General features: G+C 60.1%; 161 protein-coding genes, 2 tRNA genes, 4 pseudogenes and 1 riboswitch (1 of these 168 only partly in view). Of the genes and pseudogenes, 80 read left to right on the top strand and 87 right to left on the bottom strand.

The genetic code is table 11. The features are described from left to right. Positions 1 to 1009: 1009 nt before the first annotated feature. From IE038_RS10955 to IE038_RS10910, 10 genes are all read left to right on the top strand, one after another. Positions 1010 to 2623: an AAA family ATPase gene (locus IE038_RS10955; protein ID WP_189395611.1), complete on the top strand. Its 1614-nt coding sequence runs from the start codon at positions 1010 to 1012 to the stop codon at positions 2621 to 2623. Positions 2624 to 3023: 400 nt separating this feature from the next. Beyond that, entirely contained in the window at positions 3024 to 3299 is a 276-nt protein-coding gene (locus IE038_RS10950; RefSeq protein ID WP_189395610.1) for a DUF3077 domain-containing protein, read from the top strand. Between the two features lie 138 nt (positions 3300 to 3437). Continuing rightward, the gene (locus IE038_RS10945; protein ID WP_189395609.1) at positions 3438 to 3896 is read left to right on the top strand and encodes a GNAT family N-acetyltransferase; all 459 of its coding nucleotides are present in this window, start codon (positions 3438 to 3440) and stop codon (positions 3894 to 3896) included. Positions 3897 to 4003: 107 nt separating this feature from the next. Next, positions 4004 to 5494: a MocR-like pyridoxine biosynthesis transcription factor PdxR gene (pdxR, locus tag IE038_RS10940; RefSeq protein ID WP_189395608.1), complete on the top strand. Its 1491-nt coding sequence runs from the start codon at positions 4004 to 4006 to the stop codon at positions 5492 to 5494. A 160-nt stretch (positions 5495 to 5654) separates the two neighbouring features. Continuing rightward, on the top strand, positions 5655 to 6860 hold the full coding sequence (locus tag IE038_RS10935) for a benzoate/H(+) symporter BenE family transporter (protein WP_163932973.1): 1206 nt from the start codon (positions 5655 to 5657) through the stop codon (positions 6858 to 6860). Positions 6861 to 7091: 231 nt separating this feature from the next. Continuing rightward, positions 7092 to 7301 carry a cytochrome oxidase putative small subunit CydP gene (gene cydP / locus IE038_RS10930; RefSeq protein ID WP_065758868.1) on the top strand — a complete coding sequence of 70 codons (210 nt, stop codon included), beginning with the start codon at positions 7092 to 7094 and terminating at the stop codon, positions 7299 to 7301. After that, positions 7298 to 8872, top strand: coding sequence for a cytochrome ubiquinol oxidase subunit I (locus tag IE038_RS10925; RefSeq protein WP_163932970.1), 1575 nt, complete (start codon positions 7298 to 7300; stop codon positions 8870 to 8872). Before cydP ends, IE038_RS10925 begins: the two co-directional genes overlap by 4 nt. A 10-nt stretch (positions 8873 to 8882) precedes the next feature. Next, complete coding sequence (cydB, locus tag IE038_RS10920) at positions 8883 to 10022, top strand: cytochrome d ubiquinol oxidase subunit II (protein WP_189395607.1); 1140 nt, start codon at positions 8883 to 8885, stop codon at positions 10020 to 10022. A gap of 74 nt (positions 10023 to 10096) precedes the next feature. Next, a complete protein-coding gene (cydX, locus tag IE038_RS10915) occupies positions 10097 to 10213 on the top strand; it encodes a cytochrome bd-I oxidase subunit CydX (protein ID WP_163932967.1) in 117 nt (38 codons plus the stop codon). Next, positions 10203 to 10508 carry a cyd operon YbgE family protein gene (locus IE038_RS10910; protein ID WP_189395606.1) on the top strand — a complete coding sequence of 102 codons (306 nt, stop codon included), beginning with the start codon at positions 10203 to 10205 and terminating at the stop codon, positions 10506 to 10508. Before cydX ends, IE038_RS10910 begins: the two co-directional genes overlap by 11 nt. Here the strand turns inward: IE038_RS10910 and IE038_RS10905 are convergent. From IE038_RS10905 to IE038_RS10895, 3 genes are all read right to left on the bottom strand, one after another. Then, positions 10505 to 10774 (bottom strand): metal-sensing transcriptional repressor, encoded by a 270-nt coding sequence (locus IE038_RS10905; protein ID WP_163932962.1) that lies wholly within the window; start codon positions 10772 to 10774, stop codon positions 10505 to 10507. The two genes, IE038_RS10910 and IE038_RS10905, sit on opposite strands and share 4 nt — an antisense overlap. 163 nt (positions 10775 to 10937) lie before the next feature. Further along, a complete protein-coding gene (locus IE038_RS10900) occupies positions 10938 to 11426 on the bottom strand; it encodes a sterol desaturase family protein (RefSeq protein ID WP_163932940.1) in 489 nt (162 codons plus the stop codon). A 64-nt stretch (positions 11427 to 11490) separates the two neighbouring features. Further along, positions 11491 to 11880 carry a hypothetical protein gene (locus tag IE038_RS10895; RefSeq protein WP_163932938.1) on the bottom strand — a complete coding sequence of 130 codons (390 nt, stop codon included), beginning with the start codon at positions 11878 to 11880 and terminating at the stop codon, positions 11491 to 11493. A 175-nt stretch (positions 11881 to 12055) separates the two neighbouring features. On the opposite strand from IE038_RS10895, the gene IE038_RS10890 reads away from it, so the two are divergent. The 3 genes from IE038_RS10890 (at position 12056) to IE038_RS10880 (ending at position 13659) form a co-directional block, all read left to right on the top strand. Beyond that, positions 12056 to 12715, top strand: a complete 660-nt coding sequence (locus IE038_RS10890; protein WP_189395605.1) for a M24 family metallopeptidase — start codon at positions 12056 to 12058, stop codon at positions 12713 to 12715. Positions 12716 to 12731: 16 nt separating this feature from the next. Next, entirely contained in the window at positions 12732 to 12998 is a 267-nt protein-coding gene (locus IE038_RS10885) for a hypothetical protein (RefSeq protein ID WP_163932934.1), read from the top strand. Positions 12999 to 13122: 124 nt separating this feature from the next. After that, positions 13123 to 13659: a sn-glycerol-3-phosphate transporter gene (locus IE038_RS10880; RefSeq protein ID WP_229775650.1), complete on the top strand. Its 537-nt coding sequence runs from the start codon at positions 13123 to 13125 to the stop codon at positions 13657 to 13659. Positions 13660 to 13674: 15 nt separating this feature from the next. Here IE038_RS10880 and IE038_RS10875 read toward each other — a convergent pair whose 3' ends face one another. The 3 genes from IE038_RS10875 to IE038_RS10865 all read right to left on the bottom strand — a co-directional run bounded on the left by IE038_RS10875 (position 13675) and on the right by IE038_RS10865 (position 18093). Beyond that, entirely contained in the window at positions 13675 to 16251 is a 2577-nt protein-coding gene (locus IE038_RS10875; protein WP_189395604.1) for a sensor domain-containing protein, read from the bottom strand. 412 nt (positions 16252 to 16663) lie between these two features. After that, positions 16664 to 17053 carry a lysozyme inhibitor LprI family protein gene (locus tag IE038_RS10870; RefSeq protein WP_189395603.1) on the bottom strand — a complete coding sequence of 130 codons (390 nt, stop codon included), beginning with the start codon at positions 17051 to 17053 and terminating at the stop codon, positions 16664 to 16666. A gap of 131 nt (positions 17054 to 17184) precedes the next feature. Beyond that, positions 17185 to 18093, bottom strand: coding sequence for a LysR family transcriptional regulator (locus tag IE038_RS10865; protein ID WP_163934499.1), 909 nt, complete (start codon positions 18091 to 18093; stop codon positions 17185 to 17187). Positions 18094 to 18192: 99 nt separating this feature from the next. On the opposite strand from IE038_RS10865, the gene IE038_RS10860 reads away from it, so the two are divergent. After that, positions 18193 to 18672, top strand: coding sequence for a DMT family transporter (locus IE038_RS10860; RefSeq protein WP_163934501.1), 480 nt, complete (start codon positions 18193 to 18195; stop codon positions 18670 to 18672). Here the strand turns inward: IE038_RS10860 and IE038_RS10855 are convergent. Together IE038_RS10855 and IE038_RS10850 are read right to left on the bottom strand one after the other, a co-directional pair. After that, on the bottom strand, positions 18645 to 19214 hold the full coding sequence (locus IE038_RS10855) for a hypothetical protein (protein ID WP_189395602.1): 570 nt from the start codon (positions 19212 to 19214) through the stop codon (positions 18645 to 18647). The two genes, IE038_RS10860 and IE038_RS10855, sit on opposite strands and share 28 nt — an antisense overlap. Positions 19215 to 19313: 99 nt before the next feature. Next, positions 19314 to 19691, bottom strand: a complete 378-nt coding sequence (locus IE038_RS10850) for a YkgJ family cysteine cluster protein (protein WP_065758882.1) — start codon at positions 19689 to 19691, stop codon at positions 19314 to 19316. Between the two features lie 142 nt (positions 19692 to 19833). Here IE038_RS10850 and IE038_RS10845 point away from each other — a divergent pair, with 142 nt between their 5' ends. Beyond that, positions 19834 to 20313 carry a GNAT family N-acetyltransferase gene (locus IE038_RS10845; RefSeq protein WP_163934509.1) on the top strand — a complete coding sequence of 160 codons (480 nt, stop codon included), beginning with the start codon at positions 19834 to 19836 and terminating at the stop codon, positions 20311 to 20313. Between the two features lie 52 nt (positions 20314 to 20365). On the opposite strand, the gene alaC is transcribed toward IE038_RS10845, so the two are convergent. The 9 genes from alaC to hmpA all read right to left on the bottom strand — a co-directional run bounded on the left by alaC (position 20366) and on the right by hmpA (position 30423). Further along, positions 20366 to 21598: an alanine transaminase gene (alaC, locus tag IE038_RS10840; protein ID WP_163934537.1), complete on the bottom strand. Its 1233-nt coding sequence runs from the start codon at positions 21596 to 21598 to the stop codon at positions 20366 to 20368. Between the two features lie 123 nt (positions 21599 to 21721). Continuing rightward, positions 21722 to 22852 (bottom strand): hypothetical protein, encoded by a 1131-nt coding sequence (locus IE038_RS10835; protein WP_163934512.1) that lies wholly within the window; start codon positions 22850 to 22852, stop codon positions 21722 to 21724. Positions 22853 to 22979: 127 nt separating this feature from the next. Beyond that, positions 22980 to 23867, bottom strand: a complete 888-nt coding sequence (cyoE, locus tag IE038_RS10830; protein WP_163934515.1) for a heme o synthase — start codon at positions 23865 to 23867, stop codon at positions 22980 to 22982. Between the two features lie 10 nt (positions 23868 to 23877). Further along, positions 23878 to 24207 carry a cytochrome o ubiquinol oxidase subunit IV gene (cyoD, locus tag IE038_RS10825; protein WP_163934518.1) on the bottom strand — a complete coding sequence of 110 codons (330 nt, stop codon included), beginning with the start codon at positions 24205 to 24207 and terminating at the stop codon, positions 23878 to 23880. Continuing rightward, on the bottom strand, positions 24208 to 24831 hold the full coding sequence (gene cyoC, locus IE038_RS10820; protein WP_163934521.1) for a cytochrome o ubiquinol oxidase subunit III: 624 nt from the start codon (positions 24829 to 24831) through the stop codon (positions 24208 to 24210). It abuts the gene before it with no gap. Between the two features lie 3 nt (positions 24832 to 24834). Beyond that, the gene (gene cyoB, locus IE038_RS10815) at positions 24835 to 26856 is read right to left on the bottom strand and encodes a cytochrome o ubiquinol oxidase subunit I (protein ID WP_189395601.1); all 2022 of its coding nucleotides are present in this window, start codon (positions 26854 to 26856) and stop codon (positions 24835 to 24837) included. A 3-nt stretch (positions 26857 to 26859) separates the two neighbouring features. Continuing rightward, a complete protein-coding gene (cyoA, locus tag IE038_RS10810; protein ID WP_163934524.1) occupies positions 26860 to 27807 on the bottom strand; it encodes a ubiquinol oxidase subunit II in 948 nt (315 codons plus the stop codon). 560 nt (positions 27808 to 28367) lie between these two features. Further along, the gene (locus IE038_RS10805; protein ID WP_163934527.1) at positions 28368 to 28874 is read right to left on the bottom strand and encodes a disulfide bond formation protein B; all 507 of its coding nucleotides are present in this window, start codon (positions 28872 to 28874) and stop codon (positions 28368 to 28370) included. A gap of 367 nt (positions 28875 to 29241) precedes the next feature. Beyond that, positions 29242 to 30423, bottom strand: coding sequence for an NO-inducible flavohemoprotein (gene hmpA / locus IE038_RS10800; protein WP_163934530.1), 1182 nt, complete (start codon positions 30421 to 30423; stop codon positions 29242 to 29244). 156 nt (positions 30424 to 30579) lie between these two features. Here hmpA and norR point away from each other — a divergent pair, with 156 nt between their 5' ends. The 4 genes from norR to IE038_RS10780 all read left to right on the top strand — a co-directional run bounded on the left by norR (position 30580) and on the right by IE038_RS10780 (position 34265). Continuing rightward, a complete protein-coding gene (norR, locus tag IE038_RS10795; RefSeq protein ID WP_189395600.1) occupies positions 30580 to 32133 on the top strand; it encodes a nitric oxide reductase transcriptional regulator NorR in 1554 nt (517 codons plus the stop codon). A 70-nt stretch (positions 32134 to 32203) separates the two neighbouring features. Beyond that, a complete protein-coding gene (locus IE038_RS10790; protein ID WP_189395613.1) occupies positions 32204 to 33103 on the top strand; it encodes a chemotaxis protein in 900 nt (299 codons plus the stop codon). 78 nt (positions 33104 to 33181) lie between these two features. Next, a complete protein-coding gene (locus IE038_RS10785; RefSeq protein WP_163939558.1) occupies positions 33182 to 33499 on the top strand; it encodes a hypothetical protein in 318 nt (105 codons plus the stop codon). Further along, positions 33477 to 34265: a YkgJ family cysteine cluster protein gene (locus tag IE038_RS10780; RefSeq protein ID WP_163939560.1), complete on the top strand. Its 789-nt coding sequence runs from the start codon at positions 33477 to 33479 to the stop codon at positions 34263 to 34265. Before IE038_RS10785 ends, IE038_RS10780 begins: the two co-directional genes overlap by 23 nt. On the opposite strand, the gene IE038_RS10775 is transcribed toward IE038_RS10780, so the two are convergent. Then, complete coding sequence (locus IE038_RS10775) at positions 34262 to 35833, bottom strand: methyl-accepting chemotaxis protein (protein ID WP_189395599.1); 1572 nt, start codon at positions 35831 to 35833, stop codon at positions 34262 to 34264. The two genes, IE038_RS10780 and IE038_RS10775, sit on opposite strands and share 4 nt — an antisense overlap. A gap of 226 nt (positions 35834 to 36059) precedes the next feature. Here IE038_RS10775 and IE038_RS10770 point away from each other — a divergent pair, with 226 nt between their 5' ends. From IE038_RS10770 to IE038_RS10740, 7 genes are all read left to right on the top strand, one after another. After that, on the top strand, positions 36060 to 37223 hold the full coding sequence (locus IE038_RS10770; RefSeq protein ID WP_163938052.1) for an efflux RND transporter periplasmic adaptor subunit: 1164 nt from the start codon (positions 36060 to 36062) through the stop codon (positions 37221 to 37223). Next, the gene (locus IE038_RS10765; protein ID WP_189395598.1) at positions 37220 to 40321 is read left to right on the top strand and encodes a multidrug efflux RND transporter permease subunit; all 3102 of its coding nucleotides are present in this window, start codon (positions 37220 to 37222) and stop codon (positions 40319 to 40321) included. Before IE038_RS10770 ends, IE038_RS10765 begins: the two co-directional genes overlap by 4 nt. A 187-nt stretch (positions 40322 to 40508) precedes the next feature. Further along, a complete protein-coding gene (locus tag IE038_RS10760) occupies positions 40509 to 40733 on the top strand; it encodes a hypothetical protein (RefSeq protein ID WP_163938049.1) in 225 nt (74 codons plus the stop codon). 256 nt (positions 40734 to 40989) lie between these two features. After that, complete coding sequence (locus IE038_RS10755; RefSeq protein WP_438810761.1) at positions 40990 to 42279, top strand: OprD family porin; 1290 nt, start codon at positions 40990 to 40992, stop codon at positions 42277 to 42279. Positions 42280 to 42523: 244 nt separating this feature from the next. Continuing rightward, positions 42524 to 44044 (top strand): GGDEF domain-containing protein, encoded by a 1521-nt coding sequence (locus IE038_RS10750; protein ID WP_438810758.1) that lies wholly within the window; start codon positions 42524 to 42526, stop codon positions 44042 to 44044. 117 nt (positions 44045 to 44161) lie between these two features. Beyond that, complete coding sequence (locus IE038_RS10745; RefSeq protein ID WP_065761155.1) at positions 44162 to 44392, top strand: DUF3820 family protein; 231 nt, start codon at positions 44162 to 44164, stop codon at positions 44390 to 44392. Between the two features lie 16 nt (positions 44393 to 44408). Next, positions 44409 to 45605 carry an aminotransferase class V-fold PLP-dependent enzyme gene (locus tag IE038_RS10740; protein ID WP_163939235.1) on the top strand — a complete coding sequence of 399 codons (1197 nt, stop codon included), beginning with the start codon at positions 44409 to 44411 and terminating at the stop codon, positions 45603 to 45605. Positions 45606 to 45613: 8 nt separating this feature from the next. On the opposite strand, the gene IE038_RS10735 is transcribed toward IE038_RS10740, so the two are convergent. From IE038_RS10735 to ptsP, 3 genes are read right to left on the bottom strand one after another with little or no spacing between them, the layout of a single operon-like run. Beyond that, on the bottom strand, positions 45614 to 47347 hold the full coding sequence (locus IE038_RS10735; RefSeq protein WP_189395596.1) for a PTS fructose-like transporter subunit IIB: 1734 nt from the start codon (positions 47345 to 47347) through the stop codon (positions 45614 to 45616). Between the two features lie 2 nt (positions 47348 to 47349). Further along, complete coding sequence (gene pfkB / locus IE038_RS10730) at positions 47350 to 48300, bottom strand: 1-phosphofructokinase (RefSeq protein WP_189395595.1); 951 nt, start codon at positions 48298 to 48300, stop codon at positions 47350 to 47352. Beyond that, positions 48300 to 51161 carry a phosphoenolpyruvate--protein phosphotransferase gene (ptsP, locus tag IE038_RS10725; protein WP_189395594.1) on the bottom strand — a complete coding sequence of 954 codons (2862 nt, stop codon included), beginning with the start codon at positions 51159 to 51161 and terminating at the stop codon, positions 48300 to 48302. The genes pfkB and ptsP overlap by 1 nt, the downstream gene beginning before the upstream one ends. Positions 51162 to 51447: 286 nt before the next feature. Between ptsP and cra the strand changes: the two genes are divergently transcribed. Together cra and IE038_RS10715 are read left to right on the top strand one after the other, a co-directional pair. Further along, entirely contained in the window at positions 51448 to 52443 is a 996-nt protein-coding gene (gene cra / locus IE038_RS10720; RefSeq protein WP_163939166.1) for a catabolite repressor/activator, read from the top strand. A gap of 2 nt (positions 52444 to 52445) precedes the next feature. Further along, positions 52446 to 53222 (top strand): TatD family hydrolase, encoded by a 777-nt coding sequence (locus tag IE038_RS10715; RefSeq protein WP_163939164.1) that lies wholly within the window; start codon positions 52446 to 52448, stop codon positions 53220 to 53222. A 27-nt stretch (positions 53223 to 53249) separates the two neighbouring features. Here the strand turns inward: IE038_RS10715 and IE038_RS25270 are convergent, their stop codons facing one another. The 3 genes from IE038_RS25270 to ampD form a co-directional block, all read right to left on the bottom strand. Further along, positions 53250 to 53954, bottom strand: a complete 705-nt coding sequence (locus tag IE038_RS25270; protein ID WP_438810760.1) for a methyl-accepting chemotaxis protein — start codon at positions 53952 to 53954, stop codon at positions 53250 to 53252. 1480 nt (positions 53955 to 55434) lie between these two features. Next, positions 55435 to 56268 (bottom strand): regulatory signaling modulator protein AmpE, encoded by an 834-nt coding sequence (ampE, locus tag IE038_RS10705; protein ID WP_163939162.1) that lies wholly within the window; start codon positions 56266 to 56268, stop codon positions 55435 to 55437. After that, on the bottom strand, positions 56265 to 56831 hold the full coding sequence (ampD, locus tag IE038_RS10700; protein ID WP_163939160.1) for a 1,6-anhydro-N-acetylmuramyl-L-alanine amidase AmpD: 567 nt from the start codon (positions 56829 to 56831) through the stop codon (positions 56265 to 56267). Before ampD ends, ampE begins: the two co-directional genes overlap by 4 nt. 175 nt (positions 56832 to 57006) lie before the next feature. Between ampD and nadC the strand changes: the two genes are divergently transcribed. Continuing rightward, positions 57007 to 57855: a carboxylating nicotinate-nucleotide diphosphorylase gene (nadC, locus tag IE038_RS10695; protein ID WP_163939159.1), complete on the top strand. Its 849-nt coding sequence runs from the start codon at positions 57007 to 57009 to the stop codon at positions 57853 to 57855. A 94-nt stretch (positions 57856 to 57949) separates the two neighbouring features. Here nadC and trxB read toward each other — a convergent pair whose 3' ends face one another. Then, complete coding sequence (gene trxB, locus IE038_RS10690) at positions 57950 to 58912, bottom strand: thioredoxin-disulfide reductase (protein WP_065761145.1); 963 nt, start codon at positions 58910 to 58912, stop codon at positions 57950 to 57952. 128 nt (positions 58913 to 59040) lie between these two features. Continuing rightward, entirely contained in the window at positions 59041 to 59640 is a 600-nt protein-coding gene (locus tag IE038_RS10685) for a peroxiredoxin (RefSeq protein WP_163939157.1), read from the bottom strand. 215 nt (positions 59641 to 59855) lie between these two features. Between IE038_RS10685 and cysZ the strand changes: the two genes are divergently transcribed. Next, the gene (cysZ, locus tag IE038_RS10680; protein ID WP_308425272.1) at positions 59856 to 60665 is read left to right on the top strand and encodes a sulfate transporter CysZ; all 810 of its coding nucleotides are present in this window, start codon (positions 59856 to 59858) and stop codon (positions 60663 to 60665) included. A gap of 55 nt (positions 60666 to 60720) precedes the next feature. Here cysZ and IE038_RS10675 read toward each other — a convergent pair whose 3' ends face one another. Beyond that, a complete protein-coding gene (locus tag IE038_RS10675) occupies positions 60721 to 62037 on the bottom strand; it encodes a methyl-accepting chemotaxis protein (protein WP_189395592.1) in 1317 nt (438 codons plus the stop codon). 175 nt (positions 62038 to 62212) lie between these two features. Between IE038_RS10675 and IE038_RS10670 the strand changes: the two genes are divergently transcribed. Further along, positions 62213 to 63424, top strand: coding sequence for a glycosyltransferase family 4 protein (locus IE038_RS10670; protein WP_163939780.1), 1212 nt, complete (start codon positions 62213 to 62215; stop codon positions 63422 to 63424). Between the two features lie 24 nt (positions 63425 to 63448). Here the strand turns inward: IE038_RS10670 and IE038_RS10665 are convergent, their stop codons facing one another. After that, on the bottom strand, positions 63449 to 63931 hold the full coding sequence (locus tag IE038_RS10665; RefSeq protein WP_163939779.1) for a glutathione peroxidase: 483 nt from the start codon (positions 63929 to 63931) through the stop codon (positions 63449 to 63451). A 145-nt stretch (positions 63932 to 64076) separates the two neighbouring features. After that, positions 64077 to 64562: an FKBP-type peptidyl-prolyl cis-trans isomerase gene (locus tag IE038_RS10660; protein ID WP_065759116.1), complete on the bottom strand. Its 486-nt coding sequence runs from the start codon at positions 64560 to 64562 to the stop codon at positions 64077 to 64079. Between IE038_RS10660 and IE038_RS10655 the strand changes: the two are divergent. The 3 genes and pseudogenes from IE038_RS10655 to yihG all read left to right on the top strand — a co-directional run bounded on the left by IE038_RS10655 (position 64531) and on the right by yihG (position 67897). Next, positions 64531 to 64868 (top strand): annotated as a pseudogene (locus IE038_RS10655) (DUF3565 domain-containing protein). The gene IE038_RS10660 and the pseudogene IE038_RS10655 sit on opposite strands and share 32 nt — an antisense overlap. 32 nt (positions 64869 to 64900) lie before the next feature. After that, complete coding sequence (pta, locus tag IE038_RS10650) at positions 64901 to 66997, top strand: phosphate acetyltransferase (protein ID WP_163939778.1); 2097 nt, start codon at positions 64901 to 64903, stop codon at positions 66995 to 66997. Positions 66998 to 67000: 3 nt separating this feature from the next. After that, the gene (yihG, locus tag IE038_RS10645; RefSeq protein WP_163939777.1) at positions 67001 to 67897 is read left to right on the top strand and encodes a 1-acylglycerol-3-phosphate O-acyltransferase, YihG family; all 897 of its coding nucleotides are present in this window, start codon (positions 67001 to 67003) and stop codon (positions 67895 to 67897) included. 62 nt (positions 67898 to 67959) lie between these two features. Here the strand turns inward: yihG and IE038_RS10640 are convergent, their stop codons facing one another. The 3 genes from IE038_RS10640 to IE038_RS10630 all read right to left on the bottom strand — a co-directional run bounded on the left by IE038_RS10640 (position 67960) and on the right by IE038_RS10630 (position 69980). Next, positions 67960 to 68652, bottom strand: a complete 693-nt coding sequence (locus IE038_RS10640) for a YiaD family glycine zipper/OmpA-like lipoprotein (RefSeq protein WP_163939776.1) — start codon at positions 68650 to 68652, stop codon at positions 67960 to 67962. Positions 68653 to 68743: 91 nt separating this feature from the next. Next, positions 68744 to 69388, bottom strand: coding sequence for an MBL fold metallo-hydrolase (locus IE038_RS10635; RefSeq protein WP_163939775.1), 645 nt, complete (start codon positions 69386 to 69388; stop codon positions 68744 to 68746). A gap of 91 nt (positions 69389 to 69479) precedes the next feature. After that, on the bottom strand, positions 69480 to 69980 hold the full coding sequence (locus IE038_RS10630; RefSeq protein ID WP_189395591.1) for a methylated-DNA--[protein]-cysteine S-methyltransferase: 501 nt from the start codon (positions 69978 to 69980) through the stop codon (positions 69480 to 69482). 516 nt (positions 69981 to 70496) lie between these two features. Between IE038_RS10630 and IE038_RS10625 the strand changes: the two genes are divergently transcribed. The 3 genes from IE038_RS10625 (at position 70497) to IE038_RS10615 (ending at position 72827) form a co-directional block, all read left to right on the top strand. Then, the gene (locus IE038_RS10625) at positions 70497 to 70796 is read left to right on the top strand and encodes a DUF6124 family protein (protein ID WP_163936263.1); all 300 of its coding nucleotides are present in this window, start codon (positions 70497 to 70499) and stop codon (positions 70794 to 70796) included. 235 nt (positions 70797 to 71031) lie between these two features. Continuing rightward, on the top strand, positions 71032 to 71559 hold the full coding sequence (locus tag IE038_RS10620) for a helix-turn-helix domain-containing protein (RefSeq protein WP_163936260.1): 528 nt from the start codon (positions 71032 to 71034) through the stop codon (positions 71557 to 71559). Beyond that, positions 71556 to 72827: a type II toxin-antitoxin system HipA family toxin gene (locus tag IE038_RS10615; protein WP_189395590.1), complete on the top strand. Its 1272-nt coding sequence runs from the start codon at positions 71556 to 71558 to the stop codon at positions 72825 to 72827. Before IE038_RS10620 ends, IE038_RS10615 begins: the two co-directional genes overlap by 4 nt. A 55-nt stretch (positions 72828 to 72882) precedes the next feature. Here the strand turns inward: IE038_RS10615 and IE038_RS10610 are convergent, their stop codons facing one another. From IE038_RS10610 to IE038_RS10595, 4 genes are all read right to left on the bottom strand, one after another. Then, the gene (locus IE038_RS10610) at positions 72883 to 73575 is read right to left on the bottom strand and encodes a sensor histidine kinase (protein ID WP_163936257.1); all 693 of its coding nucleotides are present in this window, start codon (positions 73573 to 73575) and stop codon (positions 72883 to 72885) included. Next, the gene (locus tag IE038_RS10605; protein ID WP_189395589.1) at positions 73572 to 75179 is read right to left on the bottom strand and encodes a tetratricopeptide repeat-containing response regulator; all 1608 of its coding nucleotides are present in this window, start codon (positions 75177 to 75179) and stop codon (positions 73572 to 73574) included. The genes IE038_RS10610 and IE038_RS10605 overlap by 4 nt, the downstream gene beginning before the upstream one ends. Before the next feature lie 135 nt (positions 75180 to 75314). Beyond that, complete coding sequence (locus tag IE038_RS10600; RefSeq protein ID WP_189395588.1) at positions 75315 to 76409, bottom strand: sensor domain-containing diguanylate cyclase; 1095 nt, start codon at positions 76407 to 76409, stop codon at positions 75315 to 75317. 82 nt (positions 76410 to 76491) lie between these two features. Then, positions 76492 to 77685, bottom strand: coding sequence for a benzoate/H(+) symporter BenE family transporter (locus IE038_RS10595; protein WP_189395587.1), 1194 nt, complete (start codon positions 77683 to 77685; stop codon positions 76492 to 76494). Between the two features lie 232 nt (positions 77686 to 77917). Between IE038_RS10595 and IE038_RS10590 the strand changes: the two genes are divergently transcribed. After that, positions 77918 to 79312 carry an aminotransferase-like domain-containing protein gene (locus IE038_RS10590; protein ID WP_163936254.1) on the top strand — a complete coding sequence of 465 codons (1395 nt, stop codon included), beginning with the start codon at positions 77918 to 77920 and terminating at the stop codon, positions 79310 to 79312. On the opposite strand, the gene peaD is transcribed toward IE038_RS10590, so the two are convergent. From peaD to peaA, 4 genes are all read right to left on the bottom strand, one after another. Next, positions 79309 to 80427, bottom strand: a complete 1119-nt coding sequence (gene peaD / locus IE038_RS10585) for a quinohemoprotein amine dehydrogenase subunit beta (RefSeq protein ID WP_189395586.1) — start codon at positions 80425 to 80427, stop codon at positions 79309 to 79311. The genes IE038_RS10590 and peaD overlap by 4 nt on opposite strands. Positions 80428 to 80456: 29 nt before the next feature. After that, positions 80457 to 80780 (bottom strand): quinohemoprotein amine dehydrogenase subunit gamma, encoded by a 324-nt coding sequence (qhpC, locus tag IE038_RS10580; protein WP_065759130.1) that lies wholly within the window; start codon positions 80778 to 80780, stop codon positions 80457 to 80459. A gap of 1 nt (position 80781) precedes the next feature. Continuing rightward, positions 80782 to 82212, bottom strand: coding sequence for a quinohemoprotein amine dehydrogenase maturation protein (gene peaB / locus IE038_RS10575; protein WP_163936251.1), 1431 nt, complete (start codon positions 82210 to 82212; stop codon positions 80782 to 80784). A 78-nt stretch (positions 82213 to 82290) separates the two neighbouring features. Next, entirely contained in the window at positions 82291 to 83868 is a 1578-nt protein-coding gene (gene peaA / locus IE038_RS10570) for a quinohemoprotein amine dehydrogenase subunit alpha (protein WP_189395585.1), read from the bottom strand. Positions 83869 to 84350: 482 nt separating this feature from the next. Between peaA and IE038_RS10565 the strand changes: the two genes are divergently transcribed. The 3 genes and pseudogenes from IE038_RS10565 to IE038_RS10555 all read left to right on the top strand — a co-directional run bounded on the left by IE038_RS10565 (position 84351) and on the right by IE038_RS10555 (position 88561). Further along, positions 84351 to 85976, top strand: coding sequence for a methyl-accepting chemotaxis protein (locus tag IE038_RS10565; protein WP_163939864.1), 1626 nt, complete (start codon positions 84351 to 84353; stop codon positions 85974 to 85976). Between the two features lie 801 nt (positions 85977 to 86777). After that, positions 86778 to 86921 (top strand): annotated as a pseudogene (locus tag IE038_RS10560) (transposase); the annotation flags it as partial. A 146-nt stretch (positions 86922 to 87067) separates the two neighbouring features. Next, entirely contained in the window at positions 87068 to 88561 is a 1494-nt protein-coding gene (locus tag IE038_RS10555; protein WP_189395584.1) for an aldehyde dehydrogenase family protein, read from the top strand. A gap of 3 nt (positions 88562 to 88564) precedes the next feature. Here the strand turns inward: IE038_RS10555 and qhpG are convergent, their stop codons facing one another. The 9 genes from qhpG to IE038_RS10510 all read right to left on the bottom strand — a co-directional run bounded on the left by qhpG (position 88565) and on the right by IE038_RS10510 (position 103258). Further along, complete coding sequence (qhpG, locus tag IE038_RS10550; RefSeq protein WP_189395583.1) at positions 88565 to 89875, bottom strand: flavin-dependent monooxygenase QhpG; 1311 nt, start codon at positions 89873 to 89875, stop codon at positions 88565 to 88567. Next, positions 89872 to 90546, bottom strand: coding sequence for a subtilisin-like serine protease QhpE (gene qhpE / locus IE038_RS10545; RefSeq protein ID WP_163936067.1), 675 nt, complete (start codon positions 90544 to 90546; stop codon positions 89872 to 89874). The genes qhpG and qhpE overlap by 4 nt, the downstream gene beginning before the upstream one ends. Continuing rightward, positions 90536 to 92257 carry an ABC transporter ATP-binding protein gene (locus IE038_RS10540; RefSeq protein WP_163936070.1) on the bottom strand — a complete coding sequence of 574 codons (1722 nt, stop codon included), beginning with the start codon at positions 92255 to 92257 and terminating at the stop codon, positions 90536 to 90538. Before IE038_RS10540 ends, qhpE begins: the two co-directional genes overlap by 11 nt. Then, the gene (locus IE038_RS10535; RefSeq protein ID WP_163936072.1) at positions 92254 to 94161 is read right to left on the bottom strand and encodes a sigma-54-dependent Fis family transcriptional regulator; all 1908 of its coding nucleotides are present in this window, start codon (positions 94159 to 94161) and stop codon (positions 92254 to 92256) included. The genes IE038_RS10540 and IE038_RS10535 overlap by 4 nt, the downstream gene beginning before the upstream one ends. A gap of 123 nt (positions 94162 to 94284) precedes the next feature. Continuing rightward, positions 94285 to 97005: a winged helix-turn-helix domain-containing protein gene (locus tag IE038_RS10530; protein WP_189395582.1), complete on the bottom strand. Its 2721-nt coding sequence runs from the start codon at positions 97003 to 97005 to the stop codon at positions 94285 to 94287. A gap of 238 nt (positions 97006 to 97243) precedes the next feature. Further along, entirely contained in the window at positions 97244 to 98608 is a 1365-nt protein-coding gene (locus IE038_RS10525) for a DUF1329 domain-containing protein (protein WP_163936076.1), read from the bottom strand. Positions 98609 to 98635: 27 nt separating this feature from the next. Continuing rightward, a complete protein-coding gene (locus tag IE038_RS10520) occupies positions 98636 to 100510 on the bottom strand; it encodes a DUF1302 domain-containing protein (RefSeq protein WP_189395581.1) in 1875 nt (624 codons plus the stop codon). 299 nt (positions 100511 to 100809) lie between these two features. After that, the gene (locus IE038_RS10515; protein WP_189395580.1) at positions 100810 to 102492 is read right to left on the bottom strand and encodes a fatty acid--CoA ligase; all 1683 of its coding nucleotides are present in this window, start codon (positions 102490 to 102492) and stop codon (positions 100810 to 100812) included. Between the two features lie 136 nt (positions 102493 to 102628). Beyond that, positions 102629 to 103258 (bottom strand): LysE family translocator, encoded by a 630-nt coding sequence (locus tag IE038_RS10510; RefSeq protein ID WP_163936079.1) that lies wholly within the window; start codon positions 103256 to 103258, stop codon positions 102629 to 102631. A 151-nt stretch (positions 103259 to 103409) separates the two neighbouring features. Here IE038_RS10510 and IE038_RS10505 point away from each other — a divergent pair, with 151 nt between their 5' ends. From IE038_RS10505 to IE038_RS10485, 5 genes are all read left to right on the top strand, one after another. After that, positions 103410 to 103985 (top strand): NAD(P)H-dependent oxidoreductase, encoded by a 576-nt coding sequence (locus tag IE038_RS10505; protein WP_163936082.1) that lies wholly within the window; start codon positions 103410 to 103412, stop codon positions 103983 to 103985. 180 nt (positions 103986 to 104165) lie between these two features. Then, complete coding sequence (locus tag IE038_RS10500; protein ID WP_189395579.1) at positions 104166 to 104567, top strand: MerR family transcriptional regulator; 402 nt, start codon at positions 104166 to 104168, stop codon at positions 104565 to 104567. Between the two features lie 107 nt (positions 104568 to 104674). After that, positions 104675 to 105640 carry a 2-hydroxyacid dehydrogenase gene (locus tag IE038_RS10495; RefSeq protein WP_189395578.1) on the top strand — a complete coding sequence of 322 codons (966 nt, stop codon included), beginning with the start codon at positions 104675 to 104677 and terminating at the stop codon, positions 105638 to 105640. A gap of 48 nt (positions 105641 to 105688) precedes the next feature. Further along, on the top strand, positions 105689 to 106687 hold the full coding sequence (locus tag IE038_RS10490) for a methyltransferase (RefSeq protein ID WP_189395577.1): 999 nt from the start codon (positions 105689 to 105691) through the stop codon (positions 106685 to 106687). A gap of 38 nt (positions 106688 to 106725) precedes the next feature. Next, a riboswitch (yybP-ykoY riboswitch) is annotated at positions 106726 to 106846 on the top strand. Positions 106847 to 106933: 87 nt separating this feature from the next. After that, entirely contained in the window at positions 106934 to 107521 is a 588-nt protein-coding gene (locus IE038_RS10485; RefSeq protein WP_065759148.1) for a TMEM165/GDT1 family protein, read from the top strand. A gap of 83 nt (positions 107522 to 107604) precedes the next feature. Here IE038_RS10485 and IE038_RS10480 read toward each other — a convergent pair whose 3' ends face one another. Then, positions 107605 to 108423, bottom strand: a complete 819-nt coding sequence (locus IE038_RS10480) for a M48 family metallopeptidase (RefSeq protein ID WP_189395576.1) — start codon at positions 108421 to 108423, stop codon at positions 107605 to 107607. Between the two features lie 154 nt (positions 108424 to 108577). On the opposite strand from IE038_RS10480, the pseudogene IE038_RS25265 reads away from it, so the two are divergent. Further along, a pseudogene (locus IE038_RS25265) lies at positions 108578 to 109864 on the top strand (methyl-accepting chemotaxis protein); the annotation flags it as partial. Between the two features lie 12 nt (positions 109865 to 109876). Then, positions 109877 to 110719 carry a methyl-accepting chemotaxis protein gene (locus IE038_RS25255; protein WP_438810759.1) on the top strand — a complete coding sequence of 281 codons (843 nt, stop codon included), beginning with the start codon at positions 109877 to 109879 and terminating at the stop codon, positions 110717 to 110719. A 24-nt stretch (positions 110720 to 110743) separates the two neighbouring features. Here IE038_RS25255 and IE038_RS10470 read toward each other — a convergent pair whose 3' ends face one another. From IE038_RS10470 to IE038_RS10460, 3 genes are read right to left on the bottom strand one after another with little or no spacing between them, the layout of a single operon-like run. After that, positions 110744 to 111364, bottom strand: coding sequence for an SOS response-associated peptidase (locus IE038_RS10470; protein WP_189395574.1), 621 nt, complete (start codon positions 111362 to 111364; stop codon positions 110744 to 110746). Between the two features lie 12 nt (positions 111365 to 111376). Next, on the bottom strand, positions 111377 to 111637 hold the full coding sequence (locus IE038_RS10465; protein ID WP_189395573.1) for a putative signal transducing protein: 261 nt from the start codon (positions 111635 to 111637) through the stop codon (positions 111377 to 111379). Continuing rightward, entirely contained in the window at positions 111637 to 111819 is a 183-nt protein-coding gene (locus IE038_RS10460; protein ID WP_163936927.1) for a CPXCG motif-containing cysteine-rich protein, read from the bottom strand. Before IE038_RS10460 ends, IE038_RS10465 begins: the two co-directional genes overlap by 1 nt. A 121-nt stretch (positions 111820 to 111940) precedes the next feature. Between IE038_RS10460 and IE038_RS10455 the strand changes: the two genes are divergently transcribed. Beyond that, on the top strand, positions 111941 to 113107 hold the full coding sequence (locus tag IE038_RS10455; RefSeq protein ID WP_189395572.1) for a 1-acyl-sn-glycerol-3-phosphate acyltransferase: 1167 nt from the start codon (positions 111941 to 111943) through the stop codon (positions 113105 to 113107). Positions 113108 to 113231: 124 nt separating this feature from the next. On the opposite strand, the gene IE038_RS10450 is transcribed toward IE038_RS10455, so the two are convergent. Further along, positions 113232 to 113492: a hypothetical protein gene (locus IE038_RS10450; RefSeq protein ID WP_163936924.1), complete on the bottom strand. Its 261-nt coding sequence runs from the start codon at positions 113490 to 113492 to the stop codon at positions 113232 to 113234. Between the two features lie 164 nt (positions 113493 to 113656). On the opposite strand from IE038_RS10450, the gene IE038_RS10445 reads away from it, so the two are divergent. Beyond that, complete coding sequence (locus IE038_RS10445; RefSeq protein ID WP_163936921.1) at positions 113657 to 113863, top strand: hypothetical protein; 207 nt, start codon at positions 113657 to 113659, stop codon at positions 113861 to 113863. A 69-nt stretch (positions 113864 to 113932) separates the two neighbouring features. Here the strand turns inward: IE038_RS10445 and IE038_RS10440 are convergent, their stop codons facing one another. Then, positions 113933 to 114517 (bottom strand): YajG family lipoprotein, encoded by a 585-nt coding sequence (locus tag IE038_RS10440; RefSeq protein WP_163936918.1) that lies wholly within the window; start codon positions 114515 to 114517, stop codon positions 113933 to 113935. A 173-nt stretch (positions 114518 to 114690) separates the two neighbouring features. Here IE038_RS10440 and IE038_RS10435 point away from each other — a divergent pair, with 173 nt between their 5' ends. Both IE038_RS10435 and mqo read left to right on the top strand, forming a co-directional pair. Continuing rightward, the gene (locus tag IE038_RS10435) at positions 114691 to 114924 is read left to right on the top strand and encodes a hypothetical protein (protein WP_163936915.1); all 234 of its coding nucleotides are present in this window, start codon (positions 114691 to 114693) and stop codon (positions 114922 to 114924) included. 606 nt (positions 114925 to 115530) lie between these two features. After that, positions 115531 to 117036: a malate dehydrogenase (quinone) gene (gene mqo / locus IE038_RS10430; RefSeq protein ID WP_189395571.1), complete on the top strand. Its 1506-nt coding sequence runs from the start codon at positions 115531 to 115533 to the stop codon at positions 117034 to 117036. A 54-nt stretch (positions 117037 to 117090) separates the two neighbouring features. Here mqo and IE038_RS10425 read toward each other — a convergent pair whose 3' ends face one another. The 4 genes from IE038_RS10425 to IE038_RS10410 form a co-directional block, all read right to left on the bottom strand. Further along, positions 117091 to 117378: a PA4642 family protein gene (locus IE038_RS10425; protein WP_163939086.1), complete on the bottom strand. Its 288-nt coding sequence runs from the start codon at positions 117376 to 117378 to the stop codon at positions 117091 to 117093. Between the two features lie 69 nt (positions 117379 to 117447). Further along, positions 117448 to 117915 (bottom strand): hypothetical protein, encoded by a 468-nt coding sequence (locus IE038_RS10420; protein WP_189395570.1) that lies wholly within the window; start codon positions 117913 to 117915, stop codon positions 117448 to 117450. A 112-nt stretch (positions 117916 to 118027) separates the two neighbouring features. Continuing rightward, positions 118028 to 118501, bottom strand: coding sequence for a WbuC family cupin fold metalloprotein (locus IE038_RS10415; RefSeq protein WP_163939084.1), 474 nt, complete (start codon positions 118499 to 118501; stop codon positions 118028 to 118030). 4 nt (positions 118502 to 118505) lie between these two features. Then, the gene (locus IE038_RS10410; protein ID WP_189395569.1) at positions 118506 to 119063 is read right to left on the bottom strand and encodes a hypoxanthine-guanine phosphoribosyltransferase; all 558 of its coding nucleotides are present in this window, start codon (positions 119061 to 119063) and stop codon (positions 118506 to 118508) included. Positions 119064 to 119226: 163 nt separating this feature from the next. Between IE038_RS10410 and upp the strand changes: the two genes are divergently transcribed. Together upp and IE038_RS10400 are read left to right on the top strand one after the other, a co-directional pair. Further along, entirely contained in the window at positions 119227 to 119865 is a 639-nt protein-coding gene (upp, locus tag IE038_RS10405; RefSeq protein WP_163939082.1) for a uracil phosphoribosyltransferase, read from the top strand. A gap of 2 nt (positions 119866 to 119867) precedes the next feature. After that, positions 119868 to 121133, top strand: coding sequence for a uracil-xanthine permease family protein (locus tag IE038_RS10400; RefSeq protein ID WP_163939080.1), 1266 nt, complete (start codon positions 119868 to 119870; stop codon positions 121131 to 121133). Positions 121134 to 121235: 102 nt separating this feature from the next. Here IE038_RS10400 and hemH read toward each other — a convergent pair whose 3' ends face one another. Both hemH and IE038_RS10390 read right to left on the bottom strand, forming a co-directional pair. Continuing rightward, positions 121236 to 122249, bottom strand: coding sequence for a ferrochelatase (gene hemH, locus IE038_RS10395; protein ID WP_163935490.1), 1014 nt, complete (start codon positions 122247 to 122249; stop codon positions 121236 to 121238). Positions 122250 to 122262: 13 nt separating this feature from the next. Continuing rightward, positions 122263 to 123165 carry a TIGR01777 family oxidoreductase gene (locus IE038_RS10390; RefSeq protein ID WP_163935487.1) on the bottom strand — a complete coding sequence of 301 codons (903 nt, stop codon included), beginning with the start codon at positions 123163 to 123165 and terminating at the stop codon, positions 122263 to 122265. A gap of 186 nt (positions 123166 to 123351) precedes the next feature. Between IE038_RS10390 and IE038_RS10385 the strand changes: the two genes are divergently transcribed. The 4 genes from IE038_RS10385 to phrB all read left to right on the top strand — a co-directional run bounded on the left by IE038_RS10385 (position 123352) and on the right by phrB (position 127744). Then, the gene (locus IE038_RS10385; protein WP_189395568.1) at positions 123352 to 124338 is read left to right on the top strand and encodes an NAD(P)/FAD-dependent oxidoreductase; all 987 of its coding nucleotides are present in this window, start codon (positions 123352 to 123354) and stop codon (positions 124336 to 124338) included. A gap of 103 nt (positions 124339 to 124441) precedes the next feature. Beyond that, a complete protein-coding gene (locus tag IE038_RS10380; protein ID WP_163935484.1) occupies positions 124442 to 125410 on the top strand; it encodes a YbgA family protein in 969 nt (322 codons plus the stop codon). Then, a complete protein-coding gene (locus IE038_RS10375) occupies positions 125400 to 126287 on the top strand; it encodes a MerR family transcriptional regulator (RefSeq protein ID WP_163935482.1) in 888 nt (295 codons plus the stop codon). The genes IE038_RS10380 and IE038_RS10375 overlap by 11 nt, the downstream gene beginning before the upstream one ends. Positions 126288 to 126316: 29 nt before the next feature. Then, on the top strand, positions 126317 to 127744 hold the full coding sequence (gene phrB / locus IE038_RS10370) for a deoxyribodipyrimidine photo-lyase (RefSeq protein ID WP_189395567.1): 1428 nt from the start codon (positions 126317 to 126319) through the stop codon (positions 127742 to 127744). A gap of 116 nt (positions 127745 to 127860) precedes the next feature. On the opposite strand, the gene IE038_RS10365 is transcribed toward phrB, so the two are convergent. The 6 genes from IE038_RS10365 to hemA all read right to left on the bottom strand — a co-directional run bounded on the left by IE038_RS10365 (position 127861) and on the right by hemA (position 133221). Then, complete coding sequence (locus IE038_RS10365; protein ID WP_163935479.1) at positions 127861 to 128379, bottom strand: acyloxyacyl hydrolase; 519 nt, start codon at positions 128377 to 128379, stop codon at positions 127861 to 127863. Between the two features lie 115 nt (positions 128380 to 128494). Beyond that, the gene (murI, locus tag IE038_RS10360; protein ID WP_163935476.1) at positions 128495 to 129292 is read right to left on the bottom strand and encodes a glutamate racemase; all 798 of its coding nucleotides are present in this window, start codon (positions 129290 to 129292) and stop codon (positions 128495 to 128497) included. Then, positions 129285 to 130040: a molybdopterin-synthase adenylyltransferase MoeB gene (locus tag IE038_RS10355; protein WP_189395566.1), complete on the bottom strand. Its 756-nt coding sequence runs from the start codon at positions 130038 to 130040 to the stop codon at positions 129285 to 129287. The genes murI and IE038_RS10355 overlap by 8 nt, the downstream gene beginning before the upstream one ends. Beyond that, complete coding sequence (gene prmC / locus IE038_RS10350) at positions 130034 to 130864, bottom strand: peptide chain release factor N(5)-glutamine methyltransferase (protein WP_163935473.1); 831 nt, start codon at positions 130862 to 130864, stop codon at positions 130034 to 130036. The genes IE038_RS10355 and prmC overlap by 7 nt, the downstream gene beginning before the upstream one ends. After that, on the bottom strand, positions 130865 to 131947 hold the full coding sequence (prfA, locus tag IE038_RS10345) for a peptide chain release factor 1 (RefSeq protein ID WP_163935470.1): 1083 nt from the start codon (positions 131945 to 131947) through the stop codon (positions 130865 to 130867). Further along, positions 131944 to 133221: a glutamyl-tRNA reductase gene (hemA, locus tag IE038_RS10340; protein ID WP_163935467.1), complete on the bottom strand. Its 1278-nt coding sequence runs from the start codon at positions 133219 to 133221 to the stop codon at positions 131944 to 131946. Before hemA ends, prfA begins: the two co-directional genes overlap by 4 nt. A gap of 189 nt (positions 133222 to 133410) precedes the next feature. On the opposite strand from hemA, the gene IE038_RS10335 reads away from it, so the two are divergent. From IE038_RS10335 to ychF, 8 genes are all read left to right on the top strand, one after another. Next, positions 133411 to 135138, top strand: coding sequence for a tetratricopeptide repeat protein (locus IE038_RS10335; protein WP_163935463.1), 1728 nt, complete (start codon positions 133411 to 133413; stop codon positions 135136 to 135138). A 4-nt stretch (positions 135139 to 135142) separates the two neighbouring features. Further along, on the top strand, positions 135143 to 135760 hold the full coding sequence (lolB, locus tag IE038_RS10330) for a lipoprotein insertase outer membrane protein LolB (protein WP_163935460.1): 618 nt from the start codon (positions 135143 to 135145) through the stop codon (positions 135758 to 135760). A gap of 1 nt (position 135761) precedes the next feature. Next, on the top strand, positions 135762 to 136613 hold the full coding sequence (gene ispE, locus IE038_RS10325; protein ID WP_163935457.1) for a 4-(cytidine 5'-diphospho)-2-C-methyl-D-erythritol kinase: 852 nt from the start codon (positions 135762 to 135764) through the stop codon (positions 136611 to 136613). Between the two features lie 34 nt (positions 136614 to 136647). Continuing rightward, positions 136648 to 136722: transfer RNA gene (locus tag IE038_RS10320), tRNA-Gln, on the top strand. Between the two features lie 47 nt (positions 136723 to 136769). Then, a complete protein-coding gene (locus tag IE038_RS10315) occupies positions 136770 to 137711 on the top strand; it encodes a ribose-phosphate pyrophosphokinase (RefSeq protein WP_099773531.1) in 942 nt (313 codons plus the stop codon). Between the two features lie 139 nt (positions 137712 to 137850). Beyond that, the gene (locus IE038_RS10310; protein WP_189395565.1) at positions 137851 to 138447 is read left to right on the top strand and encodes a 50S ribosomal protein L25/general stress protein Ctc; all 597 of its coding nucleotides are present in this window, start codon (positions 137851 to 137853) and stop codon (positions 138445 to 138447) included. A gap of 78 nt (positions 138448 to 138525) precedes the next feature. Next, positions 138526 to 139110 (top strand): aminoacyl-tRNA hydrolase, encoded by a 585-nt coding sequence (gene pth, locus IE038_RS10305; RefSeq protein ID WP_065761926.1) that lies wholly within the window; start codon positions 138526 to 138528, stop codon positions 139108 to 139110. A 21-nt stretch (positions 139111 to 139131) separates the two neighbouring features. After that, positions 139132 to 140232, top strand: coding sequence for a redox-regulated ATPase YchF (gene ychF / locus IE038_RS10300; protein ID WP_189395564.1), 1101 nt, complete (start codon positions 139132 to 139134; stop codon positions 140230 to 140232). A gap of 186 nt (positions 140233 to 140418) precedes the next feature. Here the strand turns inward: ychF and IE038_RS10295 are convergent, their stop codons facing one another. From IE038_RS10295 to IE038_RS10285, 3 genes are all read right to left on the bottom strand, one after another. Continuing rightward, positions 140419 to 141576 carry an MFS transporter gene (locus IE038_RS10295; RefSeq protein ID WP_189395563.1) on the bottom strand — a complete coding sequence of 386 codons (1158 nt, stop codon included), beginning with the start codon at positions 141574 to 141576 and terminating at the stop codon, positions 140419 to 140421. Between the two features lie 124 nt (positions 141577 to 141700). After that, entirely contained in the window at positions 141701 to 141844 is a 144-nt protein-coding gene (locus IE038_RS10290; RefSeq protein ID WP_189395562.1) for a hypothetical protein, read from the bottom strand. A 117-nt stretch (positions 141845 to 141961) separates the two neighbouring features. Continuing rightward, positions 141962 to 143179: an MFS transporter gene (locus IE038_RS10285; protein ID WP_163935452.1), complete on the bottom strand. Its 1218-nt coding sequence runs from the start codon at positions 143177 to 143179 to the stop codon at positions 141962 to 141964. A 183-nt stretch (positions 143180 to 143362) separates the two neighbouring features. Here IE038_RS10285 and IE038_RS10280 point away from each other — a divergent pair. Beyond that, a tRNA-Met gene (locus tag IE038_RS10280) sits at positions 143363 to 143439 on the top strand. Between the two features lie 253 nt (positions 143440 to 143692). Here IE038_RS10280 and IE038_RS10275 read toward each other — a convergent pair. After that, positions 143693 to 144310, bottom strand: a complete 618-nt coding sequence (locus IE038_RS10275) for a LysE family translocator (protein ID WP_163935448.1) — start codon at positions 144308 to 144310, stop codon at positions 143693 to 143695. Between the two features lie 725 nt (positions 144311 to 145035). Here IE038_RS10275 and IE038_RS10270 point away from each other — a divergent pair. Then, positions 145036 to 145914, top strand: a complete 879-nt coding sequence (locus IE038_RS10270) for a LysR substrate-binding domain-containing protein (RefSeq protein ID WP_163931262.1) — start codon at positions 145036 to 145038, stop codon at positions 145912 to 145914. On the opposite strand, the gene IE038_RS10265 is transcribed toward IE038_RS10270, so the two are convergent. Further along, the gene (locus IE038_RS10265) at positions 145868 to 146470 is read right to left on the bottom strand and encodes a D-Ala-D-Ala carboxypeptidase family metallohydrolase (protein ID WP_163931266.1); all 603 of its coding nucleotides are present in this window, start codon (positions 146468 to 146470) and stop codon (positions 145868 to 145870) included. The two genes, IE038_RS10270 and IE038_RS10265, sit on opposite strands and share 47 nt — an antisense overlap. A gap of 74 nt (positions 146471 to 146544) precedes the next feature. On the opposite strand from IE038_RS10265, the gene IE038_RS10260 reads away from it, so the two are divergent. Next, positions 146545 to 147714, top strand: a complete 1170-nt coding sequence (locus IE038_RS10260; protein ID WP_163931269.1) for a hypothetical protein — start codon at positions 146545 to 146547, stop codon at positions 147712 to 147714. A gap of 47 nt (positions 147715 to 147761) precedes the next feature. Here the strand turns inward: IE038_RS10260 and can are convergent, their stop codons facing one another. From can to IE038_RS10245, 3 genes are all read right to left on the bottom strand, one after another. Continuing rightward, positions 147762 to 148400 (bottom strand): carbonate dehydratase, encoded by a 639-nt coding sequence (gene can / locus IE038_RS10255; protein WP_065760608.1) that lies wholly within the window; start codon positions 148398 to 148400, stop codon positions 147762 to 147764. 76 nt (positions 148401 to 148476) lie between these two features. After that, complete coding sequence (gene rimI, locus IE038_RS10250) at positions 148477 to 148929, bottom strand: ribosomal protein S18-alanine N-acetyltransferase (protein WP_099773507.1); 453 nt, start codon at positions 148927 to 148929, stop codon at positions 148477 to 148479. Further along, positions 148922 to 149707, bottom strand: coding sequence for an energy transducer TonB (locus IE038_RS10245; RefSeq protein WP_163931272.1), 786 nt, complete (start codon positions 149705 to 149707; stop codon positions 148922 to 148924). Before IE038_RS10245 ends, rimI begins: the two co-directional genes overlap by 8 nt. Before the next feature lie 176 nt (positions 149708 to 149883). Here IE038_RS10245 and mksB point away from each other — a divergent pair, with 176 nt between their 5' ends. From mksB to mksF, 3 genes are read left to right on the top strand one after another with little or no spacing between them, the layout of a single operon-like run. Then, entirely contained in the window at positions 149884 to 151161 is a 1278-nt protein-coding gene (gene mksB / locus IE038_RS10240; protein ID WP_163931273.1) for an Mks condensin complex protein MksB, read from the top strand. Further along, positions 151151 to 151861, top strand: coding sequence for an Mks condensin complex protein MksE (gene mksE / locus IE038_RS10235; RefSeq protein WP_163931276.1), 711 nt, complete (start codon positions 151151 to 151153; stop codon positions 151859 to 151861). Before mksB ends, mksE begins: the two co-directional genes overlap by 11 nt. Next, positions 151858 to 154686: an Mks condensin complex protein MksF gene (gene mksF, locus IE038_RS10230; protein WP_189395561.1), complete on the top strand. Its 2829-nt coding sequence runs from the start codon at positions 151858 to 151860 to the stop codon at positions 154684 to 154686. The genes mksE and mksF overlap by 4 nt, the downstream gene beginning before the upstream one ends. A 78-nt stretch (positions 154687 to 154764) precedes the next feature. On the opposite strand, the gene IE038_RS10225 is transcribed toward mksF, so the two are convergent. The 5 genes from IE038_RS10225 to rplU all read right to left on the bottom strand — a co-directional run bounded on the left by IE038_RS10225 (position 154765) and on the right by rplU (position 158557). After that, positions 154765 to 155223, bottom strand: coding sequence for a CreA family protein (locus IE038_RS10225; protein WP_163931279.1), 459 nt, complete (start codon positions 155221 to 155223; stop codon positions 154765 to 154767). Positions 155224 to 155234: 11 nt separating this feature from the next. After that, on the bottom strand, positions 155235 to 156353 hold the full coding sequence (gene proB / locus IE038_RS10220; RefSeq protein WP_189395560.1) for a glutamate 5-kinase: 1119 nt from the start codon (positions 156351 to 156353) through the stop codon (positions 155235 to 155237). 183 nt (positions 156354 to 156536) lie between these two features. Continuing rightward, positions 156537 to 157760: an Obg family GTPase CgtA gene (cgtA, locus tag IE038_RS10215; protein ID WP_163931286.1), complete on the bottom strand. Its 1224-nt coding sequence runs from the start codon at positions 157758 to 157760 to the stop codon at positions 156537 to 156539. A 193-nt stretch (positions 157761 to 157953) separates the two neighbouring features. Continuing rightward, a complete protein-coding gene (gene rpmA, locus IE038_RS10210) occupies positions 157954 to 158211 on the bottom strand; it encodes a 50S ribosomal protein L27 (RefSeq protein ID WP_065760617.1) in 258 nt (85 codons plus the stop codon). Positions 158212 to 158245: 34 nt separating this feature from the next. Next, entirely contained in the window at positions 158246 to 158557 is a 312-nt protein-coding gene (gene rplU, locus IE038_RS10205) for a 50S ribosomal protein L21 (RefSeq protein WP_065760618.1), read from the bottom strand. Positions 158558 to 158809: 252 nt separating this feature from the next. Between rplU and IE038_RS10200 the strand changes: the two genes are divergently transcribed. From IE038_RS10200 to IE038_RS10190, 3 genes are all read left to right on the top strand, one after another. Continuing rightward, the gene (locus tag IE038_RS10200; RefSeq protein ID WP_163931289.1) at positions 158810 to 159778 is read left to right on the top strand and encodes a polyprenyl synthetase family protein; all 969 of its coding nucleotides are present in this window, start codon (positions 158810 to 158812) and stop codon (positions 159776 to 159778) included. Between the two features lie 97 nt (positions 159779 to 159875). Then, on the top strand, positions 159876 to 160217 hold the full coding sequence (locus tag IE038_RS10195) for a zinc ribbon domain-containing protein YjdM (RefSeq protein ID WP_065760620.1): 342 nt from the start codon (positions 159876 to 159878) through the stop codon (positions 160215 to 160217). 124 nt (positions 160218 to 160341) lie between these two features. After that, entirely contained in the window at positions 160342 to 160572 is a 231-nt protein-coding gene (locus IE038_RS10190; protein ID WP_163931291.1) for a PA4570 family protein, read from the top strand. An 86-nt stretch (positions 160573 to 160658) separates the two neighbouring features. On the opposite strand, the gene bamJ is transcribed toward IE038_RS10190, so the two are convergent. The 5 genes from bamJ to IE038_RS10165 form a co-directional block, all read right to left on the bottom strand. Then, positions 160659 to 161276: a BamJ family beta-barrel-assembly machinery protein gene (gene bamJ, locus IE038_RS10185; RefSeq protein WP_163931294.1), complete on the bottom strand. Its 618-nt coding sequence runs from the start codon at positions 161274 to 161276 to the stop codon at positions 160659 to 160661. 86 nt (positions 161277 to 161362) lie between these two features. Further along, positions 161363 to 161668, bottom strand: coding sequence for a DUF6482 family protein (locus IE038_RS10180; RefSeq protein ID WP_163931297.1), 306 nt, complete (start codon positions 161666 to 161668; stop codon positions 161363 to 161365). A gap of 135 nt (positions 161669 to 161803) precedes the next feature. Next, complete coding sequence (locus IE038_RS10175) at positions 161804 to 162292, bottom strand: TIGR00645 family protein (protein WP_163931299.1); 489 nt, start codon at positions 162290 to 162292, stop codon at positions 161804 to 161806. A 103-nt stretch (positions 162293 to 162395) separates the two neighbouring features. Further along, positions 162396 to 162737, bottom strand: a complete 342-nt coding sequence (locus tag IE038_RS10170) for a PA4575 family protein (RefSeq protein ID WP_163931302.1) — start codon at positions 162735 to 162737, stop codon at positions 162396 to 162398. A gap of 167 nt (positions 162738 to 162904) precedes the next feature. Continuing rightward, the gene (locus IE038_RS10165) at positions 162905 to 165343 is read right to left on the bottom strand and encodes a Lon protease family protein (RefSeq protein WP_163931305.1); all 2439 of its coding nucleotides are present in this window, start codon (positions 165341 to 165343) and stop codon (positions 162905 to 162907) included. Between the two features lie 274 nt (positions 165344 to 165617). Here IE038_RS10165 and IE038_RS10160 point away from each other — a divergent pair, with 274 nt between their 5' ends. From IE038_RS10160 to IE038_RS10150, 4 genes and pseudogenes are all read left to right on the top strand, one after another. Continuing rightward, positions 165618 to 166106, top strand: coding sequence for a DUF3015 domain-containing protein (locus IE038_RS10160; protein ID WP_163931308.1), 489 nt, complete (start codon positions 165618 to 165620; stop codon positions 166104 to 166106). Positions 166107 to 166180: 74 nt separating this feature from the next. Continuing rightward, positions 166181 to 168034: an Lnb N-terminal periplasmic domain-containing protein gene (locus tag IE038_RS10155; protein ID WP_163931311.1), complete on the top strand. Its 1854-nt coding sequence runs from the start codon at positions 166181 to 166183 to the stop codon at positions 168032 to 168034. Positions 168035 to 168138: 104 nt separating this feature from the next. After that, positions 168139 to 168419: pseudogene (locus IE038_RS24480) on the top strand (hypothetical protein); the annotation flags it as partial. 13 nt (positions 168420 to 168432) lie between these two features. Then, positions 168433 to 168930: a GreA/GreB family elongation factor gene (locus IE038_RS10150; protein WP_163931314.1), complete on the top strand. Its 498-nt coding sequence runs from the start codon at positions 168433 to 168435 to the stop codon at positions 168928 to 168930. Here the strand turns inward: IE038_RS10150 and gdhA are convergent. Together gdhA and ettA are read right to left on the bottom strand one after the other, a co-directional pair. Then, the gene (gene gdhA / locus IE038_RS10145) at positions 168927 to 170264 is read right to left on the bottom strand and encodes an NADP-specific glutamate dehydrogenase (protein ID WP_163931317.1); all 1338 of its coding nucleotides are present in this window, start codon (positions 170262 to 170264) and stop codon (positions 168927 to 168929) included. The genes IE038_RS10150 and gdhA overlap by 4 nt on opposite strands. A gap of 277 nt (positions 170265 to 170541) precedes the next feature. Beyond that, positions 170542 to 172206, bottom strand: coding sequence for an energy-dependent translational throttle protein EttA (gene ettA / locus IE038_RS10140; RefSeq protein ID WP_163931320.1), 1665 nt, complete (start codon positions 172204 to 172206; stop codon positions 170542 to 170544). 313 nt (positions 172207 to 172519) lie between these two features. Here ettA and IE038_RS10135 point away from each other — a divergent pair, with 313 nt between their 5' ends. After that, positions 172520 to 174920, top strand: partial view of a sensor domain-containing protein gene (locus IE038_RS10135; protein WP_189395559.1) — the 5' portion only. It continues 1439 nt past the right edge of the window; 2401 of the gene's 3840 nt are visible here — the first part of the coding sequence; its start codon is at positions 172520 to 172522; its stop codon lies beyond the right edge, outside the window.

Here is a 174920-nt window from a genome sequence, read left to right as displayed (position 1 = left end):
CAACCGTTCGATTCCTGTGAGGCGGGTATTTCACCAAATCTCGAAGCCTTTTTCAGAGTTTCCTTAGGGCTTGGGAAGTCCGCGTCCAAAAGCGAGTAAGCGAACAAACGTAGCATAACCTGCCCTATACCGCGGTGACGGTAGTGGTTGGCATTGCGCTGCCGCCGCCAGCTGAGTCGGGTAGGACAGACAGGCGCAGATGAGCAGTGGCAAACAGTCGCGCAGACCTCTTCGATCACGCTGGGCATCATTCTGGACTCGGTAATAAATTTGCTCTCTGGCCGAAGCTTGGACCTGCCAAGCCAAGGCGGCAGCATCACCCGCGCCGGCAACCAGTAGGTTGCCGGCGATCGACACACGATTCGGTAAACACGTTCAGTTCATGTATCTACCAAAACCGCGCCGCTGACTCGGCCGCTCATGGCGGTTGCTAGAGCAATTCCGGTGCGCGGAACAAACGTTCGTCGCCGAACAGAGCCAAGCTGCGGCGCTTGGCTGTCACGACTGATGCGCTTACGGTGACCACTTCTGGCTGGAAGCAGTCTCTCACGAAGGGCAGCTCTGGGTCGTTTTCTGCCGATGGTGAAAGGCCGCTTCCGACCGAGGCTTTGTGAAAACGCACGAATCGTTTTGCAGTCTGCGCTGCTACGTAAAATCTTCCAGCGCTTGGTTAGTCAGCAGACCTAAAATTTACGTTGGAGCGCGTTTTCGTTCCGGCTCTGCATACCGAACGTACTCTAAAACGCTTTCACACAGCCTGGATCCAAAGCATACCTCCGCGGCCAGTATCAGAATGAACCAATTAACTTGTCACCCGTCGGCTGGCTCCGAATGCAGGCAGTCTTGTTGTCCAGACCCAACCGCTCTACGATCAAGCCGCATCATGGGGGCAGCACTCCACACGGGTTGACCTGGATAGTCGTCTAAACGGACACAGGGGGCCGTCGAATCGCAGTTCACGAGGACAGCTTCATAGACGGGCACCCTCGAATGATCACGGATAACTAACATGTCGTTCTCGTTCTCGATCCCTACTGATTTGCCGACAGGCACTCTAAAGCTGACGGTAAACACTGGACAGATGCTATTTGTCCTTGGTGCGAATGGCACTGGAAAATCGACCCTAATGCAGTTGTTTGCATCGGCTAGCAGCGACAAGACGCGGCGCATCACTGCCCACCGCCAGACTTGGTTTCGATCTGGATCACCCGAGTTCACTGGCAGACAGCGCGCAGAATATGAGCAGGGTTTATTCCATTACGATCGGCAGGTTGACGCGCGTTGGAAGGATGACTACTCGGAGCAGCGCGCTCAGATGGCGATCTACGATTTAATCAATTCTGAGAACGTGCGCGCCCGCGAGATCACCCGGGCCGTTGACGCCAAAAAAGTAGACGAAGTCGACAAGCTTTCCGCCAAAGATGGTGCGTTCTTGACCTTGAACCGCCTACTGCGGCTCGCCAATCTCGACATAATCGTATCCGTCCAAGCAAACGACGAAATTATGGCATCCCGGAGCGGCAGCAAGCTCTACAGCATCGCCAGACTTTCCGACGGAGAGCGAAACGCGATCCTAATTGCCGCCAACGTGCTCACCGTGCCCGCAGGAACACTTCTCCTAATAGATGAGCCCGAGCGGCACCTACACCGTTCTATTGTATCCCCGCTTCTCTCGCTTCTGCTGAAGGAAAGACCAGACTGCGCTTTCATCGTATCCACGCATGAGCCATTACTTCCAGTGGACAACCCGGGTTCAAAGGTCTTGCTGACGCGCGCCTGTATATACGAGGGTGAAGGGGTGAAGTCTTACGATATCGATTTGCTGGAGAGCAGCACAGAGATTGATGATGACCTAAAACAAACCATCTTGGGCGAACGTCGTAAAATCGTGTTTGTCGAGGGCGCTGAGCATAGTCTTGATAAGCCGCTTTACAGCCTTCTGTTTCCGAATGCGTCGATTGTAGCGAAGGCCAGCTGCCGTGAGGTCGAGAATGCAGTCGTTGGTATCAAAGGAGCAACTGAACTTCACTGGGTGAAGCCGTTCGGTCTGGTAGACAACGATACTTCCGAACCTGAGCGGATCGCAGACTTAAAAAGCAAAGGTGTAATTGCGCTCAACGTTTATTCGGTTGAATCCATCTACTATCATCCCGAGGTGCAGAAGCTGGCAGGTGAGAAGCTTGCTACGGTAGTAGGCGGCGATTTGACGGAAAAACTCGCTAAAGCAAATATCGATGCCATCAAGGCGATTCGTGATAGCGCCAAGCATCTTAGTGCTCGGATCGCGGAGAAATCGGCGCGCGCCGAAGTCTTCTCACTTCTTCCCAAGAAGGGTGAGGTAGCAGCGGGAGGTAAACGTATCGCTGAAATCGACTTCGGCAAGTGTGCTCAAGATGAGGCAGAACGGATTGAGTCATTGATCAATACATCCGATTTTGTCGGTGTTTTGCAAAGGTATCCAATTCGAGAGTCCTCCGCGCTCGATGCTATTGCTAAAGCGCTAAACTTCACGAATCGTACCCAGTATGAGGCAGCTGTTCGTAACCTCTTGGTGCGCGATTTGGAAGCGGTAAATCGTGTCCGAACCTTGCTTGGGGTTTTTCCAGCCGATCTTATCGCATAGCCGTCTGCGGCGGTCAGCGAGTCTAAATTCATCCGTGACCCTGCCTTTGTAGCTTCGCTGCTCTGGCAGGGTCACGGGTGAGCGTAAGCGTCCTTTCGATGTCCGCTACTGGCCGAAAGCAGTCCACCACGAAGGGCTTCTACCCCAAATAGAACATCAAAAAATCTACTACCGACAGCAGAAAAAAGTCCCCCATACCCCGCAAATCGAATCGCCATTCACTCCATCCCCCGAATCACCAAGCCTCTCTTGTCCGATCTACACCACCACGCTACCCTGCCCCACATCGCTGCATGTCAGCGATCCAAGCTTGGCGGCTTGAGAAAAATAGGCGTAACCCACTATCCGGTTGCGGGCGCTGTGATGTGTCCGTGATACCGCATTACATGGAAAGCCTCTCATGCCCAACTTCAAAAACCTGAAAACCACCGGCACCACCACCTTCGGCCGCTACGGCCAGGATGACCACCTCTTCCGCGTCAATCCGGATATCCCCATTTCCCTCGCCCTTGAATACGCCTCGAACCTGCTGAAGTGCGCCAACACGCTGGCGCTGGATATCGCCATGGGCGAGGGTTCTGCGCAGGCGGCGTGGTCGGCGTGGTATTTGGGGGAGATGGCGAAGGCGCTGACGGACGATGTAAGCCAGGCGCTGGCGGAGCATGGGGTGGAGTGAGGCGGGCTTCGGGCAGGCGTTGCCGAGGGGTGGTAATTGGCCTGCCCGGGCGCTGTAAAGTGGTCGGTTTGGCAGCCGTTGAAGGCTCTACCCTGCACGTCTTCCCGGTTCAACCTTGATGTGTAGCAGGTGAGTGCAATGGCTAATGAGCAAACCGCAGTAAGCGTACGTGCAGTGCAAAGCAGCGACTATGAACAGTGGTTGCCGCTATGGCTGGCCTATCAGGATTTCTATGAGGTGGCGTTGAGCGAAGAAACCACGCGCACGGCCTTCCAGCGCATGCTCGACCCGAACGAGCCGGTGTATTCGGCCGTTGCGGTGCAGGGTGATGAGCTGGTCGGTTTTGTGAACGCGGTGTTGCACCGTTCAACCTGGTCGGTGGATAACTTCTGCTACCTCGAAGACTTGTACGTGGCCCCGACGATTCGGGGTGGCGGTACCGGTAAGCTGTTGATCGAGTGGGTGCAGCACTTTGCCCGGCAACAGCAGTGTGCGCGGTTGTATTGGCACACTCACAACACCAACAAGCGGGCGCAGAAGTTGTACAACTGGGTAGCCGAGAACTCCGGCTTTATTGAGTACCGCATGGCGCTGTAACGCTTAGGGCCAACACGGCACGGCGGTGTTCGTCATGGACATCGCCGTGCGCTCGCACCAAGATGGCCAGCTCATCAAGGAATAGCGTTGCGCGGTTGACGGACCACATGACCCACAATTTCGAGCTGGATACGCTCAAGATCCGCATTGCCGACCCAAAGTTGGCGCCCCTGGAACTGCGTGTACGCGTGCAGCGTGCACTGCGCCAGTTGATTCTGGACGGTGTGCTGGCACCCGGTTCGCGCTTGCCGGCCACGCGCACGCTCGCACAGTCGTTGGGTGTCTCGCGTGATACGGTCGAGATGGCCTACGTTCAGTTGCAGTTGGACGGCTATATCCTTCGCCGTGAAGGCTCTGGCAGTTTTGTCTCCGAGAAGATCGGGCCCAGTTTGCGCGGCACCCGCACGCGCAAGGCGAACCTTGCCGGGTTGCCGCCCCGTGCGGAGGGCGCAGTGGCGCTCAGTGCGCGCGGGGCAGACATTCTGGCCAGCGGCGGCGTCGCCGATCAGCAGGAGGTCAAGGCATTCGCGACCGGGCTGCCGGAAACCCGTACCTTCCCGATGAACATCTGGGAGCGCCTGCAGCGCCAGGCCTTGAAGGACTATCGCCCCAGCGCCTTGTTGCATGGCGACCCACAAGGGGCCGAGCCGCTGCGCCAGGCCATCGCCCGTTACTTGAATCTGGAACGCGGGGCCAAGGTGACGGCAGACCAGGTGCTGGTGTTGAGCAGCACCCGGCAAGCCCTGTTCTTGTGTGCGCAGGTGTTGGTCGATGCCGGTAAACCCATCCTCATGGAAGACCCCGGCTACTTCGGCGCACGCAAGGCCTTTGAGTTGGCACAGTTGAAGATTGTGCCGGTGCCGGTGGATGAAAAAGGCCTGCGCACTGACAAGCTGTACGCCGACACCAGCGGCGCCAGCACCCTGTATGTGACGCCGTCGCACCAGTACCCCACCGGCGCCACGCTGGCACTGGAGCGGCGTCTGGAACTGACGACCTGGGCGGCCGAGCGCCAAGGCTGGATCATCGAAGATGATTACGACAGCCAGTTCCATTACGAGGGCTTGCCGACGGCCTGCGTGCAGGGTGTGGATAAGTACAATCGGACGATCTACCTGGGCACGTTCAGCAAGTCACTGTTCCCCGGTTTGCGCATGGGCTACATGGTGCTGCCGCAGGAACTGGTGAAACCCATGAGCTACGCCCGCAGCATCCTCGACGGCCATACCCCGCAACTGGCGCAGTTGACCTTGGCGCGCTTTATCGAGGACGGGCACTTTGGCGCGCACATTCGCGCCATGCGCAAGATCTATGCGGTACGCCGTGAAGCAATGGCCCATGCGGTGGAGCGCCACCTCTCGCCGATCGTCACGGCGCGCCTGCCACCGGGCGGCTTGAACATGCCGTGTGTGCTGGCCGAGGGGTGGTCGGAACCGGAGACCATTCGGCAAGCGGCCAGGGCCGGCATTTTGTTGCCCGGGCTGAGCCGGCTGTATGCCACGCCGCCAGCGGTCGGCGGCTGGCTGCTGGGGTTTGCCGCGCTGACCCCGCATGAAATCGAGACGGCGATACAACGGTTGGTCAAGGCCATCACCTAGCCGTTTACCGCCCTGCCGCAGGCCTGATGTGGTCTGGTTGCCGTGGGCTAACTGGACTGATCGGGCCCACCAGCCAGGCGCTACGCTCCTCCCCTCACTCGGCGGGGAGTGCGACACGTACCTCCCTGCTGTTGTCAGCCCATCAGGAAGGAACCCCCGCGTGATTCGATCAACAACCGGCCTGCGCGCAAGCGACCTTGTATCCCCCAGCATTGCGGCACTGATTTCAGTCATCGTGAACTATGGCGGCACGTTCGTGCTGGTGTTTCAGGCGGCGCAACTGGCCCAGCTCAGCGCGGCGCAAACGGCGTCCTGGGTGTGGTCGGTGAGTATCGGTGTCGGCGTGACCGGCGCCTGGCTGAGCTACCGCTACCGCGAACCGATCATTACCGCCTGGTCTACACCGGGTGTGGCCTTTCTGGCGACGGTGATGCCGTTCACGCCGTATGGCGAGGTGATCGGCGCCTACATGCTGTCGGCAATCGGCTTTATCGTGCTGGGCGTGTCCGGGGCGTTTGAACGACTGGTTCGCTGGATTCCGAGCGGCATTGCCGCAGGCCTGCTTGCGGGTATCCTGCTGCAATTTGGCGTGAATGCGTTTGGCGGCGCCAGCGCCGACCCGCTGTTGGTGATTGTGCTGGTGCTGGCCTACGCCGTGCTGCGCCGCTTCACCTCTCGCTTTGCCGTGGTCGGCATTCTGCTGATCGGCCTGGCCCTGCTCATCGCTCAGGACAGGATCGACGTGCAGCAACTGCAGTTGAGCCTGGCCGCACCGGTGTTTGAGTTGCCGCAGTTCTCGTTGGGCTCGCTGCTGGGGGTGGCGCTGCCGCTGTTCGTCATTACCCTGACCGGGCAGTACATGCCGGGCATGCTGGTGCTGCGCAATGACGGTTTCAAGACCAGCGCCAACCCGATCCTTACCGTCACGGGCCTGGGCTCGCTTCTGATGGCGCCGTTCGGTGCCCACGCGTTCAATGTGGCAGCGATCACGGCGGCCATCTGCACGGGCAAGGATGCCCATGAGGACTCGTCCAAGCGCTACATCGCCGGGCTGGTGTGCGGCGCGCTGTATGTCATGGTCGGTGTCTTCGGCGTCACCTTGGCAACGTTGTTCATGGTGTTGCCGCGAACCTTCGTCACCACGCTGGCGGGCTTGGCCTTGCTAGGTGCGATTGGCGGCAGCCTGGCCAATGCCATGGTGGATGCCCGCACCCGCGAGACGGCCCTCATCACCTTCTTGGCCACGGCAGCCAATGTCACCTTGCTGGGTGTCGGTGGCGCGTTCTGGGGGCTGGTTGCGGGCCTGGTGGTTCATCTGCTGATCCATGGTGGGCGCAAGCCGGTGGCAGGCCTGCGCGCGCAGTAGTGGCCGGACAATCTGTGTTTTTTGCCCGGGCTGGGCACTACTTGGCGTGGCCTTGACTTGCGTCAATGGTCGCGCCTTACATACCCCCACGGGTATCACGTAGCATTGCGCCATGAGTGTTCTGAGCCCCGGAACACTCGCCAAACTCCTCAGCAGACGTTGCTGGATGGCGCCAGGTTTACCCCATGACCGTCGTCGCAATGCCCGCCTGATCGACCTCGGAGTCACAGCGTGCCCAACGATGCCCCCAAGTCCCCATGGCGAATCCCGCTGGTACGGGAAATCGGCATCATCCTCGTGGTCAAGCTGGTCATCCTCTTCAGCATAAAAGCCATCTGGTTCAGTGAACCAACGGTGCCGGTAAACGGCAGTGCGCGCTTCGACGCCCACCTATTCGGCACGCCACCCCCTTCGCAACTCACCGAGGAGAAACCGAGATGATCTCGGAATCCGTAGTCGATCTGTCGCGCCTGCAATTTGCAGTCACCGCGATGTACCACTTTTTGTTTGTGCCCTTGACCCTGGGGCTGGCGTTTCTGCTGGCCATCATGGAGTCGGTCTATGTGATGACCGGCAAGCAGGTGTACAAGGACATGGTCAAGTTCTGGGGCAAGTTGTTCGGGATCAACTTTGCCCTGGGGGTAACCACCGGGCTGACGATGGAGTTCCAGTTCGGCACCAACTGGGCCTACTACAGCCACTACGTGGGCGACATCTTTGGTGCGCCGCTGGCCATTGAAGGGATGATGGCGTTCTTTCTTGAGTCGACTTTCATCGGCCTGTTCTTCTTTGGCTGGGACCGCCTGAGCCGCGTGCAGCACTTGGCGGTGACCTGGCTGGTGGCGATTGGCTCGAACATGTCGGCGCTGTGGATCCTGATCGCCAACGGCTGGATGCAGAACCCGGTGGGTGCCGAGTTCAACTTTGAAACCATGCGCATGGAGCTGACCAATTTCGGCGCGCTGCTGTTCAACCCGGTCGCGCAGGTGAAGTTCGTTCACACCGTCTCTGCCGGTTACGTGACGGGTGCCGTGTTTGTGCTGGCGATCTCCAGCTACTACCTGCTGAAGAAACGCGACCTGGCGTTTGCCCGTCGTTCGTTTGCGATTGCCGCGGTGTTCGGCCTGGCCTCGACCATTTCGGTGATCCTGCTGGGTGATGAATCCGGCTACGAGATTGGTGACGTACAAACGACCAAGCTGGCGGCGATTGAAGCCGAATGGGAAACCGAACCGGCGCCCGCCGCGTTCACCCTGTTTGGTCTGCCGAACCAGGAGCAGCAACGTACCGACTATGCGGTGAAGATCCCGTATGTGATGGGCATCATCGCAACGCGCTCGGTGGACAAGCAGGTCATGGGTATCAAGGACCTGATCGCTCACCATGAAGTGCGCATTCGTAACGGCATGATCGCCTATGGCCTGCTGGAGAAGCTGCGTCATGGCGACAAGAGCGAGGCCAACATCGCCGCGTTCAATGAGGTGAAAAAAGACCTCGGCTACGGCCTGCTGCTGAAGAAGTACACCCCGAGCGTGGTCGACGCCAGCGAAGCGCACATCAAGCAAGCCTCGCTGGACACCATTCCGGACGTCTTCACCATGTTCTGGAGCTTCCGCGCCATGGTGGCCTCCGGTTTCCTGATGCTGGTGCTGTTCGTGCTGGCTGCCTGGGCGTCGATCAAGCGTAATGCCGAGAACAAGCCTTGGTTGCTCAGGTTCGCGGTGTGCAGCCTGCCACTGCCATGGATTGCCGCCCAGACCGGTTGGGTGGTCGCCGAGCACGGTCGTCAGCCGTGGTCGATTGCCGAAGTGCTGCCGGTTCACCTTTCGACCTCGTCGCTGTCGGCGGGTGATGTGATGGGTTCGCTGTTGGCACTGATCGCCTTCTACAGCCTGCTGCTGGTGATCGAGATGTACCTGATGATCAAGTTTGCCCGCCTTGGCCCGTCCAGCCTGCACACCGGGCGCTATCACTTCGAGCGTGACGCTGTCGCGCACACCGTCAAGGCTTGAGGAGCAGATCATGTTTGATTACGAAACACTGAAGCTGGTGTGGTGGGTGTTGATCGGCGTGCTGCTGATCGGCTTCGCCCTGACCGACGGTTTTGACATGGGGGCCATGGCGCTCATGCCGTTCGTGGGTAAAACCGATAATGAACGGCGAGTGGCGATCAATACCATTGCCCCGCACTGGGATGGCAATCAGGTGTGGTTCATCACTGCGGGCGGCGCGCTGTTCGCGGCGTGGCCGATGGTCTATGCCGTGGCGTTTTCCGGGTTGTACTGGGCCATGCTGCTGGTGCTGTTTGCCCTGTTCTGCCGGCCGGTGGGTTTTGACTACCGCAGCAAGCTGGAAAACCAGAAGTGGCGCAACGCCTGGGACTGGGCCCTGTTCACCGGCGGTGCCGTACCGGCCCTGCTGTTTGGCGTAGCCTTTGGCAACCTGTTTTTGGGCCTGCCGTTCCGCCTTGACGAGCTGATGCGCTCCAGCTACGAAGGCTCGTTCTTCGGTTTGCTGCACCCGTTCGCCCTGCTCGCCGGCGTGGTGAGTTTGAGCATGCTGAGCATGCACGGCGGGGCCTGGCTGATGCTGCGTACCGATGCCGATCTGCATGCACGCTCCCGTGTGGCGACCCGCTTGTGCGCACTGGTGTACTTGACGGCCTTTGCCGGTGCGGGCGCCTGGCTGGTGGCCTCGATCCCTGGGCTGACCCTGGCCGACGGGATCAATACCGGTGGCGCAATCAACCCGCTGAGCAAACAGGTCGCGGTGGGCAACGCTGGCTGGCTGGCCAACTACAGCCACTACCCACTGACCGTCATCGCACCCGTGCTGGGTTTTGTCGGCGCATTGCTGGCCCTGCTCGGTGCCCAACTGAACCGTGCGGGCGTGGCCTTCCTCGGCAGCAGCCTGGCGATTGTCGGCACGATCTGTACCGCGGGCTTTGCGCTGTTCCCGTTCGTGTTTCCATCGAGCCTCGATGCCGCCTCAAGCCTGACAGTATGGGACGCGGTCTCCAGCCAGAAGACCCTCGGCATCCTGCTGATCGTGGCATGCATTTTCGTGCCGCTGATCCTGGGTTACACGCTGTGGTGCTACACCCGCATGTGGGGACGCCTGACCAACAAGACCATCGAAGCCAACCCTCACGGGCTGTATTGATCTGAGCCTGATCGGTGCAGGCTTGCCTTGCGCCGATCAGCACACCCGCCGCCCAACGCGGCAAGGAGAACATCATGTGGTATTTCACCTGGATACTCGGCGTACTGTTGGCCTGCAGCTTCGGCATCATCAACGCCCTGTGGCTGGAAACCCACCAGAACCTTGATGAAGAGGTGAGGGGTGACCAGTAAGCCCCGTCCATGGCTGCAGCGCGGTTACACCCGCGCTGTGTCGCTACTGCTGGCGACGCCCCTGTCATTGATCTTCCTGATCCACCCGGCGGTGATGCTGGACGCCGATGGCCACTACAGTCATCGGCTGATCATGCTGAGCATGCTGGGTATTTCCAGCGGCTTCATTCATGGAGTGGGCTTTGACCCGCAAAGCCGGTTGTGGCGCAGTGTCTTCCATCCTTTGCTGGGATGGCTGCTGATGGGGCTGGGCTATGCCATCCTCTGGCAAGCCCGCGTTCAAGGCATGGCTTAGGTGTACTTGGTAAAGATGGCGCGAACCTGGGCGAGTTTTTCCTGATTGCTCTGTTCAGGGCTCAGGATCGCGTCCTCCACCAGGCACACCAACATTTCCTGATAGGCCTTGTCGAGGGCCTTGCGTGCCGCACTGAACTGCTGGGCAACGGCCTCACACTCATCACCACGGGTGATCATTGCCTGAATACCGCGAACCTGCCCCTCGACACGGGCCAGCCGCTTGAGGATGGCATCCCTGCTCTTTGATTCTTCTTGTTTTATCATGTCTGAACTCTGCAATACGCCATAAGGTCGATACGCTGCTCTCCCTGAGCAACCCTTCAGGTTTTCTCCTGCGAAAAACACTATGGGTGGTGAGGCACGTTTCCAGCCTGCCACTGTGCACAGGCGACTTTACCGTAACCAGCAAACGAAACCCGGTCTCAGGTCAACGGTTCGGTATCTGCCCTTCGCCGCTGCGGCGCATCTGACGCAGTTGCTGCTTTAAACGCCGCACTGGCGGCGCATAGAGAAAGCCAAACGACACGCTGTTTTGCCGGCCTTTTACCGCGTGGTGCATCAGGTGGGCATGGTACAGCCGCTTCAGGTACGGATGCCGTGGCCGCGGCCGCACGGGCCAGTGGCGATGCACGATGCCGTCATGAATGACGATGTAGATCACGCCAAACGCTGCCACGCCGGCACCGATCCACTGCAGCGGGTCGTGGCCGGCATTGCCCTCTGCGATCAGGCCGACGGCCACCAGTGCGAGGGCCAGCAGGTAAACGTCGTTGGTTTCCAGGGCACCCAAGTGTTTTTCATGGTGGGACCGGTGCAAAAACCAGCCCCAACCATGCATGACGTACTTGTGCGCCAGGTAGCCGACACCTTCCATGGCCGTCAGGGTGCAAAGGAATATCGCGAGGTGGGCAATCATAGGAAACAGGTGGCTCGAAAAACGTCGGCGTCAGGGTATGTGAACACTGGCCGACGGTCTAGGCTCACGGTTTAGATAGCATTTCCCGATGCTTGCGCAACTGCTCGATCATCTGTTCCATGTGCGCGATGGCTTTGTCGACCTTTTCGACCGAATCCAGGTTCATCATGGGGCCCTGGTTCATCATCGAACCTTGATTCATGCCCCCCATCATCTTGCCTCCCCCCATGCAACCGCCCATTTCGGACATGCCGCTACCCATGGCCTGCTGGTGAGCCTTCATTATTGCCTGACGCTCTTCCGGGGTTTTGCTGGCCATCCAGCGTTCGTGCATTTCACGCATTTCCGTCATGTGCTGCTGCCACTGTTGGTCGGTGTCAGGTGGCGTCTGTGCGCCAACGCCACAACTGACCAGTAACAATGCCAAACCAACAACGGGAAGTGATCGGCTCATTTTCAAACACCTTACGGGTGGAGGTCGTTGTTTCACTCTAGGCCAACACGCCAACATGCGCTTGATTTGCATCAGGGGCATATACACTTCGACGACGCAGCAAAAAAGCCATCGCACCCACCGCTATATAGATATTAATATAACGGTACACCCCACACTGCCAAGGAAGCACTGCATGAACGCACTAGCCAAGGAAGCCGTAGGCGAGGTCTACGACATCGACTCCATGAAGTACGCACAAGCCATGACCTGGCGTGCAGTCGACCGGCTATCGACCCTGATTCGTCCCGGCATGCGCGAGTCCGAAGCTATTGCACTGGGCAAACAGGTACTCGCCGAGCTGGAGATGCAACGTATCTGGCACCCGCTGTTGGTGCGCTTCGGCAGCAACACCCTGAAGATGTTCAAGGAGCGCTCCGAAGGCGATCCACTGCTCGGTGAAGACGATATTTTCTTCATCGACATGGGCGCAGTGTGGTGCGGGCACGAGGGCGATGCCGGGGCGACCTTCACCACCGGTACCGATAAGGAAATGGCGGCCTGCGCCGCTGCCGCCAAAACGCTGTTCGACACGGTCCAGCAGCGTTGGGCCAATGAACGCGTCGCGGGGCAAGCACTCTACCGCTACGCCGAGGAGCAAGCCGAGGCCATGGGCTGGCGCTTGAACCTGAATATCAAGGGCCATCGCGTCAGCGATTTCCCCCACGCGATCTACCGGGGCGGTGATCTGGGGGATTTCGAACGCTGCCCGAATGCCGGTCTGTGGATCCTTGAGATCCAGATTGCGCACCCTGGCAAGCCCTATGGGGCATTTTATGAGGACCTGCTGGCCTGACACGCAGAACACCGGTATGAGCGAGAGAACCTACCCTTATAAAGCCTGGCTGCTGACACGCAGCTTTCAGCCCCTGGAGATCGAGTTGGTCGCCAGGGGCTACATCGGCAGTGCGTACGATTGCACCGAATCCGGTCGCAATTACCACATTGACGACTTGTACCCCTCCAAAGAGGCCGTCATCGCGTACGGTGAAAGACGGCTGATCGATCAGGCAGAAGAACTGGCGAAACAGAACCTCAACCTGGAGAAACGGCGTCATGAACTGCTGCGGCACAAGTGATCGCCAAACGCCCTGAACTGGCGTAATCAAGCGGTCGCGCTAGAGTGAAGTGCGACGCTCCTTGGTCGGCGATCAACAACCGCGCTGCTTTGTCCCAGATGGGCTCCATGCGCAAGGAACAGCGATGACTCCAGTTACCTCTTCCCTCCCCGAGCCTGCCTTGCCCTGCCCTCATCGCCTGAAACCCGCGTCTCGTTATGCCCGACGGCTGGGCGTACCGCTGCTGGCACTTGCCGTATGCAGCCCTGGTATTGCAGCGGAAAAAAAAGACTTCTGGTACCTGCAGACCAGTGCCTATACCAAACACTGGAGCTACGACCCTGAACACAACAACAACCAGGAACTGATTGGTCTGGAGCGTAACTACGCGGACGCCACACTGTGGGGGATCACAACGTTTCGCAACTCGTTCTATCAGCGTTCGTACTACGGCTACGTGGGTAAAACCTGGGAAAACGACACCTGGCCGGTGTACGCCAAGCTCACTGGAGGGTTGATCTACGGTTACAAGGACGACTATCAGGACAAGATACCGTTGAACCACCTGGGGATTGCTCCGGCAATCGTCCCTTCAGTTGGCGCGCATTTTGGGCCCGTCGGCGCCGAAGTGGTGCTGCTCGGTACGGCGGCGATGATGATCAACGTTGGCTACCGTTTCTGAGCGCAACCCGCCCGCTCACACACCACAGGCGGTGCTTTTCAACCATTCGGCCAACTGTTCCGGGGACAACGGCCGGGTGAACAGGTAGCCCTGTCCCACTTCGCACCCCTGGGCCTGAAGCAGCGCTCGCTGGGCTTCGTTCTCCACGCCCTCCGCCACTACCGTGAGGTTCAGGCTCTCGCCAATGCGGATCACTGCGCGGGTCAGGGCCTGAGCGGCAGCATCGTGTTCCATGTCATGCACGAAGCTTTTGTCCAGTTTGAGGGTGCTCAACGGAATGCGTCGCAAGTAGCTCAAGCTGGAATAACCAGTACCAAAATCGTCCATCGCCAACTCAATACCCAACGTATGCAATTCGTGCAGGTTGAGCATGATGCTCGGGTTGGGATCGAGCATGACGCTTTCGGTAATTTCCAGGGTCAGGTCATGGGGCTCTAGCGCGTATTGCGTGAGCGTGTCGATGATCTGCCGTGGCAGGTCGCGGTTATGGAAGTTGGTCGCCGACAGGTTCACCGATACTCCCGGCACCGCCAGGCCCTCGCTGCGCCATTGGGCCAGCTGCCGACAGCTCTGCGTGAGCGCCCAATCGCTTAGCACGCCAATCAGGCCGGACTCTTCAGCCAACGGAATAAAGCGGGTCGGCGATACATGGCCAAAGACCGGGTCATGCCAGCGAGCCAGCGCCTCAACCCCTAACAAGGCGCCCGTCTTAAGATTCACCAATGGCTGGTAGTGCAGTTGCAGGTGCTGTTTCTGCAAGGCATTGCGCAGCGCGATTTCGAGGGTCAAGCGTTCCTGGGCAAGCTGATTCATGTCGTTGCTGAAGAAACTGAAACGCCCACGCCCTCGGGTTTTCGCCTGGTACATGGCAAGGTCGGCACAATGCAGCAGGGTTTCCATGTCATGCCCGTCATCCGGGTACTGGCTGATGCCGATGCTGGCGGACGGCATCAGGGTGATGCCTCCGATATCACAGGGCATGGAAATCAATGCCTGCAGGCGTTCTACGGTGCCGACAGCCTGGGCCGCGGTACAGGGGTTGAGCACGATGACAAACTCATCGCCTGACCAACGCCCGATAATCTCGCTACTCCAGGCTTCACTGCGCAAGCGCTCGGCGATCAGGCACAGCAGGTCATCGCCCGCCGGATGGCCGAAGGAGTCATTGACCTGTTTGAAGCGATCAAGGTCGATGAACAGGACAGCCAACGACTGCTGGTTACGCTCGGCACTGGCAATCGCCTGGTCGGCATTGGCCAGCAGCAGATTACGGTTGGGCAACCCGGTCAGGCTATCGTAGAAGGCCAACTGGCGGATCTTCAGACGTGCGCTCTCGCGCTCCAGGGCCAATGCGCACAAATGTGTGCAGATTTGCACCAGCCGTTTGTGAAACTCGCTGGGGTCGCGTACTTCTCGGTAATAGAAGGCGAAGGTGCCAATCACCTGGCCTGCACTGGTTTTGATGGGTGTCGACCAGCAGGCGCGTAATCCCAAAGGCAGGGGCAGGTGTTTATAGGGTGCCCAGAGCGGGTCGTTCTCAATATCACGCACGTGCACCGGCGAGCCAATAAAGGCAGCCGTGCCGCAGGAGCCGACGTCCGGGCCAATCACCACACCGTCCAGCGCGCGCGCAAAGCTCTGCGGCAGGCTCGGGCTGGCCAGCGGACGTAGCGCGCAGTGCTCATCGACACGCAGAATCGAGGCGACCACCTCAGGTGCGATACGCTCGACTTCGTTGCAGATCAGCGTCATCACTTCGGCCAGCGGCGCCTCACCCGCCATCGACTCCAGCGCCTTGCGCTGAAGGACTTCATGGATCTTGGCATCGGTGAGGTCGTTGACCACGCAGACGACATGACTGAACGCCCCGTGCTCATCAACAATCGGGTTGACCCGCAGGGCGCACAGCAATGGCTGCCTGCTCTTGCTGTAGAGCAGTTCTTCACTGCGGTAGGAGTTCCCCGTGTCCAGGTGCTCAAGCACCTCGCTCAAGGGCGTGCTCTGGGCCTGCAGACTGTTGAACAGTTGCATGAGCGGCTTGCCGAGCAACTCCTGCGAGGTGTAGCCAAACAACCGGTAGACCGCGTCATTCACAAACAGCACGCAGCCCTTGTGGTCCGCCAGCACCAGCGCGTTGTGCGAGTGCTCGGCAAACAGCGAGATCAGCCGCGTATGCTCGTGCTCAAGGCGCTCTTGCTCGACGCGGGCGGTGACATCTGTCGCGAACGTCACCACTTTGTCCACCCGGCCGTCCGCCGCGAAGACCGCTTTATAGGTTGCGGCCAACCATAGCAGGCGACCGTCGGCCCTCATGTAGGGGTACTGGCCGCTTATGGCCTGCCCGTTCTTGAGGCTGCCCCATAGCCGATCGCACGCCGAGGCATCGCTCATGCTGCTGGCGTACAACACTCGATGGTGCAAGCCGCTGAGTTGCGCAGATGAATAGCCGAACAGTTTCTGGTAGAGGCCGTTGGCAGACAGCAGGGTGCCGTCGGGTGAAAACTCGGCAATCGCCAGCGAGTCATCAAGGATGCTCAGCAGCGCCTTATGTTCCGACGTCGGGTGCAAGGATTCGCTCGACAACAGGGACATGGCTGACCTTCTTTCCATAGAGCAACTAAATACTTGATCCGTCCGCTACCCATCGGGATAAGCGTGGTGTACCGAATTAAAACAAACTCAAACACACCATCATATTGCCATCATCCTTTTGCCCCTTATCAAAGTCAATAAGTAGCACTGCCAAGCCGCTGTTCAAACGCTGCTTGTGAGAATCGTTCAACCCTGCACTGGACGTGCTGCACAGGTACGGCACACCATAAACTTCGCACTGATACAGGGCATTAAACGATTCAGTCAAGACACTCTGTACTGTCATAAACAGGCATAACTAATGCGTGCCTGAGTATGTTCCAAGGCCTGTAACTATACCTTGGAACATATATGACTGTTTGCAGATCATTTGATGTACGCAACACCCATCATCTGCGTGAATTAAGCACCATTACGGCCCTAGCAACGCGGCCAATTCATCCGCCCGTGCCTTGGTCATGCTCAGGGTACATGCCGCACCATTGAGCACGTCGATGGTGCCACCGGTGAGGGTGTAGTACATGGCGCAGTTGGTATCGCGGTACTTGATCCACGCACGCTGGGCATCACGCAGTTTACCTTGCTGGGCAGGTTCCAGGCCGGCCATGGCGGCTTTATAGCCTTGGTTCAAGCGAGCGTCCTGGCGCTTGATCTCGGCACCGTTGCATTCATTCATGCTGGAAGTGACGCCGCCGGCGGCATCCATGCATTGGCTGTAGGCTGCCGAGTAGCCGTCTTTCGCCAGCACCGCTTGCGTCGTTGCACACCACAATAGCGCGGCGCAAAGGGTCGTTTTCTTCATGTTCTAGGTCCTTGGGAACGTCAGCAGAGCAATAAAGACACAGCATGCAGGCCAGGCAGCGCCAAGACAATGGGAAGCATTGCCCTCCGTGCAGGGAACGCCAGGGATCGTTTGCGTCGGGGAAAATCCCGTTAATACGCGGCTCGACAAACGTCGGCCACGCAGGTCCGTAACCAGCGATGGGCCACGTCGCCTTCGCGGCGCTCATGCCAGGCCTGCTGAAATTCAAAGGCTTTGATCGCCAGTGGCGGTTCAAAGGCGTGTAACCTCGGGTCAAGCGTGTCACGGGGCAGGCTGCGCCGGGCAACGGTAAGAATCAGGTCAGTGCCGGCGATGACACTCTGGGCCACGCCCCAGTGCGGAAGAGCCAACGCAACGCGGCGCTTTTCGCCGAGTGCCGCCAAAGCCTGATCAATCTCATTGTCCGCCCCTGGGCGCATCGCGACTAACACATGCGGGCGGGCCAGCCAGTCACTCAAGCTCAATACGTCCCCAGGCGGGAGGTGCTCACGGTCGGCAACGCACACGAAGGTGTCTTCGAACAGGGTCGACGTGCTCAGCTCCTGCGCCGGGGTCGGAAACACGCCCAGTGCAAGGTCGACTTCACCATCGATCACGTGGCTGAGCATCGCCTCGCGACTGGCTTGGGTGACCACCAGATCAACCGCGGGTGCCTCATCACGCAACCGCGCCATCAACCTCGGCAACAGCACACGCCCGCCGTAATCCGACATCGCCAGGCGAAAACTACGGCGTGCGCGAGCCGGGTCGAAGCCTGGGCTGACCAGCAAGGCATCGAGCTGGGACAGGGCATCCTGTAGCGGTGGCATCAGTTCACGTGCCCGAGCGGTGAGCTGCAGGCGACCGCCCTGGCGCACCAGCAGCGGGTCGGTAAACAGTTCGCGCAACTGCGCCAACGCATGGCTGACCGCCGGTTGGCTGCGGTGCAAACGCACGGCGGCACGAGAGACATGCTGTTCAACCAGCAACGCGTGCAAGGTCAGCAACAGGTTCAGATCAATGCGGCGCAAATCATCCATCAGGCGAATAGTCTCTTTCAGAAATTCGAATTTCCATTATTGAAATGGATATTCAAGACTGCGCCAAGTCCGTTGTTCATTGCCTGAAGGATATGCAACATGAGCCCGCCACTCTCTGCCGCCATCGTTGTACCACTGGCCATCGCCCTGCTGGCGGGCGCTGCCGTGCCCTTTCAGGCGGGCAGCAATGCCACGTTGGGGGGCCTGCTCGGGCATCCGTTGTGGGCGACGCTGGTGTCGCTGGCAGTGAGCGTGCTGATGGTGCTGCCTGCTTTGCTACTGATGCGCGTGCCATCCCCGCAACTGTCGGCGGCAGCACAAGCGCCCTGGTGGGCATGGTTAGGCGGCGTCGCCGGTGTGGCCTATATCACCGCGGCTCTGATCCTGACGCCACGCCTGGGCGCGGCTGGATTTATCGTCTGCGTAATCGCCGGCCAGGTGCTGTCGTCACTGGCCATTGATCAATGGGGCTTGATGGGGTTACCAATCAAACCAGTCAGCGGGTTGCGGGTGTTCGGGGTGGGCCTGATCGTGGCCGGCATGGTGGCGGTTCAATGGGGCACCTCGGCCAGCCGCTGAGGCAGCACATCGGCCTCGTCAGCCACCGTTTGGCGCTCGACCTTCACCTGATGCAGCGGCCCCAGGTTGCCACTGGCCCATAACACCGTGGCATTCAGCGCAATCAGGAGCAGCCAGTCCAGCATGCGCCAACGTGGTATTTCGATACCCTGGCGGCGCTGCCAACAATGCCAGCCCTGCCCTGCGGCAAACACTGTCAGCGCCGCAAACCACAGGTAGTAGCCCCAACCAAAACCGGCCACGCGGGCGAAATCATAACTGTGGTTGTCCGGCACCCGGCTTATCCACAAGCAGGAAAACGCCAGCCCCCAAGCCGCCAAGGCAATCACCAATGCCAACCATGGCCAGCGCCGTCGAAACAGCAACGCCAGGCCAAACAGCGGGTTGGCGAACCAGCCATAGAGCTCGAAAATCACGCCCCACCAACCGGCAATCAGCAGGTGCATCGCCGAGAATGCACTGCCCGTGTTCAGTTCAAGGGCATCGAAAAACAGGCTGCAAAGGAACAGCATCAAGCTGATCGTGAGGTAACTTGGGCGCACCGTCATATCCATTTGACCGTTTCAAAAGTGCGCCACCCTAAGCGATCACGCCGCTCGACGCTTGTACTTTTGCTCTGCCAGGGGCAAAACCCTGACAGTTCAGGCAGCTGAAGCCCCGTCGTCATCCGGCCAACTTGGTTCGTTGGCCTCCAACGGTGGAAGCCCATGGGCAGCCCGGGCCTTGTCGCAGGACGGATTGGGCTGACCATTGACCCAGGCCGCGTCGAACTCACGGCACGGCGTTGAGCGCTGCTCATACAGGGAGCAACTGACAGCCTTGCCCACTTCACCCTCAAGACCAATGCAACGGCTAGGCTTACAGCCTGTACCGAGCATGGCAACGCGGCTTGGGCTGATCTGCTCGACCAACTCGTCGGGCACCAGCCCGCCAGCCGAACTGCATTCACCCCAGAAAAAAGACACACGGAAATACGCGCAGCAGGCACCGCAATTCAAACAAGGATTGTTTTCGGACATGATGGGGGACAGGGGGGAGGAATATCGTTATAAGGAGAAACCCGAGCGATATTCTATGCTTCGCCCGGTATTTGAACAGTGGGCGCAAACATTAAATTCGCGTTCCCGACAGACTGTCGCTGCCCGGCCAAGGAGGCCTTTGATGTCGTTGACTCACCGCCCTGTTGTCGCTGCCGATCTCGCCCTGCTCTGCACCTTCCCGCAAGGCCCTGAAGAACTCTACTTCATGTTCCCGAAAGCCTCGTTTCCGCTGACCCCGGCACAATTGCAAGCGTCCATCGATCAGCGAGCCGATTCGACGGTGGTCGAACTGGACGGGCGGGTTGTCGGCTTCGCCAACTTCTATGAATGGGAACGGGGTGGGCGCTGCTCGATTGGCAACGTCATCGTCGACCCGGCAGCCCGGGGCCAGGGTGTAGCCCGTTACCTGATCGAAAAAATGATCGCGATGGCGCGGGAGCACTACCAGGCCAAGGACGTGGAATTGTCCTGCTTCAACCAGAACACGGCAGGGTTGTTGCTGTACCCGCAGTTAGGCTTTGTACCCTATGGGGTCGAAGAACGCCGCAATCACCGCGGTGAACGGGTGGCGTTGGTACAGATGCGCCTGCAGAGGGCTTGAACATCACTGGCAAGCCTGCCCCGACATGTTTGGGAGCAGGCTGCCGGTGACCTTAATCGCGGGTGGGCTTGGTCGCTTTCGGCAGTTCCAGGCCGTCTGCACGGAACATCTGACGAATACCACGCAGTGCCTGGCGGATACGGTCCTGGTTTTCGATCAGGGCGAAGCGCACGTGGTCGTCACCGTAGTCACCAAACCCGATGCCTGGTGACACGCAGACCTTGGCCTCGGCCAGCATCTTCTTGGCGAACTCCAGCGAGCCCAGGTGTGCATACGGCTCTGGAATTTTCGCCCAGACGTACATCGAGGCCTTGGGGTTTTCAACCATCCAGCCAATTTCGTGCAGGCCTTTGACCAGCACGTTGCGCCGTTGCCGGTACTGCTCGGCAATGTCATGCACACACGTCTGGTCGCCTTCCAGGGCTGCAATCGCCGCAACCTGCAGCGGGGTGAAGGTGCCGTAGTCGTGGTAGCTCTTGATCCGCGCCAGTGCGTTGACCAGCTCTGGATTGCCGACCATGAAACCAATGCGCCAGCCCGCCATGTTGTAGCTCTTGGACAGGGTGAAGAACTCCACCGCAATGTCCTTGGCGCCCGGTACCTGCATGATCGACGGGGCTTTCCAGCCGTCGTAGACGATGTCGGCGTAGGCTAGGTCATGAACCACCAGCACGTCGTACTGCTTGGCCAGTGCCACCACGCGCTCGAAGAAGTCCAGTTCTACACACTGTGCGGTCGGGTTGGACGGGAAGCCGAGAATCATCATCTTCGGCTTGGGGATCGACTCGCGAATCGCCCGCTCCAGCTCATTGAAGAAGTCCACACCCGGCACCAGTGGCACCGAACGCACTTGAGCACCCGCGATCACGGCACCGTAGATATGAATCGGGTAACTGGGGTTGGGCACCAACACCGTGTCGCCATGGTCGAGCGTCGCGAGCATCAGGTGTGCCAGGCCTTCCTTGGAGCCAATGGTCACGATGGCTTCGCTTTCCGGGTCGATGTCGACCTCGTAGCGCTCTTTGTACCAGCGCGAGATAGCGCGGCGCAGGCGTGGAATGCCGCGGGATGTCGAGTAGCCGTGGGTGTCTTCACGCTGGGCAACCTGCACCAGTTTCTCGACGATGTGCGGCGGCGTAGCCCCATCGGGGTTGCCCATGCTCAGGTCGATGATGTCCTCGCCACGACGGCGTGCTGCCATCTTGAGTTCGGCGGTGATGTTGAAGACGTAAGGGGGGAGACGATCAATGCGCGCAAAGCGGCGCGGCGAACCTTGGTCAGCCATGGCTTCCTCGAAGACGTAAGCGCCCGGAACCGTCCGAGCGACGTTGGCCACTGCGGTGACCAAGGCAAACGATAGTGCGCCAAGGTCACCGCTGTCCATAGCTGCCGCTGAAAATTTTACGGCTTAACCAATGTCTTTGTACGCGCCGTCATGCCATTCCAGTGGCGTAGCCAAGCCTGACTTCGGGCTCAGCTGGCTACCCTGGACCGAGGAAAACGGCACCCCGTTACTGCCCAGGCTTACCGCTCGCTCGTTTTTATCCGATTCGGTGATCAGGGTATAAGAGTGCTTGCGCATGGCCTGATAGCGCGGGTCCTGGTCGTTCAAGGCCTTGTGATGCACCTTCAACTGCCCTTCACTCAACTGCAGACGCTTGCTCAACGAGGTGCCCCAACGGGTCAGGCAGGTTTCCGCGAAATGCCGCACGATCAACCCCGGCTCGGCCAGCGCCTTGTCCCCCGAGGCACCGTCGGCAGCGGCATTGCCCACCAACGTGGCGTGTCGGCCCGGCATCGGGTACACGCATGTACGGGTGCTGCTGGCGGTCTGCGGAATGACACAGGCGAAGCCTTTGGAGCGTTCGTCGCGGGCGTAGAACGCTACATATTCCTTCACGTTCGCGGCCAGTTTTACCCGGTTATCCTGGAAGTTGAGCACGCCAGGTACCGGGTCGATCGCAAAGATATTCACCGGGATGTGTTTGAGCTCCGCGTCCTTGGCCATGGCGTTGGCCAGCATATGGCAACTGATACCACCCCGGCTCCAGCCGACCATGTTCACCTGGGTAGGCAGGATGCCGTCCTTGCGGAAGGTCTTGATGATCTGTTCCTGCAACTTCTGCGGCGTGACCTCGCGCTTGCCGTAGCTGTAACGGCGCCAGAGCCAGGACCCCGTGGCTTCAAGGTCCTTGATCGGAACACCGGCGGCCTTCAGTTGGTTGTACTCCTGCTCGGTCAAGTCCTGGCGCTGCCAGTCGCAGCGGCCTTTGATGATCTGCAGTGCATGGCCGACGTTTTCATCCCAGCCTTTGCCGAACAAGGTGCCTGTCATGCCATACGCCTTGTTTTCGACAAACAGTTCATCCGCCTGCAGGTTGCCACTTCCCGGGCCATCAATAATGATCCAGTCGGCAAACTCCCTGCCCTGAGTGTTGGACGCTAGTGTCGACACCAACTCGCCATCCCAGAAGTTGGGGTGAAGGTCGTCAAAGCGATGGGAACCGGTACCACAAAAATACACTGTCAAAATACTCATACTGCCAACTCGATCTGATTGAAGATGGCAGTACGCTAACAACCGCGCGAAACAGCAGGCATACGGAAACGCCTCCCCAAAAAAAAACCCGGCATTGAGCCGGGGTTTTTCATGAAGCAGGCGACTGTCAGTGCGCGTAAGTCAGCAACAACTCGGTCGGCACCTTGGTGTCCAGCGACATCATCACGCTCAAGGCGGTGATGGTGAAGATCGAGAACACGAACAGCTTGCGTGCCCAGAGACGATCATCCACTGCCTTGTAGCCGGTCCAGGCCATGTACAACCAGTACATGCCCATGGCCGCTGCGACCGCCATGTAGCTCATGCCAGCGTAGCCGCCGACGGTGAGCATCAGGGTGGCGAGCAGGAACGCCACGATGTACAGCAGGATGTGCTTCTTGGCGACACCGATCCCGCGTTTTACCGGCAGAACCGGAATCGACGCGGCGAGGTAGTCGTTGAAGCGGAAGATCGCGATCGCATAGGAATGCGGCATCTGCCACAAGCTGAACATCACCAGCAGGGTCAGTGCAGCCAGGTCGAAGCTGTTGCTCACGGCGCAGTAACCGATCACCGGAGGCATGGCACCCGACAGGCTGCCAACCAGGGTGCCGTGCACCGATTTACGCTTCAGGTACAGGCTGTAGAAACCAACGTAGATGATGAAGCCGATCAGGGCAAACAGCGCCGCCAGCGGATTGGCCTTCACATACAGCAGGCCAAAACCGGCCACCCCAAGCAGGGTGGCATAGACCAGCGCGAGCTTCAGCGAGATCAGGCCCTGCACCATGGCGCGGTTCTTGGTGCGCTCCATCTTCAGGTCGATGTCACGGTCGATGCAGTTGTTGAACACGCAACCGGACGCCACCACCAACGAAGTACCAATAACCGTCGCCAGGAACAGTGCGAAGTCGACATGCCCTTGCGCGGCAAGGAAGAAACCGCCTGCCACAGAAAGCACGTTACCGAAAATGATCCCCGGTTTGGTGATTTGGATAAAGTGCTTAAAGGACATGCTGTCTACCTCACTTCGCCATCATGCTGGTGTGGATGTTGAACATGATCCACAGGGACAGACCGACCAGAAGCACGATAACCAGCCCCGTGAACAGGAAGGCACTGACGTTCCAGCGCTGCTCGCGCGAGCTGTCCAGATGCAGGAAGTAAAACAGATGGACGACCACCTGGATCACTGCGAAGGCCACCACGATCAGGATGGTCATGTCTTTTGGCAGGCTTGGGTACATCACCAGACCAAATGGAATGACCGTCAGGATGACCGACAGGATGAAACCGATCGCATACGACTTGTAGCTGCCGTGGCTGGCGTCGTGACTATGGTGAGCGTTAGCCATTTACAGAACCCCCAGCAGGTAGACAACGGTGAACACGCAGATCCAGACCACGTCCAGGAAGTGCCAGAACAGGCTCAGGCAGCTCATGCGGGTCTTGTTGGTTGCAGTGATACCCTTCTTGTTGATCTGGTACATCATTACAGCCATCCAGATCAGGCCGCCGGTCACGTGCAGACCGTGAGTACCCACCAGTGCGAAGAAGCCCGAGAGGAAGCCGCTGCGCTGAGGACCGAAGCCCTCAGAGACCAGCAGATGGAACTCGTTGACTTCCATCACGATGAAGCCAAGGCCCAACAGGAAGGTGATGGCCAACCAGGCCAGTACACCGTTCTTGTTGCCCTTGTACATCGCCAGCATGGCGAAACCGAAGGTGATACTGGAGAACAGCAGCAGCGCGGTTTCACCCAGTACGTAGTTCAGTTCGAAGATGTCATGACCCGACGGACCACCGGCGAAGTTATTCGACAGTACCCCGAAGGCCGCGAAGATCGACGCAAACAGGATGCAGTCGGTCATCAGGTAGAGCCAGAAACCGAATACGGTCATCGGGCCCGAGTCGTGGTGTTCTTCGTGCCCATGGTCGTGACCATGAGCAGCATCAGCATTCAATACATGACTGGACATTGATTAAACCCGTTCAAACGATTCGACACGTGCGCCATGCACTGGGGAGCCGGTTGCCAGGCCCATGGCCTTCAAACGCTCACCCTCGATGCGGGCGACTTCCTCTGCTGGAACCATGTAGCCCTGGTCGTCACGTGCAGCGTGAGCAACGAAGACAGCAATGGTGCCAACCAGGCTGGCGACAACCAGCCACCAGATGTGCCAGATCATGGCGAAACCGAACACAGTGATCAGAGCACCCATCCACACGCCAGTGGCGGTGTTGTTCGGCATGTGGATCGCGCTGTACTTGGCAGGTGCCTTGTACGCAGAACCATCACGCTTGGCTTCGGTGAATGCATCCAGGCCGGCATTAACTGGCAGGGTGGCGAAGTTGTAGAACGGTGGCGGCGACGAGGTCGACCACTCCAGGGTATGGGCGTTCCACGGGTCACCGGTGACGTCCATGTTCTGCTTGCGATCACGGATCGAAACGTACAGCTGGATCAGCTGGCAAGCGATACCGAACAGGATCAGCACCGCACCGATCACCGCAACGTACAGGTACGGTTCCCAGGCAGGGTTGGTCGAGCTGTTCAGACGACGGGTCATACCCATGAAGCCCAGTGCGTACAGCGGCATGAAGGCCACGTAGAAACCGGAGATCCAGAACCAGAAGGCTGCTTTGCCCCACTTCTCGTTCAGGGTGAAACCGAAGGCTTTCGGGAACCAGAAGGCGAAACCGGCGATGTAGCCGAATACCGCGCCACCGATGATCACGTTGTGGAAGTGAGCAATAACGAACAGGCTGTTGTGCAGAACGAAGTCAGCACCTGGAACCGCCAGCAGAACACCCGTCATACCACCGATGGAGAAGGTGATCATGAAGCCCAGGGTCCAGCATACTGGCGCGGTGAAGCGCAGACGGCCCTGGTAGATGGTGAACAGCCAGTTGAACAGTTTCACACCGGTCGGGATCGAAATCAGCATCGTCGCCAGACCGAAGAAGGTGTTGACGCTAGCGCCCGAACCCATGGTGAAGAAGTGGTGCAGCCAAACGCCGAAGCCCAGTACCGAGATCGCGCCACTGGCGTAGATCATCGACTTGTGGCCGAACAGACGCTTGCCGGTGAAGGTCGAAATGACTTCCGAGAACACGCCGAACGCCGGCAGGATCAGGATGTACACCTCAGGGTGACCCCACGCCCAGAACAGGTTGACGTACATCATCGGGTTCCCACCAAGCTCGTTGGTGAAAATGTGGAAGTCCAGATAACGGTCAACAGTCAGCAGCGCAAGGGTAGCCGTCAGGATCGGGAACGATGCCACGATCAGGATGTTGGCCCAGGTGCAGGTCCAGGTGAAGATCGGCATGTCCATCAGCTTCATGCCAGGCGCGCGCATTTTCAGCACGGTGGCGAGGAAGTTGACACCCGTTAGCGTTGTCCCCAACCCGGATATCTGTAGCGCCCAGATGTAGTAGTCCACACCGACGCCAGGGCTGTACTGAATCCCGGCCAGCGGCGGATAGGCAACCCAACCGGTCTTGGCGAATTCACCAACGCCCAGGGAGATGTTGACCAGCGCAACGCCGGACACCAGCAGCCAGAAGCTCAGGGAGTTCAGGAACGGGAAGGCCACGTCACGGGCACCGATCTGCAGCGGCAGAACAATGTTCATCAAGCCGGTGAAGAATGGCATGGCCATGAAGATGATCATGATCACACCGTGAGCGGTGAAGATCTGGTCATAGTGTTCGGGCGGCAGGTAGCCCTCGCCGCCACCAGTGGCCATGGCCAACTGGGTACGCATCATGATGGCATCGGCAAAGCCGCGCAGAAGCATGACCATCGCGACGATGATGTACATCACCCCGATTTTCTTGTGGTCGACCGAAGTCAGCCACTCAGTCCACAGGTAGGTCCACTTGCGGAAATAGGTGATAGCACCGATCAGCGCGATACCGCCGAGCGCGATCATGGCAATGGTCACCATGACTATCGGCTCGTGATACGGTATCGCATCCAGACTTAGTTTACCGAACATCTCTTACTCCTCTGCCCCAGCAGCTGAATGCATACTCGTGTCCACCTCTTGCACAGCGGCTACTTCCTTGCTGGCTTCCTTCTCGTGGTGCACAGGCTTGCCACGTTTCATGCCTTCGTACTTGTCGACGATGGTCTGGAAGAAGTCAGCCGGTGCAGCGCCGTACAGCGCAACCGGATTGTTTTCGCTTGGTTTGGCCAGAGCCTCGTACTCAGCTGCTTCCAGCTGCTTAGGCGACTGCTTGACTTCGTTTACCCAGGCGTCGAAATCAGCCTGAGAGGTGGCAATTGCCTTGAACTTCATACCGGTGAAACCCGCGCCGCTGTAGTTGGCGGAGATACCGTCGAACTCACCCTTCTCGTTGGCGATCAGGTGCAGTTTGGTGGTCATACCGGCCATGGCGTAGATCTGGCCACCCAGACCCGGGATGAAGAACGAGTTCATCACCGCATCGGAGGTCACGCGGAAGTTAACCGGGGTATTGGCCGGGAAGACGATCTTGTTGACCGTGGCAATGCCTTGTTCCGGGTAGATGAACAGCCATTTCCAGTCCAGCGCGACCACGTCGATCTGCACCGGCTTCACGTCCGAATCCAGAGGACGATACGGATCCAGCGAGTGGGTCGTCTTGTAGGTGACATAGCCCAGCGCAATGATGATCAGTACCGGGATGGTCCAGACCGCCACTTCGATCTTGGTCGAGTGCGACCAGTCAGGCGTGTAGTTGGCTGCCTTGTTGGAAGCACGATACTTCCAGGCGAACGCGATGGTCATCAGGATGACCGGAATCACCACCAACAGCATCAGGCCGGTAGCGATCAGGATAAGGTTCTTTTGCTCAATGCCGACCTGCCCCTTCGGGTCGAGCAGGGTCCAGTTGCACCCACTGAGAAAAAGCATGCCTAAAAAGGGCAGAATGCCAAACAGTCTGGGGTAACGCTTTTTACTCATTTCACGACCTCTAGAGCAGCTTGCTTCAATGCAATGTGTGTTTTGGTCGCCAACACTTCGTCCTGCCAAGCGTTAGCATTTACGGGATCGAATAGGGTTATGCATGAACGACCGCTGTGGCGACTCAGCAAAACCTTATATAACGATGGTTTTTATTTTGACTTCGTAGGCAACGGGCCTGTCTTCAGACCAAGTCCATTTGGTGCGGGAAATCACGGAGGGGGGTCAGCCCGGCATCGCCGCAGGCGATGCTCGACAGAGTCAGCGAAAAGAGCCTGAGCTCCTTTAATCCTGCGACTCGCAAGCGGTGCCGAACGGAAATTGGGGGCGATTGTAGATATGTAACCTGGCATTGACTATGACTTATTGAGCAACAGTCCTTTACAGAATCTGCAACAATAAATCTTGCAAAATCAATTTCGCGACAGTTTGTCGCACCCCTTCCGACACACCTGAAAGGCCCGTGCTAAAAGGGCTGCGACTTGATCCAGATCAATGTTGCTGCGACATTTCAGGCCTACTTGCTGTCGCAGCGAGCTTGCCCGACGCGTGACTTTTGTCTAAGGCCGACGACGGTTGCGGTAGATGCCCAGCGGCACCAGCACAGCCGTCAATGTAAAGGCCAGCAACGCCCACTGCGCCAGCGACAACCCCAGCACGGGCGGGTAAGGCGTCGAGCAAAAGCCATCGACCTGGAACACCAGCGGCAGGACCGATGCCAGCGGCAACCCGTCAACGATCGGTTGAAGCGTATCGATGCCACAACTGACGGCCGGGTTGGCCAGAATATAGACATGGTTGCCCGCTGCGGCGATACCGCCAATGGCACTGAGCACTACCAGTGCCTCGAAGACCGTCAGGCTGCGCTTGCCGGGCATGGCCGCACCAATGAAGGCAAACAGGGCGATCAGCAGCAACGCGTAGCGCTGCAGGATACACAGCGGGCACGGTGCCTCGCCAAGGACGATCTGCATATACAGTGCGCCTCCAATCAACGCCAGGCAGATTATCCCCAACAGAACCAGAAAGCGCCGTTCTCGGTTCAGGCGCTGTACGTGCTCATTCATTACTGTTCCCTTTAATAGATAAGTGACTCCGCCGGCGACCCACCGCCAGGAGAAAGTCTACACGCTGGCTCTGGCCTTTGAACGTGCCAAATTCGCGCCCCGCACCCACCATGAAGGTGGCGGGTCAATCGCCGACTGCTACACCAGGGCAACGGACCGTATCGAACGGAAAGCGAAAGGGGAAGACAGGAAGGACTTCCTGATTCGGCGATTCGCAGGCATGCGCCATCGACGTCAGGTAGTGAAGGATAGGCCGATTAATGCAGGATTAACGCCTGCAGATGCCTTATAGATTGCCGCACAGGGTGCAGCACCGCGAGCAAGGCCCACTCCAGGCAGGAGCGGGCCTTGTTGGCAGGTTGCGGGGTTACTCCAGTGCTGCAGCCGGCCCGAAGAATTCGTAACGGCTCTGTTGCTCCGGCACACCCAGACCTTTCAGGTGACGCTTGACGGTCGCCATGAACCCTTTAGGCCCGAGGAAGTAGGCATCCACGTCACGCTCAGCCGGCAGCCACTGCCCCAACTGATCGAGGGTCAACAAGCCCACCGCGTCGGCAGCCGGGCTCACGCCATCGTCTTCGGCGTAGCAATAGAAGCGCTTGAACTGCGGATGCGTTGCGGCCAAGTCGTCGATCCAGCCACGGAAAGCATGCACAGCACCGTTACGGGCGCAGTGGATGAAGTGAATCAAGCGACCGCTGGACAGCGCCGCCTCAACCATCGCCAGGGTCGGTGTGATGCCTACGCCACCGCTGATCAGCACCAGCGGCTTATCGCTCGCGGCCAAGGTGAACTCGCCCGCTGGCGGGAACAGGTTCAGGGTGTCGCCCACCTGCAGTTGCTCATGCAGGTAGTTGGACACTTTGCCGCCCACTTCACGCTTGACACTGATGCGGTACTGACCGCCCGTGCTCAGCGCCGACAGCGAGTAGTTGCGACGGTGTTCTTCACCGTCGATGAACAGTTGCAGGCCAATGTACTGGCCCGGCTCTGCCGCCAGAATCGCACCGCCATCTTCAGGCTCGAAGTAGAAGGAAACGATCTCGCTGCTCTCCTCCACCTTCGCGACCAGCTTGAATACCCGCGCACCACGCCAGCCGCCAACGGCTTCGGCTTTCTGGTCATAGACCTGGGCTTCAGCGCCGATCAGGATGTCGGCCAGTTGTTGATACGCCGCCCCCCAGGCTGCAATGACTTCAGGGGTTGCGATTTCGCTGCCCAGTACTTCTTCTATTGCACGCAACAGGCAGCTACCAACGATCGGGTAATGCTCCGGCAGGATCTGCAAGGCCACATGCTTGTTGATAATCTGCCCAACCAACCCACCCAGTTGTTCAAGCTGATCGATGTGCCGCGCATACATCAGTACGCCATTGGCCAATGCACGTGGCTGATCGCCACTGGCCTGGTGAGCCTGGTTGAACAGCGGACGCACCTCGGGGTACTCACTGAGCATCAGCTTGTAGAAATGCGTCGTCAGCGCTTCACCACCGCTTTCCAACAGCGGAACGGTCGCCTTGATGATTGCACGGTCTTGGGCGTTGAGCATTAGGGGACTCCTGAGCCTATGGCTTCTGATAAGAACTGCTGCTAGTAATTCAGGAACCATGCCAACTATAAAAACCAATAAAATCAATAACTTAAAAAATATAGAGTCATTATGACCCCATCTGTTTTATAGTCATTTAGACCAACAGGAGTCATTATGACCGCAAAGCCCCTGCTCACCGCCCTGCTGCCTCTGGTCAGCGACCTGTCCCGTGAACTGCCAGAGCGCGAGCGTTATCGACGCCTGTTGGAGGCTATGCGCACCCTGTTGCCGTGCGACGCTGCCGCCCTGCTCAAACGGGAAGGTGAATGGCTGGTACCGTTAGCCGTCGATGGCTTGAGTACCGACACCTTGGGGCGGCGCTTCAAAATCAGCGAACACCCACGGTTTCAGGTGCTGCTCAGTCGTCATGAACCCACACGCTTTGCCAGCGACAGCGACCTGCCCGACCCCTACGATGGCCTGGTCGAAGGCCTGCACCAGCACCTTGAAGTACACGACTGCATGGGCTGCCCGCTGTTCGTTGATGAACAGCCCTGGGGGCTGATCACCCTGGACGCACTCGCCCCGGAGCGCTTTCAGCAGATTGAGCTCGACGCGCTGCAAGCCTTCGCCAGCCTGGCCGCCGCAACGGTCAAGGTGGCCGAACGGATCGAGCGCCTGGCCCTGCGCATAGAAGACGAACACCAACGGGCCGAACTCTACCGCGAGGCCAGTGGCCTTCAGGAGCGGGAGTTGATCGGCCAGAGCAAGCCGCACAAGCGTCTGCTCGAAGAGATCGCCCTGGTGGGCAGCAGCGACCTGACCGTATTGATTACCGGCGAAACCGGGGTCGGCAAAGAGCTGGTGGCCCAGGCCATCCATTCGGCCTCGTCACGCGCCGACAAGCCGCTGGTGAGCCTGAACTGCGCCGCACTGCCCGACACCCTGGTGGAAAGCGAACTGTTCGGCCACGTGCGCGGGGCCTTTACCGGCGCGGTCAGTGAGCGCCGCGGCAAGTTCGAACTGGCCAACGGCGGCACATTGTTTCTCGATGAGGTCGGCGAACTGTCGCTGCAAGTACAGGCCAAACTGTTGCGCGTGCTGCAAAGCGGCCAGTTGCAACGCTTGGGTTCGGATCAAGAGCATCGGGTGGATGTGCGCCTGATCGCCGCGACCAACCGCGACCTCTCCGAAGAGGTGCGCGCCGGTCGCTACCGCGCCGACTTCTATCATCGCCTGAGTGTCTACCCACTGCAGGTGCCACCGCTGCGCGAACGTGGTCGCGATGTGTTGCTGATCAGCGGCTACTTCCTTGAACAGAACCGCTCACGCATGGGTTTGAACAGCCTGCGCCTGACCCCCGACGCCCAGGCCGCACTGCTGGCCTATACCTGGCCTGGCAATGTCCGTGAACTGGAACACTTGATTGGCCGCTCGGCACTCAAGGCCCTTGGGCAACACCCGGAGCGACCGAAGATCCTCAGCCTGAGCGCCAACGACCTCGACCTGCCTACCCCGCACAGTGAGCCGGTCTCGGCCAGCAGCAACGCAAGCCCTGCCAGTGCGACAATCGTCGGCGACCTGCGTCTGGCCCTGGACGCGTACCAGCGCGAGTTGATCCAGGCCAGCCTCGAACGCCATCAACACAACTGGGCGAGTGCGGCTCGTGAGTTGGGCCTGGACCGGGCCAACCTCAATCGCCTGGCCAAGCGCCTCGGTCTACGCTGACGCATTAAAGCCAACCGATGCCGAGCCGATAACCCAGCATCTCCCCATGTTTTTAACCTTGAAGGTGCCTATGGTCTCGCAAAAAGCCCGTGCGGACTCGTTGTCGCTGCTGTTGTTCACCCTGCGCAGCGGCAAGCTGATGGCCATCAACCTACTCAAGGTCAGCGAGATCATCTCCTGCCCACCGCTAACCCGGTTGCCAGAGTCGCACCCCCATGTGAAAGGCGTTGCGACCTTGCGCGGCAGCTCGCTGTCAGTGATCGACCTGTCACGTGCCATTGGCGAGCGGCCCCTGCTCGATCCGGACGGAGGCTGCCTGATCGTTACGGAGATCAGCCGCTCCAAACAGGGCCTGCATGTGCAAGCCGTGAGCAAGATCGTCCATTGCCTGAGTACCGACATTCGCCCACCACCCTTCGCCTCGGGCGGCAAGTCGTTCATTACCGGGGTAACCCAGGTCGACGGCACGCTGGTGCAGGTGCTGGACATCGAAAAAGTGATTCACGGTATTACCCCAGCGCCTCACGATCACACCCACATCGAACTGGCGCCAGAAGACGCGGCGGTGCTCGGCGCTGCCAATATTCTGGTGGTGGACGACAGCCAGGTGGCCCTGCAGCAGTCAGTGCATACCTTGCGCAACCTGGGCATCGAGTGCCACACCGCCCGCAGCGCCAAGGAAGCCATCGACACATTGCTGGAACTGCAAGGCACTGAGCGCGAGATCAACGTGGTGGTCTCGGACATCGAGATGTCCGAGATGGATGGCTACGCCTTTACCCGCACCCTGCGCGAAACGCCGGACTTCCAGCACCTGTATGTGCTCCTGCATACCTCGCTGGACAGCGCCATGAACAGCGAGAAAGCCAAGGCCGCCGGAGCCAATGCCGTACTGACCAAGTTCTCCTCGCCGGAACTGACCGACTGCCTGATCCATGCTGCGCGTACGGTGGCCGACTTCGGCCAGTGAAGGCAATGTGCTCACTTGCCGGGCCGTCGGTCTGGGGCATAATCGCGGGCAACGACGACTAGCCACGAGGTGCGCCCCATGAAGAATGCCGCAATGACCCTGTGCCTGTTCGCATTGCCCTTGGCCCAGGCCAGCGCTTCCAGCGATACGGCCTGGGCAGACGCGCAACGCCAGGCATTGGCCAGCTGTGTAGAAGCCAGCCAACTCACTGCAGTGAAGCCGCTCAAGCAGAGTGCCTTGTTCGATGACAGCGTGGGTTACACGGCAATTCTGTTGCAAGGACGCTACAAGCCCGCGCACATGAAGAACAAGGCCGGTACCGAGTTGTGCCTGTACCACCGTGAAACCCGCACTGCCCACGTCACCGAGTGGGATGCCGTCAGACCTGTCCGCTAAGAAGAAGCCCGAAACCGTGTCACTTTCCACACCGTTCAATTGCGTTGGCTGCGGTAAATGCTGCACCGATCATCATGTGCCCCTGACGCTGGCCGAAGCCGGGCGCTGGAGCGCATCCGGCGGGCAACTGATTGTCTTGCTCGAAGCCTTCTTCGAGCAGGGCCCAGGCCTGCCCGAAGATCAGCGCGAGCATGCCTTGCGCCGCAGCTTTGCGGTGCCCTGCGGTGACAGCCAGATCCACCTGGCGGTGACCTTCGCGGCGTACAACGTCGGCCCCTGCCGTAACCTGGATGCTGATTACCGCTGCCGCATCTATACGGAACGGCCACTGGTGTGCCGCATCTATCCGATGGAAATCAACCCGCATATTCCGCTGCGTCCCGAGGCCAAGGATTGCCCCCCGGAAGCCTGGCAGGACGGACCGCTGTTGATTCACCGCGATCAACTCCAAGACCCGGAGCTGGCGACCTTGATCGAACGATCGCGCCAGGCCGACCGTGAGGATATCCGCGCCAAAGTTGCGATTTGCCAACAACTGGGCATTGATGCCAGCGCACTCAAGGGCAACGGTTTCACCGCCTACCTGCCCACCGTCGAGGCCATGGCGAAGGCGATCCGTGAAGTCGACGCCTCTGCCGATACCGGCAGCGCCTGGCGCCTGCACGTAGCCGATCCGCTGTTAGCCGAGCACCTGCGTATGCTGGGCGCCCAGGTCAACAGCGAACCGGCAACCTACTACAGCTTTATTGCGCTGCAGGCCGGCTAGCTGCGGCGACGCCAGAATTCGTCGGCCAACTGCCGCAAGCCCTCGGCCAGTTCGGCAACATTGCTGGAATTCAGGTGACCACGCTGCCCGGCACTGACCGTGACTTCACTGGCTTGGCGAATGCTGGTGATGTTGCGGTTGATGTCTTCACTGACACTGCTTTGCTCTTCGACCGCAGCAGCAATCTGCATACTCATTTCATTGATCTGGGTAACCCGCTGGCTGATGCCATCAAGGGCACTGGCAGCACGCTGTGCCTGCTCAACGCTATTACCGACATAGGCGCTGCTCTGTTGCATCGCCAGCACCGCATCGCGCGCACCGCCTTGCAACACGCCGATCATGCGCTGAATTTCCTGGGTCGACTGGGCGGTACGCTTCGCCAAGCCGCGCACTTCGTCAGCCACGACGGCAAAGCCGCGCCCCTGGTCCCCCGCCCTGGCCGCTTCGATGGCGGCGTTCAAGGCCAACAGGTTGGTCTGCTCGGCAATGCTGCGAATGACATCAAGCACACTGGAAATCTCACTACTGTGGCTCTCCAGGTTGTGGATAACCTGCGTGGCTACCTCCAGCTCACGGGCCAACTGCAAGATCGCATTCTGGCTCTGGTCAACCAGTTGCTGCCCGCTCTGGGTTTCGTCTTCGGCCTGATCCGCAGCCTGTGAGGCCTGCTGAGCACTGCTGGCCACCTGGGCAACGCTGGCCGCCATCTGGTGAATGGCAGTAGCGACCTGATCGGTTTCACTTTGCTGACCCAGGGTACTGTTGTGACTGCTATGCAGGTGACTGGCCAGTTCGGCCGCCTCCACCGCCAAACGCTTGGACGTGTCGCCAATGCGTCCAACCACCGCACCCACCTGAGACTCCAGCATCAGCATGGCAAACTCGATTTGCCCGATGCCATCCCGGCGACCGGTGTACAACTGCTGGCTCAAGGGATTGTCTGCCACCGCCTTGGCACGTCGTCGCAAGCGCTCAAAGGGCCGTAACAGAGGAAACACTACGGCAGCACTCAGCGTAGTGCTCAGCGCCAGGGTCAACAGGTCCGACAGTGGCAGCAACCAGTGCGCGGCCATTGCCACGGCAAATGACAGGCTCATGCCACCCCATAACTGCCATTCCAGCCCTGGCACGGGTAACCGTTGCAACCAGCTCGTGCGACCGCTGCGCACCTGTGCATACAACCGCTCGGCAGCCTCGACATGGGCGGCTGAAGGCTTGGTACGTACCGATTGATATTCCACCGTCTGCCCTTGGCTGGTGATTGGCGTGACAAATGCACTAACCCAGTAATGATCGCCACTCTTACACCGATTTTTCACCAGCCCCATCCACGAACGCCCGCGCTTGAGGGTTTGCCACATCTGCTCAAAGGCCAAGGGTGGCATGTCCGGGTGACGTACGAGGTTATGGTGCTGGCCTATAAGCTCTTCACGGCTAAAGCCGCTGATGCTGACAAAGTCATCATTGGCGTAGGTAATCGCGCTGGTCAGGTCAGTGGTAGAGAGAATGTTGGCATCGCCGGGATAATCCATATTGCGGCCAGTCACAGGCAGATTGCTCTTCATTGTGGGCGCTCATTATTGTTGGCAGGAGATCGGCAGGGCGTTCGACTCTAAGGTGTTTTTTTTCTGAAATATTGATCCAGAGCAGGATATTGGCAAATGGCCATCCATCGCATTATCGACTGAAAGATGCAGAGTGACTGATCAGTCACGTCATTGATCGACGCGGCGCGCTATAACCTCATGTGAACACATGATTTTTTGTTTTCGGAGCGGATAAACCACCCCCATGCGCAAGCCCACCTCAACCAGACTTCTGATCAGCCTGCTGACCCTGGTCATCGCCGCCACGGCCTTCTGGTTCTGGAACCGCCCCTCCGCAAACCGGCCCGAGACTCGAGCGGCGATCCCTGTACGCGTAGTGAAGGTCAAACAAGAAGATGTCCCCCGTTATGTCAGCACCATTGGTTCAGTGCTGTCGCTACACAGCGTGGTCATCCGCGCCCAGGTCGAAGGGATACTCACCCGCCTGCTGGTCAAGGAAGGGCAGATGGTCAAGCAAGGCGATTTGCTGGCGACCCTCGACGACCGCGCCATCCGTGCCAGCCTGGCGCAAGCACAAGCCCAACTGGAACAAAGCCAGGCGCAATTGCAGGTCGCCAATGTCGATCTCAAGCGTTACCGCCTGCTCAGCACCGATAACAGCGTCTCGCGCCAGACCCTCGACCAGCAGCAAGCACTGGTCAATCGACTACATGCCACTATTCTTGGCGACCAGGCAGCCATCGCCGCCGCACAGGTACAGCTCTCCTACACCCAGATCCGTTCACCCGTCAGTGGCCGAGTGGGCATTCGCACTGTGGATGAGGGCAATCTGCTGCGCGGCAACGATGCTCAGGGCCTGTTCAGTGTCACCCAGATCGATCCGATCGGGGTGGAGTTCTCACTGCCCCAGAAGTGGCTGTCCACCCTGCAAGCCTTGGTGGTCAACCCTGCACAGGCCAAGGTGTTGGCCTATGTGGAGGGCGATGGGGACAGCGGCGGCATCCTGCTCGGTGAAGGGCGGCTGACGCTGATCGACAACCAGATTTCCGCCAACACCGGCACTCTTCGGGCCAAAGCCGAATTCGATAACCCACAGTTGCGGCTCTGGCCCGGGCAACTGGTCAGCCTGAAAATCCAGACCGCTCTGGATCGCGCGGCACGCGTAGTACCGCCAACCGTGGTTCAACGCGGCATCGACCAGTCCTTTGTTTACAGGGTTACGGGGGATACGGTCGAGTCGGTGCCTGTCCAGGTGCTTTATCAGGACAGTACGCTGAATGTGATCAGCGGTGTTGAAGTCAACGATGTACTGGTCGTCGATGGCCAGTCCCGACTCAAACCCGGGGCCAGGGTCGAGGTTCTGAACGCCGCGACCATGCTTGAGCCCACGCGCGGGGCACAGCCATGAAAAGCCACAATGCCCTGTCGGCATGGTGCATCGATCACCCGGTCGCAACCCTCCTGCTGACCTTCGCTCTGGTGCTGCTGGGGGCCATCGCCTTTCCACGCCTGCCGGTGGCGCCACTACCGGAGGCTGACTTCCCGACGATTCAGGTCAATGCCCTGCTACCCGGTGCCAGCCCGGAGACCATGGCCTCATCGGTGGCAACGCCACTGGAAGTGCAGTTCAGCGCGATCCCTGGCATGACCCAAATGACCTCCAGCAGTGCCCTGGGGTCGACTAACCTGATCCTGCAGTTCAGCCTCGACAAAAGCATTGATACCGCAGCCCAGGAAGTGCAGGCGGCGATCAACACGGCAGCCTCGCGCTTGCCCCGGGACATGCCAGGTCTGCCAACCTGGCGCAAGGTCAACCCAGCCGACAGCCCAGTTCTTATTCTCACCGTCAGCTCAGCGCAACTGCCCGCCAATGAGCTGAGCGATTACGCAGAAACCCTGCTGGCCCGCCAGCTGAGCCAAATCGACGGGGTCGGTCTGATCAACATTACCGGCCAGCAGCGTCCGGCAATCCGTGTTCAGGCCCAACCGGAAAAACTCGCCGCCATCGGCCTGACCCTGGCCGACCTGCGCCAAGCTATCCAGCAGACCAGCCTGAACCTGGCCAAGGGCGCGCTCTATGGCGAGAACAGCGTGTCGACCCTGGCCACCAACGACCAGTTGTTCCACCCCGACGACTACGCCCGCCTGATCGTTGCCTACCGCGAGGGCGCGCCAGTACAACTCCAGGACGTTGCCAAGGTTATCAACGGCGCAGAGAACGCCTATGTACAGGCCTGGTCCGGTGAGCAACCTGGGCTGAACCTGGTGGTGTTCCGCCAGCCCGGCGCGAATATCGTCGAGACCGTCGACCGCGTACTGGCCGCCCTGCCCCGGCTGGAAGAGATGCTGCCAGCAGCGGTACAGGTGTCAGTGCTCAACGACCGCACCCAGACCATTCGCGCCTCACTGCACGAAGTCGAGATCACGCTGATGATTGCCGTGCTGTTGGTAATCGCGGTGATGGCGTTGTTTCTGCGTCAATGGTCGGCAACCTTGATTGTTTCCAGCGTACTGGGCGTATCGCTGGTGGCGAGCTTCGCCCTGATGTACCTGTTCGGCTTCAGCCTGAACAACCTGACCCTGGTCGCTATCGTCATTGCGGTAGGTTTCGTGGTCGACGACGCAATCGTCGTGGTGGAGAACATTCATCGCCACCTGGAGGCTGGCGACGGCATGCGTGAAGCAGCCATCAAGGGCGCCGGGGAAATAGGCTTTACCGTGGTATCGATCAGCTTCTCGCTGGTGGCGGCGTTCATTCCCTTGCTGTTCATGGGTGGCGTAGTAGGCCGTCTGTTCAAGGAATTTGCCCTGACCGCGACCTCGACCATCCTGATTTCCGTGGTGGTATCGCTGACCCTGGCCCCGACACTGTGCGCGCACTTCATGCGCAAACCGCTACATCCGCCCTCAGATAAGCCCCGAATCGGTGAGCGCCTGCTGGCCTGGTATGCTCGCGGCCTGGACCATGCCCTGGCCCATCAGCGGCTGACGCTGGGGGTGTTTGGCCTGACACTGGTGCTGGCGGTTGCAGGCTATGTGAGTATTCCGAAAGGGTTCTTCCCGGTGCAAGACACCGGCTTCATCCTCGGCACCAGTGAAGCGGCAGCCGACGTCTCCTATCCGGACATGATCGAAAAGCATCAGGCGCTGGCGAAGATCATCGAAGCCGACCCCGCCGTACAGGCCTTCTCCCACGCCGTTGGCGTCACCGGCAGCAACCAGACCATCGCCAACGGACGCTTTTGGATCGCGTTGAAACAACGTAACAAGAGGGATGTGTCCGTCAGCGCATTCATCGACCGCCTGCGACCTGAACTGGCCAAGGTGCCCGGAGTCGTGTTGTACCTGCGGGCCGGGCAAGACATCAACCTCAGTTCTGGCCCAAGCCGCAGCCAGTATCAATACGTGTTGAAAAGCAACGACGGCCCGGCGCTGAACCTCTGGACCGAGCGACTGACCGAACGCCTGCGGGCCAACCCGGCCTTTCGCGACCTGTCCAATGACCTGCAACTGGGCGCCAGTGTTACCCGCATCGATATCGACCGCCGCGCCGCCGCCCGCTTCGGCCTGACCACCAATGACATCGACCAAGCCCTCTACGATGCCTTTGGCCAGCGCCAGATCAGCGAGTTCCAGACTGAAACCAACCAGTACAAAGTGATCCTCGAACTCGATGCCCGCCAACGCGGCAAGGCCGAGAGCCTCAACTACTTCTACCAGCGCTCGCCACTGAGTGGTGAAATGGTGCCCCTGTCAGCGGTGGCGAAAGTCGCACCACCGAGTACCGGCCCCCTATCGATCAGCCATGACGGACTGTTCCCAGCCGCCAACCTGTCATTCAACCTGGCGCCTGGTGTAGCACTGGGCGACGCCGTAAGGATGCTGGAACAAACCCAACGCGACGTGGGTCTACCAGCCTCGATCAGCGGCACCTTCCAAGGCGCGGCCCAGGCATTCCAAAGCTCACTGTCGAGCCAACCCTGGCTGATCCTGGCCGCACTGGTGGCGGTGTACATCATCCTCGGCGTGCTCTACGAGAGCTTTGTTCACCCACTGACCATCATTTCCACCCTGCCTTCTGCCGGTCTCGGCGCCGTCCTGATGCTCTGGCTGTGGGGCCAGGACTTTTCGATCATGGGCCTGATCGGTGTGGTGCTGCTGATCGGTATCGTCAAGAAGAACGGTATTCTGCTGATCGACTTCGCACTCGAAGCTCAGCGCCATCAGGGCCTGTCTGCACTCGCCGCCATCCATCAGGCCTGCCTGACCCGTTTCCGACCAATCATGATGACAACCCTGGCGGCACTGCTTGGCGCACTGCCATTGATGTTTGGCGTCGGTGCCGGGGCAGAGATGCGTCAACCCCTGGGGATCGCTGTGGTCGGCGGGTTGCTGGTCAGCCAGGCCCTGACGCTGTTCACCACGCCCGTCATCTACCTGGCTCTGGAACAGCTGTTTCACCGGCACAAAGGCTCGGCAACCGTACCCCAGCCTGACATGAATTGAACGCCAGCCAGACGGACAATGTTGCAGCGCAGCAGACCCGCGCGTGCCTTGAGCAAACGCCCGTGATATCGACACTTTTACCAAAACTGCAACAGTTCTTATCCGAATACTCTCTGTTTCATTCGAACATTTCCGACTAATTTATGTACACCTAACTAGCACTTGCTCTGCAAGAAGGTTTGTCGAAATGTCCAACAGTATGGGTATTGCCAGCGTTTTTGTTCTGTCTTCTTTTTTGTTGTCGCCGGTCGTAATGGCCGAAGAATCGCAAGCGTTCGTGGCTCAAAATGCCGCCCGCGCCGCTGCACTCGACAACGCTCGCCAAGCGATTGCAGAACAGGGTAAAGACCGCCTGGAAACCCAGAAAAACGCAGCGCCCAAGGTTTCGGCGAGTGACCGCAACGACAGCTGATCGGCGCCTCGCGCCCCCTCTGCTCCCCCCGAAAACCGCACCGGTGATGCATTCGCCGGTGCGGTTTTCGTCTAAAGCCGCTGCTGATCAGCGGCTTTTTTTGGCGCGCTGAAAAGTGCCTGAGTTTGATCGTCCTTGCCGCCCTGACGATCGTTGTTTCGCACAATAAAAAACAGCCACACCTTCACCCAAGGAGTTAACCACGGTGAGCATTGCCTTACGCTTCACACCACTATTCGTTGCACTGGCTGCAACGATGCCTTTCACTGCCCAGGCAGACGACGAATCCACTGAAGGCTTCATCGAAGGCTCCAGCCTCAAACTGCTTAGTCGTAACTACTACATGAATCGCAACCAGCTCTCGCAGGGCAAGCGCGATAACAAGGAGTGGGGCCAGGGTTTCATTGGCAAATTCGAGTCGGGCTACACCCAGGGCACACTCGGCTTCGGCATTGACGCTCATGCCATGCTCGGCCTGAAACTCGATGGCGGCGGCGGTACCGGCAACTCCAGCATTCTGCCGGTCAGCAGCACCAGCAAAGAAGGTTACGAGTACGGCAAGGCGCCGGATTCCTTCTCTACCGCGGGCGCAGCGCTCAAGTTCAAGGCCTTCGACACTGAGCTGAAGGCCGGTGACCTGTTCTTGAACAACCCGGTGATCGCCGGAGGCGAAAGCCGCATGTTGCCGCAGACCTTCCGTGGGGTCAGCCTGACTAACAAAAGCCTCGATGGCCTGATGTTCGACGCAGGTCAGGCCAGCTTCACCAAGCTCTACAACCAAAGCGGGCACAGCCGTATCGGCACCTCGTACGGCACGCTACCGGACGACCGAGAGAGCCGCCACCTGAACTGGGCCGGTGTAGCCTGGAGTTCGATTCCGAACCTGACCGCCAACTTGTATGCCGCGGAACTCAAGGATATCTGGAACCAGTACTACGCCGACCTCGACTACACCTATCACGTGAACGATCTGGTCAGCCTCAACCCAGGCGTGCATTTCTATCACACCCAGGACACCGGCGATGCGCTGCTGGGCAACATCGACAACAACACCTACAGCCTGCACTTCACGGTCGGTGTTGGTTTTCATGCGATCACGGCGGTGTATCAGCGCGTCAACGGCAACACCCCGTTCGATTACATCACCCAGGGCGACAGCATTTACCTGGACAACTCGCAGATCTACTCGGACTTCAACGGCCCCAACGAGCGCTCCTGGAAGCTCAAGTACGCCTATGACTTCACCGGCCTGGACGTACCCGGCCTGACTTCGGTGGTGTCCTACTCACGCGGTGAACTGGACCTGACCAAAGTTGACCCGAACAGCGCAGGCTACGGCGAGACCTGGTACAACCCCGATGGCAAGAACGCGCAGCACTGGGAGCGTGACATCGACCTGCAGTACGTATTCCAGGAAGGCGACTTCAAGGACCTCTCCGTCATGCTGCGCTGGGCTGCCCACCGTGGTAGCCAGGGTTACTCGCAGGTGGACAACAACGTCGACGAATACCGTGTGATCGTCGAATACCCACTGAACATTTTCTGACCTGCGGTATGGCAGGCAAGCCAGTCAGGCCTTCAGGGCTGCAAGAGCCCTGTTGGAACAGGCTTGCCTGCGATGGGATCCGTTAGGGCGCCAGCACGTATGCGGCGCCCTACCTACAAACAGACAGCCGCCGTTCATCTGTTCAATTCGCCAATGTGACAAGACAAATCACTCTGGATCTTGTCCGACAATAAACAGATCCCTAAAATACGTCGCCGCGCACGCTCCGTGCCCCCTCTTGCTCATGACCTACGGTCAAACACTGGCGACCATGACTTCGCGCACCCGGCCTCAACGCACTGCCCTGTACCGAAGCCATCCAGAACTGGTTCTTAATCTGGGCAGTTGCCTGACGGTTCTGGCGATCGTTGCCATCGTAACGTTTTTGTTGATGCGCGAACGTACCAACGTCGAGCAGGCGGCCGTTCGCTCGGCAAGCAACATCGTGCAGTTGATCGACACCGACATTGTGCGCAACGTGGAACTCTACAACCTGTCCTTGCGGGGCCTGATCTGGGCCGCACAGCGCCCGGAGTTGTTGACGATTCCACCGGAACTGCGCCACCAGGTGTTGTTCAACCAGGCCTTCAGCGTGCCATTGCGGGGCGATATCCTGTGGCTCGACAGCAATGGCGATGTGGTCGCGGACTCCGCCAGCACGACCCCACGCAGCGCCAACTTTGCCGACAGCAAGATATTCCAGGACCACCGGGCTAACCCTGGCCTGGGCCTGTTGATCAGCCAACCGTTCAAGGCACGGCTTGGCGATCTGGATTGGTGCATTGGCTTCAGCCGCAGGATTTCGGATATCCATGGCGAGTTTGCTGGCGTCGCCGCCGGTGCCTTGCGCCTGTCGTACTTCGATGAGTTGTTCAATCGCCTGGACATTGGCCACGAAGGCAGCATTAACCTGATCAACACCAACGGGGTACTGCTCGCTCGGCACTCGGCACAGGACAACCGCCAACTGGTGGGCAAGGACTTCAGCCAGCAACTGAACTTCAAACGGGCCATTCAAGAAGGCAGGGGTAGTTTCAGCGCGATCTCGGCACTGGATGGCAAAGAGCGCCTGTTCACTTTTTCCCGCGTCACGGACCTGCCATTGATGGTGGTCGTGGCCCTGTCCAGTGAAGAAGTATTCGAGTCGTGGCTGCGAACCGCTTTGGTGGTGGGTAGCGCAACAGGCGTGCTGTGCGTTGGCATTCTCTGGCTTACGCTGTTGCTGGGTCGCGAGCTGCGCCGCCGCCAGGATGCCGAACAAGGCCTGGCCACCCTGGCCGCCACCGACAGCCTGACCAATCTGCCGAATCGTCGGCGTCTGGACCAGGTGCTGCGCCAGGAATGGGCCCGCGCCAAACGCAATGCGCGTCCCTTGTCGGTATTGATGGTGGACGTCGACCGCTTCAAGGCCTTCAACGAGCGACACGGCCACCAGGGCGGTGATCAGGCCTTGCGTAAAGTGGCCGCGACCATCCAGCGTTGCATCCGTCGACCGGCAGATCTCGCGGCCCGCTATGGCGGCGAGGAGTTTCTGATCGTCTTGCCGGAAACCGACACCCAGGGTGCTCATCAACTGGCTGAGAACCTGCGCCGTCAGATCGCAGCACAACCGCCGTACGCCGGCGATGCGCAGCCCGTAACCGTCAGCATCGGTGTTGCCACCCATGCGCCAGACTGCCCGCAACACAGCCTCGACGCCCTGCTGGGCGCTGCCGACGGGGCGCTCTACCAAGCCAAACACAACGGACGCAATCAGGTCGTCTAACCACGCGCCTCCTTGAGGACGAATCTGTATGCAGATTTTCGACGGGATCTGTCCTTTGGCGCACCTGTCGAATGCCTGTATCTTCATGGGCTCGACGTCACAGGTTGTTGCCGCACCATGAACCCCGAAGCCCTTGAACTGCTGGTCACTCGCGAAATGCCTTTCGGCAAGTACAAAGGCCGCTTGATCGCGGACCTGCCCGGCCAGTACCTGAACTGGTTCGCCCGTGAAGGCTTTCCCAAGGGCGAGTTGGGCAGCCTGTTGGCGCTGATGCATGAAGTCGACCACAACGGCCTGTCTGACTTGCTCGTTCCCCTGCGTAAAAAACACCCACGCCCCCGCCCCTGACACAGCGAGCACTTGCATGAATGACCTGCCCCTGTCTGAGCCCTCCCTTCTGGCCCGCGACGAGGGCTACTGGCAACGCGTCGCCTCGCGCTACGACATCGAACCCGGACCGATCAACCTTGAGTACGGTTACTTCGGCCGCATGACACGCACGGTAGCGGAGCACTACCAGGCGCATATCGCGGCAATCAATCGGGCTGGCTCACTGCCGGTACGGCAGCACTTCGAGCAGGTCGGCAGCCTGGAGATCCATGCGGCGGTGGCGGAGTTGTTGCAGGTTCCGGTCAACACTGTAGCCCTGACGCAGAGCACGTCGGCCTCGATGCTGTCGCTGATCCGTAACTACAACGGCCTGCGCCCTGGCGATCAGGTGCTGATCAGCGACCTGGAGTACGACAGCGTAAAGCACGCCATGCGCTGGCTGGCGCACAACCGAGGGGTGGAAGTGATCGAAATCCGTCATCCGCACCCGGCCACGTTCGATAACCTGCTCGACAGCTACCGCCAGGCGTTCGAGCGCTACCCTCGACTCAAGCTGATGGCCCTGACCTACGTGACCCACCGCACCGGGTTGGTGATGCCGGTGCAGGCCATCGCCGCCTGCGCCCGGGCTCAGGGCGTCGAGGTCATGCTCGACGGTGCTCATGCGCTGGGGTTGGTGGACTTCACGCTGGATCAGTCAGGCGTCGATTTCGCCGCGTTCAACTTGCAGAAATGGATCGGCGCGCCGCTGAGCCTGGGGGTGCTGTACATCGCCGAAGCACGTCTGCAGGCCATCGACCCGGACATGAGCGAAGCGAACTACCGAGGGGATGATATCCGCTCGCGGGCGCCGTGCGGCACACCGAACATTCCCGCCTGGATGACCTTGCCGACCGTATTTGCAGAACACCGGGCCATGGGTGGCGCAGCGGTAAAAGGGGCGCGCCTGAGTTACCTGCGCGACCTTTGGGTCGAACAGGTGCGCCCATTGCCCGGCATCGAGGTGATGACCCCGGACGATCCGCGCCTGTATTGCGGCATCACCTCATTTCGCTTTACCCGCCACCCTGACCAGGCCGCCATGGCTCGACGCCTGCTGGACGAGCACAACCTGTTCACCGTGGCCCCCGAGGGCTCGGCCTGCGGGCCATGCATTCGGGTAACGCCCGGCTTCACCACAACGCCGGACGACCTCCAGGCGCTGGTCCGCGCCTTGCACGAACTGGCCTGAGCACGCCCTCAGGCCTTGGCCGGCTCGACCGCCAGCTCGACGACGTCGCTACGCTTGAGCAACGCGTACAACACGGCGGTCAGCAGGCTACCGGCAAGAATTGCCAACAGGTAAAGCAGTGCATGGTTGATGGCGTTCGGGATCAGCAACACGAACAGCCCGCCATGAGGCGCCATCAGCTTGCAACCGAAGTACATCGACAAGGCACCGGTCAACGCCCCACCGGCGATGCTCGCGGGAATCACCCGTAGCGGGTCCTTGGCAGCAAAGGGAATCGCCCCTTCGGAAATGAAGCAGAGGCCCAGTACCAACGCGGCCTTGCCGGCCTCCCGCTCACTCTGGGCAAACTTGCGCCGTGCAATGAAGCTGGCAATGCCCAGCCCGATCGGCGGCACCATACCTGCTGCCATGGTCGCGGCCATCGGTGCATAACTCTGCGATGCCAGCAGGCCCACAGAGAACGCATAGGCGGCCTTGTTGATCGGCCCACCGAGATCAACGCACATCATCCCGCCAAGCAGGATGCCGAGGAGGATGGCATTGGTGGTGCCCATGCTGTCGAGAAAATGGGTCAACCCCGCAAGCATCTGCGCTACGGGCTGGCCAACCACGTAGATCATCACCAGGCCCGTAAACAGGCTGGCCAACAATGGAATGATCAGGATCGGCTTGAGCGCTTCCAGGCTACTGGGCAGTCGCGCCCAACGGTTGATGGCCTTGGCGCTGTAGCCTGCGAGGAAACCGGCAACGATACCGCCGATAAACCCGGCACCCAGGGTGCTGGCCAGCAAGCCGCCAATCATGCCCGGCGCAAGGCCAGGGCGATCGGCAATCGAGTAGGCGATATAACCGGCCAGCAACGGCACCATCAACTTGAACGCCGCCTCACCACCGATCTGCATCAGCGCCGCAGGCAAGGTACCCGGTTGCTTGAACGCCTCGATGCCGAAGACAAAGGACAAGGCGATCAGCAAACCACCCGCCACCACCATCGGCAGCATGAACGATACCCCGGTCAGCAGGTGCTTGTAGACACCCGTCTTCTCACCCTTGTCGGGCGCAGCCTGGCCGGCAGTCGCCGCCGACTCCTGCTTGCCTTCGGCCAGTGCTTTATCCAAGGTCGCGCGCGCCTGCTTCAGGGCAATGCCTGTGCCGCAGCGATAGATCCGCTTGCCGGCAAAACGCTCGGTGGCCACTTCGATGTCTGCAGCCAGCAATACCACATCCGCCTCGGCAATCGCCTGAGCGCTAAGCGGTGTACGGGCGCCCACCGAACCCTGGGTTTCCACGTCAAGGTGGTAACCCATCTGCTGCGCTGCCTGCTGTAACGCCTCGGCGGCCATGAAGGTGTGAGCCACACCGGTCGGGCAGGCGGTGATCGCGACAATGCGTTTGCCCTGTGCGACAGGCGCCACAGGCTCGGCTACCGGCTGATAAACCTCGGCCTTCTCGGCGGCATCGCGCAAGAAGTGATCAACATCCTGTAGCGCCTGCGACGGGGTACTGCGGAACAACCGCTTGCCGGCAAAACGCTGCAAGTTCAACGGGCCGCTGCTGACCACCAGAACCCAGTCGGCCGCGTCGATATCCGCCGCCAGAAGTTGCCGCTCGGGGTGCGCCGGGTCGTGAACTTCGACGCTGGTGCCATAACCCTGGCGGCGGGCCGCAGCCTCCAGCAAGCGTGCACTGAGCACGCTGGAGACCATGGCGTTGGGACAAGCCGTGACAATCGCCAGTTTCATGTTCAACCCTCTTGTTCTGCTGCCGGGGTGTGGATACGGATCTCACGCTGCAACTGCACGAGGTACTGTGGGTCGGTGATACCAAAGCCGATCTGGCTCACGGCCATGGCCGCAATGGCGGTTGCCCGGCGCAAGGTGCTTTCGGCGGCGTCGCCTTCCAGCAGACCATGGACCATGCCGGCCAACAGCGAATCACCAGCACCCACGGTACTGGCAACCTTCACCGTGGGTGGCGACGCATGCAAGGTTGCCTGGGCGTTGAACCAGGTAACGCCTTCGGCCCCTTGAGAAATCACCACCTCCTCAATACCCAGGTCCAGCAAACGGCGCGCAGCAGCCTGCTGCTCGCTAAAGCTATGCAGCGGCGTTTCCAATACCTCGCCCAACTCGTCGGTGTTGGGCTTGACCAACCACGGCATGCTGGCAAGACCGGCACGCAGGGCCTCACCACTGGTATCCAGCGCGACTTTCAGCCCCAAGGCCTTGAGACGCGCAAGCAGTTGTGCAAACCACTGCACCGTGACGCCGGGCGGCAGGCTGCCAGCCACGACCACCGCATCGTGCCCTGGCGCGATACGTTCCAGACGCTCCAACAACGCCGCAAAGGCCGACTCGTCGACGTCCGGCCCTGGGCCATTGATGTCGGTCACCCGCCCTGTACCTTCAACCAGCTTGATATTGCTACGGGTCTGTCCCGGTACACGAATGAAGCCGTCAACAAAGCCACGCTGTGCGATCAGCGCCTCAAAAGGCTGAAGGTTATCCGCACCAAGAAAGCCACTCACGGTTATCTGGTGCCCCAGGTCGGCCAGCACCTGAGCCACGTTGAGCCCCTTGCCCGCGGCATGCGCCTGCAGGGCGTGGCTCCGATTGACGGTGCCCGGCTGCAAGTGCTCCAGCGTAACGGTGAGGTCCAGTGCCGGGTTGAGGGTCAACGTCAGGATCTTGGCCATCAGCGTATCTCCACCAGCGCCCGCACATCGGCGGCGCTACCCTGAGCCAACGCGTCGCGCGCCAACTGCCGGGTGTGTTCATAATTCAGTTCGCGCACCTGAGCCTTGACCTCGGCGATACTGCGCGCGGCCACACTCAGTTCATCCACCCCAAGGCCCAACAGGATGGGTACAGCCTGCGGATCAGCCGCCAGTTCGCCGCACACCCCGACCCATTTGCCGTGGGCATGGGCGGCTCGCACCGTCATGTCGATCAAGTGCAGTACCGCCGGGTGCAGGCCATCGGCCTGGGCGGAAAGCGTTGGGTGACCCCGGTCAATCGCCAGGGTGTATTGGGTCAGGTCATTGGTACCGACGCTGAAGAAGTCCACTTCGCGGGCCAGCACAGGCGCCAGTATCGCCGCCGAAGGCACTTCGATCATGATCCCGACCTGCAGGTCATTGACTTCAATTTCCTGACGCAGGCGTTCGACCATCGCTCGTGCTTCACGCCACTCCTCCAACTGGCCGACCATCGGAAACATGATCCGTAGCGGTCGGTTATCGGCAGCACGCAGCAAGGCACGCAGTTGGCTCTCCATGATCTGAGGCCGCAGCAGGGTCAGGCGAACACCGCGCACGCCGAGGAAGGGGTTTTCTTCCTGCTCGATCGGCCAATAGGGCAACGGCTTGTCGCCGCCGACATCAAGGGTTCGCACCACCAGTGGCCGACCACCGAGGCCGTCGAGGACCTTACGGTACTCGGCCTCCTGAGTCGCCTCATCGGGGGCGCTCTGGTGGGCCATGAAAATCAGCTCGGTACGCAGCAAGCCAACGCCTTCGGCACCATGGTCGACCACCGCCGCGATACCCGCGCTTTCACCAATGTTGGCAAAGACTTCGATGGCGTGCCCATCAAGGGTATGTGCCGGCTCCAGGCGACGCGCGCGGGCAGCCTGCAAGCGCTGCTCACGACGATCGCGCTCGGCCAGGGAGCGCTGCAACAGCTCAGGCTCTGGCGCCACATGCAAACGTCCGCGCTGGCCGTCGAGCAGCAACGGCGTACCTTGGGCGATCAGCAATACCGATGCCCCCGCCCCCACGACCGCAGGAATGCCAAGTGCACGGGCAACAATGGCGCTGTGCGCGGTAGCGCCCCCGCGAGCGGTAAGAATGCCGGCGACGCGGGCCGGGTCAAGCCGGGCGACATCGGAAGGCCCGACCTCTTCCATCACCAACACGTAAGGCGCGTCCGGCAAGGCCATGTCGGCCTCACCACACAACTGCGCCAACACCCGCCGACCGACGTCGCGCAGGTCGGCCGCACGCTCAGCGAGCAGCGCATCGTGCAGGGCTTCCTGCTGTCGGGCTGCAGCATCGATTACCGCCATCCACGCGGCTTCGGCGCTTTCGCCCTGGCGCAAACGCTGCGCCACCTCATCCCCCAGCGCCGGGTCGTCGAGCATTTCCAGATGGGTGACGAAGATTTCACGAATCGCCTTGGCCTGGCTGCGCTTGATGACCCCGTCAATATCGTCGCGCACTGCCACCAACGCCTGTTGCAAACGCTCACGCTCGACAGCAGGCGACTCACCGCGCAGCGGATACTCGAACTCGCGCAGCACCTGGACATGCGCCGGGCCGCTGGCTATTCCAGGAGCGGCGGCCACGCCCTGAATCAGCGTACCTGCCGCCGGGGCCTGGACCCGCGGTGGCGTCACCTCGGCAACGACCGGCTCAGCCACGAGGGCCGGCAACGGCTCGATCTCCTCGCCCAGCCCCTCTTCCACAGCAGCCAGCAAGGCTGGCAACGCGTCAGCCGCAATGCTTGGTTCTGCGATGAATTCCAGCACCTGCCCACGGTGCGCGCCCAGGCTGAGCAGTTTGCTCAAACTCTTCGCCGAGACGGCAGCCTGACCGGTTTCCGGCAGGCGCAGGCGAATCTCACCCTCGAAGGCTTTGGCCAATTGCGCAAGGATCTTGGCCGGACGGGCATGCAGACCATGGGCGTTGGCCAGGGTAATGCGTGCGCTGGGCCAATCCACCGGCACTTCGCCACCCAGTACTTCCAGTACGGTACGGCTGCTGGTGGCGCGGAACAGTTCCTGGCCACGCCCCTCGATCAGCAGTGTGCATAAGCGCTCAAGCAGCGCCTGATGCGCTTCCCCCAGGCTGGCCAGACAGAACAGCCCGTTCAAGGGTTGGCCCAGGTAACGCAACGGTTGTGCCGGGGTGACGAATGCCAGGCCCGGTTGCCGTACTGTCTGCTCGCTGTGCAACCACCAGAGCCCATCGCCCAGAGGCAAGGCTTCGACCTGCTGTAGAACCGCCGCAAAGCCGTTGCCCACGCATTCGGCTCGCCGCAACAGGCGTGCGCCACGCCAGACCAGTTCTTCGAAATCTTCCGACGGCACGCCAAGGCCGATCAGTTGCGCATCCAGTGCCAACGCCTGCGGTGCACCCTGCAGCAATTTCAACAGCGCCTCGGCGGAGGCAGCACGGCGCAGCGCTTCGCCCAAGTCGGTTTCGCCCAAGGCCCGGGTCAGCAGTTGCAACAGCCGCAGGTGCTCATCGGATTTAGCGGCGATACCAATGGCCAGGTAAACCGTCTGACCATCACCCCAGTCCACGCCCTCGGGAAACTGCAACAGCCGCACGCCTGTGGTATGCACCAGGTCGCGGGTCTGTGGAGTGCCGTGGGGGATAGCAATGCCTTGACCCAGAAAGGTCGAACCTTGCGCCTCGCGGTCCTGCAATCCGGCCAGGTAACCTTCGGCGACCAACCCGTCAGCAACCAGAAGGCCCGCCAACAGTTGCAGTGCGGCCGGTTTATCCACAGCCGTCTGGCCCATGGATATCTGCTCTACGGTGAGCTCGAGCATGACCCTCTCCTTTGCAGCGCCAGGTTGGCGCCGAGGTATTGTTGTGGATATTTCAGCACAGTCCTCAGGGATCTGGCCGTGGCGCCGGTGGCTAGCAGGGCAGAAAAAGCGCCAGCTGAAACGTTTAATCTATAATGACGATCACGTTACTCGATAATCTGCGATCTATGAAGCCCCATCTTGTCGGGCAACTGCGACAATAGTCGTCTGCGCTACTGCGACGAGATCGGCGAAACTATCCGGTCAGGCTTCGCAGCCAAGACCTGGTAATAACAAGGATAATTCGGTGAAACTCAGCGATATCGCTCGCCTGGCCGGTGTGTCTGTGACCACCGCCAGCTATGTCATCAATGGCAAGGCCGAACAACAACGCATCAGTAACAGTACTGTAGAGCGGGTGCGTGCAGTGGTCGATGCACATGGCTTCACACCCAATCCGCAGGCAGCCGGCCTGCGCAGCCGACACACGCGAACCTTGGGGTTCATCCTGCCGGATCTGGAAAACCCCTCCTACGCGTGCATCGCCAAACAACTGGAGCAAGGTGCCCGCGCCCAGGGCTATCAGTTGCTGATCGCCAGCAGCGACGACAACCCCGAGAGCGAGCGTCAGTTGCAGCAACTGTTCCGCGCGCGCCGTTGTGACGCCTTGTTTGTCGCCACCTGCCTGCCAGAAGACGACGACAGCTATCGGCAGTTGCAGGCTAAGGGCCTGCCGATCATTGCCATCGACCGTACGCTGGACGCCGCGCATTTCTGCTCGGTGGTCAGTGATGACCAGAATGCCAGCTTGCAGTTGACCCTCAGCTTGCTGGCGTCGGCCCCCAAGCACATTGCCCTGATTGGTGCGCGCGCCGAACTGAGCGTCAGCCAGGCACGTACCCGTGGCTTCGACCAGGCACTGGAAGGCTTTACCGGTAGTATCAGCCACTATCAAGGCGAGGCATTCAGCCGTGACTGCGGTCGCCGCCTGATGGGCGAACTGCTGGCCGATCTGGGCCGCCTGCCCGACGCGCTGGTGACCACCTCCTACGTCCTGCTGCAGGGTGTATTCGATGTGCTGCAAAGCCGCCCGGCCGATTCCCGCGCCGTGCATCTGGGCACCTTCGGTGACACCCAGTTGCTGGACTTCCTGCCATTGCCAGTCAACGCCATGGCCCAGCAACACAGGCTGATCGCCGAAACCGCACTGAAACTGGCCTTGGCAGCGATCGAGAAGAACGACTACACGCCAGGCATCCATGCCATTGGCCGCACCTTCAAACAGCGAATATTCACGGCCTGACCATGCGCCTGATCGACACCCACACACACCTGGACTTTCCGGACTTCGATGCTGACCGCACAGCATTGCTGGCCAATGCCCGGGCCCAGGGTGTCGAACGCATGGTGGTGCTGGGGGTGTATCGGGACAACTGGCAGCGGGTCTGGGACCTGGTGCAAAGCGACTCACAGTTGTATGCAGCGTTTGGCCTGCATCCGGTGTACCTGGATGAGCATCGCGCCGAGGATCTTCTGGCACTGAAAGACTGGCTGAACCGCCTGCACGGAGCACGCCAGTTGTGCGCAGTGGGTGAGTTTGGCCTGGACTATTACCTGGAAACCCTCGACCGGGATCGACAAAACGCATTGTTTGAAGGCCAGTTACAGCTGGCAGCCGACTTCAACCTGCCCGCACTGCTGCATGTACGGCGCAGTCACGCTCAAGTCATTGCAACGCTCAAGCGCTACAAGCTGGCACGCGGTGGAATAATCCACGCATTTGCTGGCAGTTACGAAGAAGCCCGGGAGTACATCCGGCTAGGCTTCAAGCTCGGCTTGGGCGGCGCGGCCACCTGGCCGCAGGCACTGCGCCTGCGCAAAACCATTGTGCGCTTGCCACTGGACAGCGTGGTACTGGAAACCGACGCCCCGGACATGGCGCCGGCGATGTTTGCCGGGCTGCGCAACAGCCCGGAACACCTGCCGCAGATTGCTGCAGCGCTGGCCGAGCTGATGGGCATTGAGCCAGATCAGTTGGCCGACGCCAGCAGCCGTACGGCCTGTGCACTGTTTGGCTGGTAACCCCAGGCACCACGATTGTGTTTGGCCCTAGACCCGAAACGCCCCGATCAAACGCTTGAGCTCCAGCACCTGGGTGGACAATTGCCGGCTGGCATCCTCGGTCTGGTGCGCGCCGTCGCTGGCATGTTCGGCAGCGCGGTTGATCTGTACGATGTTCTGGTCGATGTCGTGGGCTACCGCAGTCTGCTGCTCCACCGCAGCGGCAATCTGCTGGTTCTGGTCGACGATCGTACCGACGGCACCCAGAATATTCTCCAGCGCCTGCTGCACCTGTTCGGACTGGCCCACCGTCCCCGACGCCATCTGATGGCTGCTGTCCATCGCCTTGACCGCTGCACCCACGCCACCCTGCAAGCGTGAAATCATGTGCTCGATCTCTTCGGTCGACTGCTGAGTGCGCTTGGCCAAGGTTCGTACCTCATCGGCCACCACGGCAAAACCACGGCCTTGTTCGCCAGCACGGGCCGCTTCGATAGCCGCGTTCAACGCCAGCAGGTTGGTCTGCTCGGCAATGCTCTTGATCACTTCCAGCACCCGGCTGATGGCTTGGCTGTCATTGGCCAACTGGTTGATCACCCGTACCGATTGGTCAATTTCACTGGCCAGGCGGGCGATGCTGCCTTGCTGCGAAGCCACCAGGCTGCGGCCACTGACGGTGTCGCGATTGACCCCTTGGGCACTGCTGACCGCTGCGGCCGTGCTGCGTGCAACCTCCTGAGCTGTCGCCGACATCTGGTTCATCGCCGTGGCTACCTGCTCAATCTGCCCGCGCTGACCACTGACCGCCTGATTGCTCTGCGCCGATACGGTATGCACCTGCTCGGCCTGGTACTCAACCTGCGCCACGGTCTGGCCGACCTGCTCTATCAGGTCGTGGATACGCCGCACCGTGGCATTGAACACCTGACCCAGTTCACCCAACTCATCGCGGCTATGGGCCTGGAAATTCACCGTCATATCACCGGCCGCCACCTCGTCCATCACAATGCCCAGGCGCCTCAACGTACTGCGGGTCGACGCATAGAAGCCGCTATACAGGTAGACGATCAGCAGGAATACGCCAGCCAGCGCACCCACTAGCAGGATCATATGACGACGGTATTCACCCAGCCGCTGCTCCAGCTCCAAACGCAGAAAGCCGAGCGTCGCGCTGTTGAGTTGATAGGTCTGCGCCATTAGCCCGCTCACTTGTTGATAAAAAGACGGCCACGGCGCATCAAGGGTATCGGCCATCACCACCTGCTCCTCGAACAGCTCACCGGCCTGCTTCAATGAGGCCTGACTGGCTGCAGCCTGCGCCCCCAGGCTTGCCTTCGCCCGAGGTTCAACAGCGAGAGCGTCTTGCAGCTTGATCGCATAATCCGCCCCGAGCTTTTCGAGGGTTTGCAGCAGCTCCTCAAAACGGGTACTGGAAGCAGAATTGAGAAAACCCTGCCCGAGGGAGTAGGCGCCCATGGCACGTCCTTCGCCCAAGGCCTGGGTGACCTGAGGTGTTGCGCTGATCAGCAGCTCACTGAGCTGGCGAACCACACGCTCATCGTCTTGGCTCAACCCCGCCTGGCTGGCGATCAGCTTGGTCAGCACCTGAGCCTGCGCCAGTAGCTTGTCGAACAGCGCAGCCTTGCTCAACAAGGAGGTTTCGCTCTGTGCGCGCGTAAGCACGGCCAGCATTTCACTGCGCTTGTCTTCAAAGGCGCGTACCTGCGCCTCGTCGACCGACACCGCACTCAACCCCTGCAGGTGGGCCAGCAACTGCTGCTCGAGGGCCGAGATTTTCACCTCGACATCCCCCGCCTTGCCCGACTGCCCCAGCACAGCGTTGATCTGCACCAGGTTGCCCAGCGTTTCCAGATCACTGCGCAACATCAGGCTGCTACCCAGCAGATCGAGGCTCTGCAACTCGATACGGGTGGCACTGAACTGGGCATACGCGTCGCGGACCAGATAGAAATTGGTCACCAACATGGGCAGGAAAAACAGAACGCTGATCAGGCTGAACTTCTTCCCGAAACTCAGGCGGTTCATCAACGCGATAGCTGGGTACAAGAGGCGCTTCACGGGTCGTCTCCTTGGTTCTTATTGTTCTATAGGCGCAATGGCACTAGGCCACCGGCGATGCTCACCAGCTCCTGTATAACGCATATTGATGCGGGGATTTGTAACTTAAGGTTAACCGGCGGCGGACCATGCCTGAACGCGGCCCGCCACGGCTTCAGGCCAGCACAGTCCAGAGGGCGAAGCCGGCGTACCAGAGTACGGCGGAACGCAGCAACAGCTCCCAGAGGATGTCCAGCCCGGCGAGGCCATCGGGGCCGGCCACAGAACGCTGAGACAGCTCGCCAGCCGCACGACCGGCAATGTGAATCAACCGACCGGCGCTGATGTTCCAGTTCAGCAACTCATGCAACAAGGCACGGCTGACGGCAACGAAATTGCCAACCAAGGCAAAACTCGCTGCCAGCAAGCGTACTGGCAGCCAATCGAAAGCGTGCCGCAACTGCGCTGCGCGCTCGCGCAATGCCTCGTTGCTCGCATGTTCAGCCGTCAGTGCCAGCAGCCGGTAGCCCAACGCGACGGCCGGGCCTAGCAGGAAGTACCAGAAAATCACCGCGAACAGGCTCTGGTAGGCCTGCCACAACAGGTGCCCCTCGACCCGTTCAATCAACATCGTTTCACTGTCTGCGACCAAACCCAGGTCACGCTCAGCGACATGCAGTGCGGCCTGCTCATCACCGCGCCGCCAGGTATCGCGAAACGTCCCAAGCGATGCTTTCACATCGCCACGCCCCAGGCTGTAGATCAGCACCAGCAGGTGCAGTACGAAGTTGAGCAATCCATACGCCACCGGTGCCAGTGCATGCAGTAGCAAGGCCAGCACAGCAACAGGCAGCAGCACCAGAATGCCCAACACCCACCACGGATGGGTTTTGCCGCTGCGTTCCAGTCGTGCCAGCTCGCCAAGAAAGAAGCCATCACGTTGCAGGCGCTGGCGCAAAGCCGAAAACTTCTCGATCCACAACACCAACAACAACACCAGAAAACTCATGATTTTTCCTCGCTATCCTGCAGGGCGGCGCGGTAACGCGCCCAATCAAAGGCTGGACCCGGGTCTGTCTTGCGGCCCGGTGCAATCTCACTATGGCCACGAATCCGTTCGCAGCTAATGGCGGGCCAGGCTGCCTGCAACTGCCGGGTCAATGCCTGCAGGGCCTGGTACTGAGCATCGCTGAAAGGCAGGTCGTCGGTGCCTTCAAGCTCGATGCCCAAAGAAAAGTCGTTACACCCCTCGCGACCGTCAAATGTCGAGACACCGGCGTGCCAAGCCCGGTCCAGACAGGAAACGAACTGAGTAATGGCACCGTCACGTTCGATCAAAAAATGCGCAGAGACACGCAACGTCTTGATGGTCTCGAAAAACGGGTGCTCGTCAGGGTCCAGGCGGTTCTGGAAAAACGCCTGCACCTTGCCGGTAGCAAATTGGGCTGGTGGCAAGCTGATATTGTGGATCACCAGCAGGGAAATGGCTTCACCGTCGGGGCGGGCATTGAAGTTTGGCGAAGGGCAATGGGTGATGCCGGCAACCCAGCCGGTAGCACGGTCCAACTGCATAGAAATTCCTGAAAGCGACCCAAAGACAACGCCAGTATGCCCCGCCGCATGGGCGGATGTATCGTGAAAAAGTGTGTTATCGAATAGCCGCACCGTGCACAACACGCCGCGTGTTTGCTGCAACCCCGGCCCGGCCTGCCCTATAATCCCGACCACTTAGCTTGTGGAGCCTGCCATGCCGAATTTACGCCTCGCCGATCTGACTGCCGAAATCGAAGCCAACGTGCGCCGTGCGTTGCTCGAAGATATTGGCAGCGGCGACATCACTGCCCAACTGATCCCGGCCGAACGCCTGGCCAAGGCCACTATCATCACCCGTGAAAACTGCGTGATCAGCGGCACTGCGTGGGTTGATGCCGTGTTCCGCCAGCTCGACCCTCGGGTGGCAGTGCATTGGCAGGTCAAGGACGGCGACCGGGCCAGGCCCAACCAGATCCTGTTCACCCTTGAAGGGCCCGCACGCTCGCTGCTCAGCGGTGAGCGCAGCGCCCTGAACTTCCTGCAATTGCTCTCCGGTGTCGCCACCCACGCGCAGTCCCTCGCCGACAAGGTTGCCCATACCCAGGTCAAGCTGCTCGACACCCGCAAGACACTCCCAGGCCTGCGTCTGGCGCAGAAGTACGCCGTCACCTGTGGTGGCTGCCACAACCACCGGATCGGCCTCTACGATGCCTTCCTGATCAAGGAAAACCACATTGCCGCCAGCGGCGGCATCGCCGAAGCGATCACGGCGGCACACCGCATCGCCCCCGGCAAACCGGTGGAAATTGAAGTGGAAAGCCTGGCCGAGCTGAAGCAAGCGCTGGATGCCGGTGCCGACATCATCATGCTCGACGAGCTGAGCCTGGACGACATGCGTGAAGCCGTCCGCCTGAATGCAGGCCGTGCCAAACTCGAAGCCAGTGGCGGGATCAACGAAAGCACCTTGCTGGTGATCGCCGAAACGGGGGTGGACTACATTTCCATCGGTGCCATGACCAAGGACGTCAAGGCAGTGGACCTGTCGATGCGCCTGAGCCTGTAAGGGGTCAGCGGGGGCTAACAGCACGCAGCGGCCCCTGGCCTGAAAACACAAACCCCCGCTCAAAAGCGGGGGTTTGTCGTCTAGCTACGCGAAATCAATGTGCCGCGTTCTGCAGGCCATCCAGGTAGCGCTCGACGTCCAGCGCAGCCATGCAACCGGCACCGGCCGAGGTGATCGCCTGGCGGTATACGTGGTCAGCCACGTCACCGGCAGCAAACACACCCTCGATGTTGGTCGCAGTGGCGTTGCCGTCACGGCCGCCGTTGACGACCAGGTAACCGTCCTTGAGGGTCAGTTGACCTTCGAACAGCGACGTGTTCGGGGTATGGCCAATGGCGATGAACACGCCGTCGACCTTGATGTCTTCGCTGCTGCCATCGTTGTTCTTCAGGCGCGCACCGGTCACGCCCATGTCGTCACCCAAGACTTCGTCCAGGGTGGCGTTGAGCTTCAGTACGATCTTGCCTTCAGCTACACGGGCGTGCAGCTTGTCGACCAGGATCTTCTCGGCACGGAAAGTCTCACGGCGGTGAACCAGGGTCACCTTGCTGGCGATGTTGGCCAGGTACAGGGCTTCCTCGACAGCAGTGTTACCGCCACCGACAACAGCAACCTCACGGTTGCGGTAGAAGAAGCCGTCACAGGTAGCGCAGGCCGAAACGCCCTTGCCCATGAAGGTTTCTTCCGACGGCAGGCCCAGGTAGCGAGCGCTGGCGCCAGTGGCGATGATCAGCGCATCGCAGGTGTAGGTCGCGCTGTCACCTTTGAGGGTGAACGGCTTTTGCGCCAGGTCTACGGCGTTGATGTGGTCGAACACCACTTCAGTCTCGAAGCGCTCGGCATGTTCCTGCATACGCTGCATCAGTGCCGGGCCGGTCAGACCATGGGCATCGCCCGGCCAGTTGTCGACTTCGGTGGTGGTGGTCAGTTGGCCACCGGCCTGCATGCCGGTGATCAGCAGCGGCTTGAGGTTGGCGCGGGCCGCGTATACCGCAGCGCTGTAACCGGCAGGGCCGGAACCGAGGATGATCACTCGCGAATGACGTACTTCAGACATGACACTCTCCTGTCGACCTGGCCTGTAGCGACCAGTGTCGTAACGCCGGGATCGCCGGCTGGAACAAAAAAGAACCTGCGAAGCACTTTGGGAAGGCTTTTGGCCGCAGGTCCTGAAAAACTGCTGGGTTACAGGCTCTTGGCGTTTTCAGCCAGGTAGTCGGCAACACCCTTGGCATCGGCCTTCATGCCTTTCTGGCCTGGACGCCAGCCGGCCGGGCAAACTTCGCCGTACTGTTCGGTAAACTGCAGGGCCTCGACCAGACGAATCATCTCGTCGACTTCGCGGCCCAGCGGCAGGTTGTTGACCACCTGATGCTGCACCACACCTTGCTGGTCGATCAGGAACGAAGCGCGCAGGGCAACGCCAGCGTCATGCTCGATACCATAGGCACGGGTAATTTCGTGTTTAACGTCGGCGACCATGGTGAACTCGACTTCGCCGATACCACCCTTCTCCACCGGCGTGTTGCGCCAGGCGTGGTGGGTGAACTGCGAGTCGATCGAAACACCGACCACTTCAACACCCAACTCACGGAACTTGTCCATGCGGTTGTTGTGGGCAATGATTTCCGACGGGCACACGAAGGTAAAGTCCAACGGCCAGAAGAACAGCACGACGTACTTGCCGCGCAGGGAGGAAAGCGTGAAGCTGTCGACGATCGAACCATCACCCAGCACTGCCGCCGCATCGAAATCAGGGGCTTGCTTGTTAACCAGAATGCTCATGAAAACTCCTTGAAGATTGAATTCGAAGGCGTTGAAAAGTTGTGCGCACTGTAGCGAGGTGGCAGAGATTAAGGAAATATCCTTAGACAATCCACCTTATAGACGACCTCTATTTACCGCCGTGGGAATGACCTGATCTTCTATGACCTATGGGTCACAGGCGACCTCGGCTTTTGTTACATCGCGTGTCGCCGAGCCTTGCCGGCTTTCACCGAATGCCCAAACTCGGTAATGTCAGCGCGTTTTGTCCTCACGCGGAGCATTCTATGCAAGCCCCTGTTCTCTCTGGCCCGGACTACCTGCGCCAGGGCTTAAAACTGGTACTCAGCCCGGGCCTGCGACTGTTCGTGTTGCTGCCCTTGACTATCAACCTGGTACTGTTTTTCGGCCTTATCTACCTTGCCGGGCACCAGTTCAGCCTGTGGGTCGACACGTTGATGCCCAGCCTGCCGAATTGGCTGAGCTTTCTCAGCTATATCCTCTGGCCACTGTTTGTCGTGCTGGTAGCGCTGATGGTGTTCTTCACCTTCACTTTGCTCGCCAACATCATCGCCGCCCCCTTCAATGGCTTTCTGGCTGAAAAGGTAGAAGCGGTGCTGCGCGGCAGCGACCAGTCGCCACCGTTCAGCTGGAGCGAACTGTTTGCCATGGTGCCACGCACACTGAGCCGCGAGCTGCGCAAACTGGGCTACTTCCTGCCGCGCACTATTGCCTTGTTCATTCTGTCGCTGATTCCGATGGTCAACCTGATCGCAGCACCGTTGTGGCTGGTGTTCGGGATCTGGATGATGGCCATTCAGTACATCGACTACCCGGCAGACAACCACAAGCTGGGCTGGAACGAAATGCTTGCCTGGCTGCGGGAAAAGCGCTGGAAAAGCCTGAGCTTCGGTGGTTCGGTGTACCTGGCGTTGCTGATACCGTTCGTCAACATCCTGATGATGCCAGCGGCGGTGGCCGGGGCAGTAGTGTTCTGGGTGCGTGAAGAGGGTGAGAAGGCGCTGGTGCCGACCCGAGCACGCTGACCGCCAACTACGGCCTGCCACCCGACAGGCCGTAGCTTTACTAGTCAGACTGGCATCAGCTCGCCAAATGGTTGGAAAACTGGCCTACGGCGCTGACCACGCGCTTGGCGCCGTCCTGAATTTCGACAATCACTGTTCCGGTCTGCCCGACCAACTCCAGACCTTGTTCGGCCTGACGCTTGCTGCTGTCGATAATGTCCACTGCCGCTTTGGCCAGTTGTTCGTTCTGCTGCACCACTCGGGCGATTTCCTCGGTGGCGGCGCTGGTACGCGACGCCAACTGCCGCACTTCGTCGGCGACCACCGCGAAACCACGGCCTTGCTCCCCCGCGCGAGCCGCTTCAATGGCAGCGTTGAGTGCCAACAGGTTGGTCTGCCCGGCAATGTCGCTGATGGTCTTGATGATCGAACCGATCACCTGAGACTGCTTGTCCAATGCCTCGATACCACCAGCGGCATCCTGCATGTAAGCCTCAAGACCACGCATCACCTCAACCGTCTTGCTTACCACCTCGGCACCCTTCTGAGCGCTGGCGTCGGTCTGCCGAGAGGTCTCGTAGGCGATATTAGCCGCGTCGGCCACTGCTTGTTCCTGCTTGACCTGATCGGTGATTACCGTGGCGAACTTGACCACTTTGTACAGCACGTCGTGAGCGTCGACGATCGGGTTATAGGACGCCTCCAGCCAGACTTCACGCCCATGGGCATCAATGCGCTTGAAGCGGTCGACGATGAACTCGCCACGGCGCAGCTTTTCCCAGAACGCCTGATAAGCAGGCGAGTTGTAATCTTCCGGTGTACAGAACACCCGATGGTGCTTGCCGCGCAGCTTCTCGAGGCTATACCCCATCGTCTGCAAAAAACGGTCATTGGCTGTAAGCACTTCACCATCAAGGTTGAACTCGATCACAGCCGTAGAGCGCATCAGCGCATTGATCAGGCTTTCATGCTCACGAGAGGTTTCAATCGTGCGGGTCAGGTCGCTGGAGTGCAGTGTGAAGTACTGCAACCGGCCTGCGCTATTCTTGACCGGCTGCAAAATCGAACGCAGCCAGGCTTCCTCACCGTTGCCACGCAGCAGACGGAAGGCACCATTGAGGTGCTCGCCACGGGTGATGGCGGCCCTCATTCGCGTGTAGAAATCGAGCTGTTTGACGTGGGGCGGAACAATGTCTTCGATATTGCGGCCAACCAGTTGGCTGCTGTCGTACAACATCTCTTTCTCGAAATTGCTGTTGGCCGACTCGATACGCCCCTGCGGGTCGAGGTGCAGTACCAGCATCTCACTGTCGAGACTGCTTTTTACCTGCTCCATGGAAAGCAGGTCTTCACGCAGCTGGAGTACTTCTTTTTTCAGTTTGCTGTTGAACATTACCGCCCCTGGAGCGCAAGACCTTCAATTGAATGCATCTTCATCGGCTGATTGTTCGACATTCTTGAGCGCACCGGTGCGAAATATTTCGGTCACGAAGCCCCCGATATCGAACGTCACAAAGCCGTCATATCAGCGTCATGCCCCGGCAATCGTTGGGTATGAAACTTTCCCCATGACAGCACATACCTTGCGCATTGCCCTGGTCAGCGAGACCTTCCCACCCGAGATCAACGGGGTCGCCAACACGCTAGGCCGCCTCAGCGAAGGGTTACGCTCACGCGGGCATCAGGTCGAACTGGTGCGCCCCCGCCAAGCCGGTGATTCATCCGGCACCGGCGACGAACAGGCACTGTTGTGCCGAGGCTGGCCACTGCCGGGCTACCCCGGCCTGCAGTGGGGCCAGGTATCAATGCACAAACTCCTGCGCCACTGGCGCCGACAGCGCCCAGACGTGCTCTACATCGCGACCGAGGGCCCACTGGGCTTGAGTGCCCTGCGGGCTGCACGGCGCTTGGGGATTGCGGTGGTCAGTGGTTTTCACACCAATTTTCAGCTGTATACCAACCCGTACGGTCTGGGCCTGCTGACACGTGCGCTCACTCAGTACCTGCGCTGGTTCCACAACCGCACGCACACCACCCTGGTGCCAAGCATCAGCCAGCGCCAGACACTGCAACGACGAGGCTTCGAGCGCCTGGGCCTGCTCGCCCGCGGCGTGGACAGCAACCTGTTCAACCCGGTACGACGCAGCCAAGCGTTACGCGAGCATTGGGGGCTGGGCAACGAGGACATTGCCCTGATGTACGTCGGGCGATTGGCTGCGGAAAAAAACCTGGGCCTGCTGCGGCGCAGCGTTGATGCCCTGTGCCAGGCTTATCCACAGCGGCGCATCAGGCTGATTGTGGTCGGAGACGGTCCTCAACGGACAACGCTGGAACAGCAGTTGCCACAGGCAGTTTTCTGCGGCGCTCAACGCGGTACAGCCTTGGCCGAACACTATGCGTCCGGGGATATCTTCCTTTTCCCCAGCCTCACGGAAACCTTCGGCAACGTCGTGCTTGAAGCGTTGGCGTCGGGGTTGGGGGTCGTGGCCTACGATGAAGCCGCTGCGGCTCAGCATATCCGCCACGGCCACAATGGCGCACTGGCCATGCCGGGGGACGAGAACGCGTTCATCGACGCCGCCAGTTGGCTGCTTGAAGACTGCGAGACCTTGCGCCGGGTGCGCCTGAATGCTCGCCAACATGCCAGCCGCCAAGGCTGGCCGGCCATTGTCGAGCAATTCGAGACTTACTTGCGTACAGCGTGCGAGCAAGCGGCCAGCGTACGCCAGCCACCTATGCCACTGACGATCAAACCAGGCTCCTCAGCGCCTCACGGGTGAACAGAATCGCCCGTGACGCAAGGATCAGCCCAGCGCTTTCTCGATCGCCTGTACCACGGTCGGATCATCCGGCGCGGTACGCGGGGCAAAGCGGGCCAACACCCGACCATCCTTGCCAACCAGGAATTTTTCAAAGTTCCAGGTGATATCGCCTGGGAACTCCGCGCCCTCGCCGGCCAACAGACGGTACAAGGGGTGGCGCTGCGGACCGTTCACTTCCAGTTTGCTGCCCAAAGGGAAATTCACCCCATAGTTGAGGCTGCAAAAGGCCTGGATCTCGCTCTCGGTACCCGGCTCCTGCCCGGCAAACTGATTGCACGGCAAGCCCAGAACGTTGAAACCCTTGGCCTTGTACTGCTGATAGAGGTTTTCCAGCGCGGCGTATTGCGGCGTCAACCCGCACTTCGAGGCGACATTGACCACCAGCACCACCTGGCCCTTGAAGGGCGCCAGGGGTAACTCCTGGCCATCCAGCGCTTGCAACTTCAGGTCGTGAAATACACTCATGACAAACTCCTCTATTGCCAATCCGGGCCACGGCGCCCTTTTGGCCCGCCCACTAAAAAGGCGCTCGGGTTGATCGCAGGTCCCAGTGGGTGCCTGACCGATCTTCCCGACCGCCTTCGCGACTTCCTGAGCTTAGCGCAGAAAATCAGTGGTGATGACCACCTTCGCCGTGGATGTGGCGATGCGCGATTTCTTCTTCGCTGGCGTCACGAACGTCAACCACTTTGACCTGGAAGGTCAGGCGCTGGCCAGCCAGCGGGTGGTTGCCATCGACCGTAACGTCGTCGCCGTCCAGATCACGGATGGTGACGATCTGCATTTGGCCGTCCGGCGCCGAAGCGTGGAACTGCATGCCGACTTCCAGCTCGTCGACGCCTTCGAACATGCTGCGGTTCAGGGTGCTGACCAGTTCAGCCAGGTATTCGCCGTAAGCGTCTTCCGGCTCGATGGCAACGTTCAGTTCCTCACCGGCTTTCTTGCCTTCCAGAGCCTTCTCCAGACCCGGGATGATGTTACCTGCGCCATGCAGGTAGACCAGCGGAGCGCCGCCGGCGGAGCTGTCGATGACCTCACCAGCGTCGTTGGTCAGGGTATAGTCGATGGAGACAGCCTTGTTGGCGGCGATCAGCATGGGGCGAGACCTTTTGCAGAAGAATATAGAGCCATAAGTGTAACCAAGGCCTCGTCCGAAAGCGAACGTAACCCAGACAAACGGAATACCATGAGCGACAGCCGCATTCTCGGTTTTCATCAGGACGAGGACGGCCACTGGGTGGTCGAATTGTCCTGTGGCCACACCCAGCACCTGCGCCACCAGCCACCCTGGCAATCGCGAGCCTGGGTGCTGGACGCCAGCCAGCGCCAACAGCAGATAGGCCAGCCGTTTTCCTGTGGCTGGTGCGCGCAGGGGGTCGATAGCGATACCCTTGGCAATTGATTCTTTTGCACAGCTCACGTCGAGACGCTCGCATGCAGACATTTTTTATCGCGCCGACCGACTTTGGTGTCGGCCTGACCTCCATCAGCCTGGGCCTGGTCCGCACCTTGGAACGGGCCGGCCTGAAGGTGGGCTTTTTCAAGCCAATCGCCCAGCCGCACCCAGGCGATACCGGTCCAGAGCGCTCCACCGAGCTGATCGCCCGCACACACGGCTTGAAGCCGCCGAAGCCGCTCAGCCTGGCCCACGTCGAGCGTATGTTGGGCGACGGCCAGCTCGATGAGCTGCTCGAAGAAATCGTTACCCTCTACCAACAAGCCTGCGAAGGCAAAGATGTGGTCGTGGTCGAGGGCATGGTGCCGACCCGTCACGCCAGCTACGCTGCGCGGGTCAATCTGCACCTGGCAAAAAGCCTGGATGCCGAAGTCATCCTGGTCTCGGCACCGGAGAACGAGGTGCTGGCCGAACTGTCCGGGCGAGTCGAGTTGCAAGCTCAACTGTTCGGTGGACCAAAAGATCCAAAAGTGCTTGGGGTGATTCTCAACAAGGTACGCACCGACGAAAGCATGCACGCCTTCGCCACACGCCTTAAAGAGCACTCGCCAGTATTGCGCAGCGGCGACTTCCGCCTGCTTGGCTGTATCCCCTACCAGGCCGACCTCAACGCACCGCGCACCCGCGATGTGGCTGAACTGCTTGGCGCCCAGGTGCTCAACGCCGGTGACTACGAACAACGGCGGATGAACAAGATCATCCTCTGCGCCCGTACGGTCGCCAACACCGTCCCCTTGCTGACGCCCGGCACCCTGGTGGTAACACCCGGCGACCGTGATGACATCATCCTCGCCGTCAGCCTGGCATCGATCAATGGTGTGCCACTGGCCGGCCTGCTACTGACCAGCGACAGCAAACCCGACCCGCGCATCCTCGAACTCTGCCGAGGAGCACTGGCGGCCGGCCTGCCAGTGCTGTCGGTGAGCACCGGATCCTACGACACGGCCAACCAGCTGAACCAGCTCAACAAGGAAATTCCGGTCGACGACCGGGAGCGCGCGGAAATCATCACCGACTTCGTCGCCAGCCATCTCGACGCCAGTTGGCTGCATCAGCGCTGTGGCACCCCACGGGAGATGCGCCTGTCACCTGCGGTGTTCCGCTACCAACTGATTCAACGCGCCCAGCAAGCCAACAAACGCATCGTCCTGCCGGAAGGCGCCGAGCCCATGACCGTGCAGGCTGCGGCCATCTGCCAGACCCGCGGCATCGCCCGGTGCGTGCTGCTGGCCAAACCGCAAGAAGTGCAGGCCGTGGCCCGTGCCCAAGGTATCGAACTGCCGGAAGGCCTGGAAATCCTCGACCCGGACCTGATCCGCGAGCGCTATGTCGAGCCGATGGTCAACCTGCGCAAAAGCAAAAGCCTCAATGCGCCAATGGCGGAGCAGCAACTGGAAGACCCGGTGGTCATCGGTACCATGATGTTGGCGCTGGACGAAGTCGACGGGCTGGTCTCGGGCCTGGTGCACTCTACCGCGAACACCATCCGCCCAGCCTTGCAACTGATCAAGACCGCGCCGGGTTGCACCCTGGTCTCCTCGGTGTTCTTCATGCTCTTCCCCGAGCAGGTGCTGGTGTATGGCGACTGCGTGATGAACCCGCACCCCAGTGCCAGCGAACTGGCCGAAATCGCCCTGCAGAGCGCCGATTCGGCCGAAGCCTTCGGCATCACCCCACGCGTGGCGATGATCAGCTACTCCAGTGGCGACTCGGCCAGCGGCGAAGAGGTTGAAAAAGTACGCGAGGCCACCCTGCTCGCCCAGCAAAGCCAGCACAACCTGCAGATTGACGGCCCCCTGCAGTACGACACGGCGGCCAACGAGAACACCGCTCGCGAACTGGCGCCAAACAGCCCGGTAGCGGGCCGCGCCACCGTGTTCGTCTTCCCGGACCTCAACACCGGCAACACCACCCACAAGGCCGTACAGCGCAGTGCCGACTGCGTCAGCCTCGGGCCAATGCTGCAAGGCTTGCGTAAACCGGTCAACGACCTGCCCCGCGGCGCCCAGGTCGACGACATCGTCTACACCATTGCCCTGACCGCGATTCAGGCCAACCGCTCTCTGGATAGCTGAACCATGCTCGCTTTTCTGCCCGCGCCTGTGCGCGGGATCATTGCGTCCCTGCTACTGGGGCTGAACACCCTGATGTGCTGTACCCCGTTGTTCATCGTCAGCCTGTTCAAGCTGTGCTTGCCGTTTCCGGCAGCGCAGCGGCTGACCGACGAATTGATGCGCCACATCCACGAAGCGTGGATCAGTAACAACAAGGGTTGGATGAACCTGGTCGGGCGCACCCACTGGCAAGTGGAGGGCCTGCGGGGGCTCGACTACCAGCACAGTTATCTGGTCACCAGTAACCACCAGAGCTGGGTCGATATCCTGGTGCTGCAGTACGTGCTGAACCGGCGTATTCGACCACTGAAGTTCTTCCTCAAGCACGTACTGATCTGGGTACCGGTGATCGGGCTGGCGTGGTGGGCGCTGGGCTTCCCGTTCATGAAACGCTACTCCAAGGCCTACCTGGCCAAACACCCGGAGAAGCAGGGCAAGGACCTGGAGACCACCCGCCGCACGTGCGCCAGGCTCCGCGGCAAGCCAACGGCTATTTTCAACTTTGCCGAAGGCACCCGCTTTACCCAGGCCAAGCATATCGAACAGCAGTCACCGTTCCAGCACCTGCTCAAGCCCAAGGCCGGCGGCATTGCCTTCGTACTGGATGCCATGGGCGAACAGCTGCAGTCCATCATCAACGTGACCCTCCACTACCCAGACGGTGCTCCGGGTTTCTGGGACGTACTGTGTGGACGGATGACACGGGTAGCGGTGCATATTCAGGAGCTGGCCATTCCCGAGGAATTCCTCGGCAAAAGCTACGACCAGGATGACGCGTACCGGCTGGCGTTCCAGCAATGGATCAACCGGCTATGGGAAGAGAAAGATCAGCATTTGACACAGTTACACCGTCAACGCTGATACCAACCAGGCTGGCCCCCACCGTTACTGCTGGGGTCAGCCTGGCTGGCGAAGAGCAACGGTTACTGGTACTGCTGACCAGGAATCGGCTTCAGGTTGACCTCTACACGACGGTTCTGTGCACGGCCATTGGCATCAGCGTTGCTCGCAACCGGCTGATCCGGGCCAGCACCGCGTACCGACAGACGCGAACTGTCCACACCCTGAGAGGTCAGGTAAGTGCTGACGGCCTGAGCACGGCGCTGCGACAGGTCCATGTTGTGCTGGCGGCTGCCGGTGCTATCGGTGTAACCGACGATTTCAATGGTGTTCTGGTTGAACTGCTTGAACGAGTTGGCCAGGTTGTTCAGCGGCGAATAGAAGCTTGGGGCGATATCCGACGAGTCGGTGCCGAAGGTAATGTTGCCCGGCATGATCAGCTTGATCTGATCGCCTTGGCGCTGCACTTCCACACCCGTGTTGGCCATGCTTTCACGCAGTGCCGCTTCCTGCTTGTCGGCGTAGTAGCCGTAGCCGGCCGCCGCTGCACCCACAGCTGCCGCACCAATCAGTGCGCCCTTGCCACGGTTGTCGTGGTTGATTGCAGCACCCGCGATTGCGCCGGCCAGCGCGCCAAGGCCGCCGTACTTGGCGGTTTTGCTCATTCCGGTGCTTTGCTGTGCCTGCCCTTGGCTATCGTAAGGGCTTGGGGTGGCACAACCGGACAGCATGGCAACAGCAGTAGCGACGATAATCAGACGACGCGAGGTGAACATGGAAAAGCTCCTACAGAGATTCTAAAGCACATCGAAAATTGACAGACCTATGCGGACCTTGGAACGCGACAAGCGCAAATAATTCCCTGGCTCAGGCCCGAACAAATGGATTTTCACGCATTTCATCACCCAAACGGGTGTCTGGTCCATGCCCTGTTACAACGGTAGCGTCCTCATCCAACCGGTACAGGCGCTCTTTGATCGAGCGGACGATGGTCGGCTGATCGCCGCCCCACAAATCCGTACGACCAATACCCCGGCGAAACAAGGTATCTCCGGCGATCAGCAACTTGGCATCGGCGAACCAGAAACTCATCGAACCCGGGGTATGCCCCGGCGTATGCAAGGCAACCCCGCAACCGCAGGCCAGCTCCTCGTCATCGGCCAACCAGCGATCCGGGGACGGCACAGGCGTGTAGGGCACACCGAACATCCGGCACTGCATTTCCAGGTTGTCCCAGAGGAACTGGTCTTCCTTATGCAGGTGCAGCGTAGCACCGGTCTTTTCCTTCAACAGGCCGGAAGCCAGGAAATGGTCCAGGTGCGCATGGGTATGGATGATACTGACCAGCTTCAGACCATGGGCCTCGAGACGCGCGAGAATCTGCTCATGGTTGCCGCCCGGGTCGACAACGATGGCCTTCTTGGTAATCGGATCGCCGATCAGGGTGCAGTTGCACTGCAAGGGGCCAACGGGGAAGGTTTCGCGGATCAGCGCGGGGCTGGCGGTTTGCATGAAGTGATCCTGCCAAAAGGTGATGGCATATTTTGGCACAGCCGACCGAACCCGCCGATATCACTTTCGTGAAAACACGCCGCTGGTCGTTTCAAAACCCCAGCGCCAGCGTTTGCTTGCCTTCCAGGGCCAGCAGGAACTGCTTGGCCGCCAACCCTCCGGCATAGCCCGTCAGGCTGCCCGAGGCACCAATCACCCGGTGGCAAGGCGCAATGATCGAGATCGGGTTCCGTCCATTGGCGGCGCCTACGGCACGCACTGCCTTCGGGCTGCCGATCTGCCGGGCGATGTCACTGTAGCTACGGGTTTCGCCAAACGGGATCGTCAACAACGCCTGCCAGACCTTGCGTTGAAACTCGGTCCCGACAAAGTCGAGGTCCACCTCAAAGTGCTTTCGCGTACCCGCGAAATACTCCCTGAGCTGCCGCTCGGTGGCCTGCAATACCCGGTTTTCGCCCTGCTCCCGCACGGCACTCAAAAGAACGCGACCAGGCTTATCGTTCTCCCAGAGCACTGCGGCGAGCCTGGACTCGTTTGCAATGAGGGTCAGCGGGCCAACAGGTGAATCCATCATCTTGAATACGTAGGACATGCCCTGAATTCCATAAACCTTCGGGACGTCAGCAACGCCCCGCCACCTGAAGACGCCAGATGAAATTCGCACCTTTATGACGCCAAAGTAAACAAGACACCTGTTTTTGTGCCAATGATTTGATGGGCTGATAAGCCAGTAGCAAAAATCCCGCAGCTGAATTCGAGCCGCAAAATGTCCATCGCAGAGATGAAGGCAAAAACCGGACGGAAATACTGTTGAGCCAGAGGATTGCAGCGGCAGCCCCCCGCGTAAGCTCACTAGAAACCAAGAGGCGAGGACCGTGCTGGGGCAAATGTATGCGCCACACGCAAAATGGGCAAGTTTCAGGTAACCCGTCACTGCTCAGCCCACCTTGTCCCCCTCCCCCAACCCCGCTAACATCACCCAGTCGCTGCCAATTCAGCGACCGGGACTGCAAGCCCGGCAAGCAAAAGGCGCATTCCGCCACCCAAGTGCCATTGGTTACCTGCCATCGCACGAACGGTGACGTTTCCACTACAAAGGAGCGCCCCAATGACAACAGCCCCCTGCAATCCCCCGCCAGCCGGCTCAGTCCTGACAACCACCACAACCACCTTTGGCTCCTGCGAAGGCAGCCATGCACCGCTGTTCCGTGTGTGCGCCGGCGTAGAGGCCGAACATGCGCTGGTGCATTTGTCGGTCCTGCTTCGCAGCGCGGATGCCGCCAACAACCAAGCCTGCGATCTGGTCGATGCACAAACCCGTCACTTGCTCTGGGCAACCCGCAATGCGCTGGAGATGTCTAAAGGGCTGGTTGAGGCGTTGCTGCTGAGCATCGAAAGCAGCACCTGAACAGATGACCTGCCAGTGGTGGCGCGCCTACCGTGGGAGCACACCTTGGTGGCGATGGAACCCGCAGGGTTCCCAGCGTATGTAGCTCGCCTCAAGCCGGTACAGCTGAAAAAAGTGCAACTATTCTTGCTATAAACCATAGAAAACACCGAAATAATTGCACTCAATAATCAAAAACCATAGAAATGCTAATATTCCTGCACTAAGCCATGCTTAACGCAGGAAAATTAGCATAATGGCCAAAAAAACAGCGCCACTTCTACCGTCGACAACCACGCTGCTGACTGAATTCGGTGAGCGCCTAAAGCTCGCTCGCCTTCGTAGAAAGCTGACTGCCAAGCAGGTGGCGGAACGTGCCGGAATGTCTGTGATGACCTTGCGCTCTCTTGAGTCTGGCGGTGCCGGGGTGACCATTGGCGCGTACCTCTCCGTGATGCAGGTACTAGGGCTTGAGAAAGACCTGACGAAACTCGGTGCAACAGATGATCTGGGTCGTCAACTGCAAGACTCGCGTTTAATACAAGCAGGTACGGGTCGAGGCAAACGCCCCTATGATTTAAATCGCCAAGCAATGGATAGCCCTTCCTCAGGCCGTGTTCGCGAACCGCAAGCGAGCGTGAAAACGGCTAAGCCGAGCAGTCAGGCATTGATTGCCAAAGGCTCCGGCGAAGATTCGGAAGAAGTAATAGATGCCACAACCGAATCGCTCACCGCACTGCTTGGCCCAGCAAAACGAAAACGAAAGGAGGCTAGCAAGGTATGACAATGATCGGTGTGTACGCTGATTGGGCTGGCTTACCGGGGCCGAAACGACTGGGGTTCTTGCATAGTCGAAAGACCCGTGCGTCCGAGGTGTTTGAGTTTCAGTACGATCCCGCCGCCCTGACCGACTCGGCTGTGAACCTGACGCAGATTGATCCAGAGCTAGGCCTATTTGAAGGCCCGCAGTATCCAGGAGGGCTCAAAGATAAATTCGGCGTCTTCGCAGATTCGAGCCCGGACCGATGGGGGCGGCTACTGATGGATCGTCGACTTGAACGAAATGTTCGGGCCGGCCTCGTGCCAAGTGGAACGAGGCTCTACGAGTCGGATTACCTGTTAGGCGTACATGATCTCTACCGCGTCGGCGCCCTACGCTACAAGCTTGAAGACAAAGACGAATTTCTTGACGACAGGCAGGACATTGCAGCCCCTCCTTTCACGGAAATTCATGAGTTGGAACGCGCCAGCCGCGCACTGGAAAACGACACAGACAACACCTCAGCAGAAGGCCAGGACTGGCTGAGGATGTTGATTGCCCCTGGCGGCTCGCTCGGCGGGGCGAGACCCAAAGCAAGCGTTGCAAATGAACAGGGTCACCTCTACATCGCAAAGTTTCCCAGTGCTCGCGACGACTACGACGTTGGCGCATGGGAGATGTTGGCGAACGCACTGGCAAACGCGTGCGGTCTGAACGTTGCTCACGGTTTGGCCAGAAAGTTTGCCAGCGATCACCACTGTTTCATGGTGCGTCGGTTTGATCGCACAGAGGACGGACGGCGGCTTCACTTTGCGTCCGCAATGACCATGACGGGCCGTACCGACGGCGACGACGCCTCCACTGGGGCGAGCTACCTTGAGCTGGCTGAAGCGCTCATGAGACATGGCTCCCAGCCTAACCAGGACCTCAAGGAACTGTGGTCGAGAATTGTCTTCAATATCCTGATTTCCAACACCGATGACCACCTACGCAACCATGGGTTTATTCTGGTTCCTGGACGCGGCTGGAGGCTATCCGAAGCCTACGACATGAACCCTACCCCCATCGCTGATGGCCTGAAGCTCAACATTACCGATTCCGACAACGCGCTCGATCTTGAGCTCGCCCGAGAGGTTGCGGGGTACTTCCGGGTACCCTCAAATGAAGCAGAGGAAATCATCGAAGACTTTCGGGGCACAGTCAGCCAATGGCGAACGCTTGCCAACGGTTTGAAGCTGCCCATAAGGGAACAGGATCGAATGGCTAGCGCATTTCGTCTTGCGGATGACTGATGATGTCAATCAGCACTGAAGCAAGGCGTCTGCCAGTCAGCGGGTGTAGCAAACCTTACGGCAGGTAGAGCCTGAACACGCCGCCGCCCAACGGCCCGCCGTTGCCGATCTCAATGCGCCCCTGCAGCCCGTCGCGTTCATGCAGTGCAGCAATGCGCGCTGCGAAGTAAAGGCCCAGGCCGGTGCTGCCGCTGCTGGGGTTGATGCCCTGCACGTAGTCACTCTGGCGTTCGAGCATCTGCAGGGGGTAACCCGGGCCGTCATCGTTGACGCTCAGTAGCAGTTGGTCGTCTTCTTCGCTGACGGTTATCAGCAACGCGTGGCCGGCGTAACGGATGGCGTTATTGAGGATGTTGGACACCACCGAACCAATCAGCTCACGGTCAAAGAAACCCAACGGGTTGACGGTGTCGATCCGGTAGCTGGCCAGCAGGTCGCGGTGGCTCAGTACGTCCTGGTGAGCCGCCAGTTGCGCTTCGATGAAATCGTCCAGCTCATGATAGCCAGGGCACATCGGCAACTGGTTGACACCCAGTTTGTACAGGCCCAGCAGTTGCACCAGCATGCCATTGAGGTGGGCGAACTCGTGTTCCATGACCCCCAGCTCACTGCCACTGCGTTGCGCCTCTGGCAGGCGTGCCAGCCATTGGCTGTGGGTCTGCATGAGCATCGCCAGGGAGTTTTTCATGTCGTGTACGGTGGAGGCGATCACCGTGGAGAAGTCGAGCCCCTGCTTGTCTTCGCTCATCCACCAAATGCCCGTATGTGCAGTTTGCGATAGCGCTCGTAGCGCGCGTCACTTTCAGGAATGCCGGCCACCCGGCTGAGGCAGGCACGGCACTCTTCCAGCACGGCCGCCGTTGGCGTATCACCGGCCAGACGCAGCAGCGCCTGGGTAGTGTTCAAGGCAATACTGATGTTCTTCGGCTGCAAGACCAATGCCCGACGGAACAGGTCCAGTGCGCCACCAAGGTTACCGGCCTGGTAGCTGCGCACGCCCTGACGGTTAAGGTCGACGGCTTCGTTGCCGCCGCCCAGAATCGTCGGGTCGTCGGTCAGGGTTGCGATGTTTTTCATCACCGCCGGGTCATCGCCATACACCTCAACGCAGTTTTTCAAGATGCCGTTACTGGCCGCGTCCTGCCCCAGTTGCTGCAGCTGGGTCGCCACCAGCAAGGCGGCTTCGGCAGAGAAGAACTGGTCCATGCCCTCGATGCGGGCCATGGCCTGCTCGGTGAGTTTGGCGGCAGTCTCGGGGTCGCCGGCCTTGATCAGGCTGGTGGCTTTCATCAGGCGGGCGCGTACTTGCAGGCCCTGGTCGTCGGTGTATTCCTTGGCCACTTCGCTCAAGGCCGAGTTGATCTCTACCCGCGTGCGCGCATCCATGCCGCCGCCACCGTTCTTGCTGATCAAGGCCTGGGCCAGGCCCAGGTTGCTTTCAGGGTCTTTGAAGCGCGAATGCTGGCCCTGGCTGACCGCCTGACGGTAGGCGCGTGAAGCGCCGTCGAAGTCTTCGTTGCCCAGTGCCAGCTTGCCCAGCAGCATCTGCCGACGCACGGCCAGCGGCGACAGGCGTACCGCTTCTTCAAGCACGCTTTGAGCGCGCTTGGTTTCGCCGGTTGCCGTCAGCACATCGGCCAGGCCGTCGTACAGGCCGGGCATCAGCGGGAAGGCCTTCAAGGCCTGCTCATAGATACCTTGGGCCTGACCAATCTGGCCACGCTTGAACAGCAATGCGCCAAGGGCGGCATAGGCCCAGGGCGTGGCGCGGCTGCTGAGGATCGCCTTGAGGAATCGCTCAAGGTCTTCATAGCGGTTCAAGTCACGCAGGGCGTTGGCCCGGTAACGCAGGCACAACGGCGCAAAACGCTGATCCTGGCGGCAAAGGTTCTCGCACGCGGTCAACACCTCGGCGGGCTTGCCACGGTCAAGGGCCTGCAGAATCGGCTTGAGCAGGGTTTTGCGCTGCACCAGTTTTTCCAGGCGCTGGGCCAGGCCGATCCGATTGAACGGTTTGGTCAGGTAGGCGTCGGGCTCGTGCTCCAGGGCGCTGAGCACCACCGCCTGGCTGCTTTCAGCGGTGACCATGATGAACACGCATTCATGGCTGATGAGCTTGTCGACCATCAGGTCTTCAAGGGTTTGCTGGCCGTTTTTCTTGCCATCGCCCAGGTGAAAGTCATGCAGGATGAAGTCATAGCGTTTCTGCGCACACATGCGCAGCGCCTGCTCTCCGCAGTCCGCGGTATCAACGTCACGGACGCCCAACTCGCGCAGCATGGAGCGGACTGAGCTGCGGAAGTCGGAGAAGTCATCGACAATGAGAAAACTTTTTTGGCTGTAAACCAACATCCAAGGAACCTGTCATGGGGTAGTAAGGAGACACACGCAAGCAACGATTACAACGACAGGCTCATCCTTTTAGCCCGCTATGGCGCACAGCTGATAACCAACGGTTGGGCTATCACACACTGCAACACCGCCCTGTCACACACCCAATTGGCTCCCCAGACGATACTGATTGTCCCCCGTGCGCTTGGCGTCATACATCGCCAGGTCTGCCGTGTGGATCAGGTCATCCATACCGGTGGCGTGGTCGGGAAATACCGCCACACCCAGGCTGGTGCCGATTACACACGTTCTACCGGCAATATCCGTCGGCGTTGAAAGCGCCTGGATGATCATTTCGCAAAGCACATGGATTTCTTGTTCAATGTTCAGGTCAGACGACAAACCTTCGAGCACCAGCACGAACTCGTCCCCCCCGATACGCGCCACTGTATCGGCCGTACGCACCAGATTCTTGAGGCGCTTGGCCGTGGTAATCAGCACCTGATCGCCGGCAGCGTGACCGTAGTTGTCATTGATCGCCTTAAAGCCATTGAGATCGATAAAAATCAGTACCACACGCGTTTGCAGGATACGCCCCTGGTCCAGTGCCGCCGACAGCCGCTGCTCAAGAACCAGACGGTTGGCCAGCCCAGTCAGCGCATCCTTATGGGCCAGGCTGTGCAATTGGTTAGCCCAGGCTTTTTCTTCGGTGATGTCCCGCACCACCCCCATCATTTTGATGGCCTTGCCGTGGGCGTCCTTGATCACGTTGCCGGTCTCGCGCAACCAACGCACCGTACCGTCGGGCCAGATCACCCGGTACTCTTCGTCATGGTTTTCACCGGTTTCAATGCAGCGCAACTCGCCCGCCCGGACCTGCTCGCGGTCTTCCGGGTGGACACTGTTGCAGAAGCGCTCGTAACTGGGGGTGATCTCGCCGACCTGATAGCCGAACATGCCATAGATGGCTTCGGACCAATACAGTTGCTGGGTGTCGACATCCCAGTCCCAGGTGCCAATACGGGCAAAGTACTGGCTGCGCTTGAAACGCTCGACGTCCTCAGGGATCACCTCGCCAGCCTGGGCGCATTGACGGCAGATACCCTGCGACACACCTTCCCGTTGCGCCTGAAGGTCGACCAGACGAGCACTCAGGTCACGTTCGCGGCGCTGGGCACGGCGCAACAGTATCAGCAGCCCCCCGATGCAAAGGCACATCCAAAGCAGTAGCGTTTGCAGGATTGCCGTCATGACAGCGGGGCACTCGATAATAAATGGCTAATCGCCATCTTAATCGAAGCAAGTTGTACACAAAAGCCTGTTGACCCACCGGTCAGGGCACAACGACAGCCGCTCGACGCTCACGCTGATAATGCAACACCGCATGCGCCACAAGGCCAAAGATCAAACCCCAGAACGCTGCCGCCAAGCCAAGGAAGCTCATGCCCGAAGCCGTCACCAGAAAGGTGATCAAGGCGGCTTCGCGCTGTTTCTCGTCAGCCATGGCCCCAGCCAGCCCGGTCATGATGGCGCCAAACAGGGCCAGCCCTGCAAGGGAGGCAATGAGTTCACGGGGCAATGCGGCAAACACCGACGCCAAGGTCGCACCGAAGGTTCCCATGACGATGTAGAACACCCCGCAGGCCATGCCGGCGATGTAGCGCTTGCCCGGCTGTTCATGGGCCTCGCGCCCGGTGCAGATTGCTGCGGTAATCGCCGCCAGGTTGAAACCGTGGGAACCAAAGGGTGCCAACAGTACCGAGCCTAGCGCCGTCACCGACAGGATCGGCCGGGCCGGGGTCTGGTAACCGGCGCTGCGCAGCACTGCCATGCCCGGGACGTACTGCCCTGTCAGGCTGACCAGTGCCAGCGGCAAGCCAATGTTGATGATGGCGTGCCAGCTCCATTGCGGCGCGATAAACAGCGGTTCGGCGACGGCGACAGTAATGGCGGTGCTGTTCAGTTGGCCCAATGAGGCGGCGACCGCGCAACCCACGATCAGCACGGACAAAATGGCGTAGCGCGGCGACAGACGCTTGAACACCAGGTAGCTGGCGAACATCGACAGCACCAACAGCGGCTGGACACTCACCGACGTGAACAACTCGGCACCGAAGCGAAACAGGATGCCGGCCAGCATCGCAGCGGCAATCGCCTTGGGCAGGCGGCTCATGAGCTTGTCGAACGCACCGCTCAGTCCAACCAGCGCAATCACCAGCGATGCCACGATATAGGCCCCCACTGCTTCGGCCAGGGACACCTGCGGCAGCATCGACACCAGCAGGGCTGCTCCCGGTGTGGACCAGGCAGTAATCACCGGCACCCGCAAGCGCCAGCTAAGCAACAGACCGGTGAGGCCGCTGCCGATGGAAATCGCCCAGATCCAGGATGACACCTCAGCGGCGGATAGCTGCGCTTCACGTGCCGCCTGAAAGACGATGATCAGCGGGCCGGCATAGGAAATGATCACGGCGATCAGGCCGGCAACGATCGCCGACAACGAGACGTCTTTTCTCAAGGTATCCATACAGCCTCCAGTGGATGTCGGGAACGCGCAGCGCCCGGGCACAAAGCAAATTGCTTCGAATCATTTCGAATTAAATCGAAGCAATCGACTCAATGCAATAGAATCAATCGAACATTTTCAATTCATCCGTCGCTTATGCCCGAGCACACACGTATCAAGTACTTGGCCTGATCGAGCCATTGCTGCGATGTGATAGGCTCGACGCAATCGTTTCTGATCGGTAGCAATCTGCATGTGGGTCCCCCAGCTCAACGAACTCAATCAACCCATGTACCTGTCGATTGCCGACGCACTCGGCCGTGATATCGCCAGCGGTGTGCTCGCGCGTGGCGACCGGCTACCGACCTTGCGTGAGCTGGCACAGGCTCTGGAGGTCACGCCGGGCACGGTCAGTCGTGCCTACAGTGAGGCGCAGCGGCGCGGCCTGGTGCAGGGCGAAGTCGGCCGTGGTACCTATGTGCTGGGTGCGCAGAAGCCGGGCCCTTCAGCGGCAGCGACACTGCCGACCAGCGCGGCACTCCGGCGCCCTGAGCTGCTGGATCTGTCGATCATCAAGCCTTCTGGCGAGTCGTTGGAGCACTGGCTGCGCGGGGCCTTGACCCACCTGGCCAGCAGCACCGATTTCGCCCAGGCCCTGGACTACGCGCCAGACGGCGGCCACCCGGCACACCGTGAAGCCGGCGCGCAATGGCTGCGCCATGCTCTGCCCGAAGCGGTTTGGCAACAGGTGGTGATCACGGCGGGTGCCCAGCATGGGCTGATGGTGGCGATGGGCGCCCTGACCGGTTGTAACGACCTGATCCTCTGCGAGTCGCTGTGCTACCCCGGGATTATTTCCCTGGCCCACAGCCTGCAGCGACGCCTGCGCGGGGTGGCGATGGATGAAGAAGGCATCATTCCGGCAGCCTTGCGCGAGCTCTGCCTACAGGAACGCCCGAAGATGCTGGTCTGCGTGGCAACCTGTCAGAACCCGACCACGGCGACCATGTCGCATAAACGCCGGGCGGAAATCGCCGCCATCGCCGAAGAATTCGACTTCCTGATTCTCGACGACGATATCTACGGTTTCCTTGCCAGCGACCCGACCCTGCGCCCCTTGGCCAGCTATGCGCCAGACCGTTCGGTGTACCTGACCAGCCTGTCCAAGTCCGTGCTACCAGCGCTGCGTATCGGCTACCTGTACAGCCCGCCACGCTTGCTGTCGCGGCTGAGCGCGATGGTCCGCAGCAGTGTCTGGATGCCGTCTCCCCTGACTGCACAACTGGCCACCAACGTCATCAATGAAGGGCTGGATCAAACGCTGGTGCGTCTGCAGCGCGAAGAAGCGGCACGGCGCCAGGCGATGGCCCGTGAAGTGTTCCGAGGCTTGTCGCTCAAGGCCCAGCCACACAGTTATCACCTGTGGCTGGAACTGCCCGAGCCGTGGAGTGCCGATGAGTTCAGCACCCTGGCCCGAGCACAGGGCGTGCAAATCCTCAGTGGCTCGCAGTTTCAAGCCGAACGTGACGGTGTCAGCCGTGGGGTTCGGGTAGTGCTGATGTCGCCGACGAGCCAGGACGAATTGCACTTCGCCCTGACTCAACTGGCGAGCCTGATCGACTCGCCAGATCCGCGACGCTTCTACTAGCGGGTAAAGACCTGCGCCGTGGTGATCGCCATGTCACCACCGGGCAATTTGATCTTGCCCAGCGGTTTCAGGCTTTCGGCATCGAAAATCGCCACATCGTTGAAGGTCCCGGCCAGGTAGATCTTGCTGCCGGCCTTGTTGAACGAAATGCAGTAGTAGGAATGATCCAGGGTCGCCGCCTGGAGCATTTTCTTCTGCTTGATATCGTACTTGGCCAGACGGTTGAGCACGCCAAAGACCAGGTTCGGGTCCTTAGGCGAAACCATGCCGCTGAAGTAGATCTCGGTCAGCGGGCCAAAGTCGACGGTCTTGGTCTTGCCGGTCGCCAAGTCAATGTTGAAGAAGCCGTAAACGTAATCTGCGGTTGCCGGGTCTTCCTTCTTGTCCTTGAACTTGGCGGCCGTGTAGAGCAGCGAGAAATCATGCCGGTAGGTCTGCTGGTTCCACACGTAGAGCACATCCGGAGCGCTGTACAGCGGGCGTTTCCAGTGTCGGCTCGGCACCAGTACGTCGAACTTGCCGGTCTGCACGTTGACCTTGTAGATGTCCGGCCCGGCGATGTACAGGCTGCCGTCGTCACCGGTCTGCATGATGGTCAGTTGCCGTGGCGCCGGGAAACTGCGCACGGGCTTGGCACTCATGCCGGCATTGGTGGCATAGACATCCAGGCGCGGCTGCTGCACTTCATAACGGTCGTTGAGCATCCGTGTCGGGTTGGCGACGGTGTACAGCTCCTTGCCGTCATGGCTGACGGTGAAGGAGAACATTGAACGGGCCTTCTCCCCCGGCTGCTGGGTGATGCTGGCATGGAACACCTGCTTGCAGGTGTCCAGTTCGACCCCGTAAATGTCGGCGTAATGGTTGTTCAGCACATAGGCAATTGTCCGGTCCGGCGACAGTTGCACCGTGCCCGGCCCAAAAGCGTCGGGCATCTGGCAGGTCTTGTAGAGGCTGTCGGTGGCCAGGTCAAGAATGTGCAGGTTGTTCGGGTAGTTGGTGGTGACCATGTACTCGTGGCCACGGTTGAGTGCCTTGCCCTCGTCGGCCAACAGTGGCCCGGAACAGGCGCCAAGCACCAGAATGGCGGCCAGGCCGCGCGTTGCAGTCTGAAGCATGCGGGTATCCCTCTTGTTCGGCTGGGGGCTCATTTGTCTTCCGGGAACACGGTCCCCAGGTTGCGCCAATTGTCGTTGGAGGCCTGGGCGTCTTTGTTCCAATCCGGGTAGGTGCTCATCATGTCCGGCACCTGGGCCGGCCACCAGCAAGGGTCAGAGCACCCATACAGGTCTGATTCCATCGGCTGGCACAGCGACGAAACGCCACCGAAGGCATCGATTTCCCAGCCCGGGTCCGTGGTCGAGGCACACCCGGCCACCGAGTTCATGGCCACAACCTCTTCAATGCGGTTCTCGTCGGCAGCCTGTTCGAGCTTGAGCGCTTTGTTATTGATCGGCTTGAGATGCTTCATGTCAGTGGACCTTGCGCGGAGTGATGTAGCGGCTGATGAAGGCCGGGTTCTCGGCCATGATCCGGCTGTAGACTTCAATGCCGAAGTCCACCCAGTCACGCATCAGTTCGCAGTAGTGATAGGTCGGGTGAGCGGGGTCGCCGTAACGGGCGTAGCTCTCGTGGTAGCAGCCGCCTGAGCACAGGTTGCGAATGCGGCAGCTGTCGCATCCGGTGTTGGTGCGGTCCAGGCGCTGCGAGAGAAAGTCGTTGAGCTCGACCTGCTTGACCCCGCTATGGACGTTGCCGAAGGTCGGCAACGACGAGCCGGTGAAACGATGGCAAAGGTTCAACTCCCCCTTGTGATCGACCGCCAGCATCTTCAGCCCCGCCCCGCAAGGCAGCGCCTTCTTGTGCCCCTCATGAATGTCGGTGATCAACTGGTGCAGGTTGGAGAACCCGATGCTGCGGTGCTCCAGCGCTGCCTCCAGGTACCGCCGCCCCAGGGCCTTCATGTTGGCGAACACCTGCACCAGCTCTTCGCTGCTCAGGTTGTAATCGCTGATATCGCCGGACGTCACCGGCGCAAAGCCCACTTCGGCAAAACCCAGCTCGTTGAACAAGTGGTTCCAGATGGTTTCGACATCGGTGACACCACGGGTCAGGGTGACGCGGGCACCGACCGGGCGGCTGTCATAACGCGACAGCAGCATGTCGACCTTGCGCCGAACCACATCGTAGGTGCCCTGCCCGCCGACCGTGATGCGATTGCGATCGTGTACGGTCTTCGGCCCGTCGATACTCACCGACAAACCAAATCGGTGGGCATTGAGGTAGTCGACGATTTCTTCAGTGAGCAAGGTGGCATTGGTGGTCATGACAAACTCGACCCGCTTGCCCGCCTCGCTGAAACGCCGCTCACAGTAGTCGACCATGTACTCGATCAACTTGCGGTTACTCAGTGGCTCACCGCCGAAGAACACCACGGTATAGACCGACTCGTCAGGCGACTCCTTGAGCAGCATTTCTACCGAGGCCACGGCGGTCTCGACATCCATCCGCTTGCCTTGCGAAGGCTTGTCCAGGTCCTCTTTGTAGCAGTAGGTGCAGCTCAGGTTACAGCCCGTGTTGACGTTCAACACTACCGTGTTGATCGCCGTGCGCTCGACCCGTTTGGTCGCCACTTCGGGGGTCAACGGCGAACCGTCGCTGACCAGTTCCAGGGCGATTAACTCGCGCAGGGTTTCGTTGATTTCCTCGTCGCCAAAACGCGAGGCCAGGCGCTGCTGCAGCATTTCGCTGGAGCAGCCCTCACCGCGCAGAACGTCGATGATTTCCCCGGTCAGCGCATCGCTGGCAAACAGCGAGCTGCTGGGGATATGGAACAACATGCGTGCGTCATCAACCTGCACTTCGTGCAGGTTGCGCTCCACCAGATTCAGGATAACGCCCATCGCAACCTCCTCAAGCGGGGCCGGTTAATGCCGGCCCCCTTTTCATTCCGCTGATATGGCTGGGGTAACAGGCCCGTATCAAGGAATCGGTGGATTGTTCCAGCGCTGAACCGTGACGATCAGGTGCCCCTCACCCGTGTGGGCTTTACCCGCATCGTCCACCGCCGCAATGACCTTGAGGTTGCCGGCGTTGTTGGTCGACATTTTGCGCTCTGGGTTTGGCCCGGCATCACCTGGGGTGAATACACCCGCATCGGTCTGCATGCTGCCGGCAAACTTGACGTCTTCATCCTCGCGGGCACGGTCATCAAACGGCTCGACCTTCCATTGCGCCGGGAACACACCGATGCGGTAGGCCTTGCCCTCCGCGCTGCGTCCCCAGGCTTCGGCATCGAAGCGGCCCTGAACCTTCGGTGTCGCCCCCCCGTTGTCACCGATACGTGCCACCGAGAACGCCGGCACGACCTTGACCTCGGCAATGTCGCGATACACCGCCAATTGCTGGCCCTTGAGCGCACCGACACTCACCTCGCGCAACCCGGCCGGGGCATCGGCGGCGGCTTTGAGCAGCACGCGCACACGCTGCGGGCTTTGCTCCAGCACCTTGACCACTTCGACACCCTTGCCGAACGATGGCGTGCCGTTAAGGCCGCTGCCAATCAGGCTGACTTCGGTCTCGCTGCCGGCCTTCAAGTAGCCCGGCTGAACGGCCAGCAGTTGAGGGTGGTCTTGCCGCGCGGCGATGAAGTCCAGGCCTCGCTCATCGTGCGCAGCCTCAAACATCCGCCCCTTGAGCTGAGCCCCATTGGCAGCGAACACCTGGCGCATTTTCACCCCGTCGATATCGACGTTACCGCGCCACTCGTAACCGCTGTAGAGAATGGCCGTACCTTGCCCCTTGAACGGGCTGCCATCGACGTACTGGCCATCAACACTGAGGGTGAAATGATCGCCCTCGGCCGCGGTGACCTTCATCACCCCGTTAAGCTCGCCCTTGCCTGGCAGGTGACCACTAAAGCTCCAGTCACCCACCAGAGCCTCAGCCTTGGGCATCGATTTTTGCCAGTCGGCCCAGGCCTTGCTGTCGAGCGGGTAGCGCTTGGCCAGCAACGGCACCATTTCCTTGCGGGCCAGGTCGAACCAGTCGCGGTCACGAGACAGCGCCTGATATTCCAGCGACGGCCACTGGCCGAGGTGGAAGTTCACCAGGCGCTCCCACTCCTGCGCCGGACGACGTTGCAAGGCAACCCGTGCACCCGAGTGGCAACGGCCACACATCTGCTTGGTCTGGTCGTCGAACTGCTCGACGGTATTCAGGCGACGCTCCAACGCGTAGCGCACACCGTCGGTTTCACTGGGCGCCAGGCCTTGGTTGTCGGCCAGGTACTTGACCAGCGTGCGGCGGTCCTCGTCACTGATCTTCAACTGGTGCATGGTCTGCATGCGCGCAATGCTCATCAGCCACCCCTCGGGGGTTTTGCGCTGATGGCTGATACGGCTCAAGGCATTCTCACCCTCAGGCGTATGGCAAGCCATGCAGGTTTCCTTGAGGATGGCCTGGGCTTCGCGTGCCTGGCTGGTCTGGGGCTGCAAGGCAAGGCTTACCGCCAACGCCAGCAGGCCGCCGGCACTGGCGAACCGGAATGTTCTCTTCATCGATGTCTGACCTCCCACGGGGCTTATTCTTATCGTTGTTTTTTAGTGGTCTCTTCCTGCCGGCCGGGATGGATCAGGCAATGCACAGGCTGAAGAGGTACTGCCAGTAGCGATACATATTGCATGCCAAAAGCCTACAAGCCCGTATCTACGAGGCTTCCGGCACTTTTACCGGTTGCGTTGCGTTTAATTTCGCGACAGCTGTAACACTCTGAGACGGTGCGACAGAACGGGTTGCACTTTACCGTTTCGGTGCAAAATGCCATCATTGAGCCACTTCCCATCAGGGTTCCCAAGCCCTGCATGTCATAAAAAATCATCATAAGACAAGCACCTTTCGCGTGAATCAAAGGTGCGCTGCATCACCCCTTGCCTGCACAACCAGACGACGCCATGGTCTACCACCCTAAGAGCGCCGCATTGATGCTGGCCTGCGAAAGGCTTCGCAGGTCACGTTTGTTGCTGCCACAAGGAATACACAGATGCTCTTGAGATCGATGAAAATTTCCCGCCGCGCGGGCCTTGGCTTTGCCTTGATCGCGCTGATGGCGCTGCTGCTAGGAAGCTTTTCGCTGCTGGAAATGCGCCGCATGAACGAACAGTCGCGTGTGGTTGATCGCAACTGGCTGCCTTCGATTCTCGCCCTCAATGACACCGCCCTGAGCGTATCGCGCATACGGACGATCACCCTGCGCCTGCTGACCCTGCGCACCGACGAGGACATGCAAAACAACCTGGAGCGCCTCAAGGAGCTCAAGCAACAGCTGCAAACCCAACAGCACAGCTATGAACAGCTCATTAGCCTGGACGACGAGAAAGTTGCCTACGAAGGCTTCCAGCAGGCCAAGGCGCTGTACATGGCCGAGCAGGAAAAGCTGAGCGCGCTGGCGCAGCAAGGGCATCAGGACCAAGCCATTGAGGTTGCCAACGGCACCCTCTATGAACATGCCGATGCCATGGTCAAGGCCTTGATCACGCTGATCGACCTGAACAAACAAGGCGCCAGACAGGCCTCACTGGAAAGTGACACGGTATTCAGTAATGCCAATGAACTGGTCATGTCCATGATGATTATCGTCGTGCTGCTGACGGTCGTACTTGCCCTTGTCTTGACCCGCAGCATCGTGCGCCCGCTGAGCCAGGCCGTAAGCGTCGCCGAAGTGATCGCCAGTGGCGACCTGTGCAGCGAAGTGACCGTGGTTGGCAGCGACGAGCCCGCACAACTGCTGCACGCACTCAAGCGCATGCAGACCAGCCTGCGCACAACCATTCAACGCATCGCCGACTCGTCCAACCAACTGGCTTCGGCCGCAGAAGAGTTGCAAGCCGTCACCAATGACTCCACCAAGACCCTGCTCCAGCAGAGCAACGAAGTGGAACAGGCCGCAACGGCGGTCAACGAGATGACCACGGCAGTCGAGGAAGTGGCCCGCAATGCGGTCAGCACCTCCGAGGCCTCCGGCGAAACCGACCAGACCGCACGCCACGGTCGTCAACAAGTGCAGCAAACGGTTGACTCCATTGGCCTGCTGGCCGAAGACGTCACCCGTACCTGCGAACAGGTCGAACACCTCGCCGGTGATGTACGCAACATTGGCCAGGTGCTTGAAGTGATTCGTGCGATTGCCGAGCAGACCAACCTGCTGGCACTCAACGCGGCCATCGAGGCCGCACGCGCAGGCGATGCAGGCCGAGGTTTTGCTGTGGTGGCCGATGAAGTGCGGGCACTGGCGCACCGCACTCAGCAGTCGACCCAGGAAATCGAGTCGATGATCGGCACCATCGAAGAAGGTACCGAGGGCGCAGTCAGTGCCATGCGCAGCAGCAATGAACGGGCACACGCCACCCTGGATGCCGCACTGGCCTCAGGTCATGCACTGGAACAGATTACCCAGGCCATTGCCGCCATCAACGAACGCAACCTGGTGATTGCCAGTGCCAGCGAGGAACAGGCCCAGGTAGCCCGCGAAGTGGACCGCAACCTGATCAACATCCGCGACCTGTCGATGCAAACCTCGGCCGGCGCCAACCAGAGCAACGCCGCCAGCCAATCACTGGCACACCTGGCCGTGCAACTGAACGGGCTGGTGGCACAGTTCAAAGTCTGACGCTGTAGTAACGCCCTCTGCGGAGGCCGTTGTTTTCAGCGCTTCCCTGGAGGCGATGAAGGGGGGATTATTTCATGCCCACCGACAGCGCTCTCCAGGCAGACTGGCGTGCGTGCCATGCTCATATCAGCCCCGCCATCATGCGCCTACTTCCTTGAAAACCAGCGCTTGGGTGGCGCTTTGCTGGGAATACATGCGGATTGAAGCAGAGCGCTTACAAAAGCGATCCACCTCACCCAATAGTTATCGATAAGGAACGCCTGGGTGGAAGGAAAAAACAAAACATAGCCGTGGCGGGCTACGTTTAACTGCACCATCCCCCAAACCATCGCCCCGACAACGCACGCCCAAAACCATTGAGCGCTGAACTTCTCACCCGAAAATCGCCTGCTGATGGAACGCCAGAACAGGAACGCGGCTAGAGAAATACATAAATAAGCTGTGGATATAAACATTAAGCACTGTCAATCAAACGTATATTTTCCTTCAAGCATGAACGCCGGCTCTCTCCAATTGGGCCCTCTGACAACTCCGGTCCCGCTATACTGGATAAAGCCGGCGTTGCACATGCTCTTGACGAGGCTCAATAGCCCCCAGCTATCTGTCACGTGAGCCCAGTTGGCTCGATTATAAAGGCCATCAAGCTGAGGAAGTGAGATACCCAACTCATTTTTAGTGAGAAATAGTATTACCTCTTCTGGCTTCTCGTTGAGCACAATCGTTCTTATGATATTCATCGTTTTACTTCTCCCTATTACTTGTACTCTTTTTTCCTTTGTTTTTCATCCACGCCTGTAGCCTCAGGTGAGGGCCAGCGTCGAACACCCATTTCGGGTAATCAAACGCCAGTTTGGATATTTGAAAACCCGCTTCCGAGGTTTGGCCAAGAACACCGCGCAGCTGAACACGCTGTTTGCACTCTCGAGTTTGTGGATCGCGCCATAAAGGCAGTTGTCGCGTCTCAACACTGTCTCAGTTTGAGACGCTGCACCCCATCTCAAGCAGCCAAGGCCCCTGTTTTCAGGGGGTTCTTGACCTTGGCACAAGGGTTGCGAATACCCCGGCATTCACTCACAAGAACGAGGTTTGCCATGTCCGCCACTGCCCCCTTGCTGCCCGCCGTCGAGTCGTTTCTAAAGCGCGCCCCCCGTATGTTGATCGGTGCCGATTGGGTTGAAGCCACCGACGGTGCGCTGATGACGCTGAGCAACCCTGCCACTGGCGAACCTTTGTGCCAGGTGCCCAGCGCCACCCCGGCCGATGTCGAGCGCGCCGTTCTCGCCGCCCGCAAGGCCTTCGACGACTCGGCGTGGAGCCGCACCCGCCCACGCGAACGGCAGAACCTGTTGTGGCGCCTGGCCGACCTGCTGGAGCGGGACGCCGAGGTCGTGGCCCAGCTCGAATGTCTGAACAACGGCAAGAGTGCCGCCGTAGCCCGGGTGATGGACGTGCAGCTGTCCATCGATTTTCTGCGCTACATGGCAGGCTGGGCCACCAAGGTCGAAGGCAGCACCGTGGATGTGTCGATGCCGCTGATGCCCGCCGATCAGTTCCACGGTTTCATTCGCCGTGAAGCCGTCGGTGTCGTCGGCGCTATCGTGGCCTGGAACTTCCCGCTGCTGCTGGCCTGCTGGAAGCTCGGCCCGGCGCTGGCAACCGGATGTACGGTGGTGCTCAAGCCCGCCGATGAAACGCCGTTGAGCGCCCTCAAGCTGGCCGAACTGGCCCTCGAAGCCGGCTACCCGGCCGGCGTCTTCAACGTGGTCACCGGCACCGGCATCGTTGCGGGCGATGCCCTGACCCGTAACCCACGGGTGGATAAACTGACCTTCACCGGCTCGACCGCCGTCGGCCAGCAGATCGGCAAGATCGCCATGGACAACATGACCCGGGTCACTCTGGAGCTGGGTGGTAAATCGCCAACCATCGTCATGGCCGATGCGGACCTTACCAGCGCTGCGGCGGGTGCTGCCAGCGCGATTTTCTTCAACCAGGGTCAGGTCTGCTGTGCCGGTTCTCGGCTGTATGTACACCGCAAGCACTTTGACAATGTGGTCGCCGATATCGCGGGTATAGCCAACGCCATGAAGCTCGGCAACGGCCTGGACCCCAGCGTAGACATGGGCCCGCTGATTTCCGCACGGCAACAACAGCGGGTCTTCAACTACATCGAGCAAGGCCGCAGCAGCGGCGCCAGCATTGCCTGTGGCGGTGAACAGTTCGGCCCCGGCTACTTCGTCAAACCTACGGTGATCGTCGATGTCGATCAGCGTCATCCACTGGTGCAGGAAGAAATCTTTGGCCCGGTGCTGGTAGCAATTCCATTCGATGACGAGGCCGAGGCCCTGCGCATGGCCAACGACAGCCCCTATGGATTGGGCGCGAGTATCTGGTCGAACGACCTGGCCGCCGTCCACCGGATGATCCCACGTATTCGCTCCGGCTCCGTGTGGGTCAACTGCCACAGCGCCCTTGACCCGGCGCTGCCGTTCGGTGGCTACAAGATGTCCGGCGTGGGCCGCGAGATGGGCGCGGCGGCCATCGAGCACTACACCGAACTCAAGTCGGTGTTGATCAAGCTGTAAGCCTCAGGGGCGATAGCCCTGACTGAGCAACCAACTGCGGATCATCCGCGCTTGCTCAGGCTCCAAACCGGCCAGCACTTGCTCGGCCGGTTCATCTTTCAGGCGTTTCACCAACGGTGCCACCGCCACGCCCTGTACATGCCAGATTCCCAATGGCTGATCGGGGCTCACCACCAGCTCCACTTCATCCACCCAGCCCTCGCGAAGCACTGGGCCGGATTGCACCTGCAAGGCAGCAAAGTCCGCCTCACGGTGGGCCGGCTCCTGATCGGGCCAGCGGCTACGGGCCTGCCAGAACGGTGCGTCAGGCCATTGCTGCTCCTGAGCGTAGAAGTCTCGCCCGTTACGAGCGAAGCGCCAGAACAGGTGTTCGACCCGTTGCTGGTGAAACTGCAACGCCAGCGCCGCGCGCTCAGGCCGTAGCAGCAACGTGTTGATCACCGCTGGCGCCTGCAGGGCCGAAGACAGCGATTGGAAGATACCGTTGCCCGACAAGGGATCGACGGCCATCGCCGCATCGCCAACACGCAGCCATCCCTGCGCGCCGGTCTGCCGGCTGAGAATGGCCGTGCTGCTGCGGGCATGCAGGTGAAGGTCGTGTTCCTCGGCGGCGCCGAAAAAGCGACAGGCCATTTCCGACTGCTGACGCCGTGCACGGCAGTACTCCAGCAGTTCGGCCTTGTCGGGCAACTGAGTACTGGCAACGTCGAGGGTCAGTTGCCAGTAACAGCGGCCATCCGCTTGACGCGCCATCCACGCCCAACCATCGGCAAAACTCTGCACCGCGCTGGCATTCGGGCCCGGGCGCCCCTGCCAACGGTTCAACAGGCTCAGGGTTTCCGGCCCGCGCCAGGCCCTGCCCGACGACGCCTTGTTCGCCTGCGGTGCCTGTCGACCACGGGCTTCCACCAGAAAGTCGGCAAACACGGGCGCTGCACCTTCAAGCGTAACGCCCATCTGACCCGCGTCACGCTCGACACTCAGCACTCGTCCTTCGATCAACACTACCCCCGCCGCGTGCAAATCATCGCGCAGGCCTTGATCAAAGCGCGGCCGGTCGATCAGGTATTCCAGGTTCTGGGCCGTGCTCTGCCCGTTCCACTGCACCTGCCGCTGCGACGGCTCAGTTGCGCTGGCCAAGGCGTGCAACAACCCCGCCCCGCGCAGGCCTTCAAGGACACGCGGCGAAACGCCTTCCAGCGCGGCAAAGCGGCGCCACTCGCTGACCACGCACACCTCATGGCCGAGCCGCCGCAAGCCCAGGGCGACGGCAGCACCCGCCGGCCCGGCGCCAAGCACCAGTACCCGGCTCATGGCGCCAGCCGCCGTTCAGGACCGTGATAATGTGCCTGCCCATATAGCCAGTCACGGATCTCGCTGTTACTGGCTGCCGGGTGCTGCTGCAAGAACGCTGCGAGGTGCCCGGTCAGGGCTGCACACCCCAGGCTGGCACCCGACAGCCGCCCGTCGGCACTGCGCACACAAGCGCCGACATCAGCCTGGGCAGTACCCAGCCAGGTCCACTGCGACGGCAGGCAACGGGCATCACCGGTCACGCGCAATACTCCCGGATAGGCCGCGGGGTACACCGGTGCCCCTTGCGCTGGGCTCGAGGCACACAGCAGGATGCCGGCCTCCACCGCCAAGGCGCAGGCCTCACGCAGAGCGGGACGATCCTCGCGCAACCCCAGGCTCAGGTTGATCACCCGCACTTGGCAGGCGAGCAGCCATTCAATGGCGGCGGCGACCTGCAAGGCACTGGTCACCCCGCGCCCATCGAACACCTGCGCCACATACAAACGCGCCTCGCCCGCCCGCTCAAGTATGGCTGCTGATACCGCGCTGCCATGGCCCAACGCATCAGCCTCTGCTTCGCTTTCAAGCACACCGGCGTGTGCCAAGGCAAACCGGCGCGCAACCACTGGCGGTTGTCCGCTGACGTCATGGCCACTATCGACCACGCCAATACGCACCTCAGGCCTCATGCTTGACCGCTCCCACTGTGGATAACTGACCGTCGAACAACGCCAGGCGCAGATCGGCATCGGCCAGGGTCGAAGAACGGTGACTGATCAAAATCCGCGTACGCCCATGGAACAGTTGATCAATTGCGCCGATCACCTCACGCTCGGTCGCTTCATCGACCGCCGAGGTGGCTTCGTCCAACACCAGAATCAGTGGGTCCTGAAGCAAGGCCCGGGCAATCGCGATGCGCTGCTTCTGCCCACCCGACAGCTGCTGGCCACGTTCACCCAGCGGGCTGTCGAGGCCTTCGGGCAAGCTGGCGATGAGGCTGTCCAGTTGCGCCAGACGTGCGACTTCGGCAATCGCTTCACGACTGGCTTCAGGCACGCTGTAGGCGAGGTTGTCGGCCAGGCTGCCGCGAAACAGCACAATGTCCTGGCTAACCACCGCGACTCGCCGACGCAGCTCGAACAGGTCCAGCTCACGCAGGTCACAACCGCCCAGCACTATTCGCCCGGCCTGGGGATCGTAAAATCGCTGCAAGAGGTCGATCAACGTCGATTTACCCGCACCGGAAATACCGCTCAATGCCACCTTGCAGCCTTGAGGAATCGACGCCTGCACCTCACGTAACAACGGTGGCCGGCCAGGGTGGGCGAAACACACTCCCTCGAAATGCACGTCAGACGTGCTCGGCATCGCACGGGGTGATACCGGGTTGACCACGTTCGGCACCTCACCGCGCAGCTCCATCACCCGCCCAAGGCTGACACTCATGCGCTGCATCGACACGTACAAGCCGAGCAAGCTCTGCACCGGCCCCACGGCCATGCCCAGGTAGGTCGAAAAAGCGATCAGCGCCCCCAGTTGCCAGGTACCCTGCACCACCCAATAGCCGCCGACCAGAAAGGCACAGGCGCGCGACAGCGAAGTCAGGGTACCGGGGACCGCTTGGGTGAAGAACTCAGTGACCTGCAAACGCAGCAGTTGCTGCATGTAGCCCTGGCCGAGCCCATCAAGGCGTCGCGCTTCGCGCTGCTGTTGGCCAGCAGACTGAATGAACTTCATTGCTGGCAGGGTCTCGACCAGAAACGAAGACACATCCGCCGAACGCTCACGCAACTGGCGCACCTCACGTTCGACCTTGCGCCGCATCCAGCGCAGCCAGAGCACATCCAGCGGGATCAGCACCAGCGCCAGCAACGACAGTTTCCATGACAGCGCCAGCAGCATGCCCAGCGCACAGACCAGGCCGATCACGCTGGACACGGCCGAGAACAGCGAGTCGACGGCAAAGCGCTGGATCTCGGCCACGTCACCGTCGAGCCGCGACATCAAGTCACCAATCCGTCGCTGGCCGTAGAAGGTCGGCGACAAGCCCTGGAGGTGGCGATAGATTTCATCGCGCAGGGCAAACAGAATGCGCCCCGACAGACGCGTGTGCAGGTAGCGGTTGAGGCCAGACAGCAGCGTGCCGAGGATACCGGCCAGGACCATCACGCCGGCAATCGTGGCCAAGGCCGGGAAGTTGCGCGCCAGCAAGCCATCATCGATCAACAGCTTGGTCAGCCACGGCTGCACCAGCACCAGTAGCGTGGCGCACAAGGACAATCCCAACAGCCCGGCAATCGCCATGCGCTGCGGTCGAACGAAGCCGTACAGCCAGCGCAGCGACTGCTGCAAGGCTTCGGGGTCCTTGTGATCGATCAACCGGGCAAGCCAGCGCATCATGACTGCAACTGCTTGAACTTGCGGTAGAGCGTCGCGCGACTGATGCCCAGGTCCTGGGCGGCGGCCGAAACATTACCGTGATGGCGCTCAAGCGCCTGACGAATCAAGGTCAATTCGTTATCGCGTATCCGCCCGCTGGCCTGAGCCGCTTGGGTACCGCGCAACGTTTCGAGCAGGTTGTCCGGCAGGTGCTCAAGACCAAGTTCCTGCTCGCCCTCCTCGCGCATGGCCAGCAAGGTGCGTAGGGTCATTTCCAGTTGGCGGATGTTGCCCGGCCAGTGGTAACCGATGAACAGCGCCGACAACTCGTCTGACAGGTACGCCCCTTTGCCACCGAGTTTTTCCAACAGACTGGCAACCAGCACCATGAGGTCTTCCCGCTCACGCAGGGGCGGCAGTTGCACACTGATGCCATTGACCCGGTAATACAGGTCTTCACGAAAATGGCCCTCTTCGACCTGACGCTTCAGGTCACGGTGAGTGGCGCAGATCAAGGCAACGTCCAGGTCCTGTTCTTCTGCGGCCCCCAGCGGCGCTACCTTGCGCTCCTGCAGTACCCGTAGCAAACGAGCCTGCAAGGCCAGCGGCATATCACCGATTTCATCGAGGAACAGCGTACCGCCATGGGCCTGTTGCAAGCGCCCGACCACACCACCGCGCCGGGAACCGGTAAAGGCGCCCTCACGGTAGCCAAACAGTTCAGACTCGATCAGGCCTTCGGGAATTGCCGCACAGTTGACCGCGACAAAGGGCTTCGCTGCCCGTGGGCTGGCCAGGTGCAGGGCACGGGCGACCACTTCCTTACCGCTACCGGTCTCCCCCAACAACACCACGGGCAACTCGCTGACCAACCCTTGGCGGGCCATACGCAGAGCGCGCGCGTAGCGACTGTTGCCCGCCCCCAGGCTTTGCAGATCCGGATGCTCCGTGTTCGGGCGTGCACTGCGCCGGGGCGTGACCGGCACGCTCACTGCGCGCAACGGCACTTGCAGGGTCTTGTAGAAAAATGCGCCCTTGGCGGTCTCGATAGCGTCGACGCGCCCCAATTGCAGGCGCGCCAACCATTGTTCCAGGCGCATGCCCAGCAGGCTTTCACACTGTTGACCGACCAACTGCGGACGGGCTACACCCAGCAATTGGCAGGCCTGATTACTGGCGGCGAGGATCTGCCCGTCCAGCCCAAGGGCAACCAGCCCCTGCCAGGGCGAGTCGAGGAACTGTCGGCGGCTGTGAAAGGCCAGTACCACCTGGTCCGGGTAGCTGGTGTTGAACAAACGACCTTCAATCTGGCTCACTGCCAACGCCAGCAGCGCGGTGCGATCCTGCACCCGGCCCAACGGCCCTTGGCGAGTCAGATCGAGGACGCCCAGCAGGTCGCCCTGCGGGCAATGGATCGGCACCGAGGTGCAGGAATAATCACTGAGCCGCTCCAGATAGTGTTCGCCACAATCGATCTGGATCGTACGCGCCTCAACCAGTGCAGTCCCCAGGGCGTTGGTGCCACGTGCGGATTCACTCCAGCATGTGCCCGGCCTGATGTCGCCGAGGGCTGCATGCTTCAGGGCGTCAGCCTGGCCTTCAATGGTCAGGATGGTAGCGTCGGCGTTGGCCAGGATGATCACACTGTCCTTGCCCTGGCGCGCACGCAGGTAATCGATTTCGGCAGTGGCCGCATCCAGCAACACGCGGTTGCTGGCCAGCAGCAGGTCAAGGTTGGCCGAGGAACTCAGGTCGAAGTCGTGACGGCTGTTCAGCGGCACACCATGGCCCAGGCTACGGCGCCAGGAGGCATCAATTTCGGCACGCAGAATACCGTCGGGCAATTGCCCTTCCAGCGACAGCCGCTCTCGCGCAAGGCGAGCATCGAACGGCGGAACTTCAGTTGTTGTTTTTATTCTGTTCATGAGCTGCTCCGGATCGGATCGTCCGATTCAAGCAAGTCCTACGCCAACGAAACGGCGAGGACACCACTCCTGCTCTTTTACGTTAACGTAAAGCTTGCTGCAATCACCAAGCATCGTTTATCGCTAGTTCAGTAAGCCCAACGCCTTGGCGCGCGCCACCGCCTGGGTGCGTCGCTCCACGCCAAGCTTGCTGTTGATATGACTGGCGTGGGTTTTTACCGTGTGCAGGGAGATGAACAAGCGCTCGCTGATTTCCTGGTTCGAGCACCCCTGGGCAATCAACTCCAGTACCGCCAGCTCCCGCGCACTCAGAGCCTCGCTGGGGGCTCCTGACGTGTCGCTTTCAGGCACTGGCAACAACGCCAGCAAACTGGTTCGAACCGGTCCCACAGGTTGCCCAAGCAATTGCTCGCGCAGCCAACCCGGTTGTTCGTTCAGCAGGATCTGGAAGGGTTGCAGGGTACCGCCCTTCGCCGCCTCCAGGCTTTGCACCAGCAGGCTGCGGGCTTCACTCTCGCCGCCACTGGCCAGCTTCAGGGCCACCAACTGACACAACGCCATGACGCGCAGCAGTTGCCCGCCGTTGGCCTGACCTCGCTCATTCAAGGCGAGCAAGCGCTGCTCGGCTTGCTCGCTGCGCCCCTGTACGCGCTCCAGAAGTGCTTGCTGCAGCTCGATATGCAACGGCAACAGCGGGTGAAACTCTGGCGCAGCGGCGGCCAGTTTGCCGCCATAGGTCTGCCCCAGACGCTGCAACCAGGCCTCGGCCAGATCGATACGCCCTTGCGCCAACCACAGCTCACATTTAACCAGGGTGATCATTGCCAGATAGAAAATCGGTGGCACGTCCCAGATATGCATCAACCGCTCAGCTTCGGCGAGCTCGGCATACGCCTCGGTAAAGCGCCCTTCGCGGCCATCGAGCGTGGCGATCATGCAATGACCGATCAACACGCTGATGTCCCGACAGGCCCGCGCCTCGACCACACCCGCGCGCAGTCGGCTGCGACCGGCCTGGGGCTGCAGGCGCGCCGCCAGCAGATAACCTTCATACAGGGTCAAGCGAGCGCGCGCCGCGTACAGCCGCTGGGCCGAAAGCCCTTGCAGGCGCTGCAGGCCCTGGCGCACTTCATCCTGCGCCCGGAGTATTTCGCCACGGGCATGCAGCACGCGAGCCCGGTCGTAATGGGCCAAGGCCTCGAACAACGGGTTACCCACCCGCTGAGCCAACTCCAGGGCCTCACGGTTCCAGCCACGTGCACGCCAGAAATCACCATCGGCAATCGCCAGGTTGGACAAGGTCGACAAACACACCAACCGCTGTCCATAGCGCTTCTGCGGCAGACTGCGCAGGGCCTCAGTGCAATAGGCCAAGGTACGTGCACGATCACCACGCCCGCGAGCGATCACCCCACTCAAGGCCAGCCACTGCGCCAGCATCGACTTCTGAGCCGTGGCAGACGGTGCCGGCAGAAAACGGCTCAGATGGCTGGCCAGCTCTTCGGCGGCATCCAGCTGGCAGGCCAACCCCAGCGCCCAGCTGTACAGCACGATCAACCGCGGCGTGCTGACCAGCAGGCTGTCAGGCAAATCCATCTTCCAACGCAGCAGCATGCCAACGTTCTGTTCGGCCAGCAGTTGCTCTTCCGAGAGGTTCTGCACCAGGTTGGCAGCAACATCCAGATGACCGGCACGCAGCGCCTGCTCGACGGCTTCATCGAGCAAACCCTGGCTGTGAAACCAGCGGCAGGCGCGCAGGTGCAGGCTCGACAATGGCAGGCTGGTCTGCCGGCTGCGCAACAGGTCGGAAAACAGGTGGTGGTAACGGTACCAGCGGCCATTTTCGTCCAGCGGCACCAGAAACACCTGGTGCGCCTGCAAAAATCGCAGAATGTCGGCGCTGTCATGGCTCTCGCGCAGGGCATCGCAGAGTTCGCTGCAGAACCGTTCCTGACAGGCCGTGTCGTAAAGAAACGTCTGAACCTCACTGGGCAGGCAGTCGATCACCTCTTCGAGCAGGTAATCGCGAATCAACCCCTCTCCGCCATGCAGGGCCTGGGGCAAGGCGTTGTCGGCACCGGATTCGCTGGCCGCCAGCAACCAGAAACGCAGGCCGGCGACCCAGCCATCGCTACGCTGGATCAGGTTGTCCAGAGCCTGACCGCGCAGGGTTGTAGGGTGCTGTACAAGCACCGCGTGGGATTCATCCGGGGTCAGGCGCAAGTCCTGCTCGTTGAGTTCACACAGCTGGCGCGACAAACGCAGGCGCGCCAGGTGCCAATCGGGACGCTGACGGCTGGTGACCAACAGCACCAGACCGGGCGGCAAATGGTTGAGGAAGAACTGCAGGCAACGGTCGAGCACTGGCCCCTGAGCCAGGTGGTAATCGTCCAGCACGACCAACAACGGCTTGCTGGGCTGCAAGTGCCCGGCTAGATCGTCGAGCAGGCCGTCGAGCCATTCTTCAAAGGCGAAGGGTTGATGCCGCTGGCGCATCTTCAACAAGCCCAAGGCCTGTGCGCCCAGCGCCGGGTAATAGTGCTGAAGCCCTTCAAGCAGGCGTTCAAGGAAACGCCCCGGGTCGCCGTCGCGGCGGTTCAGGCTCAACCACAGGCTTTGCCAGTGCTCTTGCAGGCCCTGACAAAACTCCACCGCGAGCGAGCTTTTACCGAAACCCGCCGGTGCACTGACCAATAACAGGCGCCCGCCCAATCCGGCCTGCAAACGCTGGCACAGCCTCGGGCGTGGCACATGAGCGTCAGGCAATGGCGGACGATAAAAACGTCCCTCCAGGGCGCTGACGGCCAGGCTGGAAAATCCTTGCGTGCGGGACAGATCAGTCATGGCCGGCTCGTTTTGGTTTGGATTGTCGGCAGAACGGATCAGGGCAGACTAACGGCTTAACCTGCACATTTGAAGACAATTGCCGCGTGTTACCCAAAAAAGACTACAACAAAAAAAGTCAGGGCCACGCGCGCGCACATCGCATCAGCTACCAACGGATTGCCAGCCAAGCGATCGGCGCAAACAGAAACGCCCCGGCAAGCCGGGGCGTTCTGGGGATCACACGGAGGTTGCAGCGTTAGCGCACGCCGTCCTGGCGAAGCGCTGCAGGGGTGAAGTCACTGGTGTTGGCAGTGAAGCCGAAGTCGTAGGCTTTCTTCTCTTCGTTCTTCATGCCCAGTGCCAGGTAACGACCAGACTGCAGGTCGTAGATCGTCTCGAGGGTGTACCACGGCACCTGAACATTGTAGTAGTCCTGAGCGTGCGCTTCTGCCACACGCCACAGTTGGCCACGGCCATCGTAGTGGTCGATCACAGCGGCCTGCCAGGTGTCTTCATCAATGTAGAAGTCACGTTTGGCATAGATGTGCCGCTGACCAGGCTTGAGGGTCGCCACCACATGCCAGACGCGGCGCAGCTCATAACGGGTCAAATCCTGATTGATGTGACCGGCCTTGAGAATGTCCGCGTATTTCAGCGATGGCGAGTCGAGCTTGTAGCTGTTGGAGGCGATGTACATCTCCTTCTTGCCTTCAAGCTTCCAGTCGTAGCGATCCGGCGCGCCGTTGTACATGTCCAGGTTGTCGGAGGTACGTAAGCCATCCGCCGCCGTACCCGGGCCGTCATAGGACACTTGCGGTGCACGCCGCACACGGCGCTGACCGGCGTTGTAGACCCACGCCAGGCGCGGTTCCTTGACCTGGTCGAGGGTTTCGTGAACCAGCAGTACACCACCGGCCAGACGCGCTGGCGCAGTCACTTTCTGCTTGAAGTAGAAGAGGATGTTGCCCGGGTTGTTCGGGTCGTAATCCTTCATCTTGTCGCGGAAAACGAACTGGTCCTGGAAGTACACCAGGCTGTACGAGCCATTGGCCTGAGGGGTGGCCTGGGTCACCAGACGGGTCACGCTGCCGCCGCGATAACGGGTGATGTGGTTCCAGATGACCTCGACACCACTCTGCGGAATCGGGAACGGAATGGCTGTCTTGAAGTTCTCAAGGCCGTTACCACCCTGCACCAGCTTGGTGGCGGTGGCGTTTTCCTTGATCGCCGCAAACACCTCGTCAGGAACCGTGGAACCCCGGTGCGTCGGGTAGACCGGAATCGTGTAGGTGTCAGGGTAGCGCTTGAACATGGCGACCTGACCCGGCGCCAGCTTGTCTTTGTACTGATCGACGCTCTGCGCTGTGATGGTGAACAGCGGCTTCTCGTTACCGTAGGGGTCGGCGAGGAAACCCTTGGCATCCACCGCGCCGGCGGTTTTCGGCAACGGACTCCAGGCCGGGATCGAACCATTGGCGTTGGCGCCCTTTTCAGCCCCCATCGGTGTCAGGCTGGCGCCGAGCTTGGCAGCTTCGCTGGCGGGAACGGCTGCCATGACGCTGGTGGCCAGCAGGGTCAGGCCCAGCACACCGGCTTGCAGCAAACTCTTGGTTGTTTTCATAGTTGTGCTCTTCCTGAATCAGTGTGCTTAAAAGTTCACGCCGAAGCTGAGGGCGATGAAGTCGCGGTCGTCCACCGTGGTGTACTTGCCATCAAAGAAGTTGGTGTACGACAGGCTGGTGGTGTAGGTGTTCTGGTACTCGGCATCCAGGCCCAGGCTGACGGCTTTACGGCCTTCCTCGAAGTTGCCGCCAGGGCCTGGGGAGTAACCGGAAACGTCATGGGACCAGGCGATGTTCGGCTTGAGGTTGACCCCGGCAAAGACGTCGTTGTAATCCCAGATGGCGCGAGCGCGGTAACCCCAGGAGGTACTGGTGGTGAAACCATCATCTTCGCAATTGCGGCTGAGGTTGGCCGTTGAACCCGTACCAATGGTACGGTCGTTGAGTGCTTCACACGTGTTTGCACCGTTAGTTGCAGGCAGCGGACCAGGACCATAGACCGGGTCACGGCCATAACGGAGTTTGCTGGAATCCTCCAGGCCGCCCACATGGGTAATACCCAACTCACCGACAACGGTCAGGCGGCTGGCGCCCATGACCTGATCGAAGAAGTGAGTCAGGGTGGTCTGGAACTGGGTGACTTCCTTGCGACGGTAGCCATGCTGGTCCTCGCCCGGCACGCCGGTCAGCAGGGAAGCGTTGGCAAACGGGCCTGGGAGAGGTTGCACACCAGAGGGTCGCACAGCAGAGTATAAAATGTCGGTGGTATTTAGTTGCACCGGAGCGTTTGGCCGGTAGCTGATTTCACCACTCCAGGCCGTGCCAGTAGGCAAGGTCGTCGAGAAGCTCAGCCCGTAAAGGCGAATGTCCTCGGGGTACTCGACAAAGTAACTGGAGTTGCCCGCCACAATAAGCGGTGCTAGCGGGTTACCAGCAACCGCCGTATACACAGCCTTGTTTGCAGCGGTAGCGCTGAAAATTGGCGCGCGGCTGTGGTAGTTCATGAAGTACGCGCCAAATTCGGTATCCAGCGGATCGTACATGTACCGGAAAGCCACCCCGAACTGACCGCTGTCACGGGCATCACGGTCTGCACTGCGGCGCACCAGCACACCTTCCTCGTTGATATCGACGCCTCTGGACGCGAGAGTCGGCAGGAGCGCGCCAGGAACGCTACGGCTGCTGCTCAGCAGACGCAGGTTGTTCGAACAGCCATCCGCGATGATGTCCGGCTGGGAGAAGAAGGTGCCGCAGTTGTCCACTACGGTCTGGTCCCACTCGATCTGGTAGAACGCTTCGGCAGATAGGTTGTCGGTCAGGCTCTGGGAAACATAGAACATGTTGACCGGGATCAGGCCCTCCTTCACCTCGGCGCCTGGCCGGCGGAAAGCCGCAACATCGATTGGGTTGATCGAGTTGATGCCGTTACCGATAAAGGTACTTTCACCCCAGCTCACCACCTGCTTGCCCAGGCGCACCGAACCAGGTTGATCGGCGATGGAATAGTTGTGGTACACGAAGGCATCAAGAATCTGCCCGCCGGAAGACTGCGCGCCTTCCTTGCGGTTGGAGTCGCTGATGTCCTTGAACTCGCGGTGTTCATCCTTGAGCTCGAAGTCGTACCAGTACTTGCCGCGCACGAATACGCCGGTATCGCCGTACTTCAACTCCAGGTCGTGGATACCCTTGAAGATCTTCGAGAAGGTCTCACCGCGCTTGAAGTTCAGGTGGCCATCGTCAGACGTCTGCGAAAGCCCTTTGCCGCCGTTGTTCACCCCGATCAGGTTCTCGTTCGGCTTGGCTGTCGACCAACTGGCCCCCACGGACAGCGACGAATCGAATTGGCCTTCGATTTCACCGATGTTGAAACTGACGCCGAATGCAGGACCGGCGAGCGTAGAAGCGAGACTGACAGCCAAAGGCAGTTTTGCCCGGCGCCAAAACGGATGTGCAGATGTCATCGACGCTACTCCATGTTCTTTATTTTTATGGCAGTGAGTCCTTCCAGAAACGGCGCAATGGAATGCAGGGTCAATTGCCCCCCCTCCGCTCCTGGAAATCCCCTGCGCCGACTATAGCCAGCAGGTACCAGGGCTTGATCCCTCTAAAGTGTGATTTGCAGTGTGCAAGCATGCCGGCTTGGCACCGATGGGCATGCCACTGCCAAGGCGGCGCCAAGCATGGCTGAAAATTACCGTTTTACAAGTCGCGAGGTTTCTGGTTCGGGCTTCGCGCCTTGAGCGGCGCGAAGCCCGAGGGCTCAGAGGGTGGAGAGAAAGGTACTGTTACTGGCCTGCCATTGCATGACGTCGAGGCGGATGCGCTTTTTGTCGAGCTTACCGACACTGGTCTTGGGAATTTCAGTAACAAGGGCAATCTGGGTAGGGATCGCCCATTTGTTGATGTGGCCCAATTCCACGAACGGCTTGAGGTGTTCCTTGAGCCCCTTGGCGTCAATGCTGTGCCCCTCGCGCACCACCAACAATGCGAACGGCCGCTCACCCCATTGCGGATCGGCGATACCGACCACGGCGACCTCACGTACCGCAGGATGACGGCTGATCAGGTCTTCGAGCTCCAGCGAAGACACCCATTCACCGCCCGTCTTGATCACATCCTTGATCCGGTCGCGAATATCGATCACCCCCATGCTGTCCAGTGTGGCGACGTCGCCGGTATGCAACCAGCCGCCGTGCCAGAGCTCGGCGCCCTTCTGTTCCTCGCGAAAATACCCCATGGTCAGCCAAGGGGCTCGCAGCACCAGTTCACCCTGGGACTCGCCATCAGCAGGCAGGAAATTGCCGTCACTGTCGATGATCGCCGCCTCCACCAGGGGTACCGGTACGCCGGCCTTGATCCGGTAGGTGATGCGTTCATCTTCGTTGCCCGCGAGCAACTCGTCGTTCAGGTGAGCACAGGACACCAGCGGGCAGGTTTCCGACATGCCGTAGGCCGCCGTGAGCTGGATACCGCGCGCCTTGGCCGCCTCATAGAGCGCACGGTTCAGCGCGCTGCCTCCAATGATGATCTTCCAGCCTGCAAAATCTTCAGCCTGCGCGCCCTTGGCGTTGAGCAGCATCTGCAGGATGGTCGGCACGCAATGGGAGAAGGTGACCTTTTCCTTGCGCCACAGCTCGACCAGAAGTTCCGGGTCGTAACGTCCGGGGTAGACCTGCTTGACGCCCAGCATGGTCGCCACGTAGGGGATACCCCAGGCATGCACGTGAAACATCGGGGTGATCGGCATGTACACATCGTTGCTGCCAAGCAGGCGGACGCTGTCGATGCTGCCGGTCACAGCCGCTGCGCCCAACGTATGCAGCACCAGTTGCCGGTGCGTGAAGTACACCCCTTTCGGGTTACCGGTCGTGCCGGTGGTATAGAAGGTCGTTGCCACCGAATTTTCGTCGAAATCCGGGAAGTCATAATGCGGGCTGGCAGCGGCCAGTAGCTGTTCGTACTCACCGATCAGGTTCGGCAATTCGGCGGTTTTCGACTCACCATCGGTCAGCAGCAGCGTCTTTTCAACGGTGGTCAGGTGACCGGCAATGGCATGGTAGAGGCCGACGAAATCACTGTTGACCAGCACGAAACGGTCTTCGGCGTGATTCATCGTGTAGAGAATCTGTTCCGGCGAAAGGCGCACGTTGATGGTATGGGCTACCGCACCAATCATCGGGATAGCAAACATGCACTCCAGGTAACGGTGGCTGTCCCAGTCCATCACCGCCACCGTATCGCCCGCCTTGACCCCGGCCTCGGTCAATACGTTGGCCAGCCGTGCAATACGCTCATTCAGGGTGAGGTAGCTGTAGCGCAACTGGTCGCGGTAAACGATCTCGCGGGTTTTCTCGTAGCGGCTACCGGACATCAGCAGGCGCTTGATCAGCAACGGATACTCATAAGCGCCCTCGGCAGGGGCAATGACGCGAGTCTGCAACATGAAGTGTCCCTTTTCTGAAGTGCATGGTCTGGGTCAAAACAGACCTTCACTTTAGAACGCCGCTGCGCCGTCCAAATCAGCCAAAGGAATGATTTGAACGACGCCAGGATCAGCGGCCTGCCTGCAACGGCATCGTTCAATGCATCTCGGTAAACGCGATCTTGATGCCCAGCGCAACCAGTACAGCGCCCATGGCACGGTCGAACCAGTGCCCCATGCGGGCAAAACCGGCACGTACGCGCTGCTGGCTGAACAACATGGCGACGAGGCAGAACCACAGACCCGTGGCCAACGCCAGGTACACCCCATAGCCCGCTTGTACCAGCAGGGGGGTGTGAGGGTTGATGACCACCGTAAACAGCGACAGGAAGAACAAGGTGGCTTTCGGGTTCAGGCCGTTGGTCATGAAACCGGCAACAAACGCGCCGCGTGGGGTGCGCTCTACCGTTGCAGCCTGCACCTCATCGCTACCAGGCTTGGCGGGACCGGAACGCAGGGCCTTGAAGCCGATGTACAACAGGTACGCCGCCGCCAACCACTTCAGTGCGTTGAACAGCATGATCGATTGCGACACGATCAGCCCGATACCCAGCAGCGAATAGCCCACATGCAGGAAGATCGCCGTGCCCACGCCAAAAGCAGTCCAGGTGCCGGCACGTCGGCCATGGGTGACGCTTTCGCGAACCACGACCGCGAAATCCGGGCCAGGGCTGGCAACCGCCAGCAAGTGGATCAGGGCAACGGTGAGAAACTCAGCCCAATACATGGGAACTCCTTGTCTCGAATGTCAATAAGGTGCCTACCTTAGACCAGTGGACACCCAGAGCGACAGACACAGTTACCAATGATTTTTCGCTTGACTCTACCGTTAGGGGCAGACTCTACCCTCATCGACTTCATCCTGTAGTGGAGTCACCATGAGCAAACGTATTTTGGTCGTTCTCGGCCACCCCTCTTCCGACAGTTTCTGTGGCGCGCTGACCGATACCTATGTCAAGGCCGCCAGTGAAGCAGGCCACGAGGTTCGCCTGCTGAACCTGCCGGCGCTGGATTTCGATCCGGTTCTGCATGAGGGTTACAAGGAGATCCAGACGCTTGAGCCCGACCTGCTGGAGGCGCAGAAGCAGATTCTCTGGGCCGATCATCTGACCTTTGTCTACCCGATCTGGTGGGGTGGCATTCCCGCCTTGCTGAAGGGCTTCTTCGACCGTGTTTTCCTGCCCGGTTTCGCCTTCAAGTACCGTAGCGGCTCGGCGTTTCCAGACAAGTTGCTCAAGGGCCGCACCGCCCACCTGCTGGTGACCATGGACACCCCTCCGTGGTACTACCGCTGGTTCTACCGTATGCCCGGCCTGCATCAGATGCGCAAGACCACCCTGGAGTTCTGCGGCATCAAGCCAACCCGCACCCTGACCTTCGGGCCGATTCTCGGCTCCAAGCCGGCCCAACGGGAAACCTGGCTGGCCCAGACCCGAGCCGTCGCCAGTCGCTGAAACGCCCACGACGCCATCGCGCTGCCACCCTGGCAGCGTGATCCGCGGGTTCCCGCCCATGACGCCTTGTGTAAAGATGGCGCGCCAAACGTCACCCCACCGCCTCCAGCCCCGCACCTCCGGGTGAACTGGAGCGCTGGCATGTGCGTTGCCATCAATCAAGGAACGAAGGGACTATCGATGTACATCGGCAAAGCGGCCCAGCTTTCAGGCACCACCGTCAAATGCATCCGCCACTATGAAAAGATCGGTTTACTGCCCGAGCCCGTGCGCGAAGGCAAATACCGGATCTACAGCCAACAGAGCGTCGAACTGCTGTCATTCATCAAATGTGCTCAGCAATTGGGCTTCAAACTCAAGGAAATGCAGACGATTTTCAAGGATTACCGCGGAGAGGAAATTCCGTGGGACCTTGCCCAGCAGGCAATTGCCGATAAAAAGCACGAACTGCGCACCCAGATCGACAAGCTGCAAAGCCTGCATGATGGTCTGGTCGAATTCGAAGCCAGTGTTCAGGACGCACGTGAACAATGCAGCTTCGAGCAGAGCCGCCTGGAACAGGCGCAACCGACGGTGAACTGAAGTACGAAGAGCGCGAGTTTCCTGATCGAACACTGAACGCTAAGATCCTCGAGTAGCCCCGTTGCCCGTGCATCCATACCTTCTTGCCGACCTGGAATCCTTCCTCGATGAATACCCCTTACCGCGCTGTCTTCCTCGACCACAGTTCCCTTGACCTGGGCGACCTCGACCTCGGTACACTGCGTGAAGGCTTCGCTGAACTGCAGCTGTATCCTTCCAGCACACCGGACCAGGTGGTCGGACGCTTGCAGGGAGCAACCGTGGCAATCAGCAACAAGGTCGTGCTGGATGCCGCCACGCTGGCCGCCTGCCCGGACTTGAAGCTCATCCTGGTAGCCGCCACCGGCACCAATAATGTCGATCTGAGTGCCGCCCGAGCCCAAGGCATTGTCGTCAGCAACTGTCAGGGCTATGGCACTCCCTCGGTGGCTCAACACACCCTGGCCCTGTTGCTGGCCCTGGCCACACGCCTGACGGACTACCAGCAGGCTGTCGCAGCGGGTCGCTGGGCACAGGCGAAGCAGTTCTGTCTGCTGGACTTCCCGATTGTCGAGCTGGAAGGCAAGACACTTGGCATGCTCGGGCATGGCGAACTGGGTGGCGCGGTCGCGCGCCTGGCCGAAGCCTTCGGTATGCGCGTGTTGTTTGGCCAACTGCCAGGACGCCCACCCCGTGAAGATCGTCTGGCCCTTGATGAGCTGTTGCCACAGGTGCATGCACTGACCCTGCATTGCCCGCTCAATGACAACACCCGCAATCTGATCGGTGCCCGTGAACTGGCCTTGCTCAGGCCCGGCGCATTCGTCATCAACACCGCCCGTGGCGGGCTGATTGACGAGCAGGCATTGGCCGATACACTGCGCTCGGGCCACCTGGGTGGCGCCGCAACTGATGTACTCAGCGTCGAACCACCCGTTAACGGCAACCCACTGCTGGCTGCCGATATTCCAGGTCTGATTGTCACCCCACACAGCGCCTGGGGAGCACGTGAAGCTCGTCAACGAATCGTCGAGCAACTGCACGAAAACGCCCAGGCGTTTTTTGCCGGCCAGCCACGCCGGGTAGTCAGCTGACCCCCAGGCTTCTGGTAAACTCCGTCCCTTTTTCAGGAGCCGCCGTCCATGGACCCGCGCAGTGAAGTATTGCTTCGACAGGCTGACTTGTTTCAGGGCTCGCTGCTGCTTGCTGGCTTGCCCGCCGACGACCTGCTCGGCAAGCTGCCAGCGGCCCACGGTTGGAGCTGGCATGCTGGCGATCAGGCTGCGCTGCAGGCGCGCTTCAACGGTCGCAGCCATTTTGGTGTAGAGGTCACGCAGCAGCCGTTCGAGGCCGCGGTCCTGTTCCTGCCCAAATCCCGTGAATTGGCCAGTTACCTGCTCAACGCGCTGGCCTCACGCCTGGCGGGTCGCGAGTTGTACCTGGTGGGGGAAAAACGCGGCGGCATCGAGGGCGCGGCCAAGCAACTGCAGGCTTTCGGCAAACCACGCAAACTCGACAGCGCCCGCCATTGCCAACTGTGGCAAGTGACCGTCGATAACGCGCCTGAAGCGCCGAACCTGCACAGCCTGGCTCAACGGTTCGAGCTGCCATTGGCCGAGGGCGCGTTGACCGTGGTCAGCCTGCCTGGCGTGTTCAGCCATGGTCGGCTCGACCGCGGCAGTGCCCTGCTGCTTGAACACCTGGAGCAGTTGCCCGTCGGCCATGTGCTGGACTTCGGTTGCGGTGCCGGCGTACTCGGCGCAGTCGTCAAACGCCGCTATCCACAGAGCCAGGTAACCCTGCTCGATGTGGATGCATTCGCCGTCGAGAGCAGTCGCCTGACACTGGCCGCCAATGGCCTGGAAGGTGAGGTGATCTGTGGTGACGGTATTGATGCCGCGCCCGGCGATCTGGACCTGATCCTGAGTAATCCACCGTTCCATACGGGGGTACACACCAACTACCAGGCGTCAGAAAACCTGCTGCAAAAATCAGCCAAACATCTGAAAAAAGGTGGTGAACTGCGCCTGGTTGCCAACAACTTCCTACGCTATCAGCCGCTGATAGAAGCGGCCCTGGGTAACTGCCAACTGCGCATCGAAGCACAGGGCTTTCGGATCTACCAGGCAACCCGCAGTTAAAAACAGCACTTGCCGAATCGGCTTCGCCTAGGCAGAATCCGCTCCGTCCTAGGGGAGTAGTCTCCCGCGAGCGCCCTGCTCGCCCGGTACGCGTCAACATACTTGGTCCACAGACCATGGCGCGTGCGACCCACGGCCCGCAACGCGAGCCCAGGGTTTGACAAGACCTATGACACGCACACCTTACCCGGGGCGGGGAGGTCGTACGTGTCATAGCCGTGTCGACCCGCCCCCGTAGGAATCCTGATGCTTGAATCATTGCTTGTCCCGACCGCAATCGTTGCCCTCGCCGAAATTGGCGACAAGACCCAATTGCTCGCGCTTATCCTTGCTGCTCGTTTCCGCAAACCCTGGCCAATCATTGCCGGGATCATCGCCGCAACCTTGGCCAACCATGCCGCTGCCGGTGCGGTGGGTGCATGGGTCAGCAGCTTCTTCTCCGCCGTGACCTTGCACTGGATCCTTGCCGCTTGCTTCGCCGCCACCGCCCTGTGGACACTGGTTCCAGACAAGATGGACGATGACGAAGGCAGCACAGCACGGCGCTTCGGCCCGTTCCTGACCACGCTGATTGCATTCTTCATTGCCGAAATCGGTGACAAGACCCAAGTGGCCACCGTGATGCTGGCTGCCCAGTACCCTCACCTGATCCTGGTCATTCTCGGCACGACCCTGGGGATGCTGATTGCCAACGTCCCCGTGGTACTGGCAGGCAACTTTGCGGCCGAAAAACTGCCACTGACGCTGATTCGCCGCCTGGCCGCTGCAGCCTTCTTCGTGCTGGCAGCAGTAGCCGTCTATTCGGCGATGCAAGTCAGCGGCTGGATAAGCTGATACCGAACCACCCCCATCACGCGACGATGGAGCAGCGCCTCAACCGAAAGGCGCTGCGTTGATCGCCGGCAAGGGACAGGGCATTACTTCTTGGCTTGCTGGTACAGCGGCATCACTTTCGGGATGGCCGCTTGCAATGCGGCAATCCGGCTGCTGGAAGCCGGGTGAGTGCTCATGAACTCAGGCTGCGATGCGCCACCCGATGCCTGGTTCATCTTGTTCCACAAGGTGATCGCGGCATTCGGGTTGTAACCGGCACGTGCGGCCAGCTCAAGGCCAATCAAGTCGGCTTCGTTTTCATTGTCGCGGCTATTGGGCAGGGTCAGGCTGTACTGCACCACGGTATCGGCCAGCGCCATGCTGTCCTGACCCAGGCCGAGCAATGCACCGGCGCCTTGTTTGGCCATCTCAATGCCATACGCTTTGGACATGGCTTCACGCCCGTGCTCGCGCAAGGCGTGGGCGATTTCATGGCCCATGACCGCAGCGATTTCATCGTCGCTGAGTTTCAGCTTGTCGATCAGGCCACTGTAGAAAATGATCTTGCCGCCAGGCCCGCAGTTGGCGTTGAGCTCGTCACTCTGGATCAGGTTGACTTCCCACTGCCACTGCGCAGCATCGGGACGGAATTGTGGCGCCTGAGCGATCAGGCGATCTGCAATGGCCTTAACCCGACGCGCATTGTTGCTGGTCTTGTCGAGCACGCCCTCACTCGAAGCTTCGCCGAGGGTTTGCTGGTAAGACTGGGCATACATCTGGTTGACCTCATCGGTCGAGAGCATGCTGAACATGTACTGCTTGCGCTCAACGCCGACTGCACCGCCGCTGGTGGTATTGATTGCCTGGCAACCACTGAGCAGGACGCTGGCACTCAAGGCACCCATTACAAATAACTTACGCATGAAAACACTCCATTCAAACACGCTGCGTATCCTAGGCCGACTAGGATAACTACGCTATTGCCGTTCGAGAACATTTCATGAACGGTACTCATGCTTTTCAGCCTTCGAGCCGATAACGCTGTGCACGCGCGTTTACTTGTGCTCGGAGCCCCTAATGAAGTTCAAGTCGATCCAGTTTTCCGTGGCAGCCCTGGCTGGCGCCATCGTGTTAAGTATCGTTGCTGCGCTGGTGCTGTACGCCGTGTTCTCCGGCGCACGTACCCAGGCGCTGGTACAAAGCCGCACCCAGCAGCAATTTGAAACCGTCATTGAACAACGCCTGACAGCGCTGGCGCGCAACCAGGTCAGTCAGATCCAGCGCGGCCTCGAAGCACCACTGCTGATCGCCCGTAACCTGGCCACCAGTAACGCCATGCTGGGCATGAAGGACGCCGCCGGTAAACCGCTGCTGAACATCGAACGCGAACAACTGATCGCCATGGTCAAGCAGACCGTAGCGAACAACCCGCTGATCCTCGGCAGCTACCTGGGCTGGGAGCCGAATGCACTGGACCATGACGATGCACGCTTCGTCGGCACGTCGATCATCGGCATCGACAGCGCCAGCGGGCGCTTCCTGCCCTGGTGGTTCCGCAACGAGGACGGCAGCCTGGGCCTGGACAAGCTGGCCGACGTCAACGACCAGACACTGCTGGCCACCGGTGTTCGCGCCAGTGAGTATTACCTGTGCTCGAAAGACTCGAAAAAGGCCTGCGTCATAGACCCTGCACCCTATAAGGTCGGCGACAAGGTGATCATGCTCGCTTCGTTCATCGAGCCGATCATGGTGAACGGTCAGTTCCAAGGCATTGCCGGTGCCGACCTGTCGGTCAACTTCATTCAAGACATGCTCAAGACCGCCGACGGCCAGCTCTACAACGGCACGGGCGAACTGGCGCTGGTGTCCGGCAACGGCCGCCTGGTGGCCTACACCAAAGATGAAAACAAATTCGGTGAAAAAGCCAGCGACGTGCTGGGCGCCAATGAAGTCAAGGTATTGAACAGCCTGAGCGACGACAACCTGCGTTACGAGATGGACCGCAGCACCGGCCAGATCGAGCTGTTCCTGCCATTTCGCATCGGCAATACCGACGCTCGCTGGACCCTGATGCTGCAACTGCCGATCAGCGCAGTGATGGCCGACCTGAACACGCTGCAGAGCGATCTGAGCGAGCAACGCGCCACTGATATCACCGGCATGACACTGGTCGGCCTGGCCATCGCGGCCCTCGGCCTCCTGGTGATCTGGTTGTTGGCCGTTGGCATCGCCCGGCCTCTGCGACAAATGGTAGCCATGCTCAACGACATCGCACAGGGTGAAGGCGATCTGACCCGACGCCTGAGCAGCGACCGCAGCGACGAGCTGGGCGCCATTGCCAAAGGCTTCAATACCTTCCTGAGCAAACTGCAGGCAATGATCACCCAGGTGGTCAGCTCAGTGCAGAAAGTCAGCGACTCCTCAGAGCACACCGCCGATATCGCCATTCGCACCAACCAGGGCGTACACAAGCAAATGGCCGAGATCGACCTGGTGGCGACTGCGGTACATGAAATGACCGCCACCGCACAGGACGTGGCGCGTAACGCAACCCATGCGGCCCAAGCCGCCAGCAGCGCCGATCAAGCGGCCAACGAAGGCTTGCAGATCGTGCGCAGCACCTCCAACTCGATCAGCGCACTGGCCAGTGAAATCGGCCGTGCCGTCGGCGTCGTGCAAACCCTGGCCCGCGACAGCGAGAACATCAATGCAATTCTGGTGGCGATCCGCGCAATCGCCGAGCAGACCAACCTCCTGGCCCTGAACGCAGCGATCGAGGCCGCCCGCGCTGGCGAGCAGGGTCGCGGTTTTGCAGTAGTCGCCGACGAAGTACGCAACCTGGCACAGAAAACCCAGAAGGCCACTGAAGAAATTCAGCACATGATTCAGCAGTTGCAACAAGGCACCCGCGAGGTCGTCAAGGTCATGGAAGACAGCCAGGGCAAAACCGACGACAGCGTGCAACAAGCGGCCAAGGCTGCCGATGCACTGGAGAGCATCACCCGGGCCGTATCGGTGATCAACGACATGAACAACCAGATTGCCAGTGCGGCGGAAGAACAAAGTGCGGTGGCCGAGGATATCAACCGCAACGTGATCAACATTGGCCAGGTGGCCAACGAGGTCGCCGGTGGCGCCGACGAGTCCAGCAGCGCCAGCGCCGAGCTGACCAAACTGGCTGAGCAGCAGCGGCGCTTGATCAACCAGTTCCGGGTGTAAGCGTCCACACACCTGACGTCCGCCTTACGCTGGCGTCAGGCACTCCGGCGCATTGAGCTTCGGATCATTGACCAGGTTCGCCAGTACCCGCTCACGCAGTGCAGCGGCGGGGCTGGCCAGCAGGCTGTGCAGCTCGGCCAATGGGGTCTCAGGGTTCAACCAGGCGGCCTGCCCCGCCTCGTCGAGGATGAGCGGTCGGCGCTGGCTCATCGCCGCCTGGGTCACTACCGCCGTACTCAGCCAGATCTGCTCCTGTACCGGGTAAGCCTCCCAAACGGCCGCAAAAAACAACGAAGCCCCCTCCCCCGGCGTCAGCCAGTAAGGCCGTTTGCGCACCGAACCACGCCATTCGTAAAAGCCGTTGGCAGGCATCAGGCAGCGACGCGAGCGGAAAGCATCGCGGAACATCGGTTGTTCCGCCAGGGTTTCGGCGCGGGCGTGGGCCGGCGTACGCGACAGGTCGGTCAGCCAGGCCGGTGTCAGCCCCCAGCGCGCTCTGGCAAGCACCAGGTTATCGTCGATACGGCGCTGTATCAGCACCGAGGCACCGGGTGAGATGTTCCACTGCGCCTGCTGGTCGGCAGGAAAGCCGGGCAAGGCAGCAAAGGCCGAAGACCAGCGAAACAGGGCATAACGTCCACACATGAGGCAAGCAACCTAGCAAATCAGAATACCGGGGAGGCTCTCCGGTTCATCACCCGCAAGGGGCTGGGCAACATTGTACTCGGCGATCAGCCGACGTGCGCGCTCTGCCTGTTCATCTGGCACCGTCAAGCCCAGCAGCCCCTGCATGGGAAGCTCGCCGACGCCGCCCGTCAGGTGACGTCCTGCCAGATGCACTTCGATGCCTTCGCTGGCCAGCATACCGACGAGCAGTTCGGCCTCCAGCAAGTTCTCCGGCTCATAGATCCGTTGCATCACTCATCCTCGCGCTTTAGATCGAGCATCCACTCATCACCATGGACCTGCAGTACGAACAGAATCGGTCGACAACACACAGGGCAGTCCTCGACATACTGCTGATCGCCCCCCGACAGGTCGAGCACCGCTTCAAACTCTTCCCCACAGTAGGGACAATCATGCAACTCAGTCTCTAGCATCGCGGCCTCCAGCGTGACTTGTGCGTATAATCACCGGTCTATTTACAGGCCCTTGGCGTGTCTGAGCCGTTTTTTCAGACCCAGGCCTTACTATTACCCTAGCCGTTTCCAACAAGAGAGCATGATGGGCGAATTCGATGCCATCCGACCGTACAACGACGCTGAGGTCCCTGCCGTCCTGGCACGCCTGCTCAGCGACCCGGCTTTCCTCGATATCCTCACCCACTTTCGCTTCCCACGCATGGCCAGCACTTTCGGCTGGCTGCTCAAGCCACTGATCGCCCGCCGCCTGCGCCAGGAGTTCGCCGGGGTCAGTTGCGTCTCAACGTTGCAGGACAAGGTCGAGTTCTACGTCGATCAGACCATCGAGCGGGCGACTGACGGCGTGACCTACACCGGTGTCGAAGGGCTCAAGTCCGGTACCGCCTATCTGTTTCTGGCCAACCACCGCGACATCGTGATGGACCCGGCCTTCGTCAACTACGCCGTATACCACGCCGGCCTGCCGACCCCGCGCATCGCCATCGGTGACAACCTGCTGCAGAAGCCATTTGTCAGCGACATGATGCGCCTGAACAAAAGCTTCATCGTGCACCGCTCGTTGACCGGCCGCCGGGAAAAACTGGCGGCCTATCAGCTGCTTTCGGCCTACATCAACCACTCGATCCGTACCGACGGCCAGTCGATCTGGATTGCCCAGGCTGAAGGCCGGGCGAAAGATGGCGATGACCGCACCGATTCAGCGATCCTCAAGATGTTCCACATGAGCCGCAAGGATGAACCGTTCGGCGAGGTGATTCGCTCGCTGAACCTGAGCCCGGTGTCGATCAGCTATGAATACGACCCATGCGACCTGGCCAAAGCCCGGGAGCTGTACATTCGCGCCACCACCGGCAGCTACACCAAGGCGCCGGGTGAAGACGACCTGAGCATTGCCCAGGGCATCACTGGCTACAAAGGCCGGGTGCACATCAACTTCGCAGCACCGATCACCGAAACGTACGACGATACAAAGCAGTTGGCAGCGGCTATTGATCGGCAGATTCTTGGTGGCTACCGGCTGTTCCCGGCGCATTACCTGGCCTATGCCCAGTGGACTGACGCAGACCCGACCCTGCAGGTGCCAAAAGCCTCCGAGCTGTTCGCCGCAGACGAACTGGCCAAGGCACAGGCCGAATGGCAGCGCCGACTGGACGCCTGCCCGGCCGAACATCGGCCTTATCTGGTGCTTCAGTATGCGACGCCGGTACGTAATCAGTACCGGGTCAAGGCGGGGCTGGCGCTCTAACCAAACGCCCGTTGCAGGAGCCAGCCTTGCTGACGAGCCAGGTGCCGCGTATCGGAGAGTGCGCCGCACCTATCGCCAGCAACGTCGGCTCCTGAACAGGCAGGGCACGCTCGCCCTTTGCGACTCAGGCCCAGGTGCTGACCCAGGACAACAGCAACGCCATGGCCAGGAAGGCAAAGCCCAACGCGTAGTAGAAACGATTGACCCGCACGATCATCACATCAAGCACGGCCTCGCCCGCCGGCAAGTTGGCCAGGGCACGCGCCTGGCGACGTCGAGCACTGTGCAACAGAAAGCTGCCCGGACAGGTCAATACCAACGCCAACAGGTTGATCAGCTTGGCGGGATGGGCGGCCATCAGCCCCCAGAACATCTGCAGCGACATCGAAAACCTCGTGTAGGCGAAACAGGACAACCAGAGGCCGGCATTCTACCCAAGCCTTGGCTCGAGTCCTGCGATTTGCGACAAACGACCTGATGACCGGTGTCATCTTTTCGTCATCCCCGTAAGCCACTCTATCGGCCCTTGCAACGACACGGAGCTTTGTCATGCTGCACGCCGAAAATCAGGATCGCCTCTACCTGATCGCCCAGAGCGATGAACAGCAGGCGCTGATCGACGGTCTGGCGTTCAACGTTCAGGACCGCCAGTGGCTGGTGTATTGCGCACTGGGCGGCCATGCTCACGATGATCTGCCCGAAGTCGACAGCCAGACCGGTATCAGCATGCTGGATTTCTACGTCGAAGCGGCCTGATGCCTGCCATCACGAAAAAGCCCGCTACCTGGGTTCAGGTAGCGGGCTTTTTGCGAAACACGCGTTGGGTTATTCGCCCAGAACCTGACCGACGGTCGGGTCCTTGAACAAACGGGTCAGCGCGTCGCTGAGCACATCACTCACCAATTGGGTATTGGTGTCCTGATTCGGCGCCATGCCGAAACGCTGGTCCAGAGAGGCGCCGTAGCGACCACTGTAACGACGATTGGCGTTAGCGACGTCGGCACGGAAGGTGGCACCGATGGTCGCCTCGGTCACATACAGGCCTTCCTTGGGCGACTGGTACTTCAATTCGACCAGCGTCACCGTCAACTGTGGCGCGTTATAGGCATTCGGCGTTGGGGTGAAACCCAGCAAACGTACGGCAGCCTCGGCCTGAGCCTGCAACTTTGGCTGAATATCGTTACCAGAAACCGTAATGGCGCTGGTTTCCGGGTACAGGCCACCGCGGGTGCCCAGGGTTTGCGAAGCGCGACCATCAACCACGCGTACCACCACCGGTTGACCATGGCCAACCGGCGCAAGCTGGGCGGTGAGCTTCGGTTGCGGGCTGAGTTGTTGCGGACTGTGGGCACAACCGACCAGCGTCAGACTGGTCACAGCGATCAAACCGAACAACAGACGGTGCAACATGCGCATCTCTCCAGGAATAGCAACAAAGGACGTCAGTATAACCAGCACCGACGGTAGCAGCCATCGGCTGGCCACTAGCGAATCAGACCGGACGAACGGCCAGCAGTTCGCTGTAAACATTACGTAATCTACTGGCAGTTATGCTTGATACCCGTCCTCACAGGTATGCCGCCATGAACAGGCTCTGGTCACTGCTGCTCAAACGCCAGCCCAAACGCTGCTTTGCCCAACTCGATGGCGCGGGGCTGTGCCAGGCATTCAAGCACTGCAGCGACGCACCGATTGGCAGCCATTGGGTGGAGATCAACGAAGTTCGGCTACATTGGCTGAACCGTCCATTGCCGACCAGCGCCAAGGTCGCACCTCGCGCAACGCCCCCTCGCAACCAGCGCTCCCTTGCCGCCTGACGACAGGTTCAAGAAATGTCGCTAAAAAGGTCGTTTCTGCCGGAGACCTCGTTATAATCTCCCCCCGATTATAAGGACGTCTCCTGATCGGGCCTCGCAGCACCGTCAATGTTAGCCATTGGCATCCTCCGCACCGCCCACAGAGAGCCTTCCACACAGGTCTTGCACCAGCTGGCGTGTCTGATTCATTCGACCCCTGCTCTGCACAGAACCTGCCGGGTCTGCCATCGCGCAGCCCATTTTGAGGTTCACGTCTCCAAAAGAGCGTGAAAAAACGGGTTTTCACAACTTCACAAGAGTGTGGCGAGCAAAATGAACAGTCTGGCATGTGCAAAAGCACCAGCAGTGTCCCAACAAGCCCCAAACAGCTGGCAACAGCGCTCATCCAAGGCGGGTGACTGAGGCCGGTCCATAACGCACGACGGACACCTTGACCATAAGTCGAATTGCCGCACGGGCACTAAAATGCGTTCATAGGCAACGCAAAGCCCGGTTGGTGGTGTCCGCTGAAGTTGCAAAACCTGCGAAGAATCGGACATGGCGATCCTGGCTTACCCAGGGATCCTATGCTGTCAATTTGGTGCTGAAGATTTTGGAGACGCGTTAATGGCGCAGAACGAAGCAGTCGATGTGGTACTGGTAGGGGCAGGCATCATGAGTGCCACCTTGGCCGTACTGCTCAAGGAGCTCGACCCGGCAGTCAAGCTGGAAGTCGTCGAGTTGATGGATTCGGGTGCCGCGGAAAGTTCCAACCCGTGGAACAACGCCGGTACCGGCCATGCCGGGCTGTGTGAGCTGAACTACACGCCTCAAGCTGCCGACGGCAGCATCGACATCAAGAAGGCTGTACACATCAACACCCAGTTCGAGGTCTCCCGGCAGTTCTGGGCGTACCTGAGCAAAAAGGGTGCTTTCAATTCGACGCGGGCGTTCATCAACCCGATTCCACACCTGAGCTATGTCGAGGGTGAGAAAGGTGTTGCCTTCCTCAAGAAGCGCTATGAGCTGCTCAAGCAGCACCATGCCTTCGCCGACATGGAATACACCGAAGACAAAGCGGTGATGAAGGAGTGGATGCCGCTGATGATGCCAGGCCGTCCAGCCGACCAACGCATCGCCGCTACCCGCGTTATCAAGGGTACCGACGTCAACTTCGGCGCCCTGACCAACAAGCTGCTCAAGCACCTGGCCAGCGCCCCCGATGCACAGGTCAAGTACAGCAAGAAGGTCACTGGCCTGCGCCGTAACGGCAGCGGCTGGACCGTCAGCATCAAGGACGTCAACAGCGGCAGCAGCCGTGAAGTCGATGCTCGCTTCGTCTTCCTCGGCGCCGGTGGCGCGGCCCTGCCGCTGCTGCAAATGTCGGGCATCGAAGAGAGCAAGGGCTTCGGCGGCTTCCCGGTCAGCGGCCAGTGGCTGCGTTGCGACAACCCGGAAATCGTCAAGCAGCACCAGGCCAAGGTCTACAGCCAGGCGTCGGTCGGCGCACCACCCATGTCGGTTCCGCACCTGGATACCCGCGTTGTCGACGGCAAGACCTCCCTGCTGTTCGGACCCTACGCCGGCTTCACCACCAAGTTCCTCAAGCACGGCTCGTTCCTTGACCTGCCGCTGTCGGTACGCCTGGGCAACATCGGCCCGATGCTCGCCGTCGCCCGCGACAACATGGACCTGACCCGCTACCTGGTCAGTGAAGTGATGCAGTCGATGGAGCAACGCCTGGAGTCCCTGCGTCGCTTCTACCCGGAAGCCAAGGCTGAAGACTGGCGTCTGGAAGTGGCGGGGCAACGCGTTCAGATCATCAAGAAAGACCCGAAAAAAGGCGGCGTCCTGCAGTTCGGTACCGAACTGGTCGCAGCCAAAGACGGCTCCCTTGCTGCTCTGCTGGGCGCATCGCCGGGTGCTTCGGTAACCGTATCGATCATGCTCGAGTTGATTGAACGCTGCTTCCCTGACCAGGCCAAAGGCGCTTGGGCGGCCAAGCTCAAGGAAATTTTCCCGGCACGGGAAAAGGTTCTGGCGGCAGACGCTGCGCTGTACCACAAGATCAGCGCATACAACGACGAAGCTCTGCAACTGGCCGAGCCCAGCCCCGCGCAGAACTACGCCTGATCCGCAGCCATAAAAAAACGCCCTTCGGGGCGTTTTTTTATGAGGCCGAAAACCTCAACCGCGTGCTTTCTCGATGATCTCGATATAGTCGGCAGCGTTACGCTGGTCCTTGATCAGCGTAATGAACGTGTTGCCATGCTCATCCTTGCCATCGAGGTCCAGACCGGCTTCAACAAAGAAACCGACAAAACGCTCAAAGTCGTCGATCCGCAGGCCACGGTAAGCCTTGATCAGCTTGTGCAGCGACGGCGAAGTGGCATCGGCCGGCTCGAAATCGAGGAACAACTTGATCTGCGCGTCGCCGATCTCATCACCAATTACCTGTTTCTTGTCTTTACGCATTGCCGACTCCAGCTGAACCATCACGAACATTTCAGGGGTCGGCAGTTTACCCCCGGGTCACCTCGCGCCTCAACGCGCGCGTACGGTTCCAGTATGCAGATCAGCCCATATATGGCCATTGGCATAGGTCAGGAACTGTACGTACACCGTATCGTTGCGCAGCAAATCAAGAATGACGCGGTATTGGCCAAGGGGGTAATTGAGTGTGAGTGTGCGCGACTTATCGTCAAACGCCGGCTTCTTGAGGCTTTTGCTTTCGGCATCGAAGCTGATCAGCACCTGGCCGATGGTTGCCCCCTTGCTCAGCGGCTTGCCTTTCAAGCGCAACACCAAAGGCGATGTCACCGGAATCGGTTGCTGATTGGACTGGCGCTGGTTACCCACCACCACGGAATAGTCGGTGACCTGCATCAACTGCTGGGATTCGGGCTTTTCATGACGCAAGGACAGGTCGTCGGGCGGCAGGAACTGACTGTGCAGCGGTGCCGCTGTAACCGGGAGGCTCAGTGCTAACAGGAGGGGGATAAACAGGCGCACGGCAGGCTCCTTCTCAGGTGGCCTTGCAGTGTGGCGGATGCCCACATCGTCGGCAAGGCTGGCGGCGATTACCTTTGGCTACCAGCCTTTCACTAACGGGGTAAAGCAGATCTCACTCGAACTGCGCGAGCATCCACGCGTGGTACTCGGCAACACCAGGATCACCCTCTCGCGGCGCCCATGGCGCGGCTTCGCCCGCACCGACGGGAACATAAGGCCCGGCCTTGCATTCGAACATGATCGAGTCGGGCGCCAGCACCACCAGCCCATGGTACGTACCCGCGGCCATATCGACCCCCACGCATTCGCCACCCGCCTGCAATACGCGCTTGTCGATTACCTCACCCTGCTCATTGAAAATCAGCAGCCCGAGCGTGCCCTTGAGCACGATCACGCACTCAGCCTTGCCTGCCGACAGGTGGCGGTGTGGCTGAATGTAAGTTTGCGGCTGCAGCCCTACCGCCATGCGGTGGCAAGGCTCATCCATTTCGTGGAAATTGTGGTGCTGACGACCACGCGGGCTGGCAGCCGCTTGGTCAGCCAGCTCAGCAAACAATGATTGATTGAGAAAACCTGGCTGACGCATGACCTTAGAGCCCCTTGACGGCGTAAATACCGGCAGCGTTGCGCCAGTAACCTTTGTAGTCCATACCGTAACCGAAAATGTAACGGTCAACACAGCCCAGACCGACATAATCAGCCTTCAGGTCAGGGCTGGCTTTGCGGTCATGGTCTTTGTCGATCAATACAGCAGTATGCACGGTGCGCGCACCGGCATGCTTGCAGAAGTCGATGATTGCGCTGAGGGTGTGCCCCTCATCGAGGATGTCGTCAATGATCAGCACGTCGCGATCAATGAATGAAACTTCTGGCTTGGCTTTCCAGAACAGATCGCCACCACTGGTCTGGTTACGGTAGCGCGTGGCGTGCAGGTAAGACGCCTCCAATGGGAAGTTCAGGTGCGTCAGCAACTTGCCAGCGAAAATCAGGCCGCCGTTCATGACACAGAACACGACTGGATTGCTATCGGCCAGCTCAGCGCAGATCTGCGTTCCCACACGGGCAATCGCTGCTTCGACTTCAGCTTCGGTGTACAGGCAGTCAGCCTCGCGCATGACTTGACGGATGTGCTCGAGATCAGCGGACATGGCGCTCTCCAGGGGCGGCAATTGAGAAAAGCGGGCAAAGGTACGCACCCACGGACGTCAGATCAAGCATTTCTGGACTAACGTCCAGTTAGCCTATAGGACACCTGAGGCGAATAGATTAATCTAGCGCGGTTTTTTTGCCCGCCCCCCGGAGCCTTTTCCTATGCCTACCCGTGAGATCCGCCATCCGCTGATCCGCCACAAGCTCGGCCTGATGCGCCGTGCCGATATCAGCACGAAGAATTTTCGCGAGCTCGCTCAGGAAGTCGGCGCGCTCCTGACCTACGAAGCGACCAAGGACCTGCCCTTGGAAAACTACGACATCGAAGGCTGGTGCGGCACTGTCCAGGTCGAGAAAATTGCTGGCAAGAAGATCACCGTCGTACCGATCCTGCGTGCTGGCATTGGCATGCTCGATGGTGTGCTCAGCCTGATCCCTGGCGCCAAGGTCAGCGCCGTTGGTGTCGCCCGCAACGAGGAAACCCTCGAAGCGCACACCTACCTTGAAAAGCTCGTACCGGAAATCGACGAACGCCTGGCGATGATCATCGACCCGATGCTGGCCACCGGCGGCTCGATGGTTGCAACCATTGACCTGCTGAAAAAAGCCGGCTGCAAGGACATCCGCGCCATGGTGCTGGTTGCGGCCCCCGAAGGGATCGCGGCCGTCGAGAAGGCCCACCCCGACGTACAGATCTACACCGCGTCGATCGACGAGCGCCTCAATGAAGACGGCTACATCATCCCAGGCTTGGGCGATGCCGGAGACAAGATCTTCGGTACCAAGCAGAAGGACGCCTGAACATGCAGGATGAGTTCAACGACCCGCTTTGGCGTCAGGTCGTCTCAGGCGCACAAATGCTCTTCGTCGCCTTTGGCGCACTGGTCCTGATGCCACTGATCACCGGCCTCGACCCGAACGTGGCACTGTTTACTGCGGGCCTGGGGACTCTGCTGTTCCAGGTGGTCACGGGTCGCCAGGTTCCTGTATTCCTGGCCTCCAGCTTCGCTTTCATTACCCCGATCATCCTCGCCAAGGGCCAGTTCGGCCTGGCCGAAACCATGGGCGGCGTAATGGCTGCCGGCTTCGTCTATACCTTCCTTGGCCTGGCCGTAAAGATCAAGGGCACCGGCTTTATCGACCGCCTGCTGCCACCGGTAGTGATTGGTCCGGTGATCATTTCGATCGGCCTGGCCATGGCGCCGATTGCCGCCAACATGGCAATGGGCAAGGCCGGTGACGGTACCGAGTTGATTCCCTACGGCACGGCAATGCTGATCTCCATGCCTGCGCTGCTGACCACCCTGATCGTCGCCGTGTTCGGAAAAGGGATCTTCCGCCTGGTACCGATCATTGCCGGCGTGCTGGTGGGCTTCGCCCTCGCCTTCGTGTTTGGCGTGGTCGACACCGCCAAGATCGCAGCGGCACCGTGGCTGGCACTGCCACACTTCACCGCCCCCGCGTTCAACTGGCAAGCCATCCTGTTTATCGTTCCCGTGGCGCTGGCGCCTGCGATCGAGCATATCGGCGGGGTGATCGCGGTAGGCAGTGTGACCGGTCGTGACTACCTGAAAACCCCAGGCCTGCACCGCACCCTGCTGGGCGACGGCATCGCCACCACCACGGCTGGCCTGTTTGGCGGCCCGCCCAACACCACCTATGCCGAAGTCACCGGCGCGGTGATGCTGACCAAGAACTACAACCCGAAGATCATGACCTGGGCGGCTATTTTCGCCATTGGCCTGGCCTTCATCGGCAAGTTCGGTGCGCTGCTACAGAGCATCCCGGTACCCGTGATGGGCGGTATCCTCTGCCTGCTGTTCGGTTCCATTGCCGCGGTGGGGATGAACACCATGATCCGGCACAAGATCGACCTGAGCGAAGCGCGCAATCTGGTGATCGTTTCAGTGACACTGGTGTTCGGTATCGGCGGTGTATTGATTGGTAGCGGCACCGGCCCGAACGATTGGGGCCTCAAAGGCATTGCCCTGTGCGCCGTGGTTGCCATCGGTCTGAACCTGTTACTGCCCGGCAACGACAGCTGGAAGAACAAGGCGCTGGACGACTAACCCCCTGACACCCGCCAGCGACCAGGTCGACCCCTACACGCACACCACGTGCTCACACACTGTAGGGGCAGGCCTTGCTGGCGATCCAGGCTCCCGCGTGCCTCACGCCCTTTCGCAGAGCGCCTTGAGTGCAGGCACCCAATCCGGGTGATCATTCAGGCACGGCACCAGCACCAATTCTTCGCCCCCCGCCTCGATGAACTGCTCACGCCCACGGTCGCCGATCTCTTCCAGGGTCTCGATGCAATCGGCCACGAACGCCGGGCACATTACCAGCAAGCGCTTGACACCCGCCTTGGCCAGCTCATCCAGACGCGCCTCGGTGTACGGCTCGATCCACTTCGCCCGCCCCAGTCGCGACTGGAATGACACCGACCACTTGCCCTCCGGCAGCCCCATGACCCGGGCAAACGACTCGGCCGTGCGGATGCACTGCGCGCGATAGCACACGGCAAGGACCTGCGGTGATGCCGTACGGCAGCAATCGGCGCCCTTGAAGCAATGATTGCCGGTAGGGTCAAGTTTGGTCAGGTGACGTTCGGGCAAACCGTGGAAACTCAGCAACAGGTGGTCGAAGTCCTGCTGCAAGTACGGCTTGGCACTGGCGACCAGCGCGTCGATGTACTCAGGCTGATCGTAGAACGGTTGTAGCACGGCCAATTCAAACGGCAGCTTCTGCTGCGCAATGACCTGCCGCGCCTGTTCGACCACAGTGGTGACGGTACTGTCGGCGAACTGGGGGTACAGCGGCGCCAGGGTAACCTTACGCACGCCTTGGGCCGCCAGGCGCCCCAGCACGGTCGGCAGAGAAGGCTCACCATAGCGCATGGCGATTTCAACCGGGCCGTGTGTCCATTGCTCGCTCATCGCCTGCTGCAGGCGGCGAGTCAGGACCACCAGCGGCGAGCCCTCATCCCACCAGATCGATGCATAGGCATGGGCCGACTGCTCCGGACGCTTGATCAGGATCAGCGAGACCAGCAACCGGCGAACCGGCCAAGGCAGGTCGATGACATAAGGGTCCATCAAGAATTGATTGAGGTAACGGCGCACATCGGCGACATCGGTGGAAGCCGGCGAACCCAAGTTGACCAGCAGCAAAGCATGATCGGTCATGCAACGTCCTATTTCAGAGGCGACTGGACAATTCATCCAGGGCCGATTGCACATCATTGAATTGAAAAGTGAAGCCAGCCGCCAGCAAGCGCACCGGGCGCGCCCGCTGACCACCCAGCAGCAGCGTCGACAACTCACCCAGCCCGAACCTCAGCACCGGTGCCGGAAGGGGTAACAAGGCTGGCCGATGCAGCGCCCGACCAAGCCGCCTGGCAAACTCTCGGTTACGCACAGGCTCTGGTGCGCAGGCATTATAGGGACCGCTGGCGTCGTTACGCTGCAAGAGAAAATCAATCAGGGCGATTTCATCGTTGATATGAATCCATGGCATCCACTGCCGCCCATCGCCAATAGGCCCACCCAGTCCGAGTTTGAATGGCAGTCGCAGGCGCGACAAAAAACCGCCCTCACTGGCCAGCACCAGACCGGTTCGCACCAGCACGACGCGAATACCCAAGGCCTCGGCCTGCTGCGCTGTCTCCTCCCAGGCGATGCACAGTTGGCTGGCAAAATCTTCCTTGACGGGCCGTGAGGCCTCGGTGATTTCGCGCTCGCCTGCATCGCCATACCAACCCACGGCCGAGCCGGAAATCAGTACGGATGGTCGCTGCTGCCGCTGCTCGAGCCAGGCCAGCAATTGCTCGGTCAGGGTGATCCGACTGCCCCAGAGCAGCGCACGCCGCGCACTGCTCCAAGGTCGATCGGCAATGGGTGCACCTGCCAGATTGACCACTGCATCCAGCGTTTGATCACCGAACGCTTCAAGTCGGTCAATGCCTCGCACCCCTGCCCCACAAAGACGACCCACCTGCTCAGGTCGTCGACTCCACACCGTCAACTGATGCCCTTTTGCCAGCCAGTACTGACAAAGCCGTTGGCCAATCAAACCAGTACCGCCGGTCAGCAATATATGCATGACTGTGTCCTCATGTGGCGCACGCTTGGTCTATTTTTAAGAACAAGGCACTTTTTTGACCGATCGCTCTCGGATAAACATAGGCGAACCTGGCTGTAACGAGTGGATCAATATTGTACATTGATCAGGCATTGTACAGGTTTGTCAGACAGCGTAGTCTGCGTATCAAAGGTTAAAGAGGCCATCATGACCATACCTATTGCAATCATCGGCGCAGGCATCGCCGGCTTGTCCGCTGCCCAGGCCCTGCAAAAGGCCGGGCAAACCGTGCATCTGTTCGACAAAGGCCGAGGCAGCGGTGGACGCATGGCCAGCAAACGCAGCGAAGCCGGGGCGCTCGACCTCGGAGCACAGTATTTCACTGCCCGCGACCGGCGCTTCCTTGCCCAGGTTCAGGAATGGCAGGCTCACGGCTCGGTCGCGGAGTGGAAACCGCACCTCTACAACTACAACGCGGGCCAACTCACCCCCTCGCCAGACGAGCAGGTTCGCTGGGTAGGCGTCCCACGCATGAGCGCCATTACCCGTGCCTTGCTCAAAGACTCGACGGTCAACTTCAATTGCCGGATCGCCGAAGTGTTTCGCGGCAAGCATTACTGGCACCTGCAGGACACCGAAGGTTGCAGCCATGGCCCGTTCAGCCGCGTCATCATTGCGGTGCCCGCACCTCAGGCAACCCAGCTCCTGACCGCGGCCCCAAAACTCGCAGCTACAGTCGCCAGCGTGCAAATGGACCCCACGTGGGCCATCGCGCTCGGTTTTGAAAACCCGCTGGATACCCCACTGCAAGGTTGCTTCGTACAAGATGGCGCGCTCGAATGGCTCGCGCGCAATCGCAGCAAGCCAGGGCGTGACGAACACTTTGATACCTGGGTGCTACACGCCACTGCGAACTGGAGCAAACAGCACATCGACCTGTCCAAGGAGGCGGTGATCGAGCAGTTGCTCGGCAACTTCGCGGAACTGATCGGCTGTGCGGTCCCGGCCCCCAGCTTCTCCCTCGCCCATCGCTGGCTCTATGCACGCCCTTCCAGCAACCATGAGTGGGGGGCTCTGGCTGACGCTGATCTCGGCCTCTATGCCTGCGGCGATTGGTGCCTGTCCGGTCGGGTTGAAGGGGCCTGGCTAAGCGGCCAGGAAGCGGCACGGCGTCTGCTTGAGCACCTGGACTGATCCCACTGAAAAAGCTGTACAAATCATTTGACTTGTACAGCCCCCTATCTATGATGATCAAATCTGTACATAAATTTTAACTTGTACAAGTTTTGGACTCGCCATGGATACTCACGAGCTGCCGCACAAACCCCGAATCGCCATCAGCGCCTGCCTGACCGGCCAGGAAGTACGCTTCAACGCCGGCCACAAGGCCTCGAAGCTGTGCAACGAGACGCTCACCCAGTACTTCGACTTCGTTCCACTGTGCCCTGAAGTCGCCATTGGCCTTGGCATTCCGCGGGCCGCCATTCGATTGGTGGGTGATCCCCAGCAGCCTCGTGTCATCAACCCCAACATCCCCAGCCAAGACCTCGCCGCACCGCTCAGCGCCTATGGCCGACAAATGGCCCATGACCTTCAGGACATCTGCGGCTACATCTTCATGCAGAAGTCGCCGTCCTGTGGGCTTGAACGGGTAAAGGTGTACCAGGAGAACGGCTATCCAGCGACAGAGGGTGGACGCGGTGCTTATGCCGCTGCGTTTTGTGCCGAGCGGCCAGACTTGCCCGTGGAAGAAGACGGTCGCCTGTGCGATCCGGCCTTGCGCGAGAACTTCATCACCCGCGTTTACGTCTATGCCGAATGGCAAAAGCATCTGGCGCAAGGCCTGAGCCGGCATTCGCTGATCAGCTTCCACGCCCGCTGCAAGTACTTGCTGATGGCCAACAACCCTCAACAGTACAGAGTGCTGGGCAAGCTGCTGGGCAGCATGAATCGCAATGATGATGCCGAAGAGATTGGCCCGCGCTACTTCAGCCAACTCATGAAGGCATTGAGCCGCTGTGCCAATCGCGGCACCCATGGCAACGTACTGATGCACCTGAGTGGGTACCTGCGTGATTTCCTTGAAAGCGACGACAAACAGGAAATACGCCAAATGATCGATCAGTATCAGGCCGGTGTCGTGCCACTGGTCGTGCCATTGACCTTGCTCAAGCATCATCTGCGCCGGCACCCAGACCCTTACCTGCTAGACCAGATCTACCTGCAACCGCACCCCGAAAACCTGGGGTTGCGCAATGCCATCTGACCCGTTGCCGCTCCCCATCAGAGAGGTCGCGCGCCTGACTGGAGTAAATCCGGTCACGCTGCGCGCGTGGGAGCGACGCTATGGCCTGATTACCCCTCAACGCACCCATAAAGGCCACCGGCTGTACAGCACCGAGCATGTGCAGCGTATTCAACAGATCGTCCAATGGCTCAATCGCGGTGTCTCGGTCAGCCAGATCAAAGCGTTGTTGGACACCCGTCCAGCGCCCTCCCAGAGCGAACAACACAGTGTCTGGCTGGTCATGCGCCAGGAAATAATCGATAGCGTTGCTGCATTGGCGGAACGCCGTCTGGATCAACAGTTCAATCAGGCAATTGCCCTGTATCCCGCGACAACACTCTGTGAGCAACTGCTGTTACCACTGCTTGTCGAACTGGAACTGCGCTGGCAAGGCCAGTTTGGCGCCCGCACGGAACAGGTGTTCTTCCACTGCTGGCTGCGCAGCAAACTCGGCGCTCGCCTTTATCACAGCAACCGTCAACTCAGTGGCCCGGCAGTCCTCCTGATCAATGGCACAGACCTGGTGTTCGACCCACAGCTGTGGCTTTGTGCCTGGTTGCTCAGCAGTGCCGGGTACACGGTCGAGGTATTTGACTGGCCACTGCCCTGCGCCGAACTCGCGCTGGCAATCGAACGCATGCAACCACAGGCACTTTTGCTGTGCCTGAACAAGGCTGTCGATACCCGTCAGCTTGAACGCAGCCTGAGTGCCATCCAGATCCCCGCCTTGTTGAGCGGCAGTGCAATCAGTATTCATCAGGACGACCTGCGGGCACTGGCAGCGAGAAACCGCCAGCTGCACCTGCTCGACACCCCGCTGGAGGTCGTGCAAGCACTGCAAGACGCCTCACGATGACCCACCCCCTGCAACCTCAAGGAACCCGTATGCAACTCATCTGGCTGCGTAGCGATCTTCGCGTGTCCGATAACACTGCCCTGGCCGCCGCTGCCAAACGCGGCCCAACGCTTGCCGTCTGGTTGATCAGCCCTGGACAATGGCTGGCGCATGATGATGCACCGTGCAAAGTCGACTTCTGGCTACGCAGCCTGCGAACCCTGAGCCAGTCACTGGCCACCTTGAACATTCCATTACTGGTTCGTCAGGCCGAACACTGGGATGACGCCCCGCACGTTCTTTTGCAACTGTGCCGGGAGCACAATGTGCAGACGCTGCACATGAATGAGGAGTACGGAATTCATGAACAGCGCCGAGACGACGCCGTACGTGACCAACTGAGTGCCGTCGGCATAGAGGTGGCAAGTTACCTGGATCAGTTGCTGTTCAAACCCGGCAGCATACTGACCAAGACCGGTGGCTACTTTCAGGTATTCAGTCAATTTCGCAAAACCTGCTACGAGCGTCTGCACCTGGCCCTGCCTCGCCTGATCGAAACCCCCGCGCCTCAGCAAGCCTTGGCCATTGCAAGCGACCCGATCCCTGAGTCGGTAGCAGGTTTTACCCCCCCTCCAGAATCACTGCGCGAACTCTGGCCAGCCGGTGAGCAGGAGGCACACAGGCGACTGGATGATTTTGTCGATGACGCTATCGAGGACTATCAGGATCAACGCGACTTTCCGGCACTACCAGGCACCAGCCAGCTGTCCACCTACCTGGCTGCCGGCGTGATCTCCCCACGCCAATGCCTGCACGCGGCGCTGTCACACAATCTGGGGGAGTTCGACAGCGGCAACAAGGGTGTCGTGACCTGGGTGAACGAGCTGCTGTGGCGCGAGTTCTACAAACATATTCTGGTGGGGTATCCACGGGTATCGCGGCATCGTGCCTTCCGCCTGGAAACCGAAGCAGTGCCATGGCGCAACGCGCCTGGTGACCTGGAGGCATGGCAACAAGGGCGCACCGGTATTCCGATCATCGATGCGGCGATGCGCCAGTTACTGGCCACCGGTTGGATGCATAACCGCCTGCGCATGGTCGTGGCCATGTTCCTGACCAAAAACCTGTTGATTGACTGGCGTGAAGGCGAACGTTTTTTCATGCGCCACCTGATCGACGGCGACTTGGCTGCCAACAACGGCGGCTGGCAATGGAGCGCATCAACGGGCACTGATGCAGTGCCCTATTTCCGGATTTTCAACCCGATCAGTCAGTCGCAACGCTTTGACAGTGAGGGGCGCTTTATCCGGCACTGGTTGCCAGAGTTAGCGGGCCTGGACAACAAGGCCATCCATGCCCCTCCGTCTGCAGGCGGGCTATTTGCCACGCATCACTATCCGGGCCCGATAGTCGATCTGAGCAGCAGTCGCCAGCGTGCCCTGAGTGCGTTCAAGGACTTACCCTCGAAGCCACAGTAAACAAACGGATGTTGAACCGCGATCTGCCCGACGCCTCTGGACTGCCCGCGACACGGTGTGCTTCAGAGGCGATGGAGCAGCAGCCTTTGGCCGCTGCCCGAATATACGCCTGAGTATCAGAGCGGCATGCGGTAATGCAGCGAGTAGCTTTCTACGCCATCGTTGGGCGTTGTCAGGCCGGCATTGGAGTAGTGGATGGCACGTACACCCAGCTCATGACCGCCCGCGAAACGCAGGCCGAAACCTATACGGTCTTCAAACTGGAACGACGAGCCGAGCTTGTTGCTTTCCAGTTCGGTGCTGGAGAAGGCTGCAACACCAATACCCGCTTCAACGTAAGGCTTGATGGACTCACCGGCAAACTCGTAAACAAACACCGGTGCAAACGACAAGCTATGGTTACTGGCGGTGTCATGACCCTCCCAGTAGGTGTAGGCGCCATCCCAGTACCCTGTGACACGGCCGACGCTGCTCTGCAACCAACTGGTATCCCAGTTGGACTGTAAACCGAAGCGATAGACCATGGTTGAATCGCTGGTTTGCCCGATGGAGACCGACGCATCGGCGGCGTGTGCTGTAAATGATTGCCCCAGAATCACGGCTGCAGTTGCAGCCAAGCAAAGCAGTTTCTTCATGAGAAACGTCCTGTTCTTAATGCTGTTTGTAGTTTTTCTGTTTCATTAGACAACGTAGTAGAAAATTGCCATCAGTTGTCAGTTCCGCATCGTAAAAACGCTCTCCCCCAGCGTTTCACAAACCAAGACTGTGGACGTTGTCAGACCGGCCCCACAACAAAGGCAGGATTTTCAGCAGATGCGCTGGACTGGCACTCGTCCAGAACTGCGCAGGTCGGGCTGGCCCCTCCGCCAACAACCCGCGCTCTCCGAGCAAACGTTGCAATTGCCGAGCCACCGCAGCGCCAGTGTCGATGATTGCTATGTCGGGCGACACAAGCTCGGCGAGCAATGGCTTGAGGAAAGGATAATGCGTGCAGCCCAGGATCAGCGTATCGCACCCGGCAGCCAACAGCGGTGTCAGATACCCCTGTAGCAACTGGCGCAACGAGGAGCTGTCTAGATCGCCGGCTTCAATACATTCGACCAGGCCAGGGCACGGCTGAGTGACCACCCGCACGTCATTGGCGAAGCGGTCTAGCAACGCGGCAAACTTGGCGCTCTGCAACGTACCGGTCGTTGCCAGCACGCCGACCACACCGCTGCGGGTGGCTGCAGCGGCAGGTTTGACAGCAGGCTCCATGCCCACAATCGGCCAGTCAGGGTAACGTTCTCGCAGGTCGGCCACCGCCGCGACTGTTGCAGTGTTACAGGCCAACACCATTGCCTTGGCCCCTTGGGCACGAAAAAACTCCGCAACGATCTGGCAGCGCTGACGGATAAACGCCGGCGACTTCTCCCCATAGGGGATATGTCCGCAATCAGCGACATACAGCAGTGACTCGTGAGGCAGTAAACGCGCAATTTCCGCGAGCACCGACAAACCGCCGACACCGGAATCGAAAACTCCAACAGGTGCTGCCGGATCAGCCATGCCGATCACCGCAAACGGCACACCCCGGATCGCGCTTCACACGCAGCTCGCGGAAACGGCTGCCCAGCGCATCAATCAACAACAACCGCCCAATCAGTGGCTCACCAAAGCCCGCCAGCACTTTCAAGGCTTCCAGAGCCTGCAGGCTGCCGACCAACCCAACCAACGGGCCAATCACGCCCGCCTCGCTGCAGGTCAGCTCAGCCTCACTGCCATGCCCATACAGACAGTGGTAGCAGGGGCTGTGTGGCTGTCGCGGGTCGAAGACCGACAATTGCCCTTCCAGGCGAATCGCTGCGCCACTGACCAGCGGTTTTCCCGCTGCCACACAGGCGCGGTTGACCGCCTCGCGGGTACCGAAGTTGTCCGAGCAATCAAGCACCAGGTCTACTGCGCGCACGGCTTCGGCCAACGAGTCTTCGTCGAGCGCCGTACGGTGCGCCACCAGGGCAATTTCGGGGTTGATCGCCTGCAAGCGCGCCCGTGCAGAATCAACCTTGGTCATACCAATCGATGGGGTGTCATGCATGACCTGACGCTGCAGGTTGGTCAGATCGACCGTATCAAAGTCGGCCAGGTGCAGCTCACCAACGCCGGCGGCCGCCAGATACAACGCGACCGGAGAGCCAAGGCCACCCAGGCCGACGATCAACGCCCGACTGCCCTTGAGCTTCAACTGACCGTCGATATCGACCTGTGCCAGGAGGATCTGCCGGCTGTAGCGCAACAGCTCCTGATCGCTCAGCACAGCAGACGCCCCAAGGTGATCCGTTCATGACCGGCCAGATCATCGCGGCTCTCGATCTGCTCGAAATCGTTCTGGGCCAACAGTTCGCGTACAGCGGCAGCCTGATCGTAACCGTGCTCAAGCAGCAACCAGCCACCCGGTTCCAGGTGCCGCGGTGCCTGAGTGATGATCGTGCGCAGGTCGTCCAGGCCGTCTTCGCCGGCAACCAGCGCGCTGCTCGGCTCGAACCGCACGTCGCCGGCCACCAGATGCGGATCTGCAGCAGCGATGTAAGGCGGGTTACTGATGATCAGTTGAAAACGCTTGCCTTCCAGCGCGCTGAACCAATGGCTGTTGAGCACCTGAACATTCTCCAGTTGCAGACGCTGGCGGTTGCGTTCAGCCAGCGCTACAGCATCAAGCACGCGGTCTACGGCAGTCACCTGCCACTGTGGTCGCTCGCTGGCCAGTGCCAGCGCAATGGCTCCGGTTCCCGTGCCGAGGTCGAGTACGCGAGCGGGCAGCGCTGGCAGCAACTCAAGGGCGGCCTCCACCAGCAGCTCGGTCTCCGGACGAGGGATCAGCGTATGAGGCGCCACTTCCAGATCAAGTTTCCAGAACCCCTGCTGACCCAGAATGTAAGCCACAGGCTCACCAGCACGGCGGCGCTGCAGGTAGTCGGCAAAGGTCTGCGCAGCCTCGCTGGTGACGATGCGCTCAGGCCAGGTGTGCAGGTAACTGCGCGACTTGCCAATGGCAGCCGCCAGCAACAACTCGATATCCAGACGCGCCGTCGGCGAGTCTGGCAGCTCCGCACCGCGAAGCAGGCTGGCAATAATCGTCATTTACTCACCCAGTGCCGCCAATTGGTCAGCCTGATACTCGGCCAGCAACGGCTCGATGACCGCATCGACCCCACCCGCCAGGACTTCATCGAGGGAATACAGGGTCAGGTTGATACGGTGATCGGTCACCCGGCCCTGTGGATAGTTGTAGGTGCGAATACGCTCGGACCGGTCGCCCGAACCGACCAGCAGCTTACGCTCACTGGCAATGGCATTCTGTGCCGCGCTGGTCTGCATGTCGTTGAGCTTGGCCGACAACCAGGACATGGCACGCGCACGGTTCTTGTGCTGCGACCGCTCCTCCTGGCATTCGACCACGATACCGGTTGGCAAGTGAGTGATGCGAATCGCCGAGTCGGTCTTGTTCACGTGCTGACCACCCGCCCCGGAAGAGCGGTAGGTGTCGACCCGCAAATCAGCCGGGTTGATCTCGATTGCCACCTGCTCGTCAGGCTCGGGCAACACCGCGACGGTGCACGCCGAAGTATGAATACGCCCCTGGGACTCGGTCTCCGGTACCCGCTGTACGCGGTGAGCACCCGACTCGAATTTCAGCTTGCCGTAGACGTTATCGCCTTCGACCCGCGCAATGATTTCCTTGTAACCGCCGTGCTCGCCCTCGTTCTCCGAGAGGATCTCCAAACGCCAGCCACGTCGCTCGGCATAACGCGAGTACATGCGGAACAGGTCGCCGGAAAAAATCGCGGCCTCGTCGCCCCCCGTACCTGCGCGGATCTCCAGGAACACGTTACGCCCATCGTTCGGATCCTTGGGCAGCAGCATGCGTTGCAACTGGCTTTCCAGCGCGACCAATTGCTCCTTGGATTCGCGGACCTCTTCCACGGCCATTTCCCGCATATCCGGGTCACTGTCCTTGAGCAGCGCCTGGGCACCTTCAAGCGCGTCCTGAACCTTGCGCCACTGCGCGTAGGCAGCCGCGACCGGCTCAACTTCGGCGTACTCCTTGGAATAGGCACGGAAGCGGGTCTGATCGGAAATGACTTCAGCATCACCCAACAGGGCTGTCAGTTCCTCGAAACGGTCCTGGAGGGTATCCAGTTTATTGAGCAGCGACGCTTTCATTGCGGGGGTTTATCCGTCGAGCCCTCGTTGAGGGCAAAGAGTTCCTGGGCCATGGCCAGCGCATCGAGGCGGCCTTCGGCAGAGAGCTTTTTCAACTGCACGCTTGGCGCATGCAGCAATTTGTTGGTCAAGCCACGGGCCAACTGCGCCAAGACCTCTTCAGCGTTGGCACCATTGGCCAGCAGGCGCTGGGCCTTTTGCAATTCCTCGTCGCGCAGCCGCTCACCTTGCTGGCGGTAGGCCTTGAGCACATCCACCGCTGCCAGCTCGCGCAGGCGCAGCATGAAGTCTTCGGCGCCAACCGAGACCAGCTCTTCAGCTGCCTGGGCGGCGCCTTGGCGACTCTTGAGGTTTTCGGCGACAACGTCGTGCAGGTCATCGACGGTGTACAGGTAAACGTCGTCCAACTCTCCGACTTCCGGCTCGATATCCCGCGGTACGGCGATATCCACCATGAAAATCGGTTTGTGCTTACGCAATTTCAATGCGCTTTCTACCGCCCCCTTGCCCAGGATCGGCAACTGGCTGGCGGTAGAGCTGATCACGATATCGCTGTGCACCAGCTCCTGGGGAATGTCCGCCAGCAGCACCGCATGGGCACCGAACTGCTCGGCCAGCGTGCTGGCACGCTCCAGGGTCCGGTTCGCCACGACAATGCGCCGCACACCCTGCTCATGCAGGTGACGGGCCACCAGGGTGATGGTCTCACCGGCACCGATCAGCAGCGCCTGGCTACGCCCCAGATCGCTGAAGATCTGCTTGGCCAGGCTGACGGCGGCAAACGCCACCGACACCGGGTTTTCACCGATGGCTGTATCGGTGCGCACCTGCTTGGCAGCACTGAACGTGGCCTGGAACAGCCGCCCCAGCAACGGGCCGATAGTGCCGGCTTCCCGAGCCACGGCATACGCCGATTTCATCTGCCCCAGGATCTGCGGCTCGCCCAGCACCAGCGAGTCGAGCCCGGAGGCAACCCGCATCATGTGCCGCACGGCATCGTGATCTTCGTGAACGTAGGCACTGGCACGCAGCTCTTCGAGGCTGAGCTGGTGATACTCGGCCAGCCAGCGCAATACGCTGTCGGCCGCCAGGTGGTCCTGTTCGATGTAAAGTTCGCTGCGGTTGCAGGTCGAGAGGATCGCGGCTTCGCGGCTGGCGGTGAGTCGACAGAGCTGCTGCAAGGCTTCGACCAGCTGCTCGGGCGTAAACGCCACGCGCTCGCGTACGTCTACCGAGGCAGTCTTATGGTTGATACCGAGTGCAAGAAAGGCCATTCAAGGTCGCTGATTATGACGTGAAGCCGATAATTGTCCTACTTCGCAGGTTAGAGAACAACCACCGCTCACTATTGTCTCTATAGTCAGTACCTAAGTCTGTACTTCCAGAGGCCATCACTTATGGGTTTGCCCTAGCGCTTGTGTCATGATGATCCGACCGCAGGTTAGTCGCCCAAAATCCCCACTATGAATAGATCCTCCGCGTTGCTCCTTGCCTTTGCCTTGCTTCAGGGCTGCCAGACCCTGGCCCCGGAATCCCCGGATGCCAAGGCGCCTGCCGCCGAAACTGCACCTCCTGAGCAGGCCAAGCCCACGGTCTACGGATCCTTCAGCCAGGACACCGTCTATAGCCTGTTGACCGCCGAATTGGCAGGCCAGCGCAATCGCTTCGATATCGCACTGGACAACTATGTCGCCCAAGCGATCAAAACCCAGGACGCAGGCATCTCCGAACGCGCCTTTCGCATCGCCGAGTACCTCGGTGCCGACCAGGCTGCGCTGGACACGGCACTGATCTGGGCGAAGAACGCACCGGAAAGCCTCGATGCACAGCGTGCCGCTGCAATCCAGTTGGCACGGGCCGGGCGCTATGACGATTCCATGAACTACATGGAAAAGGTTCTGCAGGGCCAGGGTGACACACACTTCGATTTCCTGGCGCTATCGGCCGCCGAAACCGATCAGGAAACCCGTGACGGCCTGCAAAAAAGTTTCGACCGCCTGCTGCTGAAGTACCCGGACAATAGTCAGTTGGTGTTCGGCAAGGCTCTGCTGTTGCAACAGGATGGCAATGCGAACGCCGCACTGGAACTGCTCGAACAGCACCCGCCAGAGGCTGGCGAAATTGCGCCGGTACTGCTCCAGGCGCGCCTGCTGCAAAGCCTGGATCGCGGCAAGGAAGCACTGCCGCTGCTGCAAAAGACCATTCGCAAGTACCCCGACGACAAACGCCTGCGCCTGACCTATGCGCGCATGCTGGTTGAGCAGGACCGGGTCGAGGATGCCAAGGTCGAGTTCGCCAGCCTGCTGCAGCAATACCCGGACGATGACGAACTGCGCTACTCGCTGGCACTGGTCAGCCTGGAAGCCAAGGCCTGGAACGAAGCCGAAGCCTACCTGCAGGAATTGATTGCCCGGGGTAGCCGGGTCGATTCGGCGCACCTGAACCTGGGTCGCCTGCATGAAGAGCGCAACGACCCGGAGGGCGCGTTGATCGAGTACGCTCAGGTTGGCCCCGGCAATGACTACTTGCCGGCACAACTGCGTCAGGCCGATATTCTCATCGCCAACGGTCGTGCCACCGAGGCCTCTCGGCGCCTGGCCGCAGCGCGTGAAGCCCAACCGGACTACGCCATTCAGCTGTACCTGATCGAGGCCGAAACCCTCGGCAATAACAACAAGGACGCCCAGGCCCTGCAGGTGCTGCAGCAGGCCATCAAGCTGTACCCGGACGACCTGAACCTGCTTTACACCCGCGCCATGCTTGCGGAAAAGCGTGACGACCTGGCCCAGATGGAAAAGGACCTGCGCAGCATCATCAGCCGCGAGCCGGAAAATGCCATGGCCCTCAATGCCTTGGGCTACACGCTGGCCGATCGCACCACACGCTATGCCGAAGCCAAAGGCCTGATCGAGAAAGCCCACCAGATCAACCCGGAAGACCCGGCCGTGCTCGACAGCCTGGGCTGGGTCAACTACCGCCTGGGCAACCTCGACGAAGCTGAACGCCTGCTGCGCCAGGCCCTGGAACGCTTCCCCGACCACGAAGTCGCCGCTCACCTGGGCGAAGTGCTCTGGGTCAACGGCAAACGCCGCGAAGCCCGCCAGGTCTGGGCCAAAGCCTTCGAAGACCAACCTGACAGCCCCATCCTGCGCAAAACCCTCCTGCGCCTGACCGGATCCGAGACTCTGTAAGCCTATGTTCCTGCGCCACTGCATTACCTTCAGCCTGATCGCCCTGCTTGCCGGTTGCGCCGGTTTCGGCTCCCGCGAGGCCCTTCAGGGCCAGGGCAGCCCACAACTGTGGCGCGAGCACAAACAACAACTGAGCACCCTCGACGGCTGGCAGATCAACGGCAAGGTGGGTATCCGCGCACCGAAAGACTCCGGTAGCGGCACCCTGTTCTGGCTGCAACGCCAGGACTATTACGATATTCGCCTGTCTGGCCCGCTGGGTCGGGGCGCCGCCCGCCTGACCGGCCACCCGGGCCAGGTCGTCCTGGAAGTCGCCAACCAGGGACGCTTCGAGGCCCAGAGCCCGGAGACCTTGCTGGAGGAACAATTGGGCTGGCAACTGCCAGTGTCGCACCTGGTCTGGTGGGTACGCGGCCTGCCCGCACCGGGCAGCAAGAGCCGCCTGACCCTGGGTGGCGACAGCCGCCTGGCCAGCCTCGACCAGGATGGCTGGAACGTCGAATACCTGAGCTACATCCAGCAAAATGGCTACTGGCTGCCGGAGCGCCTCAAACTGCACGGCCAGAACCTGGACGTGACCCTGGTGGTCAAGGACTGGCAACCACGCCAGTTGGGGCACTGAAATGCACACAGCCACCTTGACACTGCCGGCACCGGCCAAGCTCAACCTGATGCTGCACATTCTGGGTCGCCGCCCCGACGGCTATCACGAACTGCAAACCCTGTTTCAGTTTCTCGACCATGCCGATGAACTGTCGTTCGCCGCGCGTGACGACGGCGAAATACGCCTGCACACTGAGATCGAGAACGTTCCCCACGACAGCAACCTGATTGTGAAAGCTGCGCGAAAACTGCAGGCACTGTCTGGTTGCCGCAAAGGCGTTGATATCTGGCTGAAAAAAATCTTGCCCATGGGCGGCGGCATCGGCGGCGGCAGCTCAGATGCCGCCACCACCTTGCTGGGCCTTAACCATCTATGGCAATTGGGCTGGAACGAAGACCAACTGGCCGAACTGGGCCTGACCCTGGGTGCCGACGTCCCGGTTTTCGTCCGTGGCCACGCGGCATTCGCCGAGGGCGTGGGCGAAAAGCTCACCCCGGTCGATCCTGAAGAACCCTGGTATGTCGTGCTCGTCCCGCAAGTATTTGTAAGTACAGCAGAAATTTTTTCACATCCTTTGTTGACACGTGATTCAGCGCCCATTAATATGCGCCCCGTTCCCAAGGGAAACAGTCGAAATGACTGCCAACCGGTAGTAGAGCAGAGTTACCCAGAAGTACGTAACTCATTGAATTTGCTCAGCAAGTTCACTGAAGCTAGACTTACCGGAACTGGAAGTTGTGTGTTTGGGGCCTTCCCAAGCAAAGCTGAAGCTGATAAAGTTTTGGCCCTTCTTACAGAGACCCAAACAGGGTTTGTAGCAAAGGGAAGCAACGTTTCGATGTTGCATCGCAAGCTGCAGAGTCTGCTCTAGGAATCGAGTGTTAGGCACTCGCAGCAACAGATACAGGGGCGTCGCCAAGCGGTAAGGCAGCAGGTTTTGATCCTGCCATGCGTTGGTTCGAATCCAGCCGCCCCTGCCATTTTCCTTATACTCATCCAGGTTACCCTCAGCCTTCAGGTACTGCGCGTGTCCAAGATGATGGTCTTTACGGGGAACGCTAACCCCGATCTGGCTCGGCGTGTCGTACGTCAGCTGCATATCCCACTGGGTGATGTTTCTGTCGGTAAGTTTTCCGACGGCGAAATCAGCACTGAGATTAATGAAAACGTCCGCGGTAAAGACGTATTTATCATTCAGCCGACTTGTGCGCCAACCAACGATAATCTGATGGAATTGGTAGTGATGGCTGACGCCTTCCGCCGTTCATCTGCCTCCCGAATCACCGCCGTGATTCCTTACTTCGGTTACGCCCGCCAAGATCGCCGTCCGCGTTCGGCGCGTGTTGCAATCAGCGCCAAAGTCGTTGCTGATATGCTCACCGTCGTCGGTATCGACCGTGTTCTCACTGTCGACCTGCACGCTGACCAGATCCAGGGTTTCTTCGATATTCCAGTAGATAACATCTACGGCTCCCCCGTTCTGGTGGATGACATCGAAGACCAGCGTTTCGAAAACCTGATGATTGTCTCCCCAGACATTGGTGGCGTCGTGCGTGCACGTGCCGTTGCCAAGTCGCTGGGCGTCGATCTCGGGATTATCGATAAACGCCGAGAGAAGGCCAACCACTCCGAAGTGATGCATATCATCGGTGATGTTGAGGGTCGTACTTGTATTCTGGTCGACGACATGGTCGATACCGCCGGCACCCTGTGCCACGCGGCCAAGGCCCTGAAAGAGCACGGCGCTGCCAAGGTTTACGCCTACTGCACGCACCCTGTCCTGTCGGGTCGGGCGATCGAGAATATCGAGAAATCCGTGCTGGACGAGCTGGTGGTGACCAACACCATCCCGCTGTCCGCCGCAGCTCAAGCCTGTGACCGTATCCGTCAACTGGATATCGCACCGGTCGTCGCTGAAGCGGTTCGCCGCATCAGCAACGAAGAATCGATCAGCGCGATGTTCCGCTAAGGGCCCTGCCCTTTTCGAGATCACGTTGACGTAAAGCGCCCCGCCCCAACACTGGTTGTTGGGGCGGGGCTTTTTTGCCAACCCCGCTTTGGCGCTGGTCGCAAACGCCAAGTCGGAGAGGCTATTTTGGAGATACAAAATGACTGATTTCATCCTGAACGCCGAAGCGCGTAACGACCTGGGGAAAGGTGCGAGCCGCCGCCTGCGTCGTCTCGCCAGCCAAGTTCCTGCTGTTGTATACGGTGGCGACACTGCCCCTGTATCGGTCAGCATCCTGGCTAAAGAAATCGCCAAGCTGTTCGAAAACGAAGCTGCTTTCAGCCACGTTATCGAACTGAATGTCGACGGCGCCAAGCAGAACGTTGTTGTTAAAGCACTGCAACGTCACCCATCGAAAGGCATCATCCTGCACGCCGACTTCGTTCGCGTTGTTGCTGGCCAGAAACTGACTGCCAAGGTTCCAGTTCACTTCGTAAACGAAGAAGCTGCAACCAAGAAAGGCGGCGAGATCTCCCACGTAGTGGCTGAAATCGAAGTTTCTTGCGAAGCCAAAGACCTGCCTGAGTTCATCACCGTTGACCTGGCTAACGCCGACGTCGGCACCATCGTTCACCTGTCGGACCTGAAAGCTCCGAAAGGCGTCGAGTTCGTCGCTCTGGCTCACGGTAACGACCTGGCAGTAGCCAACGTTCACGCTCCGCGTGTTGCGCCTGAAGCTGAAGGCGCTGCCGAGTAATTTTACTCAGCACGCCGGTGTTGCCCGGGCCACGCAGCCGTAACGCGTGGCCCACAACTCCAAGGAAGAGCCCCTGACGTGACCGCCATTCAACTGATCGTCGGCCTGGGAAATCCCGGCCCCGAATACGAACAGACCCGGCATAACGCAGGGGCTCTTTTCGTAGAACGCATTGCCAGCGCCCAGCGCGTGAACCTGACCGCTGACCGCAAGTATTTCGGCCTGACAGCTAAATTCAGCTATCAGGGCAAAGATGTTCGTCTGCTTATCCCCACCACGTACATGAACCGCAGCGGCCAAGCTGTCGCGGCACTGGCCGGTTTTTTCCGTATACCGCCAGAAGCCATCCTGGTGGCCCACGACGAACTCGACCTGCCTCCTGGCGTCGCCAAGCTCAAGCTGGGCGGTGGCCATGGCGGGCACAACGGCCTGCGCGACATCATCGCGCAGCTCGGCAATCAGAATAACTTTCACCGTCTGCGGCTTGGCATCGGCCACCCGGGTGACAGCAGCAAGGTGTCCGGTTTTGTCCTGGGCAAGGCGCCACGCGCCGAGCAGGAAAAACTGGATGCCAGTATCGATTTTGCCCTCGGCGTGCTGCCGGACATCCTCGCCGGCGATTGGACGCGTGCGATGAGAGAGCTGCACAGCCAGAAGGCCTGACTCCACGAAGAGGGATTCACCATGGGATTCAATTGCGGCATCGTCGGCCTGCCCAACGTCGGCAAGTCCACCTTGTTCAACGCCTTGACCAAATCCGGTATCGCGGCAGAGAACTTCCCCTTCTGCACCATCGAGCCGAACAGCGGCATCGTGCCGATGCCTGATGCACGCTTGGACGCCCTGGCTGCCATCGTCAAGCCTGAGCGGGTGCTGCCTACCACCATGGAATTCGTCGACATCGCGGGCCTTGTGGCCGGCGCCTCGAAAGGTGAAGGCCTGGGCAACAAGTTCCTCGCCAACATCCGCGAGACCGACGCTATCGCCCACGTGGTCCGCTGCTTCGAAGACGACAACGTGATTCACGTCTCCAACAGCGTCGACCCCAAGCGCGACATCGAAATCATCGACCTGGAACTGATCTTCGCCGACCTCGACAGCTGCGAAAAGCAACTGCAGAAAGTCGCGCGTAACGCCAAAGGCGGTGACAAGGACGCCCTGGCCCAGAAAGCCATTCTGGAAAAGCTCATCCCGCACTTCACCGAAGGCAAGCCTGCGCGCAGCCTGATGAAGCATATGGCCGATGACGAGAAAGCCCTGATCCGCGGCTTCCACCTGCTGACCAGCAAACCAGTCATGTACATCGCCAACGTGGCTGAAGACGGCTTCGAGAACAACCCGCACCTGGACGTGGTCAAGGCCATTGCCGAAGAAGAAGGCGCGATCGTGGTGCCGGTGTGCAACAAGATCGAGGCGGAAATCGCCGAGCTGGACGACGGTGAAGAGAAGGACATGTTCCTCGAATCCCTCGGCCTGGAAGAGCCTGGCCTGAACCGCGTGATCCGCGCGGGCTACGCCCTGCTCAACCTGCAGACCTACTTCACCGCTGGCGTGAAGGAAGTTCGCGCCTGGACCGTTCGCGTTGGCGCTACCGGCCCACAGGCTGCCGGCGTGATCCACACCGACTTCGAAAAAGGCTTCATCCGCGCCGAAGTGATCTCCTATGATGACTTCATCAAGTACAACGGCGAAGCGGGTGCGAAAGAAGCCGGTAAATGGCGTCTGGAAGGCAAGGAGTACATCGTCAAAGATGGCGATGTGATGCACTTCCGCTTTAACGTCTAAGCCCGTACCCCCCATAAAACCGCGCCTTGGCGCGGTTTTATCGTTTATGGCGACGCAGTTTTGACCAATGGTTTCCTCCACAGGGGTATGGACTCCTGTGGCAGCGTGGTAGCCCACGATCAAGACGAAGCGATGCGTCCGGCTGGCTGACTGGCTGACTGCGATGTAGTGCTCGCGGACAAGCCCCTACCGCTCAGCCGCAGCCAAGCGCGCCGCACGGTTAGAGCCGCGGGCAAAGCACACAAACAGCCCTGCAACCGCCGCCAGGGCCATTGGCAGCCCATGGGGCGCCATGTCCATGGCCACACCACTGATCAGCGGCCCAATCAGGCTGCCAACGCCCCACAGCAAGCCTACACTGGCGTTGGCCGTGATCAGGTCCTGTCCTTTGAATTGCTGCCCGATCAGCACCAGGGCAAGCGTATAGACGCCACCTGCAACCGCACCCAACAAGACAAGCATTGGCCAGAGCAGCCAAGGCACTTGCAACAGCCAGGGCAATGCCACGCCAATCAGCATCGCGACGACGCCACAGACCAGATGCACCATCGTGCGCTCACAGCGGTCGGCCAGCCAACCCAAGGGGAGTTGGAACACCATGTCGCCAGTCAGGATCACGGTGACCATCAACGCGGCGACACCCAGGGCAAAGCCGTGGCTGGAGGCATACACCGGCAACAGCGAGAGGATCACCGCATCGAAGAAGGAAAAGAACAGCACACCCATGCACAGGGCCGGTGCCACCTGGAAAAAGCCCGCCAGGGAAAAGCTCTTCTCGCCCTCCTCGCCATGCTCGACGTAGTCATCAGGCACCGTCCACACAATGCAGGCCAGGGCCAGCAGGTAGCACAGGCTCACCACGATCGTTACCCACGGGCTTTGTGCGCCGAACAGCGCCAGCATGGTTGGGCCTGCCATTTGGAAACCTGTGAACGCCGTGGCGTATAGCGCCATGACTTTGCCACGGTTGTGCTCTTCACTCAGCTCATTGACCCAGGACTCGCCGAGAATGATCGCAATGCCCATGCCGATCCCCAGCGCCAGGCGCAACAGGCACAGCAGGTAGATCGAGGAGAACGCCACCTCAATCAGTGCGACGCTCAAGGCGCACACCCCGAAACTCAACAGGTAGATGGTACGGCGCGTCAGGTGCCGACAGCAGGCGTCAACCATAAACGCCGAGAGCATCATGCCCGCCGCGGGAATCGCCGACACGATACCGATCTTCAGGGTACTGGCGCCGGCCTCGAACAGCCGCAGGGACACCAAGGGCAACGTCGCCCCCAGGCTCAGGCCAACAACAGAAACCGCGAACAACAGGCCCGCCAGAAAACGCTTGTCCATCTCTACTCCAAACCAACTGCTGCAGGAATAGCCATATCCCTGCACTCGCACATGCATGACCTACAAAGGTGTGTATTCGATGCGGACAGGCACGCGTGGCAATACCACACACGCCTCCGTCCTGTCAGTTGGGGCAGGCGGGCGGAGAAAAGGTAAAGGCGAACAGGACGCTACGCCGACGCTTGAGCACCGTATCGCTCGGCCAGTCACGCCTTACGGCCTGCATGACAGGCTGTATCAACGTGTAAGGGCGGGTGAAGCGGCTCATGGTTCGGCTACTGGAGAAAATGAAGGGCGGCACTCTAGGGAAGCCTGCGCTGCCCGTCAATCGTTACGCCTGAGCAATAGCACCAAGGTCGGTAACGATTGGCAGCGCAGCCAAATCTCACTGCTTGCCTGTGGACGGCAGCAGGATCGCCAGCAGGCCGAACAGCGGCAGGTACGAGCAGAGGCTGTAGACATACTCGATCCCATGGCTATCGGCCAGGTAACCCAGCAGCGCCGCGCCGATACCGCCAAAACCGAACATCAGGCCGAAGAAGATCCCGGCGATCATCCCGACATTACCCGGCACCAGCTCCTGGGCGTAAACCACGATGGCCGAAAAGGCCGAGGCCAGGATGAAGCCGATGATCATGCTGAGCACACTGGTCCAGAACAGATCGACATAGGGCAGCAGCAGGGTGAATGGCGCAACACCGAGGATCGAAAACCAGATCACCGCCTTGCGCCCGATCCGGTCCCCGATCGGCCCGCCAAAGAAGGTACCCGCCGCGACCGCCCCCAGGAACAGGAACAGGTACAACTGCGAACGGGCGACCGACAGGTCGAACTTTTCGATCAAGTAGAAGGTGAAATAGCTGGTGAAGCTGGACATGTAGAAGTACTTGGAGAACACCAGCAGCCCCAACACCACAAGGGCGCCGATGACCCGCTGACGGGAAAGGCCATGGCTCGCACGCTGGCCTTGCCTGGCCTTGAACAGGTTCAGGTGCTCGCGGTACCAGCGGCTCAGCCCGTAGGTCACCAGCAAGGCAAATACCGCAAACAGGCCGAACCAGGCCACATTGCCCTGCCCGAACGGAATCACGATCGCTGCGGCCAACAACGGCCCAAACGCCGACCCTGCGTTACCGCCCACCTGGAAGGTCGACTGTGCCAGCCCGTAGCGGCCACCCGACGCGAGCCGGGCAATGCGTGAGGTCTCGGGATGGAACGTCGAGGAGCCAATGCCAATCAGCGCCGAGGCCAGCAGGATCATCGAAAAACTGCCGACGAACGCCAGCATCACAATACCGACCAGCGTACACAGCGTGCCCAGCGGCAACAGGTTGGGCATGGGTTTGCGGTCGGTGTAAAAGCCCACCCAAGGCTGCAACAACGAGGCCGTGATCTGGAATGTCAGGGTGATCAAACCGATCTGGGCGAAGCTCAGCCCGTAATTAGCCTTGAGTAGCGGGTAGATCGACGGCAGCACGGCCTGGATCAGGTCATTGATCAGGTGCGCCAGCGCGCAGGCGGCGATGATTCGCATCACCAGTGGGCTGCTTTGGGTGCTTGCTAAGGCAGAAGGCGAACTGGACTGGGCACTGCTCAAGGCCATGGGAATGCGTTCCATCCGGAAAATTGGGATCCAATTATCCGGAATCCTTTAAGCAAAGCACCATGCTTTTCATGTAATACAGGCCTGACAGGTTGAAATGGCTAAGCAATTGATCACGCGTGAATTTTTTTTAGAAACAGGTGTTGACAGACATTCGTTTCAGGGGAATAATGCGCGCCACTTGGCTACATAGCTCAGTTGGTTAGAGCATAGCATTCATAATGCTGGGGTCCGGGGTTCAAGTCCCTGTGTAGCCACCAAGTACTAAAAAGGGCTTACCGCAAGGTAAGCCCTTTTTTCTTGCCCGCGAAAAAGTACCGGCAAGATCACCCACCCCGACAACGCATAACATGCTGGCTGCGGTAGCTCGTCCAAGGCAGGTAGGTCCACCGTTAATTCTTTCTAGCAGCAACGCGCGAAAAGCCAGAAGCACTCCAACCCCGCACTCGCCCGCACCCCATCGATACCTGCCCACGCCAACATCAAGCACCGAACAAGGTTCGTTACCCCACACTAGCGAACACCGGCAAATACCACCGCCACCCCAAGGCCTATCAACGCCATGCCAATCACCTTGTCCACCAGCCCCTGACGATCGAGCATCGTGCGCCGCAAGGCGTCGCTGGAGAAAAAGACGGCCACCAGGCTGAACCACACCCAATGGGCGAAGGACATGAAGAAGCCATAGCCAAGGTCGGTCACCAGCGAGCTGTCCGCCTGCACCACCTGGGTATAGGCGCTGACCACAAAGAGCATGGTCTTGGGGTTCAGGGCGTTGGTCAGAAAGCCCGAGCGGAATGCAGCGAACACACCCAAACGACTGGAGCCGTCATTATCCCCCAGCGCGACACGCTGTGTGTTGGTGAGGGATTTGTAGCCCAGGTAGATCAAGTAGCCAGCACCCAACGCCTTCATCGCCAAAAACAGCAACGGTGATTGGCTGATGATCAACGCGACCCCCAGCACGGTGTACAACACATGCACCTGCACGCCACAGGCAATCCCCAACGCCGCCATGAGACCGGCCTTGCGGCCGAAGGCGTAACTGCTGCGCGTGACCATGGCAAAGTCCGCACCGGGGCTGATCACCGCCAGAACAGTGAACAGGGCAACAGCAATCAACTCATTCACGTAAAGCGCCTCTATCTGCTAGTAAAATGCACAGATGCTCTCTGCTCGGGCAGCGGGCACTGATGCCCGCACCAAGCCATCGCAGGCAAGCCTGCTCCCACAGAAAATGCAGTGTTCTGCGCCGATCCCTGTGGGAGTTGGCTTGCCAACGATGCAAGCACCGCGCAGTTGCTGACACCCCGCCGACACCATCGCAGGCAAGCCTGCATCCCACAGAAAAGCAGTGCTCTGCGCCGATCCCTGTGGGAGTTGGCTTGCCAACGATGCAGGCACCGCGCAGTTGCTGACACTGCGCCGACGCCATCGCAGGCAAGCCTGCATCCCACAGAAAAGCAGTGCTCTGCGCCGATCCCTGTGGGAGTTGGCTTGCCAACGATGCAGGCACCGCGCAGTTGCTGACACTGCGCCGACGCCATCGCAGGCAAGCCTGCATCCCACAGAAAAGCAGTGCTCTGCGCCGTTCCCTGTGGGAGTTGGCTTGCCAACGATGCAAGCACCGCGCAGTTGCTGACACACCGCCGACACCATCGCAGGCAAGCCTGCATCCCACAGAAAAGCAGTGCTCTGCGCTGTTCCCTGTGGGAGTTGGCTTGCCAACGATGCAAGCACCGCGAATGCCTGAACCCCACAGAGAATCTGCTCTGTACGGCGCGTATTATCGAAAGCTTCGTTGTGGCTAAAAAGCGATTTATAGTGCGACAAATCCGCTAGTTTTCCTCACAGATATGAAGCTGCCCGCCCTCTCCGCCTTCCGCTATTTCGACGTCGCGGCGCAAACCGAAAGTTTCGTTCGTGCCGCCGAACTGCTGCACGTCACCCATGGCGCGGTCAGCCGGCAGATACGCTTGCTGGAGGAGTCCCTCGGGGTGCAGTTGTTTGAGCGACGCAACCGGGCGATTTTCCTCACGGCTGCCGGACGCGCCCTGCATGGCACCACCCAGTCGCTGTTCGAGCAGTTGGAAGGTGCGGTCTATCGTCTGCAACAACAGGCGCGGGAAAACGTTCTGGTGCTGTCCTGCGAACCGACTATTGCCATGAAATGGCTGATTCCACGCCTGCCGGCCTTCCATGCCGCGCACCCAGACATCCACATCCATCTGGTGGCGGCCGGCGGCCCAGTGGACTTTATCGGCAGCGGTATTGACCTCGCGCTGCGCCGCGATGACTTCCCATGGAGCAAAGGCCTGGACGCCGTTAAGGTCTGTGACGAACGCGTAGGCCCGGTAGGCAACAACGCCCTGGCAACACAAGGACTCGTCGGGCAACGACTGCTGCACACGGGCTCAAGGCCCAATGCGTGGAATACCTGGTTACGCCTGAGCAACCAGTCCGCCAAGGACTGCAGCCGAGCCGACTATGAGCATTTCTACCTGTGCATCCAGGCTGCAGTGGCCGGACTGGGACTGGCAATGGCCTCGTTCCTGATGGTGCAGGACGAAATCGCGGCCGGGCAGTTGCAGGCGCCTCAGGGCTTTATCAAGGACGGTTCCGCGTATTACCTGCTCTGCCCCCAGCCCATTGCCGAGCACGCCATGTATCGACGCTTCGCTGAGTGGATCACGGCGCAGTCACAAGACGCTGGCAAAACGATGAACCTGAGCTGAAATCCCCACCCCAGGTCCGATAGCCGGCCGTATCAATATGGATCCGCCCCGTAGGGTAGCGCCCCAGCCCCATGTTCCAGGCAGCGCCTTGGGTTTGCCAGAAACGGCACAACGGCGCGGGATCGGCACCAAGGGGCAACAACAGGTCAACCGCAAACGCGCGGGTGTGTGCGCTGCCAACAGCGCCACCGGCACACGTATTGAGTGTGGAATTACGGTACGCCGAAACAACCTCATAACGGCTCAGGACACGCTGGTCACCCAGGACCTTGAGCAGTTGCAGGGTCGAGCGTACAGCGGGCCATTGCCCCACGGGCGGTACCGCGAATGGCTCCGCAGCACACAGCTGCCAGTCGCTGGCCGAACGCAGCAACTCATGTATTGGAACCCTGCCATAGAGGCGCGCCTCGACCAGCATGTCACGGAATGCTCGCGTCTCATGATCGCCAGCCCAGAGGGCGAACACGCGCACATCGCGCTCGTCGGCATACGCACCCAGCGTACCGAACCACAAACCGATCACAGACAGCGCCACCTTGCGCAGTATCACCCGCATAAACGCTCCACTTCCCAAGCCCACAGCAATGCCTACAGTATGGCTCGACTACCCAAAGGAGAGAGGCCGCTGGCATGGAGTCAAAGACGCGCAAAACCACTGTACTACCCTTGGCACTCGGGCTGTGCGCCTTGGCCTTGAGCACCACACCACAGGCGGACACCCGAGTCACCCTGGGAGATCAGCAACGGGTCAGCAGGTTGTTTGCCTACCCTAACAACTGCAGCGTCATCTGCTTGCGAGACTGGACCCTGGAACAGACGGTCGAGCACTACCTGAAGCAGAGCGTAGCGCGAGACGGCTACAGCCAAGCGACGGTCAGGGTGAATAGAGACAATGACACCCTGTATGCCGACATTACAGACGTCCCCGCCACCTATGGCGAACCACTGGAGCGTCTGCTCGACAATGGCGAACTCGCTTACCAAGGCGCCAGCCAACTCAACCGCGATGGCAAGTGGGCCTACAACTGGCTGCTGTTCCTGCCATTGGGCATGGCCCTTGAAAACCGCCGCAGCATCGAGTTGCTGCACTTTCCGCCAGACTATTCGCTAACCCAGGCACAAGATTACCTGCGCTCGAACACCACTGATCGCTGGGCGTACCTGCTGAGTGTCAATGGTGTACCTGTGGATAACACGCCGGCCTTCCAGACCATCGTCGATATTGCCCCGATTGCCGCCCCAGCCACTGCCGGCAAGGCGCTGGAGGGCACCTACGGGTACTTCAATGACTACCAGACGAGCATGGTCAAAGAGGTTACCCGCAACGCCAGGGGGGACTCGCTGCCGATGGTGGCATTTGGTTCACCCGTGCGTACCTGGATAGAGCAGACCTATGGCCAACGCTTGAACGTACTGGGCCTGGTGAGCATCAGCCCGACGACCGGGCAACACGTACCGGTACTGGGCTCAAACCACCCCAGCGCCATTTGGTACACCGCCGACAAAGCCAACCACGAAGGCAACCAGGACCAGGCAGATGCGGCGGGTTTGAAGATGATGGGCCAGGACCTCAGCGCTGCCTGCTGGCAGGCTGGCATGGGCAACAACCCCAAGGCTGATGCCAAGGCCACGCTGAATGCCTGTACGCAGAAATGGCAGGTCACCGCGAAGACGCAGACGTGCGAGTTGTTCTACCGTTCAATTCGGGAAATGAGCCCGGAACAGGCTGCAGCCAAATGTAACACCGACGCGGTAAGACGCCGTTTGCAAACGCTACAGCAGCCTCTGGAAGACAGCTGATCGCTCAAGCCTCATTGTCGGCAACGCCGACAATGAGGCGACCAAGGTCAGTCCTGTGGGCGCAGACGGTACTGCGGCGGCAACTGCTCAAAGCCGCTGATGGTCGTGTTGAGACTCTTCCAGCGGCCATCCTTGATGCCGTAGATGCAGCCATGCACCGACAGGCTCTGCCCACGATGCCAGGCGTTCTGAACGATGCTGGTATGAGCAACGTTGGCCACCTGCTGAATCACGTTCAGTTCGCAAAGGCGGTCCACCTGCTCTTCCTCGGTGGCCAACTGCGAAAGCGCCACGCGGTTCTCGTAGTAAAGGTCACGGATCGAACGCAGCCAGCCGTCGATCAGGCCCAGCTGGCGATCCTGCATCGAGGCCCGCACACCGCCACAGCCATAGTGGCCGGTGACCAGAATGTGTTTGACCTTGAGCACGTCTACGGCGTACTGGATCACCGACAAGCAGTTCAGGTCGGTGTGCAGCACCACGTTGGCAACGTTACGGTGAACAAACAGATCGCCGGGCAGCATGCCGACGATTTCGTTGGCCGGTACGCGCGCATCCGAGCAACCGATCCACAGGAATTCAGGCGTTTGCTGGCGTGCCAGCTTGGCGAAAAACTCCGGATCTTCCTGTTTGATTGCATCGGCCCAGCGGGCGTTGTTATCAATCAGTTCTTGTAGGTCGTGCATGTTCAAGCCTCATAGATGATCCGCAGTCTCTGACAGGCGCCACGCCGAACAGGTCACGCCCAACATGAAACGGCCTTCAGTCGATCAACGTGCAGGCCATCACCAGCGCATCCTCGCGACCACCGGCAATGGGGTAATAATCTCGACGCCGCCCCACTTCGTTGAAGCCATAGCGCTCATACAGCCGGTAGGCCGACTGGTTGCTGGCACGCACCTCGAGGAAACATTCCCGACCATTGAGCTCGTAGGCGCGCTTCATCAAGTGCTCGAGCAAGCGCAGACCCAGGCCGCGCCCCTGGCTCTCCGGTTTGACCGTGATGTTGAGCAGGTGTGCCTCATCGATGATCACGTTGATCACCCCGTGCCCCACCTGCTGCCCGCCCTCGAACATCAACCAGATCTCATAGGATTTTAGCCCGTCGAGAAAGATCCCTCGGGTCCAGGGGTGACTGAAGGCGGCATATTCGATCTTCAGTACGGCATCCAGGTCCGCTTCGGTCATCCGGCGGAAGCTGATTGTGTCACTCATCGCTTGGTTTCCAGCGCGCCATCAGCCGACGCATGGCTTTCCAGACGTCCGCCTTGCGTTGCGGCTCGTCCATCAACACTTCAAGACCCGGCAAGGCCCAGGTATGACCCAGGCCCTCGACCGGTAGCTCACGGTAATACGCCTGCTCATCGGCCTCGCCGGCAAAGCGCACGGCAGGCAGACCGACCAGCCACAGGCAGGCGCAAGGTGCCTCTTCCAGACGGGCCTGGATAAAGCCCTGAACGAAATCACGAGCCGCCTCCGGCCCCTGGTCAAGGTTGCCCCGCACCAGCAACGGCCAGCGCACGGGCTCGCCAATGATCTGCGGGCTGTCCGGCAGGCCTGCGGCGCGCAACATGTCCTTGAGCAGCAGGTAGGACGGATCGCGGCTCTGGAACGGCTCACCCGTAGCCAGCTCGACCAACACCAGGCAACGCCCTGCACGCAGCAGCTGCAAGGCGAAACGCGGCGGCGGAACGGGAACAGCCTTTACCGGTGCTACCGCCTCCTCCGTCGCTTCCGGCGACTTGCTGGCAGCTCGCGGAGTGGCGCTGGGGCGCGGGATCTCGATCTTCTGCCGCTCACTCGGCTTGCCCACCGGTACTGCAACCGGCGCAGCCTGCGGCACTGGCACTAGCGCAACCTCCTCTACCAGCGGCTCCAACGGCAGCAACAGCTCAGGGCGCGACGGCGCAGCGAACGGCAGTTCGGTACGCGGCAGCCAAGGCACTACTTGCATGGCATGGAGGTAAGCGCGGCGGCGGGACTCGGTGAGCAAAGGTCGGCCATCTGTGGATAAGTCAGGGCACACATTCTACCGCCCTTCGTTGCCCGGCGCCGCAGTTGATCGGCAGAAAACCGCCCAGCAATACCCACAAACGATCAAGGGGTGAATCGACAACCGCATGATGCAGTACAATCGGCGCTTTTATTTGGCAGCGAGTCGACCCGCCAATGATCGAACCCAAACGCGTCCTGCGCGCCCTAGCCGAACACTGGGCCTTGCTCGAGCCGCTGTGCGAGCGCTTCGACCAGGGCACCCTGAGCCTGGCAGAATTGCGCCTGCAATTGGCGACCCAGCAACTGGAAAGCACGCCACAGGACATCACCAACCTGCTCGATGTGTGGATTCGCCTGGACATTCTGGTGCCCGTGGCCAAGAGCCCGAACCGTTTTGAGCTCAATGCACAGATCCACGATTTCCTCGCCTACCTGCGACGCGAGCACCGCTTGGGCCTGTGCCTGGAGATTGAAGCCTACCTGCGCCACCTCGAACGCCTGGCCGGCCACATCCAGGACGCCTTCGACATTCGCGACGGCAACGACCTCGCACGTCAGTTGCGCCTGCTCGACATGCGTGTGCGTGACGTACTGAAAAAGCTCGACAACGACGAACAGGCACTGGTGGCCGTGGCCGAACGGGCCAAGACCAGCGACCGGCAGATCCCCCTGCGCCAGCGTTACGCCGAAGTTCTGGCAACCTGGGACGAGTACGTCGAACCGATGATCCAACTGGTCAACGCCGACGGTGCCTTCGAGCAAGGCGTTCGCAAGGTCGAGACCGTGCTGCTGCGCTTGCTCAGTGAACAGGCGCGCCTGGGCCAACTGGTCGACGACGACATGCTGCTGCGAACCCATGCCCGCATCCTGGAGATGCAGACCAGCGCGCAACTGACCCTGCGTCATGCCCGCGAACTGCTTCTGCCACTGCGTGAAGAGGCGCGTCGACACAACGCCGTAACCCGTGGCGCGGCACTGGCCCTGTCGGTAATCCGCCGTAAAGGCCTGGACGCCGTGCCGCACGCAGCCATGCCCCTGTTCACCCGGCCGCAGAGCACCTTCCTCGGCAGCGCCAGCCAGGTGGAAGCCTATGTCTATGCCCTGGCCCGCTTCGAGCCCAAGCCCGCGCAGTTCCCCAAGGCGCACAAGAGCCAGAAGGGCGAACCACCGCGCGCACCGCGCACGGTCAAGGAAATGCTCGAACGCTGCACCGACGCCCTGCCAATGCCAGACCTGATGACCTGGCTGCTGGAGCAGGAACCCGAATGCGCCACCGACGAATTGCTGTACTGGTTCTCGCGCCTGTCGCGAGAAAAGCGCTTTACCCGCGAACGCCTTGAGCGCCGTGACTACAACACCCGCGAGCACCAGGTCAGCCTGCGCTCATTCGCCCTGACGTCCAGCCGCGAAACGCCGCTGGAGCCTACTGCGAGCACCTCACATGCATCTTGATCTTTCCGAACTGTCCCAGCTCGCGCCGATCTTCCGCGAGCTGTTCAAGGGCTTCCACATCAGCCGCCGCGACCCCGAGCTGTACGCTCAACTGTCGAACTTTCAGGACCAGTACCGCGGCCTGTTCAGAGCCCTGGGCTTCGAGCTGGTCTGCGATACCCGTGGTTTCTACTACTTCGTCCCCGAGCAGGCCGCCGCGCAAGTAAACAAGACCGCCCAACGCCTCTCGCTGTTCACCTTCATTCTGGTAGAACACCTGGCAGATCAGGGACGCGACCCGATCGCCGTGCTGGATGGCGGCAGCCTGGGCCGTGATGAGCTGCCGTCGCTGCTGGAGAAATACCGCGACCTGTTCATCCAGGCTGAAGTCCAGACACCAGACGAACTGGAAGAAAAGATCATGCGGCGCATGACCCAACTCGGGTTTGCCAGCGAAGAGAATGGTATCTACCGCTTCCTGCCGCCAATGCACCGCTTCCTCGACGTGTGCCTGTCGGTACAGCAAGACCGCGACCTGGCCGCCAGCCTGCACAGCGCATTGCCACTACCGACGCCAGTACTGGTCGACGAGGACAGCGACGAGAAACTGCTCAAGACTGACGATCCGCTCGACCTGGGCCCGTTCGACGACCTGGACGAAACCGAAGAAGAGGCCCTGGCCCGCGCCATCGCCGAAGAGCAACAGGAGATTGATGCATGAGCCAGGAACGCTACGGCATCCGCCGCTTTGCACTGCTCAACACGGCCGGCTACAGCCTTGGCCTGTTCCCGCTGGAGCACCCGCTGTCAGTCTACGGTGCAAACAACCTGGGCAAGAGTGCGTCGATCAACGCCCTGCAGTTCCCGATCCTGGCACGCATGTCGGACATGAGCTTCGGCAAGTACAGCCTGGAGCAGTCACGGCGTTTCTACTTCGCCAGCGATACCAGCTACATCCTCTGTGAAGTCTCATTGCCCCATGGCCCGCACGTGATCGGCGTGGTCGGACGCGGCCCAGGTGGCGGTTTCGGCCACCAGTTCTTCGCCTATGCCGGTGAGCTGGACCTGGCGCACTACCAGAAAAACGACACCTGCCTGCGCCAGAAAGAACTGTTCAGCAATCTTGAGCGCAATGGCCTGAAGGCCTACGAACTCAAGCCTGACGAACTGCGTCGACTGCTGGTCGGCGGGCACACCTCAGTGCCACTGGACCTGACCCTGATTCCCTTGCGCTCCACCAGCGAACAGAGCCTGAAGACCTTCCGCGCCCTGTTCATCAACCTGCTGCACATGCGCGAGATCACAGCGGCCAAGCTCAAGCAGTTGTTCCTCGATGCCTTCGAGCACAGCCTGCGTTCGGGCAGCGTCGACTACATCGCCGCCTGCGAGGAAGCCTTCCGTGACGTGCGTCGCATGGAGCAGGACTACAACGCCCTGGTCTCAGCAGGCCCATTGGTCGAGGCCTTGGCCAACGGCGTGACTCAGCGCGACATCCTGCGCGGCAAGCTGCACCGCCTGTCGCCCTTGCTCGACTCGCTGCTGGGTACCTGGCAGGACTATGCGATGGCCCGCAAGGAAGAGTTGGTCATCCAGTCTGAACACTACCGCAACGAGCAGGACGCCCTGCAGAACAATCAGCGCGGCGGCACCCAGGAACTGATGCGCCTGGAACGCGAGATCACCGGCATCCAGCGCTGGCTGGGTGAGCTGTCGGTGCTCAAGCACCGCTTTGCCCTGGTCGATGACGTCAAGGTGCTGGAGCAGCAACTGCTGGCGGCCAAGGACGCCCACGATGAATTGGCCGGCGCCCTCGCCCAGTCACGGCAGTTCAGTGCTGAAGACCTTGAAGAACGCCTGCGAGACCTGGAAAAGCGACTGAAGTCGGTCAAACAGCAACTCGACCATGCCGACAACAACAGCTATGCCCGCCTGCGCGAAGAGTTCTCACAACAGGACGTCGAGCGCCTGATGCGCCTGTTCAATGGCGCCCTGTTCAGCCTGCCACTGGGCGAGCGCGGTATCGAACTGGACGACAGCGAGCTGTGGGTCAAATCCCTGGAAGCAGTGCTGGAACGCTTCAAGGGCGAACGCTTTGAAGTGCCGGGCCTGTCCATCGACCTGTCGCACATTGAGCCCCCTGCGCTGCAGGCCCTGGCCGACCGAGCGGCCCTGCGCGACCAGAAAGAACGTCTGGAAAAAGAACTCAAGCAACTCAAGACGCAACAGGCCGTCGCCGCTGACCGTGCCGCGAGCAAGACCCAGACCGAAGCCCTGTACCAACAGGTACTGGACGCCCAAAAAGCACTGGAAGACTTCCGCCGCGCCCAGACGCTGAGCGCAGAAGAAGGCGACAAACTCGAGCAGCTGGCGCAGCTGGAGGCCGCCCAGGACGAACTCAAGCGCTCCAGCGACGCCTTTACCGAACGCGTCCAGCAACTGTCGGCCAAGCTGCAACTGGTCGGCCGGCAGATCGCCGACATGGAGGCCAAGCAACGCACCCTTGACGATGCGCTGCGACGCCGCCAACTTCTGCCAGCCGACCTGCCGTTCGGTACGCCGTTCATGGAGCCGGTGGACGACTCGATGGACAACCTGCTGCCGCTGCTCAACGACTACCAGGACAGTTGGCAGGGCCTGCTGCGCTGCGATGGCCAGATTGAAGCACTCTACGCCCAGGTACGCCTCAAGGGCGTGGCCAAGTTCGACAGCGAAGACGACATGGAGCGCCGCCTGCAACTGCTGATCAACGCCTATGCCCATCGTCAGGATGAAGCCCTGACCCTGGGCAAGGCGCGCCGTGCAGCGGTCACCGACATCGCCCGAACCCTGCGCAACATCCGCAGCGACTACGACAGCCTTGAACACCAGCTGGCGCTGTTCAACCGCGAGATCAACAAGCGTCAGGTGTCCAACCTGCAGAGCTTCCGGATTGTTCTGGCACCGAACAAGGAGGCGCTCAAGCACATCGATCAGATTATCCACAGCGCCGGTCAATATGAGGAAGGCGAGACCCTGTCGGTATTTGACCTGAGCCAGAGCGCCGAACAGGACAACAAGAACGAAGAAGCCAAGGAGTACCTGGCACGCCTGGTGGCCGCCAACCATAACCAGTTGGGCCTCAAGGACCTGTTTGAGCTGGCATTCGAGATCACCAAGGTCGGTGGTCAGCCAGTGATCCACACCGACATCGATGGCGCCGCCTCCAACGGCACCACCATGACCATCAAGGCACTGACCAACATGTACCTGTTGCTGCACTTGATGGACCGTGACCTGGCCGGCCGGGTGCGCCTGCCTTACTACCTGGACGAGGCGGCCGACATCGACGAGCGCAACCAGGCAGCACTGCTGGAAACCAGCCTGCAACTGGGCTTCGTGCCGATTCTGGCCAGCGTCAAGCCACAGGTGTCAGCCAAGGTGGCCATTGACCTGGAAGGTGGTAGCGGGCCGAACGGGATCTACATCGACGAAGCGGACTGGAAATTCATCAGCCGCCACGAAGAGATCAAGGCGGTGGTACACAAAGAGGAAGATGTTTCGGCCTAGTGGGTGCACGGGGCCGTTCAGACCCCATCGCAGGCATCCGTGGGAACACGGCGTGCCTGCGATGAGTTCAACGCGGTATCACTGAGCCCAAGGCAGAATCGGAATCGCGGTCACCGCATTCTGCGGGCTGCCTTCGATGACCCGATCACTGTAGACCAGGTACACCAGGGTGTTGCGCTTCTTGTCCAGGAAACGCACGACCTGCATGGTCTTGAACACCAGCGAGGTGCGCTCCTTGAACACCTCATCACCATCCTTCAACTCTTCCTTGAAGCGAATCGGCCCGACCTGACGACAGGCAATCGACGCCTCGGCACGGTCCTCAGCCAGGCCAAGCCCGCCTTTCAGGCCGCCGGTCTTGGCACGCGACAGGTAGCAGGTCACACCTTCCACCTTCGGGTCGTCGAACGCTTCGATCACGATACGGTCATTCGGTCCGACGAACTTGAACACCGTCGACACCTGACCGATTTCCTCGGCCGAGGCCAGCAATGGCAGGGCCAGCAAGGCCCCCAGCAATCCTTTGATCAAACGCACAGGGTTCTCCCTCATACCAGAATCAGATTGTCGCGATGGACCAACTCCGGCTCAGCGCTATAGCCCAACAGGCTTTCGATGGCCTCGGAGGATTGGCCGATGATTTTCTGCGCCTCCTGGGCACTGTAGTTGGCCAGGCCACGGGCAACTTCCTGACCGTCAGGGCCGACACAAACCACCATTTCGCCACGACGGAAGCTGCCCTGCACACCTTTGACACCAACCGGCAACAGGCTCTTGCGCCCTTCACACAGCGCCTGTACGGCACCGGCATCCAGCGTCAACGTGCCGCGGGTTTGCAAATGACCGGCCAGCCACTGTTTGCGCGCCGCCAGCATGCCACGCTCAGGCGACAGCAGAGTGCCCAGACGCTCGCCCGCCTTGAGACGGTCCAGCACGCGCTCCAGGCGCCCACCAACGATAATCGTGTGGGCCCCGGAACGGGCCGCCAGACGCGCAGCGCGCAGCTTGGTCTGCATGCCACCACGACCCAGCGCACCGCCGGTACCACCAGCCACGGCGTCCAGGCTCGGATCATCCGCACGGGCTTCGTAGATCAGCTCGGCATCGGGGTTGGTACGCGGGTCGGCATTGAACATGCCATCGCGGTCGGTGAGGATTACCAGCAAGTCAGCCTCGACCAGATTGGCTACCAACGCCGCCAGGGTGTCGTTGTCACCGAAACGGATCTCATCGGTGACCACCGTGTCGTTTTCGTTGATCACGGGTACCACACCGAGCTCTACCAGCGTACGCAGCGTGCTGCGGGCGTTCAGGTAACGCTTGCGGTCGGACAGGTCATCATGGGTCAGAAGGATCTGCGCAGTGTGCCGGCCGTGCTCGGCGAAGCTCGATTCCCACGCCTGCACCAGGCCCATCTGGCCGATGGCAGCAGCTGCCTGCAGCTCGTTCATGGCGCTCGGTCGCTTGGTCCAGCCCAGGCGGCTCATACCGGCGGCCACGGCCCCGGACGACACCAGCACCAACTCGACACCCGCTTCATGCAACGCCACCATCTGCTCGACCCAGACACCCATGGCCGCGCGATCCAGGCCCTTGCCATCTGCCGTCAGCAGGGCACTGCCGATTTTCACGACCCAGCGCTGGGCACCCGTCACCTTGCTCCGCATCTTCTTCCAACCTATGCCGATCTGTGGATTCTAAAAAACAGCGCTTGCTACGCCTTGTAGGAGCCGGCCTTGCCGGCGATGCAGCCTCAATAGGTACCACGCTGATGCAATCACGGGCAAAGCCTGCACCTACAGACAGCAAAACGCCGCTTAAAAAAGCGGCGTTTAGTGTACTGCAACGAATCAGTCGCGCACGTAAATGATTTCTGGACCGTCTTCGTCCTCATCATCCCAATCATCGTCGTCATCGTCACCGATGTCATGCACGCTCTTCACACCGCTACGGCGCAGGGCGCGCGCATCGTCCAGCGCCTGAAGCTGGGCACGGGCCTCATCTTCGATACGCTGATCGAGATCCGCCAGCTCTTCGGCATACGCCGGGTCGTTGGCCAGACGGTCAGCGCGGTCTTCCAGATAGCGCATGATGTCACGGCTCAGCTGCTCAGTGCCTTGCTTGGAGATGGCCGAGATTACGTACACCGGGCCTTCCCACTGCAGACGCTCAACCACTTCCTTGACGCGCTCGTCGCGCTCGTCATCCATCAGCATGTCGGTCTTGTTCAGCACCAGCCAGCGATCACGCTCAGCCAGCGACGGGCTGAAGCGGGTCAGCTCGTTGACAATGACTTCGGCAGCATCGGCACTGCTGCTGTCGTCCAGCGGTGCCAGGTCGACGAGGTGCAGCAACAGACGAGTACGCGCCAGGTGCTTGAGGAAGCGGATACCCAGGCCGGCACCATCGGAAGCGCCTTCGATCAGACCGGGAATGTCGGCGATGACGAAGCTCTTCCAGCGGTCGACACTGACCACGCCCAGGTTCGGCACCAGGGTAGTGAACGGGTAATCGGCAACCTTCGGCTTCGCAGCCGATACCGAGCGAATGAACGTACTCTTGCCCGCATTAGGCAGGCCCAGCAGGCCGACATCGGCCAGTACTTTCATTTCCAGTTTCAGGTCACGCTGCTCGCCCGGCTTGCCTGGCGTGGTCTGGCGCGGCGCACGGTTGGTACTGGATTTGAAGCGCGTGTTGCCCAGGCCGTGCCAGCCGCCTTGAACGACCATCAGCTTCTGCCCCGGCTTGACCAGATCGCCGATAACTTCCTGGGTGCTGGCATCAATCACGGTGGTACCGACCGGTACACGCAGGATCAGGTCGTCGCCCTTCTTGCCGGTGCAGTCGGTGCTGCCACCATTGGAGCCGCGCTGGGCCTCGAAATGGCGGGTGTAGCGATAGTCGACCAGGGTATTGAGGTTCTCGTCGGCAACCATGAACACCGAGCCGCCGTCACCACCGTCACCGCCGTTGGGACCACCGTTCTCAATGAACTTCTCACGACGAAAGCTCATGCAACCATTGCCACCGTCACCGGCTTTTACCCGGATCGATACTTCATCAACAAACTTCATAAAAACCGCCTCTCGTCGTCTCGACGAGTTGAATGACACAAAGACATAAGGCTCTTGCAAAAATGAGCGCGGCGGCCCCGTCAACGACCGTAGAATCCAGCGCCGGCAGCCCATACAAACAGTTTTGCAAGAGACTCACCCCACAAACGAAAAAGCCCCGTCGCGAGACAGGGCTTTTCCAGCGACATCGCTATTAAGCAGCGACAACGCTTACGTAACGACGACCGAACTCGCCTTTTTTCTCGAACTTGATCACGCCTTCGATTTTAGCGAACAGGGTGTGATCTTTGCCCATGCCAACGCCGTAACCAGCGTGGAATTGGGTGCCGCGCTGGCGAACGATGATGTTGCCGGCCTTGATGACCTGGCCGCCATACATCTTCACGCCAAGGCGTTTGGCTTCTGAGTCGCGACCGTTACGGGTACTACCACCAGCTTTTTTGTGTGCCATGAGTTCAACTCTCCAATAAGGGGATTAGGCTGAATTAAGCCTGAATACCGGTGATTTTGATCTCGGTGAACCACTGGCGGTGGCCCATACGCTTCATGTGGTGCTTACGACGACGGAACTTGATGATGCGCACTTTGTCGTGACGACCTTGGGAGATCACTTCAGCGACTACTTTAGCGCCAGCGACGACAGGTGCGCCGATGTTTACGTCATCGCCATTGGCGACCAACAGAACGCGATCGAAGGTTACGGATTCGCCGGTAGCGACTTCCAGTTTTTCGATCTTCAGGTATTCACCTTCGGCGACTTTGTACTGCTTACCGCCGGTAACAATTACTGCGTACATGGTATTTCTCCGATAATCCTGCTCACCCAGCTCTTTATAGGTAAGAGTATTGGCTGGCATGGCTGCATAAGGCTGGAACGGCCCTGTGCAATTGCGTAAGGCAGGTGCTGCCCAGGAAGTTCAGGGTGCGCGATTGTACGCAAGCCCCGCAGCGCTTGCAAGTACCGCCCCCGGTTCACCGGCACCGCGCCTTGACAGGCCGGGACCCGCAACCTAGCATGCCGCGCAACCTTTATGGAGCACCTGTGGCCGATGCAACCCCAAGCTTTCTACCGCCCGGTAGCGGACGACTTCAGCGCCGTTGACGAGATTATCAAGAAGCAGCTGACTTCACGTGTGCCGCTGGTCTCGAAAATCGGCGACTACATCACGTCTGCTGGCGGCAAGCGCCTGCGTCCGCTGCTGGTGCTGCTGTGCGGCAAGGCACTGGGCCGCGATGGCGACCAGCTGCGCCTGCTCGCTGCCACCATCGAGTTCCTGCACACCGCGACCCTGCTGCATGACGACGTCGTCGACATGTCCGGCATGCGCCGTGGCCGCTCCACCGCCAACGCCCTGTGGGGCAACGCGCCCAGCGTACTGGTCGGTGATTTCCTCTACTCGCGCTCGTTCGAAATGATGGTAGAGCTGGGCTCGATGCCCGTCATGCAGATTCTCTCCAAGGCGACCCGCGTGATTGCCGAAGGTGAAGTACTGCAGCTGTCCAAGATCCGCGACGCCAGCACTACCGAAGAAATCTACATGGACGTCATCCGCGGCAAGACCGCGATGCTGTTCGAGGCTTCGACCCATAGCGCAGCAGCCCTGGCCGAAGCCAGTGAAGCTCAGCGTGAGGCACTGCGTACCTTTGGTGACCACCTGGGTGTGGCCTTCCAACTGGTCGACGACCTGCTCGACTACAAGGGCGACGCGCAAACCCTGGGCAAGAACGTCGGCGACGACCTGGCCGAAGGCAAGCCAACCCTGCCGCTGATCTACACCATGCGTGAAGGGACTGCCGAACAGGCCGCACTGGTTCGCCAGGCGATCCAGAAAGGCGGCATTGAAGATCTGGAAAGCATCCGCGCCGCCGTCGAGGCAGCAGGCGCTCTGGATTACACCGCCCAGTTGGCCCGTGACTATGTCGCTCGCGCCATTGCCTGCCTGGAAGTGCTGCCGGCCAGCGAGTACCGTGACGCACTGGTTGAACTCAGCGAATTCGCCGTCGCCCGCACCCACTGATCCTGCCCCGGCCCATCTTCGGATGGGCCTGCTTGCCCTCTGAGCGACAAAACCCTATACAATGTGGGTTTTTGCACGTACACCCAGAGGAACCTTAGTGAGCACTTTGCCTCCCTGCCCAAAATGCAACTCCGAATACACCTACGAAGACGGTGCCATGCTGATCTGCCCCGAGTGCGCCCACGAGTGGTCCGCCAGTGGTGAGGCCGAAGCAGGCAACGACGAGGCAGTGAAAAAGGATTCGGTGGGCAACGTCCTGCAAGACGGCGACACCGTTACCGTGATCAAGGACCTCAAGGTCAAGGGTTCGTCCCTGGTGGTCAAGGTCGGTACCAAGGTCAAGAATATCCGCCTGTGTGACGGCGACCATGACATCGACTGCAAGATCGACGGCATCGGCGCAATGAAGCTCAAGTCCGAGTTCGTCCGCAAGGTCTGACCCGAGTCTGTATTCGGGGCCGTGCAACGGCCTCGGATCGACCCTCTGGCAGAAACTGCCAATCACTTCTTGCTATTATGATAATAAGAATTATTCTCACTGAAAGAGTTCAAGGAGAGTAATCATGACTTATCTGATCGACGCCTGGTTGGAACGCCCTCACCCTTGCCTGCGCATCCTGCACCGGGAAACCGGCGAGGTCTGTGCCGTGCTCGAAGAAGACGCGCTGCATGAACTGCACGCCCAAGGTGATCTGGACCTGAGTGGTTTGAATTCAAACGAGCCGAATGTGCTCAAGGAACTGGTGCGCAACCTGTTTCTGTTTTCTTACGCACGGGCATTGCGCCCGCTGTAATCGCCAGCAACGCTGGCTCCCGCACGGTTGAGCAGAAGCCGGCATTGCCGCTGCTGGAGAGCCAAGCTCCCCTGCAACGCTAGGGCTTACAGAACGTCGAGCAGCTCAACGTCGAACACCAGTACGCTGTGCGGCGGGATGCTGCCAACACCCTGAGCGCCGTAGGCCAGCTCGCTCGGTACGTACAGGCGCCATTTGCTGCCGGCGTTCATCAGTTGCAGGGCTTCGGTCCAGCCAGCGATCACGCCACTGACAGGGAACTCAGCTGGTTGGCCACGCTCGTAGGAGCTGTCGAAGACCGTGCCGTCGATCAGGGTGCCGTGGTAGTGGGTACGGACGCTGTCATCGCGAGTCGGCTTGGCGCCTTCACCGGCGGTCAGCACTTCAAACTGCAGGCCCGAAGCCAAGGTAGTGATGCCGTCACGCTTGGCGTTTTCAGCCAGGAAGGCCTTGCCTTCACCAGCAGCTGCTTCAGCCTTGGCAGCCGCTTCCGCTTGCATGATGTCGCGGATGACCTTGAAGCTGGCCGACAGCGCTTCTTCGCTGACGCGGCTGGCCTGGCCATTGAACGCGTCGGTCAGACCGGCCAGGATCGCGTCCAGGTTGACGCCTGGTGGCGGGTTGTCACGCAGCTGACCACCCAGCTGACGGCCGATGCCGTAGCTGACGCGAGTTTCGTCGGTAGACAGGTTGATTTCGGACATTGGCTTGCTCCGCTGCAGGGCGCACATAAACCGCGCCCTTTATGAAAAGGGCGAGCAGCCTAGCACACTGCGGCGCAGCAGTTCAGCTACCAGGCTGAACGCAGGGAAATCGGCATTTTCAGATCTTCTTCGGCCGCGCTGCTCATGCCACACATTTCGTCCTGCACCGACCAATGCACCAGGTTCAGCGGCAGGTCAGGCAACCCTTGCAGTTGCCCACGCGCTTCTTCCACAGAGTGCACACGCAGGCGCTTGCCTCGCGCATCAGACAACGGATGGGCACGCCCATGTACCCGTGCCTCCAGCAGGTAATCGCCCCCTTCGATAGCGATCAGGTTGAGTTCCTCGACATGACCAGCCCTGGCCTCGGTATTCAGATCGTGCAGGTTCATTGCAGCACCTCACTACTCGGACATACGAGCGACTGTTCATTTTTCGTACAGAGCTGAACAAAGTACAAGCCAGAAACGCAACCGCCCGTCCGTTTGTAGCGGACGGGCGGTTTCAAACTCACCGGCAAGACGCAATCAGTGCTTGGTCAGTTTATCCAGATAACCCATTGCGAAGGCCGAGACCACAAAGGTCATGTGGATGATCACATACCACATCAGGTACTGCGTCTCGATGTTCCGGGCATCCATGAAAACCCGCAACAAGTGGATCGAGGAAATCGCCACGATCGAGGCTGCCACCTTCATCTTCAGGGACGTGGAGTCCATCTTGCCCAGCCAACTGAGCTTCTCTTTGCCATCGTCGATATTCAGTTGCGAGACAAAGTTTTCGTAACCGGAGAACATCACCATGACCAGCAGGCCACCCACCAGGGACATGTCGATCAGCGACAGGATCACCAGAATCAGGTCAGCTTCCGCCATGGAGAATACGTTAGGCAGTACGTGAAAGATTTCCTGGAAAAATTTCAGCGCCAGCGCCAGCAGGCCCAGCGACAAACCAAAGTAAATGGGCGCGAGCAGCCAACGCGAGGCATACATCGTGTTTTCGATAAAACGTTCCATTGAAAAACTCATCGGTGGCGGGAAAAACGAGCAGGAGTATACCAGCCACGAATGACAGAAAAAGCCCGCGTCAGGTTGCTGCAAGGCAACCGGGGGCAGCCCTTCAGGTTTCTGGATGGAACTGGAAATCACCCACGTGATGTACCCGTTCGCCGTTGATCCGTCTGAGTTGTGCCTGCAGGTGAAGGCACCAGATCTGCGGCCCATCCGCCACTTGATAACCATGCAAGGTCAAGCTGTCGACGATGGCATTGAGTACTGACTCTGCGACATAAGGGCCGTGGAACGGTCCTTGAGCCTTGATCGCAGAGGGTTGCTCGCCAGCCATGCCGGCGGCGAAAAGCAGCGTCCACATGCCATTGTCACCGGCCAGCGGACGAATGCTGCATTCAATGCGGGTGACCAGACCCAGGCATTGACGAGTGAGACTGAGGCTGCGCGGCATGGCGACGATCCTCGGAGAAACGCTGTTCAGCCCCCATCGGAAGCTGTTTCTATCCTGTACCTACGACTGTCCATGATCTGAAGAATAGAAGAAAACCGACGGCGACAAGCGGTCGCACAACAGCGGGCGCCGAATGGTCATGCCGACCCTGGCGCCCGCCCTCCTCGTCAGGACGGTTTGACCCCGGCCAAGGCCTGTTCGGCGTGCTCTTTCTCCGCCTCCTTGAGCTCCTCCTCGCTGATCATCTCGGCGATCACTCGCAGACGTTCGACCACCCTGGCGTTGACGCTGCCCTCCGGGAACTGGCCATCGGCATCAGGTGCACCGGCCGGCTCGCCCACCAGCAGGCTCAATGCCTCGTCGGCCTGGCTGACGGCATAGATATGGAACTGCCCTGCGCGCACCGCTTGCAGCACTCGCTCATCGAGCATCAGCGTCGTGACGTTGGCACGCGGAATGATTGCGCCCTGTTCGCCGGTCAGGCCTCGCGCTTCGCAGAGCCGGAAGAAGCCCTCGATTTTCTCGTTGACCCCACCCACAGCCTGCACTTCACCAAACTGGTTAATAGAACCCGTAATGGCGAAACACTGCTTAAGGGGGGTCTTCGACAACGCCGAGATCAGGGTACAGGCCTCACCAAGCGAGGCACTGTCACCGTCGACGTATCCATAGGACTGCTCCAGGGCAATACTCGCGGAAATGGCTAACGGGAACTCCTGGGCATAACGGCTGCCCAGGTAACCGGTAAGGATCATCACCCCTTTGGAGTGAATCGGCTGCCCCAGATTGACCTCGCGTTCGATGTCGACGATTCCACTACCACCCGGGTATACCGTAGCGGAGATCCGCGCTGGCACACCGAACGCCGAATCGCCAACCTCAAGCACTGTCAGGCCGTTGCACTTGCCCACGGCCGCACCTTCGGTATCGATCAGGATGATCCCGGCGAGCATGTCGTCGAGAATCCGCGCCGAAACCCTGCCGGTACGCGTGGCCTTGGCCTTGAGCGCCCGCTCGATATGGCCGCAGTCAGTCATTTCGTCGTTGGCCAGGTGGCGAATGAAATCCGCTTCGCTGACCAGCTGGAACAGGTCACCGATTCGCGCCGACAAACGCCCCTGGTGTTCGGCCAGACGAGCGCTGTAGGTTGCCAGCCGCGCGACCGCATCGGCGGTCAATGGCGCCATGCCTTCCTCGCTGGTACGGGTTTTGAGCAACTGAGCGAACTGCTCCAGGCTCTCGTCGACCATCGGAATGTCTTCATCGAAGTCCACCAGCACCCGGAACATCTCCTGGAAGTCCGGATCATGGTCCTGCAGGGCGTAGTACAGCTGGCGCGCACCAATGATGACAACCTTGACCTGCAGCGGGATCATCTGCGGGGTGAGGCTGACGGTGGCGACACGCCCCAACTCGCCCAACGGCGACTCCATCTTCAGTTTGCGCGACTGCAAGGCACGCTTGAGTGCATCCCAGACAAAGGGCTCACCCAACATTTTCTCGGCTTCAAGAATCAGGAAGCCACCGTTCGCACGGTGCAGCGCCCCCGGACGCAGTTGCCGATAGCTGGTGTAGAGAGCCCCTTGATCGGTGCTGTACTCGATGCGGCCAAACAGATTGTCGTACGTTGGGTGCGGCTCAAACACCACCGGCGCGCCCCCACTGACCGGATGCCCGACCACCAGGCTTGGCGCGTATTGCTCTTCCAGTATCTTGCGTGCCACTGCATCACTTTTGCTGTCGTCGACCAATTGTTCGACGACCGTGCGCAGCAGGTTGACCTGAATGGCTTGCAGGTAGGCACAGACCGCTGCGTTCTCCGCGTACTTTTCCGAGAGCGGGGACAACAACGGCTGCAAGGCCAGGGTAATGGTTTCCTCGTTGAGCTGGCGCAACTGGTTGCTCGACTCGCGCTTCCACTGCGGCAAGCTGGCCAGCTCTTCGTTCAGACGCTCCTCCAGTGCGGCAATGTCTTCGTGGAAACGCTCACGCTCAGCTTCAGGCAACTGCGCGAACTCGGCCTCGTCCAGCGCCTTGCCGTCACTCATGGGGGTGAACGCAACGTTGCTGCTGTCACGGTACAGTGCAACGTCCTTTTCCAGGGACGCCCGCTCGATCACATCCAGGGCGCGGTCATAACGCTGGTTGAAGCTGCGGTCGATGGCGCTTTTCTTCTGCTGGAACGAAGGATGTTCGAACACTGCCGGGAAGGTTGCCAGCAGGTTGTCGATCAGCCCGCCAATATCGGCAATGAATGCGCCAGCACTACCAGGCGGCAACTCCAGCGCCTTCGCTTCGCGCGGGTCGTCGAAGTTGTTGACGTACACCCAGTCCGAAGGGGTGTGCAGGCGCTTGCCCTCGGCTTTCAGGTAGCGTTTGACAAACGAGAAACGCCCGGTGCCGGGCTCACCCATGACAAATACGTTGTACCCAGGACGCGGCATGGCGACGCCAAACTGCAAGGCTTCGACAGCACGTTCCTGGCCAAGCACACCGCGAAAGGGCTCCAGATCATTGGTGGTGGTAAAGGCGAACTGTTCGGCGGAAAACGGCCGGGTCAAGGCTTCTGGCGCAAGACGCAGGCTCGCAGCAACAGGATCGGGCATCGGGCTTCCTTACTTCGGCGGGGCGGATGAAGCATTCTGGCGCCGGGTGCGTGCGGCTTGCAAGGCTCTTCAACGCTTTCTGCAACGGGGTGAATCCTGCCCCCAATAGCGCCTTCCAGCAATCTTTCGTAATTAATCAGCGAACTGTTAGATCATGCCTAAACTGTAAGCTGCGCGGCTGGGTAAATAACCGACCCGTCCTGGCTACAGGTCATACCGATATGCCAGATAACCCTGACCTTTGGTTTGCACTTCTTAGAAAGAGAACAATGCTATGAAACGGATTCTTCTGGGTACTCTGTTCGCCGCCGCATCCCTGAACGCCATGGCCCAGGCGCCTGGCGGCCCGGATTGCGGCTGGGGCAACATGTTGTTCGCGGGCCAACGCGGTACACCGGCCCACTTCCTTGCATCAACAACCAACGGCACCTCCGGTAACGCAACGTTCGGCATGACTTCCGGCACCAACGGATGCGCCACCAACGCTGCGCTGACCTATGGCGGCAAGTCGTGGTTTGCCATGAATGGCATGATGAACGAACTGTCTGAAGACATGGCCAAAGGTCAAGGCGAAGCACTGACCACCTATGCCGTCGTCCTCGGCGTGGCACCTGAAGACCGCGCGCACTTCGCCGCCGTCACCCACCAACACTTCCAGGAGATCTTCAAGACTGCCGACATCACCGCTGAAGATGTCCACAACAACACCCTGGCTGTTCTGAAAAGCGACCCACGCCTGGCCAAATACGCCACCCAGGCTTAAGCTCGGCCCACCCGCCCCTCAGGGGCGGGTTGTTCTTCGCCTCTATCGGCATCATTCAGACGTAGTTGCCCGACATGCTCAAACGCCTTGCCTACCTGGCGCTCTGTGCCTGCGCCCCGTTGCATGCTGCTCCCGCTTTCGACGACAACCGCCTCAACCAGTTGGCCAATGACCGCTACTGGATCGCCCTGGGTCACTACGAAACCGCCAAACTGGGTGGCTGGCGCAGCTATGTCGACGACGCGCGCTTCTTTCTCGCCAAAGACGGAGGGCACCACCCCGACCAGGAACTGCGCGCCACGCTCCAGGCGCTGTACGCACCGGCAAGCCTGGGCGACAAACATGCACAGTGCGTATTCCCGGCACGCACCCGCTGGCTGCGCGAGCAACTCCAGTTGAACGACCTGCCTGCACCGGACTGCAAGGAATACCCCCGGTGGTTCAAGGATGTGTCGCCACACAGTGCAGTGATGATCTTCCCGGCGGCCTACCTGAACAGCCCCTCGTCGATGTTCGGCCACACCTTGCTGCGTATCGACCAGGCCGATGTGCAAAAGAACGACACGGCCCTGCTGAGCTACGCAATCAACTTCGGCGCCTACATCGAAGGTAACGACAACAGCATCCTCTATGCCTGGAAAGGCCTGATGGGCGGCTACCCCGGCCTGTTTGCCCTGGTGCCCTATCAGGAAAAACTGTCGGAGTATCGCAGCCTGGAGAACCGCGACCTGTGGGAGTACCGCTTGAACCTGACCCCGGAAGAAACCGGGCGTATGGTCGAGCACGTGTGGGAACTCAAACAGATTCGCTTCGACTACTTCTTTTTTGACGAAAACTGCTCTTACCGCTTGCTCGAACTGTTGCAGGTGGCTCGCCCGAGCCTGGACCTGACCTCGCAATTCCCGCTCACGGCCATTCCGACCGACACCGTCAAGGCCGTCAAGCAATCTGGGCTGGTGGAGCGGATCGACTATCGCCCATCACGCGAACGTGAATTGCTTGAGCGTGCGGCGCCACTGGATACCGAGGAGCAACGCCAGGTACTGGCCGTCAGTGCTGATACCGCGCAACTGCAAAGCCCGACGTTCAACGCGCTGCCGCGTGAGCGCCAGGCCCTGGTACAGGACGCGGCCTACCGCCTGGAACGCTACCGTGCAAACGGCCAGGAGCGTGACCCGGCGCGCACCAAACGCAGCTTTGAGCTGCTGCGGGCAATCAACCGCAATCCGCCACCTGAATTGGACATAAAGCGACCTGGACTGCCCGAAGACGGCCATCAGTCACGCACCTGGCAGTTGGGAATGGGTACACGGGAAGACCGCGCATTCACCGAGTACGGCCTGCGCATGGCCTACCACGACCTCAACGACAACATGTATGGCTTTCCGCTGGGGGCACAGATTGAAATCCTCCAGCTAAAGCTACGCCAGTACGAAGGTAACCACTGGCAACTGCAACGCCTGGACCTGGCGACCATTCGCTCGCTGACACCACGCAACGCCCTGCTGCAACCGTGGTCATGGCAAGTCGCCGGCGGCCTGGAGCGCGTGCTTGGCAGGAACGGTGACGAAACCCTGGTGAGCCAGGTAAATGGTGGTGCTGGCAGCACCTGGGCGCTGAGCGACGAAATGCTCGGGTTTGCCCTTGGAACCGTACGGGTCGAACACAACGAAGACTTTGCCGGTTTCATAGCACCAGCAGCCGGTTTCAACACTGGCCTGTTGTGGCGTAACGGGCTGGGCAACCTCAGCCTGGAGGCCAAGGGTGATTACTTTACCAATGGCGAAGTGCGTCGCAGCCTGAGCCTGAACCAGCAGTGGGAGTTGTCGAACAACTTCGGTCTGCGCTTGAGCGCAAAGCGCGATTTCAGCCAGTTCACTTCAGCGCAGAACGAAGTGATGCTTGAACTGAAGTGGTACAACTATTGATTGCTCTTTGTGCGCGGGTCTTGTCTGCGGTTGATTAACGCTATGCAGTCCAAGCGGGGGATCATCAACCCGACAAGAGGCAGATACCGTTTCAACTCGGTCATGACGGTTGTCAGGCCGTCAGCGTAATAGCTGGCGACTTTCGCAAAGATGTACCACGCTACCTGCACAACCGCCAATATGAGGCCGGCTGGGACGATGGCTTTCGCCAGTGCCAGGCATGCAGGGGAATCAGGACCTGCGAGACTACCGTGCCCGCCATTGGGAGAACCGCAAGGAACAATGGCAGCAGGAGAACGATCGCGATGCGGCACGCGCCTACAGGCGTAGAGAGGCCGTGGACGGGTCAGCCATAGTGCGCATGTCTGCCAGCAGGGTCTCCTGAGAAGGAGCCGTTCATGAGTCGTGCATTCGTCAATGAAGATCAAGCCAGTGACCAGGCTGACCAGCCCGTTGAGCGTCAGATCAGCGAGCAACCCAACTATGTCACCGCTCGGGGTCTTACCCTGCTGCATGAGCGTGTCGCCGAGCTGAACACGCTACGCAGTGAACTGCTCGCACAAGGTGAGCAGGCGGACAAGCAGCGGCTCGTAGAGACTGAGCGCGACCTGCGCTACTTCAATGCCAAGGTGCAAAGTGCGCTGGTGGTTGCACCCGCGGTATCCAGGGACAAGGTGCAGATCGGCAGCCACGTGACCTTTGCTGACGAGAGTGGCCAGCATCACCAGGTTCAACTGGTCGGAGAAGATCAGGCCTATGCCGCAAGCGGCCTGATCAACTGGGGATCCCCCCTGGGCCGGGCTCTGCTGGGCGCCGAGCCAGGGGACGAAGTGGTGTGGCGACGACCGGCCGGTGATCAGTCGATCGAGATCATCGCCATCGAGCCAGAGGCTTAAACGACGCCTTGAGCCAGCATGGCATCGGCGACTTTGACGAAGCCGGCGATGTTGGCGCCTTTGACATAGTTGATTCGACCGTTTTCCTCACCGTAGTGCACGCAGGCGTGGTGAATCGACTGCATGATGTTGTGCAGCTTGCTGTCCACTTCGCCAGCCGTCCACAGCAGGCGCATGGCGTTCTGCGACATCTCCAGCCCGCTCACGGCCACGCCACCGGCATTGGAAGCCTTGCCCGGCGCGAAGAGGATGCCGGCCTCCAGGAAGATATCCACTGCCTCCAGCGTGGTCGGCATGTTTGCACCTTCGGCCACACAGAGGCAGCCATTACTCAGCAAGGTACGGGCATCTTCAGCGTCCAGTTCGTTCTGGGTCGCGCATGGCAGCGCGATGTCGCATGCCAGGCTCCAAGGCCGTTGGCCAGCACGGAATTCCAGGCCAAATTGTCCGCCCATTTCGCTGAGGCGCCCACGCTTGACGTTCTTCAGCGCCATCAACGCATCCCATTGCTCATCGTTCAGGCCCGCTTCGCAGTACAGGGTACCTTCGGAGTCAGACAAGGAGATCACCTTGCCGCCCAGGTCCATGACCTTGCGCGCAGCGTATTGAGCGACGTTGCCAGAACCGGAGATGGCCACCCGGCGACCGTCGATACGCAGGTCCTGACGCTTGAGCATCTCTTCGGCAAAGTACACACAACCATAACCGGTCGCCTCAGGGCGAATCAGGCTGCCACCGTAGGTCATGCCCTTGCCGGTCAGCACGGAGGTGAACTGGTTAGCCAGGCGCTTGTACTGACCGAACATGAAGCCGATCTCCCGCGCGCCGACACCGATATCACCGGCCGGGACGTCAAGGTCAGCACCGATATGACGGTACAGCTCGCTCATGAATGCCTGACAGAAGCGCATCACCTCAGCGTCGCTCTTGCCTTTGGGATCAAAGTCAGAGCCGCCCTTGCCGCCGCCCATGGGCAGCGACGTCAGGGAGTTCTTGAACACCTGCTCGAAAGCCAGGAACTTCAGTACGCCGAGGTTGACCGACGGATGGAAGCGCAGGCCACCCTTGTAAGGGCCGATGGCGCTGCTCATCTGGATACGGTAACCGCGGTTGACCTGGACCTTGCCCTGATCGTCGACCCACGACACGCGGAACAGGATCGCGCGCTCAGGCTCGACCATGCGTTCAAGAATACCGGCCTGCAGATAGTGCGGATTGGCCTCCAGGAAGGGCCATAGACTACGCAGTACCTCTTCTACCGCCTGATGGAATTCAGGCTGGGCAGGGTCACGTTTTTTCAGTCGGGCGAGGAAGTCTTCGACGGATTCGATCATGGGAAGGTCTCGGCAGATGATTAGCTTGTAAGAATTTTTCCCGGGACTTTATCAAGTCAACGCGCACTGCGACAGTGCAAAATGTCGTTTTTATGAAATTAAATGGTGCATTTATGTAAATGTATACACATTCAAACCCGTCACCGGAAACATCACTCACCCCAGCCCAGTGAGTGCGAGCCCTCAGGCAGCCTGCCTTGTCGGCGATGGGAGCGATACATTTCAGGCAAAAAAAACGGGACCCGAAGGCCCCGTTTCAGTGCAAAACCGCGAGCGGTTATGCCAGTTTTTTGTGCCGTACCCGGTGCGGCTGGGCAGCGGCTTCACCGAGCCGCTTCTTGCGGTCGGCTTCATACTCGGTGTAGTTACCCTCGAAGAACACCGCCTGAGAGTCGTCCTCGTAGGCCAGGATATGAGTGGCCACGCGGTCAAGGAACCAGCGATCGTGAGAGATCACGATGGCGGCGCCCGGGAAGTCCAGCAGGGCTTCCTCCAGCGAACGCAGGGTTTCCACGTCCAGGTCGTTGGACGGTTCGTCGAGCAGCAGGACGTTGGCGCCTTCCTTCAGGGTCAGGGCCAGGTGCAGGCGGCCACGTTCACCACCGGAGAGGTCCTTGACGAACTTCTGCTGGTCGCCCCCTTTGAAGTTGAAACGCCCCACGTAGGTACGCGAAGGAATTTCGTAGTTACCGATACGGATCTGATCGGAGCCATCGGAGATCTGCTGGAACACGGTCTTGTTGCCGTCCAGGTCTTCGCGGCTCTGGTCGACACAGGCCAGTTGCACGGTCTCACCGATCTCGATAGAACCAGAGTCCGGCGTTTCCTTGCCCATCAGCATACGGAACAGGGTCGATTTACCGGCACCGTTACCACCGATCACACCGACGATTGCACCTTTAGGCATGCTGAACGACAGGTTGTCGATCAGTACACGGTCGCCATAACCCTTGCTGACGTTCTTGAACTCGATGACCTTGTCACCCAGGCGCGGGCCTGCCGGGATGTAGATCTCGTTGGTTTCGCTGCGCTTCTGGAATTCCTGCGATTGCATTTCTTCGAAGCGCTGCAGACGGGCCTTGGATTTCGACTGACGTGCCTTGGCGCCTTTGCGCACCCACTCCAGTTCTTCCTTCATGGCCTTTTCATGGGCCGACTGCTGCTTGGATTCCTGAGCCAGACGATCCGATTTGGCTTCCAGCCAGCCCGAATAGTTGCCTTCGTACGGAATACCGGCGCCACGGTCGAGCTCGAGGATCCAGCCGGCTACGTTGTCGAGGAAGTAACGGTCGTGGGTAATCGCGACCACAGTGCCCGGGAAGTCGTGCAGGAAGTGCTCCAGCCAGGCGACAGAATCGGCATCCAGGTGGTTGGTAGGTTCGTCGAGCAAGAGCATGTCCGGTGCCGACAGCAGCAGACGGCAGAGTGCTACACGACGCTTCTCGCCACCCGACAGGTGTTCGACCTTGGCGTCCCAGGCAGGCAGGCGCAGGGCATCGGCCGCCACTTCCAGCTGACGCTCCAGGTTGTGACCATCGCTGGCCTGCAGAATCGCCTCGAGCTTGGCCTGTTCAGCGGCCAGCTTGTCGAAATCGGCGTCTGGATCGGCATAGGCCGCATAGACCTCGTCCAGGCGGGCCTGGGCGTCCTTGATCACGCTGACCGCCTCCTCGACCACTTCACGCACGGTCTTGGTTGGATCGAGCTGCGGCTCCTGCGGCAGGTAACCGACGTTCAGCTCCGGCATTGGCCGTGCTTCGCCATCGAACTCGGTGTCGACACCGGCCATGATCTTCAGCAGCGTGGATTTACCCGAGCCGTTGAGGCCGAGTACGCCGATCTTGGCGCCCGGGAAAAACGACAGGGAGATATTCTTCAAGATTTCCCGCTTCGGCGGAACAACCTTGCTCAGCCGATGCATAGTGTAGACGTATTGAGCCAAAACGTTGAGCTCCTGTAAGCAAGTCAATTCAAGGGGCCAATTGTATGACGTAAAAAAGTAAAAGCGACTATTAACTTGGCGAACCGATGGCCAGCCGATCCGCGCCCAGGACCGGGCGGGCCTGGGTCAGCCGATAACCCCAGTTGTCGGTGCCGACGAACAGGACTGGCACTTCGCCACAACTCAAGGCATGCTAGCCGCCCTTTGGGCGTCCAGCTTATAGTACGCATCGGCCTGCATGGCCGAGCGTGAGGGTGCGCACCGAATAAGCAGCTCAAACCTGCCACAGCCAGCCATACCGCAGGATCAACGTTTGACCAATCTTACTCAGCCGTCTTCCCTGCGTACTGCCCCGCCTGTCCTGGGCTCCTCATTACGCGGCACGTTGAAAGGGGCGTTGGCCATCCTGGTCTTGCTGCTGCTCGGCCTGCTGTTCTGGCTGCTGATCGATCAGTACCACCATACCCTTGCCGACGAACGCCAACACAGCCTGGATTCCAGCAACGAGCTGGCCGATCACCTGAGCCTGAACATGGCCCTCAAGGCCCAGACAGCACTCAATCAGGTTCAACCTTACCTGCTGCCACCCAGCGATAGCACCCTGCCGAAGGTCGTGACCGATCTGCAGCGCGTACTGCCCGCGCTGCGCAGCATCGCCTGGTTCGACAGCCAGGTACGCCCGCTGCGCGACAGCTTGAGCGAAACACCTGATCGGCATGCGATTGAAGAATTGGTGCGGGTGAGCAATGGCCGCCCGTACTACTTCAGCAACAATAGCGACAACAGCAGCATCTATCTGCTGCTGCGCCAATCGGACAGGCCGGCCAGTGGCTACTGGCTGCTGCGCCTGGCTCCGGCCTACTACAACGTACTGGCCGAGCACCTGGACAACCCAGCCCGCCCTTTGTGGCTGCTGGAAAACAGCCGAACGGACATGATCATCAATCGTCACCGTCCGCCTGAAAAACCTCGCCCAGCCAACGCCGAACCGCTGCAGAGCGTGCTGCTGACATTCCTCGACAACAGCGACTGGCAACTGCGCGGCCTCTACGACGCCGAACTGAGTCGCCAGCAACTGTTACCGGCACTGATCAGCAAATGCGTACTAGGTCTGGTTTGCGCCCTGTTGCCGCTGCTGGCATTGATCAGCATGCGCAAACGGCAACGCGCACTGCAGGAAGGTCGTCGGCGCTACCAGGATATCTTTGAAGGAACCGGTGTTGCCCTCTGTGTGCTGGACTTGTCCGGCCTGATCAATGCCCTCGAACGCCTGCGCCTTCGTAGCCCCGATCAGCTTTTGTACCGGCTGCGGCTTGATCAGTCATTACACAACGCGCTGCTGCAGGAGCTGAAAGTCACGGAGGTCAATCAGGTCGCCCTGCAACTGTTGGGCGTTGAATGCCGCACGGGGGCTTGGCAGCGCTTGATAGCCGGGCATAAGAACAACGAGGGCATTGGCCTGCAACTGGTTGAAGCCGTCCTGAACCATGAAAGCCAGTTGGAGCTGGAGGTTCGCCTGAGTGCTGCCGATGGCCAGGAGTTGCACCTTTGGCTGATGGTGCGCTTCCCTGACAAGCGCCCTGACTATCGTGCGGTAACACTCAGTATCAGCGATATTACCAGCCGCAAGCAGGTCGAACTGTCACTGCTGGAGCGTGAAAGTTTCTGGTCGGATGTGGTCCGCACCGTACCGGATCAGCTCTACGTACAAGACGTGCAAAGCCAACGGATGATCTTCAGCAATCGGCATCTGGGCCAAACCCTCGGGTACTCCCGCGCCGAGCTGGAGACAATGGGTGAGCGTTTCTGGGAAATCCTTCTGCACCCCGAGGACGCCGCGCTCTACAACACCCTGCGCCAACAACAACGCGAAAGTGGCTACCTTGAGCAACTGCACTGCCAGTTGCGTTTCCGTCATCGCGACCAGGGCTGGCGTCGTTACGATATTCGCGAAGAAGTCTTGAGCCGCAATAACGACAACAGCGTTACCCGAATCATTGGTGTGGCCAAGGACGTCACCAAGCAGATCGAGGCGAGCGAATCGTTGCGTGACAGCGAACAGCGTTATCGCATGCTCGCCGAAAGCATCAGCGACGTCATCTTCTCAACGGACAGCAAGCTGCAACCGAACTACGTCAGCCCCTCGGTGCAGGCCGTACTGGGTTACGAGGTCGACTGGATTTTCAGGAACGGCTGGCAGTCGACCATCGCCAACCCGGCACAATTGACCGGCATCTACAGCCTGGTCGAGCGGCTCAACCGTGCCCTGCCCTATCCCGAACAACTGGAGCAACTGCGCACTCAACTGCCAACCCAGTTGTTCCTGTTCGACTGCCTGCGGGCTGATGGTCGCAAGATCCCGATCGAGCTGCGCCTGGTACTGGTCTGGGATGAGCACAATCGCTTCGAGGGTATTCTCGGCGTTGGACGTGACATCAGCCAGCAGCGCCGCGCAGAAAAAGACCTGCGCATGGCGGCGACCGTATTTGAACACTCGACCTCGGCAATCCTGATCACTGACCCGGCGGGCTACATCGTCCAGTCCAACGAAGCCTTCAGCCGCGTCAGTGGCTACAGTGCGGCCGAAGTGCTCGACCAATTGCCAAACATGCTGACCGTCGACGAGCAGCAGGAAGCGCACCTGCGCTATGTGGTCAAGCAGTTGCACATTCGCGGCACCTGGGAAGGTGAGGTCTGGCTTAAACGCCGTACCG

The organism is Pseudomonas laurentiana (assembly GCF_014648275.1).
GTDB classification, from domain to species: domain Bacteria; phylum Pseudomonadota; class Gammaproteobacteria; order Pseudomonadales; family Pseudomonadaceae; genus Aquipseudomonas; species Aquipseudomonas laurentiana.
The sequence above is the reverse complement of the archived record's forward strand: the minus strand, read 5'-3'. Positions and strand labels throughout refer to the sequence as shown.

What these genes read in the sequence shown, in the direction of transcription:
- IE038_RS10955 (WP_189395611.1), top strand. Translation starts at nt 1,010, where the DNA reads ATGTCGTTCTCGTTCTCGATCCCTACTGATTTGCCGACAGGCACTCTA.
- IE038_RS10950 (WP_189395610.1), top strand. Translation starts at nt 3,024, where the DNA reads ATGCCCAACTTCAAAAACCTGAAAACCACCGGCACCACCACCTTCGGC.
- IE038_RS10945 (WP_189395609.1), top strand. Translation starts at nt 3,438, where the DNA reads ATGGCTAATGAGCAAACCGCAGTAAGCGTACGTGCAGTGCAAAGCAGC.
- pdxR (WP_189395608.1), top strand. Translation starts at nt 4,004, where the DNA reads ATGACCCACAATTTCGAGCTGGATACGCTCAAGATCCGCATTGCCGAC.
- IE038_RS10925 (WP_163932970.1), top strand. Translation starts at nt 7,298, where the DNA reads ATGATCTCGGAATCCGTAGTCGATCTGTCGCGCCTGCAATTTGCAGTC.
- cydB (WP_189395607.1), top strand. Translation starts at nt 8,883, where the DNA reads ATGTTTGATTACGAAACACTGAAGCTGGTGTGGTGGGTGTTGATCGGC.
- cydX (WP_163932967.1), top strand. Translation starts at nt 10,097, where the DNA reads ATGTGGTATTTCACCTGGATACTCGGCGTACTGTTGGCCTGCAGCTTC.
- IE038_RS10905 (WP_163932962.1), bottom strand. Translation starts at nt 10,774, where the DNA reads ATGATAAAACAAGAAGAATCAAAGAGCAGGGATGCCATCCTCAAGCGG.
- IE038_RS10900 (WP_163932940.1), bottom strand. Translation starts at nt 11,426, where the DNA reads ATGATTGCCCACCTCGCGATATTCCTTTGCACCCTGACGGCCATGGAA.
- IE038_RS10895 (WP_163932938.1), bottom strand. Translation starts at nt 11,880, where the DNA reads ATGAGCCGATCACTTCCCGTTGTTGGTTTGGCATTGTTACTGGTCAGT.
- IE038_RS10890 (WP_189395605.1), top strand. Translation starts at nt 12,056, where the DNA reads ATGAACGCACTAGCCAAGGAAGCCGTAGGCGAGGTCTACGACATCGAC.
- IE038_RS10885 (WP_163932934.1), top strand. Translation starts at nt 12,732, where the DNA reads ATGAGCGAGAGAACCTACCCTTATAAAGCCTGGCTGCTGACACGCAGC.
- IE038_RS10880 (WP_229775650.1), top strand. Translation starts at nt 13,123, where the DNA reads ATGACTCCAGTTACCTCTTCCCTCCCCGAGCCTGCCTTGCCCTGCCCT.
- IE038_RS10875 (WP_189395604.1), bottom strand. Translation starts at nt 16,251, where the DNA reads ATGTCCCTGTTGTCGAGCGAATCCTTGCACCCGACGTCGGAACATAAG.
- IE038_RS10870 (WP_189395603.1), bottom strand. Translation starts at nt 17,053, where the DNA reads ATGAAGAAAACGACCCTTTGCGCCGCGCTATTGTGGTGTGCAACGACG.
- IE038_RS10865 (WP_163934499.1), bottom strand. Translation starts at nt 18,093, where the DNA reads ATGGATGATTTGCGCCGCATTGATCTGAACCTGTTGCTGACCTTGCAC.
- IE038_RS10860 (WP_163934501.1), top strand. Translation starts at nt 18,193, where the DNA reads ATGAGCCCGCCACTCTCTGCCGCCATCGTTGTACCACTGGCCATCGCC.
- IE038_RS10850 (WP_065758882.1), bottom strand. Translation starts at nt 19,691, where the DNA reads ATGTCCGAAAACAATCCTTGTTTGAATTGCGGTGCCTGCTGCGCGTAT.
- IE038_RS10845 (WP_163934509.1), top strand. Translation starts at nt 19,834, where the DNA reads ATGTCGTTGACTCACCGCCCTGTTGTCGCTGCCGATCTCGCCCTGCTC.
- alaC (WP_163934537.1), bottom strand. Translation starts at nt 21,598, where the DNA reads ATGGCTGACCAAGGTTCGCCGCGCCGCTTTGCGCGCATTGATCGTCTC.
- IE038_RS10835 (WP_163934512.1), bottom strand. Translation starts at nt 22,852, where the DNA reads ATGAGTATTTTGACAGTGTATTTTTGTGGTACCGGTTCCCATCGCTTT.
- cyoE (WP_163934515.1), bottom strand. Translation starts at nt 23,867, where the DNA reads ATGTCCTTTAAGCACTTTATCCAAATCACCAAACCGGGGATCATTTTC.
- cyoD (WP_163934518.1), bottom strand. Translation starts at nt 24,207, where the DNA reads ATGGCTAACGCTCACCATAGTCACGACGCCAGCCACGGCAGCTACAAG.
- cyoC (WP_163934521.1), bottom strand. Translation starts at nt 24,831, where the DNA reads ATGTCCAGTCATGTATTGAATGCTGATGCTGCTCATGGTCACGACCAT.
- cyoB (WP_189395601.1), bottom strand. Translation starts at nt 26,856, where the DNA reads ATGTTCGGTAAACTAAGTCTGGATGCGATACCGTATCACGAGCCGATA.
- cyoA (WP_163934524.1), bottom strand. Translation starts at nt 27,807, where the DNA reads ATGAGTAAAAAGCGTTACCCCAGACTGTTTGGCATTCTGCCCTTTTTA.
- IE038_RS10805 (WP_163934527.1), bottom strand. Translation starts at nt 28,874, where the DNA reads ATGAATGAGCACGTACAGCGCCTGAACCGAGAACGGCGCTTTCTGGTT.
- hmpA (WP_163934530.1), bottom strand. Translation starts at nt 30,423, where the DNA reads ATGCTCAACGCCCAAGACCGTGCAATCATCAAGGCGACCGTTCCGCTG.
- norR (WP_189395600.1), top strand. Translation starts at nt 30,580, where the DNA reads ATGACCGCAAAGCCCCTGCTCACCGCCCTGCTGCCTCTGGTCAGCGAC.
- IE038_RS10790 (WP_189395613.1), top strand. Translation starts at nt 32,204, where the DNA reads ATGGTCTCGCAAAAAGCCCGTGCGGACTCGTTGTCGCTGCTGTTGTTC.
- IE038_RS10785 (WP_163939558.1), top strand. Translation starts at nt 33,182, where the DNA reads ATGAAGAATGCCGCAATGACCCTGTGCCTGTTCGCATTGCCCTTGGCC.
- IE038_RS10780 (WP_163939560.1), top strand. Translation starts at nt 33,477, where the DNA reads ATGCCGTCAGACCTGTCCGCTAAGAAGAAGCCCGAAACCGTGTCACTT.
- IE038_RS10775 (WP_189395599.1), bottom strand. Translation starts at nt 35,833, where the DNA reads ATGAAGAGCAATCTGCCTGTGACTGGCCGCAATATGGATTATCCCGGC.
- IE038_RS10770 (WP_163938052.1), top strand. Translation starts at nt 36,060, where the DNA reads ATGCGCAAGCCCACCTCAACCAGACTTCTGATCAGCCTGCTGACCCTG.
- IE038_RS10765 (WP_189395598.1), top strand. Translation starts at nt 37,220, where the DNA reads ATGAAAAGCCACAATGCCCTGTCGGCATGGTGCATCGATCACCCGGTC.
- IE038_RS10760 (WP_163938049.1), top strand. Translation starts at nt 40,509, where the DNA reads ATGTCCAACAGTATGGGTATTGCCAGCGTTTTTGTTCTGTCTTCTTTT.
- IE038_RS10755 (WP_438810761.1), top strand. Translation starts at nt 40,990, where the DNA reads ATGCCTTTCACTGCCCAGGCAGACGACGAATCCACTGAAGGCTTCATC.
- IE038_RS10750 (WP_438810758.1), top strand. Translation starts at nt 42,524, where the DNA reads ATGACCTACGGTCAAACACTGGCGACCATGACTTCGCGCACCCGGCCT.
- IE038_RS10745 (WP_065761155.1), top strand. Translation starts at nt 44,162, where the DNA reads ATGAACCCCGAAGCCCTTGAACTGCTGGTCACTCGCGAAATGCCTTTC.
- IE038_RS10740 (WP_163939235.1), top strand. Translation starts at nt 44,409, where the DNA reads ATGAATGACCTGCCCCTGTCTGAGCCCTCCCTTCTGGCCCGCGACGAG.
- IE038_RS10735 (WP_189395596.1), bottom strand. Translation starts at nt 47,347, where the DNA reads ATGAAACTGGCGATTGTCACGGCTTGTCCCAACGCCATGGTCTCCAGC.
- pfkB (WP_189395595.1), bottom strand. Translation starts at nt 48,300, where the DNA reads ATGGCCAAGATCCTGACGTTGACCCTCAACCCGGCACTGGACCTCACC.
- ptsP (WP_189395594.1), bottom strand. Translation starts at nt 51,161, where the DNA reads ATGCTCGAGCTCACCGTAGAGCAGATATCCATGGGCCAGACGGCTGTG.
- IE038_RS10715 (WP_163939164.1), top strand. Translation starts at nt 52,446, where the DNA reads ATGCGCCTGATCGACACCCACACACACCTGGACTTTCCGGACTTCGAT.
- IE038_RS25270 (WP_438810760.1), bottom strand. Translation starts at nt 53,954, where the DNA reads ATGTCGGCGACAGCTCAGGAGGTTGCACGCAGCACGGCCGCAGCGGTC.
- ampE (WP_163939162.1), bottom strand. Translation starts at nt 56,268, where the DNA reads ATGAGTTTTCTGGTGTTGTTGTTGGTGTTGTGGATCGAGAAGTTTTCG.
- ampD (WP_163939160.1), bottom strand. Translation starts at nt 56,831, where the DNA reads ATGCAGTTGGACCGTGCTACCGGCTGGGTTGCCGGCATCACCCATTGC.
- nadC (WP_163939159.1), top strand. Translation starts at nt 57,007, where the DNA reads ATGCCGAATTTACGCCTCGCCGATCTGACTGCCGAAATCGAAGCCAAC.
- trxB (WP_065761145.1), bottom strand. Translation starts at nt 58,912, where the DNA reads ATGTCTGAAGTACGTCATTCGCGAGTGATCATCCTCGGTTCCGGCCCT.
- IE038_RS10685 (WP_163939157.1), bottom strand. Translation starts at nt 59,640, where the DNA reads ATGAGCATTCTGGTTAACAAGCAAGCCCCTGATTTCGATGCGGCGGCA.
- cysZ (WP_308425272.1), top strand. Translation starts at nt 59,856, where the DNA reads ATGCCCAAACTCGGTAATGTCAGCGCGTTTTGTCCTCACGCGGAGCAT.
- IE038_RS10675 (WP_189395592.1), bottom strand. Translation starts at nt 62,037, where the DNA reads ATGTTCAACAGCAAACTGAAAAAAGAAGTACTCCAGCTGCGTGAAGAC.
- IE038_RS10670 (WP_163939780.1), top strand. Translation starts at nt 62,213, where the DNA reads ATGACAGCACATACCTTGCGCATTGCCCTGGTCAGCGAGACCTTCCCA.
- IE038_RS10665 (WP_163939779.1), bottom strand. Translation starts at nt 63,931, where the DNA reads ATGAGTGTATTTCACGACCTGAAGTTGCAAGCGCTGGATGGCCAGGAG.
- IE038_RS10660 (WP_065759116.1), bottom strand. Translation starts at nt 64,562, where the DNA reads ATGCTGATCGCCGCCAACAAGGCTGTCTCCATCGACTATACCCTGACC.
- pta (WP_163939778.1), top strand. Translation starts at nt 64,901, where the DNA reads ATGCAGACATTTTTTATCGCGCCGACCGACTTTGGTGTCGGCCTGACC.
- yihG (WP_163939777.1), top strand. Translation starts at nt 67,001, where the DNA reads ATGCTCGCTTTTCTGCCCGCGCCTGTGCGCGGGATCATTGCGTCCCTG.
- IE038_RS10640 (WP_163939776.1), bottom strand. Translation starts at nt 68,652, where the DNA reads ATGTTCACCTCGCGTCGTCTGATTATCGTCGCTACTGCTGTTGCCATG.
- IE038_RS10635 (WP_163939775.1), bottom strand. Translation starts at nt 69,388, where the DNA reads ATGCAAACCGCCAGCCCCGCGCTGATCCGCGAAACCTTCCCCGTTGGC.
- IE038_RS10630 (WP_189395591.1), bottom strand. Translation starts at nt 69,980, where the DNA reads ATGTCCTACGTATTCAAGATGATGGATTCACCTGTTGGCCCGCTGACC.
- IE038_RS10625 (WP_163936263.1), top strand. Translation starts at nt 70,497, where the DNA reads ATGACAACAGCCCCCTGCAATCCCCCGCCAGCCGGCTCAGTCCTGACA.
- IE038_RS10620 (WP_163936260.1), top strand. Translation starts at nt 71,032, where the DNA reads ATGGCCAAAAAAACAGCGCCACTTCTACCGTCGACAACCACGCTGCTG.
- IE038_RS10615 (WP_189395590.1), top strand. Translation starts at nt 71,556, where the DNA reads ATGACAATGATCGGTGTGTACGCTGATTGGGCTGGCTTACCGGGGCCG.
- IE038_RS10610 (WP_163936257.1), bottom strand. Translation starts at nt 73,575, where the DNA reads ATGAGCGAAGACAAGCAGGGGCTCGACTTCTCCACGGTGATCGCCTCC.
- IE038_RS10605 (WP_189395589.1), bottom strand. Translation starts at nt 75,179, where the DNA reads ATGTTGGTTTACAGCCAAAAAAGTTTTCTCATTGTCGATGACTTCTCC.
- IE038_RS10600 (WP_189395588.1), bottom strand. Translation starts at nt 76,409, where the DNA reads ATGACGGCAATCCTGCAAACGCTACTGCTTTGGATGTGCCTTTGCATC.
- IE038_RS10595 (WP_189395587.1), bottom strand. Translation starts at nt 77,685, where the DNA reads ATGGATACCTTGAGAAAAGACGTCTCGTTGTCGGCGATCGTTGCCGGC.
- IE038_RS10590 (WP_163936254.1), top strand. Translation starts at nt 77,918, where the DNA reads ATGTGGGTCCCCCAGCTCAACGAACTCAATCAACCCATGTACCTGTCG.
- peaD (WP_189395586.1), bottom strand. Translation starts at nt 80,427, where the DNA reads ATGCTTCAGACTGCAACGCGCGGCCTGGCCGCCATTCTGGTGCTTGGC.
- qhpC (WP_065759130.1), bottom strand. Translation starts at nt 80,780, where the DNA reads ATGAAGCATCTCAAGCCGATCAATAACAAAGCGCTCAAGCTCGAACAG.
- peaB (WP_163936251.1), bottom strand. Translation starts at nt 82,212, where the DNA reads ATGGGCGTTATCCTGAATCTGGTGGAGCGCAACCTGCACGAAGTGCAG.
- peaA (WP_189395585.1), bottom strand. Translation starts at nt 83,868, where the DNA reads ATGAAGAGAACATTCCGGTTCGCCAGTGCCGGCGGCCTGCTGGCGTTG.
- IE038_RS10565 (WP_163939864.1), top strand. Translation starts at nt 84,351, where the DNA reads ATGCTCTTGAGATCGATGAAAATTTCCCGCCGCGCGGGCCTTGGCTTT.
- IE038_RS10555 (WP_189395584.1), top strand. Translation starts at nt 87,068, where the DNA reads ATGTCCGCCACTGCCCCCTTGCTGCCCGCCGTCGAGTCGTTTCTAAAG.
- qhpG (WP_189395583.1), bottom strand. Translation starts at nt 89,875, where the DNA reads ATGAGCCGGGTACTGGTGCTTGGCGCCGGGCCGGCGGGTGCTGCCGTC.
- qhpE (WP_163936067.1), bottom strand. Translation starts at nt 90,546, where the DNA reads ATGAGGCCTGAGGTGCGTATTGGCGTGGTCGATAGTGGCCATGACGTC.
- IE038_RS10540 (WP_163936070.1), bottom strand. Translation starts at nt 92,257, where the DNA reads ATGATGCGCTGGCTTGCCCGGTTGATCGATCACAAGGACCCCGAAGCC.
- IE038_RS10535 (WP_163936072.1), bottom strand. Translation starts at nt 94,161, where the DNA reads ATGAACAGAATAAAAACAACAACTGAAGTTCCGCCGTTCGATGCTCGC.
- IE038_RS10530 (WP_189395582.1), bottom strand. Translation starts at nt 97,005, where the DNA reads ATGACTGATCTGTCCCGCACGCAAGGATTTTCCAGCCTGGCCGTCAGC.
- IE038_RS10525 (WP_163936076.1), bottom strand. Translation starts at nt 98,608, where the DNA reads ATGAAAACAACCAAGAGTTTGCTGCAAGCCGGTGTGCTGGGCCTGACC.
- IE038_RS10520 (WP_189395581.1), bottom strand. Translation starts at nt 100,510, where the DNA reads ATGACATCTGCACATCCGTTTTGGCGCCGGGCAAAACTGCCTTTGGCT.
- IE038_RS10515 (WP_189395580.1), bottom strand. Translation starts at nt 102,492, where the DNA reads ATGTTGCAGACTCGCGTCATTGCCCCTGCCGAGGGCGCTTATGAGTAT.
- IE038_RS10510 (WP_163936079.1), bottom strand. Translation starts at nt 103,258, where the DNA reads ATGTATTGGGCTGAGTTTCTCACCGTTGCCCTGATCCACTTGCTGGCG.
- IE038_RS10505 (WP_163936082.1), top strand. Translation starts at nt 103,410, where the DNA reads ATGAGCAAACGTATTTTGGTCGTTCTCGGCCACCCCTCTTCCGACAGT.
- IE038_RS10500 (WP_189395579.1), top strand. Translation starts at nt 104,166, where the DNA reads ATGTACATCGGCAAAGCGGCCCAGCTTTCAGGCACCACCGTCAAATGC.
- IE038_RS10495 (WP_189395578.1), top strand. Translation starts at nt 104,675, where the DNA reads ATGAATACCCCTTACCGCGCTGTCTTCCTCGACCACAGTTCCCTTGAC.
- IE038_RS10490 (WP_189395577.1), top strand. Translation starts at nt 105,689, where the DNA reads ATGGACCCGCGCAGTGAAGTATTGCTTCGACAGGCTGACTTGTTTCAG.
- IE038_RS10485 (WP_065759148.1), top strand. Translation starts at nt 106,934, where the DNA reads ATGCTTGAATCATTGCTTGTCCCGACCGCAATCGTTGCCCTCGCCGAA.
- IE038_RS10480 (WP_189395576.1), bottom strand. Translation starts at nt 108,423, where the DNA reads ATGCGTAAGTTATTTGTAATGGGTGCCTTGAGTGCCAGCGTCCTGCTC.
- IE038_RS25255 (WP_438810759.1), top strand. Translation starts at nt 109,877, where the DNA reads ATGATCACCCAGGTGGTCAGCTCAGTGCAGAAAGTCAGCGACTCCTCA.
- IE038_RS10470 (WP_189395574.1), bottom strand. Translation starts at nt 111,364, where the DNA reads ATGTGTGGACGTTATGCCCTGTTTCGCTGGTCTTCGGCCTTTGCTGCC.
- IE038_RS10465 (WP_189395573.1), bottom strand. Translation starts at nt 111,637, where the DNA reads ATGCAACGGATCTATGAGCCGGAGAACTTGCTGGAGGCCGAACTGCTC.
- IE038_RS10460 (WP_163936927.1), bottom strand. Translation starts at nt 111,819, where the DNA reads ATGCTAGAGACTGAGTTGCATGATTGTCCCTACTGTGGGGAAGAGTTT.
- IE038_RS10455 (WP_189395572.1), top strand. Translation starts at nt 111,941, where the DNA reads ATGATGGGCGAATTCGATGCCATCCGACCGTACAACGACGCTGAGGTC.
- IE038_RS10450 (WP_163936924.1), bottom strand. Translation starts at nt 113,492, where the DNA reads ATGTCGCTGCAGATGTTCTGGGGGCTGATGGCCGCCCATCCCGCCAAG.
- IE038_RS10445 (WP_163936921.1), top strand. Translation starts at nt 113,657, where the DNA reads ATGCTGCACGCCGAAAATCAGGATCGCCTCTACCTGATCGCCCAGAGC.
- IE038_RS10440 (WP_163936918.1), bottom strand. Translation starts at nt 114,517, where the DNA reads ATGTTGCACCGTCTGTTGTTCGGTTTGATCGCTGTGACCAGTCTGACG.
- IE038_RS10435 (WP_163936915.1), top strand. Translation starts at nt 114,691, where the DNA reads ATGAACAGGCTCTGGTCACTGCTGCTCAAACGCCAGCCCAAACGCTGC.
- mqo (WP_189395571.1), top strand. Translation starts at nt 115,531, where the DNA reads ATGGCGCAGAACGAAGCAGTCGATGTGGTACTGGTAGGGGCAGGCATC.
- IE038_RS10425 (WP_163939086.1), bottom strand. Translation starts at nt 117,378, where the DNA reads ATGCGTAAAGACAAGAAACAGGTAATTGGTGATGAGATCGGCGACGCG.
- IE038_RS10415 (WP_163939084.1), bottom strand. Translation starts at nt 118,501, where the DNA reads ATGCGTCAGCCAGGTTTTCTCAATCAATCATTGTTTGCTGAGCTGGCT.
- IE038_RS10410 (WP_189395569.1), bottom strand. Translation starts at nt 119,063, where the DNA reads ATGTCCGCTGATCTCGAGCACATCCGTCAAGTCATGCGCGAGGCTGAC.
- upp (WP_163939082.1), top strand. Translation starts at nt 119,227, where the DNA reads ATGCCTACCCGTGAGATCCGCCATCCGCTGATCCGCCACAAGCTCGGC.
- IE038_RS10400 (WP_163939080.1), top strand. Translation starts at nt 119,868, where the DNA reads ATGCAGGATGAGTTCAACGACCCGCTTTGGCGTCAGGTCGTCTCAGGC.
- hemH (WP_163935490.1), bottom strand. Translation starts at nt 122,249, where the DNA reads ATGACCGATCATGCTTTGCTGCTGGTCAACTTGGGTTCGCCGGCTTCC.
- IE038_RS10390 (WP_163935487.1), bottom strand. Translation starts at nt 123,165, where the DNA reads ATGCATATATTGCTGACCGGCGGTACTGGTTTGATTGGCCAACGGCTT.
- IE038_RS10385 (WP_189395568.1), top strand. Translation starts at nt 123,352, where the DNA reads ATGACCATACCTATTGCAATCATCGGCGCAGGCATCGCCGGCTTGTCC.
- IE038_RS10380 (WP_163935484.1), top strand. Translation starts at nt 124,442, where the DNA reads ATGGATACTCACGAGCTGCCGCACAAACCCCGAATCGCCATCAGCGCC.
- IE038_RS10375 (WP_163935482.1), top strand. Translation starts at nt 125,400, where the DNA reads ATGCCATCTGACCCGTTGCCGCTCCCCATCAGAGAGGTCGCGCGCCTG.
- phrB (WP_189395567.1), top strand. Translation starts at nt 126,317, where the DNA reads ATGCAACTCATCTGGCTGCGTAGCGATCTTCGCGTGTCCGATAACACT.
- IE038_RS10365 (WP_163935479.1), bottom strand. Translation starts at nt 128,379, where the DNA reads ATGAAGAAACTGCTTTGCTTGGCTGCAACTGCAGCCGTGATTCTGGGG.
- murI (WP_163935476.1), bottom strand. Translation starts at nt 129,292, where the DNA reads ATGGCTGATCCGGCAGCACCTGTTGGAGTTTTCGATTCCGGTGTCGGC.
- prmC (WP_163935473.1), bottom strand. Translation starts at nt 130,864, where the DNA reads ATGACGATTATTGCCAGCCTGCTTCGCGGTGCGGAGCTGCCAGACTCG.
- prfA (WP_163935470.1), bottom strand. Translation starts at nt 131,947, where the DNA reads ATGAAAGCGTCGCTGCTCAATAAACTGGATACCCTCCAGGACCGTTTC.
- hemA (WP_163935467.1), bottom strand. Translation starts at nt 133,221, where the DNA reads ATGGCCTTTCTTGCACTCGGTATCAACCATAAGACTGCCTCGGTAGAC.
- IE038_RS10335 (WP_163935463.1), top strand. Translation starts at nt 133,411, where the DNA reads ATGAATAGATCCTCCGCGTTGCTCCTTGCCTTTGCCTTGCTTCAGGGC.
- lolB (WP_163935460.1), top strand. Translation starts at nt 135,143, where the DNA reads ATGTTCCTGCGCCACTGCATTACCTTCAGCCTGATCGCCCTGCTTGCC.
- ispE (WP_163935457.1), top strand. Translation starts at nt 135,762, where the DNA reads ATGCACACAGCCACCTTGACACTGCCGGCACCGGCCAAGCTCAACCTG.
- IE038_RS10310 (WP_189395565.1), top strand. Translation starts at nt 137,851, where the DNA reads ATGACTGATTTCATCCTGAACGCCGAAGCGCGTAACGACCTGGGGAAA.
- ychF (WP_189395564.1), top strand. Translation starts at nt 139,132, where the DNA reads ATGGGATTCAATTGCGGCATCGTCGGCCTGCCCAACGTCGGCAAGTCC.
- IE038_RS10295 (WP_189395563.1), bottom strand. Translation starts at nt 141,576, where the DNA reads ATGGACAAGCGTTTTCTGGCGGGCCTGTTGTTCGCGGTTTCTGTTGTT.
- IE038_RS10290 (WP_189395562.1), bottom strand. Translation starts at nt 141,844, where the DNA reads ATGAGCCGCTTCACCCGCCCTTACACGTTGATACAGCCTGTCATGCAG.
- IE038_RS10285 (WP_163935452.1), bottom strand. Translation starts at nt 143,179, where the DNA reads ATGGCCTTGAGCAGTGCCCAGTCCAGTTCGCCTTCTGCCTTAGCAAGC.
- IE038_RS10270 (WP_163931262.1), top strand. Translation starts at nt 145,036, where the DNA reads ATGAAGCTGCCCGCCCTCTCCGCCTTCCGCTATTTCGACGTCGCGGCG.
- IE038_RS10265 (WP_163931266.1), bottom strand. Translation starts at nt 146,470, where the DNA reads ATGCGGGTGATACTGCGCAAGGTGGCGCTGTCTGTGATCGGTTTGTGG.
- IE038_RS10260 (WP_163931269.1), top strand. Translation starts at nt 146,545, where the DNA reads ATGGAGTCAAAGACGCGCAAAACCACTGTACTACCCTTGGCACTCGGG.
- can (WP_065760608.1), bottom strand. Translation starts at nt 148,400, where the DNA reads ATGCACGACCTACAAGAACTGATTGATAACAACGCCCGCTGGGCCGAT.
- rimI (WP_099773507.1), bottom strand. Translation starts at nt 148,929, where the DNA reads ATGAGTGACACAATCAGCTTCCGCCGGATGACCGAAGCGGACCTGGAT.
- mksB (WP_163931273.1), top strand. Translation starts at nt 149,884, where the DNA reads ATGATCGAACCCAAACGCGTCCTGCGCGCCCTAGCCGAACACTGGGCC.
- mksE (WP_163931276.1), top strand. Translation starts at nt 151,151, where the DNA reads ATGCATCTTGATCTTTCCGAACTGTCCCAGCTCGCGCCGATCTTCCGC.
- mksF (WP_189395561.1), top strand. Translation starts at nt 151,858, where the DNA reads ATGAGCCAGGAACGCTACGGCATCCGCCGCTTTGCACTGCTCAACACG.
- proB (WP_189395560.1), bottom strand. Translation starts at nt 156,353, where the DNA reads ATGCGGAGCAAGGTGACGGGTGCCCAGCGCTGGGTCGTGAAAATCGGC.
- cgtA (WP_163931286.1), bottom strand. Translation starts at nt 157,760, where the DNA reads ATGAAGTTTGTTGATGAAGTATCGATCCGGGTAAAAGCCGGTGACGGT.
- rpmA (WP_065760617.1), bottom strand. Translation starts at nt 158,211, where the DNA reads ATGGCACACAAAAAAGCTGGTGGTAGTACCCGTAACGGTCGCGACTCA.
- rplU (WP_065760618.1), bottom strand. Translation starts at nt 158,557, where the DNA reads ATGTACGCAGTAATTGTTACCGGCGGTAAGCAGTACAAAGTCGCCGAA.
- IE038_RS10200 (WP_163931289.1), top strand. Translation starts at nt 158,810, where the DNA reads ATGCAACCCCAAGCTTTCTACCGCCCGGTAGCGGACGACTTCAGCGCC.
- IE038_RS10190 (WP_163931291.1), top strand. Translation starts at nt 160,342, where the DNA reads ATGACTTATCTGATCGACGCCTGGTTGGAACGCCCTCACCCTTGCCTG.
- bamJ (WP_163931294.1), bottom strand. Translation starts at nt 161,276, where the DNA reads ATGTCCGAAATCAACCTGTCTACCGACGAAACTCGCGTCAGCTACGGC.
- IE038_RS10180 (WP_163931297.1), bottom strand. Translation starts at nt 161,668, where the DNA reads ATGAACCTGCACGATCTGAATACCGAGGCCAGGGCTGGTCATGTCGAG.
- IE038_RS10175 (WP_163931299.1), bottom strand. Translation starts at nt 162,292, where the DNA reads ATGGAACGTTTTATCGAAAACACGATGTATGCCTCGCGTTGGCTGCTC.
- IE038_RS10170 (WP_163931302.1), bottom strand. Translation starts at nt 162,737, where the DNA reads ATGCCGCGCAGCCTCAGTCTCACTCGTCAATGCCTGGGTCTGGTCACC.
- IE038_RS10165 (WP_163931305.1), bottom strand. Translation starts at nt 165,343, where the DNA reads ATGCCCGATCCTGTTGCTGCGAGCCTGCGTCTTGCGCCAGAAGCCTTG.
- IE038_RS10160 (WP_163931308.1), top strand. Translation starts at nt 165,618, where the DNA reads ATGAAACGGATTCTTCTGGGTACTCTGTTCGCCGCCGCATCCCTGAAC.
- IE038_RS10155 (WP_163931311.1), top strand. Translation starts at nt 166,181, where the DNA reads ATGCTCAAACGCCTTGCCTACCTGGCGCTCTGTGCCTGCGCCCCGTTG.
- IE038_RS10150 (WP_163931314.1), top strand. Translation starts at nt 168,433, where the DNA reads ATGAGTCGTGCATTCGTCAATGAAGATCAAGCCAGTGACCAGGCTGAC.
- gdhA (WP_163931317.1), bottom strand. Translation starts at nt 170,264, where the DNA reads ATGATCGAATCCGTCGAAGACTTCCTCGCCCGACTGAAAAAACGTGAC.